199 protein-coding genes and 4 pseudogenes (1 of these 203 cut by a window edge) are annotated in these 230,686 nt (G+C 55.0%); 110 read left to right on the top strand and 93 right to left on the bottom strand.

The window, feature by feature from the left end:
• Both EIK79_RS06555 and aglM read right to left on the bottom strand, forming a co-directional pair.
• On the bottom strand, positions 1-414 hold a 414-nt coding region (locus EIK79_RS06555; protein ID WP_148094133.1), incomplete at its 3' end, for a glycosyltransferase.
• A 147-nt stretch (positions 415-561) separates the two neighbouring features.
• Positions 562-1,854 (bottom strand): UDP-glucose 6-dehydrogenase AglM, encoded by a 1,293-nt coding sequence (gene aglM / locus EIK79_RS06560; protein WP_124954332.1) that lies wholly within the window; start codon positions 1,852-1,854, stop codon positions 562-564.
• A 275-nt stretch (positions 1,855-2,129) separates the two neighbouring features.
• Between aglM and EIK79_RS06565 the strand changes: the two are divergent.
• The 4 genes and pseudogenes from EIK79_RS06565 to EIK79_RS18420 all read left to right on the top strand — a co-directional run bounded on the left by EIK79_RS06565 (position 2,130) and on the right by EIK79_RS18420 (position 6,302).
• Positions 2,130-2,909 (top strand): annotated as a pseudogene (locus tag EIK79_RS06565) (sugar phosphate nucleotidyltransferase).
• Positions 2,910-3,154: 245 nt separating this feature from the next.
• Positions 3,155-4,069 (top strand): NAD-dependent epimerase/dehydratase family protein, encoded by a 915-nt coding sequence (locus EIK79_RS06570; protein WP_124954333.1) that lies wholly within the window; start codon positions 3,155-3,157, stop codon positions 4,067-4,069.
• A 309-nt stretch (positions 4,070-4,378) separates the two neighbouring features.
• Positions 4,379-4,987, top strand: a complete 609-nt coding sequence (locus tag EIK79_RS06575; RefSeq protein ID WP_124954532.1) for a trimeric intracellular cation channel family protein — start codon at positions 4,379-4,381, stop codon at positions 4,985-4,987.
• Between the two features lie 940 nt (positions 4,988-5,927).
• The gene (locus EIK79_RS18420) at positions 5,928-6,302 is read left to right on the top strand and encodes a hypothetical protein (protein ID WP_221621700.1); all 375 of its coding nucleotides are present in this window, start codon (positions 5,928-5,930) and stop codon (positions 6,300-6,302) included.
• Here EIK79_RS18420 and EIK79_RS19230 read toward each other — a convergent pair.
• From EIK79_RS19230 to EIK79_RS06590, 3 genes are all read right to left on the bottom strand, one after another.
• Complete coding sequence (locus EIK79_RS19230; protein WP_221621709.1) at positions 6,274-6,489, bottom strand: SDR family oxidoreductase; 216 nt, start codon at positions 6,487-6,489, stop codon at positions 6,274-6,276. The two genes, EIK79_RS18420 and EIK79_RS19230, sit on opposite strands and share 29 nt — an antisense overlap.
• 232 nt (positions 6,490-6,721) lie before the next feature.
• Complete coding sequence (locus tag EIK79_RS06585; protein WP_124954334.1) at positions 6,722-7,222, bottom strand: SRPBCC domain-containing protein; 501 nt, start codon at positions 7,220-7,222, stop codon at positions 6,722-6,724.
• Positions 7,219-7,557 (bottom strand): ArsR/SmtB family transcription factor, encoded by a 339-nt coding sequence (locus EIK79_RS06590; RefSeq protein WP_124954335.1) that lies wholly within the window; start codon positions 7,555-7,557, stop codon positions 7,219-7,221. The genes EIK79_RS06585 and EIK79_RS06590 overlap by 4 nt, the downstream gene beginning before the upstream one ends.
• A gap of 467 nt (positions 7,558-8,024) precedes the next feature.
• Between EIK79_RS06590 and pip the strand changes: the two genes are divergently transcribed.
• A complete protein-coding gene (pip, locus tag EIK79_RS06595) occupies positions 8,025-8,978 on the top strand; it encodes a prolyl aminopeptidase (protein WP_124954336.1) in 954 nt (317 codons plus the stop codon).
• A 40-nt stretch (positions 8,979-9,018) separates the two neighbouring features.
• Here pip and EIK79_RS06600 read toward each other — a convergent pair whose 3' ends face one another.
• On the bottom strand, positions 9,019-9,678 hold the full coding sequence (locus tag EIK79_RS06600) for a helix-turn-helix domain-containing protein (RefSeq protein WP_124954337.1): 660 nt from the start codon (positions 9,676-9,678) through the stop codon (positions 9,019-9,021).
• A 277-nt stretch (positions 9,679-9,955) separates the two neighbouring features.
• Here EIK79_RS06600 and EIK79_RS06605 point away from each other — a divergent pair, with 277 nt between their 5' ends.
• From EIK79_RS06605 to EIK79_RS18715, 8 genes and pseudogenes are all read left to right on the top strand, one after another.
• Positions 9,956-10,543: an NADPH-dependent FMN reductase gene (locus EIK79_RS06605; protein ID WP_124954338.1), complete on the top strand. Its 588-nt coding sequence runs from the start codon at positions 9,956-9,958 to the stop codon at positions 10,541-10,543.
• A complete protein-coding gene (locus tag EIK79_RS06610; protein WP_185715537.1) occupies positions 10,540-10,956 on the top strand; it encodes a luciferase domain-containing protein in 417 nt (138 codons plus the stop codon). Before EIK79_RS06605 ends, EIK79_RS06610 begins: the two co-directional genes overlap by 4 nt.
• Entirely contained in the window at positions 10,953-12,203 is a 1,251-nt protein-coding gene (locus EIK79_RS06615; RefSeq protein WP_124954339.1) for an MFS transporter, read from the top strand. The genes EIK79_RS06610 and EIK79_RS06615 overlap by 4 nt, the downstream gene beginning before the upstream one ends.
• 100 nt (positions 12,204-12,303) lie before the next feature.
• On the top strand, positions 12,304-12,498 hold the full coding sequence (locus EIK79_RS06620) for a DUF4177 domain-containing protein (RefSeq protein ID WP_124954340.1): 195 nt from the start codon (positions 12,304-12,306) through the stop codon (positions 12,496-12,498).
• 245 nt (positions 12,499-12,743) lie between these two features.
• Positions 12,744-13,055, top strand: a pseudogene (locus EIK79_RS06625) (IS6 family transposase); the annotation flags it as partial.
• A 683-nt stretch (positions 13,056-13,738) separates the two neighbouring features.
• Positions 13,739-14,077, top strand: a complete 339-nt coding sequence (locus EIK79_RS06630; RefSeq protein ID WP_124954341.1) for a DsrE family protein — start codon at positions 13,739-13,741, stop codon at positions 14,075-14,077.
• A 264-nt stretch (positions 14,078-14,341) separates the two neighbouring features.
• Complete coding sequence (locus EIK79_RS06635) at positions 14,342-14,830, top strand: helix-turn-helix domain-containing protein (protein ID WP_124954342.1); 489 nt, start codon at positions 14,342-14,344, stop codon at positions 14,828-14,830.
• 257 nt (positions 14,831-15,087) lie between these two features.
• On the top strand, positions 15,088-15,483 hold the full coding sequence (locus EIK79_RS18715) for an SDR family NAD(P)-dependent oxidoreductase (RefSeq protein ID WP_233738023.1): 396 nt from the start codon (positions 15,088-15,090) through the stop codon (positions 15,481-15,483).
• 278 nt (positions 15,484-15,761) lie between these two features.
• Here the strand turns inward: EIK79_RS18715 and EIK79_RS19235 are convergent, their stop codons facing one another.
• Positions 15,762-17,270 carry a formate/nitrite transporter family protein gene (locus EIK79_RS19235; protein WP_124954343.1) on the bottom strand — a complete coding sequence of 503 codons (1,509 nt, stop codon included), beginning with the start codon at positions 17,268-17,270 and terminating at the stop codon, positions 15,762-15,764.
• A 593-nt stretch (positions 17,271-17,863) separates the two neighbouring features.
• A complete protein-coding gene (locus EIK79_RS06650) occupies positions 17,864-18,091 on the bottom strand; it encodes a hypothetical protein (protein WP_124954344.1) in 228 nt (75 codons plus the stop codon).
• 342 nt (positions 18,092-18,433) lie between these two features.
• Between EIK79_RS06650 and EIK79_RS06655 the strand changes: the two genes are divergently transcribed.
• A complete protein-coding gene (locus EIK79_RS06655; RefSeq protein WP_124954345.1) occupies positions 18,434-19,924 on the top strand; it encodes an aldehyde dehydrogenase family protein in 1,491 nt (496 codons plus the stop codon).
• Between the two features lie 1,301 nt (positions 19,925-21,225).
• Here the strand turns inward: EIK79_RS06655 and EIK79_RS06660 are convergent.
• From EIK79_RS06660 to EIK79_RS06680, 5 genes are all read right to left on the bottom strand, one after another.
• A complete protein-coding gene (locus EIK79_RS06660) occupies positions 21,226-21,408 on the bottom strand; it encodes a DUF5786 family protein (RefSeq protein WP_124954346.1) in 183 nt (60 codons plus the stop codon).
• Positions 21,409-21,560: 152 nt separating this feature from the next.
• Positions 21,561-22,841 (bottom strand): beta propeller repeat protein, encoded by a 1,281-nt coding sequence (locus EIK79_RS06665; protein ID WP_124954347.1) that lies wholly within the window; start codon positions 22,839-22,841, stop codon positions 21,561-21,563.
• Between the two features lie 210 nt (positions 22,842-23,051).
• Positions 23,052-25,643 (bottom strand): efflux RND transporter permease subunit, encoded by a 2,592-nt coding sequence (locus EIK79_RS06670; RefSeq protein WP_124954348.1) that lies wholly within the window; start codon positions 25,641-25,643, stop codon positions 23,052-23,054.
• A gap of 186 nt (positions 25,644-25,829) precedes the next feature.
• Positions 25,830-26,105, bottom strand: a complete 276-nt coding sequence (locus EIK79_RS06675) for a DUF7521 family protein (RefSeq protein WP_124954349.1) — start codon at positions 26,103-26,105, stop codon at positions 25,830-25,832.
• Entirely contained in the window at positions 26,105-26,557 is a 453-nt protein-coding gene (locus EIK79_RS06680) for a winged helix-turn-helix domain-containing protein (protein WP_124954350.1), read from the bottom strand. Before EIK79_RS06680 ends, EIK79_RS06675 begins: the two co-directional genes overlap by 1 nt.
• Before the next feature lie 534 nt (positions 26,558-27,091).
• On the opposite strand from EIK79_RS06680, the gene EIK79_RS06685 reads away from it, so the two are divergent.
• A complete protein-coding gene (locus EIK79_RS06685) occupies positions 27,092-28,498 on the top strand; it encodes a sulfatase (protein WP_124954351.1) in 1,407 nt (468 codons plus the stop codon).
• Positions 28,499-29,112: 614 nt separating this feature from the next.
• Entirely contained in the window at positions 29,113-32,415 is a 3,303-nt protein-coding gene (locus EIK79_RS06690) for an alpha-L-rhamnosidase (protein ID WP_124954352.1), read from the top strand.
• Positions 32,416-32,481: 66 nt separating this feature from the next.
• Here EIK79_RS06690 and EIK79_RS06695 read toward each other — a convergent pair whose 3' ends face one another.
• Positions 32,482-32,754: a hypothetical protein gene (locus EIK79_RS06695; protein ID WP_124954353.1), complete on the bottom strand. Its 273-nt coding sequence runs from the start codon at positions 32,752-32,754 to the stop codon at positions 32,482-32,484.
• Positions 32,755-32,763: 9 nt separating this feature from the next.
• A complete protein-coding gene (locus EIK79_RS06700) occupies positions 32,764-34,356 on the bottom strand; it encodes a sodium:solute symporter family transporter (protein ID WP_124954354.1) in 1,593 nt (530 codons plus the stop codon).
• Between the two features lie 1,481 nt (positions 34,357-35,837).
• Between EIK79_RS06700 and EIK79_RS06705 the strand changes: the two genes are divergently transcribed.
• Both EIK79_RS06705 and EIK79_RS06710 read left to right on the top strand, forming a co-directional pair.
• Positions 35,838-36,581 (top strand): PQQ-binding-like beta-propeller repeat protein, encoded by a 744-nt coding sequence (locus tag EIK79_RS06705; protein ID WP_221621701.1) that lies wholly within the window; start codon positions 35,838-35,840, stop codon positions 36,579-36,581.
• Positions 36,578-37,330 carry a hypothetical protein gene (locus EIK79_RS06710; protein ID WP_124954355.1) on the top strand — a complete coding sequence of 251 codons (753 nt, stop codon included), beginning with the start codon at positions 36,578-36,580 and terminating at the stop codon, positions 37,328-37,330. The genes EIK79_RS06705 and EIK79_RS06710 overlap by 4 nt, the downstream gene beginning before the upstream one ends.
• 77 nt (positions 37,331-37,407) lie before the next feature.
• On the opposite strand, the gene EIK79_RS06715 is transcribed toward EIK79_RS06710, so the two are convergent.
• The gene (locus EIK79_RS06715) at positions 37,408-37,926 is read right to left on the bottom strand and encodes a hypothetical protein (protein ID WP_124954356.1); all 519 of its coding nucleotides are present in this window, start codon (positions 37,924-37,926) and stop codon (positions 37,408-37,410) included.
• A gap of 240 nt (positions 37,927-38,166) precedes the next feature.
• Positions 38,167-39,666, bottom strand: a complete 1,500-nt coding sequence (locus EIK79_RS06720; RefSeq protein ID WP_124954357.1) for an alpha-N-arabinofuranosidase — start codon at positions 39,664-39,666, stop codon at positions 38,167-38,169.
• A gap of 224 nt (positions 39,667-39,890) precedes the next feature.
• Here EIK79_RS06720 and EIK79_RS06725 point away from each other — a divergent pair, with 224 nt between their 5' ends.
• From EIK79_RS06725 to EIK79_RS06745, 5 genes are all read left to right on the top strand, one after another.
• The gene (locus EIK79_RS06725; RefSeq protein ID WP_124954358.1) at positions 39,891-41,204 is read left to right on the top strand and encodes an extracellular solute-binding protein; all 1,314 of its coding nucleotides are present in this window, start codon (positions 39,891-39,893) and stop codon (positions 41,202-41,204) included.
• Complete coding sequence (locus EIK79_RS06730; RefSeq protein WP_124954359.1) at positions 41,204-42,112, top strand: carbohydrate ABC transporter permease; 909 nt, start codon at positions 41,204-41,206, stop codon at positions 42,110-42,112. Before EIK79_RS06725 ends, EIK79_RS06730 begins: the two co-directional genes overlap by 1 nt.
• Entirely contained in the window at positions 42,109-42,972 is an 864-nt protein-coding gene (locus tag EIK79_RS06735) for a carbohydrate ABC transporter permease (protein WP_124954360.1), read from the top strand. The genes EIK79_RS06730 and EIK79_RS06735 overlap by 4 nt, the downstream gene beginning before the upstream one ends.
• Entirely contained in the window at positions 42,969-43,613 is a 645-nt protein-coding gene (locus tag EIK79_RS06740; RefSeq protein ID WP_124954361.1) for a DUF624 domain-containing protein, read from the top strand. The genes EIK79_RS06735 and EIK79_RS06740 overlap by 4 nt, the downstream gene beginning before the upstream one ends.
• A gap of 99 nt (positions 43,614-43,712) precedes the next feature.
• Positions 43,713-44,867, top strand: coding sequence for an ABC transporter ATP-binding protein (locus tag EIK79_RS06745; RefSeq protein WP_124954362.1), 1,155 nt, complete (start codon positions 43,713-43,715; stop codon positions 44,865-44,867).
• Between the two features lie 162 nt (positions 44,868-45,029).
• Here the strand turns inward: EIK79_RS06745 and EIK79_RS06750 are convergent, their stop codons facing one another.
• A complete protein-coding gene (locus EIK79_RS06750; RefSeq protein ID WP_124954363.1) occupies positions 45,030-45,710 on the bottom strand; it encodes a hypothetical protein in 681 nt (226 codons plus the stop codon).
• Positions 45,711-45,838: 128 nt separating this feature from the next.
• Positions 45,839-46,189 (bottom strand): hypothetical protein, encoded by a 351-nt coding sequence (locus EIK79_RS06755; RefSeq protein ID WP_124954364.1) that lies wholly within the window; start codon positions 46,187-46,189, stop codon positions 45,839-45,841.
• Between the two features lie 39 nt (positions 46,190-46,228).
• Here EIK79_RS06755 and EIK79_RS06760 point away from each other — a divergent pair, with 39 nt between their 5' ends.
• The 3 genes from EIK79_RS06760 (at position 46,229) to EIK79_RS06770 (ending at position 49,983) form a co-directional block, all read left to right on the top strand.
• Entirely contained in the window at positions 46,229-46,990 is a 762-nt protein-coding gene (locus tag EIK79_RS06760; RefSeq protein ID WP_124954365.1) for a DUF4396 domain-containing protein, read from the top strand.
• Between the two features lie 145 nt (positions 46,991-47,135).
• Positions 47,136-48,530 carry a dihydrolipoyl dehydrogenase family protein gene (locus EIK79_RS06765; protein WP_124954366.1) on the top strand — a complete coding sequence of 465 codons (1,395 nt, stop codon included), beginning with the start codon at positions 47,136-47,138 and terminating at the stop codon, positions 48,528-48,530.
• A 115-nt stretch (positions 48,531-48,645) separates the two neighbouring features.
• Positions 48,646-49,983 carry a glycerate kinase type-2 family protein gene (locus tag EIK79_RS06770; protein WP_124954367.1) on the top strand — a complete coding sequence of 446 codons (1,338 nt, stop codon included), beginning with the start codon at positions 48,646-48,648 and terminating at the stop codon, positions 49,981-49,983.
• A gap of 184 nt (positions 49,984-50,167) precedes the next feature.
• On the opposite strand, the gene EIK79_RS06775 is transcribed toward EIK79_RS06770, so the two are convergent.
• From EIK79_RS06775 to EIK79_RS06785, 3 genes are all read right to left on the bottom strand, one after another.
• Positions 50,168-51,235, bottom strand: a complete 1,068-nt coding sequence (locus EIK79_RS06775) for a CNNM domain-containing protein (RefSeq protein ID WP_124954368.1) — start codon at positions 51,233-51,235, stop codon at positions 50,168-50,170.
• A 69-nt stretch (positions 51,236-51,304) separates the two neighbouring features.
• The gene (locus EIK79_RS06780) at positions 51,305-52,174 is read right to left on the bottom strand and encodes a universal stress protein (protein WP_124954369.1); all 870 of its coding nucleotides are present in this window, start codon (positions 52,172-52,174) and stop codon (positions 51,305-51,307) included.
• A gap of 159 nt (positions 52,175-52,333) precedes the next feature.
• A complete protein-coding gene (locus tag EIK79_RS06785) occupies positions 52,334-52,564 on the bottom strand; it encodes a hypothetical protein (protein ID WP_124954370.1) in 231 nt (76 codons plus the stop codon).
• A gap of 507 nt (positions 52,565-53,071) precedes the next feature.
• Here EIK79_RS06785 and EIK79_RS06790 point away from each other — a divergent pair.
• Positions 53,072-54,505, top strand: a complete 1,434-nt coding sequence (locus EIK79_RS06790; RefSeq protein WP_124954371.1) for an FAD-binding oxidoreductase — start codon at positions 53,072-53,074, stop codon at positions 54,503-54,505.
• A 103-nt stretch (positions 54,506-54,608) separates the two neighbouring features.
• Here the strand turns inward: EIK79_RS06790 and EIK79_RS06795 are convergent, their stop codons facing one another.
• The 4 genes and pseudogenes from EIK79_RS06795 to EIK79_RS06810 form a co-directional block, all read right to left on the bottom strand.
• On the bottom strand, positions 54,609-55,814 hold the full coding sequence (locus EIK79_RS06795) for a cytochrome P450 (RefSeq protein ID WP_124954372.1): 1,206 nt from the start codon (positions 55,812-55,814) through the stop codon (positions 54,609-54,611).
• A gap of 153 nt (positions 55,815-55,967) precedes the next feature.
• On the bottom strand, positions 55,968-56,984 hold the full coding sequence (locus EIK79_RS06800) for an SGNH/GDSL hydrolase family protein (protein ID WP_124954373.1): 1,017 nt from the start codon (positions 56,982-56,984) through the stop codon (positions 55,968-55,970).
• A gap of 129 nt (positions 56,985-57,113) precedes the next feature.
• Positions 57,114-58,783 (bottom strand): annotated as a pseudogene (locus tag EIK79_RS19240) (ABC transporter substrate-binding protein).
• A 700-nt stretch (positions 58,784-59,483) separates the two neighbouring features.
• Positions 59,484-59,678: pseudogene (locus EIK79_RS06810) on the bottom strand (macro domain-containing protein); the annotation flags it as partial.
• A 383-nt stretch (positions 59,679-60,061) separates the two neighbouring features.
• On the opposite strand from EIK79_RS06810, the gene EIK79_RS06815 reads away from it, so the two are divergent.
• The gene (locus tag EIK79_RS06815) at positions 60,062-61,393 is read left to right on the top strand and encodes an MFS transporter (protein ID WP_124954374.1); all 1,332 of its coding nucleotides are present in this window, start codon (positions 60,062-60,064) and stop codon (positions 61,391-61,393) included.
• Between the two features lie 51 nt (positions 61,394-61,444).
• Here the strand turns inward: EIK79_RS06815 and EIK79_RS06820 are convergent, their stop codons facing one another.
• On the bottom strand, positions 61,445-61,891 hold the full coding sequence (locus tag EIK79_RS06820) for a universal stress protein (RefSeq protein WP_124954375.1): 447 nt from the start codon (positions 61,889-61,891) through the stop codon (positions 61,445-61,447).
• Positions 61,892-62,048: 157 nt separating this feature from the next.
• On the opposite strand from EIK79_RS06820, the gene EIK79_RS06825 reads away from it, so the two are divergent.
• The 4 genes from EIK79_RS06825 (at position 62,049) to EIK79_RS06840 (ending at position 65,792) form a co-directional block, all read left to right on the top strand.
• Positions 62,049-62,210, top strand: a complete 162-nt coding sequence (locus EIK79_RS06825; protein ID WP_124954376.1) for a DUF1059 domain-containing protein — start codon at positions 62,049-62,051, stop codon at positions 62,208-62,210.
• Positions 62,211-62,290: 80 nt separating this feature from the next.
• Positions 62,291-63,430: a thiamine pyrophosphate-dependent dehydrogenase E1 component subunit alpha gene (locus EIK79_RS06830; RefSeq protein WP_233737998.1), complete on the top strand. Its 1,140-nt coding sequence runs from the start codon at positions 62,291-62,293 to the stop codon at positions 63,428-63,430.
• The gene (locus EIK79_RS06835; RefSeq protein ID WP_124954377.1) at positions 63,423-64,457 is read left to right on the top strand and encodes an alpha-ketoacid dehydrogenase subunit beta; all 1,035 of its coding nucleotides are present in this window, start codon (positions 63,423-63,425) and stop codon (positions 64,455-64,457) included. The genes EIK79_RS06830 and EIK79_RS06835 overlap by 8 nt, the downstream gene beginning before the upstream one ends.
• A gap of 24 nt (positions 64,458-64,481) precedes the next feature.
• Positions 64,482-65,792 carry a dihydrolipoamide acetyltransferase family protein gene (locus tag EIK79_RS06840; protein ID WP_124954378.1) on the top strand — a complete coding sequence of 437 codons (1,311 nt, stop codon included), beginning with the start codon at positions 64,482-64,484 and terminating at the stop codon, positions 65,790-65,792.
• Positions 65,793-65,870: 78 nt separating this feature from the next.
• Here EIK79_RS06840 and EIK79_RS06845 read toward each other — a convergent pair whose 3' ends face one another.
• Both EIK79_RS06845 and EIK79_RS06850 read right to left on the bottom strand, forming a co-directional pair.
• Positions 65,871-66,932: a family 43 glycosylhydrolase gene (locus EIK79_RS06845; RefSeq protein WP_124954379.1), complete on the bottom strand. Its 1,062-nt coding sequence runs from the start codon at positions 66,930-66,932 to the stop codon at positions 65,871-65,873.
• A 105-nt stretch (positions 66,933-67,037) separates the two neighbouring features.
• The gene (locus EIK79_RS06850; protein WP_221621702.1) at positions 67,038-68,603 is read right to left on the bottom strand and encodes a family 43 glycosylhydrolase; all 1,566 of its coding nucleotides are present in this window, start codon (positions 68,601-68,603) and stop codon (positions 67,038-67,040) included.
• Between the two features lie 545 nt (positions 68,604-69,148).
• On the opposite strand from EIK79_RS06850, the gene EIK79_RS06855 reads away from it, so the two are divergent.
• Complete coding sequence (locus EIK79_RS06855) at positions 69,149-69,883, top strand: sporulation protein (protein WP_124954380.1); 735 nt, start codon at positions 69,149-69,151, stop codon at positions 69,881-69,883.
• Between the two features lie 321 nt (positions 69,884-70,204).
• On the opposite strand, the gene EIK79_RS06860 is transcribed toward EIK79_RS06855, so the two are convergent.
• A complete protein-coding gene (locus EIK79_RS06860) occupies positions 70,205-70,924 on the bottom strand; it encodes a helix-turn-helix domain-containing protein (RefSeq protein WP_124954381.1) in 720 nt (239 codons plus the stop codon).
• A gap of 107 nt (positions 70,925-71,031) precedes the next feature.
• Here EIK79_RS06860 and EIK79_RS06865 point away from each other — a divergent pair, with 107 nt between their 5' ends.
• Together EIK79_RS06865 and EIK79_RS06870 are read left to right on the top strand one after the other, a co-directional pair.
• Positions 71,032-72,411, top strand: a complete 1,380-nt coding sequence (locus EIK79_RS06865; protein ID WP_124954382.1) for a cytochrome P450 — start codon at positions 71,032-71,034, stop codon at positions 72,409-72,411.
• A gap of 102 nt (positions 72,412-72,513) precedes the next feature.
• Complete coding sequence (locus EIK79_RS06870; protein ID WP_124954383.1) at positions 72,514-73,743, top strand: FAD-dependent oxidoreductase; 1,230 nt, start codon at positions 72,514-72,516, stop codon at positions 73,741-73,743.
• Between the two features lie 116 nt (positions 73,744-73,859).
• Here the strand turns inward: EIK79_RS06870 and EIK79_RS06875 are convergent, their stop codons facing one another.
• Both EIK79_RS06875 and EIK79_RS06880 read right to left on the bottom strand, forming a co-directional pair.
• Complete coding sequence (locus EIK79_RS06875; RefSeq protein ID WP_124954384.1) at positions 73,860-74,309, bottom strand: hypothetical protein; 450 nt, start codon at positions 74,307-74,309, stop codon at positions 73,860-73,862.
• Positions 74,302-75,231: a ParA family protein gene (locus tag EIK79_RS06880; protein ID WP_124954385.1), complete on the bottom strand. Its 930-nt coding sequence runs from the start codon at positions 75,229-75,231 to the stop codon at positions 74,302-74,304. The genes EIK79_RS06875 and EIK79_RS06880 overlap by 8 nt, the downstream gene beginning before the upstream one ends.
• 807 nt (positions 75,232-76,038) lie before the next feature.
• On the opposite strand from EIK79_RS06880, the gene EIK79_RS06885 reads away from it, so the two are divergent.
• The 3 genes from EIK79_RS06885 to EIK79_RS06895 all read left to right on the top strand — a co-directional run bounded on the left by EIK79_RS06885 (position 76,039) and on the right by EIK79_RS06895 (position 78,932).
• On the top strand, positions 76,039-76,638 hold the full coding sequence (locus EIK79_RS06885) for an N-acetylmuramoyl-L-alanine amidase (protein WP_124954386.1): 600 nt from the start codon (positions 76,039-76,041) through the stop codon (positions 76,636-76,638).
• A gap of 141 nt (positions 76,639-76,779) precedes the next feature.
• A complete protein-coding gene (locus EIK79_RS06890) occupies positions 76,780-77,283 on the top strand; it encodes an N-acetylglucosaminidase (protein WP_185715539.1) in 504 nt (167 codons plus the stop codon).
• 188 nt (positions 77,284-77,471) lie between these two features.
• Entirely contained in the window at positions 77,472-78,932 is a 1,461-nt protein-coding gene (locus tag EIK79_RS06895) for an endo-1,4-beta-xylanase (RefSeq protein ID WP_124954388.1), read from the top strand.
• A 262-nt stretch (positions 78,933-79,194) separates the two neighbouring features.
• On the opposite strand, the gene EIK79_RS06900 is transcribed toward EIK79_RS06895, so the two are convergent.
• Both EIK79_RS06900 and EIK79_RS06905 read right to left on the bottom strand, forming a co-directional pair.
• The gene (locus EIK79_RS06900; RefSeq protein ID WP_124954389.1) at positions 79,195-80,406 is read right to left on the bottom strand and encodes a sialidase family protein; all 1,212 of its coding nucleotides are present in this window, start codon (positions 80,404-80,406) and stop codon (positions 79,195-79,197) included.
• An 84-nt stretch (positions 80,407-80,490) separates the two neighbouring features.
• The gene (locus tag EIK79_RS06905; protein WP_124954390.1) at positions 80,491-80,910 is read right to left on the bottom strand and encodes a GlcG/HbpS family heme-binding protein; all 420 of its coding nucleotides are present in this window, start codon (positions 80,908-80,910) and stop codon (positions 80,491-80,493) included.
• Positions 80,911-81,089: 179 nt separating this feature from the next.
• On the opposite strand from EIK79_RS06905, the gene EIK79_RS06910 reads away from it, so the two are divergent.
• Positions 81,090-81,482, top strand: a complete 393-nt coding sequence (locus EIK79_RS06910) for an OsmC family protein (protein WP_124954391.1) — start codon at positions 81,090-81,092, stop codon at positions 81,480-81,482.
• A 129-nt stretch (positions 81,483-81,611) separates the two neighbouring features.
• A complete protein-coding gene (locus tag EIK79_RS06915) occupies positions 81,612-82,037 on the top strand; it encodes an OsmC family protein (RefSeq protein WP_124954392.1) in 426 nt (141 codons plus the stop codon).
• 248 nt (positions 82,038-82,285) lie between these two features.
• On the opposite strand, the gene EIK79_RS06920 is transcribed toward EIK79_RS06915, so the two are convergent.
• Positions 82,286-82,693 (bottom strand): pyridoxamine 5'-phosphate oxidase family protein, encoded by a 408-nt coding sequence (locus tag EIK79_RS06920; RefSeq protein WP_124954536.1) that lies wholly within the window; start codon positions 82,691-82,693, stop codon positions 82,286-82,288.
• Between the two features lie 235 nt (positions 82,694-82,928).
• On the opposite strand from EIK79_RS06920, the gene EIK79_RS06925 reads away from it, so the two are divergent.
• Positions 82,929-84,080: a polysaccharide deacetylase family protein gene (locus tag EIK79_RS06925; protein WP_124954393.1), complete on the top strand. Its 1,152-nt coding sequence runs from the start codon at positions 82,929-82,931 to the stop codon at positions 84,078-84,080.
• A gap of 34 nt (positions 84,081-84,114) precedes the next feature.
• Here EIK79_RS06925 and EIK79_RS06930 read toward each other — a convergent pair whose 3' ends face one another.
• From EIK79_RS06930 to EIK79_RS06940, 3 genes are all read right to left on the bottom strand, one after another.
• Positions 84,115-85,269, bottom strand: a complete 1,155-nt coding sequence (locus EIK79_RS06930; RefSeq protein WP_124954394.1) for a cobalamin-independent methionine synthase II family protein — start codon at positions 85,267-85,269, stop codon at positions 84,115-84,117.
• A gap of 382 nt (positions 85,270-85,651) precedes the next feature.
• The gene (locus EIK79_RS06935) at positions 85,652-86,368 is read right to left on the bottom strand and encodes a phenylalanine--tRNA ligase beta subunit-related protein (RefSeq protein WP_124954395.1); all 717 of its coding nucleotides are present in this window, start codon (positions 86,366-86,368) and stop codon (positions 85,652-85,654) included.
• Positions 86,369-86,673: 305 nt separating this feature from the next.
• Entirely contained in the window at positions 86,674-89,712 is a 3,039-nt protein-coding gene (locus EIK79_RS06940; RefSeq protein ID WP_124954396.1) for an FAD-binding and (Fe-S)-binding domain-containing protein, read from the bottom strand.
• Between the two features lie 664 nt (positions 89,713-90,376).
• Between EIK79_RS06940 and aceB the strand changes: the two genes are divergently transcribed.
• On the top strand, positions 90,377-91,678 hold the full coding sequence (gene aceB / locus EIK79_RS06945) for a malate synthase AceB (protein WP_124954537.1): 1,302 nt from the start codon (positions 90,377-90,379) through the stop codon (positions 91,676-91,678).
• Positions 91,679-92,254: 576 nt separating this feature from the next.
• Here aceB and EIK79_RS06950 read toward each other — a convergent pair.
• Both EIK79_RS06950 and EIK79_RS06955 read right to left on the bottom strand, forming a co-directional pair.
• Positions 92,255-94,696: an efflux RND transporter permease subunit gene (locus EIK79_RS06950; RefSeq protein WP_124954397.1), complete on the bottom strand. Its 2,442-nt coding sequence runs from the start codon at positions 94,694-94,696 to the stop codon at positions 92,255-92,257.
• A 13-nt stretch (positions 94,697-94,709) separates the two neighbouring features.
• Complete coding sequence (locus EIK79_RS06955) at positions 94,710-96,719, bottom strand: COG1361 S-layer family protein (RefSeq protein WP_233738000.1); 2,010 nt, start codon at positions 96,717-96,719, stop codon at positions 94,710-94,712.
• A gap of 169 nt (positions 96,720-96,888) precedes the next feature.
• Here EIK79_RS06955 and EIK79_RS06960 point away from each other — a divergent pair, with 169 nt between their 5' ends.
• The 4 genes from EIK79_RS06960 to EIK79_RS06975 all read left to right on the top strand — a co-directional run bounded on the left by EIK79_RS06960 (position 96,889) and on the right by EIK79_RS06975 (position 100,343).
• Positions 96,889-97,101, top strand: a complete 213-nt coding sequence (locus EIK79_RS06960; protein WP_124954399.1) for a hypothetical protein — start codon at positions 96,889-96,891, stop codon at positions 97,099-97,101.
• 90 nt (positions 97,102-97,191) lie between these two features.
• Positions 97,192-97,938, top strand: a complete 747-nt coding sequence (locus EIK79_RS06965) for a 3-oxoacyl-ACP reductase family protein (RefSeq protein WP_124954400.1) — start codon at positions 97,192-97,194, stop codon at positions 97,936-97,938.
• A 97-nt stretch (positions 97,939-98,035) separates the two neighbouring features.
• Entirely contained in the window at positions 98,036-99,961 is a 1,926-nt protein-coding gene (locus EIK79_RS06970) for an OPT family oligopeptide transporter (RefSeq protein ID WP_124954401.1), read from the top strand.
• 13 nt (positions 99,962-99,974) lie between these two features.
• Positions 99,975-100,343 (top strand): PqqD family protein, encoded by a 369-nt coding sequence (locus EIK79_RS06975; protein ID WP_124954402.1) that lies wholly within the window; start codon positions 99,975-99,977, stop codon positions 100,341-100,343.
• Between the two features lie 147 nt (positions 100,344-100,490).
• Here the strand turns inward: EIK79_RS06975 and EIK79_RS06980 are convergent, their stop codons facing one another.
• A complete protein-coding gene (locus EIK79_RS06980) occupies positions 100,491-101,567 on the bottom strand; it encodes a hypothetical protein (protein ID WP_185715540.1) in 1,077 nt (358 codons plus the stop codon).
• Between the two features lie 252 nt (positions 101,568-101,819).
• On the opposite strand from EIK79_RS06980, the gene EIK79_RS06985 reads away from it, so the two are divergent.
• The 4 genes from EIK79_RS06985 to EIK79_RS07000 all read left to right on the top strand — a co-directional run bounded on the left by EIK79_RS06985 (position 101,820) and on the right by EIK79_RS07000 (position 105,116).
• Positions 101,820-103,214, top strand: a complete 1,395-nt coding sequence (locus tag EIK79_RS06985; RefSeq protein WP_124954404.1) for a selenium-binding family protein — start codon at positions 101,820-101,822, stop codon at positions 103,212-103,214.
• Between the two features lie 3 nt (positions 103,215-103,217).
• Entirely contained in the window at positions 103,218-103,538 is a 321-nt protein-coding gene (locus EIK79_RS06990) for a 2Fe-2S iron-sulfur cluster-binding protein (RefSeq protein WP_124954405.1), read from the top strand.
• A 145-nt stretch (positions 103,539-103,683) separates the two neighbouring features.
• Positions 103,684-104,280, top strand: coding sequence for a TetR/AcrR family transcriptional regulator (locus EIK79_RS06995; protein WP_233738002.1), 597 nt, complete (start codon positions 103,684-103,686; stop codon positions 104,278-104,280).
• Positions 104,281-104,366: 86 nt separating this feature from the next.
• Positions 104,367-105,116 (top strand): SDR family NAD(P)-dependent oxidoreductase, encoded by a 750-nt coding sequence (locus EIK79_RS07000; RefSeq protein WP_124954406.1) that lies wholly within the window; start codon positions 104,367-104,369, stop codon positions 105,114-105,116.
• Positions 105,117-105,170: 54 nt separating this feature from the next.
• Here the strand turns inward: EIK79_RS07000 and EIK79_RS07005 are convergent, their stop codons facing one another.
• Both EIK79_RS07005 and EIK79_RS07010 read right to left on the bottom strand, forming a co-directional pair.
• Entirely contained in the window at positions 105,171-105,926 is a 756-nt protein-coding gene (locus tag EIK79_RS07005) for an SDR family NAD(P)-dependent oxidoreductase (RefSeq protein ID WP_124954407.1), read from the bottom strand.
• Between the two features lie 170 nt (positions 105,927-106,096).
• Positions 106,097-106,762, bottom strand: a complete 666-nt coding sequence (locus tag EIK79_RS07010) for an ABC transporter permease (protein ID WP_124954408.1) — start codon at positions 106,760-106,762, stop codon at positions 106,097-106,099.
• 280 nt (positions 106,763-107,042) lie between these two features.
• Here EIK79_RS07010 and EIK79_RS07015 point away from each other — a divergent pair, with 280 nt between their 5' ends.
• The 7 genes from EIK79_RS07015 to EIK79_RS07045 all read left to right on the top strand — a co-directional run bounded on the left by EIK79_RS07015 (position 107,043) and on the right by EIK79_RS07045 (position 117,609).
• On the top strand, positions 107,043-107,990 hold the full coding sequence (locus EIK79_RS07015) for an ABC transporter ATP-binding protein (RefSeq protein ID WP_124954409.1): 948 nt from the start codon (positions 107,043-107,045) through the stop codon (positions 107,988-107,990).
• Positions 107,990-108,769 (top strand): ABC transporter permease subunit, encoded by a 780-nt coding sequence (locus EIK79_RS07020; RefSeq protein ID WP_124954410.1) that lies wholly within the window; start codon positions 107,990-107,992, stop codon positions 108,767-108,769. The genes EIK79_RS07015 and EIK79_RS07020 overlap by 1 nt, the downstream gene beginning before the upstream one ends.
• Positions 108,766-109,269 (top strand): hypothetical protein, encoded by a 504-nt coding sequence (locus EIK79_RS07025; protein WP_124954411.1) that lies wholly within the window; start codon positions 108,766-108,768, stop codon positions 109,267-109,269. Before EIK79_RS07020 ends, EIK79_RS07025 begins: the two co-directional genes overlap by 4 nt.
• A gap of 1,843 nt (positions 109,270-111,112) precedes the next feature.
• Entirely contained in the window at positions 111,113-112,054 is a 942-nt protein-coding gene (locus tag EIK79_RS19105; RefSeq protein ID WP_185715541.1) for a glycoside hydrolase family 11 protein, read from the top strand.
• Positions 112,055-112,198: 144 nt separating this feature from the next.
• Complete coding sequence (locus tag EIK79_RS19110) at positions 112,199-113,455, top strand: glycoside hydrolase family 11 protein (protein WP_303645417.1); 1,257 nt, start codon at positions 112,199-112,201, stop codon at positions 113,453-113,455.
• A gap of 678 nt (positions 113,456-114,133) precedes the next feature.
• Positions 114,134-116,404: a catalase gene (locus tag EIK79_RS07040; protein ID WP_124954413.1), complete on the top strand. Its 2,271-nt coding sequence runs from the start codon at positions 114,134-114,136 to the stop codon at positions 116,402-116,404.
• 191 nt (positions 116,405-116,595) lie between these two features.
• Positions 116,596-117,609: an alcohol dehydrogenase catalytic domain-containing protein gene (locus tag EIK79_RS07045; RefSeq protein WP_124954414.1), complete on the top strand. Its 1,014-nt coding sequence runs from the start codon at positions 116,596-116,598 to the stop codon at positions 117,607-117,609.
• A 157-nt stretch (positions 117,610-117,766) separates the two neighbouring features.
• On the opposite strand, the gene EIK79_RS07050 is transcribed toward EIK79_RS07045, so the two are convergent.
• From EIK79_RS07050 to EIK79_RS07065, 4 genes are all read right to left on the bottom strand, one after another.
• Positions 117,767-118,060, bottom strand: coding sequence for an SUI1 family translation initiation factor (locus tag EIK79_RS07050; protein ID WP_124954415.1), 294 nt, complete (start codon positions 118,058-118,060; stop codon positions 117,767-117,769).
• A 661-nt stretch (positions 118,061-118,721) separates the two neighbouring features.
• The gene (locus tag EIK79_RS07055; protein ID WP_124954416.1) at positions 118,722-120,482 is read right to left on the bottom strand and encodes a glycoside hydrolase family 2 protein; all 1,761 of its coding nucleotides are present in this window, start codon (positions 120,480-120,482) and stop codon (positions 118,722-118,724) included.
• Between the two features lie 65 nt (positions 120,483-120,547).
• Positions 120,548-121,780, bottom strand: coding sequence for an MFS transporter (locus EIK79_RS07060; RefSeq protein ID WP_124954417.1), 1,233 nt, complete (start codon positions 121,778-121,780; stop codon positions 120,548-120,550).
• A gap of 2 nt (positions 121,781-121,782) precedes the next feature.
• Positions 121,783-122,094, bottom strand: coding sequence for a hypothetical protein (locus tag EIK79_RS07065; protein WP_124954418.1), 312 nt, complete (start codon positions 122,092-122,094; stop codon positions 121,783-121,785).
• A 193-nt stretch (positions 122,095-122,287) separates the two neighbouring features.
• Here EIK79_RS07065 and EIK79_RS07070 point away from each other — a divergent pair, with 193 nt between their 5' ends.
• A complete protein-coding gene (locus EIK79_RS07070) occupies positions 122,288-123,070 on the top strand; it encodes an IclR family transcriptional regulator (RefSeq protein ID WP_124954419.1) in 783 nt (260 codons plus the stop codon).
• A gap of 156 nt (positions 123,071-123,226) precedes the next feature.
• Positions 123,227-124,591, top strand: coding sequence for a glucuronate isomerase (gene uxaC / locus EIK79_RS07075; RefSeq protein WP_124954420.1), 1,365 nt, complete (start codon positions 123,227-123,229; stop codon positions 124,589-124,591).
• Between the two features lie 22 nt (positions 124,592-124,613).
• Here the strand turns inward: uxaC and EIK79_RS07080 are convergent, their stop codons facing one another.
• Complete coding sequence (locus EIK79_RS07080; RefSeq protein ID WP_124954540.1) at positions 124,614-125,438, bottom strand: SDR family oxidoreductase; 825 nt, start codon at positions 125,436-125,438, stop codon at positions 124,614-124,616.
• A gap of 85 nt (positions 125,439-125,523) precedes the next feature.
• Positions 125,524-126,486: a mannonate dehydratase gene (locus EIK79_RS07085; RefSeq protein WP_124954421.1), complete on the bottom strand. Its 963-nt coding sequence runs from the start codon at positions 126,484-126,486 to the stop codon at positions 125,524-125,526.
• Between the two features lie 1,369 nt (positions 126,487-127,855).
• Between EIK79_RS07085 and EIK79_RS07090 the strand changes: the two genes are divergently transcribed.
• On the top strand, positions 127,856-128,554 hold the full coding sequence (locus EIK79_RS07090; RefSeq protein ID WP_124954422.1) for a DUF2270 domain-containing protein: 699 nt from the start codon (positions 127,856-127,858) through the stop codon (positions 128,552-128,554).
• Positions 128,555-128,600: 46 nt separating this feature from the next.
• On the opposite strand, the gene EIK79_RS07095 is transcribed toward EIK79_RS07090, so the two are convergent.
• The 5 genes from EIK79_RS07095 to EIK79_RS18745 form a co-directional block, all read right to left on the bottom strand.
• Positions 128,601-130,862, bottom strand: a complete 2,262-nt coding sequence (locus EIK79_RS07095) for an amino acid permease (RefSeq protein WP_124954423.1) — start codon at positions 130,860-130,862, stop codon at positions 128,601-128,603.
• Positions 130,859-131,278, bottom strand: coding sequence for a universal stress protein (locus EIK79_RS07100; protein WP_124954424.1), 420 nt, complete (start codon positions 131,276-131,278; stop codon positions 130,859-130,861). The genes EIK79_RS07095 and EIK79_RS07100 overlap by 4 nt, the downstream gene beginning before the upstream one ends.
• An 85-nt stretch (positions 131,279-131,363) precedes the next feature.
• Positions 131,364-132,143, bottom strand: a complete 780-nt coding sequence (locus tag EIK79_RS07105; RefSeq protein ID WP_124954425.1) for an Lrp/AsnC family transcriptional regulator — start codon at positions 132,141-132,143, stop codon at positions 131,364-131,366.
• A gap of 119 nt (positions 132,144-132,262) precedes the next feature.
• Positions 132,263-132,712 (bottom strand): hypothetical protein, encoded by a 450-nt coding sequence (locus EIK79_RS18740; protein ID WP_233738005.1) that lies wholly within the window; start codon positions 132,710-132,712, stop codon positions 132,263-132,265.
• A 228-nt stretch (positions 132,713-132,940) separates the two neighbouring features.
• Positions 132,941-133,279 carry a hypothetical protein gene (locus EIK79_RS18745; RefSeq protein WP_233738012.1) on the bottom strand — a complete coding sequence of 113 codons (339 nt, stop codon included), beginning with the start codon at positions 133,277-133,279 and terminating at the stop codon, positions 132,941-132,943.
• A 214-nt stretch (positions 133,280-133,493) separates the two neighbouring features.
• Between EIK79_RS18745 and EIK79_RS07115 the strand changes: the two genes are divergently transcribed.
• The 13 genes from EIK79_RS07115 (at position 133,494) to EIK79_RS07175 (ending at position 149,128) form a co-directional block, all read left to right on the top strand.
• Complete coding sequence (locus EIK79_RS07115) at positions 133,494-134,465, top strand: M48 family metallopeptidase (protein ID WP_124954426.1); 972 nt, start codon at positions 133,494-133,496, stop codon at positions 134,463-134,465.
• A gap of 169 nt (positions 134,466-134,634) precedes the next feature.
• Complete coding sequence (locus EIK79_RS07120; protein WP_124954427.1) at positions 134,635-135,276, top strand: SDR family oxidoreductase; 642 nt, start codon at positions 134,635-134,637, stop codon at positions 135,274-135,276.
• Positions 135,277-135,350: 74 nt separating this feature from the next.
• Positions 135,351-137,651, top strand: coding sequence for a cation:proton antiporter domain-containing protein (locus tag EIK79_RS07125; RefSeq protein ID WP_124954428.1), 2,301 nt, complete (start codon positions 135,351-135,353; stop codon positions 137,649-137,651).
• Between the two features lie 126 nt (positions 137,652-137,777).
• Positions 137,778-138,749: a sodium:calcium antiporter gene (locus EIK79_RS07130; RefSeq protein ID WP_124954429.1), complete on the top strand. Its 972-nt coding sequence runs from the start codon at positions 137,778-137,780 to the stop codon at positions 138,747-138,749.
• A 381-nt stretch (positions 138,750-139,130) separates the two neighbouring features.
• A complete protein-coding gene (locus EIK79_RS07135) occupies positions 139,131-140,441 on the top strand; it encodes an NRAMP family divalent metal transporter (protein ID WP_124954430.1) in 1,311 nt (436 codons plus the stop codon).
• 6 nt (positions 140,442-140,447) lie between these two features.
• Positions 140,448-141,212, top strand: coding sequence for a sulfite exporter TauE/SafE family protein (locus EIK79_RS07140; RefSeq protein WP_124954431.1), 765 nt, complete (start codon positions 140,448-140,450; stop codon positions 141,210-141,212).
• A gap of 206 nt (positions 141,213-141,418) precedes the next feature.
• Positions 141,419-142,687 carry an SGNH/GDSL hydrolase family protein gene (locus EIK79_RS07145; protein ID WP_185715542.1) on the top strand — a complete coding sequence of 423 codons (1,269 nt, stop codon included), beginning with the start codon at positions 141,419-141,421 and terminating at the stop codon, positions 142,685-142,687.
• Between the two features lie 288 nt (positions 142,688-142,975).
• Positions 142,976-143,749, top strand: a complete 774-nt coding sequence (locus tag EIK79_RS07150; protein ID WP_124954433.1) for an IclR family transcriptional regulator — start codon at positions 142,976-142,978, stop codon at positions 143,747-143,749.
• 492 nt (positions 143,750-144,241) lie between these two features.
• Positions 144,242-145,195, top strand: coding sequence for a mannonate dehydratase (locus EIK79_RS07155; RefSeq protein ID WP_185715553.1), 954 nt, complete (start codon positions 144,242-144,244; stop codon positions 145,193-145,195).
• Positions 145,196-145,359: 164 nt separating this feature from the next.
• Positions 145,360-146,364, top strand: a complete 1,005-nt coding sequence (locus EIK79_RS07160; RefSeq protein ID WP_124954434.1) for a TRAP transporter substrate-binding protein — start codon at positions 145,360-145,362, stop codon at positions 146,362-146,364.
• Positions 146,365-146,380: 16 nt separating this feature from the next.
• On the top strand, positions 146,381-146,932 hold the full coding sequence (locus tag EIK79_RS07165; protein WP_124954435.1) for a TRAP transporter small permease: 552 nt from the start codon (positions 146,381-146,383) through the stop codon (positions 146,930-146,932).
• A 51-nt stretch (positions 146,933-146,983) separates the two neighbouring features.
• Positions 146,984-148,282: a TRAP transporter large permease gene (locus EIK79_RS07170; RefSeq protein WP_124954436.1), complete on the top strand. Its 1,299-nt coding sequence runs from the start codon at positions 146,984-146,986 to the stop codon at positions 148,280-148,282.
• Between the two features lie 75 nt (positions 148,283-148,357).
• The gene (locus EIK79_RS07175) at positions 148,358-149,128 is read left to right on the top strand and encodes an SDR family NAD(P)-dependent oxidoreductase (protein ID WP_124954437.1); all 771 of its coding nucleotides are present in this window, start codon (positions 148,358-148,360) and stop codon (positions 149,126-149,128) included.
• Here the strand turns inward: EIK79_RS07175 and EIK79_RS07180 are convergent, their stop codons facing one another.
• From EIK79_RS07180 to EIK79_RS07190, 3 genes are all read right to left on the bottom strand, one after another.
• On the bottom strand, positions 149,129-150,163 hold the full coding sequence (locus EIK79_RS07180; RefSeq protein ID WP_124954438.1) for an NAD(P)-dependent alcohol dehydrogenase: 1,035 nt from the start codon (positions 150,161-150,163) through the stop codon (positions 149,129-149,131). It lies immediately after the preceding gene.
• A 225-nt stretch (positions 150,164-150,388) separates the two neighbouring features.
• On the bottom strand, positions 150,389-150,571 hold the full coding sequence (locus EIK79_RS07185) for a hypothetical protein (RefSeq protein WP_124954439.1): 183 nt from the start codon (positions 150,569-150,571) through the stop codon (positions 150,389-150,391).
• Positions 150,572-150,842: 271 nt separating this feature from the next.
• The gene (locus tag EIK79_RS07190) at positions 150,843-152,171 is read right to left on the bottom strand and encodes an inorganic phosphate transporter (RefSeq protein WP_124954440.1); all 1,329 of its coding nucleotides are present in this window, start codon (positions 152,169-152,171) and stop codon (positions 150,843-150,845) included.
• 339 nt (positions 152,172-152,510) lie between these two features.
• Between EIK79_RS07190 and EIK79_RS07195 the strand changes: the two genes are divergently transcribed.
• On the top strand, positions 152,511-153,791 hold the full coding sequence (locus EIK79_RS07195; RefSeq protein WP_124954441.1) for a cation:proton antiporter domain-containing protein: 1,281 nt from the start codon (positions 152,511-152,513) through the stop codon (positions 153,789-153,791).
• A gap of 308 nt (positions 153,792-154,099) precedes the next feature.
• Positions 154,100-154,543 (top strand): metal-dependent hydrolase, encoded by a 444-nt coding sequence (locus EIK79_RS07200; RefSeq protein WP_124954442.1) that lies wholly within the window; start codon positions 154,100-154,102, stop codon positions 154,541-154,543.
• Positions 154,544-154,613: 70 nt separating this feature from the next.
• Here EIK79_RS07200 and EIK79_RS07205 read toward each other — a convergent pair whose 3' ends face one another.
• The 8 genes from EIK79_RS07205 to EIK79_RS07240 form a co-directional block, all read right to left on the bottom strand.
• A complete protein-coding gene (locus EIK79_RS07205; protein WP_124954443.1) occupies positions 154,614-154,892 on the bottom strand; it encodes a hypothetical protein in 279 nt (92 codons plus the stop codon).
• A gap of 81 nt (positions 154,893-154,973) precedes the next feature.
• Positions 154,974-155,309 carry a hypothetical protein gene (locus EIK79_RS07210; RefSeq protein WP_124954444.1) on the bottom strand — a complete coding sequence of 112 codons (336 nt, stop codon included), beginning with the start codon at positions 155,307-155,309 and terminating at the stop codon, positions 154,974-154,976.
• Positions 155,310-155,379: 70 nt separating this feature from the next.
• Complete coding sequence (gene fdhF / locus EIK79_RS07215) at positions 155,380-157,731, bottom strand: formate dehydrogenase subunit alpha (protein ID WP_124954445.1); 2,352 nt, start codon at positions 157,729-157,731, stop codon at positions 155,380-155,382.
• Positions 157,728-158,666, bottom strand: a complete 939-nt coding sequence (locus EIK79_RS07220; RefSeq protein WP_124954446.1) for a 2Fe-2S iron-sulfur cluster-binding protein — start codon at positions 158,664-158,666, stop codon at positions 157,728-157,730. The genes fdhF (EIK79_RS07215) and EIK79_RS07220 overlap by 4 nt, the downstream gene beginning before the upstream one ends.
• A gap of 56 nt (positions 158,667-158,722) precedes the next feature.
• Entirely contained in the window at positions 158,723-160,279 is a 1,557-nt protein-coding gene (locus EIK79_RS07225) for an NADH-ubiquinone oxidoreductase-F iron-sulfur binding region domain-containing protein (protein ID WP_124954447.1), read from the bottom strand.
• A gap of 109 nt (positions 160,280-160,388) precedes the next feature.
• Entirely contained in the window at positions 160,389-161,135 is a 747-nt protein-coding gene (gene coxB / locus EIK79_RS07230; protein ID WP_124954448.1) for a cytochrome c oxidase subunit II, read from the bottom strand.
• The gene (locus EIK79_RS07235; RefSeq protein ID WP_124954542.1) at positions 161,135-162,841 is read right to left on the bottom strand and encodes a cbb3-type cytochrome c oxidase subunit I; all 1,707 of its coding nucleotides are present in this window, start codon (positions 162,839-162,841) and stop codon (positions 161,135-161,137) included. The genes coxB and EIK79_RS07235 overlap by 1 nt, the downstream gene beginning before the upstream one ends.
• A 185-nt stretch (positions 162,842-163,026) precedes the next feature.
• Positions 163,027-163,470, bottom strand: coding sequence for a DUF6789 family protein (locus EIK79_RS07240; protein WP_124954449.1), 444 nt, complete (start codon positions 163,468-163,470; stop codon positions 163,027-163,029).
• A 167-nt stretch (positions 163,471-163,637) separates the two neighbouring features.
• Here EIK79_RS07240 and EIK79_RS07245 point away from each other — a divergent pair, with 167 nt between their 5' ends.
• Entirely contained in the window at positions 163,638-164,069 is a 432-nt protein-coding gene (locus EIK79_RS07245) for a hypothetical protein (RefSeq protein ID WP_124954450.1), read from the top strand.
• On the opposite strand, the gene EIK79_RS07250 is transcribed toward EIK79_RS07245, so the two are convergent.
• Both EIK79_RS07250 and EIK79_RS07255 read right to left on the bottom strand, forming a co-directional pair.
• The gene (locus EIK79_RS07250) at positions 164,066-164,389 is read right to left on the bottom strand and encodes a DUF6684 family protein (RefSeq protein ID WP_124954451.1); all 324 of its coding nucleotides are present in this window, start codon (positions 164,387-164,389) and stop codon (positions 164,066-164,068) included. The two genes, EIK79_RS07245 and EIK79_RS07250, sit on opposite strands and share 4 nt — an antisense overlap.
• Positions 164,390-164,458: 69 nt before the next feature.
• On the bottom strand, positions 164,459-165,352 hold the full coding sequence (locus EIK79_RS07255) for a cytochrome c oxidase subunit 3 (RefSeq protein ID WP_449405142.1): 894 nt from the start codon (positions 165,350-165,352) through the stop codon (positions 164,459-164,461).
• Between the two features lie 372 nt (positions 165,353-165,724).
• Here EIK79_RS07255 and EIK79_RS07260 point away from each other — a divergent pair, with 372 nt between their 5' ends.
• The gene (locus EIK79_RS07260) at positions 165,725-167,536 is read left to right on the top strand and encodes a formate/nitrite transporter family protein (protein ID WP_124954453.1); all 1,812 of its coding nucleotides are present in this window, start codon (positions 165,725-165,727) and stop codon (positions 167,534-167,536) included.
• Positions 167,537-167,775: 239 nt separating this feature from the next.
• On the opposite strand, the gene fdhF (EIK79_RS07265) is transcribed toward EIK79_RS07260, so the two are convergent.
• The 4 genes from fdhF (EIK79_RS07265) to EIK79_RS18020 form a co-directional block, all read right to left on the bottom strand.
• Positions 167,776-170,184 (bottom strand): formate dehydrogenase subunit alpha, encoded by a 2,409-nt coding sequence (fdhF, locus tag EIK79_RS07265; protein ID WP_124954454.1) that lies wholly within the window; start codon positions 170,182-170,184, stop codon positions 167,776-167,778.
• Positions 170,177-171,166, bottom strand: coding sequence for a 2Fe-2S iron-sulfur cluster-binding protein (locus tag EIK79_RS07270; protein WP_124954455.1), 990 nt, complete (start codon positions 171,164-171,166; stop codon positions 170,177-170,179). Before EIK79_RS07270 ends, fdhF (EIK79_RS07265) begins: the two co-directional genes overlap by 8 nt.
• A gap of 82 nt (positions 171,167-171,248) precedes the next feature.
• Entirely contained in the window at positions 171,249-172,814 is a 1,566-nt protein-coding gene (locus EIK79_RS07275; protein ID WP_124954456.1) for an NADH-ubiquinone oxidoreductase-F iron-sulfur binding region domain-containing protein, read from the bottom strand.
• A gap of 108 nt (positions 172,815-172,922) precedes the next feature.
• Positions 172,923-173,099, bottom strand: a complete 177-nt coding sequence (locus EIK79_RS18020) for a hypothetical protein (protein ID WP_185715543.1) — start codon at positions 173,097-173,099, stop codon at positions 172,923-172,925.
• Positions 173,100-173,495: 396 nt separating this feature from the next.
• Between EIK79_RS18020 and EIK79_RS07280 the strand changes: the two genes are divergently transcribed.
• The 3 genes from EIK79_RS07280 to EIK79_RS07290 all read left to right on the top strand — a co-directional run bounded on the left by EIK79_RS07280 (position 173,496) and on the right by EIK79_RS07290 (position 175,365).
• Entirely contained in the window at positions 173,496-174,293 is a 798-nt protein-coding gene (locus EIK79_RS07280) for a ZIP family metal transporter (protein WP_124954457.1), read from the top strand.
• A gap of 99 nt (positions 174,294-174,392) precedes the next feature.
• Positions 174,393-175,070 (top strand): PsbP-related protein, encoded by a 678-nt coding sequence (locus tag EIK79_RS07285; protein ID WP_124954458.1) that lies wholly within the window; start codon positions 174,393-174,395, stop codon positions 175,068-175,070.
• Between the two features lie 97 nt (positions 175,071-175,167).
• Positions 175,168-175,365: a heavy-metal-associated domain-containing protein gene (locus EIK79_RS07290; protein WP_124954459.1), complete on the top strand. Its 198-nt coding sequence runs from the start codon at positions 175,168-175,170 to the stop codon at positions 175,363-175,365.
• A 486-nt stretch (positions 175,366-175,851) separates the two neighbouring features.
• On the opposite strand, the gene EIK79_RS07295 is transcribed toward EIK79_RS07290, so the two are convergent.
• Both EIK79_RS07295 and EIK79_RS07300 read right to left on the bottom strand, forming a co-directional pair.
• Positions 175,852-177,867 (bottom strand): endo-1,4-beta-xylanase, encoded by a 2,016-nt coding sequence (locus tag EIK79_RS07295; RefSeq protein WP_124954460.1) that lies wholly within the window; start codon positions 177,865-177,867, stop codon positions 175,852-175,854.
• A 459-nt stretch (positions 177,868-178,326) separates the two neighbouring features.
• Positions 178,327-178,527: a hypothetical protein gene (locus EIK79_RS07300; RefSeq protein WP_124954461.1), complete on the bottom strand. Its 201-nt coding sequence runs from the start codon at positions 178,525-178,527 to the stop codon at positions 178,327-178,329.
• Between the two features lie 416 nt (positions 178,528-178,943).
• Between EIK79_RS07300 and EIK79_RS07305 the strand changes: the two genes are divergently transcribed.
• On the top strand, positions 178,944-180,152 hold the full coding sequence (locus tag EIK79_RS07305; RefSeq protein WP_124954462.1) for a carboxylate--amine ligase: 1,209 nt from the start codon (positions 178,944-178,946) through the stop codon (positions 180,150-180,152).
• Between the two features lie 10 nt (positions 180,153-180,162).
• Here the strand turns inward: EIK79_RS07305 and EIK79_RS07310 are convergent, their stop codons facing one another.
• On the bottom strand, positions 180,163-180,642 hold the full coding sequence (locus tag EIK79_RS07310) for a GNAT family N-acetyltransferase (RefSeq protein WP_124954463.1): 480 nt from the start codon (positions 180,640-180,642) through the stop codon (positions 180,163-180,165).
• Between the two features lie 208 nt (positions 180,643-180,850).
• Here EIK79_RS07310 and EIK79_RS07315 point away from each other — a divergent pair, with 208 nt between their 5' ends.
• The 5 genes from EIK79_RS07315 to EIK79_RS19245 all read left to right on the top strand — a co-directional run bounded on the left by EIK79_RS07315 (position 180,851) and on the right by EIK79_RS19245 (position 185,594).
• On the top strand, positions 180,851-181,630 hold the full coding sequence (locus tag EIK79_RS07315) for a DsbA family protein (protein ID WP_185715544.1): 780 nt from the start codon (positions 180,851-180,853) through the stop codon (positions 181,628-181,630).
• Between the two features lie 392 nt (positions 181,631-182,022).
• Positions 182,023-182,619 carry a TetR/AcrR family transcriptional regulator gene (locus tag EIK79_RS07320; protein WP_124954465.1) on the top strand — a complete coding sequence of 199 codons (597 nt, stop codon included), beginning with the start codon at positions 182,023-182,025 and terminating at the stop codon, positions 182,617-182,619.
• Positions 182,620-182,923: 304 nt separating this feature from the next.
• Positions 182,924-183,871 carry a VOC family protein gene (locus EIK79_RS07325; RefSeq protein ID WP_124954466.1) on the top strand — a complete coding sequence of 316 codons (948 nt, stop codon included), beginning with the start codon at positions 182,924-182,926 and terminating at the stop codon, positions 183,869-183,871.
• 56 nt (positions 183,872-183,927) lie between these two features.
• Positions 183,928-184,923: a TatD family hydrolase gene (locus tag EIK79_RS07330; RefSeq protein ID WP_124954467.1), complete on the top strand. Its 996-nt coding sequence runs from the start codon at positions 183,928-183,930 to the stop codon at positions 184,921-184,923.
• A gap of 446 nt (positions 184,924-185,369) precedes the next feature.
• Positions 185,370-185,594, top strand: a complete 225-nt coding sequence (locus tag EIK79_RS19245; RefSeq protein ID WP_124954468.1) for a MarR family transcriptional regulator — start codon at positions 185,370-185,372, stop codon at positions 185,592-185,594.
• Positions 185,595-185,611: 17 nt separating this feature from the next.
• Here EIK79_RS19245 and EIK79_RS07340 read toward each other — a convergent pair whose 3' ends face one another.
• From EIK79_RS07340 to EIK79_RS07350, 3 genes are all read right to left on the bottom strand, one after another.
• Positions 185,612-186,037 carry a DUF488 family protein, N3 subclade gene (locus tag EIK79_RS07340; RefSeq protein ID WP_124954469.1) on the bottom strand — a complete coding sequence of 142 codons (426 nt, stop codon included), beginning with the start codon at positions 186,035-186,037 and terminating at the stop codon, positions 185,612-185,614.
• Between the two features lie 70 nt (positions 186,038-186,107).
• Complete coding sequence (locus EIK79_RS07345) at positions 186,108-187,742, bottom strand: MBL fold metallo-hydrolase (protein ID WP_124954470.1); 1,635 nt, start codon at positions 187,740-187,742, stop codon at positions 186,108-186,110.
• Positions 187,743-188,030: 288 nt separating this feature from the next.
• Positions 188,031-189,353 carry a restriction endonuclease gene (locus EIK79_RS07350; RefSeq protein WP_124954471.1) on the bottom strand — a complete coding sequence of 441 codons (1,323 nt, stop codon included), beginning with the start codon at positions 189,351-189,353 and terminating at the stop codon, positions 188,031-188,033.
• Positions 189,354-189,498: 145 nt separating this feature from the next.
• Between EIK79_RS07350 and EIK79_RS07355 the strand changes: the two genes are divergently transcribed.
• Entirely contained in the window at positions 189,499-190,803 is a 1,305-nt protein-coding gene (locus EIK79_RS07355; protein WP_233738016.1) for an alpha-amylase domain-containing protein, read from the top strand.
• A gap of 22 nt (positions 190,804-190,825) precedes the next feature.
• On the opposite strand, the gene EIK79_RS07360 is transcribed toward EIK79_RS07355, so the two are convergent.
• From EIK79_RS07360 to EIK79_RS19415, 3 genes are all read right to left on the bottom strand, one after another.
• Complete coding sequence (locus tag EIK79_RS07360; protein WP_124954472.1) at positions 190,826-191,566, bottom strand: lipoate--protein ligase family protein; 741 nt, start codon at positions 191,564-191,566, stop codon at positions 190,826-190,828.
• Positions 191,563-191,829: a hypothetical protein gene (locus EIK79_RS07365; protein ID WP_124954473.1), complete on the bottom strand. Its 267-nt coding sequence runs from the start codon at positions 191,827-191,829 to the stop codon at positions 191,563-191,565. Before EIK79_RS07365 ends, EIK79_RS07360 begins: the two co-directional genes overlap by 4 nt.
• Before the next feature lie 138 nt (positions 191,830-191,967).
• Positions 191,968-192,069, bottom strand: a complete 102-nt coding sequence (locus tag EIK79_RS19415) for a C2H2-type zinc finger protein (protein WP_449405141.1) — start codon at positions 192,067-192,069, stop codon at positions 191,968-191,970.
• 335 nt (positions 192,070-192,404) lie between these two features.
• Here EIK79_RS19415 and EIK79_RS07370 point away from each other — a divergent pair, with 335 nt between their 5' ends.
• From EIK79_RS07370 to EIK79_RS07385, 4 genes are all read left to right on the top strand, one after another.
• Complete coding sequence (locus tag EIK79_RS07370; RefSeq protein WP_124954474.1) at positions 192,405-196,367, top strand: Eco57I restriction-modification methylase domain-containing protein; 3,963 nt, start codon at positions 192,405-192,407, stop codon at positions 196,365-196,367.
• Positions 196,368-196,685: 318 nt separating this feature from the next.
• On the top strand, positions 196,686-197,048 hold the full coding sequence (locus tag EIK79_RS07375) for a PadR family transcriptional regulator (RefSeq protein WP_124954475.1): 363 nt from the start codon (positions 196,686-196,688) through the stop codon (positions 197,046-197,048).
• 126 nt (positions 197,049-197,174) lie between these two features.
• On the top strand, positions 197,175-197,651 hold the full coding sequence (locus EIK79_RS07380) for a nucleoside deaminase (RefSeq protein ID WP_124954476.1): 477 nt from the start codon (positions 197,175-197,177) through the stop codon (positions 197,649-197,651).
• A gap of 115 nt (positions 197,652-197,766) precedes the next feature.
• Entirely contained in the window at positions 197,767-197,988 is a 222-nt protein-coding gene (locus tag EIK79_RS07385; protein ID WP_221621703.1) for a hypothetical protein, read from the top strand.
• Positions 197,989-198,124: 136 nt separating this feature from the next.
• Here EIK79_RS07385 and EIK79_RS07390 read toward each other — a convergent pair whose 3' ends face one another.
• On the bottom strand, positions 198,125-198,655 hold the full coding sequence (locus EIK79_RS07390; protein WP_124954478.1) for a type II toxin-antitoxin system RatA family toxin: 531 nt from the start codon (positions 198,653-198,655) through the stop codon (positions 198,125-198,127).
• 238 nt (positions 198,656-198,893) lie between these two features.
• On the opposite strand from EIK79_RS07390, the gene EIK79_RS07395 reads away from it, so the two are divergent.
• The 3 genes from EIK79_RS07395 to EIK79_RS07405 all read left to right on the top strand — a co-directional run bounded on the left by EIK79_RS07395 (position 198,894) and on the right by EIK79_RS07405 (position 201,724).
• Positions 198,894-199,550, top strand: a complete 657-nt coding sequence (locus tag EIK79_RS07395) for an HNH endonuclease (protein WP_124954479.1) — start codon at positions 198,894-198,896, stop codon at positions 199,548-199,550.
• A 384-nt stretch (positions 199,551-199,934) separates the two neighbouring features.
• Entirely contained in the window at positions 199,935-200,441 is a 507-nt protein-coding gene (locus tag EIK79_RS07400; protein ID WP_124954480.1) for a YciE/YciF ferroxidase family protein, read from the top strand.
• Positions 200,442-200,551: 110 nt separating this feature from the next.
• Entirely contained in the window at positions 200,552-201,724 is a 1,173-nt protein-coding gene (locus EIK79_RS07405; protein ID WP_124954481.1) for a glutathione-independent formaldehyde dehydrogenase, read from the top strand.
• A 94-nt stretch (positions 201,725-201,818) separates the two neighbouring features.
• Here EIK79_RS07405 and EIK79_RS07410 read toward each other — a convergent pair whose 3' ends face one another.
• Positions 201,819-202,484 (bottom strand): helix-turn-helix domain-containing protein, encoded by a 666-nt coding sequence (locus tag EIK79_RS07410; protein WP_124954482.1) that lies wholly within the window; start codon positions 202,482-202,484, stop codon positions 201,819-201,821.
• A gap of 745 nt (positions 202,485-203,229) precedes the next feature.
• Here EIK79_RS07410 and EIK79_RS07415 point away from each other — a divergent pair.
• Entirely contained in the window at positions 203,230-204,348 is a 1,119-nt protein-coding gene (locus EIK79_RS07415; protein WP_185715547.1) for a hypothetical protein, read from the top strand.
• 61 nt (positions 204,349-204,409) lie between these two features.
• Here the strand turns inward: EIK79_RS07415 and EIK79_RS07420 are convergent, their stop codons facing one another.
• Positions 204,410-205,045 carry an HD domain-containing protein gene (locus EIK79_RS07420; RefSeq protein ID WP_124954484.1) on the bottom strand — a complete coding sequence of 212 codons (636 nt, stop codon included), beginning with the start codon at positions 205,043-205,045 and terminating at the stop codon, positions 204,410-204,412.
• 351 nt (positions 205,046-205,396) lie between these two features.
• Between EIK79_RS07420 and EIK79_RS07425 the strand changes: the two genes are divergently transcribed.
• On the top strand, positions 205,397-208,138 hold the full coding sequence (locus tag EIK79_RS07425) for a glycosyl hydrolase family 95 catalytic domain-containing protein (RefSeq protein ID WP_185715548.1): 2,742 nt from the start codon (positions 205,397-205,399) through the stop codon (positions 208,136-208,138).
• Between the two features lie 31 nt (positions 208,139-208,169).
• On the opposite strand, the gene EIK79_RS07430 is transcribed toward EIK79_RS07425, so the two are convergent.
• Positions 208,170-209,345 carry a mandelate racemase family protein gene (locus EIK79_RS07430; RefSeq protein ID WP_124954485.1) on the bottom strand — a complete coding sequence of 392 codons (1,176 nt, stop codon included), beginning with the start codon at positions 209,343-209,345 and terminating at the stop codon, positions 208,170-208,172.
• A gap of 497 nt (positions 209,346-209,842) precedes the next feature.
• On the opposite strand from EIK79_RS07430, the gene EIK79_RS07435 reads away from it, so the two are divergent.
• Both EIK79_RS07435 and EIK79_RS07440 read left to right on the top strand, forming a co-directional pair.
• Positions 209,843-210,664, top strand: a complete 822-nt coding sequence (locus EIK79_RS07435) for a nucleotidyltransferase domain-containing protein (protein WP_124954486.1) — start codon at positions 209,843-209,845, stop codon at positions 210,662-210,664.
• A gap of 108 nt (positions 210,665-210,772) precedes the next feature.
• Positions 210,773-211,909, top strand: coding sequence for a mechanosensitive ion channel family protein (locus tag EIK79_RS07440; RefSeq protein WP_124954544.1), 1,137 nt, complete (start codon positions 210,773-210,775; stop codon positions 211,907-211,909).
• A 490-nt stretch (positions 211,910-212,399) separates the two neighbouring features.
• Here EIK79_RS07440 and EIK79_RS07445 read toward each other — a convergent pair whose 3' ends face one another.
• Both EIK79_RS07445 and EIK79_RS07450 read right to left on the bottom strand, forming a co-directional pair.
• Entirely contained in the window at positions 212,400-213,674 is a 1,275-nt protein-coding gene (locus EIK79_RS07445) for an orc1/cdc6 family replication initiation protein (RefSeq protein ID WP_233738030.1), read from the bottom strand.
• 1,149 nt (positions 213,675-214,823) lie between these two features.
• Positions 214,824-215,360, bottom strand: coding sequence for a DUF1102 domain-containing protein (locus EIK79_RS07450; RefSeq protein ID WP_185715549.1), 537 nt, complete (start codon positions 215,358-215,360; stop codon positions 214,824-214,826).
• Positions 215,361-215,751: 391 nt separating this feature from the next.
• Between EIK79_RS07450 and EIK79_RS07455 the strand changes: the two genes are divergently transcribed.
• Positions 215,752-216,348 carry a DUF7344 domain-containing protein gene (locus EIK79_RS07455; RefSeq protein WP_124954489.1) on the top strand — a complete coding sequence of 199 codons (597 nt, stop codon included), beginning with the start codon at positions 215,752-215,754 and terminating at the stop codon, positions 216,346-216,348.
• Positions 216,349-216,748: 400 nt separating this feature from the next.
• Here EIK79_RS07455 and EIK79_RS17755 read toward each other — a convergent pair whose 3' ends face one another.
• Entirely contained in the window at positions 216,749-217,006 is a 258-nt protein-coding gene (locus EIK79_RS17755; protein ID WP_148094136.1) for a hypothetical protein, read from the bottom strand.
• A 3-nt stretch (positions 217,007-217,009) separates the two neighbouring features.
• On the opposite strand from EIK79_RS17755, the gene EIK79_RS07465 reads away from it, so the two are divergent.
• From EIK79_RS07465 to EIK79_RS07485, 5 genes are all read left to right on the top strand, one after another.
• The gene (locus EIK79_RS07465) at positions 217,010-218,176 is read left to right on the top strand and encodes a signal peptidase I (RefSeq protein ID WP_124954491.1); all 1,167 of its coding nucleotides are present in this window, start codon (positions 217,010-217,012) and stop codon (positions 218,174-218,176) included.
• Positions 218,177-218,206: 30 nt separating this feature from the next.
• Positions 218,207-219,355 carry a DUF5305 family protein gene (locus EIK79_RS07470; protein ID WP_124954492.1) on the top strand — a complete coding sequence of 383 codons (1,149 nt, stop codon included), beginning with the start codon at positions 218,207-218,209 and terminating at the stop codon, positions 219,353-219,355.
• Positions 219,356-219,600: 245 nt separating this feature from the next.
• Positions 219,601-220,221, top strand: coding sequence for a biotin transporter BioY (locus tag EIK79_RS07475; protein WP_124954493.1), 621 nt, complete (start codon positions 219,601-219,603; stop codon positions 220,219-220,221).
• Between the two features lie 6 nt (positions 220,222-220,227).
• Complete coding sequence (locus tag EIK79_RS07480) at positions 220,228-220,953, top strand: energy-coupling factor ABC transporter ATP-binding protein (RefSeq protein WP_124954494.1); 726 nt, start codon at positions 220,228-220,230, stop codon at positions 220,951-220,953.
• On the top strand, positions 220,947-221,651 hold the full coding sequence (locus tag EIK79_RS07485) for an energy-coupling factor transporter transmembrane component T family protein (protein WP_124954495.1): 705 nt from the start codon (positions 220,947-220,949) through the stop codon (positions 221,649-221,651). The genes EIK79_RS07480 and EIK79_RS07485 overlap by 7 nt, the downstream gene beginning before the upstream one ends.
• Positions 221,652-221,782: 131 nt before the next feature.
• Here the strand turns inward: EIK79_RS07485 and EIK79_RS07490 are convergent, their stop codons facing one another.
• Both EIK79_RS07490 and EIK79_RS07495 read right to left on the bottom strand, forming a co-directional pair.
• Positions 221,783-222,859 (bottom strand): DUF892 family protein, encoded by a 1,077-nt coding sequence (locus EIK79_RS07490; protein WP_124954496.1) that lies wholly within the window; start codon positions 222,857-222,859, stop codon positions 221,783-221,785.
• A gap of 19 nt (positions 222,860-222,878) precedes the next feature.
• The gene (locus tag EIK79_RS07495; protein ID WP_124954497.1) at positions 222,879-223,202 is read right to left on the bottom strand and encodes a DUF5789 family protein; all 324 of its coding nucleotides are present in this window, start codon (positions 223,200-223,202) and stop codon (positions 222,879-222,881) included.
• A gap of 209 nt (positions 223,203-223,411) precedes the next feature.
• On the opposite strand from EIK79_RS07495, the gene EIK79_RS07500 reads away from it, so the two are divergent.
• The gene (locus EIK79_RS07500; RefSeq protein WP_233738019.1) at positions 223,412-223,783 is read left to right on the top strand and encodes a DUF4112 domain-containing protein; all 372 of its coding nucleotides are present in this window, start codon (positions 223,412-223,414) and stop codon (positions 223,781-223,783) included.
• 101 nt (positions 223,784-223,884) lie between these two features.
• Here EIK79_RS07500 and EIK79_RS07505 read toward each other — a convergent pair whose 3' ends face one another.
• Positions 223,885-224,406, bottom strand: coding sequence for a hypothetical protein (locus EIK79_RS07505; protein WP_124954499.1), 522 nt, complete (start codon positions 224,404-224,406; stop codon positions 223,885-223,887).
• 128 nt (positions 224,407-224,534) lie between these two features.
• On the opposite strand from EIK79_RS07505, the gene EIK79_RS07510 reads away from it, so the two are divergent.
• From EIK79_RS07510 to EIK79_RS07520, 3 genes are all read left to right on the top strand, one after another.
• Positions 224,535-224,927 (top strand): hypothetical protein, encoded by a 393-nt coding sequence (locus EIK79_RS07510; protein ID WP_124954500.1) that lies wholly within the window; start codon positions 224,535-224,537, stop codon positions 224,925-224,927.
• 89 nt (positions 224,928-225,016) lie between these two features.
• Complete coding sequence (locus tag EIK79_RS07515) at positions 225,017-225,247, top strand: DUF4177 domain-containing protein (protein ID WP_124954501.1); 231 nt, start codon at positions 225,017-225,019, stop codon at positions 225,245-225,247.
• Positions 225,244-226,287: a hypothetical protein gene (locus tag EIK79_RS07520; protein ID WP_124954502.1), complete on the top strand. Its 1,044-nt coding sequence runs from the start codon at positions 225,244-225,246 to the stop codon at positions 226,285-226,287. The genes EIK79_RS07515 and EIK79_RS07520 overlap by 4 nt, the downstream gene beginning before the upstream one ends.
• Positions 226,288-226,553: 266 nt before the next feature.
• On the opposite strand, the gene EIK79_RS07525 is transcribed toward EIK79_RS07520, so the two are convergent.
• Positions 226,554-226,859 carry a hypothetical protein gene (locus EIK79_RS07525; RefSeq protein ID WP_124954503.1) on the bottom strand — a complete coding sequence of 102 codons (306 nt, stop codon included), beginning with the start codon at positions 226,857-226,859 and terminating at the stop codon, positions 226,554-226,556.
• Positions 226,860-227,048: 189 nt separating this feature from the next.
• Positions 227,049-228,023, bottom strand: a complete 975-nt coding sequence (locus EIK79_RS07530; RefSeq protein WP_221621705.1) for a hypothetical protein — start codon at positions 228,021-228,023, stop codon at positions 227,049-227,051.
• Between the two features lie 118 nt (positions 228,024-228,141).
• Between EIK79_RS07530 and EIK79_RS07535 the strand changes: the two genes are divergently transcribed.
• Together EIK79_RS07535 and EIK79_RS07540 are read left to right on the top strand one after the other, a co-directional pair.
• Positions 228,142-229,164, top strand: coding sequence for an LLM class flavin-dependent oxidoreductase (locus EIK79_RS07535; protein ID WP_124954504.1), 1,023 nt, complete (start codon positions 228,142-228,144; stop codon positions 229,162-229,164).
• Positions 229,165-229,245: 81 nt separating this feature from the next.
• On the top strand, positions 229,246-230,007 hold the full coding sequence (locus EIK79_RS07540) for an SDR family NAD(P)-dependent oxidoreductase (RefSeq protein ID WP_394337777.1): 762 nt from the start codon (positions 229,246-229,248) through the stop codon (positions 230,005-230,007).
• An 11-nt stretch (positions 230,008-230,018) separates the two neighbouring features.
• Here EIK79_RS07540 and EIK79_RS07545 read toward each other — a convergent pair whose 3' ends face one another.
• Positions 230,019-230,686, bottom strand: partial view of a polysaccharide deacetylase family protein gene (locus EIK79_RS07545; RefSeq protein ID WP_124954506.1) — the 3' portion only. The gene runs 232 nt beyond the window's last position; 668 of the gene's 900 nt are visible here — the last part of the coding sequence; its start codon lies off the right edge, out of view — the gene reads right to left on this strand; its stop codon occupies positions 230,019-230,021.

Raw genomic sequence — 230,686 nt, forward strand, 5'->3', positions numbered from 1 at the left:
CTTCCAGCCGTACTTACCCTGCTCGGCTTCGATAGCGATCTCGCCCGCCATCGGCGCGTGGTAGGTGTAGACTTCAGGGATCGAACAGTCTGCACGCTTCAGTCCGATCGACTGGACCGGGTTGTGGACGTACGCCAGATCGAACCCATACTGTTCGTGAAGTCGATCGATCGTCTCCGGGAGTCGTGCAACGGTGTAGAAGGGATACAAGTGGTATCGGCGCGATTCCGTTGGGGGTGCACGATACCGATACAGTTCGTACCCGTCGCGTGATTCGTGTTGTGAAACGTCGTTGTCAAGCTTTCGGGTAACGACAACAACGTCGTGGCCCGCAGCTGCCAGTCCTTCGACTTCGTTCAGTAGCGATTTGGCTATTCCTCCCATCCGCTCCGGCCAGAACCCATCGACGATCACCAGCAGTGTCTTCGGCTCAGTTATACACGCTAGTTATCGACTGGATTTACAACTCGTTCGGACACACATTGTGTGAGACGTGACCGTTTCGATTCTGTGTGTATGGTAGCGGCGGTGTCACGCTCTCTGACAGGTTTCTCAAGCATCTTACCAGGTGATTCCCTCGTAGATAATGTCGTCTTGGCGTGTGATAACTCGCCGGCCGTCGACAACCACTGGAGTTGTCATCTGGTCGAATTCCGCGTCGAGCGCGCTGAATTCGTCCCAGTCTGTGACAACGACAGCCCCGTGTGCGCCGTTGAGTGCCGCTGCCGCCGATTCTGCGTAGTCGATGTCGGGAAACGTTTCTCGCATGTGTTCGATCGCGACGGGATCGTACGCGACGATATCTGCGTTGCGCTCTTGGAGTCCTTCGATCGTTGGGACTGCTCGCGAACCGCGGATGTCGTCCGTTCCGGATTTGAACGCCAGTCCGAGAACAGCGATCTGACGATCCGATACGTCAACGTGTTTTTCGAGCAGATCGAGCAGCCGCTTGGGCTGTTTTTCGTTCACCTCGACTGCGGCTTCGAGCAGTGACGGCTCGTAGTTCACCTCGTCGGCTGCGGCGATGAGCGCACGGGTGTCTTTTGGAAAGCAACTGCCACCCCAGCCCACGCCGCTTCGTAGAAACTGTTTGCCGATCCGGTCGTCGAGTCCGATGGCGGTTGCCACCTCGTAGGCGTCGACACCGTACTCTTTACAGAGGTTTCCGAGCTCGTTTATCAGACTGATTTTTGTGGCGAGAAACGCGTTGTTCGCGTATTTGATCATCTCTGCCTCCCGAATGCCGGTCTCGACCACTGCTGGTGAAGATTCGGCTATCAGTGGTTCGAACACATCGGTAAGCAGTTGAGTGGCGCGGTCGGTCTGGGTCCCGAACACTATCTTGTCAGGGGTCTGGAAATCCGTAACAGCTGTTCCCTGACTGAGGAATTCAGGATTCATCGCCACATCGATCTGTTGGTCTGTCTCCTTGTCGGCTGCCTCGTTCAAGAGTGGATAGAGCACGTCTTCGGTTGTCCCAGGAACCACTGTGCTCTTGACGACGACCTGATGAGAACCGTCTTTGGCGGCGAGTGCCTCACCGAGTGTGCGTGCACTCGCTTCGATTGCCGACGTGTCGATGCTTCCATCGGCATTCGACGGCGTTGGCAGCGCGAGAAACGTTATATCAGTGTCCCGAACGGCGGCGTAGTCGGTTGTTGCCGTGAGTTGGTTGCCGCCATAGATATTGATAAGCTCATCCAGTTCAGGCTCGTGGATCGGCGCTTTCCCGTGATTGAGTTGATCAACGATCTGCTCGTCAATGTCGATAGTCATTACCGTGTGACCGAGGTCAGCAAAGCACGCGGCAACCGTCGTGCCAACGTAACCGCTCCCAACAATACTAATCTCCATTACCGGAGTGTTCTTGCCTGCAACCTTCAGTGTTTTCGATGCCCACAGCGGTGCTCAGATACGGATAAAGCGTGAATCGATCTGTTTTCTGTGCGGTTTGTCACAGAAAACAGGCCGCTTCAGCGACTGTTTGAACGAGATTGAATTAGGTTTTGTGTCGTGAAAAGAAATACCGCCGTGGCGCATGATTGTTTCCCTTCTCTGGAACCAGCGTATCTGGACACTATCATCCACGAGTAGGAAACCTGTACTCTATCCGCTACTCCATGAATCGTATGAAAGCTGTCATCTTGACTGCTGGAAAAGGACCCCGTCTTCGTCCCCTGCCTGATGACAAACCCAAGGGGATGGTTGAAGTCGCTTCCAAGCCAATTCTTACGCACTGCTTCGAACAGCTGGCAGCAATCGGTGTTGATGCGTTTGTCGTCGTGGTTGGGTACCGGAAGCAGGACATCATCGACCACTGTGGGGATGTGTTCGATGGGATTCCAATCACCTACACCCATCAACGCGAACGATCGAAAGCGGACTCGCCCACGCGTTACTCACCGTCGAAAATCACATCGATGATGATTTCGTGTTGATGCTCGGAGATAATATTTTTCAGGTAAATTTACAGGAAGTCGTTATCCAACAGCAAACAATCCATGCCGACGCCGTGTTTCTCGCTGAGGAGGTTCCGTACGAGCAAGCGAGTCGATACGGCGTGTGTAACCAACGGTGACAACGAAATCACGAACGTGATCGAAAAGCCCGAAGATCCTCCATCGAACACGGTAATGACCGGATTTTATACGTTCTCTTCTGCCATCTTCCATGCCTGTTACCTCGTCCAGCCATCCGATCGCGGTGAGTATGAGATCAGCGAGGCCATCGACCTGTTGATTCACGGTGGTCGGACGATCGAGACCGTCACTATGGATGGCTGGCGGGTTGATGTCGGGTATCCCAAAGACCGTGACGAGGCCGAACGGTTGCTTGCATCAGACTTAGTACCGCTGCTGGGGTGGACAGGAGCCCCCGCGCTCGACAGTTCTGTTCTCGAAAAATGGTGACGATCGGACGGCCGCTTGCTCGGTGTACTACGACGCCACGCATCCTCACGGTTCACATCTGCTTGAGAAGGTGAACACTGAGTTCGTGGTGTTCTTTGGAGTAACCAAATGCGGATGGTGACTGGATGACGATCCTTGATCTTCTGACTGTCTGTCGATCAACTGTACTGAAAGTATGAAACAACACCAACATTGCTTTTGAACAAGACCGACAATCCTTAGTCTGGATAGGAATGAATCGGAATATGGATGGAAAGCGCGTTCTTGTCACAGGCGGTGCTGGATTCATCGGATCAAATCTCGCAAACTATCTCGCAGAGCTGAACGATGTTGTCGTGATCGATGACTTGTACCTCGGCACCCCGGAGAATCTCGACGACTCTGTCGAGTTTCACGATGCGAGCGTTCTTGACGACGAACTTCCCGGTTCTACCGACATCGATGTTCTGTTTCATCTCGCGGCGCTCTCCTCTCGGAACATGCACGAGGAAAACCCACAACAGGGCGTTCGTGTCAACGTTGAGGGCTTCGTGAACACTGTTGAGCAGGTTCGTGAGCAGTGTGACACGGTTGTCTACGCTTCCACTTCCTCGATTTATGGCAGTCGAACCGAGCCTTCTCCGGAGGACATGGAGATCACAGCACAGACGGGATACGAGGCTTCGAAACTTGCCCGTGAGAAGTACGCGGAATACTACTCGAACCATTATGGGATGACAATGGCGGGACTTCGCTTTTTCTCCGTCTATCAGGGCTACGGCGGCGCAGAAGAGCACAAAGGTGAGTACGCGAACATCGTCGCACAGTTCGCAGACGAGATCGTCAATGGTCAATCACCTGGGATATTCGGAGACGGCTCCCAGACGCGTGATTTCACCCACATCGATGACATTGTTCGCGGGCTTGAAGCTGCTGCCGATCATCGTCTCGACGGTATCTACAACCTCGGTACCGGCGAGCGCTACGATTTCAATACAGTCGTTGGGTTGCTCAACGAGGAACTAGGGACCGATGTCGAACCAGAGTACATTGAAACACCGTTCGACGACTATGTCCACGACACCCTTGCTGACAGTACGAAAATGCGGGAAGCCACCGGTTGGGAACCGCAGATCGATTTTGAGGAGGGTATCGAACGAGTGTGTGCGCCCTACAAGTAGGACACAGAGCATTCAATTTTCCTCGACTTACCGATGAATACGTCGTGTATCTGCTTTGTTGTTGGGAAATCACTGGCGCTATCGAACAGCGGTTCTCGATGGCCTCTTAGAGTACCTTCGAAGATTGTGGAAGGGACGCGAGCACCACTCTGAAATTCCATACAGCGACATGCAATTCACTCTTGGGGGATCCTTCTCACAGGAATCACGTGCTGTTGACAGACGTGGTGCTCAAGACAGTTGACCACCGAGGCAAAGGTGATGATCCGAGGGCTTGGCACCGTGCTTTTCATCGACCCATTCGCTATGATGAATACGATTGGCCTAGTTGCGTTTGCACTCGTCGGCTCATCGAAGGCAATCCGTGAAGAGTTCGATCTGTTCGGAATCACCGTTGTTGGTTTAGCGATGGCATTTGCTGGCGGGATGACTCGGGATCTCCTTGTAAATCGAATTCCACTCGCACTGCAGTTACCACTCGAAATTAGTTTGGGGTTGCTTGGGGTCAGTTTGGCAATCATGCTAAGCGTGATCCTTCCGTCTCCAGATACCCACCCGATTACCCTTGCCTCGGACGCTATCGGACTCGCTGCCTTCACGACGACGGGAGCGATCGTTGCAACCGAGGTAAACGTTTCAGTGTTTGGTGTCGTCGCTATTGCAACAATTAATGCAGTGGGAGGGGGTGCAGTTGCGGACATTCTTCTCGATCGCTCTCCATTTATTCTCTTCGACGATTTCTATGCCAGTTGTGCAGTGTTAGGTGGAAGCGCATACTGGATAATGATACGCATGGGTGTTGCCGGGAGCACTGCTGCTGTCGTTTGTGCAGTAGTGACCGTTGGGACGCGGTTGGCAGCAGTTACGTACGACTGGAACCTCCCCACGATACAAAATTTAGGGCTGATGAGTGAATGAATATTTGCGGATTGACAGTCATAAGAGCGATTCTCACTTCGGAAACTGCGCCATCTATACTGTCAACTGGGCGCATTTTTTAACCATACCACAATATACATCTCATATGTCCAATAATGTATCTCTTTCTTTCCTGGTATATTTTATATCAGCTAGATATTGAACAGTCAGCGTATAACTTGACACCGCTGATCACTTTACAAGGACAAAGTGGATCTGTATATTTCTTTATTGTCATAAATCCGCTATCTAATCAGTAATTAATCGTGCTTCTATTCAGTACGGCTTTCTGAATATCGTGAATATGATCAATTCTATCAAGAGTACCAGCAAGACGAATAGATGCCGTCTCAAAATCCTATATTAGCAGAAGCCGGCTAACTGGGTTCGTCATGCATAGCCCCTACGAAATTTAGACGGCTAGTATTGATTTCGAGTGGAATATAGTGAGATAAGCCATCTACAGAAATCCATCCTCCGAGGTTGCGAATTGCTAACTTCGGAGTGTAAACGTGTATAGTTCGCTTGCAACTTTGATTCTATTGTACTGTTTCGAAATCACCGCTTCCAGCTGTACGCTTCAGGAGTGGCGCTAGTATACAAGTCGTACGTCGTGGTGATAGTCGGTCTGGGGTGAGTTTGCAGAGAGCTGTCGCTCTCTGCCCTGCTTCACTCGAACGCGGTTGAGCGTCGTCAATAGCGTGGTCGCTGAGGCGACCCGGTGACCGTCGTGATGTGGACCGCCGGAGCATCCCCTTGGCCTGTTGGCAGTGACGTGTTTGCGGTTCCGAGCTTTCGACTGCACCCGAAGGTGAGCGAGGTCTCGACGTTGGCCGCCGAGTAGCCAGCCCACGCTGTCAGCTACGTTCGTCGAACCGACCACTACGACGTCCTGTGCTTCACGCTATACGCCTACCCCATAATTGCGCCACAAGAGATGTTGACCTCCGTGGCAGTGATGGCGGGCTTGCTCAGAGGCCACGAAGCCCACGTCGGCCAGTGTCGCTGTCCTACCAAGCAGGGTCGCCTCCTTCGTTGCAGCGGCGATCTCGTCGTGGCATTCGACGTCATCCGGAATGGACTCTGGCACACCGCCCGTTTTCAGGGTGACGATACGGAGACCATGCGATCCGAGTTCGATTGCCCACTGCCGACGAAGCCCTCGACAGCGTCGAGGGCGATTTTGAAACCGTCCATCTCAGGTGGTGCGTCGGGGTTTGAGCCGCCGAACATCAAGACGACCCCGGATTTGCGCTCGATCATATGCCGGGCGGCCGCCCTCGTCGTCAGAACTGCGTCCGCATCGCGGTCGTGATCGGCTGCATGAAATCCCCGACCGAGATCTCGGTCAGCGGCTCCTGAATATCCCCGATTCCAATGAGGTTGAACGAGATGTCGATTCGCCCGGTCTCTTCGACTACTGCGTCGACGAACCCGTCGACGGCCTGCTCGTTAAGGGCATCAACGACAGCGATGTCCGCCTCGCCACCGTCCGAGCGAATGTCCTGAGCAACCTCGTCGAGCGTCGTTTGAGTGCGTCAGGAGAGGAAGACCCTGGCTCCCTCACTGGCGACGGCGCGGGCGAAAGCACTGCCGATCGACCCGCCTGCGCCGTAGATCACAGCGACCTTATCGTCCAGCATCATGCCGATCCCCCCTTCAGGGCGAGGAGCCCCTGTGACGTCTCGATCAGGAGTCGGATCGTCGGTCTCGTTGAGTCGGCTTCGATCATCGTTACGTACTCTCCACCAGTCTGGCGAGGTTCGACAGCGAGTCGATCCACCCTTCGTTGGCGTCGCTTGGGGGAACGGCCTCGGGGAATCCCTCATGGCGGACAGTGACCTCGGTTCCCACAGAAACCGCCTCGAAGGTGACCGTCACCGTCGTCTTGCCGGCCATCTCGGGGTCGTCGGTCTCGAATTCATCCGTGTAGACGATGCGTTCACCGGGAACCAGCTCTAGGTAGGTGCCGCCGAAGGTCGAATCGTACTCGGCGAACTTCTCGGTCTCGCCCGTGAACGTTATGCGGTATGTCCCGCCCTCTTCGGGTTCTAAGTGGTGTACCTCAGCCGAGAAACCGGTCGGTGGAAACCACTGAGCGAGTTCGTCGGGGTCGAGGAATGCCTCGTACACTCGCTTGGGCGATGCTTCGATGACGCGGCTTACGGTCACGCTCCGTGAGTCATTCTGTTCGCTGTTTATCGTCGGCTCTCTTCCGCTGTTGTCGTCTGTCATCGGTCTTCATTCTCCAGATGGTCGGCCAACGCATCGAAGCGATCTTCCCAGAAGACGCGGTAACGGGTGAGCCAGCCGAACGCGTCGCTCAGCGGCGCAGAGTCCAGATGACACCGACGAACGCGGCCGTCTTGCTCGACATCAAGCAAGCCCGCGTCTTCCAGCACGCGCAGATGCTTCGAGACCGCTGCCAGTGAAACCTCGTGGGGTTCGGCCAGTTCGCTGACGCTCTTTGGACCGTCGGCTAACTCCTCCAGAGTGGCCCGGCGGATCGGGTGGGCCAGCGCGTGGAAGACCGCGTCAAGGTCTAGGTCGTCCGACTGACGTTCAACCATCCGGTTAAGCATATATCGGCCCGTGCATTAAACCTATCGGTTAAATAAATTGCCGTACCGAACCGGGTGACAGCCGCATTGCGCCCCCGAGATAGCGTATTCGGTGAGAGTCCTAGTGAGTCTTGAAGTCGAGTACGAACACGTGCTGATATGACAGCTGACGATACGCGTACGCTGCTGAAGAAGGTGACCGGAATCGGGTAGTGTGTTTCCCGATCCGGGATAATACCGGGATTCGAGTAGCGACGCTGTCGTTCATCGAGGAAATTCACCGAAATGGTCATTATAATATCGAGAGAGTGTGATTGAGAACCAATCTGAAGCGGTTCTCGCTTACTGATTCGCCCGAAGCCACACATCACAGCCCTGCTGAACCGCCGTAGTCTCAACTTTCCATTCCCTCACCAATCACGATTCAAAGAACACAACCGGCATCATTTAGCACCAGCTTCTCTAGATTTCTGAACATGGCTGAACTCTACCCACCTATAGAACCATACGACAACGGAATGCTTGATGTTGGAGGTGGAAATCACGTCTACTGGGAAGTCTGTGGTAATCCGGACGGCAAGCCTGCCCTCGTAGTTCACGGTGGCCCGGGATCAGGATGCTCACCACGTCACCGACAAGATTTCGATCCCGAGCGATATCTGGTAGTGCTGTTCGATCAACGCGGATGCGGACGTAGCACACCTCCCGCAAGCGACCCCGAGACGAACATGAGTTCGAATACAACCGATCATCTCCTCGCGGACATGGAACAGCTCCGCGAACACCTCGGTATCGAACGCTGGCTGTTGTCCGGTGCTTCGTGGGGTTCGACGCTGCTCCTCGCCTATGCCGAACGACATCCGGATCGAGTCTCAGAGATCGTTATCACTGGTGTTACCACCACTCGACGCTCCGAGATCGACTGGCTCTACCACGGCATGTCTCGGTTCTTCCCGGAGGAATGGGAGCGGTTTCGAACGGTTCCTGATATCGAGCACAACGATGTTGTCGCCGGTTACGCCCGCCTCATGGACGATCCCGATCAAGAGGTGCGGAAACGAGCCGCGAACGAGTGGTGTTCATGGGAAGACACGATCATCTCTCAGGAACCGAACGGAACGGCGAACGTCTATGCTGGCCGCTCGCTCGATGAGAAACTCTCGTTCGTACGCATCGCCTCGCATTACTTTTCGAACGGCGCGTGGCTGGAGGAGAAGGAACTCCTCCGTAATGCCGACCGCTTAACGGGGATTCCTGGTGTTCTCATTCACGGCCGGCTCGATCTGGCCGCACCGCTTGAGACCGCGTGGGAGTTAGACCACGCTTGGCCCGATGCCGAACTAACCGTCGTTGAGGATTCCGGGCACACTGGCAGCGACACGATGGCTGAACACAAACATAGCACGCTCGATAGGTTCGCCAGAAACTGATGAGATTGAATGCCGAACCGGGCAACTCACAGGAAGATATCTATTTCGGCTCTCGATTCTCGTTTGCTTCGACCGATGACTCACCGATAGCCTCCTTGATAATCGTTTCTTCCGCGCGGTGGAGCACACCGCTTACAGCCGATGGATTCACACCGAACCCTTCTGCCAGTTCCGTGAGTGTACACCCACGTGGACTATCGTAGTATCCACGTTCGACTGCCTCGGTGATGCATTCGTGTTGTCGGGCCGTGAGCAGTTCGCTTGGGTCGTACGCCTGTGTTATCGATTGGAGCTCATACGGGATGCCTGCAGCATCCATCTCCTCCGGGAACTGCGATATCCGCTCGTGTGAGGCAGTATGCTCGGCTGTCAACCACCCGTCTTGCAACTGTGCGGGGAATCGCGGCAGAATTCCTGCTGCACGAAGTGCGCGGTTCGATTCCGTTTCTGGGATCAAATACTGAATGACCAGCGTCCGTCCATCGTTGTGCAGCACCTCATAGGACATCTCTGGGGCGTCCTCGAAGTGTTGCGTGACAGTTTCCGGATCGGTCGTGTCGAGTTCTACAAGCCCGAGTATTCCGTCGTCCGTGGGATGACTCGATAGTATACTGAACTCTTCGTCGGGCAGCTCGGTCGATATCGCAGCCAGTGGATCTTCGTGGACTGCAGCGTCGAAGGTGAGTTGGACGCGAGGCATTGTGCTCAAATAGTCCTGAGGGAATTTAAAAGGCTATGAAAATGTTCATGTTTGAGGTCATGGCTACGCTCTCTGGTTAGTCATGAGAAAGTGCAAAATACTGCGCCAACGGTAGAGGCTGGATATCGAATGTGAATATATTCACCCGAATTTGTACAGTGCGCACCCTCTTTCACTTATTCATGGTGCTATCAAGTCACCATCGAACTGGCAGCCCCCACGAACAGACCGAGAACTACCAGTACAGAACGCACATTCAAAAGGGAGTTGACGGACGATGACCGCTTCCTCGCTGGAAATCCTCGTCGTGCAGGGAACGATTCGGGAGGGACGGAGTTCGATCCACCCCGCTCGCTACGTCACCAGCCGATTCCATGAGATGGGCCACGATGTCGAACTCTTCGATATGAAGGACTACGAAATTCCACTATTCAGAAATCGGCGCGATGCAGTCAGGGACCCCCACCCCAATGTGGATGCGTTTGGCAAGAAAGTCGAGGCAGCGGATGCACTCGTCATCGTCGCGCCGGAGTACAACCACTCGATTCCCGGTGCGCTGAAGAACCTGCTTGACCACCTGTATCCGGAATACGAGAACACAGCGTTCTCGTATGTCACCGTATCGGCGGGTGGATTCGGCGGCGTCAGAGCGCTCAGCCATCTCCACGATATCACACTGGAGTTCGACGCTCATCCGGGTCCCGATCTCCCCGTCTCGCACGTACATGATGCCTTCGACGAGGACGGCACCCTCATCGACGAGACCTACGAGAACAGGTTCGAGGAGTTCGTCACGGCGGTCGTTGACCATGCCGAACAGTTCGTCCCGTCTGCTGTCGGCACTACCCCGGAGGCCGGCGTATGAATTCGATTGAATCCGCCGTCAGCACATGGCCCGGAGTGAAAGTCGATTCCCACGACCGTGGCGGTGGGCGCGAATTCACCTTCGATGGGCGGGAGATTGGCCACATCCACCGCGGCAAACTCGTCGACATCCCGTTTGCCAAACGTGTCCGTGACGTTCTCATCGCAGAGGAACAGGCCGAAAAACACCACGTCATGCCCGATTCCGGATGGGTCTCCTATCGGGTTCAGTCGGACGAAGACATCGGTGGAGCACTCTGGCTCCTCCGCGTTGCGTATCTCTACCATGTAATCACGATGCGAAAGCGTGAGGGACACCCTCTAGAAGGTGGAATCGATATCGACGCAGCACTCTCCGAGTTGGATATGAGCGACGCGTTACAAGACGTGTTCAACGAGATGAGAGTCGCATGAGCGGCGGGACAGAACTTCCGCGCCCGCGGCTCGCCCAAGGAACGCTGTTACTCGCCAGCATGCTCACGATCATGGCGGGGGCGACGATTTCCCCGGCACTGCCAGCGATTCAGCGAGAGTTCGCGACTGCGCCGAACGCAGGAGTCCTCGTTGGACTCGTCCTCACGATGCACGGGTTGTTCATCGCAGTTGGCTCACCCATCATCGGGGCGCTCGCTGATCGGTATGGCCGTCGATGGTTACTCCTCGTTTCGACGGTGGTCTACGCACTCGCCGGTGGCTCAGGGTTCGTGTTAGATTCGTTGCTAGCGATCCTCGCCAGCCGAGCAGTGCTAGGGCTGGCGGTTGCGGGCGTAATGGTGACGGTGACTGCACTGATCACCGACTACTACGACGAGAATCGCCGGGATACGATCCTTGGACGACAGGGTGCGTTCATGTCAATCGGCGGCGTCGTTCTGTTACCGCTCGCGGGTATGCTCGCGGATATCGGTTGGCGGGTTCCGTTCCTCGTTTACACGGTGGCGGTGGCGCTCCTGCCAGCGATGGTGTTCGCGTTGCCAGAGCCGAACCGCCGTGAACCCACCGGGGACCGTCCGATGAGTCTCGACGATCTCCGCCAAACGCTCGCTGTGTTCCCCCTCAGAACACTCGGGCTTATCGCCGCGCTTGGGTTAGTCGGTCAGATCATCTTCTACATGATCCCGGTCCAAATACCGTTCTATCTCGAAACGCAGGCCGGGGCAAGTGGCACAGTGATCGGCGCTGCGCTGGCGGCGTCGACGGGAGCTGGTGGAGTCGCCTCGCTGCTGTATGGCCGCATCCGCCGGTCCTTAAGTATGATCGGCATCGTTGCGCTCACATTTGGATTCATGAGTATCGGGTACACCGCGATCGGTGTGAGTAGGACGGTTCCCAGTGTTGTCGTTGGTCTGGCGATTGCGGGTGCTGGCAGTGGCTTTCTCCTGACGAACCTCAACGCGTGGATCGCAGCGGTCACCCCGGAATCTGTTCGCGGGCGAGCGCTCAGCGCCTTGACAAGCGCGTTCTTCCTCGGACAGTTTCTCTCACCGCTCGTGGTCCAACCGGTAAGCGATAGTCTGGGCCTTGGGACGACGTTTGTCGGAGTCGGTCTGTTGCTGGCGGGCGGAGCGACTGTATTCGCGTTCGTAAGCGTGTCTGTCACGCCCCCTCCGAAATCGGAACCCGCTGTGCAGCAACAAGTCGATGACCGAACAGCCGATTGACCAACTCGACTGAGGGACGCGTACAGCCACTGAAAGTCATAGGAAATATCCAATAATTATACAAGTAACAATTAAGTTATTTATAGAAATATACTTATTTATGGGCGGTTATTTATATATGCAGCAATGGGAATACAAGATTTGTAAGCTTTCGGGTAGGGCGATGAGTACAATAGAGTTACCAACCGAAGAAGAGCTAAATGAACTCGGTAAAGATGGTTGGGAATTAGCAACCTCTATGACAGATAAGACGGATTTTGATAATACACTCATATACAAGCGACCGAAAAAATAGCAAGGATATCGAGAGTATGGTTATCTATGGATCACTGACCGAAGTTCGTCAGCGACTGCTGTTCCAACCGCATTAGGATCGGACGCGCCGCGTGCGTCTACTTTGACATTGTTGATAACCTGGCTTGAGGAGGCGCGGGTAGGAACAGAAGGTGGATAAGGTTCGGTTGTAGGTGTGTCCTCCGAAGGAGGTGTGGGTGGGTGAGTGGGGACATGGGGGGGAACGGAGGACTTGGGCGGATCGGTCCCGCGGCGGCGGTTCTCCATCGACTCACCGGGAACCACGAGGTCGCAAACACCGAGTTTCTGGTCGACGGTATGGGCTACTTGACTGCCCTTGCTCGCCACGAATTGAGCGGTGAACTCAACTATACCACCCGAAACATCATCGAGAAATGGTCTCAGACCGTGACGATGCGAATCGACCGCTTTCACTCGTTTTGGCGGGGCAGTCCAGCTAGCGCGAGACGCTGGCTGCGACGATTTCGGCACCACTACAACCATGATCGACCGAATCAAGCGCTCGACGGACGAATGCCAGCGCAGGAGGTTAACTAGACAGTGCCTGTAGGTGCTGTTCCACGATACGATGATAGTAACGAGGGTACGCTGTTATTGCAGACTGTTCGATCCATGACGGTCACGCCCAAAACTGCGGAGCAGCACTACCGATGATGATCAGTCTACCCCGCAAAGATCGGCGGCACAGTCGTGGGATATTCGATTGTCATACGGGTGTGATGACGTCTGTGTTCTGCATGCGGACGAGAGACGATCCCTTCTCTCTGTCCGGTGGGTCTACACGCTCTACTATGGCAGCTACCCCATAGCCACTACAACGCTCTCGACGGGGATCGGTGGATACTCGCTAAGATACTAAGTGAGTAGTAAGCAGTTATATGTGAAGTGGTATGTAATAGACATAAAACAATTGGGATGGGAGAGATGTAATGACACCACACCAGACGAGGTGAACTTCGTTATCGAGTCAACGTATCGTGTGCCACACCCGACCGGCAGCAGGTCCTACGTCGATGTCGCAGGAGGCAGATCTGGAACATGCTCTCTTCAGGATCTAGGCTCAACGCTGGCTCTGGCACCTGATGTTCCAGCATTCGCTCAAACTCGGAGGCGAGGATCACTTTTTATTACTGTAATGAAGGAGTAGTGGGTTCTATCAATTATCAATTTACCGTCACAGCCAGCAAGTATTAATGCTCTGCGAGTCCCTTACACAACATATGGAAACTGTAGTCCATCTCGTTTCAGGGGACGAAACAGAACAGAAAACCGCCCTCAACATCGTCAGAAATCTCTTAGACGATGAGACCGGCAGTATTGACGATGTTGCGGTTGTCGCCCAGGCTGGAGGCATCGAGTCGGTCACAATTGACGGGGACAGCGAGAAGCAAGTGCAGTCTCTCTTGGATGACGGCGTCTCATTCAAGGCCTGTAGTAATACTCTCGATGTCATGGATCTCAACGAATCCGAACTCATTGATGGCATTGAAACTGTTCCAGAAGGAGCTGTTGAAATCACGCGGCTAGAAAATGAGGGATACGCGTACATGCGACCGTAAACGAAGCGACGACGGGGCATTATTCCGACTGTTATAAAACGGTACTCGCGCTCACACCCGTTGATGCGGCAGGTTTACGGCAGAATGACCGAATAGTGGACAGTTCACGTATCTTTCGCCTATCAGTTGGTCAGCGAGCAATCGCATCGTATGCTATCAATCTATACAGGTGCAGACACCAGAAGATAAGTGCTCCACTGGCGCGAGTCGCATACTCGCGCTTGGAGACCGACGTTTATGCTTCAGACCATCGAACCCGCCAGTATGACTGGGATCGGTCCGGACTCAGAGTGTTTTCGAAATCTGATAGCTGACTCCGAACCGGGCTTCGAGAATGTGATAAGGTGCGTGTTCGGCATCCAGCACCACGAGATTCAAACCTACCAAACACTGCTTGAGCGTCCGGGGAGTACTGTTGAGGAACTCGCTGTAGTGTTAGAGCGCGACCGTTTGAACATCAACTGCTCGCTGTCGACGCTGCGCGAAAAGGGGTTCGCCGACCGCGTTCGACGGCTGCTTGATGACGGCGGCCATATCTATCAGTACTCCGAGAAGCCGGTGCCAGAAGCCATGAAACTGATGCACGAGACGCTTGACAAGTGGACCGCTTACGTCTACGCCTGTATCGACGAGCTCAGTGAGGACGAGGGTCCCAGTAGCCAGCCGTCGACACCACCCTTCAGCGTTGGTGAGTCGTTCACCGTCGAGACGTGGCCTGACTGCGTATTCCCGCTTGCTCGGGACAAATACTGAGCGGTGAGTATGATCGTCCAGTGCTCACTGTTACGAAAATATGATGGTTCTGACTGTCTTGCCTAACGATGGTTCGAATGCAAGAGAACGGAGAGTTGTTAGGGATATCCATCCACCAACTCACGAGGATAGTTATGTTCCAACATCGATTGATGTCTGGGAACCACGTCCCATCGACGGAAGCGGTTTGAGACCGATCGAGCGTTGCTGGTCATACTGCCGTCGTAACCGGGGGATCGAGCGGCATCGGACGGATAATCACAGAAACATTCGTCGCCGACGGTGCCGAGGTCGTTATCTGTTCACGGTCGCACGGCGACGTTGAGGACGTCGCCACAGAACTGAGTAAGGCTGACCTCCCTGGTACCGTGCTGCCGGTAGAAGCCGACGTTACCGAGCAAGATGCTGTTGATTCGCTCAGAGAGTGTACTCTTGACAAGTTCAGTGACATCGATATTCTCGTCAACAACGCGGGTGGAAGCGACCTCGCCCCATCCGACGATATTGATTCTAGTGCATTGGAACATAATATTGAGATGAACATCGTTGGCACATACACTGTTACCCAAGCCTTCGCGGATCCTCTCCGCGACAACGGCGGTGCCATCGTCAATATGGCTAGTATGGCCGACAATATGCGATTCCGACGATGACGGCCTATAGTGCCGCAACGGCAGGGGTGACCTCGCTTTCCCAGACGCTCGCAAAGGAATCTCGACTTCTACGACCTGTGGGGCAATCGTATCCAGATCGTTGCCTGTGAAGAGATCTAGTTCACGAAGCCTAACCATGTCCTCTCTGCAATGGATCTCTCGAATCTCGAAGAATCCGAGTTTACAGTCACTGACTTCAAGAAAAGACTGGCAGCCAAATGAGTGCTAATAAATTCAGATGTTTTAAACACTAACTTATTGGGAAGAGGTAATCACCGTCAATCGTCGGAGTCAGCATCGTCGTCTTCCACAAACGAGGACACCTCAGGCCGGGTGGTACGCTGCCCGAACAGCCAGTCCGACCAGCTAAGTTTGAGCAGTTGGCGATCACGGTCCGGGAAGCGCCGTTCTGTCGTCTGTGCGTAGTTCACAAGCGCGACTAAGACCACACCGCCAATAGTGTTTCCGAGCAATACTGGCAACCAGAACTCGTAGAGGACGGTGAACAGCCCGGCCCCGCTGACAAGCACGAAATAGAACGCCTCACATGCTGCCGTGATGACGTGGTACAGTTCGGCCCCAGCAATCATATAGAACACGATATAGATGAGCAGAAAGCGAGAGACGGTATCGCGTGCAGCGTGGTCAAGCCACACCACGCCAGCAACAAGCCATCCCGTAAACAGCGCCTTGAGAAACACGTCCCACCACCCGAGGGAAATCCCGTACCGGGTGAATTCGGCACCAGCGCGCATCGCAGCAGGCGAGAGGACGTGGCTGTTTGCGAGGGTGAACGCGCCGAGTCCCGCTCCGATTGCGTTTCCTGCTAACACGATCAGCCACACTCGAAACAACATCGGCACGCTGGTAAGTCGGGTCAGAACCAGCGCGACTGGCGGTAACGTGTTCTCAGTATACAGCTGATATCGTCCCATGATGATGTAGAGAAAGCCAAGCGGATAGAGGACGGCACTGAGAAAGCTGTTGGTGGGAAAGAGTGCGCTGCCTACTGCGTGTCCCAGGAACGTCAGCGTGATAGCGAACCCGGCGGCGAGCCCGCTGAAAAAAAGTTCACGAGTGCTCGAATCGATCTCCTCATCAGCACTCGCAACAATGCGCTGGAAGATCTCGTCCGACGAGAATCGATCACGGATGGCCGCCCCTGCTGCGGGAGCCCCACGCCGCGATCGATCGATCGTCTCTCGGAGCGCAGGAGTGTCGCTGTCCAGTTGTGATTGAATACCCAAGAACCCACCTGCTTCCGCGAGTGCCCTAAGGAGATGTTCGAATTCGAGCGGGCCCTCATAGCGCTCACCGTTGATGAAGAAGGTTGGCGTACCGGTAACACCACTGCGTGTACCGCTTTGGACATCCTGGTTGACGCGTTGCTCATGGACCCGCTCGTGCAATTCCTGCTTGAACTGGTCCGTGTCGAGTCCGAGTTCGGCAGCATACTCGATGAGATGATCCTCTTCAAGTGCGTCTTGATGTTCATAGAGTTGGTCATGCATCTGCCAGAACTGCCCCTGAGACCCAGCTGCCTCGGCTGCTTCGGCAGCATGCTGTGCATTCGGATGTACACTAGACAGCGGGAAATGGCGAAAGGCGAATCGCAACCGGTTCCCGAGTCGGTCTTGAATCCGCCTGAGTATTGGATATAGATCGCTACAGGACGGACAGTCGTAGTCACCGTATTCGACCAACGTCACAGGTGCGTCGTCCGGCCCTTTGGTATGATCGCGGGCATGAATCGGTGACGTAAGTGTTGATACCCTAGATCGACTCATATGACTTCATTGGGTCGATTTCCCAGTTAGTCTGTGTAACACTTCTGTCTTGTGCGTAATATACGCTGTCAGTAGGGAATCCGCTTATCTCGTTTTTAACTAAATTTACTGATGTAATTAAATTCTTCGACAAAGTTTGTTTACATATATCTGGCCGACAGTATAGAATACTCATCTCTCGCCCTTCGTCAAGTGGTTCATTCGTAGCTGTCATCATAGTGCTCTGGGATACACGGGAGATAGGCATAAACATAGTTCCAGAGAAGCCAGCTCAAGGCGATGGTAATCAGATAGTCACCAGAAAGCTGAGTGACCTTCGGTATATTTATCAGTCGCTATTCGGCGTCAGGAGGGGTATCGAAGTCAACACCGAGCGCACGGCATAGACAGTTGACAACGGCCAGAAAATCCAGTGGCCGAGGCTTCTCGGCAGCCATCAAAATACAAGCGGAGTCTTGTACATGCTACTAGATCATTGTAAGTCAATATAAGACGTATTACATCCATACGTCTGTAATTGGCAGCGTCTCCTTTACCCTTGCCACTACTTCAGTAGGGTCATACTATCCTACAACCTTCAAGTAACCTTCAGATTACGGACCCACAAGCGGGCCGTGTGTACACATGAAGATACGCTGCTCCGTCGGCATGTCCTCGCAGCGTGCTGTCTCATGCGGTCGTACCGCAAGATTGAACCGTTCGGTAATCGCTTTCACGAGGAGCTTGGACTGTGGTTTCATCGGCTGCATCTGTTCAAGCCGGACTGCCGGGATCAGGACGAGGTCGCTGTCGATGAGACGAACATCGAAATCGACAGCCAAGTAGTCTATATCTGGGCGGCAGTTGATTGTGGGATGCTCGAAGTACTGGCTGTATCTGTCTCTCCCGGCCGCGTGTCTCTTGGATTATGATATTACACGAGAAGCGTGAGGTAATCAGCCGCTCATCGAAGCCTGGTTCGGACTGTTCAAGTACCGAACCAGGCACTTCTGGCGATTTCTCGCCGGTGCATCACTGATTTCACAGATCATGACTCACTGCCGTTGCGACATTCCACAATGCGACGCTAACCTTGACACTTCTCTCTGTCTGGCCCAAACAGTCTTGGTCGGCTTTCCCATTCCTATCCTTTTTACGCAGCTAGACCATATGGTCAAACACCGATGTCAAAGGATCTCTCGCCAGAGGCCGATTGGAACGCACTCTACATAGATGGTGAGTGGACTAGCGGTCAAAGCGATGCAACGCTGACCGACGAAAATCCATCGACTCGGGAGGTATTCACTGAGGTCCCGGCTGCAACTGAGGCAGATGTCAACACCGCCTATGAGGCAGCAGCAGCGGCTCAAAGCGACTGGAAGGACCAGCCACCGGCGCGTCGACAAGCGGTGATTCACCAGTTCCTCCACGTTCTCCAAGAGAGCAGCGAGGAGATCATGAAGTTGCTGGAGAATGAGGTGGGAGGCTCCCGGATCATGGGTGAGACGTCGATACAGATTGCGTCTGACCACGCGAGCGAAGCCGCGACTCTCCCCCGACGTATGAAGGGAGAACACGTTGACTCGAATGTTCCAGGAAAGGAAAACCTGGTCCAACAGGGTCCTAAGGGAGTTGTCACGGTTATCTCTCCATGGAATTTCCCGCTCAATCTCTCGATGCGTGCCGTTGCGCCCGCAATCGCTGCCGGTAACGCTGTTGTCCTCAAACCGTCGTCCAACTCACCGATTACAGGTGGGCTTCTTTTCGGCAAGCTGTTTGAGCAAACTGAGCTCCCAGCTGGTGTCATAAATGTCGTGACTGGACGGGGATCGGAGATCGGTGACCGTGTCGCTGGCCATCCCGAAAGTGATGTAGTGGCGTTCACCGGATCGACGGAGGTCGGCCAGCACGTCTCCGGGATTGCGGGGGAGAACTTAGCGATCCCGGCGATGGAACTTGGCGGAAACAATGCCCACATTGTGACGGCCGATGCCGATCTCAACCGCGCGATCGACGGCGGCACCTTCGGGTCGTTCGTCCACCAAGGGCAGGTGTGTATCTCGATTAACCGCCATATCGTTCATGAAGACATCTATGATGAGTACGTCGAGCGGCTCGTTGACCGAGCGGAGTCACTGCCGGTTGGGAGTGCTCACGACGAGGATACGATTGTCGGGCCGATCATCGACGAATCCCAGCGCGACGAGATGCTTGGCTACATTGAGAAAACGGTTGATGCGGGTGCCACGCTCGAAACGGGTGGCGAGACCGTCGCGCTTGAAGGGATCGACGACTCCCTTGTTGTCGCACCCACTGTCCTTTCAGGTGTGACCAACGATATGGCCGCCGCCTGCAACGAACACTTCGGCCCAATCGCTCCTGTCATTCCATTCTCCGATATCGACAAGGCGGTTGAAATCGCTAACGACACCAAATACGGCCTTTCCGGATCTGTCCATGCTGGAGACCTTGCGGTTGGAAAGACGATCGCCGAACGGATGGAGACCGGGAACGTCCACATCAATGATCAGCCGATCAACGACGAGGCACACGTTCCGTTCAGTGGTACCGGTGCGTCCGGCGTCGGTACGTACAACAGCGACGCCTTCCTTCACGAGATCACTGAGACCAAGTGGATCTCGATTCAACACGAGGCACGCGAGTATCCGTTTTGAAGCTCTACTGAACTCTCACGTATCTAGTCGGACGACGGCTTTCGAAGATCAGGATCCAACGCCGAGTCGGATTCCGATTGCATTACTAGAGGTCGGCTAGGTCTCTAATGCACGACCAGTCTCGAAATCTATCTTAGCAGCACAAATTTCACGAGACGATGTCCATTAGAAATCGCACCTAGCCGACTTCAAATTCGATAATGATCGTTGGCGACATGAACGAGCAACGGTCAAGACCAAGGAGAAGACGCTTATGCCGCTTGCTGATCGGAGACCCGAGTAGATCGCACGCCTATCAGGTGCTCTCAGCGATGCTTGTTACAGTACCCCAAATCGAGTAGCATGCCGAGAGAAGCCCTCTCGTGGCACTGATACTTAAATTCTATCTAGTGTTGGGTGAGTAAAAGACATTTTCCAGAAATCCATCCTCCGAAGTAGGGTATTTCCAGTACAGGATTTGCTATAGTGATATGAGATTTATGTCTACCATGCATATTTTTGCGATATAGCCGTAGAGTTACCAGACTGTCGGCGTCTGGAAAGACACAATACCTATACGTAAGCTGTCCGTATCCCGCTCCCAACCGAATATGACCGACTCAGATTACCCCCAACCACAGCACACCGGCTTCTTCTGAGAGAAACCAGAGAGACAAGATCATGAGTAACGAGACTAATATCATATCACTCAGGTTTTCTGACTACAATGGTGATCTCCCTAGTGTCCATGTGATCGTTTCTGGATATTTGATCACGACGTGAGCTGAGGCGCTTACATACAAGCTGGGGGCATCGCGAGGTCGTATCACACCGACCACCTCGAACGCTCATGGAGTGCCCATTGGAGTTGAAGTCAGGCAGGTGATTTTTATGAACGTATAATATTAATATCAATTAAAAATGAAGAAGGCTATCTGAAGTAACTCCATAAGTACCCACCGGGAATGTGCAGACCAAGCACGTCAAAACGCTGTATCACGTCCCCCCGGACATTGATGCCTTGGAAGCTCGTATCGATCAGTCGATCACAGCTAAGGACGAGCAACCGGAACTCCTGCGGGGCTTTCCCAAAGCGGCTGGACTTTGGATGAGGGTATTATAGAATAACGCTAAGCTCGTGTCTCACCGTTAGGGTCGTGAGAGATGTTCAATATTGAGCTCACCAGATCTGTGTCGGTCTAACAGGGGCTTCGAAACTCAGTGGATGCTTGACTATAATATGAACTGTTTGAGGTGCTTGTCCTCGTTGGACCTTCATCTTACAAAAATAAATAACACCCGACAGAGGGGACGAATTCGTTCTATTCGTCGTCGACAGTCGATTTGATCGCTTGGAGTTGGTCGACAAGGTCGTCGGTTGACGCCTGTGATTCAAAGGTCAGTTCACCCTCGTGTTCGTTCTCGTGAACGTTAACGCCTTGGGTGTCGTCAGTATTCATTTCCTGATTTTTCTGCTCGGATTCATCGTAGCTTCCAAATCCCATATCTAACGAGGGTGGCGAGACGGACTAAAAACACCCGATTCGTTACTACTGTGATTGATCGGTCAGTCAGTGCTCAGAGCGGACGAACGAATCACCAACACCCGACAGCGTGCTTGTCGATGGGGTCCTTGCGCCGGGAGCGTGACACGGCGTCAATCCCAAAACTTCGGCACCGTCGCATCAACCTGATATCCCGCTCCTTGGTTACTGTCAGAGATGAGCGTTCGTCGATCGCCATCCATCGACAGTGGACCCATAACGTTCGTGAGCAAAATCTCTCGGGTTTCGGTCCGGTAGAGTTCGTACCATTCGTCCCCGTCGACGCTCGCGAGAACGACTGAATCCTCTGCGGTGTCGTGCATGGGTGAGTAGCCAAACGGCATGAGACAGAGTTCACGGCCCGACTCTACGTCCTCTCGAATGTGCCATCGACGACGAGCGTACATCTCCATCGTGTCATCGTTAGGATTCGTCTTTATCTGCACGTGTGGCCGAACCAGATCGCCCGCCCCGTCTGGCTCGTCGTCAGGTCCCTCACGTTCCCAACGGATGATACCCTCCGGGGCCCCATCCGTACCGAAAGCAACACAGTCCTTGAACGCCGCTATTTGTGTAATCATCGTCACACCACCGCGCTCGGTGAGTTCCTTCCAGGAGCTGCCGTGGTCATTGCTCCAGTAGATCTGTGAGTTTCCGTGATCACCGACAGCGACCCAGACCCGTTCGGCATACGGATCGTACTCCACGTCGTGAATATGGTTATTCGCGGCGTCCATATCGACCACCTCCGGTTCGAGCACCAACTCGAAGCTTTTCCCGCCGTCGGTTGAGATCAGCACCTCATTTGCATGGTTCCCGTTCTTGAAATCCGATCCCTCATAACAGGAGATAACCACGATGTTCTCGTGGACGGCGTGGCCCATGCTGTTGGAAGTTCGCCCCCAGTCGAATTCGTAGAGCGTTTCTGATCCGCTGAGATCTTCATTGAGTAGCTCCAGACGCCCTGTTGTCTCGTCGAAATGGCCGCCGATCCCGACGAGAATTCGACCGCTGTCGGGAACGATAACTGTTTCAACACGTTCATCCCCAAGCTTCGGGTCACCTTCGAACGAGTAGAGCGTTTCGGTCGTCTTCCACCAGTCGTCGCTGACTACCACCTCGGGACCATCGCGCCCGTACAGACGCCCGTCCTGATCGACCCAGACCGGTTGGCCCGCCTCTCGCTCGTTGCGAACATCGAGACTGTAGTGGGTGTACGGTCGGCCATCACCACCTTTCGGTTCTGGTTCCGTTTTTGGTTCTGTTTCCGATTCGTTCCCTGTGGGCTCCGTCTTCGTCGCGTTCTCGGGTTCGTCGTCCATCGAACAGCCTGCAAGCGTAACTCCCGTTCCTACTGTTGTGGCTGTTCGTTCGAGGAACCGTCTTCGATGCATAGAAAATATATAGTCTTCAGTGGAAAGTGCTTTCCTATTGACTACGAATGGCTGAACTAGATTGATATTGGTTGAAGAAAACTATAGTTCTAAACAATTTAGAAGTAATAAATATAAAATAAATACCAGATAACTATGTGGTGTTGAATAACACTACGTATACATTCAAAGTGGAATTTTTATCAACAAATTTCACATAGAATAGATGTCCTATACGAGCTGAGCGAGCAAACGTTTACGGACTATGAGCAGGCACGGGAGTACAGTCATGCACGCGATGAACGCATAGACGATACTGAGTCCAGTTACTATCCCAAACCGCCGTAGCGGTGGTGACAACGCTAGTGCTAGCACTCCGAAGCCAGCGGCTGTCGTTACTGCGCTTCCGAGCAACGCGCCGCCGGTTCCTGTGAGTGCTGCCGTCAATGTATCAGTAAGTGTACTGTGACGAGCACGTTCGTCAACGAATCGTTCGCTGACGTGAATGCTGTAATCCACGCCGAGCCCGATCGCCAAACTCGTGATAACGACAGTCTCGCTGTTGAACGGGATGTCGAAGACAGCCATCGTTCCAAGCAACCATGCGAGGGCAATGACCACTGGGATGAGCGTTACCACCCCCAGTCCCGGCGCACGGTAGCGCCACCAGTACAATCCGACGAGAAGAACAAGGATGACGCCAAGCGTGATAGCGAACCCTTCGATGAGGGTTTCGAACAGTCCACTCTGAACGACTGCAGTGATAACCGGACCGCCCGTCGCAACCGCTGTTACCGGTGCAGTTCCTTCGATCGACGCCGCGACAGCCCGGACATCGCCCGCGACCGACTGAGCAGAGGCGTTGCCCTGCACGCCGACGATCAGGCGTGCGGATTCGTACGAGCCATTGTCCGTCCTGTAGAGCACCGAAGCGGCTCGGTCGGGAGCGGTTTCGTACACGAGATCATACACTGCCTCGACGTCCCTGTCTGGGAGACCGTCACCGTCCGTGTCGCGTCTTTCGATCGCGGTGGCGACCGTCTGATTTTCGGCGGCGACGCTCCGGATAACGGACGCCGGACTCTCGATCGCAGCGCGACCATCGTTCCTAACGACGATCGTCCCATCGCGGTCTATGTCCTGTGTCGCGTCGGCGGCGGTGAGCACCGTCGGCGCAGTCACGTCGCCACGTATCAGTATCTGTCCCTCCGCGTTCTGTCCCCGTTGGCGGAAGTTATCACTCAGATAGTTGAGGTTTTCACTCGCCTCGTAGTTGCCGGGTGCGAACGGTTCTGGGAGCGAATCCATCCATTCCGGCGCGTCCTGTGGGATGAAATCGGCCTGATTGAACTCCGTATCGATACCGGCCGCCCCATAGACACCAGCGGAGGCGAGCAACACCGAAACCACGAGGACGACAACAGGGACACGCTGGACGAGCGTCGAAACGCCCGAGAGAACACGGTTCAACCATCCTGAACCGACGCCGACAGCGGGATTGTGCCGGTCACGGCCACGGCGCTCGAACACCCGTTCGAGTTCGAGTTTGAGAGCCGGAACGAGTGCACCAAAAACGAGAAAGATGGCAACGATGCCGACGCCGCTCAGGACAGCGAAATCCTGAATCGATTGCAGTGGGCTGGTGTAGTTCGAGAAAAAGCCAACGGCCGTTGAGAACGCAGCGGTCGCCAGCGCGAGCACAACACCGTCGATCCCGATACGCATCGCAGACGTTGGATCTCGTCGATCGATCGATTCGTCGCTGTCAAGCACGCCGTCTCGTGCCTCCCGATAGCGCATGACAACATGTAACGAGTAGTCGATACTGAGACCGATGAGCAAGAACGGTACGGCGATGAGCGTCGAGTTCGACGGTATTCCGAGCCATCCCTGTACACCACTGTACCAGACCATCACGACGCCGATCCCAGCGACGCTCACGAGCACGTCCATGAGATCTCGGTAGGCGATGGTGAGAACAACGAGAAGGAGGACGATCGCAACAGGGGTGATAATGATGAACGTATCACCGATCGCCTGTGAGGATTCCGCATCGATGATACCTTGTCCGAACACGAACGCGTCGGTAAAGTGCTTCTCGACCAGCGAATCGATCGCAACCTGAGCGTCGTTCACCGCCTGGGAAGTGGTGTTCGTCTCACTCGGACTCTGCTGAAAAACGAGCGTTGTTCTGGCCTCGGCAGTGGTCGTTCCTGGCGTATACTCCGTTGACAGGAACTCGGTTGGATCGCTACCCGATACGGTGCCGTTCGAGTCGAGAATGCGACTGAGATACGTTTCGACTTGCGTATCGGAACTGGTTTCGAGGGCTGTGATCTGCTGATCGAGCGTCGGTGACGACCGCTGGCGCTGCTCTGTAGCTGTTGTAGAACTGTTCTCGACGTTCGGCGTGGGTGCCTTGTTGGTTTGCTCGCGAGCGTACGCGACGTTTGCAACCGCGTTCTCGATGCCGATTACTCCTGTTTCGGTCCGAAGCGTCGCGTTAATAGAGCCGTTTTCACGGAGTTCCTTCTGCAGACGGAGACTTCGTAGTAACGACTCTCGTGTGAGTGTGTTACCACCTTCATCCCTGACGACGATTTGTGCAACGACAGCGTCATCGGTTTTGTACGTCGAATCGATCTGATCGAGTGCTGTCTGTTCCGACGAATCGATACCAGCCTGACCGATCTGCCCGTCTTCAGTTGTGCCGACGACAGCACCAGCACCGACAACAGTGGTAACAACTAGCAATAGAGCGAGTATCAGTTTACTGTGTGATGTGAGTAGCGCCGCGTACCGAGACGTGAACTTCCGGCTCATCAGTCACTGTCACCCCTCCGGTTGCGACATCGATTACTGCGTTCGGTCGTCTGTCGGAAAATCCGGTTCATACCCGTTCTCCGAGTGTGACTAATAAGGCGTAATGGACGATTCCCAAGACGTGGGGCAACTGGATATTACGCTACGGTTCTCGTCACATCGTGTTCGTGATGTTACACCCGATTTCTACGTTTCATAGAGTCCAACAATCATCACAATGAATCCGACGGAGATTATTACACTTTCGAGAAGCATTCCAATCGTGACTGATGCGCCGCCAATGTGGTGGAAGACGCCGACGAGAAACGTTCCGAGTGTGATAATCGCCAACCCGACGGCAAAATACTGGAGGCCTGCGATTCGAGTGCGACTGTAGGCTCTATACGCCATCAAGGAGACGATTCCTCCCAGGGTAAGTGCGGTGAGCTTAACGATGAGGAGCAAGCCAACGAGTAGGTCCATTATGATTCCTCTTTCATTGCTGACCAAAACGTAGCTAGTCGTTCTTCTGCGTCCCTCTCTCGACGCATAACTCTCATTGTGAACTCACCAGAATCGTCGAGACCGATCGAGATCTCCGTAAAGTCTCGTTCGTACAGCGTGGCGTTTGGGCCGTCCCGCCGAACTTCCGTATACTCTCTAACGAGAGCAGCTTCGCGAAGTAGTTCGAGCTTCCGGTACACAGTCGAATTAGACATACTACATTCATCAGAGAGTTGTCCAGCGGATTTTGGGTCGTCTAATTGTGTAAGTATCGTTCGACACTTGGTGTCGTCAAGCGATTCCAACACCGCTGGGAGGTCGGCATCGTCCCCTTCGCTCGATAGTAATTGGACTACTTCTGTCGATGCGTCTACCAAATCAGTCGACGGAATCAGTGATAGCCGGTTCGAACCAACGTGTTCTCCATCCATATCAAAAGTAATATAAGTACATGTCGTTTTGAGTGTCTGTACAGATCATCTCTCGAAGTATTCGCCCCTTATGACGGAGCGAATATAGGAATCACGATCAGTCCCACGCCTTGGGAACGGGGTAACCCCGGTCTCTGTGTGGCTTCTGGTTGGCTACTAAGACGGAGCAACGTTCCCTTACCCGAAGCACTCCGTTATTCGTCATCAATCGTTCAATCGGAATTAATATTTGGGTTCACTGCTGCGTCGCAATTAGCCTACAAATTACGATGGTACGTGCCGATGTTAGTGAGATACGTTGTAATATTGGGAGACCGATCGTGAACGGAGTTCCGGTCCTCGGTACCAAGGGGCAGTCGACTCTCAGTATCGTTCGGTTGCTTGGGAGACGCGATATCTGCGTCGCAACCTGAACGAATCAACGACGCTCCATCCGATCTCGGTCAGTGCAGCTGTCCTATTTGGGTTCTTTCACCACCGACCAGCGCGGTTCAAGATGGACCGGACGATCAAACACGACACACAAAGACGACAATGACAAACATAATCTGGATCACGATCGAGAGCACTCGGGCGGACCACACGTCACTCCACAGCTACGATCGAGACACGACGCCGAATCTCCAGCGAATCGCTGACTTGGATGGCGGTCGATCGTTTTCAACGTGTATCAGTCACGGGATATGGACGCGTTCGTCGAGCGCATCGATCCTCACCGGAACGTGGCCCTCCCGTCACAGGGCAGGGATGGACAGCGAACGAATACCCACCGAACTGATGACTGTTCCTGAACTGTTACGAGAGGAGGGATACCACACTGCTGCGATGTCTCCGAATGCCAATCTAAGCTCAGGGACGGGTCTTGACCGTGGATTCACCGATTTCATGTGGATCGACAAGTCTACTCTTCTCGATGATATGAGCAAGGCTACTCTTCTCAAATATCTCTTTAACATCAGAACCCACGGCGGTGGACTAACCAGAGATACGTGGCGACACAACACAGGGTACATGATGCTGGACATGACCAAGCGGTGGCTTCGGTCGTTTCTGCACTCGACTGAGCCGTTCTTTCTGTACTTGCACTTCGGTGATCCACACCACCCGTATTATCCACCGCTGCCGATACTGAAGCGTGAGACCGCACGTCTCGGCCTCTCTCCGAAAGAAGCGGAAGAAATCGCTCTCCACCACCACTCCCATATCGACGAACTCGTTGCCCAGGGATGCCCGTACACCGAAGAGGAGTGGAGAGCACTCACGGCGTTGTACGACGGGGGTATTGAATACGCTGATAAGATCATCGGTGAACTCTTCGACTACGCCTCAGCACTGAACCTCGACAACACCGTTTTCGTCATCACAGCTGACCACGGCGAGTCGCTGGGAGAACAGAACCTTCTCGGTCACAAAATCGGCGTGCATGACGGCCTTATCCACGTTCCGCTCATCGTGTACGGTTCGGAAGAGATGCTGGACTACGCGGGAGAGACGATACAGCATATCGATGTCATGAAGACCCTCCTTGAGTCGATTGGCTCCGATACCAGCCAGTTACAAGGTATCGACCTCAGAAATGAGACGCGAACTCACACGATCACACAGCGCGGCCCGTGTCGACGCCAAAGGACCCTCGACGCCTACCGGGAATTCAATCCTGATTTCGATGTTTCGCGGTATCTCCCTGGGATGCTCACCGCCATTCGAACAACGAAATTCAAATATCTGAAGGGTGAAAATGACTCCAGACTTTACCGGTTACCAGACGAGAACACCGATGTAGCCGCTTACTATGACAATGTGACTCAACAATTTGATGAGAAGCTAACTCGATGGTGGGAGCACAGCGGAAAGCCGATCACTGATTCCGAACCAATCGACAGCGCATTCACGGAAGCGCTGCGCGAACAACTTACCGATCTCGGCTACTTCGTCGAATGAGGCTATGGCCGTGACTCGCTTTCAGCCGCTCCAAAAATCGGTGGGATTCGTACCGTGAGTACTGTCAGTGCTGTCTCCCGCGAACCGGCGAAAAAGTTGGCCGCTGTCCATAGTGTGTTACTGCTGTGCTATTTCCAGCGAGCATCACAAGCCACACAAACAGTGGCCGGTGTATGCGGTTACTCTACGCAGGGAAACACACGCCGCAACACTATCCTAACAACTCATATTTACACATATTTAGGAAGACAGTGTAACGTGCGGATTTCACAGCTGAAGACTAACTGATAGGAGATTCTCTCATCCTCACTGTGCACGCTGTCCACGGTAACATTGTAACGCCACTGTCGTATTCATTTGATTTTAACACACATGGTAATCGTGCGATCTATGCTAATATACCAAAGATACGTTATAATCATCGACAGTTAAATGGAAGCTACGTATCAACAGACATTGTTTACACAATACGAATAATGTATTACTGTGATCGATTTCCCGGAAACCCTACTAGCCGAGTCGTACGCATCTGTACACGGATAGACTGGGACGCTGTTTCGGGCGATTATTAACTCGCCCGAAGGTTTATGTTTCTAGTACTGAGATTTCACTTCATGTCTGCATCCTCTGAGGAGCAGTTGCCTCGGCCGAGAGATCTTTGTGTGGAGTACGAAGCGGAACCGATCAACGTTGACCCGACGACACCGCCGCGATTCTCCTGGCAAGTTGAAACGAATCACCGCGATGTTCGCCAGACCGCATATCGCGTCATCATCGGCCGGGAAGAAGAAACCGTAGCAGAAGGCCGCGGCGATCTCTGGGACTCCGGCCGCGTTGACTCATCAGCGGCGACGGGCGTGCGCTATGGTGGACCGTCCCTCGCGTCGAATGAAACGTACCACTGGTCAGTAAAGGTCTGGACCGATACGAGCGAGACGGACTGGGCAGCACCGGTTCCGTTCTCAACGGCGCTCGAACCCGAGGAGTGGCGGGGTGAGTGGATCGCTCACCAGCCCGGAGCTGGTGATGTTGACGGCTGGCGCAGCCAGTGGCAAGATTCGAAATCAGCGAGCGAGGAGTGGGTGCAGGTCGATCTGGGCGACATCCGGGACGTTTCCGAGATCACGCTCCACCCCGCCAATCCTATCTCTATCGTTCGGACACCCGACACTGTGCCTGTCACAATGTCGTGGTCTGACAACCCCCTCGCGGAGTTTGGATTTCCGGACGCCTACCGCGTCGAAGTGGCAGACGATCCTGATTTCGCGGCGGCAACCGTTGTCGCTGAGTACACAGCTGAGTCTGCGCCAAAGCTGGACGACCCAGCGGGGCAACCTGACGACAGCGTTGCCCCGCGAACCCACGACGGGTTCGACGCACGCGGACGGTACGTCCGCGTCACCGCAACCGATCTCTCCTCAGTTCAACCAGCCGCGAGGTCGATATCGAGCGTTCGGGATGTCGACCGGTGTGTCGAATCGATCGATGCGTACGCGTGTTTTGCTCTCGCTGCGCTCACTGTCCGGGCCGATGACGGGACGAACCTCACGCCCGGTGATATCGAGACATCATCGTCTGTTGAGACGGACACGTGGAGTCGTGACTACCTGATTGACGGTGGTACCGAGTCTCAGCTGGCGTCTTCTTCACCGCTGCTCAGGAATGAATTCTCGATCGAGAAGCCCGTCCGTTCAGCGCGAATCCACGTCGCTGCGGTGGGGTACGGGGAACTGTACGTCAACGGCGAGCGCATCAGCAATCGACAGCTCGACCCTGCGTGGACGGATTATGAGCGCCGTGTTCTGTACGCGACACACGACATCTCGGACCAACTCCGAGAGGGTTCGAACGCGCTTGGGTTGTGGCTCGGTCGTGGTTGGTTCGCTAAACGCAGCTCCTACTGGCTCTCCGACGGCTCACCGCGCGGCCGCGCAACCCTGACGATCGAATTCGAGGACGGGACGACCCGAACCCGGTCGACAGACGGCAACTGGCTGGCGACTGGGAGTCCGTTGCTCGAAAACGACATCTACGATGGCGAGCACTACGACGCCCGGCGGGAAGCGAGTGGATGGAGCGAGTCAGATTTCGATGACAGGGACTGGGACCCAGCGAGCGTCGTCGATGGTCCTGGCGGAACGCTCCGACCGGAGCGGATCCAGCCGATGCAGGTGGTCGACACCTTCGATGTCGTCGAGGCCTCCGACCGCGAGGACCTCTCCGAGCGCGAGGTGCCCGACCGCGAGGACGGTCCAATCGTCGACTTCGGACAGAATCTCACCGGATGGGTGGAGATCGAGATCGACGGCGCGGACGCAGGGGATGAGATACGGCTTCGTCACGCGGAGGCGCTCACCGCCGACGGTGAACTCTCCACCACGGATTTGCGGAGCGCCGACGCGACCGACACGTACGTCGCCCGCGGTGACGGAACCGAGACGTACGAACCCCAGTTCACGTATCACGGCTTCCGATACGCCCAGATATCGGGCTACCCGGGTGAGTTCGATCCTGACGCAGTGACAGCGAAGGTCGTCCACACAGCCATGGAACCACGGGGCGAATTCGCCTGTTCGAACGATGATCTGAACCAGGTCCAGCACAACGCGGTATGGGGATTACGTGGTAATACCCACTCGATTCCGGAGGACTGCCCCCAACGTGACGAACGCTTCGGTTGGACCGGCGACGCCCACATTTCGACCCGGGCGCTGCTGTTCAACTTCGACGCGGTCCGGTTTGACGAGAAGTGGGCGCGCGACCACGACGACGCTGCGTCCGAGATGGGGTACGTCCCAGACGTTATTCCGAACAAAGCTGCTGAGACCCCCGCTGATCCAACGTGGTCGATCACGCGCGTGATGGTGCCGTGGTATCTCTACAAACACGACGGCGACATCGGCGTCCTCAGAGAGCAGTATGAGGGGATGCGGGCGTACGTCGAGTACTGGCTCTCAGTTGCGGACAACGGTATCCTCCCCGATACATACGGGAAGTACGGTGACTGGCTCGCGTTCGAGAACACCGAGGGACGTCGCGGACTTCCACACGACCTCTACAACACAGCGTTTCTCTACCAAGTCACCGACACGTTCTCGAAGATCGCCGCCGTTCTCGGGAACGAGACGGACGCCGACGCCTACCGCCACCGGGCCGACGTGATCGCCGCTGCGTTTAACGACCGCTTTTTCGACGCCGACGCGGGCGTGTATGGCCCAGGAACGCAGTCGTCGTACGCCGTCCCGCTGTTTCTCGGAATGGTTCCAGAGGGAGACACCGAACTCGTCGCTGAAAACCTCGCTGCGACAGTACGGGCAGACGGCAGCAAGCTTCAGACTGGCTTTCTCGGGACACGGCCGCTTATCCATACGCTCGCGGCCCACGGCTACACGGAACTCGCCTACGAGGTTGTGAGCCAGCCCGACCAGCCCGGTTGGGTGTACATGGCTCGCAACGGTGCGACGACACTGTGGGAGCGCTGGAACGCCGACGAAAGCGTCGGCTCCGGAATGAACTCGCTTAATCACTCACCGTTCACGCACGTTTCTGAGTTCTTCTATGCGGTGTTAGCGGGCATCCAAGTAGCGGATGCGCCTATGACCGAACACGTCACGATCGCTCCTGCTCTGGTCAACGATCTTGACTGGGTGGACGCGAGCGTCGAGACGCCGAACGGAACCCTCGCGGTCGCGTGGGACCGAGATGGAGACGAATACCGACTCAGCACGACAATCCCGTGGAACACGTCTGCGACGATCAGACTGCCCGAGGCCGCCGATGCGACTGTAGCGGAGTCTGGAACGAAACTCCACGGGCGCACCGATGGGTCCCTCTCGGGCCTCCGTACTATCAACCGAGACGCCGGCGACGTAGTCCTCGAAGTCGGATCTGGTACGTACGAATTCGAGGTTGTATAGTTGGGATCTCCTTCGTCGCTTGATCCGACGAGTGTTTAGATCGTTTCTCCTACAGGTGGTCTCCGATCAACGGGCGTCTCCTGCCCGCCGAATGAAGTACACCCCAGTGAGCACGTATATCCCTCCGCTGATCCCATTGATGAGCACCGGATCCCATGGCGTATCAGCTGGCATTTCTGTGATCAGTGGCGTCACCAGAACGAGCACACCCATTATGAAGATGACTGAGCCAGCAAACAGTTCGACCGGAAGGTCGTATTCGTTTTGGTCGGACGCTTTGCTGGTCTGATCGTCGGTAGCCGATACATCTGGGGTCGTTGTCTGTGGGTTATTATCCATTGGAATCACCTAGAAGATAACAGCTGCACCGATGAACGTCAGCACGGCGAGCGCCGTTGTTACCACCGATGCTCGTTTCACTACTGGTGAAATGGTTGTCATGTTTTCGTTTCGGACTGATGAGAGGAATTCCGTCGGGGTTTCCCCGTCGCTCGGGGACGTGAACGCGCTCACGACGCCCACCACCGCCATAATCGTGGTGAGTGAATACAGGGATCTGATGTACGTTGCGTCGTGACCGAGTTTGACCCCGAGATACACGCTAAATGTTAGGCCGAACACAATCCCAGCCAGCGCGCCAGTGGTCGTCGCCCCGTCCCACAGCCCGCCGACGATCGCAACCGCAGCGAACGTGGGCATGATCGTCACCAACAACGATTGCGCAACCAAGTACATTGAATCTTGCAGCGAGAAGTAATACGCCATGCTGATCGATATCAGGACGAACAGAACGCCCGCGACGTGGCTGACTGTAACATAATGTTCGGCTGCCCGATCGGGGGCAACGTGTTGCCGGTAAATACGCTCTGTGAGCAACGTCTGAAAGTTGTTGAGCTGTGAGTCGACACTGGATAGAACGCCAGCGAGTAGCCCGACGATCACCACCCCATAGAGACCGGGCGGGATGATCTCACGAATCAGTACCGGCATTGCTTGGTCAGACACCGCGAGATTCGGGTAGAGCGCTGCTGCAGCAACCCCTGGGAGCAAGATGAACAGCGGTACTAATACTGCGTACCAGATGCCGGTGTACAGAAATCCGAGCTGTGCAGATTCCGCACTCTCGGCTGCCAACGGTCGCTGTAGGATCTGTGATTCTGCACCCCAATACGCGATCGATTGGGCGATAAAACCCATGTACAGTAGCGCCACAGCGACCGGACCGCCAAACGGGAAGTCAGCTATGAGGGGATGGTTCGACGGCGTCATCGTTCCCTGATACGATTCGATGCCCTCGATGAGTCCTGCTATTCCCCCGACCAGATCCAGCGTCATCGGCAAGATCAGGGCAAGCGGGATGAACATAAGGACGAACTGGATCGTGTCGGAGCCGGCAACCGCGCCGAAGCCCCCGAGCAGCGTGTAGGTCGTTCCGATGATCACCACGACGCCAATCGAGAGCCATAGATCCCATCCCAACAGCGTGTTCAACACGAGTGATCCCGCGTAGATGTACAATCCCATGTTGATGACCATCCAGACGAACGTCCAGATGAAATCGTACGCGTCACCGACCGGACTTCCGAACCGTTCGTTGAGCCACTCACCCAGCGAGAAAGCCCGAATCTCACGGATGAAAGGAATGATCGCAATCGTCCCGACGACGATACCGATCGCGGTCGAGATCGGGGTCATGAGCGCAATGACCCCGAACGAATAGGCGAATCCAGCCATTCCGATGAAATCGTTTGCGTTCAAATTCGTTGCGACCGTGGAAAACGCTTGTATCCACGGTGGAAGTGACCGATCTGCTAAGAACGTGCTCGCGGAATCGACCGTGTTTCGGCGCATGTACGCGCCGAAAACGACGATTGACAGCACGAACGTTACAATTGCTATCCACTCCGTTACAACGAGTGTTGGTGAACCTGCTGTCTCCATGTTACAGTGAAACAATTGCACATGATTTTCTTATAGCTTATCATCCACGTATGAATTCACACGTAGGCGTTGTGCAGCCGACTGTGTCCGGTATCGCCGGACGCGTACTAAAGGAGCGTATGGCCTGTTATAGCTGCTGTACGAAGACATATTCTAGAATACCGTTCGTGTCTTGTGTCCGGCGATACCGATACACCTCCGTTTTCGTTGTTCGATGCTAGGGCAGGACAGTTAGTCCTTCGAACTACCATTGCCATATTAATAAATTAAAATACATGTAGTTATTAAATATAATTCGACAGGCCACGAAAATATTTGTACGATAGCATTGGACAACTCGAATGTGATGTCGGGACAGTAATGCAACCATCAGTAGCAGGAGTTCTGTTGGATCAAGAGGTTACACTGGAGACATATTACAACAGTACGACTGTAATCTCACATCCGATCGACCTGCTCAAGATCCGTGGCTGTTACAATCCTATCAATTTTATTTCCATACTATAACCGTTGTTGTATTCAATACAATATTATGTTCTATCCCTTTGATTGATTTCTCAGACAAATTTGATACATCTCCCACAGTGGTAGCTCCGAGATGTCCTATACGGATGCCTCCTGTGTATCTGATCATTGACGCGTGCCGTCCTCTGATGACACGGACAAGAAATTAGCGCATCTATTTTTCCTTTTTCTATAGTTGTTCGTGTCAATATTCATTTTTGTAGCATTCTATATCAGAATATATAGGTTTTTCAACCAATAATACAAAAATAGGTAACACAAACTGTCCCATAAGTCACCCACGTGTTAGCATTCAATACTATCCGTCATCTCCGGACAGGTGAACAGCACTAGCCGAACCCTCAAAACAGTGTTCGTCAATCGCACTGACTATACCGCATTACTGTATCCTCCCAGAGAATCGAATCCTCCGAAGGGAATCCCGTCTGACCTATCGTGTATCGTCAAGGATTATACAAACTAGGGTGAACTTCTTCTATGATGGCCCGCACCCGACGTCGATTTCTTGAATCAACCGGACTCGTGCTCGCTGGTTCGCTCAGTAACAGATTCGTTGCCGGTAGCTCTGATTCTGCTCTTCCGACCACGTACGATTGGCCGATGGCGCGGTACGACCCTGCCGGGACCGGCCACCATCCGACGGCATCGGGTCCCAAAGACGACGTCAGGATCGCCTGGACTCACGACACGACGGACTGGTTTCTGGGAACAGTTCCACCGATCCGACGAGGAAAAACGATCTACGCTGTGGGGAACGGACTACTCGCTCTCGACAGTGAAACCGGAGCACAGCAGTTCAGTCATCCTGGTCCGTATCGCTCCAGCCCCGTCTGTGTTCGGTCTCCGATCTACGACACCGCCACGCTTGCAGTGACTGCTTCATCCGGTGTTTTCGGATTGAACGCTGATGGTGGACTCGATGTTCCGTTGTCAGATCGGTCGTTCGGTGCGCAGCGATGGACAGCGTCCCCTCTTCGAGGGCTGGCTTTTTCGGTCCGACTGGCTCAGTCGTCCCCCCTGTTGCTGCTGACAGAGCGATCTACACCCCACTTCCGGCCACGGATTCGATCGCCTCACTCGATCCGAGCGATGGGACGATCCAGTGGCAAAAGACACCCCACGAAGACGACTCGGTCAGCGTCGAATTCAATAGACCCGCCGTGAAAGATGATCTCATCTTCGTTACGAGCTGGCCCCAGCGAGTGACCGCCTACCGCACCGACACCGGAGTCAAACGCTGGCAACGAGAACTTGACGAACAGACGCTTTTGCCACCAGTAGCGACCGAGGAAGGGGTTGTCGTCCCGTCTCGCACCAGTGTTCGTTTACTCGACGCTGCCGACGGCTCCGACCTGTGGAACCGTAGTCTCGATGGGAATGCGGTCGAGAGTGCACCAGCGGTAGCCAGCGGAACGATCTTCGTTGCCGACGAACGGGAGTTTCTCCACGCGCTCGATCTCGTGACGGGCAAGCCACTGTGGACGCTGCCGTTCGATGGGCCAACGTCGCCAGTCGTGGCTGACGATATCGTGTACGCGGTTCGATCGGCAGTCTCGTTGGTCGGTATCGACGCCAAATCGGGTGAGAAACGGTTCGAGTATCAGCCATCACAAGTTCCGTTGTCGGCACCGATCGTCGGTGATGGCGTCCTCTATGTCACCAATCGCAATCGAGTAATCGCTCTGGAGGAAGCGACATGATGCCGGTCACTGTACTGAGGGAAGCGGGATCGCGCATTCGCCACGATCCGGCTCTCGTCGGACCGTTCGCAGTCGCCGGGCTTTTCGTCATGCTCGCAGATCTGCTCCGCGAGTTCGATCCGATCCCGGTTGCGACGCCGGTTTCGTTCGGGCACACGTTCAGCATCCAGTATTCAATCGTGCCGAAAGGCACCGCCCGAACGATCAGACACATCAATGCGTTATTCGATCTCCGGGATCCGTATCTTCTCGGCGCTGTTGCGCTCGAACTCCTCGTTTTGCTGGCCGTCGGACTCGCTGGCTGGCTGACGATCACGCGCGCGCTGCGCGTCGAGCGTCGTCTTGATTCGCTCGCCAGATACATCGGATTCCTATTTGTAGTGACTCTTCTCTTTCGGATAATGGATTTCCAGACGATCACCGTCGGTAGCTTACTGCTCTTCATACTGATGGTTCTCGCTGCCTTTCTCGTACTGATCCGTCTGTTTTTCCTCCCTGGTCTGCTGGTCCGTGGCTGTCGATACACAACAGCGCTCCAAAAAAGCATCCGCACGGCCGTCGGAGAGCGATGGACTCTGTTCTGTCTCATCATCGTCTTTGGATTCGCGTCCTGGGGGTTGGCGCAAGTCCCGATCGTGGGTGGAGGACTGAGTACCGTGGTGGTGGCACCGATTCACGCTGTCTCGATCGCTGTTTTACTCGACCGAAACAGCGCAGTGATCGTCCGTGCAGATAGTCGATCCGGTTGAGACTGAACCGATGGCGGGGTAGCTGATACCGAAGCTCCGACTCGAGTAGAACGAGCCACTCCCCCTCTGTGACTCGATCAGGGAAGCAGTCGGTCGATGCTGGACCCACACACGGAGGTTCTACCGCCACCGTTCTCTTCGAACGTCATGTGGTGCTCCTGTCCTCGTTTGGTGCACGTTTCGAGGCTCGTACGAACGTGAGTCTCGTTGTTACCGAGATCTTCGACGACGTAGACCGTGACGTTGCCGGGTGTCCATCCATCGATCGTCGTCGTCACTGCCTCACCTGGATCGACCGATATTCCTTGGGTCGGGATACCGTCGTCGGCCAGCGTCACGTTTCGGAATCCATCTGGCCAGATCAACTGAGAGAGGGTCGCAAGTCGTCGTTCTCCGTCTCGTGTGGTGACCGCGAAATTCATGAGCAACGCCGTTCGCCTGTCTTCAACGGTGTACGCAGTCACTCGGTACGTCGTGTCGCCGTCGTTCGTAGCCGTCATTGTCGGCGGAGCATCGACCGCTTCACCGGCGATCATAGAGAGTCCGCTGAGGAGGATCAGACCAGCGATGAAGATGATCGTTCGTCGAGATACCATACCAGAAATAGCAGAGGCCCAACGGAAATAATCCATCCATTCTGGCCACTCAAGCCGGAGCGGCTGATAACCGCTGACATTCACTACCGACTCGCGTTCGACGGCTCTCAGGGTTTGGGGCAGTCGGCCACTGGTGTCGCTGAAGCTTCTCCACTCACCCGCTTGCAATCGTATCTCAGCGTCTCCCCACCGTCAGCTGGCTTTTGCTTCACAGCGAGGATCTGTGATCTGTCGGTGTCCCTATCGGATCGAGATTGCGGCAACCGTCGCTGGCGGAAGTTCCACCGTGCACGTTCCATCAGTGTCGGCTGAGATGGCCAGTTCGGTAGCCACGAACTCGTCGGCGTTGTCCGCAGTAGCCACAAGATCTGGTGCTTGATCCGCAAAGAGGATCTCACCGTTAGCCTCCGTCTCGCTCGGACAGTCGCCTTCGAGTGAGATTTCGACAGTGTGTTCTTCGAGACAATCGAGGTTCGTGACAGTGACGTACGTCTCCTCGTCAGCGATCGAAGCGGAGGCACCAACCAACGTGAGATCGTCGTCCGCTACTTCACGCGTCGGCGCGGCAACGGATGTCCGGACGGCTTCGTTGCTCTTATGGGGGGCGTACAGATCGAAGACACGGTATGTCGGACGCGCCCACGCGTCGTTTTCGTCGGTTTCGACGAGGCACTGAAGGACGTTGACAGTTTGGGCGATGTTCGTCATCGTCACGACATCACTATGATCGTTGAACACGTCGAGGACCGCCGCCGCTGAAAGCCCATCGAGAACAGTTCCCGGCTGTTCGAGACCGCTCTCAGCTGTGGCTTCGGGATGCCAGGCCCCCCACTCATCGACGATGACACCGATATCACGCGTCGTGGCAACCGCATCGATCGCGGCGGCTATCCGCTCGATGTGGCGCTCCATTTCGAGCGCTTCAGCGAGGAATTCGTCGTAATCGTCTTCGTCGGCCTCGGAAACGCTCATCGTCCGACCGTAGTAGTGGTGCAACGTGAGATGGTCGAGCGGGAACGATTTTCCCCACGGAGCACCGGCGACCTCTTCGAGGAACCGACGGTTCCACTCGTGGCCTTCGTAGCCGCATGCGATGAGTTCGAGATCGTGGTCAAGCAGTAGGGCGTCCGTGGTTCCGACGTAGGTCGCAAAGCGTCGGTACTCCCGCGCGTACTGTTCGGGGGTCATCCGACCGCCACAGCCCCAGTTCTCGTTTCCGAGTCCCCAGTAGGTGACGCCGTAGGGTTCCTCGTGACCGTTCTGTCGGCGTCGGTCTGCCAGTTCGGTGTCGCCGCCGTAGTTGCAGTACTCTACCCAGTCCGTGGCTTCCTGTGGGTCGCCGGAGCCGACGTTCGCGGCGAGATACGGCTCTGTGTCGAGGCGCTCACAGAGCGCGAGGAATTCGTCGGTGCCGAACGCGTTCGATTCTTCGGGCGTCTCTTCTGGCCCTTGTGCCCAAAAGAGGTTGCGGCGACGGGGTCGTTCATCGCGCGGTCCGACGCCGTCTTTCCAGTGATAATCATCAGCGAAACACCCGCCGGGCCAGCGGAGGACCGGGAGATCGAGATCTTCGAGCAAGGAAACGGTGTCGTCGCGCAAGCCGCTTTCTTCCGCGCTGTCGCTGTGCCAGATCCCGCCGTAAATACAACGACCGAGGTGTTCAGAAAAGTGACCGTGTACTTCCGGTGCGATTTGATCGATAGTCGCCTCAGTATGAACCGCTATGCGTGCCTCAGCCATACATTGATTGATATTTGTACATACCATATTAATACTTCGGGTCCTATCGTTCCAATGCCCCATCACTGAGACGACAACAGATCTCCGGATCGATGGAACTGGTAACCGGTTTGGGTTCCTATGTCCGTTCTGTGCTGGGACAACACATGATGACTAGTACCATCAAACATGAAAACGACAATAGAAGTAAAATATATATGTATATGTTTGATTGGTGCTGTTGTATGAGAGCAGGTGACAGAAGAGAGAGACCACGCTCCCGTTCGAGCGGTCGGGACAGCCAGAGTTACACGAGCCGTCGGGGGCTGTTGCGAGCAGCGGGTGCTGTCGGGCTTGCCGGACTCGCTGGCTGCACAGGGTTCGTCGGTAGCTCCTCGGACGGCATCGAGTACTGGACGTTGTTCAGCGGCGGTGACGGCGCAGTCATGAAGTCGATGGTCAACGAGATTAACGACAGCGGCGACCACGACTTTCAGATCAATCGACAGCGGGTTCCGTGGGACGAACACTATCGCCGTCTGTATACCTCAATGGTCGGCGGGAATCCGCCGGACATCGCCGTGATGCACTCGCGGATGATGAACGAATATCAGGACAATCTCGTGCCGGTCACCGACGAGATCGGCACGGAGCCGTACCTCACGGACGTTGCTCAGGGTGGAATGGTCGACGGCGAACAACTCGCTGTTCCGATCGATACCCATCCGTTGGGACTCTATTACAACAAGGAGATTTTCGAAGAAGCCGGATTAGATCCCGAGAAGCCGCCGAACACGCCGGATCGGTTCCAGGAAGCCGCTGCTGCGATTATCGAAAACACCGACTACTACGCGTTCGATTTCCCCGAAGGGGAGTATCACGCAGAAACGATGTGGATGTTGCTTCACGGTCGGGGTGGCAAGGTTCTGACCGACGACTACGAACCCGCGTTCGATACGCCAGACGGTCGAGCAGTCGTTCAGGAGATGCACGACTGGGTCCACAAACACGGGTGGGCACCCGTCGATCCGGTAGCGGGGTGGGAGGCGTGGAACCGGGGTGAACTCGGGATGAGGATCGACGGGACGTGGCACGTGACCGTCGTCCGGGAGGTAGGGTTCGAGTTCGGTATGACGAAACCGTTCGTCATGCCGGGCGCAGACAATCCCGTTACGATCGGTGACAGCCACACACTGATCATTCCCCAGAGCGAAGAGCGCGACCGGAAGCGCCTCGAAAACGCGATCGAGACCATTCGCTTGCTTTCCCAACAGTTCAACGACAGATGGGGACGGAAAGCCGGTCACCTTCCTGCCAGCAAGGCGGCGCTCAAAAGCGATTCGCTCCGGACATCGAAGACGTGGGAACAGACGCTCGGAGTGTTTCATGATATGGTGAACAACGATCAGTTCATTCGGCCGCCGGCGACGCCGAACGTCGAGGAGTACACTGAAGCGATCTATCAGCCCCTCGATGACATGCGCGCCGGGAACATATCTCCCGATAAGATGATCAAAACCGCTGTGAACGGCGTCGAACAAGCATTCAACAGAAGATAATGGCACAATCAACCCAACAGACTGACGCAGACGGATCGGGACTCGACCGCTCGAAGTCGATGACACGCGAGTGGATTGCGGGAGCTACGTTTTCGCTTCCGTACATCCTGATTGCCGGAACGTTCCTCTTTGGCCCGCTGGTGCTCGCGCTGTACATGAGTCTCCACGACTGGAACGCGCTCGCCCCGGCCCAATCGCAGTTCATCGGCTTTGAGAACTACCAGATTCTGCTATCTGACCCTGACTTTTGGAACGCGCTGTGGAACACCCTTTATTTCGTCTTTCTGACAGTCCCGCCGATCATCATCGGCTCGCTGTTGCTCGCGCTCGGCGTCAACCGTGACGTGAAAGGCAAATGGCTGTTGCGAACGATCTTTTTCAGTCCGTACGTGTTGACCGTCGCGGTCGTCGGGCTTCTCTGGACGGAACTGTTCAACGCTTCGGGACTGATTCCCTACCACATCGGTGGGGGGAACTGGTTGACATCTCCCGAGCTTGCGATGCCGGGGATCGCGATCGCAACGATCTGGTGGCAGTTGGCATTCAATTTCATCATCCTTCTGGCCGCGCGCCAGAACGTTCCCGACCGACTGTATGAAGCGGCGAAACTGGACGGGGCGAGCACGGGGCAGATGATGCGCCACATCACGATCCCACAGATGCGAAACCCGCTCGTCTTCGTCGTCATCGTCACCTTTGTCAATTCCTTTCAGGTGTTCGGTCAGCCGTTCATCATGACCAACGGCGGACCAACGTTCTCCACGACGACAATCGTCCTTTACCTCTACGAGACGGCCTTTACCGGCCGGGAGTTCGGCTATGCCGCTGCGGTCGGCTACGTCCTGTTTATGATCCTGATTGCTATCTCGGCAACCAACTACTACTTCCTCGCAGGTGATGATCAATGAGCACCGAATCATCCGTTCTCGGGAACGTATCGCTGTCGAGCGACCGCCTTCGAACCATCGCCTTGTACGTCGGTCTGTACGGAACGGCGGGTCTGTTCCTCGTCCCATACTGGTACATGTTTGCGACATCGTTCATGACACGCGAGCTAGTATATTCAGAGGTCCCGCATCTAATCCCGTGGGATCTAACGCTGCATTGGTATGACTACCTCCTCACGAGTTCGCTAGTCGTTCAGTGGACCGGCAACACGATCATTCTCGCCGGGATCACGACGCTCGTCGTCCTCTTAGTCGACGCGATGATCGCGTATTCGCTGACCCGGCTCGATTGGCCCGGTAGGCGCGTGATCTTCGGGGTTATCGTGGCGAGCTTCATGGTGCCCGGTATCATCAACCTCGTTCCCGTGTACATCATCGTGAGTGAACTCGGTCTCGTCAACTCCATTTGGGGTGTCGTCCTTCCGAGTGCTGCCAACCCGCTCGGCGTGTTCATGCTCGTCCAGTTTTTCAAAGACCTTCCTGAGGAGTTGGAAGAAGCCGCTCGCCTCGATGGGTTCTCGCGCCTGCGAATCTTTACCCACATCGTACTGCCGCTGATGCGGTCGGCACTCGCGGCGCTCGGACTGTTCATTTTCATCTGGACGTGGAACTCGTTCGTCTGGCCGCTGTTGATTCTTCAGAGTGAGACGATGTACACGCTGCCGATCGGGCTGGTGACGTTACAAGAGAACATGGGCGTCACCGAACCGGGTGTGATCATGACGTCCGCAGTCATCGCCTCGGTTCCGCTGCTGATCCTGTTCCTCGTCATGCAAAAGCAGCTCGTCCGGGCCGTCGAAATGCAGGGGACGACGAAATGACCGAGACGAACCTCGATCCGATGTACGCCTCCATCAAGCGGACCGGACGGTTCGTCTGGGAACACCTCGTGTCCATCGTCTCGATCAGCGTCGTCTGGTTTCTCGCGTCGCTGCCGATCGTGACGGTCGGTCCTGCGACTGTCGGAGCGTACCGGGCCGTGTTGTCACTCCGGGACGACGATCACGCGGGAATCGATCGGGGTGGGGTCTGGGCGACCGTTCGCCAACAGGCCGTTCATGCGACGCTGCTCGGATTCGTCCCGTTGGTGTTGTTCGTGATCGCAGGGAACTACGTGCTCGCGTACCTTGCAAGCGGAACGGTCGCCGCCGGTCTGCTCGGGCTCTGTTGTGCGTACGCCGGTTTGTACGCATCGCTCGTGTCGGTTCCGACACTACTCGGTCTCGCAGCGGGGAAATCCGCCCCCTCTGCGCTCACGGACGGCGTTCTCTGGACCGCCCGCCACGCGGTCGGCGCGGTGGCGCTCGGCGTCGTAACGGGCGTACTGTTCGTCATCACGTCGTTGTTGACCGTCGCGGTGGCGTTGCTGTTCGCTGGCGTCGCGTTCGCGCTTCACGTCGAGTTCATCTCGGTCGTTTCCGAAACCGACACACCGGCACCGACGGCGGTGGTTGATCGATGACCGGATGTGCCGACCGACACCGAATCGCTGCCCTGGAAACGGGTGAATCGAGAGGATCGGGTAGAACCGACGGTAGTTACGAACTAACGGAGCTTCAAAATGAGTAAAACGAATGACGCAGCATCGGTAACGTTCGAGAACGTGCGGAAAGTGTACTCCGACGACTTCGTCGCGGTCGATAGCTTCGACGCCACCATCGACGACGGCGAGTTCATCACCGTCGTCGGTCCCTCTGGGTCCGGCAAATCGACGCTACTACGCATGGTCGCCGGTCTCGAAGAGATCACCGGTGGCGACGTTCGGATCGGCTCGGAGAGCATCAAGGGTGTCGAACCCCAAGACCGTGGGATTGCGATGGTGTTCCAGAACTACGCACTGTATCCCCACATGACTGTTCGAAAGAACATGTCCTACGGACTGAAACTGACGACAGAGCTTCCCGACGAGGAGATCAAGCAGCGGGTTCGGGAAACAGCGGAGATGATGGGCATCGAAGACCAACTGGACGACAAACCGGCGAACCTTTCGGGCGGACAGCAACAGCGCGTTGCGACCGGTCGCGCGATCGTCCGCGATCCGAAGATTTTCCTGATGGACGAACCCCTATCGAATCTCGACGCCAAACTCAAGGTCCACATGCGGACGGAACTCCAGCGGCTCCAAGAAGAGCTTGGAACGACGACCATCTACGTCACTCACGACCAACACGAAGCGTTGACGATGAGCGATCGGATTATCGTTCTCAACGAGGGTGAACTCCAGCAGTTCGCCCCGCCGGAAGAGGTGTACAACGAACCCGCAAACCGGTTCGTCGCGGACTTCATCGGCAGCCCAGCGATGAACTTCTTCGATGTCGAACTGCACGGAACGACGCTCCTCGGCAACGGGTTCGAGTACGAACTCCCGTCCGCGATCGTCGATACGATCTCCGACACGGACGCAACAACCGGTCTCGAACTCGGGATTCGGCCCGAAGACATCACATACGACGCAAGCGGTGACAACACGATCACCGCGGTCGTTGATGTCGTCGAGGTAGCGGGGAGCGACAATTTCATCTATTTGGATATCGAGGGATCGGAGTGTCGTGTTCGGGTGTCTGGCGGCCTGAAACCGACCGTCGGTGACCGTGTGGATATCGCGTTTAACCCTGACGACGTTCACCTCTTCGACGCGTCCGGTGAAAATCTGCTCACCGGATCGAGCGATACGGCTGTCCCCCAAGCTCAGACTGAGTCCGAAAAGACCACCTGAGCGACGACGTTCGGGGTTCAAACGCCCTGGGGCGGCGTGTTCTGAACTCGAACACGGAACTGGTATCCGCACGCATACGGTGAGTCACGTGTCAGGGATAGCAGTTGTCAGCTCTAAGCACCGCACTCGGATCGGTCTTCGTGGCTGCTACGTGTCGTTCTTTCATCGTCGAGCCGCCACTCGCATCACCAACTGGAGAACGTGAACGAACACACCAGCGACCGCAATGTAGACGCCGATCGTTTGCAGTGCGACGGAGGCGTTTCGTTCATCACGCACCTGCCAGACTTCCCACCCGAGTCGGAGCAGGAAGCCGAGGAAGATCAGGAAGAAACCCACAATCAGGACGGGCGGGAAGACTGTTCCGATCGCAATCGCCACGACACCGCCGAGAAACGAGTAGTTAGCGCCGGTTCCCCAACTCTCGAACGTCTTCGACCGGGCGTAAACGTAGCCCGAAATCACCGCGGTGAGCATGGCAACGATGATCGCAGTCACAATGAGGATCAGCAATTGACGCTCCCGAGGCGCGATCGAGAGCACCCCTGCCCCGAAGATTCCGAAGGCGAGTTGCAAGATCACTAGTCCAACCACGGCAAGACCCACGTTGTTGCTATTGATACCCCGCTCTGCAATCACCTCACCGCCCACGATCGCTGCGCCGTACACCAGAACGCCGATAATCGGAACCGCAAACAGGTAGTTGTTGATTGCTGCGAGTGGCGTCACGACGAAGACGTACATCAATAGGGCGTTGATCGCCATCAGGGCGCTTGCGCCACCGATGATCCGTGCTTCACGACTTGAGAGACCGAATAACCCCTGGGTCTCGACAGTGCTCATATCTTGTTCCTACGCCGTCGGCCCCGAAAAGTGTACCCTCGTGCTCTGTGTTTGGTGTCCGTACGCCGGTACTCCTTAGCTGAGTCGGGACGGAATCCGTGCAGAACGGTGGTACAGCGTCTCGTTAACTAAACCGGACTCGGTAACTGCAAGGTAAATGATTGATAAATTAACAAAGCTCCGAACAACGCCATTCCTGTCCCAATCATCAGCTGGAGAAACGCTTTCATCGTGCACTGTGTACCGCCGCGTAACACTTGAACCGCGCTAGTGCGATCTACTATCAAGCCACCAACTACCACAAGCGTGATCCCGATCCCACCGCGTCGAACTACGAAATTCGAAACCAGTTCTGGTACGATGTTTGGTGTGTTCAGCCCGATCATACGCTGTGCTTTTGTTGTTTCTGCTTGTGTTTTTTTGTGTTGAGGTTCGGGATCGATCCACGGCTGATCTGCACCGTTCGACTGCGCAAGCACTATCGTTATTCCGTTGAGTGCCGAATATCAGTTCGGTCTATGTCTCCGTTGATCCACCGCCACAGCACGATCGTGCTTCAAGAATCGGGGGCATTGCGTCGGCTCAGCGCGTTCGGCCAGCAACTCGAACAAGCATTCGCACCAGCCAGAGCGATTCTCAAGCCGATCCTTTCGAATCAGATCGTCTTTGGTACCTGGATACTACTGGTGGTGTTGTCTGTCGGCGTCCTGTGGTGGGATATCAGAAAGCGCAATCAGGCACTCCCATCGCTGATGAAATTCGTCTGGACGCTCACTGTGCTGTACTCGGGTCCATTCGGACTCGCAATTTACTGGTATGCGGGCCGGACACAGATCAGTCGTGATTCGCTCTGGCGGCGTGGACTCCGCTCGGATTCACACTGTTACTCTGGCTGTGGGGCGGGTGAGATCGTCGGCATTACGATTGCACAGGGAATTCTCGCCCTCAGCACGCTGTGGGTTGTGGCAATCACCTTTGGCTTCGCCTATCTCTTTGGCTATGCGCTCAATATCGGACCACTCATGCAGGAGGGCGAATCGTTCGTGCAAGCCGCCAAAGACGCGCTTCTCAGCGAAACACCCAGTATCACGATCATGGAAATCGCCGCGATCACGACCGATCTCCTTGTGGCGGGAACCGCGGGCATCACCAGCGTATTGTTCTGGATGGCACTCGCGTTCTCGCTGTCCATCGGATTCATCGCTGCCTACCCGGTCAATGCGGGCTTGATCGCCGTCGGCGTCAAAGAAGGCATGATGAACCCACAGAAGATGTCCTGAGCAGGTAGCAGCACTATTCGTTTCTTGATACCGAATAGTGTGGAAGATCAATACACAGACGACCAAACACGAATCGCTTGACGGCGTAGCCACACTGGTCTTAGCAACACAGAGCTTCTTGACGGTGGTTATAGTATGTAGTCCTATGCGGAGCCATGACCTCATTGTACTCGGTGGCGGGACGGGCAACGTCGTCGCGTCTGCGGCAGCCGACGCAGGACTCGATGTGGCGCTCATCGAGCGTGGCCGGCTCGGCGGTACCTGTCTCAATCGAGGCTGTAATCCCTCGAAGAAGCTCATTCATCACGCAGACATCGTCGAGACGGTACGGCAAGCGAATTCCTTCGGTATCGACGCGTCGCTGGATAGTATTGCGTTCGCAGACATCGTCGATACGGTTACTACCACCATCACCGAAGCGGCGGAACACAAGGCTGAGCGCGCCCGTGAAAACGATAACATCACGTTCTACCAGACAGATGGCCGATTTGTCGACGAGCACGTGGTTGAAGTAGGTCCTGACAATCAGGGAGACCTCTTGACCGCTGAGAAAATAGTGCTTGCGGGTGGTTCACGACCGTTGCTCTCCGACTCGATCGACGGTATTGACGACGTGGAGTTTTTGACTAGCGCCGAGGCTCTTCGCGTCCAAGAGCGATTCGACCGGCTCGTCGTCGTCGGCGGTGGGTACATCGCGGTGGAAATGAGCCACTTCTTCGGCGCGATGGGGACGGATGTCGTCATCGTCGGTCACGGGGAGGTGCTCGCTGACCGTGAAGACCGGGACATCGCTGAGCGATTGACTGCTGTGTATGATGATAAACACGAACTCCATTTGGGCTACACGGCGACGCGGTTCGAATCAGATGGGGGTACAAAGATCGTGACTGCCGAGTCCGACGAGGGGGACGCGATCGAGGTTGTGGGCGACCACCTGTTGGTCGCTACCGGTCGCAGACCGAACTCCGATCGTTGGAACGTCGAGGCGGCGGATCTGAGGACGACCGATACGGGTTTCGTCCAGACGAACGAGTATTTGGAGACCTCCACAGACGGAGTATGGGCCATCGGTGACATCGCGGGCAACTACATGTTCAAACACTCGGGTGACAAAGAAGCCGAGTACGTCGTTGAGAACGCAGTCAACGGGAACCGACAGCCCGTCGAATATCCTGGGATGGCTCACGCCATTTTCGGAGCACCACAGATCGCTAGCCTCGGCAAAACCGAGTCAGAAGTCCAAGACAGTGGCCGCGATTATGAAATCGGCACGTTCGCGTATGACGATACAGCCCTCGGCGCAGTCTTAGAAGCCGATGTCGGATTTGCGAAGGCCATCATTGGAAACGATGGGGACGTGCTCGGCTTCCACATCATCGGTCCGCACGCGTCACTGCTCATCCACGAGGTGAGTACTGCTGTCGCGGCCGGTGCTGACGCCACCTCGATCGCTGAAACGATCCACGTCCATCCTGCGCTGTCGGAGGTCGTTCAAGGGGCATTCCGAGATGTTCGAGATGTCGCCCCGTCCGGTATTTGAACTCGTTGTCAACGACGGATACGGGACGCGCTGATGAACGGGCGCGTTCACGGTCGTCACATACCGGTACGCTACAGAGATACATTTTTCTTCCCATCGATCCTTTCTCCGAAGGATGATCGAGAATCGATCAGGACTGACCACAACGCCGGCCCACGATGTTGCGCTCGGATGTATCGAATCAGGAATCACGGCTGCACACCCACGAAACGTTATCAAAAACACAGTTTCAGTAACGGACGACACCCTCCGTATCAGGCAGGACTCATACGATTTGAACGACTATTCGGAGGTGCTGATCCTCGGAGGCGGCAAGGCGGCCGGACAAATGGCCGATGTATTGGAACCGTTGCTTAATGATCATCTCACCGGTGGCGTCGTGGTGACAAACGATCCAACGGCGACGGCTCGTGTAACGATGTTCGAAGGGAACCACCCTGTTCCAGACGCAGGCGGCGTCAAAGGGACAAAACGACTACTCGAACTGGCTGAGGAAGCTGATGAACGGACTCTCATTCTGACGGCCATCACTGGCGGCGGAAGCGCACTCCTAGCGGCCCCGACCGATACGATTTCACTAGCTGACCTCCAAGCAGTCACCGACGAACTGCTAGCCGGTGGAGCGACGATCCACGAGATCAACGTCCTTCGAAAGCACCTTTCGAAGATCAAAGGCGGACGACTCGCTCGGGTTGCCGCTCCGGCGACTGTTGTGGGACTGATCGTCAGCGATGTCGTCGGTGACGATCCCGATATCATCGCCAGCGGGCCGCTCACCCCGGACGCGTCGACGTTCCAAGACGCGATCGATATCATCAATGCGTACAGGCTGTCCGTTCCTGAAAGCGTTGACAGACATCTCGCAGCTGGTGTCGACGGAACGATTCCGGAGACCCCCCATCCGGGGGCGGCGTTTTTCGAAACCGTCCACGAATACGTCCTTGCGAGCGGGCGGACTGCAGTAGAAGCCGCTCGTCAGGAGGCTCAACAACGAGGATACGAAACGATCGTTCTCTCTTCACGAGTGCGGGGTGAGGCGAGTGAGGTTGCGAAGACGTACATCGCTATTGCAGAGGAGGTCAGGGCGACGGGAACACCGGTCGCTCCCCCCGCAGTCGTGCTTGCGGGTGGCGAGACGACCGTTACATTACAAGGAGACGGAAATGGGGGACCGAACCAAGAGCTTGCACTGAGTGGAAGTCTTGAACTGACTGATGCAGATACCGTCGTCGCCAGCGTCGATACAGACGGTATAGACGGCGCATCGGACGCTGCTGGGGCTATCGTCGATAGCGAAACGGCGACACCGCCCGAGGCTGCTCGTTCCGCGCTTGCGGACAACGACGTGTATCCGTTTCTTGACGCCGCAGAAGCGCTGGTACACACTGGGCCGACAGGGACGAACGTCAACGACATCCAGGTCATCGTTATCGACGATGATTGTGACGAATAATTCCGCATCCAGGGTACACGCCAGAGCGTCGGCGTTTCAGGCCGGCGGCAGGGACCTCCCAACCGACTCTAGGGTCGCAACCTTCTGTCACCAGCGATCCTGATTGGATGTCTAGTACTGTTCTCTTCGACAGCAGACTCACATCGCTGATCAAATATCAGGATCTCACGCACGTATTAGTCGGCTACTCTACGTATTCCGTGTCGATCGGGTCCTCGATATCACCCATAACCGACTCCAGAAGATCCGTCACGGTGACCATCCCGAGAACCTCGCCGTCCTCGATAACGAGTGCGAGTTCCTGATTTTCGGTTTGGAACTGATCGATAGCGTCACTCACGTCGACATCCGGCGAAAGGGTCATCGGCGGAGCTGCTAGCTTCGTGAAGTCAATATCGTCTCCTGTCAGTTCGTCACGGTACCTGACTAAGATCGGAAAATACACGATTCCGTGAAACGCAGTCAGCTCGCTACCAACTAGTGGATAGCGCGTATGCGGACTTTCCTCCATCTTACGGAAGTTCTCTTCGATATCGTCTTCTGTAGAGAGGGCGATGATATCGTTTGCAGGGATCATAACCTCACGAACGGGTCGCTCACCGATAACGAGTGCATTCATTACTTCGTTTCGGCGTTCCTCGGAGAGGTCGCCCTCGTCGAGAAGCGACCCGAGTCGGTTCCGCAGTTCGGCCCGGGACTCGATAACGTCTTCTTCGGTTTCAAGCCACGCGCCAGTCATTTGGATGCCGAATAGTTTAAGCGTCCATTTCGCGATCCAGTCACCGAGTGTGATGATCGGGGAGATCGTCCGGTTAAACCAGTACAGTGGTGTCGCGCCGTATCGACACACCATTCGTGACCGTTCAACACCGAGGTACGTCGGCGTCTGTTCCCCGTGCGTCAAGTGGAGGAGGTTGATGATGAGAAACGCGATGATCCCCCCTAAGCCAATAGCTGCCAACACCGTGTTTTCGAACAGTGGCTCGAAGATGGCTGCTAACGCGGGTTCAGCGACGATTCCGACCGCGATACTCGACGCCGTAATGCCGACCTGACACGTTGTCAAATATATCTCAAGATTCTGTGTCATCTCCCACGCTCGTTCTAACGCCTGGTGACCGTCCCCCACGAATTCCTCCTCGCTGAACTGTCGCGCTCGGGTGAGCGCGAACTCGATCGCAACGAAAAACCCGTTTGACAAAATGAGAAGCAGTCCCACAACGAGACGAAGTCCGATTTCAACCGAGTTCATCAACTGTGTGTATTGGGGTGGAGACTAAATAAGCCCAGGAAATCATCACTGTATTCACGAGAGTCGGGGCTACTCTGACTCTGCGAGGGTGATGACCGGAACCGGCGCAGAACGAACCGTCTTTTCAGCCACGCTTCCAAGCAGGATTCGATCGGTTCCGTGTTTTCCTGTCGTTCCCATCACGACAGCGTGGATATCGTTCGATTCGATACAGTCACGGATCGCCTCGACAGGCGTCCCGCGTTCAATGTGTTGTACCGTATCCCCAATCCCATATTCCTCTGCCTCTGAGATGATGTCCGTGACGGCGTTGAGTGCAACCTGTTCGCTGTCCTGTTCGGTACCAACAGACCGAACACTCAGACCGACCTCTGTCTCGTCTACGACGGAGAGGACGTGAACGACTGCGTCGAGGGACGCCGCAAGCAGGAGCCCGTGGGCGGCGGCGCGAGTTGCTGCAGTACTTCCGTCCGTTGGAAGGAGAATCTTCTTGTAGGGAAATTTTAGTTGCTCATCGGGTTGCATCCGTGCTGTGAGGACAGGGACAGAAGAGAGCCGAACAACCTTCTCAGAAATACTCCCGATGAGGTAGCGTGAGATCCCTTCGCGGGCATGAGTGGGCAGCACGATCAAATCGTGCCCATAACGCTCGGCGTACTCGACGATCGTCGGAGCCGGATTGCCCTGAACGACATCGGTGTCGTGCGTCACTCCGAGTGTGTGTAATGTCTTCGCCGCCTCATCAACGATCTTTTCACCCTGTTGAACGAGACCATCGACTACCCGACCGTTGACGACAGTGGCGCTGTCACGGCTCGTATCAGCGACATAGAGGATGTGAACGGTGGCGTCAGTTCGGTGGGCGATTTCGCTCGTGTGGTGGAGTATCGACGCCGCTCCGTCACTACCGTCGAACGGGAGAAGGATGTTCTCGTACATCGATCGTGAAATGTTACGACAGCCAAGCCCTAAATAGTTTTATTCCTCATTGAGGTGGTATTTACTGATCGCGGCGTCCTATCCTTATCCGCCGATTGGTTCCTATCTGTATCGCAACTGAAATCGGCAATCAGGAACCAGCCGTAGCCGAGACACCCATTAGCCCCCTGCTACTTCCGCGAGTGACAGTAAAAGCCCCGGAACAATCAGCAAGATGAGACCACCGATGATCAGAGCGAGTGGAACGACGAGAAGCCCCATGTCCGTTAGCAACCAGAGCCCGAAACCACTAAGGAGAGCGAGAAGACCGATGAGGCGGAGGAGCCATACAATAGCGCCTTCGATTTCTGACTCTGCGACTACGTCCGTGAGTTCGAGGATATCGTCCATTGACACGTACATCTCATAGCTGTAGCACCATATACTTCGGTGCTCTCTGCCGTAACTGATAGCCACCCCGTTTCATATGAATCCGTGGTAGCGTTCGTCTGCGTGGCCTGCTTCCCTTACTGCCAACCCACCGGGTTAGCTTGAGCGTGTAAGACATCTATCCCTGTTTTGAACCAACCATTCTATATGTTGGTTATAGTACTATACCACGCTGCACACTATTGTTCACTAAGTTGATATAGTCTGTTACGATGGAATCCATCAGTTCACCGTACCGGTAGGGTGACGGTGATCGGTTCATCGAAGTCGTTGGCTCGACTACCGACGGCCACTCGGACCCGTGGATTCTGTGCCGAGAAAAACGCCAATCGGACAGGATTGGGGCTAGTGGTGACCCAACCGATTGCCTGAGAATGGTATCAACAAATCCATATGGACTATAATAATATCTAAAATAACTAATTATCCAATATGTGATTTTGCCGTCCCGTATCCAAACTACTGATCATGCCCGAAGCAGGTCCACCTTCAACGGAAGAAATCGCTGCGGCGATTCCGGACGAAGCGAGCCAGACGTTTATCGACCGATTCCGGGGCGAGGTGATCCGTCCCGACGACCACGGATACGACGAAGCCCGGCAGATCTGGAACGGGATGATCGATAAGCGCCCAGCGATAATCGCCCAGTGTACCGGCGTCGCTGATGTCGTTGAGGCAGTGAATTTCGCCCGAGACAATGACCTGCTCGTCGCAGTCCGTGGTGGCGGGCACAACGTCGCAGGGACTGCTCTCTGTGATGGTGGTATCGTCATCGATCTCTCCGAGATGAACGGTGTCCGCGTTGATTCTGAAGAGAAGACGGTTCGTGCCGGCGGTGGAGCGACTCTTGGTGATGTTGACCGAGAGACGCAGGTCTTCGGGCTGGCAACGCCCTTGGGCGTCGTATCGAAGACCGGAATCGCTGGACTGACCCTCAATGGCGGCGTCGGCCACCTCCGACGAAAACACGGATTGGCGTGTGACAGCCTCGAATCCGTTGATATCGTTACGGCCGACGGAGCGGTTCTGACAGCCGATCACGATCAACACGAGGACCTGTTCTGGGCACTACGCGGTGGTGGCGGAAATTTTGGCGTCGTTACGTCGTTCGAATACCGGCTTCATGCTGTCGGTCCCGACGTGTTCGGTCTTTTCGTGGTTCATCATGGAGACAACGCTGTCGAAGTCTTCCAGCAGTTCCGTGAGTACGCCGGCTCAGCCTCCGAGAACGCGAGCGTCCTCCCCTTCTATCTGTTCGTCCCTGACACCGAGGAGTTTCCAGAAGAAGCATGGGGTGAACCGGCGGTCGGAGTTCTGGGCTGTTATGTCGGAGCGATCGACGACGCTGAAGCGGAATTTCACTCGCTCCGATCGATCACTGATCCGATCGTCGACTTCAGTGGACGAATGCCGTATACGGAGTTGCAGACGCTGCTCGATGCCGACTATCCGGACGGGCGTCAGTACTACTGGAAGGCGACGTACGTAGACGAATTCACCGACGATCTGCTCGATTTCGCCGTTCATCACGGCAATGAAAGCCCATCAGCACTGTCAACTGTCGATCTCTGGCATCTCGGTGGCGCGATCAGCGCCAGAACCCAAGACGCGACAGCTTTCTGGCACCGAGATAAGGATTTCATGCTTACCTTTGAGGCCAACTGGGATGATCCAGACATGAACGATGAAAACGTCGCGTGGGTTCGGGAGGGTATCGACGAAGTGCGGCGGCTAGAGGCGGCATCGGGTGGATACGGAAACTTTCCGGGATTCAACGAGGATCCCGGTCGGGCCATCTTCGGCGGAAACTACGACCGGCTTGTGGAGGTGAAGACCGAATACGATCCTGAGAACCTGTTTCGTTCGAATCAATACATCGCTCCCGACACCGATGGCGATTAACAAGCCGAATCATCCCGACGAACCCCGATTGTACACGACCGAACCGGCGTGGCTCATCGCTGAAGCTAGATGGAGTGAGACTACTCGGTCGGTGCACTCCGTACTATTCGACGTGGAGCGGCAGGGACTCCAGCCCATACACGATCGGGCTGCTCACTGGCTGGAACTGGTCATCGCGCAGTTCGATGGTGTCGTAGCGGTCGAACAGTGTCGAGAGCGCGACACCGGCCTCAAGTCGTGCGAGGGGTGCACCTAAGCAGTAATGCACACCAGTCCCGAACGCTATATGTCGATTGGGAGATCGCTCAGGCAGGAATTCGTCTGGATTGTCGAACACGCTCTCGTCGCGGTTGGCGGACCCAATCCACGCCGTAACGCGCTCATCCGCAGCGATCTCGACACCGTCGATTTCGGTGTCCTCAGTTGCGACGCGAGACATCGCTTGGACGGGTGAACGGAATCGGAGCGCCTCTTCGATCGCCTGTTTGCGGTCGACAGCCCCCGACGCAACGGCATGGAGAATGTCCTGTTCGGCAAAGCTCCAGATAGCGTTCGTGATGAGGTTCGTCGTCGTGATGTTTCCCGCAATGAGTAGCAAAATACAGAATCCGAGCTGCTCGGTCGGTGAGAGTGCCTCGGCGTTCGCGGCAAGTGTGACGAGATCGTCTCGGTCGCTGCCCCGGCGTTCCGTCAAAGCGTTTCGGAAGAACGACGACATTTCCGCTATTGATTGCGTCCGGTGCTGTTCGTTTTTCCGAAGGGTTTCTTCAGTTTGCTCTCGCGGGGCAGCAACCAGTGCGTCGGACCACTGCTTGAACTCATCACGACGCTCGGCGGGGATATCGAGCAGTTCCGCGATGACGATGACCGGAAGCGGAAACGAATACGCCGAGACGATGTCGAACGTCTCCCCTTCGATGTCGTCAAGCAACGATTCGGCAACGGTTTCGATGTACGGACGACGGTCGCGGATAGCGTCCGGCTGAAAACGGTCGTCGACAAACTGCCGCAGTCGCTCGTGTTCTGGCGGATCGACGCTGATCATCGACGCCGAAAGTGGACTGGAATCGTCCGCCCCCGAATCGTCGTCGGGTGGTGTATCCGAGGAAAACGTTTCATAATCTGAGAGCACGGTCCGCACGGCATCGTACTTGAAGACGTCCCACGCACGTCGTTCTTCGTCGTAGGAGACCGGACGCTCATCGCGCATTTTCTGATACCAATCGAAGGGATCGAGGCGTCCCTCTCGGTCCTGCAATGGCGCAGGCTGACGGGCGAACACGCCGGACGTGCTGGGTTCGTTGCTCATCGAATTTAAAGACGCTCTATCGAGTAATAAGCGTTGAGAACATACAGTTATTCCATCAATAATATATTATGACGATACTTCGAGACTATTGAAAACGATCGACACTCAATGACTGGACGTCAAGCCCGGACCCCCTGTCGGACGGTCTCGGAATCAGGTTTGATCACTATCAAATACTTTTGCTAAGCTGTCTCCAATGGCTTTCATTCCTTTGTCTCCCGGATGAAGAAGATCAGCTGTCAATCCGGAGAGAGGCATCAGTTCGGTTCCGTCAATGAGTGAGAGGGTATCATGGGGGGATGCAGCAACGATAGAGCGTAGTGCGTCTCGGTACGCGTTGGCGTGTTCAGAATCACCCGATTCAGTCACATCGTCGAAGTACGGAAATAGTGTAACACAGATGATTTGTTTTTCGGGATGCGCCTCGGCAATCGTATTGACGAACGTATCGGCGCGCTCGTCGAACTCGTCAGGTGAAAATCCGCCCGTATTCGCCATATTCACGGAGAGCGCGAGCGTCGCCACGTCCCAATCGTCTCGGGTTGCGATGTACTCCGCCATCGAAGACTCGCAGTAGGCCGACCCGGAACACCCGAAATTCAGTGCGTCATACCCACAGTTCCGGGCAACGTGTGAGACATAGTTCATATGGGTCGCTGACGACGCCGCTCCCTCCGTGATCGACGTTCCGTACGCGAGATATCGTTTGTCGGGTAGTTCGGTAGCAGCGGGAGGGCGACAGCTGCCGGAAATGTCGTGAACGGCGACTGCGTGGAATCGCTCGAACAGTATTCGACAGACGTGGGGATCGAACCGTCCTGTCTCAGTTGTGGTGAGTTCTGTGAGACGATCCGGGATGGTTAGTTCGAGTGTCTTGGGTTCTGGACCGATCGCAGTCGGTTCCCACGGCTGGAACGAACCCCAGAACGTTCGAACCCGCGTTCGTTCGACCGCCGAGAGCGTGATCTCGATCGTGTCTTTCTCGGAGCGCGGAACGAACCTGATCTCACTCCCGGTCGGATGCCGAACGCGCTCGCAGGCGACCTCGTTCAGGCGTTCTCCCACCGTGGCGGGTACCCGACACAATCGATCGGCGTCGTTCGCCCACTCTGCAGGTACCGTTTCCGCGACGTTGTGCAGCGAAACTGAGGGGTATTTCGCTATGTCCATGTAGTTCCGCTCCGGCGTTCAGGGAAACCCGTGGACTTCCTATCGCCTCGTTCGCCCGGCCGTTTTAGTTTGTCTCTCGCCAACAGCATGAACTGAAGACGCGCAGTCATCGTCTGCCATCCAGCGGAGTTACCCATCATATTGGAGTTCACCCTCGTGAATCCACCAGAACTGTGGCCACTTGACGCGCCAATTGGTGCTCTCTTTTTTCGGAATCGTCCATTCGTCGTTTGTCACCCACGACTGTTCGTATTTTGAGACGAGTCCGAGGAACGGGAGTTCGATGTGGTTGTGCCACGCAGCTCGTTGGACGAACGGGCGTGACTTGTCATCACTGGGTTGCTGTGCGATTTTCTCGGTCTCCTCTAAGGGAGTGATCGTCATCTCGCCTCCGTCTCGTCCGGGAATCGTCTGTTCGGATTTGGCTTTCTCCCGGTAGTTGTGCCCGCCACCGATCTCCGATTCCCACAGCTGGTAGTACAGTGGGAAATATGGGAACGTCGACCGTGAGCCCCCCGGCAGCCAGTAGAGACTCCCCATCGTGAAGTTGCTGTCCGAGTAGCGACTGAACCAGTCGTTCGTTGGCAGCGTGCTGATCGAGAAGTCAAAGCCGAAGTTGTTCAGTTGATCGATAACCGTGCTGGTCATCGTCGTCCAGTCCGACCACCCCGCCGGCGAGTAGTACTCTCCGCTGATGGCGTTTCCATCCGAGTCTGTCCACGTGCCGTTCTGCTTGGAGTAGCCGGCGTCTTGGAGTAGTTTGGTGGCTTTCTCGGTTTGACTTGACTTGGGCCCGTACGTCTCGAAATCGCTCATCCAGTCACCGAGCCAGTACTCCTGATCTTTGGGCGCGATCCCACAGGGAATCTGATTGACGAATTTCGAGCGCGGCCCGGCGTTGTCGACGATCTGCTGTCGATTGATGACGTGGGCGACCGCTTGCCGAACTGCACGTTTACCGAAATGCGGATCGTCATGGTTGAACACGACGCCGTACCCCCACTTCGCAGGAATGTTGACCTCTACCACGTGATCGGGAAACTTTTTTCGATCTCTGGCGGCACGAACGCACTCGTCGCTGCATCGATCTCCCTGCCAGAGATCAGTGCCTGGTGCTGAGCGGTAGCGCCCCCTTCGTTGTCGATGAGATACGTGTTGAAATTCACATTATCAGACTTATAGAAGTGCTTATTACGCTCGAATTCGAACGCCTGACGATCTTTGTTAACGAACGAGAATGGCCCACTGGCGACAGGATCCTCCCACGCCCACTGGAGGAACTCCGATTCGGACGCGTCGAGCCATCGTTCGTGAGTTTGGGCCTTCACATCGACGAAAAAGTTCGTGAGCTCGAACTTGATGATTCGGGGGTTCGTTGATCCCGAGAGACGTAGTCGGGCAGTCTTGTCATCGACGATTTTGTAGTTGTCGAGATAGCCCCACAGAGAACTACTGGCCTTCTTCGCCAACTGGAGTTGGACATCGAGATCCTCGGTCGTCCATTCGTCGCCGTCGTCCCACGTCAGATCGTCACGGAACGTCACTGTGGTTTCCTGATCGGAAATCTTGAGATCGCTGAGTGCACCATAGAGGAACTTGTCGTCGTTGAACGAGTATTTCAAGAACGGTGCGAATACACAGCGGCCAGCCGGCCAACAGTAGTTCTGCGTGGCGTAGGAATTGAAGTGGAGATCCACCGGGTTTCCGTTGTATGCGTTGATGAGGGCAGCGTCGCTGGTTCCACCTCTTCCATCGCTGTCACCACTCAAATTGCCCGTACAACCAGCAAGCACAGCCATACCGGATGCCCCAGTGGCCACCAGCAGCTTCCGCCGACTGATCGTGTTGCTGGTATCGCTACGACTGTTTTGTGATAACATGTCGTCCACGAACATACGATCGATAATAAATATTGCGAATATTGCAAAAGATGACGACAAAATGGCGGTGTTCTGATCAGCAGTGATACGAACAGTTACACAATACATCGTCACAGAGTAGTCGGCAAATACGTCCCTGTTCCCGCTATGCTGATCAGTCCGCTGTCGAGTGGTTTTTGAGTATATTCTCCAGTCCAGAGCTGTAATCCCTCCGCTTGCAGGTGGTTAAAATCAGATACGACACTTCATTTTTCCTCGTTCGTTTTCATGAAGATGAACGGCTTTATTCCACAGGCTGTTGTAAGTTCTTCGTTTCTTATGGTTTCAAATCTAGGTCTCTTTCGACTGAAGATCGTACAGACGAGTACTATCGAGTTCGATACCGTCGGCGTTTGTCGTTATTATAATGTACTCGATGGTAAACGAGTCGGTGACAACGGTGTCCTCCTCACGAGCGTCTCAGTCCGCCTTCGTCGGTGTCCATTACACTCGTACTATCGTAATCTGTGTCATCTTCTCTGGGTGAACCAAACAGAACGATAACCACCGTAAGTGATGTCGTCGGTCAGGAACAATGCTCCTCTGCAATCCGTTCGAGTGTCTCGTACTCTCCGTGTGAGTACGCGTCTGTAACAGCAACTGTACCGAGATCGATAGGACCCTTCGAGACAGCTTCCTCGTTGATCGGCCCGTTTGCCCCTCGTCTGAGTGTACCAGCAACACCGCTACCCATCCGAAGGCTCGTCCAGGCAGCGTTCACCAGCACGTCGGCACGCTGAGCAGCGATGTCTCCCTGTACGACGGTGAATTCCACACCGATAGTTGAGCAGACACTGTAAAAGCACCATCGATGAAATGATCTTGGTGATGAAGTTCGACACCAGTGATGTAGCCAGTTGTAAGAATCATGCTTGAAGAAAGTGAATAAATAACATATTGAGTTCTTGTAGCATATAACTCCTTCATCAGCCCAACACTACCCGTAAGGAACTAAGAATACTGGATTTGGGTTGTAGTAAATTGACACAAATAAAACAATTCGACAGAGACAAGGGATCGTCGCTCTGACTCGGATTGTACGAAGATGACTACGAGAGATTGTCAAAGCACGAATCAAAACGTCCGCGGCGTGTTCATGAGAACAGGCAACGACCGAGCTATTTCCTATCGACGGCAGAACGCGTTTCAGATCGGACGATGAGCGAATACGACGAAGACACACACGGCGTCACGGGTACTCCGAAACAGGGATTGCTCACGGCTACCGTCGGGTTTTTCGCTGGTTTGACAACCATCGTTTTCTACGGCGCTGCAGGTCCCATATTCGAGGAACAGTTGGCGCTGACTGGTATTTTTCACGGACTGTTGTTAGCGTCCCCCCACCTCAGCAAGGCCGTTCTCAGGATCCCGTTCGGTGCATGGGTGGACGAAGTTGGTGGCCGAAAACCGATGCTCATCCTGTTAGCGTCAACTGTCGTCGGGATCGCTGGGCTGGTCGTGACGCTGTTTCTGACGTATCCCGAGAACTTCGATATGGGTCTGTACCCGTTGTTGGTCTTGTTCGGGCTTTTGGCGGGCGCTGGTGGTGCCACGTTCTCCGTCGGAATTTCTCAAACCTCCTATTGGTATCCGAGCGATAAGCAGGGGTTCGCAATGGGAGCGTTCGCCGGTATCGGGAATATCGGTCCGGGTATGGTGACGTATGCTCTGCCCGTGTTGATCGGTATCGGCGGGCTGACGCTGGCGTATTCGACGTGGCTCGGGTTCGTGGTCGTCGTCACCGTCGCGTACGGACTCCTTGCCGTCAACCCTTACTACTTCCAGCTACTTGACAACGGAGCTGACGAAACGGACGCTCAGGAAACCGCGAGCAAACTCGGGCAAGACATTTTCCCCTCTGGTAACGCGTGGGACTCGCTGCGAGAGTCAGCTACAATCCGCCGAACGTGGGTTTTGGTGTTCCTGTACACTGTCTCGTTCGGTGGAGGATTCACGTCACTGTCTGCTTGGTTCCCAACGTACTGGGATCTATTTCATGGGTTTGATCTCTCGACAGCGGGCTTGTTGACAGGCATTTTCATCGTCTACGGATCACTCATCAGGGTCCCTGGCGGCAGCATCAGCGATCGATTCGGTGGTGAAAACGTCGCGATCGTGAGTTTCATCGTTATGGCAGCCGGTGCGGGAATCATGACGATTGCGACGGGGGTCTGGCTCGCTCTCACCGGAATGATGGTCCTCGGAACCGGAATGGGAATCGCAAACGCGGCTGTGTTCGAGTTGGTACCGAAGTTCGTTCCGGAAGCCGTCGGCGGTGCGTCCGGGTGGATTAGTGGCATCGGCGGGGGTGGGACCCTGGTCATCCTCCCGGTGCTGGGCTACTACGTGGATTTCCTCGGTCACATTGGTTACGCACGAGGGTTTTCCCTCTTCGTGGTGTTGAGCGTGATCTGTGCCGGCGTCGCGTTGACACTGAAAATTTACGATCCGGGCGTCTCAGAGCCGGTCGAGGACACGCCGGTTCACTGAGACAGTTCTCTTAAGTATTTGTCGGGATGTGAGTTCTGACAAACGTGTTTTTTACGTCTCCGGTTCCCGGCGCACGGTCAAGACAGGGTTTTCAGCGTGACGAACAACGTTCTCAGTCACGCTTCCGAGCAGTGCTCGTCTGACGCCGGTCCGACCGTGTGTTCCCATCACGATCAGATCGATGTCATGCTCGGTCGCGTAGGCAAGGATGTCGTCGTGGGGATTCCCACGCCGGACAGCGGTTCGAGCGTCGATTCCCCGGTCCGCTGCCTGATCAGCGACCACAGTAGTGGTCTCGTGGCCGGTCTTTTCGAGCGCGTTTAACAGATTGTCGAGACCAGGAACCCCCTCACCGGTACCGGAAACCGCTGCCGGTTGATTGACGATGTACAGGACGTGGAGCACCGCATTGTGGATATCAGCGAGATTTATCGCCGTTTCCACTGCTGGTCTGACTGCTGCGCTGCCGTCCGTCGGAATGAGGATTCGATCGAACATGGGTTCATCGCTCTCGTTTCGTGGTAACAGGTGTCGAGGTATAACGTTGATCAATCGGCCCCCTTTGGTGCCGATTCTCCAATATCAGGTGACACGTTCCGTCCGTTGATATTGCCGGGCGCACGCTTACCCGTTCGGTCAAATAACGTTCTGTACGATGGTTTGGGAGTTCCAATGTCCGGTCGATGGGTGTGAGTTTTCGAAGCAGGCGAACAGAGAATCGACAGTCATCGAGAGCGCTCAGGATCACACACGAAACACGCACGGTTCCACACCGACTCGCGAGGAGATTGAACAGTACGTCATCGGCCCGGGATGATGGTCGGATCGTAGATCCTTGTGTCGGCCGGTTTATGAAACCCGAGCGAATTAGTGAATAGGGACCAACTATCACAGTCGATGGCACACGAGATGTGGACGGAAGAACGGCCACCAGAGGATTTCTACCGAATCCTTGATCCGAATGGGGAATTGCAGACAGATCCTCCCGAACTGGACGAAGAGGAGCTACTGAAACTGTATCGGACGTTCATCGCGACGCGGATACTTGAAGAGAAGATGTTGAATATGCAACGCAGCGGGGAGGTCAGCCTCGTCGCGCGGACACTCGGAGAAGAGGCCACGCCACTCGGGTGTGCCGCGGCCCTGCAACCCGACGACTGGATATTTTACACGTATCGGCAAACACCGGCACTACTCTACTGGAAACTGCCCATGGTAGAGGTGATCGCCAGCGCCACCGGACGTGAACCCGAAACGATCGCTGAGCAGGTAGACACCGAAGACACTCCCGTGAATTTTTCCCCGGATTACACGCCGATCGGGACGAACGTCGTCAACGGAGTTGGTGCAGCTATGACAGACGCGTTCAACGACCGAGACACCGTTACGATGGTGTTTACCGGTGATGGATCAACTAGCCAAGGCGCGTTTCACGACGGGATGAACTTCGCCGGTGTTTTCGATGTTCCGGCAGTTATCGTCTGTCAAAACAACCAGTGGGCGATCTCCGAACCCGCACACCGTCAGACCGGTAGCGAGACGTTCGCTCAGAAAGCCGACGCGTATGGACTGCCCAGCGCCCGCGTAGATGGGAACGACGTGTTCGCCGTCTATGAGACGGCGCGTACGGCAGTCGAACGCGCTCGATCGGGTAACGGGGCGACGTTCATCGAGTGTGTAACGTACCGGATGGGGGCGCACAACACGTCGGACAATCCGAACCGGTATCGGGACGACAGCGAGCAACGGGCGTACTGGGAGGATCGGGATCCGGTCGATCGATACGAAACGTATCTCCGGGACCAAGGGATTCTCGAAGACGATACCGAAGCGGAGTTGCGGGATGGGATCAACGATCAGGTTGACGATGCCGTTGAGCGAGTCCGTTCGATCTCGACTTCGGAACCGGAGCGGATGTTTGACACCATCCTCCACGGCGAATCGTGGCGCGAACGCCACCAGCGAGCGGAACTGCACCGAGAACTGAACGACATGAATCCGTTTGTCGATTTCACCGGGGAGGGGTTCGATGAGTAACGATCTCGATACGGAGTTGGACACCGACGAGACGGCGATCGATCCTCAGGAGACCGAAACTATCAATCTCATCACAGCGGTCAATCGGACGCTCCATCAGGAGATGGACCGCGATGAAAGCATCCGGCTGCTCGGCTACGACATCGGTCCGCTGGGTGGGGTCTATCGGGGAACGGAAGGATTGTTAGCGGAGTTCGGTGACAAACGGGTCATCGACACGCCGCTTTCGGAAAACGGTATTATCGGCACTGCTGTGGGCATGGCAATGCGAGGCGAGCGGCCAGTTCCCGAGATCCAGTTCATGGGCTTTTTCTACCCCGCCTTCGGCCAGTTCATGTACGCAGTTGTCAAAATGTATAAGCGAACTGGCGGCGCGCTGGAGCTGCCGATGACGATACGCATTCCGTACGGTGGAGGGGTCAAGGCGCTCGAATACCATCAGGAATCGACTGAGACGTACTTCATCCACACACCCGGCGTTCGAGTCATCTGTGCGAGCACACCCGCACAGACGAAGGGGTTGCTGGCGGCGAGTATCCGTACCGTTGATCCCGTGATCTTTCTCGAACCGAAAAAAATCTATCGCGGGGTAGACGAACCAGTGCCGACGGCGGCGTACACCCTTCCGTTGAACAAAGCGCGCATCGTTCAGACGGGAAGCGACGTGACGGTGCTCACGTGGGGTGCGATGGTGCAACAGGCACAAGCCGCGGCGACCGATGTGGATGCCGATGTCGAAATCGTTGATCTGCGGTCGCTCTCCCCGTTGGACATCGAAACGATTCTCGATTCGGTGTCGAAGACGGGACGGTGTGTCGTTTTTCATGAAGCCCGGCGCACACTCGGCCTCGGAGCGGAACTGTCCGCGCTGATAAACGAGTACGCGCTTGATCGCCTCAAAGCCCCGATCAAGCGCGCAACGGGATACGACGTGCATTTCCCTGGGCACGACATTGAGGACGATTATCTCCCAGACGACGATCGCGTCAGATACGCTATTGAGGCGGTGATGAGCTATGAATTTTGATCGAATCACGGAGGGACACACACAATGACAGCGTTCGAATTCCGTCTTCCGGATCCAGGTGAAGGACTGACAGAGGCCGAAATCACGGAATGGCACGTTCAAGTGGGTGATGAAATCGAAGAGGACGACGTTCTCTGTGAAATCGAGACCGACAAAGCCGTTTCGGACGTTCCGTCACCGTGTCCCGGCACGATCGAAGATCGCTCGGTGAGTGAAGGCGATGTTGTCGATGTCGGTACGGTCATCGTGACGATCGAAACGGAAAATCCACCTCGACAACAAGTGAGTGGTGAGACTGAACCGGAGACAGAGGAACCGGAAGACGGTGCGGAGGAATCGGAAGAAGCGGAGGTAGAGCAGGCAGTACAGGACGTTCAAGAAGAACGTGTCGAGGCGGCGTCGGCTCCCGAGGCCGAGACCGACGTGACGAAAGGACGTGTGTTCGCTGCCCCGCGGACGCGGCGGTACGCGCGAGAAGAGAACGTCAACCTGTCGGATGTTGATGGATCAGGACCGGATGGAAGAGTTCTCCAAGAAGACATCGACGCGTATCTACAGGAGACCGAACCGGAGCGTGTCGAGCGGGCGCATCCGAGCGTTGCTATCGAGTCGGAGCCAGTTGAGGAAGACGAGTCGCGCTCGACGCGTCGTGAACTCTCCGGACTCCGTGGGACCATCGCAGAGAACATGACGCGGTCGAAGACGATCATTCCGCATCTCACGTCGGGTTTCGAAGCCGATGCGAGTGAACTCGTTGCGCTCAAAGAACGGCTTGACGGGAAACACGATGTCCACATCACGTACACCCCGTTGCTCGTCAAAGCGGTCGTACCGGCCCTCAAACAGTTCCCGATCGTTAACGCCAGCATCGACGATACGACGGACGAAATCGTCGAGAAGCATTACTACAACATCGGCGTCGCCACGCACACCGACGATGGACTCATCGTCCCCGTTATCACGGATGTCGATACCAAGTCCGTCGTCGAAATCGCCGAGGAACTACAGACGCTTGCCGAGCAGGCGCGTGATCGGTCGATTGACATGAGTGCGCTTCAGGGCGGAACGTTCACTGTCACCAACCTCGCCACGTACGGCGAACACCGGACAGCCGGAACCCCCATCATCAACCACCCGGAGGCAGCCATTCTCGGGATCGGTCGCATTCGACGAAAGCCGGTGGCGACCGATGAGAGTACGGTTGAGGTTCGGCAACGACTCGGACTCGACTTGTCCTACGATCACCGGCTTATCGACGGCGCTGTTGCGAACCAGTTCATGGAGTTTCTGATCACCGGGATCGAAGATCCGGATCTACTGCTATCACGGATATGATCGGACGTACGCTGGTTTCTGACACGGTAGTTCTGGGAACGCAGCGACTCAGAGCCGGGATGAATCGCACTGACAGCGCTATCTACAGTAGTAGATACCGCTGTGGGGCATCGAACTTTGAGTGCTTGGAACACCGTTGCAAGCAACGACGGGCCAATCGTTGCTGTCCCACCGAATCCGATCGACCATCAGTATGCGACCCTCCCGGCTCTCGGTCGCCTCGACGTGGTACACCATCCACCAGTCACCGTCGTCGTCCTGAATCGCTGTATTGTGACCCGGTCCGATGAACTGGTTGGTTCCTGATAAGACTGCTACGCCGCTGTGATGTTCGTTTAACTCGCGGAGATCCGTCCCGTTCTGGTTGTAATACGGGCCGAAAAACGATTCAGACCGTCCGACTTCGACTCCGTATGTGCTGTCGTATCCCTGACAGCAGTGTCCCGTCGAGTAGAACAGATAGTAATAGCCGTTTTCCGCAAGGATCATGCCACCTTCGCGCCGATCGCCCGCCAGCTGGAACGTCGTTCCCGGCACGTACTCTCGACCGTCTTCGGTCAACTCGACACCGTAAATACCGTACCAACTGCCCCATATCAGGTAGGGAGTTCCGTCGATGACGTTGAAATCCGCGTCGATGCAGTTGGTTGGGCCAAGATCATTCTCTCGAAACACCGGTCCCTGATCGGTAAACGGGCCATCCGGCGTGTCCGATGTTGCGAGTCCGATACCAGGATTGTTGGTGCTTCCCCATTCCGAGTAGGAGTAGTAAATACGATACTCGCCGTCGTAATAGGAGATGTCCGGTGCCCACACGCCTGCGTCGTCGTTTCGCCAGTCAGGTTGACTCTGCAAGGCTGCACCGATGTACGTCCAGTTCACCAAGTCTGATGATCTGGCGATCGGAATCACGTCTTCTGACGTTTCGGTACCGTACACGTAGTAGGTTCCGTCGGCAGTACGTACGACGGTCGCGTCACCAAATCCGAACGGTCCCGTCGGATTGTGATAGTGGTTCGGATTCGGATCCCCGGCCGCCAACCCACTCGTCCGTATCCCAGCAGCGCCAAGCGCACTCCCACCGATTGTTTGCAATACACTTCGTCTACTTACCGTATTACACCCTCTCCATTCCGCCATAGATACGTACAACACATTATTAGTTATAAAAATTTCGTTTTGAATTATATTTGCTTTGGTTTGTATATCACGAGCGAGCGCCGTGTCGATACCATCGCCCGGACGTCACCAGGGACGTCCGTCGTCGGTAGGTTGAACCGTCTCAACGAAATTGAGCGTCCACCGTTGGTTCGTGTCGGCTGTCCACGGCCACTGGATGACATCGTCTCCGTCTGCGGTTGAACTCTCGTTCACGTCGACGACATCGCCGCTGTTGATGTTCCTGATGCGGTGGGTGCCATCACCGTTGTCGATGATCTCCCACTTCTGCGAGCCACCGGTCCACCACGCGAACTGCTGGAGGCTCTCGCCGTCCGTTGTCGATCCGTCTGGAACGTCGAGCGCTCGGTTGCTGTTTTGGTTGATAATGCGATACTCGTCGCCACCGATGTATTCAATCCACCATCGCTGGCAGGAACACCCATTCGAGGACCACTGTCTGACGTTGTCGCCGTCCGCAGTTCCGGCGTCTGCCACCTCCAGAAGTTTGCCACTGTTGACGTTCTCTATCTCGTATATGCCATCAGCAATGTCTCCCGAGTCGGTGGTGTTCGGTCGAACGGACTGGAGGCTCGGGGTCTTGTCGCCACCGATGATCGGCCAGCCGTCGGTCCACTCAACCCGATCGATGAAGAGTTGTCGAGCCGGAACGCCATCAACGAACTCCTGATCGTCACGGTCGTAGGCGTGGTAGACGAACCAATCTGTACCGTTATCGTCGGTCGTGATGTCGCCGTGAGCCGGCGCCGGGAATCGACCGTTAGCAGTAAGTTGCGCGATACCGGCATTGTGGCTGTTGTAGTTCATGAGATCCGTCCCAGACGGATCAGTGTACGGTCCAAAGAAGTCCGTCGATCGACCGACTTCGACCTCGTAGGTACTGCTGTAGCCATCACAGCAGGTCCCTGTGGAGACGAACATGTACCAATAGTCACCGCGTTTGAAAACGGTTGTGCCTTCGTAGGCGTCGCCTGCGACCTGCTGAATCGTTCCCGCCTGCCAATCCTGAAGATCGGACGTGAGTTCCATCACGTAGATTCCCTGAAAGCTCCCCCAAAACAGATACGGCGTTCCTTCGTGTTCGACGAAATAGCCGTCGATGGTCCCTCCGCCCGCGTGATCGTTGTCACCGATGATCTGCCCGTGATCTGTGAACGGCCCGTCGGGCGTGTCCGATGTTGCGAGACCGATCCCGAACTCGCCGCTCTCCCACGGACGGGGCGAAAGTGAATAGAACATCACCCACTCGCCGTTGTAGTAGTGAATGTCCGGTGCCCAGATAGAACCGTACGTCCATCCTGGACGCGTATCGAACGCTTCAGTGACGTAGCGCCACTCGTGTAGATTGTCCGATTTGAGTATCGGTATCAGACGTTCTTGAGGGTCGTTACCCCCATCGTTTCGGTTCATATTCGTCCCGTACGCCCACCATGTTCCGTTACCGTCCCGATGGATCGTCGGATCTGGGAAGTGAGGCCCGTACAGTTCGTTGTGATAATGCGTCGAGTCGTCAGTGGTTGCGGTAACCGAGCTCCTTGTACTGATGGCACTACCGACCCCAAGCGCCCCGCCACCGATGGCCTTCAGTACGGTCCGCCTGTTCACCGCCAAATCATTACAATATTCTCTCACATGTTATTTTGAAGATTGTGTTGATAAATATGTTATGGAGGGTGAAAATAAGGGGGCGAGGGCTGAGTATCGAGACACGTTGTCGCGTGCTCGTGCCGAACAGAACGTTGGTCATTCCAGCGATGCTAAAAGCACAGTGTGTGCATCGCTTACAGCCGTACTGTTGTAATTCCAGAAAATAGAAATCCCTGAGTCGTGCCTGATCCGGTGTTAGAGTCCCAACCTCCGCCCTTTCGGTGATTTCAACAGTGTGAAGACGAGGCACCGGTGCCATCCACGGTACCGTCTGTGATTCTCCGCAGTCATGCAGTGAAGACGATTCGGGGTTCGGTACGCGGGAATCCCTCGACTATTCCCGCTGCCGCGACCGACAAGCAGGGCCGTATGGAGAAGGAATTTCACCACAAGAAATTTATTTGTTATATAATGTGTGGATAGTCGGACATCTATATCCGTGAACAACGACGCGTGAACACTGCAGTGGGAACGTCGGTTCCGCAAACACCCAGGCTTATACTGCTACGCATAATACACGTGAGCAGACCATGAAGAAGGTCCTCGCTAGCATTGGTATCGGTAACGCCACCGTAGACACTGTTCTTCCCAGAGACACCGTTCGACCCGGAGAAACGGTCGAAGCGGACGTACACATCACTGGTGGAAACGCAGAACAGGATGTCGGGACGATTCGTTTCGAACTGGAAACCCGTTACCGGACTGATGAGGGGTATCGAACGGTAGACATCGATCGGTTCACGCTCGCTGAAAGCCTCACGATCCGACCGGACCAGGAGGAAACCCGGTCGGTCTCAATCGACGTCCCGTATTCGACCCCGGTTACACTCGGTGGTGTCGACGTGTGGATCGAAACGGAACTCGACATCGATTTCGCTGTCGATCCGGAAGACAGGGATCATCTCGATGTCCGACCGACCCCTCGGCTCCAAACTGTCTTTGATGTGATAGATGATCTCGGATTTTCGCTCCACACGGCGGACTGTGAAGCTGATCCGTACGGACACTACACTGATCACCGGTTTGTTCAGGAATTCGAGTTTCGAGCTACTGCTGGTCGGTTCCGCGACAGGCTCGACGAACTCGAGATCATCGCTCAGCCCGGTCCACAGAAACTCGAACTGTTCGTTGAAATCGACCGTCGCGCCGGTCTGCTGAGTGAAATGGCTGACATCGATGAGCAAACCGAGCGAATGACGGTTCGTTCAACCGACGCTGCGGCGATCCGCGCCGATATCACTGCACTCATCGAGAAACACGCCTGAATTCCGGCACACGGCGGCGTTCGAAGGTTCAGGTCCTACTAGTTACGGTGTCTCTCGCTCTCTGCAACCTCACTCACTTTCCCGTGCGCTGGAGATATCTGTCGGTTTGTGCCTCATATATTTTGGATGATGTTTTATACGTCACAGAGTTGTTGTTATGCATGGATGGCTGCTGTGCGTGTGAATCTCTTTTCGGATTGGTTTCGAACTGCTGTAGGATAGCGGGGTGGGATATCGGGATCGGTAACGCTCTGATCGGTTTCTAGCACAGAGTGTAGATCACCAGAGATGGTCTGTCGCGCTCGATGGGACCGTGAGCCCCTAAAAGAGGGAGGTGATGACAGCCGCTTCAGCTTTTTGAACGTGTTCGGCTGCGGTTCCCGGAGCGCAACCCATTTCCTGAGCGATGTCCTTCACAGTTCCCGTCCGTGGAACGTCGTAGTAGCCGACATCAATACCGAGTCGTAATGCCTCACGCTGTCGATCCGTGAGAATGGAGACGGGGGCCACTCGGTTCCGATTGTAGTCACCGACTTGCTCGATGATGACTTGTATACTGGCGGGCACTGCGTCCAACGCCGCGTCTAAATCTTCAGAGGTACCGATAACCGTATATCGAACGCTCCCGTCGTCTCGATACTCGATCGGCGGGATCATGACTACGCTCGGACGAGAAAACGCTGCGATGAGCTGTTGTTCCGTTTCCCTCGTCTGCACTCGAATATACACGTAAAAGCTCTCGGCGTCAATCGGTGTGATATCGTGCTCAATGACATGCGGTATACGTTTGAGATGGGACTGATAGACTGAGCGATCCCCTTCGATGTAGGCCACGAACGTCTGAACCGCGCTGTCAGTTATGTTACCGTGCAGTAGTTTGTATTCTGAGATACGATCTGTTTCTCGCATTAATTTATGCGTGGGTTCAATCGTCGTATCCGAGTGGCGGAGCGTTAGACGAAGATAGCGCACGTGTGATCTCACTGTTGTATTTAAGAACTCATAAATGTCCCTAGTGAGAAGCGCAGTATCTCTTTGCATTCTCCGTACAAATCTTCACGTGACTGTGCTTAGAACTGATCGATCCATCGCGCAGGTACGACATCCGACGGTGATCGAACCTCGAAACGAGAGAGCAACGTGAGTCGATGACGAGCACACTACCCAAAGACCGGCCCCCTGGTCCACGAAGGATGCCATTGATCGGAAACGCCGGTCAAGCAGGTCGAGGATTGTTGGCGTTCCTGACTGAGAACGCACAGACGTACGGTGATGTCGTCTACTTCGAGATTGTCAATGAACCGTTTTATCAACTCACACATCCCGATGACATCGAATCCGTACTCATAGAGCGCAACCAGCAGTTCAGCAAAGGTCGCCTGAATCGGGAGCTACTCGCCCCGGTTCTCGGCACTGGATTGTTCACCAGCGAGGGCGAGACGTGGCGGACTCGACGACATCTCATCCAGCCGTTGTTCCATCCCGACCAGATTGCGATGTACGGGGATATCATGACTGAGTGTACCGAGCGACTGCTGGATGAGTGGATGGATGAAAAGCGAATCAACGTCCACGACGCGATGAAAGAACTCACCCTCGAAATCGTCGCCCGGTCGCTTCTGGGAGTGGACTTGCAGCAAGATATCGAGACTATTGGACGAAACCTCGACATCGTTCTCGAATACATCGATAGTACCTCGAATCTCCTTCTGCCGTCATGGGCACCGACGCCCGGAAATCGACGGTACAGACGAGCAGTCACCGAGTTAGAATCCATCGTTGAACGGATCATCGACGAACGACGTCCCGAAGCAGGCGGTGACGATGTTGTGTCGAGGTTGGTCGCAGCCGAGGACGAACACGGTGAACCGATGAGCACTCGGCAACTTCGAGACGAGGTCATGACGTTCCTTATCGCCGGCCACGAAACGACTGCCGTCACCCTGACGTACACGCTGTACCTGTTAGCCACACACCCTCTCATCGAACAGCGCCTTGTTGAGGAGTTAACAACCGTTCTCGATGGTGAACCGCCATCGGTGGGCGAGGGAAACGAGCTTTCATTCACCAATCAGGTGATAACGGAGTCGATGCGACTGTTTCCCCCGGCAAACCGCATCCACCGCGAACCGGTGGCAGACGCCGTTATCAGCGGTCACCGGATCCCCGAAGGTGCGACAATCGTGCTTCCCCAATGGGTTGTCCATCGGGATTCGCGATGGTATCCCGATCCGCTCGCGTTTCACCCCGAGCGGTGGTCGGAGGAGTTCCGAGCGGCGCTTCCACGACTCGCGTATTTCCCGTTCGGGACGGGACCGCGACGGTGTATTGGTGACCGGTTCGCTCGCCTAGAGGCGACGCTCGTCCTCGCAACGATCCTACAGCGGTACCACCTGGAACTTCCCCCAGAGATGTCACTCGAAGTGGAAGCAGCGGTCACCACACGACCGAAACAGTCACTTTGGATGAACGTCTGGGAGCGGGACGGGTACTCCTCTGACGCCGTACGCAGGTCCAAAACAGGATAGTCACTAAGTGGCTACATGGATAATGTGGATTATTATCCATATCAATCCATCAGCTTACACAATCGGCAACGAAGTAATACGGCTACCGTTCGAAAACCCAGTATGGGACTGGAGACAGACGTACTGATCATCGGCGGCGGGGCAACCGGGACCGGTGTTGCCCGTGATCTCGCAATGCGCGGACTCGACACGATTCTCGTCGAAGAGGGAGCGCTTTCGAGTGGCACCACAGGTCGATCGCACAGTCTGCTTCACAGTGGGGCGCGATACGTGCCTGATGATCCTGCCAGTGCTGAGGCATGTGTTCAGGAAAACCAAATCCTAACGGAGATAGCCGGACATTGCGTTGACAACACCGGTGGATTGTTCGTCCAGCTCACGGGCGACAGTGAGGAGTATTTCGAGAGGAAAGTTCAGGCGTGCCACGATCACGGCATCGAGACCGAGGTGTTGTCGGGAGAGGCAGCCCGGAAAACGGTCCCAGCGCTCTCATCGGATGTCGAGCGCGCTATCCGGGTTCCTGATGGTGTGATCTATCCCTCGCGACTCACGGCGGCCACCGCTGTGAGTGCTCGCGAGCACGGGGCAAAAATCACTACCCAAGCACCACTCACCGATCTTCACGTCGCGAATGACCGAGTCACGGGCGGAACGATCAGTCTTGAAAATGGCACGACGGAGACGATCGACGCTGCTCACGTCGTCAATGCGACCGGTGCATGGGCCGGGGCAGTTGCCAAGTTAGCCGATCTTGACGTCGGTATGCGCCCGAGCAGGGGTGTGATGGTCGTGGTGGAATTCGACGGACTCGATACCGTCTTGAACCGCTGTCGCTCCCCAGCAGACGGTGACATTATTGTTCCACACGACGAACGAGTGATTCTCGGTACGACCAGTGAGAAAGTTACCGATCCGGACGATTATCCAAAGGAAGACTGGGAAGTCGACCGCGTGCTCGAAGAGTGTACAGCCATGCTTCCGGAGATCAACGCGGATCAGATACTGCGAACCTACTGGGGGGTCAGACCACTCTACGGCCAACCGACAGAAACGGACGACGAACGCGACATCTCACGAGGGTTCACGCTGCTCGATCACGCAGAACGAGACGACACTGCCGGGTTCACTAGCATCGTTGGTGGGAAGCTCACGACCCACCGACGGATGGCTGAGGCCGTCAGTGACCACGTCTGCGATCGACTTGGCGTCACTGCCGAGTGTCACACGGCCACAGAGCCATTACCTGGGAGCGATGATCCGTCCGTGCTCGATAGATTTGTCGAGGAGTTTGGGGGTTCGGTTCCCTCCGACGCGGACGTTGTCGACATCTGAGTTGCGTGTCGCTGGCGTTCATATTCCCGACAAACCGGACACCGAAGGCGTCGATCGTGATTTTGGTGTCTCCGTTGTGATATCTTAGTAGGATTTGGGGGCTCGCCGGTGCGATCTTACCGGTCGGGATCGGCTCCGTTTTTCTGTGGCTCGATGCCTCGGTTTTCGATCAGACGAACAGCGATGTCCCCCGGATGTATCCGTTCTAACGCCAGTTCGATAAACGCTTGGTCGATCTCGTATCGTTTGTCGTTCCGTACATTATAGTTGTGTTTGAGCTGTCCTTTGGCATCATGCATTAGATCTTCGTATCCATACACCTCCGATTGCTGTAAGAACATCGCGAACTGCTCCCGCTCCCAAGACAGCGGACGGCTGTCTGCGATCGTCTCGGACTCGTCTCGTGAGTCATTCTGTTCTACATCCACGGTTTGAGACGTGTCCATCGGACCGTCCGGTGATACGGAGGCATCCTTAGATTTATTCGATCGACCTTTCGGTGCTTTTGGCTGGTGTCCTGCGCTCGTCTCACCGTCTTCGTCTACGAATTCATCGAAGTCACTCATCGAGAACACCCTCGCGCTCAACAATGCGAGCTAGTTCGTCTAAGTGCTGAAGCGTTAGTTGATCGTTGTTGCTTGTCGAACGTTTCGTTTTGATGTACCTCCCGAATGGCATCTGCTTTTCTTCTAATGCGTTTTCGAGATTCGAGTTTTTTCGTAATCCTGGCTTTGGAACCTCAATATCACCCCTATCGATCGCCTCCCATTCCTCTGCTGGAATTCGTGCGAATGAGGGGAGATATTTTGAAAACTTGTCTGACCGGTTCAGACTCTCAAGGAGTCGTCGATCGGCTTTATCGTGTTTGATATACTCACTTATCATGTTCGGAACGATTGCGAGTATTTGGAAGTTGAGTTCGTCTGGCATCTCATTGATCACGCGTTTGTACGTTCGTTTGAACCCCGATCGATTCATGTCTCCCGGAGGGATGGGTATGATTGTCCTCGCAGCTGCCCCGTATGCAGCCCTAGCAATGTGGCTCCACTCACCGCCGCCATCCATGATGATGTAGTCGTAAGTGCCCTCTTCGAGCAGTGGCTGGATGAAGTTCTTCTTGAGAAGTGTAATACTGTTATCGCTAAGCTCGCTTTCGAGGGTGCTGAGCTTGACTGAGGCAGGAACGAAATCCCACTCCCAGTCTGTGGGATAGATATACTCTTCAAATCCTCCGTATTCGTGAATAACGATGTTCGTGAGATCATGCGTCGGATCTCCGAAAACGTCTGCGTATCCAAGGCTCTCAGTTATATGGCCGTTCGGATCAAGGTCCATGAAGAGGACGTCGTGCTCCCGGACGGATAATCGATCTACGATATTGAGTGCCAGCAGCGATTTCCCGACGCCTCCTTTTAGCATGTTTACGCTGACTGCCTGACCAGTGATCGGTTCAATCTCTCCTTTGACTTCGTACGGTTTTGATGTCATAATTGAAATTGTTGATAACTGTGTTATCTCTTCATAGTGGACAATTCTGAACGATTTGGCCCATATGATGACGTATTATGGAGTTCAAAGATAAAGCTTTGTCAGACATAAGTCAGAGAAGTGAACATAGTTGGCTGACCAAGCGTATAATAATAGCTCCACCCTGTTAGCGACGTTAGCAAACTCTGCTTAGATAGCTAAGTGGACTTAGTTGGCTAACTTAGCAAAGTGTTCACTGCGGCAGTCGGTGAACACCACTCCGTCACAGGTTTGGCGTGGTACCTCAAGCGATCAACACGGATCTAAGTCTGTTAACAGCAGACCGACACCAAACTATGCAGAGTTAGCTGACTCAGTAAACTTAGCTCACAAATGTATGTTCGGTACCGTACCGGACTGACCATAGTGAATTCGGAGTCTCACGCGTCGAAGGTGCTCAGCAAGCGCTTCGTGCGATCCGATAGAAGCTTTCGTCTTCTATAAACTTAGTTAGCTAAGCTAGCTTAGCTAAGTTAGCAATCTAAGTAAACTCCGGCTAGTTGGCTATTCTTGCTAACAGAGCTAAGCAAACCATGTATGTTGAGATAGTGGGCCATGCTTAGTTAGCTCATTTGGCTTATTTTTGGTTCAAACTCTATCGTTTTCGGCAACGGCAAACAGCTCATCGCTCAATACGAAGTCGTACAGTAGGGTTTCGACAATTGAGATCTCATTCCAGTTTTTTCCAACCACATACCGAGTGTTGTTTACAACATACTCAACTATTGTCCGGAATATTAATATAGGAAGGAAAAATACAACATTAATATGCGACACACATCGTATGTTAGTCCGACCCGACGAGACGTTCTCAAGCGCATTGGAGCAATTGGCGGGGCTGGTCTCAGTGGAGTGACGCTAGCGAGCGGCACCGCTGTGGCGAAGCCGACCGTCGACTGGGAGCCAGCCGATTCGAGCAACTTTACCGGCGGAAACAGAGGGGCAGACGACATCAACTGGATCATCGTCCACGTGGTTCAGGGTTTAGCCAGTAGCGCGGTTAACTGGTTCCAGAACCCTGACGCAAACGTCAGTGCTCACTACACTGTCGCCAAGAATGGTCATCGCTATCAAAGCGTTAGCGATATGAACATAGCATGGCACGCGGGGAATTGGGATTACAACCAGCAGTCGATCGGCATTGAACACGGAGGGTATGTCAGTGAGAGCTTCACAGCCGATCAGTATCAAAGTTCTGCTGCACTGACCAGTTGGCTCTGTGAGCAGTACAACGTTCCGAAGCAACATCCAGCGGATCCAGCCACTGCTGGTGTTATCGGTCATGCACAAGTGCCCGGTAGTACCCATACTGATCCCGGGGCCAATTGGAACTGGGGACACTACATGGATCTCGTTAGGTCTAGGTAACGATACGATCTTGCGGGCAGATACGCGTATGATAAAAAATTGGACTGGACGCAAGCGTGTGAGAATGGAACTCAAGTGTTCATGACTAGTAATCTTACCCGACGGTCGGTGCTGAAAGCACTGGGCAGTACGAGTATTCTTATGGCTGGTAGCGTATCGTTTTCGTCTCGTCCCGCTGCTGCGTACACCATTGATAGCGATCTCAGGCGACCCGCTGATGTCACCGGAAGGCAGCTCAATGCGGCGGTTGGCGCGATGTCACCGGGAAGTCCGTTGGTCGGTCTCGGAGACCCGTGGGTCGACGTCCAGGCCACCCGGAATATCAATGCGGTGTATATGGCTGCCCATGCAGCACTCGAATCAGCGTGGGGACGGAGCGATATTGCACAAGAGAAAAACAACATCTACGGATTTGACGCACGAGACATCTGTCCAGCTGAGTGCGCTGATGAGTACGACTCGTTCGAACAGTGTGTCCGGGAGGTGATGGAATACATCGATCGAGAGTATCTCACACCAGGAGGGACCTACTACGAAGGAGCCACGTTGCGCGGCATGAATGTCCACTACGCGACTGATCCACAGTGGGCAGAAAAGATCGCTGGCATCATGGACGATCTCGAAACCAACCTTCCGGACGGATAGTCCGTTCATCTCTGGTTCCGGTACATCGTCAGTGTCGTCTACAGTGCGCGTCGTACCATCCTCTTGTAGTGGTGCCTGTGGGCAGATAGACAGAACAAATGGGTCTAATACATCTCCTTTAACAATACTATCTGGTACGGATACATTTATATACAAGGCAATAAGTACAGGAAGTACTGACAGCATTGATGACAGACAACAACTCCCATTCGACTTCCGAGTCGGACGGACGACAGGACAACATATCAATCGACCGCCGTGGATATCTGCAAACACTTGGAGCACTGGGCGTGCTTGGTGTCGGAACGACAGTAGCAGGCACCCCAACCGCCGCCGCGCAGGTGTCATCTGAACTACTTAACTACGATGGGCGCTCCGATGGTGCAGAATGGCGCGAGACCGCTCAAAAGCGCATCGAGGAAATTCGCAAGACAGACATCGAAGTCGAAGTGATCGGTCCCGGTGGTCAGCCAATGGACGAGGCCACAGTCGATATCGAGATGGCCGAGCACGAGTTCGACTTCGGCAGTGCTGTTTCGGTCAGCCACATCACCGGTGACGGCGAGGATGACGCGATCTATCGGGAGACGTTCCGTGAGAACTTCAACAAAGCCGTCATCGAGAATGGGTTGAAGTATCCGTCATTCCTTGGACCGTGGGGCGACAGCAAAGCGGAAGCCAAGGCAACACTCGATTGGCTCAATGAGCATGATGTCCCCTCACGCGGACACTACCTAGTGTGGGAAGGATTCGACACCGCATCCGGTGGCGGTATGTCGATCGACGAGTCGGACTCCCGGTCGCCGGAGGAACTCCAACAACTGATTGTTGATCGGATTCAGAATCACGCGTTGGATGTCGGAGACCGAGTAACAGAGTGGGACATGCATAATCATCCCATCTGGCAGAGCAACTTCCGTGACAGGGACGGACTCGGCTGGGATGCCGTCCTCGGGTGGTGGAACGCAGGGGAGCAGGCTACTGACGCCGATCTATACACCAATGAGATGGGGAATGTTGCTGGGGATTTCTTCCGGCAACAGCACTACGACTTTGTTAAACGACTCCTTGCGGATGGCGCCTCTGTCGATGGGGTCGGCTTCATGGGACACGTTCAGTTACCCAACGGTAACGTAACACCACCCAAAGAGATGCTTTCGACGTTCGATCAGTTCGCTAAGCTCGACCTGCCGGTCCTAATCACCGAGTTTGATGTCCAGATCGAACGTCGCAATGATGAGAAACAGGTAGACTGGCAGGTAGACTTCGTTCGAGACTTCCTAACGGCGGCGTTTAGTCACGAGGCCGTTGAAGGCGTCATGTCGTGGGGCTTTTGGGCCGGAGATCATTGGCGGCCAACGGGGGCGTACTATAATGAGGATTGGACCCTACGGCCACACGGTGAGAAGTATATGGACCTCGTCTTCGATGAGTGGTGGACAGACGAGAATGGCAAGACCGACGATAACGGCCGCTACACCACGCGCGGATTCAAAGGAAGTTACAAGGTAACCGCAAAGAAGGGCTCCCTGTCGGGGGAGGATACTGTAACGTTTGATGATACAACTGAGACGGTGCGTGTCGAACTTGTTCCCCCCGGAAGGAACGATTCGAACGCATCCCCGAGCAAAAACTCAGAGGAGGAATAACGCCAAACAACGATAGTTTCACGAAGCAAGCCATCGATTCATCCGGTGATGTACCCCTGTTCGCACGACCGATCCGATGTCGGTGTTGGATCGAAGTTCGAGTATCGGAAGTGTCACGATACCGAAGGGGTAAGAGAACTATTCGATAGGACAACTATAAGGATTCATTACATATTGAATGATTAAAATCGGTGCGCCAGACATCGAACCGCCGCTACCACTAGCTAAATACCGGCACTGAGCGGCTGACAACCGTGTCGAACTACCGGCGGCGTTCGATAACCGTTCCGTCGGTGCCGACTGCGACATCGATGATCCAGTCGCTGTCACCAGTTCCGATACTGATCGCGTATAAGTTGGCATCAGTAGGCGTTTCGATCACCTCCCAACCACCTTCCGTACGTTCATAAACTGCCCCCTTGTCGCCAGTTGCGAGACCTGTCTCTTCGGAAAGATCGATGGCAGAAAGCGCGCTACCGGCGTGAAGCCGTGTCCAGACGGCACCGTCGTAACGGAACACTGAACCGTCATCGCCAGCGACGACTACGGTCGAACCAGTCGCAGCGACACCGGTAAACGTGGCGTTTGCGTCTTCGATCCCGATCTTGTCGTAGCTCTCGCCACCGTTGGTCGTCTCGTAGACGCACTGATTGGTGTCACAAATATGTCCACGGTTATCATCGACGAATGAAACGTTCGAGATACTCGATCCACTCCCCGGTTTCTCGATCGTGCCCCACGAGACGCTTCCGTCTCCGAATTCACCCCTGAGGAGTTCACCGGAGCCGTTGACGAGGTGAATCCACTCTTCGCCGGTCATACCGGTGACAGCGATATCCTCCCACGTGCTCGTTTGACCCTGTGGCGCGGAGTGGTCGGTGAGTCGTCCGTTCTTGTACCGCCCGAGTACACCGCTGTCACCAGCGAACCACGCAGTATTGCCGTCTGTAGTGGCGTCTACACCACGAAGCGGGTTCGAGTTCGCTGTGGGACCGTGTTCGAGTGCGACCGACCATTCTTCTCCAGTCCGGTGGAGGACGACGCCGCCCTCACCAACCGCATACGCGCCGTTGTGAGTAGAAACGACGCTGAGAAGCGATTCTTCTGTCGGCGTATCGGCTTCGATCCAGTCGGGTTCTGTCTCGGAATCGGGTTCGCCAGTTGCAGCATCGTCGGCGGCTGTCGAGGGTGTTTGGATCGTTGACTCACCGTTGGTGGCAGGTTCAGCGCTATCGCTGGTCTCATCACTGACAACAGTAGGCACGTTTTCGCCTTCCGCTGTAAGGTAAAGAAATACCGGTGGAAGAACGTAGACAGCGATTGCCAGCAGAATGAACCTGTTGTTGCCTGTGTAGCTGGCAAGCCCAATCAGCGCAGTTAGCGCCGCTGCGCTTGCCGCGTGTATTCCAGAACGGGCGTACACCCGGTAGTAGGCGAAAAAGCCACGAGGTACGCTGTCCTTAGACGAAGTCATCAGTGATGAACGATGGGTCAGTAATGCCCATTAGTCTTCGGCCAACCTCCTTCATGGGAGACGCGGATTCGAGGAAGCGGTGCGTTATGCGTTTATTTCCTCGAATCGATCGACGCCAGCCTGCGCGACTTCCATGTCTTCTTCCACTTCACCGCCACTCGAACCGATCGTCGCGACGATCCGTCCGTCCTGTCTGAGCGGAAAGCCGCCGCCGAAGATAACGATCCGTCCCTGATCTGTGGTCTGTAGTCCGTACAGGGAGTCACCGGGTGTTGTCATGTCCGCGAGTTCGTGTGTCGGCATCTCCAACGCGGCGGCGGTGTACGCCTTACAGCGAGATATATTCACACTTGCAAGCCACGCTCCGTCCATCCGATGCTGGGCGATGAGATTCCCCTCTGCGTTGGCGACTGCGATCACCGATGGAACCTCAATCTCTTCGGCTTTCTGCTCTGCGGCCTCGATCAGTTCTGTTGCCGTTTCGAGTGTGATTGATTCGACCATCGCTCTGTCCCAGCAGACAGTGCGTAGGTTGGAGTGCTAACGTTCGACCACGCTTTTACAAGCCAATCAAACGAAAACGGATACATCGAATACAGGACGAATGAGACGCCTGACGCGCCTGAATCGGTCCAGAGCCATCGGAACAAACCTTATTCGATCACGGGTTATCGTCGAGAGCAATGCTGGAAAGTACGACGACTTCGAAGAACGGATACGAAACCGTCACCCGACTCAATAACACCGATCTCATCATCGACGCGGGTTCCGAGACCGAACCCAGTCCGACCGAGACGTTGCTCGCCAGCTACGCCGCGTGTTATACCGTAGCACTCCGTATCGGTACGCAGCAGCAGGACGTCGACACTCTTGGACGTGTCGAGATCAACGCCGAAGCTGACCGAGATACCGAAAACGATCTCGAAGCCATCCGCTTTGCAGTGGCCGTCGAAAGCGATCTCGATGCGGAAACGCTTGCAGCAATCGTAGAACGGGCGAACGATCTCTGCCACGTACACGATGCGCTCCGAAAAGAACTCCACGCAGACGTTACCATCCGAGGGAACGCCGTCTGATTCGAAGTCCCGGACGATTTCCGAGTGCGCCCCCTCGAACCTGATGCCAGCGACGGGCACGAACATTTGTCATCGATACTCGATGACGGCGGTACCTTATTGTCCGGAACTACCGTACAGACACACGCTATGCCAGTGAGAACCGCAGAAGCAACCTGGGAAGGTGGCTTGCAGGACGGCGATGGATCGGTTGAGCTTGAGAGTGGCGCATACGAGGGGCCGTATTCGTTTCAATCTCGATTCGAAGAGGGGATGGGGACGAATCCAGAGGAACTCATCGGCGGTGCCGAGGCAGGCTGCTTTTCGATGGCGCTCTCGATGCTCCTTGCGGAAGACGACTACACGCCTGAGCGGATCCACACCGAAGCGGCTGTCCGACTCGAACAAGTCGACGGCGACTTCGCTATTACCAGTGTCGAACTCGATACCGAGGGTACAGTTCCGGAGATCGATGAGTCGACGTTTACCGAGTACGCCCAAGAAGCCAAAGAGAACTGTCCGGTTTCGAAGGCATTGGGTGGCACTGATATCACGGTGAACGCAACGCTCAACTGAACGCGCTAACCAGTTTCGGACTGAGATAACAGTGAACGCTGCCGGAACATTCGACTGACGAACTAGCCACCGAACAAGTTCGTATCAGTCGAATACCGGCCGTAGGGTTTGAGACGCCTTCATGCGTGCTGTCGATCAGTATGAGTCGTTGTGACTCGCATTTACATACGTACTTCCGTAACGATAATTGTTCTGGACAGGAGAATCGAGATGGCGTACAATCATCGACAGTTCGAAACTCGACTGTTCTACTCTTCTCCGCCGTGGGGAATTACTTCATCAGGTCGTATTTTGAGGAGAACACGCGAGGTCCGGATGGGCGGTTGATACTCGTCGGCGTCTGTGTAGCGTTGGGCAAGCGTGTCGATGTGTTCACGAGCGTTCTCTTCACTGATTTCATCCACAGTTCCAAGCACTGAGAGCGCCCGATATCCATCCGCCGGATCTGTCATACTTATTCCGACAGATTTGTTATTTTGAACGTTCTGTTCCTTTCGTCGTCCGCGTTCCGTATTCACGAGTAGTCGGTCAGTGTCGTCGTCGTAATCGATCCACACCGGAGTAACGTGTGGAAAACCGTCAGGGGTGAGTGTCGCGATGTGCGCGAACGTTTCCTTTTCGAACAAGTCCTGAAAGTTAGATGGAATCGAGCCCATACCGTACGAATCGTCCGCCATCAACTTTATACTACCTGCGCATCGGCTTTTTCGATCAATCGAATTACGTATTATTTTCCTCGTCGAATGAACCTAGACCAGGTTCGAACAAATCTGCGTGACATCGGTCGCCGTACAACGAGCGTCACAGATCGGTTGTTATGGTATTTGACTGTTTTTACAATATATGGTTACTATCCGGAACTATTATGTATTTTCAGACTTCATGACTCATATGGATGACTCGAAACGGGAGTTCGGCAGTGGGATCAGTCGTCGAGAACTGCTTGCTCTTGCAGGCATCTCCGGAGTGACAGCATTAACGGGGTGCGCGAGCGCAGAAACGACCGCTACGAATCCTTCTGTGGGAAGTCCATCACCGTTGCCAGTCCCAGAAACAGGGGATATTCCCCAGCCATCTGGTCCGCCAGGGAACCTCACTGTGCTCGATTGGGCCGGATTTGACAGTGCCGTTTCGTACACCTTTGATGACGGACAGCCATCGCAACTCGAACATTATAACGAATTACGGAAGACGGGTATCAATTCAACCTTTTACATCTCAATCAACGTTGATTTCTCTGGCTACGAAGAGGGATGGCAACAGGTCGCTGCAGACGGCCACGAAATCGGAAATCACACGGTGAGCCATCCTTACGCCGATCTTACCGGGAGCAGTTTCGGAGAACCGCTAAACAGCACTGCAGCAGAAATCAAACAGTGCACGGAATATATCACCCAAACGTTCGAGCAGCAGGACGTGTGGACCATGGCAGCCCCCTTCGGTGATACCGGGTGGATCGAACCGGCCAAGCAGGCCGATGTTTTCTTGAATCGTGGTGTTGGTGGAGGAACGATCGCGCCGAACGATTCCACGAATCCCTTCGACTTACCGTGTTATACCGCAAGCGACGGCGACACAGCAGAGACGTTTGACGATTTGGCCGATTCGAGCCATTCGAATGGGGAGTGGCTCATTTACCTGTTCCACTCGATCGCGCCCACCGACGCGGAGTGGTACGCACCTGTGGGCATATCTGAAATCACTGAAAATATAAACCATGTGAAATCACTCGATAATGTCTGGATCGACACGGTTGCTACGATCGGTGCTTACTGGCTTGGGCAAAAGATACTCGATTCGACCACACCTACGAGAGCAGGAAGCGACAAAGTTTGGACGTGGACATTGCCGGACGGCTTTCCGCAGGGTCAATATCTCCGGGTCAAAACGGACGGCGGAATTCTCAAGCAGGAGGGTGAGGCTTTAGAGTGGGACCCACATGGCTACTATGAAATTTCATTGGATGCAGGCCGTTTGACACTTTCGCCATCGTCCGCCGGTCCTCCTCGACGCTGCAACAGGCGGTACGATCACGACCGCTAATAGTAGATCGCGTCGCAATTACCAGCCCGAGGCGTCAGTAAACGCGTTCAGTCGCAATCTCGGCTCCCTCAACAAGGGCTTCGAGCTTCGCCCACGCAATTTCGGGATGGACCATTCCAAGGCCGGCTTGCGTGCCGAAGCCACAGTCGGGTGCGGCGACGAGCGGTGTCGAGTCGTCGACCACTGTGGCAACGCGCACAAGACGATCCGCGATCGTCTCCGGGTGGTCAATGATGTTCGTTTTCACGTCAACGACGCCCGGGATCAGCGTCCAGCCGTCCGGAAGCGGTTGCTCTCCGAACGCACGATACTCGTGTTGGTGGCGTGGGTTCGCCTGCTCGATACTCAGTCCAGAGATATCAGCCTCATAAATCTCCGGCAGGAGGTCGACAAGATCCGTGTCGAGGTGGTGGGGTCCCTCGTAGCTCCCCCAACACGTGTGGAGACGGACCTGTTCGGGAGGAACGTTTTCGAGGGCTTTGTTGAGTGCTTCGACGTGGAGGCGCGTAGCGTCCTTGATCTGTTCGCGTGATTCGTCCGCGTAGGCTGCCGTCTGACCGATGGTGAGGAGTTCCGGCGCGTCGATCTGGAGGGTCAGCCCCGTTTCGGCAATCAGCTCGTACTCCTCGGCCATTGCGTCCGCGATGGCAAAGAGGAATTCCTCGTGAGAACCGTAGTACTCGTTAACATGTGTGGTCGCAACGACACTCGGTGACGCCGAAGTCATGAACACTCCCTCGAAGTCGGTGTCGAGAGTCTCAAGCGCATTGTGCAACTCCCTCTGTTCGGCTTGGGCTTCGTCGAAACCGGTGTACTCGATAGACTCGGTGACGACGGGTTGCATTGCGAGGTCGATAACGTCCGTTTTGAACGTCTCCTCGGCGTAGTCCGGGAACTCTTGGAGGTCTGCCCAGAGTTCCTGCTCGCGTTTCCCGTCGATTCCGCTCAATCGATCTGCAACGTACCAGTTGAACGAGACGCGAGCCTGTTCGCCGTTGTTGACGATATCGAGTCCGATGTCGTCCTGACGTGTGAGAACGTTCCTCGTGGCCTTCGTGACGGTCGCGTTCCACTCCTCTTCGTTGATATCCACGCCGTTCTGGCGCGCTTTGAGGAGTTCGAGCAGTTCCGGGGACCGCGGGAGACTTCCAATGTGAGTCGTAAGGATTCGATCTTCGGTAGCAGTCATTGAATACCTATCCCAGTAATAGTTTTTCACGATATTATAACCAACGGTATTTTGGTGGTGACAGAAACGAGTCATACACTCACGAGCAGGTGTGAATTGGCGGGATAACAACCACTCGTCGTGGAGTTTATTGTTATTTAGTATAAATTTAGATATGTGAAATCATATAATCGGGGTGGAGTATCACAGATTCCGCTGTATTACTCGGAAGCGCCACCGGCGTAGTCACGGTGGCTCTCTATTTCGCTGGTGGGCTTATCTGGTCCTCTTCGGGATCGCTGGCGGGATCGAGCGTTACATTCGCTCCTGCCGAGACGCAACTTCTCAGTGAGGGAGAGACGCCCTGCGATAGGGCGGGTTCAATGCAGGACGACGGTCGCCGTCAGTCGTCCGCTATGGGGACGCGACTGCCCATGGCTGCGGCGTCGCGCTGTACGTCGAGGAAGTCCAGTTCAGCATCTGGACACGTTCGTTTGATCAGGTCGAACGTCTCTCGACACAACGCACGGCCATCGGCTTTCGTCATGCGCTCATTACCGGGCACCATCACTAACACCTCATTGGTGTCCTGAGTGACCTTGAACCGATCAGCATCCCGGCTGACGGGGCCGAGCAACGCCAGTATATCTTCGTTCGACTCCCAGAGCAGATCGCCCGTTGTTGCTGTCTCTGGTTCGTCGTGGAAGATTGGGAGCATCGTCTCGCCGCCGTCGGCGCGGCGCACCGTGATCGGCCCGGTGATGTCGGCCGTATCGTGCATCCCCATGATTGCGCCCGACCGTGCCCCGACGATGTTGTACGCATCAACGACGTTGTTGGTGCGGTTAAATCCGCGCGCTTCGATGAGCTTTGCGAGCTGCTCACCGGCTGGTTCCTGGGAGGGACGCCCGAGTCGTCTGAACAGCTCACGCGATCCCGCGATAACGTCGGAATTTAATACGTCCGACGCGTCGCCAGTCAGTTGATTGATATCGTCAATCTCGGCGTCTAGTTCGTCACAATCCTGTTGGATGGTAAGATTGCGAATGAGACACCCCACAGGAGAGATCCCCAACTCCCGCGCATTCTCAGAAACGATGAGTTTCGTATTGCTATCCATAGTTAGACCACATGCTACTTCTTACAGTCCATATTGTTATATTTTTCTGTAAGTTACCTAATGCGTAATACAGGTTCTTATATTTACCTATATATAATAAAAAGCCACTGTTGACAGCACTCTTATTAGTATGCTGTTTTGTTTCTATCGAGACGTAGTTGGTCTTGCTGTCAGGTAAGGGAGTTTGTACGCGTGCAGTGGTAGCTGGCGAGAACACAGGCTCGTGCGAAGCTGTTACTGATGACCCACATCCAACCGTTTATTCATATAATTGTACTAACTATTGGGCGTGTTCTGGTTTGACGTTAGATCGACGGAAGCACTGCCGCTATCTTTTCGATGGGGTGAGGCGGATTTTCAGCACGATTGGCTCGATCACCGATCTGGCTTCGGCACGACCCACCGGGGGCGACCACCGTCTCACTGTCGCTTTCATCGATCTTTTCGAAGACGCGCTGACCGATCGACTTCGAGAGGTTGTAGTGTTCAGTTTCGTATCCAAAAGAGCCAGCCATGCCGCAACAGCCGGTATCGAGAGGATCAACCTGATAGCCTGCTCGCCGGAGGACACCGACCGCGTGATGGTCTGTACCGAGGGCATGCTGATGGCAATGGCCGTGATAGGCCAGCGATTCGTCCGTCGTTTCGAGATCGAGACCTTCGATCAACCGGTAGGTATCCAGATATTCACAGATTCCGTACGCGTTCGTTGCGACGCGTTCGGCAGTCGGACTGTCGATCAGGTCGGAATATTCGTCCTGAAAGACCACCGCGTCGGAGGGTTCGACCACGACGATCTCATAGCCATCATCGAGGTACTCCGCGAACCGCGCGATGTTTCTCCGAGCACGTTTCTCGGCCGTATCGAGCATCGCCATCGAGTAGGCAGCCCGGCCGCTCGGTTCGAGATCCTGTGGAACGACAACGTGGACGTTTGCGGCCTCAAGAACCCGAACAGCAGCCTTCCCCGGTCCGGGGTAACTGTAGTTAGTGTAGGTGTCTGGGAACAGCAGCACCTTCTGATCAGCCTCGCGTTCGGTAACGTGTGGACCACGCTCGTCGTACCAAGCCTGCAAGGACTGGCGGCGAAACGGCGGGAGTTGGCGATCACGTGCGATCCCAAGCGTCTTCTCCAGCACCGTTCGCACGCCGGGTACGTTCGGTGCGACATTCGATACAGGAGTGAGTGCGCTGCCGAGTTTCGAGACAGCGTCGATGTTGCCGAACAGTTTCTCACGCAGGCTGATCCCGTCCCGCTGGTGGTACTGGTGTTTGGTCTCGGCTTTGAGCTTGGCCATATCGACACCCGTCGGGCAGTCGCTTTTACAACCCTTACAGCCCACACAGAGATCAAGCACCTCCCTCTGGAACTGCTCCGTGTACAGCTCTTCTTCGGGAATCTCACCGCTGATCGCTGCTCGGAGCATGTTCGCCCGGCCACGAGTGGTCTCCATCTCCTCGTTCGATCCCCGGTACGTCGGACACATCACCGCATCAGTCTGTCGGCAAGTACCACAGCCATTACACAGTTCGACGAGCTGCGAGAAACCGCCTTCGTCCTCGAAATCGAGTTTAGTTTGTGGTTCGATCGATGTGTACCCGTCTCCGTACCGAAGGTTCTCACGCATGTCCGTCTTCCCGGTGGCACGCGGATCGCGTGCTGCACCGTCCCTCCGTTCGTTCGCGGAGTCGTTGTAGACGACCTTCCCGGGATTCATCAGCCAATCAGGATCGAAGGCCGATTTGATCGCTTTGAACGCCGTCCATAGCTCTTCGCCGTACATCTTCCGGTTGAACTCCGTGCGCGCGAGACCGTCTCCGTGTTCACCTGAAAACGAACCGTGGTGTTCTACGACGAGATCGGTCACATCGTCAGAAATGGATTTCATCCGCTGGATTCCCTCATTCTCTTTGAGATTGAGGATCGGGCGGATGTGTAGGGTGCCGCTGCCGGCGTGAGCGAAGTAGGCTGCCGAGGTGTTGTGGGCATTGAGTACCTCCTTGAACTTCTTGACGTACGCTGTGAGTTCCTCGGGTGGAACCGTCGCGTCCTCGATGAACGGATACGGCTTTGGGTCGCCGTCGAGGCTCATCAACAGTGGGATCGCAGCCTTCCGGAGTTTCCAGAGGTCGTCTTGGTCCTCGGGAGTATGGGCTTCGAGGACAGCGAAAGCGTTGCCGTTCTCCCGGAAGCGCGCGCTCATTTCCTGCATCGGTGTCCTGAGATCGTCGTGCAGTTCCGAATCGAACTCCACCATCAGCGCCGCCGCAGTACCAGCAGGAATCGGGGCTTCGTACTGAGCGTACTGTTCGGAGTCGCGTGCCAGTCGGAACACCGCTTCGTCCATGAGTTCGACCGCGCTCACCTCGTGTTCGAGCGCCTGCGGGACGGCTTCGAGGGCGTCGATCAGCTCCTCGAAACAGTAGAGTGCAAGCGCAGTTTCATCAGGAACGGACACAAGGCTGATCTCGGCTTCCACAACGACGCCCAACGTCGATTCTGCACCGACGACGAGTTTCGAGAGGTTGATAACGCGCTCACCGTCGTCGTTCTCATAGATGACTCGGTTCAGATTGTACCCCGAGACGTTTCGCTTGAGATCAGGATAGCGTTCGGCAATCTCGGCGGCGTTGTCTGCAACGAGGCCGCGGACGGTCTCGTAGATCTCAGCCTCACGGTCGTCCTTTTCGACGATTGCCTCGTATTCAGGACTGTCGAGGACGATCTCACGGGTGTGAATAAGGGAGCCATCCGAGAGAACAACCTTCAACTCCTCGGTGTAGGCGTCGGTGATGCCGTAGCGCACTGAGTGGGCACCCGTCGAGTTGTTTCCGATCCCACCCCCGATCGTCGCGCGGTTCGAAGAGGCGGGATCGGGGGCGAACTTCAGTCCCCACTGGGCAGCGTAGTCATCGAAGTGGTCTTGCACCACGCCGGGTTGAACGCGAGCGCGTTGGGCGTCAGGATCGACTGCGAGAACGTCGTTCATATAGGTGCTCATATCGAGAACCACACAGCCCGGTCCGACGGCCTGACCGGCAAGCGACGAACCGGCTCCGCGGGCGATGATCGGAACACCGTGTTCCGAGGCAATTCTCACCGCGTGGCGCACATCGTCGACGTTCTGGGGCATGACGACGCCTGCGGGACGGGCCTGATAGACGCTGCCATCGGTTGCATACAGAACCTGTGCGTACTCATCAAAGCGGGCCTCCCCGTCGAGTTCGGCCCGGAGATCGGTAGCGAGGTCCGCGTATTCATCCAGATCCGGACGATCGTGTCTCCGCTCAGCGCTACCGTTGCCGAAGTCACTCGGATTGCTGTGCGGATTTGTAACAGTCATTACGCTGACTTCTGGGATCGATCATGATAAATTCTGTGTTTGGGACCCCCTGTCGTGGGATCGGCGGATTGACCCACGATTTTACAACGAAGCGGTGTATCGCTCAGGTTCCATCAGGCCGGACTGCACAACCGTTACAATAGTACACATGTAACGAAATTCCGCTCCAACGTAGGGTATTTCCGAATGTGTAGTCCGCGTTTGTGACAAACACAGTACTAAGATGATGACAGGTGCTACTAGATTGGATTTCAATCTGATGCCTCGACTGAGATCCAACCCCTGTATCGTGATTTCCCGCGCGCCAACCCAGACCCGACACAGCCGCCGATGGACTTCAAGCGTATTAGGTGTTTGAACGTTTATATCCCAACATATAATATAATTCTCAACTCCTGCCGTTGCGGTCCTATTCCGTTTGGAATGCGTTCCGAGAAACTCGAACACCGTCGACGTGTCCCGCCGGATTCGTTCTATTCCCCCCATCCACGATGTGTTTAAGGAACTACCCTCGCCATTAATGTAAGATATAACTCACTATCGGTTGGTGTCGGGAATTCTACGGGTATCGTCTTCGTTAATCGAAATCAGGTCGTCCTCAAGCCCCGATTCATCACCTTTAATAATGAGTGAGGTTTCACTCCGAATGACTGAGATGGCTGCAATCGACAAGCGGACACACGACCGGAAGTTCGTGCGGACGTTTTTCACGACCCCGACAGCGGTCGAAGAAGACGATACCGCCAAGATGTTGCGCAGCGCGTCCCAGCTTCGTGGGATGCAAGCACCCGACGTGTGGGTGCCCGACAACGAAGACGCTACAGCGCCGAACATGCGCGACGAAGGCGCTACGAACATCGCTGAAGTCGTCGCTGAGGAAGGCGAGGGCGTTCCCGGTGAAATCCACCCTCGCGTCGTCTGGCACCGCGACAGTCCCGGAACGCGCTACCGCGGCTTCCAGCACATGCTGGAGATCGCTGACCCGGACAACGGAGCCGTCGAGCACATCGATGGGTTCGTCATTCCCGAGGTCGGTGATATCGACGACTGGAAGAAAGCCGACGAGTTCATCACGATTGTCGAGAACGAGCACGGTCTTGAGACGGGGAGCCTCGCGATGTCGGTCATCATCGAATCCGGGGCAGCCGAGCTTGCCATGGAGAAACTGCGGGACGAGATGGGCAAGCCCACCAACAACCTCGAACGGCTGTTCCTGTTGGTCGACGGTGAAGTCGACTACACGAAGGATATGCGCGCGATCACCCCGACGGGTGAACTCCCGTCGTGGGACGAACTGCGTCACAACACCTCACGAGCGGCCAGCGCAGCCGGTCTCATCGCAATCGATGGCCCGTACGACGACATTCGCGATGTCGAGGGCTACCACGAGCGCATGCAGGACAACCAGGCTAAAGGACAGCTGGGCATCTGGTCGTTAACCCCCGGTCAGGTTGTCGAGGCGAACACAGATCCCCTCCCACCCACAGAAGGGTATTGGCTCATCGACGAGGACGGCCGTGATGTCGAGCTTGAAGACGAGGGTGACGTTCAGGTGTACAACGGCAACCGCATCACTCTCGAAACCTCGGGCAACGGCTACACCCTCACGGTCGGCAGCGATCGGCTCGAACTCGAAGACGAGGACGCACTCCAAGAGGAACTGCTCGGGTTGCTGTCCTACGTTCCGAGCTTAGACGACATTGTCGACTCCATGGAGGAGTTCGAGGCCGCCAAGGAAGCAGGTCAGGGGGCTATCGCCATGACGCAGTCGACAACCGTCAACATCGACGGCGTCGAGATTGACATTAGCCGCGACCGAATGTGGGACGAAGCGACCTATCAGGCCCTTCAAACACCGATCACCTTCTTCCAGGACATCTACGAGAACCGGCCTGACCAGCACGATGACCTCGCTGAACTCTACAGCGAGGATATCGTGAGTCGCGCGATGAACGTTGGGAACTGATCACACGGGCATAACGCCGCCGCGCGGGAGCGCGAAGGTGCCGTCCCGTTGGTGTCCGGGACGCAACACCGACTGCGTGGCACATGGGGTTGAGGGAGTCAGTCGCCAGTGGCTGACTCCGGTTCGGTGATTCCGAACTCGTTGAACCGGTCCAGTAGTACGACGAATCCGATGGTGACGGCGAGCGCTCCGAGCAAGAACGGCACTGTCACGCCGTAGTGCTGGCCGACATATTCTGGTGTAATCGGCGCGAACGCCTGCCGATGAACCGGAGGCTGTTGAACACGCCTGAGACCACGGATCGGCTGTGAGACGAGATTCCCCTTGCGAGCGTTGACAAGTTCGCGCTCGAGATGCCACAGAGGAGCCCGCCAACGATTAAATGTTGATTTCTATATGGTATGTATCCGAATCACCGTGATAATCTATTCTCATACCTTCTCGTGACCCTTAATGATTTTATAGAATAGATATATAATAAAATACACTAATTATTTCGTTCAGGGTAAATGGAATATGAATAGGTATGATGAGTGCGTACACGACTCATTCAGAGACACACTGAAAGCGCCTTTTCTATCGTGTTATTCGATCCCACACAACAATAACCGATGGAGTGATAAGAATCGATGTCAGATACGCAAAAAAGATAGAGAGCGCGACGACAAGACCGAATTGACCGAGAATTGGTGTAATCGCCAGCACAAGCACCCCAATACCAGTCGTGGTCGTGAGCATACTACCGGTGAGCGCACCTCCGGTTCCGCGAACGGTTTCTTCGAGCGCGGCGAAAAGGTCTGTGCGCTCATCGTACTCGTCGGCAAACCGATGGACGAAGTGCGCCGAATAATCGACTCCGAGGCCGATGGTGATCGAGAGGATCGTTGCAGTCAACGCGTTGAACGGAATACCGAACAGTCGCATCGACCCTGCAAGCAGCGCGACCGAAACGACAATCGGCACGAGATTCACGATACCGAAGGAGGGCCGGCCTTCGATACCGTAGTAAACCAACACGAGGAACAACACTGTGACGACGAGCGCCGTGAGGAGGCTCTTGATCGCTGACTCGAAGATGGCGTCAGAGACGGCCTGCAACACGACGGTTTGTCCCGTGGCAATCGCTGGGAAGCGATAGCGGTCGGTGAATGCGCGGGCGTCGCTCGTGATCTCCTCCTGTGGGGCATCGCTTGCGGTCGAGTAGACGACTTGAGTATGCCGGTAGTCCGGAGTGATGTATTCACGCGCTTGCCCCCGATACGACGAATCGAGTAGCGCGTCGTAGATGTCACCCAGGTTGTCGTCGGGCACGCCATCACCGTCGACATCGTTCCGGTCGACCAACTGCGCGAACGCCGTCGATTGCTCTGCGTAGTCACGAATCACTGTGATAATACTCTCAGTATCGACCTCGCGGTTGTTCGGCGTGAGAGTGTTCGGCGGATCCTGATTTGCGCGCTGAATCGATTCGAGCGCGGAATCCTTCCGGAGATTCCCCTCAACGTATATCGTCACTGTATCATCTTGTGTGGTAGCGAATCGTTCATCGAGGAAATTCGACGTGGCGGTCACGGTGTAGGTGCTGGGTGCAAGCGGTTCGGGGAGTCCCGCGACGTAGTCGGGGACTTCCTCTGGTGGGAGGAAATCGTCCTGTGAAAACGAGGTGTCGACACCGGTCGCGTAGAAACCAGCCCCAACCGAGATGAGCACTGTCGCCGCGAGCAGCGCGTAGGGCGCACGCCGGGCGACGACGACCCCGACTGTCAGTATCCGCCCCAACAGCGACCCTTCCGAGCCGAGCGGACGAACCCCGAACTCCCGGATCCCACGTTGGTTCCGGAGCCGGTCGGCCCACACCTTTGTGGCTGGCAGGAAAATCCCGAAAATCAGGAACGTAAAGACGATGCCGACGGCGGCAACGAGACCGAACTGACGAATCGGTCCGAGATCGCTGATACCGTTCGCGGCGAATCCGACGACCGTGGTGCCCGTGACGATGAAAAAGGCCACGAGCAACTGATCGGTTGTCGCCCGCATCGACTCATCAATCGTGGCCCCGGTGACTCGTTCCTCACGGTAGCGATTGATGGCGTGAATTCCGAAGTCGATTCCTACCGCAAGCAACAGCGGCGGCACGGCGATGAGCATCTGCGTGAACTGCAGCCCCGCCAGCCCGGTGAATCCGAACGTCCAGATGACCGCCATCACGAGCGAGAGCATCCCTAAGAGGAGGTCGATCGGATCGCGGTAGGCGAACACCAGAAAAACGAGAATCAGCAGTGCGACCGCGGGCACAACGATGATGAGCGAGTCGAAGATGATGTTCGTGAACTCTGTAGAGACGACACCACTGCCAAACACCCGGATATCGCTGTCAACGCTTTCGGCCACGGACTGTGTGCGTGTTTGAATGTCTGTCAGCGGGCTATTCCCGCTCGTTCCGGCCGACTGTGAGACACCACCTACGTCGTGGTGAACGGTCCCGACGGTTGCAGCAGCCGATGCTGACTTTCGGTTGAAATCCTCACTGAGCAGCTCGGTGAAACCAGTCCTCACGGCGGCCGTCCGAATCGCCGTTTCGATCTCCGTGGGTGTTGCACGCTCGATCGTCCGGATCTGCGCATCGAGCGTCGTTGCGTTCGGATCAAGCGTGTGCGCAACGATCCGCGCGGCACTCGATGTAGCGACCACTCGAAGATTCTTGCGTGCCACAAGACGCTGTTGGACTTCGAGCATCGCCACCAGTTCATCTTTCGCGAGGACGTTCGGTCCCGATTGGATGAGTTGAGTGCTCCCGTTCGCCTCCTCGAACGGTGGTGCGAACCGTTGATTCACATCATCAAGGGCGTCCTGCGCGGGGCTATCCTCGGTGAACTGGCTAGTTCCGGATTCGGTCGAGATGTTTGTGAATCCGACCGCAAAAATCGCTGTCAACAACACAAACGCGAGAATCACCCTCTCTGGTCGCTCGATGATCCAGACATCGACCGCGTTGATGTATCGCTGATGGTCGACCATATCCTGTCGGAAGTCACTGTTTCATCCGGACCCAACCGGCACCGAGCAGTGCGAACAACGCGCCGAGACCAACCGTCACACCGAGCACGGGAAGTATGCCATCGTCTCCCTCAGTAGTCGCTGTGACCGGGATCTCATACGTTTGTGAGAGTTTCGAGTCATCCGAAGCAGTCTCGTATTCGAAATCGATCGACAGGGGATACTGTCCATCGCTCGCGTCGGCGTTCACGCTCACATCGAATGCGATTTGCGCTGACTCACCGGGCTGTAACCGTGCGATGTACGCATCACTGGTGCTGGTCGACAGCGGATCGTCGACGAACGTTTTGGCGTTGATATTTCTCACTACGGTATCACGATTGTTGGTTACGTTCAGCGTTACCGTCCCTGTGGACCCAACATCAATGGTGGCATTCACGCGTTCAACGATAAATTCGTCGCGCTGTGGGGCGACAGCAACCTGTGTATCGAGTGTTTCGCTCTGACCGGCATTGCCGCTCTCGTCGTCATATTCTACGACGAAGGAAAACTGGCGCTGCCCAGGCTCCGCGCTGTCGGTGGTTTCTACGGGAACGGAGACGGTCGTCGATTCTCCTACCGAGAGAGAGCCGATAGCGACTTCAGTTTCCTGTGGATTACTGTTCTGGCTGTGTGTCACGAGGGAAACGACGGCGTTCGAAACGTTCTGCGGGCCCTGATTCGTCACCACAGTGGTGACAGTGCCCTCATCCCCCACGCGGAGTGTGCTACTCGTGTTTGTAACGATAAAGCTCTGTTTGGGTTGGGGTGTGACGCCCACGATGAACGGTCCTGCTCGGGTCTGGTCGCCGTCAGCGTCGTCGTACGAGACGGTGGCTTGAAACGGGTAACTCCGGGCATTGGTTTGGTTGCTTGCGGTGGCGTTGAGCGTGATCGTCCGCTCTTCACCCTCATCCCACTCCCCGACGAACTGCGTAGCGTTCGCGGTGTGGCCAAACGTGATGCCGCTCGAAAGCGACCGGAGGTTGACGGTGGCCTCTGAGGCGTCCGCGTCAGCGTTTTCGAGTGTCACCGAGACGATCCCTGTGCTGCCGACCTGCAGCTCAGTAGACGAGGAAACCACCTCGAAATCGTCGCGTTCGTCGTCGATATCGATTTGAGCAGTGAGTTCTTGGCTTTGTACGGGATTCATGTTTTGATCGTAATACTCCACTACAAGTGGAACCTGCCGCTGACCGGGTTCAGCAGTGCTATTGACCGCCACCGGCAGCTCGAACGATTCTGATTCATCCGAATCGAGACTCCCAAGCACGTACTGGGACTGACGAGGAATCACGTCGTGGTTGCCGTTGGAGCCGAACGTGAGTACCGCATCGGTGGCCGATTGAGGACCTTCATTCGTAATCGTACCGGAGATGGTTCCTGACTCGCCCGCCTGCAAGTCGCCATCGACACCGGAGAGCGAAAACCGCTGTTCACCATCCGGTGCGACGCCGAACGTGAGCGGTGACGACCGGGATGAATTACCGCCGCTGTCTTCGTAGGTGATCGTCGCTCGCACAGGATACTCGGTCGTATCGGCTGTGCGTGACATCCGCGCTTGCACCTCAATGGTCCGTACCTCTCCCACATTCCACTCGCCAACGAAGCGGCTGGTGTTCGGCGATTGGCCGAACGAGAAATCGCCCGACAGCGACTGGAGGCTCACGACCGCATTCGTAGCGTCCTCACCGGTGTTCTCGATGGTCACGGAGACGTTTCCGATTCCGCCGGCGGGCACGTCAGAGGAAACTGAGACGACTTCGAACTCTGCATCAGGCGAAGGAGGAGTTGCGATGATCTGCTCACTCGTCTCGAACACCGAAGACGCGGCGACCGACGCCGCAGTATCGCTATCGGAGAACGTTTCCGTGAACTCACCAGCGGTCGTTTCCGCTCCGTTTGCGACGTTTCCGACGGCCGAATCGCCCACAATGAAGCCGACGGCGATCCCGTGGAAAACGAGAAGACCGACGAGCGAAACGGCGAGCGCCGAGTGGTTCATCGGTAGCCAGCTCGAACAGCGAATTTCTCCGTCACAGCCGCCATCCCTCGGAAAGTCTTGCGCTGTTTGACTGTCGCTCCGCATTAGCGTCGTCCATACTATTTTCCTACTAGCAGTCTATAAAAATAATTTCTTCGGTGCTCGATAACCCAGTTGATCGTCTTCCGTCGTGGGTGAACGCGACCAGTCACTGTATGCGGGGGTGCGCATACAGTTTCGGTGGCTCCGTCAAGGCAGTACGCCGGAATCACGATCTCACGCCACCGAGTTCTACGATCGACTCGGCAGCGGAGCCGACGAAGACCGACATGGGATCGGTGGCAGCAGCAAACAACCAATCAACGGCACCGACTGTACCGAACACGGGCGTCTCCCCGGGTGAATTTGGCTTCGACCCAGACCTCCATCTACTCAGAAAACCGCGTGAATTCGCCGGGTGGACTTTAACGGTGTTCGACTGCGTAGCGCCGTCATGGGATCCCTTGATGACAAATCGGCCTTGATCACGGGGGCGTCGAGAAGCATCGGACGCGGAATAGCGGAGGGATTCGGTCGTGAGGGTGCTGCAGTAGCGGTGAACTACCATTCGAACGAAGAGGGAGCTGAGGAGACAGTCGAAACGATCGAGGACGCCGGCGGTTCCGCCACCGCTGTGCAGGCCGATGTCAGTGACGAGAACGAGACCAAAGAACTCGTCGAGACAGTTATAGAAGAATTCGGTGGCATCGACGTGCTCGTGAACAATGCCGGTGTTCTTGAACCATCGACGCTTGCAGAGATGGATGTCGAGACGTGGGATCGAACCATTTCAGTCGATCTCCGAGGCGCGTTCCTGGTTACACGCTTCGTTATTGCTGGAATGCTCGACCGAAGTGAGGGAAGAATTATCAATATAGCATCACAATTGGGGATCAAGGGGGCCGAGGAACTCACCCACTACTCGGCCGCAAAAGGCGGTATTATCGCCTTCACACGCGCACTAGCTCGGGAGGTTGCTCCTGACGTTCAGGTCAACGCCATCGCGCCGGGACCTATCGAAACCGACCTCCTCGACGATACAACCGAGGAGTGGCGCGAAAACAAGAAAGCTGAAGTGCCACTCAGCCGGATTGGAACCGTAGACGAAGTCGTGCCCACGGCAGTGCTGCTCGCCGGACACGGCGGGGACTATTATACGGGACAGACACTCAGTCCCGACGGTGGCGATGCGATGCATTAGGCAATGTAAAACCGGTTGAGAATGCTATGCATCCTCATTCCTGAAGTGATAGCGCAATATTTTCCTAGTCGCAGGCGGTAGCAGCTCGTAGTTGTCAATGGCGCAGAAGAAAGATACGTCTTCACATACCGATGATGTCGATCCCTACGTTCCGGCCGACCGTAGTGTCACGGAGCTAACGGTAAAGGCCGTACTGCTCGGTCTCGTTCTCAACGTCGTTTTGATGGCGGCGAACACGTACCTCGGACTACGCGCGGGCTTGACGATCAGTGCGTCTATTCCTGCGGCAGTCATCAGCATGGGGGCGTTTTACGGGCTGGGACGGTTCGGCATCGGTGGCACCATTCTCGAAAACAACATCGTCCAGACGATGACATCGGCGGGATCATCACTCACCGCAGGCGTGATTTTCTCGTTGGCTGGTGTGGTCTTTCTTGGAGAATCGATCGACCTCGTGACGACGGCGATGGTTGCGCTGCTGGGTGGCACCTTAGGCGTGCTGTTCATGATCCCAATGCGGCGGTATCTCATCGTCGAACAACACCAGGAGCTTCCCTATCCCGAGGGAACTGCCTGTGCAGATGTTCTTCGTACCGGAGAACAAGGCGGGCGTGGCGTTCGATTCGTCTCGGCCGGATTCATCGTGGGTGCCATCTACATGGCGCTCGCAGATATCTGGGGCGTGATCCAGACGACGATTCAGGGTGCGTTTTCGGTCGCTGAAACCCGTGGATTCACCTTCGGTGGGGATTTCACGCCCGCACTCGTCGGTGTTGGATACATCATCGGTCCGCGTATCGGTGCGTACATTCTCGGTGGAGGTCTCGTCTCGTGGATGATGTTCATCCCGCTGCTCGTTACTGGAGGGATGGTTCCGGCGGACGCCGCTCAGGCGTCGCTGTTCGAGCAAGCGAATGCCGTCTGGAGCAGCTACATCCGCTACATCGGTGCGGGTGCGATGATCGTCGGTGGGCTTTATGCGATCGGTTCAATGCGGACGACGATCGTTGATGCCGTCAGTCTCGCCAGTTCGGAATTCACGCAGGGATTGCGTAGCTCCGACCGCAAACGGACTGCCCGCGATCTCCCGATGGGTATCGTCGTTGTTGGCGCGGCCGTTGTCGCGGTCCTGTTGGTTGTCATCCCGCAGGTCCGCGTCGGACTGCTCGGTGGCATCATCGCGGTGCTGGCAGCGTTCTTGTTTGTCGCCGTCTCCTCGTATCTCGTCGGCGTCGTCGGGAGTTCCTCGAACCCTGTATCTGGAATGACGGTTGCGACGATACTGATCGCCGCGGTTGTGCTCCGCTCAACCGGCGTATCAGATCCGGTCGTGGTGTTGGTAACCGGTTCGGTTGTCGCTATCGCTGCGGCCGTCGCCGGTGACACCTCACAAGATCTCAAGACTGGCTATCTACTCGGAGCGACACCCCGGAACCAACAACTCGGTCAGCTCATCGGTATCGCTCTCTCAGCACTGCTGGCCGGGGGCATCCTTGCGTTCTTCAATCAGGCCTACGGCCTCGGGGGCCAGACGCTTCCAGCGCCACAAGCCGGACTCATGGCACTGATCGCAGAGAGCGTTCTTGGCGGGACTGCCAACTGGGGAATGGTCCTCATTGGCGGCATCTTCGGGATCGTTCTCATCCTGATGGAGATACCGGTGTTGCCGTTCGCAGTCGGCATCTATCTCCCGGTCACTCTCTCGACACCGATCTTCCTCGGCGGAGTGTTGAAAGCCCTCGTGGATCGCTACACTGCGTGGTCGGACGCAGAAACTGACACCGATCAGGTGACCCGTCAGGGCCGGATCGTCGCCGCCGGCCTCATCGCTGGCGAAGCGATTATGGGGATCGTTGTCGGTGCAATCCGTATCCTCGGTGTTGGCAGCGACAGCGGCGTCCCGTTCCCGATCGGTCTCGGTGACCAGTTCTCGCTGTGGCTGGGAGTGATCGCCATCGCTATCTTGCTCGCGTTCCTTGGTGTGAGTACGCTGTGGGGAACCAGCACAACACCAGACACGTAGGAAACTGCCAGACATGACTGAACCTGCTCGTGATCCAACTGCGGTTCCGATTCGAACAACTGATGACTGGCACTGCGAGCAGATTGATGGAACACCACACGTGACGATTCAGCGCCCTCGTCGCGTTCGAAACCGACTCGACCGGTTTCTCTTCAAACTGTTCGATACTCCAACAGACAGGGAGCTCGAACTCGATGCAGTCGGGAGCGCCGTCTGGTTGGAATGTGATGGCTCGACTACAACCGAAGAGATCGCAAACGAACTCAAAGCGACCTTTGCACCCGAACGCGTCGATCCCGTTTCAGAGACGCTGCCGTATTTTCTCACACAACTGTCTGAATTCGAGTTGATTCGCTATGAATCAGCAGCCGAAACCGAGTAATGTGCAGGTTGGTTTGATCTGACATGCAATGAAGTATAAAATATAATACCATTCTTTTCGAGACCGATTGAATCCGATGGCATGGATTTATCGGTCGAAGCAATGTTTGAGAGGGCGTCGTACCGGACGCGAACAGTTAACCAGTGCCTACCGGTCGTCATCGGTCGCGTCGGTGTCCTCAAACTGAGCCACGTATTCGTTAGGTGTTTCCTCAGTAACTCCGACTCCCTGACGGGAGTCCACGACAGACTCGGGATCGAGCTTTGGCGGAATAGCAGCGCTTTGAAGGGTCTCTACCATCGTCCACTGGTCGACGTCAGCGAGTTCGGCGGCTCTGCTGATCGAAATCCCATCGAGGGCGTACCGTCCGACCGCATAAGCAAGGGCGTCCTCGTCGGTTCCGTTCGGGGGAGCATCCGGTTTGCTCATTAGTCCTCTGATCTCCTTGAAGAGATATTGTGCTTGGACACGAAGCGTGACATCGGAAAGATAGTACAGCGTGCCGAGGTCTTCGTCAGGCACCGACACTGGCTCAAAGGATGGGTCCTGTATGTGCCGTATTCCCCTGACCAAGACCATGGGTGAGACACGAAAGAGTCGCTGGCGAACCGCAGCCCATGTGGTTGCGTCAGTCAGATCAACCGGTTCGAACGCAACAATAGCACCCGCGTCGAGTTTCGGCGTCAACTGTTGTAGTGTCACGCCACCTTGTGGCGCGTCGTGAAGAAACTCCCACAGTCCTGCTGGTGTACCACGATACTGCCGAATATCACCGTGATGGAAACTCAACACCCCATACTGCGGTCGGGTGAGAATATCGCCTTGAAGGATACCCACCCGGTAATGGACCACAACATCGCAGGCGTTCGCAATCGTCTTGACAACGCCGGATGGAATGTTGACACCGAGTCGCTCGGCTGGTTGCGCTTTACACTGGATGCACGGCACCGAGACCACCCCGTCGATCGCAGAAAGCGCCGTGTACGTCTGTGGATCTCGCCGGATGTGATACTTCACTGTTTTTACGCTAGCGTGGCAGTATCGCTTTAACCGGTGTGTGAGGGTAGAATCGGTTGAACCCTCGTCCGGGCTGGTCGCGTGAACGACGAGTGAGAGCTCTGCATTCGTGGCACGCATCATCGCTCGCACTGAGGCAACCATCCAGTCAGCGATGTTCCGTTGGCCTGTGAGAAAACAGACCTGTAGGGGTGTGCTGGACGACATGACCATCCAGCGAGTTTGACGGCGTTGATACCGATAGTTAATCACCGGTAACATTCGATATATGATAGATTATCGTCCAAGGTGTGATAGAATGGGAGTATTGCGGTAGGGACGTGCCAACTAAGGATCATTCACAGCGGGTGATTCTCAGCGTTGTATCGTGTCGGTCCTATGGACAGGCGTGTCGCATGTAGCAGAGATTATTTCCGCTATCGAAACCTGTGTTGGCTGTTATCACTATACATACACCCGATGAGTGATGTAGAGCCAACCACTGAAACCGAAGGGCATCACCACGGCCAAACAGAGGGACCGGGCTATGTGACGCCGCAAGCAGCCATCACGGAGTCGGATCCCGAGAAGATCGCGTACGTAATGAGTCTGTACGTCGGCACAGATGTTGACGCGCCCGATTTCCTCTCGGTCGTTGATGTTGACCCAGACTCCGAGACGTACACGGAAATCATCGACCGTGTCGAGATGCCAAATAAGGGCGACGAACTCCACCACTTCGGCTGGAACGCGTGTTCATCATCGTGTCACATCGGTGGGCTGGAGCGTCGACATCTCGTCATTCCAGGGCAGCGTTCCTCGCGCATTCACATCGTGGACACGAAAGACCGCCGGAATCCCCAGATCGAGACGATCATCGAACCGGAGGAGGTGTTTGAATATGATCTCTCGGCCCCACATACCGTCCACTGTATCCCAGACGGCGAAATACTCATCAGTATGCTCGGGAATGCGAACGGCGAGTTGCCCGGTGGCTTTCTCGAACTCAACGACGACTTCGAGATCGAAGGACGGTGGGACCCGCCCGGTGAGATACAGATGAACTACGATTTCTGGTACCAGCCTCGCCACAACGTGATGATCTCCTCAGAGTGGGCGGCACCGTCTACCTACTATCCTGGGTTTGATCTTGCGGACGTTGAAGCCGGAAGGTACGGCCAGCAACTACACATCTGGAACTGGACTGAACGGGAAGTCGAACAGACGATCGACCTTGGCGAGGAAGGGCAGATTCCACTCGAAGTCAGGTTTCTCCACAGCCCCGAGACCACACACGGGTACGTCGGCGCAGCGCTCTCTTCGAACATTTTTCATTTCTTTGAATCAGACGGCGAGTGGCACGCCGAGAAGGTCATTGATGTCGACGCCCGCGAACACGAAGGGTGGGAGATGCCCGTTCCCGGTCTCGTGACGGATCTTCTCGTCTCCATGGACGACCGCTACCTGTTTTTCGGGAACTGGCTCCACGGGGATGTCCGGATGTACGATATCAGCGATCCTGCCGTCCCACGGTTGGCTGACCGCGTTTGGGCGGGCGGCCACTTCGGTGATTCGTACCCCACCGGTGAACACGGTCGGGAGGTTGGCGGCGGGCCACAGATGCTTCAGTTGTCGCTCGACGGTGAACGCCTCTACTGGACGACGTCTCTCTTTTCCTCGTGGGACAATCAATTTTACCCAGAAGAGGCCGAGAACGGATCAGTGATGCTTAAAGCAGATGTCGACCCTCGGAACGGGACCATGGAGCTGGATGCGGACTTTCTCGTCGACTTCGGTGCGTTCCCGGACGGACCAGCTCGTGCCCACGAGATCCGCTGGCCGGACGGCGACTGTACCAGCGATGTCTGGCAGTAACGGATGACTACCTACGAGATCGTCCTTGAGTGGCAGGACGGACGGACCGAATCCATTCGTGTCGAAGCGGATGAAACTGTACTCGAAGTGGCCGAGCGGGCGGGGTTGGGACTGCCCTACGGCTGCCTGACTGGAGCGTGTGCGACGTGTACTGGCCGACTCACAGCAGGTGATCTCGCTTACCGACGATCTCCTCGGGCGCTCAAAAAGCACCAGCAGCGAAACGGGTATGTCCTCCTCTGCATTGCCGAACCCCGGTCGGACTGTCACATCGATGTCGGTTCGCGGATACAGGCGGAGATGATGTCTAATCCACTGAAGTAACAGCGAAGAGATGACTGATTGCGTCACTGTATGTGTTCCAGTAGTTCATCCGACACTCAGCCGTTGGTCTCCGTTGGGGTTCAATACCACCAGCGAAATCAGAGCCCGAAAGGGACACGAGTCCAAAGGGACTACACCACCCGTAATGACAAGTCCAAACTCCTCACTCACTCCCGGAAAACGCGAAATCATGGAGGCGACGTATCGGGCGCTAGAGAAGCATGGTTACGGGAATCTAACGATCCAACAGATCGCGGATGAGTTCGAGAATAGTAAATCACTGCTCTATTATCATTACGAGAGTCGGGACGAACTCCTCGTTGAGTTCCTCAACTACGTCCTCCACGAATTCATAACGGAACTGGATCTTGGTGAACGACCCCCGCGTGAACAACTCCAGTATCTAGTCGACACACTCCTTCCGGAAACGCTCGAAGAGAGAACCCATCGCGTCCAGCTTGCGATGTTTGAAATGCGTTCGAACGCACCCCACGATCTAGACTGCCGAGAACAGTACATCGAAGTCGATACGCGATTGAAATCGCTCGTGACTGGGATCTTACAACGTGGGCTTGAGACGGAGGCGTTCATCGATATCGATCCAGCCGTCGAGGCAGAGATGCTAGTGTCGTTGTTCCTCGGTACGCGAGCACGTCGGCTCACAGTCTACGATCCGGACGAATCGATTGCCGAGCTTCGGACGGGCATTTTCTCGTATATTGATCGGATCACGGCTCCGTGAAACTACTCCGCGTTTGTCGTGAATGTTATCGCACTCATACCGGTACCAGAAGAACTTTGAATATTTATTCAATATATAAGTATAGGATGAACGGACTCACTGATACAGTTACACTCATCACAGGGGCAGGATCCGGTATCGGTCGTGCAACCGCAAAACGATTTGCTCGTGAAGGGGCGGCTGTCGTTGTCGCTGATATCGACAGTGACGCGGGAGAGACAACGGTGACACAGGTCGAGGCTGCTGGCGGCACGGCAACGTTCGTTAAAGTTGATGTCGCCACTCCCGCTGAGAGCAAGGCAGCCGTTGAGACAGCTGTCGACACCTATGGAGGGCTTGACTTCGCAGTGAACAATGCTGCCACTGGGACGACACCCGTCCCCACGCCCCAAATCACCGAAACAGATTGGGACCGAACCACCGCTGTCAATCAGAAGGGTGTCTGGGCCGGTCTGAAACACGAAATACCCGCGCTTTTGGAATCCGGTGGAGGCGCTATCGTCAACGTGTCATCCGTTGCTGGAATCCGGGGGAGTCCTGGTCGAAGTCCGTACAGTGCCAGCAAGCATGGTGTTATCGGTCTGACGCGGACGGCCGCGCTTGAATTCGCTGACGACGGCGTCCGTGTGAACGCTGTCTGCCCCACGATCGTCGATACGCCCGCGCTTCAAACGATGACGGAGGAGGAACGAGCCGGTCTCATCGAAGACGTTCCGATGGGCCGTCCAGCAGCCCCCGAAGAAATCGCCAACGCGATCGTGTGGCTCTGTTCAAACGAGGCTTCGTTCATCACTGGGCATACGCTGCCGATAGATGGTGGTTCCGGAGTACAGTAACCGCTTACTACTGGGTGTGACGCACCGTGTTCGAAATCCGCAATGTTCGTATTGCTACGCGAGTTTTCCGCCATCGACGGGGAGAGCGTGTCCGTTCACATAGGACGCGTCGTCGGAAGCGAGCCAGGTGACGGTTGCGGCGATTTCTTCAGGATCAGCCATTCGATCGAGCGGTTGTTCACTAGTGATCCGATCGACAGCGTCTGAATGATTCTGCATGGCTTGTTCGACCATCGGCGTTCGGACGACACCGGGACAGACGGCGTTCACACGAACACCACGTTCACCGTAGCGAACAGCAGCCGCTTTCGTGAGACCAACGACACCGTGTTTACTGGCAACATAGGGCGCAGTGCCGTCCGCTGTGAGTCCAGCGATCGAAGAGGTGTTGATGATACTACCACCACCGTCTTCGAGGAGTGTCGGGAGTTCGTGTTTCATCGTGAGCCACACGCCCGTGAGATTGATATCGAGGACGGTGTTCCAGTTCTCGATGGTCTGATCAACAAGCGGCACGCCGTCGCCCCGAACACCAGCGTTGTTGTGGGCAATATCGAGTCCTCCGTAGGTTTCACGGGCAACCGTAACCATCTGTTGAACATCATCCTCCTCAGTGACATCAACGTGAACGAATGCGGCTTCTCCCCCGTCGGCGTGGATGGTTTCAGCCGTCTCCCTGCCAGCGTCACCATCGATATCAGCGACAACGACAGCCGCCCCTTCACGAGCAAATCGTTTCGCAGTTGCGCGGCCAATCCCACTGCCAGCACCAGTAACGAGTGCTGTCTTGTTGGCGAATCGATCGGACATCACTTAGTTGAACGAATCGTCAATATTTAAGTCATGGGATCGAATGAGGTGTGGTGTAGCTTGCTTCGGCTCGGGAGATCCCCAGAGACGGCCGCGCGTCCCTACTCCTCACGCGACCGGTCGTCGTCAACGAGTCGGGTTCGGACTGTTCGTACTCGTTGCTGGATCGTCTACCACCACGCTTGAATTCGGTTCATGAGCGTCTTACCAGCAGTGAGAATAGCAAACAGTTCGTGTCCAATAATCATCATCATGCTGAGACCGACGAGCAGCCCAGCTGCGATTGCGCTTCCACCAAGCATAAGCGAGGGAACTGCTGGAACTCTTCCGACGAATCCACCGAGAAGAGTGTATGGTACGATCGAAGCGAAGAGCCCACAGTTGCCGAGGATGATGCCAATTCTGGCCCGCCGCACCCAGCGACTCACACCGAGACGTTCCTCGGTCTGTTGGCGTATCTCGGGGGCCGTCTGCAGAGTGAGGCGATCGAGGGACCGGACATCGTCTGCTTGTGCAGAAACGGTCTCGGCACGGCGTCGCGCCTCTCGTAGCAGTTGGTCCCGGTCATACTGCTGCAGCACACGAAGCCGCTCAGCAGCCACGTAGGTGTCCGCCAACGCTAGCCGTAACTCCTCCTCAGAAACGTCGTCGAACGCCAGATCATATTGCCTATCGGGATAGGTGGTGAGTAACCGGAAATCGAGCACTCCGGCTTGGATTCGCTGTCGAATCAGCCGTTGATCACGCTGTTTCGCAGCGGTGTCAACATCTGCGAACTCATTTTGAAGCCGTTGTCGTTGGGTTTTCGTGAGCAGCGACGCGGATCTCTCATCCATACAGCAATTCTATTCATGACAGGATATATATCACTGTCTACTTGCTGGAAGGCGGTGTACCACCGTATACCACCCTACACCCGTAGTATACCGGCGCTATACCGAGGCATCTCTCGCGATTCATGGGCCCTGTCCACCGAAATTCAGCGGTCTGCAACGCTGCACTGCCAATCCCACCACCTAAATTGGTCCAAAACAGCGGTGTACGGCCGTATACTGACGATATATGGTGAAAACAGTCCTCCCCCTTTAATACAGTCCCATCGGCACACCCAGTTGGATGACTGCAATCGAATTGAGAGGAATAACGAAGCAGTATGGTGACGTGACTGCTGTTGACGAGCTTGATCTCGTCGTAGAGGACGGCACCGTCTTCGGCTTTCTTGGCCCGAACGGCGCGGGAAAGTCAACTGTGATCAATTGCATACTCGATTATATCCGACCCACTGACGGACAGATCTCCGTGTTGGGTTATGACGCCCAAGCCGAATCGCAGGCTATCTGCCAGCGCACGGGCGTTCTACCGGAGGGGTTCGACGTGTACGATCGCTTGACCGGTCGCCAACACCTCCAGTTCGTCATCGATTCGGCCGAGGCGAACGACGATCCTGAAACGATCGCTGAGCGCGTCGGCATTGGTGACGCCATTGACCGCCGGGCTGGCGGGTATTCGAAGGGCATGCAACAACGACTCATGTTGGGTACCACCCTCGTTGGCCAGCCCGAGCTGTTGATTCTCGACGAGCCGTTGTCGGGACTTGATCCGGAGGGAGTCCGCACGATGCGCGCGATCGTTCGTGAAGAGGTTGACCAGGGCGCAACCGTCTTCTTTTCGAGTCACATCCTTGAACAAGTCGAGGCCGTCTGTGACCGCGTGGGTATTCTTCAGGACGGAGCACTCATTGCTGAAGATACCGTTGCCGGCTTACGCGAGACCACTGAAGCCGAGACGACCCTCACTGTCGAGGTTGATCAGGTACCCGAGTCAGCGCTCCCGGCCCTCCGTGCATTGGATGCTGTCTCGACAGCCAGCGCCACCAACACGACTGTGACGGTACACTGTGCGGACGCAGCGAAAACGACCGTCCTGAACGAACTCGAAGTGGCCGGTGCATCGGTCCAGGATTTCGATCTGACGACAACCTCACTCGAAGACCTCTTTATGGCCTACACCGAGGGCAGTACCACATCGACGATACACGATCAGTCCAGCGAGGTGGCTGACTAATGAGTATACAACTAGTCGCGAAAAAGGAGTTTCAGGACGCCATCCGATCGCGGCTGCTGTTGCTCGTGGCGAGCCTGTTTACGGCGTTTCTGGCCTTCTATACGTATTATAAGTTTGCGATGGTCACTCCAGCTGAGCCCGCCGTGGTGGCTGACCTGTATCGGGCCGTCGCCAGCGTCGTCGCAGTCGTGGGAACGCTCCTAGGGTACAACGCGATCGTGGGCGAGCGCGAGTCAGGCAGTTTAAAATTCCTGCTCGCACAGCCCCACACGCGCCGGGATGTCGTCATCGGCAAATTCCTCGGCCGAGCAGCCGCCGTTACGGTAACAGTCGGCATCGCGTTCGCCGTCCTCAGCGTCCACTATGCCGTACTGGTTGAGGCGTCGCCGTCAGTCATAGCCTACGCGCGCTTCGGCGGCAAAATACTGGTGCTCGGCGTGGTCTTCGTCGCCATTGCAGTTGCGTTTTCGGCGGCGGTTCGCTCTACGACTGTTGCGACGTGGGGCGCGGTGTGGCTCGCGTTCCTGTTCGCGTTCGTCTGGGACTCGGTGCTCGCGGTGATCAAAACGTTCCTGTTCACGTCTCAAACCCTTCCACCGTGGTACTATCTCGTTGCACGGTTCAATCCGAAATTCACACTCGTTCACATCGACGCGACCGCGCTCGACACGACCCCATTCTATCTGGAGGCATGGTTTGGGGGCGTGATTCTAGCTGGCTGGCTCCTCGTGCCGCTCGGAGTGGCATATCTGCGGTTCCAGCGGGGTGATCTGGTATGAACCGTCGCCACCGCGCCGTTATTGCGGTGCTCATCGCTGTCCCACTGTTCGTGACTCCCCTCGTCTCCCCGGTCCCGAACTACGACGCCCACATAGAGATGGGGGTGCATCAGGAACCCGTTAATCAGTCCGCTAGTGAGACGGGACAACAACAGGTCGGAGACGCACCAACAGTGCGCTACCAGAACCTCTCAGCACCTGGCCAACGCTTGTTCGATAGCGGATACAACGACACCGTCTGGAGCGGCATCCTGATGGAGGATGCCCCAACCGTCCCGCTGGACGAAGCGCCCGAGCCGTGGGCTACGCTCGTTCCTACTAGGTCAAAGGGTGCGACAACTGTTTACGTCCACAGAGACGGACACTACTATGAAACGGTACTCCATCGATTCACACCAAAACCGTCCCTGCCAGCGTTCGGACTGCGGCTAGGATCACTCCTTGGGGCCATTGGCTTTGGAACACTCGCGGGATACTTCGGTCTCGCTTCCGAAGACTGACAGCGGTTAGCAACCCGAAAGGAAGGGCGTTCTCAGCGACACGAGAAAGCGCGTCTCAGCCCATCACCGCCTGCTGCGCTAGACGCCGACAGCAACAGCACGTCGGATCAGTGTATCGGTGGCACGGGCATGATCACCACTAAATCGAATCTGGGACAGTATTGTGTTAGCATGTAGTTAGCAAATGAGGAGCCATTCGACAGCAATGCGTCTCCGATAACGCGCTCACCTCGTGCTCACCCCCCGACGGTGTAGCGGAGCCGTGTCGTACTACTCGGTAGCCTGCCGCTCGCTATCAGACAGCTGGGGGAGGAATTCTGCGGTCCCGGCAGAAAAATAGATCACTCGGGAGCTGCGTGAACCAGTTCAAACTCAAAAAATAATGCTAATACATAATGCGACACAATCACTCATATAGTATTTTTGATTGATTATAAACTATCAAGGATAGAATATCTACAGTAATTAGTATTAGCAGAAAGATAAGATCAGGAGTGTGCGTCTATACGAAGCAATTATGATTTGATCTAGATATACAAGGTGTAATACCGGTGTCTAGTTTGAATCGTGAGGTTAATTGTTCCCTGATCAGTACCATAGAACAGCTACCACATAACAACATAACCACATACCTATGCAGCTGCCTGTTTAGTTTGAAGAAACCTTCATTACTGATATTCGTCAAGTAGTTCCGATATGTGCTCCTTCGAGAGATTGATGCAGACGACAGTACGGGCTACGATTCTCTCTGCGATATCGCGGACTCGTTCAAGAAGCACTGAGACAACGCACCGACCTCGACGGAGACAGCGGGTGTACACTGTGGCTTGGTAACAGCAAATCCATCATTCTCATCAATGCGGACCAGACCAGTGACGACAGAGAAGAATTACACCCGTACGAGTGTAATGGAAACGATCGGATCCGCTCAATCAGTGCTACCCGGCTTTCAGGCCGATGGCGGTCATCATATCGACACAACACCAAAAATTTGCTTCGAAACACACGGAGTAGTCTTCTACGCCGTTCACAACACGTTTGTACCGAACAGCCATCACCTTTCGATAGGGTGAATCCTGTTCCGCGAAGCGTTTCCTGCTGGCAGCGCATCTCTAAGTAGTACAGCGGGTCGCTTGAACGACGGCCGATGATCGTGGTTTGAACACCGTTCTTTCTCGGTTGCTATCGATCATTCTGTGGTGGAGAACACTTTCTCCCCGAGATCGCACCGCAACTGGCACGTCCGTTGGAAATATCGTGATAAATGCGCGAATACACCCTAACCAATATAAATAATCTATTAGGAGTGTCGTGTTACAGTGCTGGAGTTCTATCGAGGACACACCCGTAGCCCTGCACTGAGTGGTGTTTGAATAGCGTCCCTCTGCCTTCGTTTGTTCTACACGTTAGAACACTACCGATAAAGCGATATTTAACACGATATTTGATGTGATATGCTTGGATGATCTACCGTCAGAAAATACCTCTGCATAACTACCTGAAAACACACCGTTCATTCTCCAATAGGGAACGGACGGTACAGGCGAGTAGATTGATTCTCTGCACAGCTCACGCGTCACCCCCGATAGCTGTCGCGTCCGAGATCAAGGCTGATCGAAGGGATGGGGACAACACAGAGTAGCCGAGAAACAGCCCTGCTGATCAGCAATGCAATTAACAAAGATGTTGTGCGTAAAACATATAAATCCATAATATTTATTAGTTACCATGTCTATTGTTGGATTGGAGGGGATGTATATGCATGCAAGACGATAGCAAACCACAATCATCTAGTGGAACAGAGAGACGAATAGCAACAAGCAAAATCGGCAGACGTGGCTACATGAAGGCAGTTTCGGCCGCCGTGGCGACTGGGTTCGGCGTCGGAGCCGTAACGAGCCCAGCCGCGGCTGCCATCACGGAGAACCAGACCGGCAACGATGGCGGATACTTCTACTCGTTCTGGACCAACGACCAGGGGTCGGTCTCCATGACGTTGGGGAACGGGGGGAACTACAGCGTCGAATGGAACGACACGGGGAACTTCGTCTGCGGTAAAGGCTGGGAAACCGGCGGCCGCAGAAACGTGACCTACTCCGGTTCGTTCAACCCGTCGGGCAACTCGTACCTGTGTCTGTACGGTTGGACGACGGACCCGCTAGTCGAGTACTACATCCTCGACAACTGGGGTAGCTACCGGCCTGAACACGACTACAAGGGCACCGTCACGAGCGACGGGGAGACGTACGACATTTACGAGTCGCTGCGGGAAAACGCCCCTTCCATCATAGGCGAGGCAACGTTCCCACAGTACTGGAGCATCCGACAGTCAAGGCGGACTGGCGGTACCATCACCGCCGGTAACCACTTCGATGCGTGGATCAGTAATGGCATGGACATGGGTAGCCACGACTACCAGATCCTCGCCACCGAGGGGTACCAGAGCAGTGGAAGCTCCAACATCACGGTCGGTGACTCCGGCGGCGGAGGCGGTGGCGGTGATGACGACAACGGAGGCGGTAGTCCCGGAAACCTGATCGCGGAGATCGACCCCAGTACGACATCGGCGTCGATCGGTGAGCTGATCCAGTTCAATGTCAACAACACTGCCGACTCAGGCAACTGGATCAATTCCCTTGAGTGGGACCTCGGCAACGGAACGACCGCGACCGGTTGGTACACGGACGAACGGTACCAGTCGGCAGGGACCTACACTGTCACACTCACTGCCACCAACAACAACGGCGATACGACAACTGACTCGGTCGACATCACGATCTCGTAAGCCAGTGCGTAGACACCAGATTCATCCACTCTCGGCTTTGCCGGGTCTCTGTGGTAGCTCCGGTGACAGTATGGATGAGGGAATGCCGCCGACAAACACCTTGCAACGCTCACACAACAACGAAGCGATACGATTCACACAACCATGACGAACGACAAACGCGATAACGAGGATACACCGAAGAAACGCAACGATCCCGCTGCGATGGCGGAGAACTTGACCGACGACGAGACAAACAACGATCAGTCGACTGAATACGATGAGGGGGTTTTGGATTCGATCGGACGTCGTGACTACATGAAGGCGGTTTCGGCCGCCGTGGCGACTGGGTTCGGCGTCGGAACCATGACAGGATCGGCCGCAGCTGCCATCACGCAGAACCAGACCGGCAACGATGGCGGATACTTCTACTCGTTCTGGACCGACGCGCAAGGAACCGTCTCCATGACATTGGGTAGCGGGGGGAACTACAGCACCGAATGGAGCGACACGGGGAACTTCGTCTGCGGCAAAGGCTGGGAGACCGGTGGCCGCAGGAACGTGGCTTACTCGGGTTCGTTTAATCCGTCCGGTAACGCCTACTTGTGTCTGTACGGTTGGACGACGGACCCGCTAGTCGAGTATTATATTATTGAGAACTGGGGTAGCTACCGACCCACTGGAAATTTCAAGGGTACCGTTAACAGTGATGGCGGCACGTACGATATCTATCAGACGGAGCGCGTCAATAAGCCCTCCATCATAGGCGAGGCAACCTTCCCACAGTACTGGAGCGTCCGGCAGTCGAGGCGGACAGGTGGTACCATCACCACCGGTAATCACTTCGACGCCTGGGCCAGTAACGGCATGGACATGGGCAACCACGACTACCAGATCCTCGCCACCGAGGGGTACCAGAGCAGTGGAAGCTCCAACGTCACGGTCGGTGACTCCGGCGGTGGCGGCGGAGGCGGTGGTGGTGGCGGTGGCGGTTCCGTCCCGAACGGTACCTACCGCATTACCAACGTCAACAGCGGGAAAGTGCTCGACGTGGCGAATTCGTCCACTCAGGACGGTGCCAATGTCCAGCAGTACTCCTACGGTGGCGGTTCGAACCAGCAGTGGAACGTCGAAAGCACTGGGAGCGGCTACCGCATCGCTAACGTTAACAGCGGGAAAGTGCTCGACGTGGCGAACTCGTCGACTGGGGACGGTGCCAACGTCCAGCAGTACTCGGACGGCGGCGGCAACAACCAGCGCTTCGAACTCCACGACCAAGGCGGCGGCGAGTACCACATCCAGCCGGTCCACAGCGACAAGGCCGTCGACGTGGCGAATTCGTCGACTTCAGACGGGTCAAACGTTCAACAGTGGTCCTGGGACAGCAACAGCGATCAGCTCTGGACGTTCGACTCGGTTTGACCGCTACCGGCGACAGGGGACGCTCCGAAGGATGAGCCGTAGGAAGTCGAGTGACCGCCACTAAGTGCCGGCAGACACACCAACGGACCAGTCCGACACAGTTACGTCGGCTACCGTCGAGGCGGTCAGCAGCCCTTCGTAGCACGCTTGGAAATTGCTACTAGCGGAAGAGACCCACTCTGCATTATGAAACGCTAGTTACTAAGCCTCGGTCATATCGAACTCCGTTACTGCTGCTTGCTGGAGAGCAAAGGAGTCGCTTGAAATGAAAAACCTACGATAATACTCATACCGATCACCAAATATATATGTGATAGTAATAACTGCCAATTCGACACTATTCATATACGCTGTAATACACACTGTGTTTCCCATCAAGTGATACACGAGCAATGAGAAGAATAGTAAAGAATACAAATACACACCTCTGAAAACCAATACATTATTCAGATACATGATAAGATAGATAGAAGAGAATTATACCACAATAGACACCAACGAGAGTTGTAGTGTCTATTCAGAATTGTTGTAAAATTTAAAGATATAATAAAAATTTATTATAAAATATTACTTAAGAAGTAATAATAAGACGCCAGACAGAGCATAGTTCAGCTTTGATAACATTTGTACATTCTAGAAGCTATCTTTAATAATCTCGTGGGAGAAGTGTATAAATAGATGGCTGACGACCAGACCGACAACGACGGCGACGGAATCGGCGAGGAGACGACGAAGCACAGAGCAACCACCGAAGAGGGAGGAGGAATCGACAAAAGCGAGGAGTTACACGGAACCGGTAACGACGCCCGCGAACACCTCAGCGAGGACAGCAAACAAGAGCAACTCCATGAGATGCGCGAGGATCACATGGGCGAATACCTAACGACGGATCAGGGGGTGCGCGTCAACCACACTGACGACTCGCTCAAAGCCGGCGAGCGTGGCCCGACCCTGATGGAGGATTTCCATTTCAGGGAGAAGATGACGCAGTTTGACCACGAATCAATTCCCGAACGCGTAGTTCATGCCCGCGGAACCGGCGCCCACGGGTATTATCAGCCCTACGAGGATCCGGATCTGGGGGAGTACGACGACATCTCGGAGCTAACGAAGGCGAAGTTCCTGACTGATCCAGACCGGAAAACACCGGTTTTCACGCGGTTTTCGACGGTCGTGGGATCAAGAGGATCGAGCGACACGGTCCGAGATGTCCGAGGATTCGCCACGAAATTCTACACCGAGGAGGGAAATTACGATCTCGTTGGGAACAACATGCCGATCTTCTTCATCCACGACGCGATCAAATTTCCAGACTTGATCCACGCGGTCAAACCCGAACCGAAGAGCTCCACTCCACAAGCCGCAACGGCCCACGACACGTTCTGGGATTTTGCCTCACTCACTCCCGAGATAACGCATATGTTGATGTGGGTGCTTTCCGATCGCGCCCTACCGCGTGCCTACCGCATGATGCAGGGCTTTGGCGTCCACACGTTCCGGTTCATCAACGAGGAAGGTGATTCCCGGTTCGTGAAATTCCACTGGCTCCCCAAATACGGTACCCACTCGTTGGTGTGGGACGAGACGACGAAACTCTGGGGCAAAGCATCCGATTTCAACCGTGCAGGCCTTTACAACGCGATCGAGAGCGGGAACTATCCGGAGTGGGAGCTCGGTATCCAGATCGTTGAGGAGGACGACGCGGACCAGTTCGATTTCGATCTACTCGATCCGACAAAGATCATCCCAGAAGAGGACGTTCCCGTCCGGCGCATCGGCAAGCTCGTGCTCAACGAAACCGTCGATAACTTCTTTGCCGAAACCGAACAGGTGGCGTTCCACCCTGGCAACGTTGTACCGGGGATCGACTTCACGAACGATCCCCTCTTGCAAGGTCGACTGTTCTCCTATCAGGATACACAGTTAAATCGATTCGGGAGCGCAAACTGGGATGAAGTTCCGATCAACCGGCCGCTCGCAAAACGCCACACCAATCAGCGCGCCGGATTCATGCGCCAAACCATCAATAAAGGAAGAACGTCCTACTCACCGAACTCCTTAGAGGACGATTATCCCAGAGAGGCAACTGAAGAAGAGGGCGGGTACGTTCATCACGCCGAAAAGGTCAAGGGCAAAAAGATCCGTAGTCGAAGCGAGAGCTTCCGTAACCACTTCAGTCAGGCAAAACTGTTCTGGAACAGCATGTCTGACCCAGAGAAACAGCATCTCGTGGAGGCAGCGCATTTCGAACTCGGAAATGTAGAGAACAGAGAAGTCCGGGAGCGTGTCATCTATGAGATCTTCAACAACGTTGATCACGAGTTTGCCGTTCGAGCTGCCGAAGGGATCGGCGTCGAACCGCCTGATGAACCCGGAACACACCACCCCGATCACGATAAAAGTTCACCAGCACTGAGTCAGGAGAACACGGTGATGGACACGATCGAATCGCGTCAGATCGCGGTTCTCGTGGATGACGGATTCGACGATGATCAGGTGGGCGAACTCAGATCAACACTCGAAGAACAGGGTGCACAAACGGCAATCATCTCGAAGGTGCTCGGTGAAAAAACGGGCGCGAACGGAGATGTACTGATGGTCGACGAGAGCCACGTAATGGCCACCTCAGTCGTGTACGACGCGGTCTTCGTCCCCGGCGGCAGCAATAGCGTCGAGGCGATGAAAGAACAGAGCGAGCCCAGACATTTCATCGCTGAGGCATTCAAACACAAAAAGCCGATCGGTGCGCTCGGTGACGGGATCGATCTGCTCGAAACTGTAGACTTGCCAGACACGGCTGTTTCGGGGGACGGGGACGATCTCGTCGTGGAGCAGGGCGTCGTGACAAAGCGATCGGGAGACGACATGGATAAATTTCTTGATGCCTTCAGCGAAGCGATCGCGGAACACCGCCACTGGGAGCGCAGTGTAGAGAGCGTGCGTGCGTAGGTCAAAGACGACTTTCGATCCGTTTTTGGTGATCAAACAGATTTCGATGGGGATCCATTAATCACCGATGATTCATATAGGCAGGGAAACGCGTATCCCGAACAATACAGTATCATATGCAATACAACTATACTCCAATGGAGTGACCTACTCGGAAGAACTAATCCGAATGCCACTCATTATTTGTTCGTATGAACGTTGCAGCGTTCACTGGATTCGGCGGGCCGGAAGACGTAGCTGTTCGAGAGATTGACACTCCTGGACCGGGCAACGGAGAGGCAATGATCGATGTACACGCATGCGCGATCAATCGCCACGATCTCTGGATTCTCGAAGGCGATTCCGCAATGGTCGGGTCAGAGGAGCTCCCATTCGTTACCGGTCTGGATGTTGCGGGCGTCGTTAGAACCGTTGGGGACGGTGTTAAATCGGTTTCTGCCGGTGATCGTGTTGTGTTATGCCCGAATCAGACGTGCGGTGTCTGTCGGTTCTGTCGAGACGGTCCCGAAAACCTCTGTGAGCAGTTCAGTTTATTTCATGGCGGGCTTGCCGAGCACGCTGTCGTGAACGCTGACCGGCTCGTTACACTTCCTGAAAGCGTTGAGACGACTGCCGTCGCCGCTGTTCCCACCGCGTACATGACTGCGCTTCACATGCTTCGACGGGCCGACGTGGGACCGGGTGACCTCGTGTTGATTCCCGGTGCCACGGGTGGTGTTGGCGTCGCCGCAACCCAACTCGTTGACGCCGTCGGTGCACGATCGATCGGCACCTCGACATCGGCGGCTAAACTCGATCGGCTCTCGGGGATTGGGGCCGATTTTACCATTAAGGGAAACGATACAGAAACTATTGGGGATGCAGTTGCCAATATCGGTGCACCAGACGCAGTACTCAACCATCTCGGTGGCGAATACACCGAGATGGGGCTTAGCGTACTCCGACGCGGGGGACGGATGGTGATCTGTGGTCGTACAGCCGGTGGCCGCTCAGAGATTGATATTCCAGAACTGTTTCTGGACCACAAGCACGTCATCGGCAGTACGATGGGAACACAGAAAGATCTCCAGACCCTCGTTCAGCTCCTTGCTGACGCTACGTTCGAACCCGTGATCGACGACGAATACGAGCTCTCTGACACGGATCAAGCGTTTGCAGACATGCAAAACCGCGACATCTTTGGGAAACTCGTTGTTCATCCGTGACCGACAGCCGGCTACTGTCCGTATCGAACGAGATAGTCCCACTCAAAAAGTCTCGGTGAGCAGAGCGGACGACCTGCTTCCAAACCATATCACTGCGGTACTCTGGATCGCTGCGCAGGTCCCTGCGTGCGTGGTGCACATGGGTACGACGCGGACGCTATCCCTCAACGCGATACCCTTGTTCACGAAGTAGTTCCCGGACCCGTTGCTCGTGGTCACCTTGGATTTCGATGCGATCGTCTTTCGCCGTTCCTCCAGTCCCGAGCGCTGACTTGAGATCACTTGCGAGATCGTCAAGATCGGTATCAGTTTCGAATCCGTCGATGATAACCATGTGTTTTCCGTATCTACGCTGTTCAGTTCGCACAGAGAGTTCCTGAAGCGAACGATCAAGGTCGGCCGTCGGATCCTCGGGAACGTCGAGATCTTCGAAAGGATCGTCTTCACTCATAGTCAAATGAAGATAGTCACGACAACGGCACAAGAATATTCCACAATTTCTTGTAATTTCAATGCCGTTGATCTACGATTCAGATGTAGTGCATTATCCGAGATCGAGTGTGGACGATGAACGTCGACAGCGTCGGCTTCAAAACTGGACACATCTCAGCGTCTGAACATCCCTGTCTTCAAGACGCGACCACACCGCAATTTGATACGAGTGACAAACGGCTGCGGGATCGCTAGCGACACGACGCAGAGAGCCGAAATGTTTGCAGATATTTATGAATATTTAGTATAGTAGAGGATCTTATCCTTCTGGCGGTTGAGGCGAACAATAGGCACCGTGACGGTACGAACCGCTCAACACGGCAGTAACGATCACATACAACTTCTTTACGGAATATTTTTGCATGATACTAATAAATTAATTATTCACAGAATCAGAGACTCCGTCGCCATCAACTGGGAGAGACCGGTGCCCTCGGTCATATCACCCAAAATGGTGCTAGTCGAAAAATATTCAATCACATTTGTTCATAAGGGTTATCGAGACACCATATACGAAGAAAAACCACTCAAACAAACATGGATAGACTTAAAGAAAATTCCTCGAATTGAACTGCCGTGGTTCGTAATTGCGCGTCACAATGCTGGATGGAAGATCGAAATTACCCGCTGTGGTCAGTGTGGTAAAATTCTCTGAGGACGTGGAACGCCTTCTTTTTTCGCCCGTGTTGATCAACGATTCCTTTCCGGTTGTAGCCGCGTTGGTGCTCGTTTTGCCGCATGGGTGCCCTGAAATCAAACAGGATCCACGGAGACAGTCCAGCGATCTGTTCGTTATCCTTGGCTGCGGCTATCTGTCCTCGATAGATCTCTGCCTGAAATTCTTCAGTCCAGCGTTCGTCTCCATCACCGTGATATCCTCGTTTTGCCCCACCTCCGGTCTCCGAGATGAGAACTGGGGGTCCGTTAGGAGTCTCCTGGAATCGCTGCATATCGTCTGCGCTCCCGTAGTACCAACCGTGGTATTCGTTGATGCCGACGACATCTAAGTGGTCTCCCAACGGATCTCGAATGACGAGCCCATCGTCGGTATCGTCCACAAAACAGGCCGCGGTCACAAGCCGGGTGTCGTCGAGTTCGCGCACGTAGTCAGCCATCTCGGGCAGCACAGCGTTCCTGGTTTCGTCGTTGTGGTCCGTCTCGTTTGCGATCGACCACAAAATGACGGACGCGCGGTTCCAGTCGCGTTGAATCAGTTCTCGGAGTTGCTGGCGGTAGAGCGTTTGGACGGATTCGTCACCGAATTCGATATCCCAGTACGCGGGGACCTCTTCCCACAGTAAGATTCCTTCTTCGTCGGCTGTTCGTGCCATCTCTTCGGTGTGTGGGTAGTGCGCCAGTCGGGCGTAGTTGCATCCGAGTTCGTTCATCCAGCGAAAGCGGGCTTTGATATCCTTGCTGTCGAGCGCACGCCCTTTTCCGTCAGCCTCCTCGTGGAGCGCAATCCCGCGCAACCAAATAGGCTCGCCGTTCAGAACGATGTCACTACCGCTCACCCGCACGTCACGAAGGCCGACTTCGTCCGCAACCACGTCGTCTCCGGTTTCGAGTCGGATCGTATACAGTCGCGGTTCAGATGGGCGCCACAGCGTCACGTCCGCTTCGGAGAGAGAAAGCTCCCCGGTGAATTCGTCCTCTCCGACGCGGGATAATTCAATATCGCGGTTTAATTCGGGGAATGCGACAGAGATCGCCGTCTCAGGTGTGGAATTTTCAATCCAGGCAGACACGTGAATATCGACGGTTCCACCGGACAGCGTCGTCTCGATTTTGTAGTTGCGAACGAACGTATTCGGAACAGTGACAAGCTCAACGGACCGATTGACGCCACCGAAATTGAACCAGTCCGTGTCTTCGTTCGGGATCCCGTCTTCGTATCGTTTACTGTCGGCCTGAACGATCAGCGTGTTTTCGCCGTCCTGTAACTCGCCCGTGACATCGAAACTAAACGGCGTGTATCCCCCTTCGTGTGACCCGAGCAGTTCACCGTTTAGCCATACCTTGGCTTTGTAATTGATCGCCCCGAAACGAACGAACGCCCGATTGTTACCCTGTTCAGCGGTCCAGTCGAACGTTTTCGCGTACCAGACCCATCCCTCGTAGTGGCGGAACTCGGGAATCTCCTCGCCCCAACTCGAAGGGATCTCGACGGACCGTCCGTCATGGATATTGAAATCGACCGGGTCGTTCTCGATGGAGGCGTCCGGTTCGTATATCGGCTTCGGCGCGAATCCAGTCGGGTTGTCACTGTCATCACCGAAAAAGTCCTCAAAATATCCCTCGAACGTTTCATACTGGTCGGGAATAGCCTGCCAGGTCCCGTCGAGCGAGATCGTCTCCCGTGGGTATGTTAACAGCTGCATGAGTAAGAACACCGAAAGGCTACTACTAAAAGTTTGGATTTGACTGCGCGGAGTCGGGAACGTCTTCACTCGGTATGGTCGGCCGCAGGGGTTGCTACCGTGGTGGAACCTCGACTAAACCACCACAGCGTTCCCATGACAACTGTGATGACAAGCAGGAAGCCCGCCCAGACAAGAAGCATTCCTTGTCGTCCAAATCGATTGACCAGTGGAGTAGGTGCAAACGGCGAGACAGCGAATCCGAGATACATCATCGTTGTGACGCCGCTGAGAGCGCGCCCACGGTACTCCTCTTTGACGATCGCTGCGACCCAGTCGTTGACTGTTGGAACAACAAGTCCAATTCCACCAGCTGCGGTGAGTATACCAAAGAAAACGACGAGAAAGTTGCTCGTTGCGCTGATTATCGTATATCCTACCGTAGCGATACTGAACGCGATCACCAGAATAGTTGTGTATCGAAGCCGACGTTTCATGCGGCCGTACATGGCAGACGACACTGCCCAGAGAACCATAAAGCCGGAAAGCGTAATGCCGGTCATGGAACCGCTAACCCCCACAGACTCTTGGAGATAATACGGGACTTCAATCTGGATGAGATTCATCGTTAACATAGTGAAGGTCATGAGGGCGTAGATACTGACCAACAGCAGCACGGGAGATTCACGTACGATTTTGACTGCCGCTTCGGTCCGACTAATTTCTTCATCGTTTCTCGTTACGCTTGGCTCGGGAAGATAGCGAATAACGGGTGGGACCAGCAGGAGTGCTAGGGCATAAATGAGAAAAATATACCGCCAGTGGATGTCGGCAATAACTCCGCCGAAAAGGGCGGCAACCGCACCACCGCCAGCCTGTATCGCCCCATACCACCCCATGACGACCTCACGGCGACTTCCGGAGTAGTAATCGGAAATGAGTGTTGGAACGGTTACCATAATGGAAGCGATAGCGATGCCGTCAAAGACACGAGTTGCAAGGATTAGATAAAGCGAATCGAGGAAAAACGCAATGCTGGTACCGATCCCATAGATCAGTATCGCCATAATCAGCACGGGTTTGCGCTGGTACCGATCTAAGAGATATCCGACGATCGGAGCGACGATGACGACAATGGGAGCCGACATGGTGCTAACAAGCTGCGCGAGCGTCTCTGAATTCGGAAGATGTGAGAACGTGTTCTGTATCGCAGGAATGGTTGGATTGATCAGTGCGCCAGAAAACGCTGCCATCACTGGGATGAGCAAGAGCGTAACGAGCATCGGCCAGTGGAATGATCGGGGATTTTCTGTTGACATTCTCACTCACCAGTGGTGACGCCCGCAGTCGATTCGGAGGAAGTTGCTGGGGTATTCGGTGCGTACCCTCGATCACTCATTATCCACACCCCGACGACTAGGCTGCCTCCACAGCACGGCTCGCTGTCTCGGCTCTCGTCTCCGAACGGGCTGTTCGTGTGAGCACACCCGTTCGTTGCTCGACAGCGATATCTCCGTACAGTCGTTGGGTTCGTCGATAGTGTGGCTCGCAGTCCCGTCGCCACAGCGTAAACGGTCAACGATCGAACTGCCGTTGTCCGGTCGACGAACCGCCTGCCTGTTCCATCGCTCACGCGTCTCACAGATCATAGCGCAGCCAACTGTTCACGGTTTATTATATTAATAATCTTCGATCCACATCAAATCGAGGAACGAACGGTATCGGAAGAACGAGACGGTATGAGCGGGTTCCAGTGTCCAAAATTGTTAGGAACTCGTGATGGCACGGAGAGAACGTATTAATAATCCGGAGAAAGAAGTCATTCCATGGGCCACGACGAAGACGACCCTGGGTCACGCAACCGAATCAAATCCGTTGAGAACGCGTTCAACATTATTGAAGCGATTCAAACACTCGGACGCTGCGGTGTCTCAGCTCTCGCGGACCACCACGACATCCCGAAAAGCACAGCTCATATCTATCTCAAGACGCTTCAGGAACTCGGATACGTGATCAAAGAGGACGGCGAATATCGGCTCAGTTTGCGGTTTCTCGAACTTGGTGGAACGGTTCGTCACAGCCAAAGCATCTATTTGGTAGCGAGATCAGAGATTGACAGCGTGGCGCGGTCCACGGGTGAGGTGGGCACGATCGGATACGAAGAGGATGGACTCCGAGTGCTCGTGTACCGGTCCGAACCGGGTGAAGGCGTCTCGGACAACGCACCCACAGGAGAGTTCACCCGAATGCACTGGACCGCAGTCGGGAAGGTCCTCTTATCACGCCACACGAACGCTGAGATCCGAACCATCGTCGATCGATACGGTCTCCCCGAAGCGACAGAGAACACGATCACTGATGTCGATGACCTCCTCACAGAGGTTGACGCGATCCGTTCACAGGGGTATTCGATCGAAGACGAAGAGCGAGTTACCGGTGTCAAATCTGTCGCTGTCACGGTCGCAGATGACGAAAACAAGGCAGGAAACTCCGCCATCTCAATCGCCGGACCGAAACACCGATTCAGTGACGAACGAATCGAGAACGAGCTGGTGCCCGAGCTCCGGAACGCAGCGAACGTGATCGAACTCCAATACAAGCACTATTAGGCTCCGGTACACTGTCTTCGACCGTGGCGTCGATAGCGTAGTCAACGCGTCGGTGTCGGTGCGTGCCTTTGACAGCGTCGGTTTTTTCGTGAATTCGGTTGCCGTGATTTCACATTCAACCACATGCTTAATGTTGGTTCCGTACAACCGACCTGTATGAGCTTCCTCGATGAGGAGTATCTCCTCGGCTCAGAACCAGCACGACAGCTTTACGACGAAATTCGGGACCTCCCGGTCCTCGATCCCCACAGCCACCTCGACGTGCAGGCTGTCGCACGAAACGAAGGCTGGGACGACATCTGGGAGGTAGAAGGCGCAACTGATCATTACGTCTGGCAGTTGATGCGAAAACGCGGCGTACCCGAACGGAAAATCACCGGTTCGGCCTCCAACCGAGAGAAGTGGATGGCCCTCGCGGAAGTGTTCCCTCAGTTTGCGGGTAATCCCACCTACGAGTGGGTTCACCTCGATCTCAAACGACGGTTCGGTATCGAGAAACGCATCTCTGGAGACACGGCTGCGGAGATATGGACGGAAACGAAAGCCGCCCTCGATTCGCCCGAGATGCGACAGCAGTCCCTTCTTGCGGAGATGAACGTCGAAGTCGTCTCCAGCACCGACGACCCCGTTTCAGACCTCGAACACCACCAACAGCTTGCAGATGATCTCGAAGAGATCACCGTCCGGCCGACGTGGCGGCCCGACACTGCGATGCAGATCGATGAGGCGGGCTGGAGTGAGTACATCGAAACGCTCGGGCGTGCAACCGATACCGATACTTCTGACCTTGATGGGTTTCTCACGGCCCTTGCGGTCAGCCACGAGTATTTTGAACAACACGGCTGTCGGGCGAGCGACCACGGTCTCCGCGAAGTCGTCACAAAACCCGTCAGCGACCGCAGAGCAGCCGACATCTACCAGCGGGCGTACGCTAGTGAGACGATCACTTCTGATGACGTGACCGATTTTCAGGCGTACGTTCTCGAACGGATCGGTGAGCTGAACCGCGATACCGGTTGGGTAACGCAGTTCCACATCGGTCCCGTTCGGGACTACCGCGACTCGTTGCACGATGAACTCGGTTCAGACGCCGGCGGAGACGTTTCAACACAGGACATCGAACTCACGGAGAACCTGAAATATTTCCTCAACCGCTTCGACGCGGAGCTTGAGATTGTCCTCTACACGATCGATCCGACGCACTACCCAACCGTCGCAACGATCTCGCGCGCATTTCCCAACGTCAGCGTCGGTGCGGCGTGGTGGTTCAACGACAGCCCAATCGGTATGCGCAGACAACTGGAGTACGTCAGTACTGTCGATCTGTTAGCGAACCACGGCGGGATGGTGAGTGATTCCCGCAAACTGCTGTCGTTCGGCTCCCGGTTCGAGATGTTCCGGCGGTCGCTCGCTGACACCGCCGGATCGATGGTCGAGCAGGGACAGATCCCGCACGACGTGGCAGAGGATTTGGTTCACAACGTTGCACACGACCGACCCGCAGCCCTCTGGCAGTTCTAAAGCCCGAGTCAAATTTCCCGTTTCAGACACCGCTGAACGCGGAAAACCCGCCATCGATCGGGATCACAGCGCCGTGAACGAACTCGGAACCGGGAGAGAGCAACCACAGAACAGTCGTTGAGAGATCCTCCGGATCACCGAACCGGCCTTGTGGCGTGTGATCGATGATCGTCTGACCGCGGTCGGTGTATTCGCCCGTTTCCGCATCGATCAACAGATATCGGTTCTGTTCCGTGAGGAAGAATCCGGGTGCGATCGCGTTGACGCGGATGTCTGCGGAGTAATTGTGAGCCATATGGACCGCCAGCCACTCAGTAAAGTTCGACACGGCGGCCTTCGCACCCGAATACGCCGGGATCTTGGTCAGTGGCGTGAACGCGTTCATCGACGAAACGTTCAGGATGACGCCGTCACCTCGCTCAACCATATACTGCCCGAACACTTGGGACGCGAGCACGGTCCCCACGAAGTTGACGTTCAAAACCGTTTCAAAGCCGTCCTTTGGAAGATCGAAGAAGGACGTTTCCGTATCCGTCGTCGCCTCAGGACTGTTTCCACCAGCCGCGTTGATGAGAACATCGATCCGACCGTATTCGTCGATTACTGTCTCGGCAGCCGCTTCTAACTCCGTTCTGTCGAGGACTGATGCCGGAACCGTGAGGTGATCGATATCCAACTCCGCGAGTTCGTCGCTGGTCGCCTGTAATCCGTCTCGGCCGCGAGCAAGGATAACGACCGTACCGCCGTTCATCCCGATCGCTTTCGCCATTTCTGAGCCGAGAACGCCCGATCCGCCCGTTATTACGCACACTTTCCCGCCGATATCGAATTCATTGGGTACGTTCATTGTTGACGCCATGGTGAGTCTGTCTCGTACACGGCAGTATGAAGCTTTTGTAATTTCGGTTATGATCCTGTTGGACGCAACCGCATCAGGCCGTTTTCGTTTGTTCGAGCAGTCCCCGCATGTAGCCGATAGCGAAGAGACGGCCCTTGGTGTGGTATCCCGGATTGGAATTGTCCTCACCAGCCATCGTCGGCACGTGGTCAGGACGCATTGGTCCCTCGTACCCGATTTCCTCGTAGGCACGCATCGCGGCGAGCATGTCTGTCGGACCGTTATCGTGCCAGGTCTCAACGAACCGGGAGGCATCACCCTCGACATCCCGGAAGTGAACGAAGTTGATCCGATCACCAAAATGACGGATCGTGTCCGGTATATCGACACCCATCGCTGCGAAGTTGCCTTGACAGAACGTAACGCCGTTGTATTCACTGTCGACGATGTTGAGAACACGATCGTACGCCTCGACGCTTCGGGCGAGGCGGGGAATACCCCGGACCGAATCAAGCGGGGGGTCTGCGGGATGAAGACCGAGTTTTACATCCGCCTCCGCAGCGACCGGCACGACCTCGCGCAAAAAATATTCGAGGGCGTCCCAGAGTTGCTCGTGGGTCACGTCCATACACTCGGGATTCGGTCCACCGGACATCTTCTCCTCATCGTACCCAGTGACGTACGATCCACCACGGGACTCGATGTGAGCCTCGGTTCGCGCCCACCGAATGCCTGCCATCCAGTCGTAACAGACGACTGGGATCCCGACAGCGCCACAATCGCGCAGAAATCGCTTAAACCGTTCGATATCTTCGTCCCGCCCGTCTCGCCCGAGTCGGATCCTATCCGTGAGTGGGACGGAACCCTCAAGCACGGCTACGTTCATGCCGATCTCCTCGAACCAGTTCACGACACCGTTGAGTTCGTCGTACGTCCAGTCAGTTCGATCGTCACCGATTTCGAGTGGGTGAATGACGGCGTTAGTTACTCCTATCTGTTTTGCGAGCTGCCAGCGCGAGTCCGGCTCCGGGGGAAGGATCAACGATAGTCGCACCATGTAACCCCAGTAGGCCGATTTAATTAAAATAATTTCTGTTTTCTCCGCCACGATCCGTTCGGTCGGCGGCTCAGTACCCTCGACAGAACCGGCGGTAGCGAGAGACAGAGCTGTTCAACAACGTTGAACATACTCGATCAGCGGAAAAACACTGCTGTGGCGATAGTTCTGATGAGATACCGGTTGTAGAAGGGAGAACAGTGCGTCCAACCTTGTTGGATCTCAGTCGGAGAGAGCGTCAGAACCGACGGCGAATACGGTGAGCAAACTCGAAGTTCGCTACTGTTCGTCACCGACGAATCGACTCATTCGAACACGAACGATCGTCCCATCTCAAGTGTTCGTTACAAACGTACTTCTGTAAAGAGCCGGTTGCGGACATCTCGGAACTCTGAACGCCCATCACATCTATAGGCCAATAATTTCAGAGTTAGATATCAGAAATTGATTGTGCGCGTTTCGAACGCGGTGTCGTTCGCTCTAACCACAACTGGGAGGTCGGAGTCGAAAATTCATAGATTACCCATGCGTGTAGAAGATTGCGAGTGAAAGTACGTGATAACAGCACCGAATCGCTACAGCCACTACGAAGATAATAATGGAAATTGTATTTTGTAATAACGTAGCTATACAGAGTAGTTCGCTTGAGAACGTCGATGACTTCGGCAGGACACCCCAAATAATGTGTGGCATTCAGTCCTCGATATCCTACACAGGGTAAGAACTGGTTCCTCCAACCACATATTACAATGTAACAATCAACTGCACGTATTTCAATCCATTATGTGATTAATATTACATATGCAATTACTTATACGCGTTGTATGGCACACGAACAGTTCGGGAAAATCCATGTTTCCCCACTCGTGTCTGTACTCAGCAATTTCACCATCCGTAGTGAGATTCGATACGGGTCTCTCCGTGGCAAATCATCGAAGTCGGTTAACCGTTGCTGTCGTCTCCTAAACCAACAGTTCGACAGTAGTAGTGCCACACGTCCACATCCAGACGAAGTAGTTCACGCATCGAATCGCCCATTCTTTATCGATGATAAGGCACTGATCTCTCAAATGAATTTGCATAATTACTACAATACCACACGCAATGGTTTGGACAGATATCAGTTCGCCCCCTACAATATCCGGCAGACTGAGCGCCTTCATAGTGATATCGCCAGACACAACACCTAATAACGATAACGTAGTATTGTGTGTTATGGCCTATATTCTAGGCAAAAGGGTGCTAAGAACCTTCGACGCTGTCGTAGAGGGAACGACCGATGCTGTGTCGGCCGAAAGATTCGGTGTCCATTGTGAAAAGGAACACCGGTTGCAGACACCTCCTAAACGATAATACGTGTACATTACTAATGACACGACAATCAGCTAAGGAGATAGATCCGACCGACGCAGAACACAGGGAGTTGGGGGCCGGCCTTCTAGAAGAGGATATGGGACCCAGTTCTGCGACAGCCCATCTCTACCGCGGTGAGATCCATCGCATGAAGTTCTGGCGGGAACGCCTCGACCGGACAACGAACTGGGCCGTGGTCGTGATCTCAGCAATCCTCACGTGGGGCTTCTCGCGGTTGGATACTCCCCACTACATCCTTCTGATCGGTATCGCAACACTCACAGTATTCTTGATAATCGAAGCCCGCCGGTACCGGGGATACGATATGTGGCGAAGCAGAGTCAGAAAGCTCCAAGAAAACGTCTTCGCGTACGGGCTTGATCCCTCTGCTGGGATCCCAGATCCCGATTGGCGCGAAAATCTTGGTCGGGACTACCGGGAGCCGACGATCAAGATCAGCATGGAGGAAGCCATCGCCCATCGTCTTCAACGGGTGTATCTCCCGCTGTTCACCGTCTTGCTCGCTGCGTGGCTCGTCCGCATCACGGTCATCGCTCCCGGACCATGGGTAACGAGCGCAGCAGTTGGCATGGTTCCCGGAGAGGGTGTCATAGCAATAGTGACACTGTTCTACCTCGGGGCTGGTGGTATCGCAGTTCGCCCTCGGACGTGGCACGCAAAGGGAGAACTCCGCTCTAAAAACCTGCGAAAATAAGCTGTCTCGTAGGACTGTACGTCACGTAGAGGTCACGACTGAAACCTCATCTTTTGAACAGTCTCTCAGAAAGGGATTTCGTCTGTGGTCGTTCGGCAAGCAACACTGAACAGTCAACATCGTCGACAACATCTAACACCAAACTGCCCCGAACAAGCCGCGAGAGGAGTCCCCGCTCAGTTGCACCGATGATCATCATCGTGCTGTCGTTCGCTGCTCGCTCGATAGCAGTTTCGATATCACCGCTTTCGACCTGCAATGTTGCGTCCGTAAGATCGTGGGTCGCTGCCCAATCTTCAAGAAAGGTCACGCCCTCAGTCTCCGAGTCTGTCACGTGAAGAAGGGTGACATCCGAGTCATATTCCGACTGTAACAGTTTTGCGATCTCCGCAGAGAGATCCGAATCCGGACCGCCTGCCGTCGGCACGAGGATCTCGTCGGGATCGAATCCGCGATCTTTGAGGACCACGAAATCACACGGCAGCTCGTCGGTCAACTCGTCGAACGTACCTTCGACTCGGTCCGAGAAGCTGTTAGTGTCTGCTTCCCACCCCAAGACGACAAGCGCAGCTTGGTGGGATTCGGCTGCGTCGAAGATCCCCTCAAACGGCCGGTGTGAGTAGATCGTATGAGTTTCGACATCAACACCGAACGTTTCGGCGTCGCGTTCTGCTGCGTCGAGAATCGTACGGTGATCCGCTTCGAGATCGTCAACGTGATCGGCAGCGTATTCGAGTGGCGTCTGGTCAGGAGTCGGAACAATATGGACTGCGTCGACGGTGCCCCCTCGCTGTTTGGCGATTGCGCTCGCAAGTGTAATGAGATCCTTCTCCGTCTGAGGGTTTGCCAGCGGAACCATCACCCGGAACGTGCCGCCGTCCGGTTGCACTGTACTCGCCGCTGAAACCGCTGCGGGCGGCATCGTTTCCGATCGGTCGAGAATGTACTGACTCAGGATACCTTTCTTCTCAGCTACATCTCGTGCATAAAGCAAATACCAGACGAGACCGCCAGCGACGAACACCAACGAGAGGGCGATTTCGATCGGTTTCATGAACGCGATCAATCCGAACGAAGAGAAAGCACCAACGACCGGCACCACTGGATACAGTGGCACCCGAAAGTCGGGCTGGTATCCCTCAACGTCAGCCTCGCGCATCACGATGAGTGCGACGTTGAGCAATCCATAGACGATGAGATGAAGGACGCTTCCGGCCTTTGCGAGGGTCTGTACATCTCCCGCGACAATGAACACGAGGATGATCGCTCCCGTAACCGCGATGCTTCGATACGGCGTGGCAAAGGTGGGATGAATCGCGTTGAGTGTATCGGAGATGAGTTTGTCCCGACCCATCGCGAAGTTGATCCGCGAAGAGGCAAGGATACTCGCATTCGCGCTCGAAGCGGTCGCCAACAACCCCGCGAACGTCAGGAGTCCGACACCGACTCCTGCGATACCAATCGTCCCGAAGGCGATCTCACCGACATCTAAAACGGGTGTCGTGGTGAACGATGGACCCAACTGCTGCCAGTTGATCACACCCATCAGCACCACCATGATGATACCGTACATGACCGTCACAATCACCACGCTCCCGACGACGGCCAGCGGAAGGTTCCGACCCGGATTCTTTAACTCCTCAGCGACAGTCGTGATTTTCGCAAATCCGAGAAACGAAACAAACACGAGACCCGTTGCAGGAAAGATAGCAGCCGCACCGCCCGTTTCGGCCGGGAAGAACGGCCGAAGCGTCGAGATGTCGGTCTGGAAAAGACCAAGAACCGAGAAGACAGAAAGGATACCGATGAGGAGTGTGACGATAACGATCTGGATGCTGCCGGTCTCTTTTGCGCCGATGTAGTTGACGGCGATGAACGCGATCGCTGCTAGGAGCGCGCCGACCTGAAATTCAGAGAGGCCGATAGGGCCGAGCATCAAAGCAGGAATCGGAAGGAATGTGGCGAGGTATTCCCCGAAACCGAGGGTATAGAACGCCGAAGCGAAAGCCAGTCCCATCCAATTACCCCAGCCAGCGACGGAGCCGAATAACGGTCCCAAGGCGTGATTCACGTAGTAGTAGCTGCCACCAGCCTTCGGCATTGCTGTTCCGAGTTCAGAGGCCGAAAGCGCGGTGAACAGGGAAATGACGCCGCCGAGGATGAATGAGAGCGCGACGGCCGGGCCGGCTGCCGCAGCCGCCTCTCCCGGCAGTACGAAGATACCCGCACCGATCATCGTCCCGACGCCGATCGTCAGCACCGAGAGCAGTCCGAGGTCTTTCGCAAGCTCCTCATCGCTTTCCGTCATGCCTCGCTCACCTCGTTCGGGAGTGCGATGACCGGGCGTTCCGCTTCGGTAATCAGCCGGAGCGACCGATCACCGGTGAGGAACTGCCGAAACCGGGACCCACCACGGGGGTGAAAGACGATCGCGCTCGCGTCGATCTCTCTCGCAACCTCACTGATAGCCGTGACCACGTCACGGCGATAGATGGTTTCTGTCTCAGCCGTGGGAAATGCTTCTCGAAAGGCAGCGAATGATTCAGTAGCAATCTGTTCAGACTGTTCGACAGGCGTTTTATCCGGAACGCCGTCGCCTTTCTCGACCACGTACATGACGGTAATCTCTCCGATATCGTACGGTTCGAGAGCGGCTGCCGTTGTCGTTGCGTCCGCTTGATTGGCGACTGGAACGACAATTGAATCGGTGAATAGCTGACTCATTTGCTTCTGCTCGTCTCCGTCAATCGCTCTTCTTCGTTGTCGATACAACGCCGTCGCGGGACACGTGCTGAACCATGGTCCCATGTCATTGGACGACTGTCTCTATATCCGATCCCTGAAAGACCTTGAACACGGTTCCGTCGGTGTGCTGTTGGGTGAGTACGGTAACGATATCATCAGACTGAACGACCGTATCACCATGGGGTGTAAGCTCCCGGTCGTCTCGCTCGATACTGATGATGAGCGTGTTCTCATCAAGGATATCGTTGTCGCTCGCCTCTTTGAGGGTCCGGCCTGTAATGGGTGCCTCGGATCGGACAGTCAGTTTCATGATATTAGCCTGCCCGGTGAGACTAATGAAGTCGTTCGGCTCGTGCGTTCGTTGGTCGTCGTCCGGACTGAACGATGAGTAGGGACTGAAAAACTCGTCTTCGACTAGATCTTCGTCTTCGATCTCAATACCGAGTTGCGACAGGGTCCGAGAGACGCGTTGGAGATCGTTAGTGTGTTCACCAACCGCTACGATGTGGAGGTTCTTGCGACCGGTCATCAGCGTTCGAACGTTGATGACCTCCGGTATCGTGCGAGCCTTCTGTGCGAGTGCTTCGCGTTCTGGAACGGGAACGTTACACAAATAGAGGTTCGTGAGCTTCCCGTCCGTTCGTTCGAAATCGATGTGTGCAGTATAGCCACGGATAATACCCTGTTCTTCAAGGTTCTGAATCCGGTTTCGAACCGTCGCTCCCGAGACGTTGACCGTCTCAGCGATCGCGGTCGCGGTCGTTTTGCGCCCGTCTTGCATGAGTGCATACAGGATACAACGATCGATATCATCGATTCGGTAGTCCGTTTCTGGATGTGACATGGCTGGCATATGCTTCGATTATACAAATAAAATCGGGTCTAATTCACTTAATGCTTTCTATAAGGATGGTAGATTTCGATAATAAAAATCATTATCGATTTGTGTCCGTCTCTGAGACACTACGTTTCCAGTCTAGATGTTGTAAATGGAATCGTGGCTGCAGTACGCTGTGTAACCGTCGCAATACGGATGATATACGAAAAGAGCAAGGCGAGCGGAAGCAGGCCGATCGTAACTGCGAGCGGGAACGCGAGGAAATACAGCACGGAATCAGTAACTGCTGGTGTACTCGTTAAGACAATGAGAAACGCGATCGCTACTGTCTCGGCAGGAAGACCCGCATAAAGCAGTAGCCGCGAGACTGAAGAAAGTTCCTCTTGGAGGTAGATCGTCTTGAAATACTGGCGGGCGATATCGATCTCTTGCAATCGGTCAATCAACCGATCAAGCGCGTCTATTGTTGTCTCTGAGAGATGGTCCTCATACTGTGATCGAATCCGTCGAGTATGATTGATCTGTCTCGCGTAGTTCGTTGTCAGCGTCGTCGATAGAACGTTGAACGTATTCATCTCCGGTTGATCCAAATGTTCTTGTATCTCCTCAATGTGATCGGCCAGTCCAACTACTAACCCATTGATATCCTTTGTAACAGATTTTAGTATCCTATTGGAATTATTATCTATCAGTTGTTCTTTATTCCGAGTGTTTTCGAACAGCAGTCGTAGAAACCCCAATGGTTGAACAGGAGCAATCTGACCGGCAGCTTCTTCGACTTCTGATCGATACTCGATAATGCTTTAAAGTTGGGCTTGGAGTTCGACGGGAGTCTTGAACCCCTGAGAAAGTAGCAGTTGATTGATCGAAACGACGACCATAATGAGCGTTATATTTCCAGTAATGATAGAACTGAAGATGTAATACAACGGCTGTGGGTCCTGAAACGGCATTCGCAACACGTATTCAATCCCTACGATCGGAATGAAAATCGTAATTCCGACCGCAGCAGCGACGACGAATCGATTTCCATCGAGTAGAAACCATTCCTTCCATGTCCGCTTCTGTTCGTAAAATTTGAGAGATGAAAACGCTGATGTCGTGAGTAGATTTTCTTTATCGCTCATCGTACGCGTGGCCATTATCTTTCATAGCACGTCCACCATCATATTACAGACGCGGGGAACAACGTGTTCGGCTGTCGAGATCCGATCACAGTAGCGGTGATATCGGTGGTTGTCCTTTAAGTGATTCTAGCGATAAGGTGATGATATAGGCACGGTTGCGATCGTCGTGGAACCGAACTACAGACACCACGGAGCAACTGTTTTGCGCGAGGGTTACCTAGTAGAAAACGTGTTCCGATCAACTCGTCGACCGCGCGGACTCGCTCTATTAATTGGGGCGGGATTGCTCGCTCTCGCTGGAGTCGGCGTTCTCATCGGTACGCAAACAATCAGTGCCCTCCTCACCAGTAGCAGTCTCCCGGCAGTGCTCCTCGTTGGAGGCGGATTCTCACTAGTCGCCGGCTACCTGAGTTACCGGGTGAGTTCCATACGCCTTCTTTCACAACTCCAAGTGATCTCCCTCTCAGACATCCGAGCGCCGACGATCCACGCGAGCATCAACCGGTTGACTCACAGAATGCGTATCGACCGGCCAGAAGTTTATATTGCCCGCCTCGGTCAACCCACCGCGTTCGCGCTCGGAACTGAGACACTCGTCGTCGATCGTTCACTCATCCGTTTGCTGACATCCACGGAGCTAGAGGGCGTTCTGGCTCACGAACTCGCCCATCTCGAAGGCTATGACAGCCTCCTACGGACGCTGGCTGCGAGTCTCCTTCGGATGGTTGCCACCCTCGTGCTCGGGATAGTGCTCCCAGCTGTCGCCGTCGTCTCCCTGAGTTGCTGGGGTCTCTCGTTGGTTCTTGGTCGGCCAGTGCGAGGTCCGCGCAGTGTCGGGAGTCGTCTACGACGCGGTCTAAGAAAGGTGGTAATGGGTGTACTTATTGCTCCGACGGTGGCACTCCAAGCCTACTCCCGTCGCCGCGAATACGCTGCTGACCGGAGAGCGGTGGCGGTTCTCGATGACCCACTGGCGCTTGCCCGTGCGCTCGAAAAGATTCAACGCGTGAACGAGCCAGGTCGAGGGTTAGTTTCGTGGCTATTCCCAACCCGTGAACGAAAGACGGACCGAACGCCGCTCGAACAAGTGTTCGCAAGCCATCCACCGACTGATAAGCGTATTAGGCGTGTCCGAGATATTGTGCGTGACAGTGAGACAAACAATGATTTGGGGCAATGGCGACGGATTGAGATCAATTAGCCAATTTTGGAAGACACGGTTCAACGCTCAGCCCGTCTCTAATATCGTCGTTTCCGTGGCGGTTCCAGCCCTATTTGAAGAGAGTTGCCAGTACGGTCCCGGCACCGTAGCCAGTGTTCGGTGAGTACAACAATCTATTTGATTCGCGTCCCTGTTGATACAGTGTACGATGCACGTCGCAGTCATCGGCGCGAACGGTGGGATCGGTAGAGAATTACTTCCCCGACTCGTGGATGCGGGACACGATCCGATCGGGGTGGTACGAGATGAGTCACAGTTCGACGCTGTCCGGGAGCGCGGTGGAGAGCCACGTTTGGGCGATCTCGAAGGTGAGTTCGCACCGGCACTCGAAGGGGCCGACGCCGTCGTTTTCACAGCCGGCGCCGGCGGAAACACCGGTTGGGATAAGACGCTTCTGATCGATCTATGGGGAGCACGACGGAGTATCAAGGCGTCTGTCGAGCACGGAATTGATCGATTCGTGATGATAAGCGCGTACACAGCGAGCGATCCGCTGGCCGAACCAGACGCTCTTCGCCCGTATCGGGTTGCTAAGCGGTGTGCTGACGACTATCTCGAACGATCCACGCTCGATGCAACGATTCTCCGGCCAACATCGCTCACCGACGAGGAGGGGACCGGACACGTTTCGGCCGCCTTCGAACACCGCGACGAAAATGGAGACGCGATTCCGCGCGCCGACGTTGCCCAAACAGTCGTCGCCTGTCTCGGAAACGACGAAACGATCGGGGAAACGATCAGGCTGTTCGGCGGCGACACACCCATCGAGAGCGCAATTGGTCGCGACTGACCAGTTCCCTGGCGTAAACTTCGATCCAGACTCCTACAGTCTGCTTTTTTACGACTGGGGGAAATGTGTTTTGTATGCACCAACCGGCCGTAATAGAGCCGCTGACAGAACACGCGTTGCTCATCCTGTTCGTTCAATTGTTCTTGCTCTTGTTGACCGCCCGTGGTCTCGGAGAGATCGCGCAACAAGTGACCCTTCCTGCCGTTGTTGGTGAGTTGCTCGCCGGAATCGTGCTCGGACCCTCTTTTTTCGGCGCGTTGGCGCCCAATCTCTTCACGATGATCTTTCCACAGCTCGCTGGACCGTACCACCTGATCGAAGTCGTTTCCTGGTTCGGCCTGCTCATGTTGTTAGTCGTCACCGGCTTCGAGACTGATCTCGAACTCATTGCCAGTCGGGCGCGGTCGGCTGTGCTTGTTTCAGCCGCCGGCATCGTTATTCCGTTCGTCACGGGTTTCGGTTTGGGGTACGTGCTGCCAGCGACGTTCCTCGCGGCCGACGGCCAACGGTTCGTGTTCAGCTTATTCATCGCCGTTGCGATGAGCATCTCAGCGATCCCGGTGATCGCAAAAGTGTTGCTCGATATCGGTGCGATTCACCGCGACATCGGACAAATAACCATCGCGGCAGGCATGATCGACGATACCATCGGGTGGATCCTCCTGTCGATCGTCGCTGCGCTCGCCAAGGCGGGTACTGCTGGGAACGCGGTCGCAGCACTTGGCGCTACCGGCGAAACAATCCTCTGGCTGTTCGTGTTTTTACTTTTAGCGTTCACACTCGGGCGTCGACTAGCCGAGTCCGTCATCCGCTGGGTGGATTCGGCTATCGGCGGTCAAGCAGGAAAGATAACTACGTTGATGGTTCTCGCGCTTGGTGTCGGATCGATCACGCAGTACATCGGCGTAGAAGCGGTATTGGGTGCGTTCGTCGTCGGATTGCTCATCGGTCAGGTGAATCGCTTCGATCAGTCGACACGGAACACGTTCGAGACGATGACGCTCAGTGTATTCGCGCCGATCTTCTTTGCGATGGCTGGCCTTCGCGTCGACCTTACCACGTTAACCGACCCAGTGCTGTTTGGAGCCGGGCTAATCGTTCTCGGAGTTGCGACGGTGGGAAAGTTTGGTGGAGCGTTTATCGGCGCGAGAGCTGCTGGCCTTTCGCGGTGGGAAGGCATTGCGATGGGTGCTGGAATGAACGCCCGCGGCGCGATCGAGATCATCGTTGCAACCATTGGACTGAGTATCGGCGTTCTCTCCATCCAGATGTACTCGATCATCGTCATGGTCGCGCTCGTCACCTCGCTGACTGCGCCGCCGTTGCTCCGGAAAACGCTCGCCAAAACCGACCTTTCTGCTGCGGAGAGCGAACGACTCGAACGCCGAACGTCCGAGCAACGGCGCTTTCTCGGTACTATCGACCGAGTGCTGTTGCCGACGCGGTGTGGAGTGAATTCACTGATCGCTGCCCAACTCCTCGGGCACGTTGTTCGAGAGCGAGATATCGATGTCACGTGTCTGTACGTGGATCGGGACCGAGCAGTAAACGGCGAAAGAGACCGAACGCTCCGGCAGCGAGCAATGAACGCTCTTTCCACGGTCAAGCGTCGCCTCCGTCGGATGGACCGCCGGAGAGACAGTATTCCCTACGAACTGCAAGAGAATGATTCCGCGTCCGACTGCTTACAAACAATTGACGAGCAGCTCGCGCTCTCCGATGGACCCGCTCGGTTGATGACCCGGACCGTCACAACGAGCGTGAGCGATCTGGTCCTCTCGGAAGCGGAGGACCGCTATGACCTACTTGTTCTCGGAATGAGTAACCCCGCCCAAGCAGCCGATCGATCGCTGTTAGGCGGAGAACTTGATCGCATTCTTCGGGTGACACCGTGTCCGATACTGGCCGTCAGCTCAAACACTGTGTCGAACGATGGATCTGTAGCGGACCTATCGGTCCGTCGGATCTTGCTCCCAACGATTGGAACCCAATACAGTCGACACGCCGCAGAGGTGGCGTTTGCCATCGGGGCAGATCGGAACGCCGTTGTAGAGATCATGCACGTGGTCACGCCGCCACAACCGGAGGAAACCCTCATCGAACCGAATCTCTCCGAAGCGGTCGATATCGGAGAGGCGATCGTCGACCGGGAAGCCAAACTCGGACAGCAAATGGGTGTCGAGGTGCTGACGCACGTCTCGGTCGGGGATCGACCCGAACGCGATATTCTCACACGCGCGACTAAGACAGAGACCGACGTGATCGTTATGGGTTGTGAAATTCGTCCAACCTCCCGCCGGGCGTTTCTCGGGCCTCGGGTGGAACACGTTATCGAGAACGCATCGTGTCCCGTGGCAGTGGTGAGCTCGGTGTAACAGCCCGGTGAGTGCTCGAAACACCCTCGTTCTAACCCCTTCACTCGTGAGACAGTTTACCTACACCACATATAATACATTATTATTTGAAGAAATTTATTTGATAGGGGAGGCGTACTTTCTGGTATGGTCGTTCTACGAGTGGTGTTGTTCCTCGGTGGAATAGCGATTCTCATTTACAGCGTCGAAGAACTGATCGAAAATATCACAAAGGCGGCAATTCTCAGCGGTGTTTCTGCGTTTCTACTCGCGGTGTTTTTTACTGGACTGGACTTCGAAAACTGGGCGTTCGGCGTTGCGGCGATCGTTGGGGACCTTCCGGGCGTAGCGATCGGTTCGGCGTTCGGTTCCGCACTCTTTTTGGTCGGCGTGTCGGTTGCCCTAGCGGGAGTCCTCGTCCCATTCGAACCAAACCTTCCCACGGATTATCTCCTCTTGTTGGCGGTGTCGCCGCTACTCGCGTTACCGTTTCTCCTTGATAGACAGTTGTCACGGACTGACGGTGGTTTTCTCCTTGTGATCTTCGGGGGCGTCCTCGCTTATCTCTACTGGCAGGAAGAGCGCGGTCGGGAGACATTTCGAGACGAAGAAACCGAAGAGGCACGGGCGGCACTTGCGGCGGACGAGCACGGACCCTGGTACTACATCGGATTCGTTGTCGTATTCACGATCGGGATGGTCATCGGTTCCGAACTGGCTGTTTACGGCGCGCGCGGGATCCTTGCAAACGTCGGTCTGAATGGCACGATTTTCGGCATGACTGTTGTGGGATTCGTGATGTCGCTCGAAGAGATACTCCTTGTGGTTGAGCCGATCCGTAACGATCGGTCGAGCATCGCTGTTGGCAATATTATCGGCAGCTTGATCTTTTTCACCACCGGCAATATTGGTTTACTCGCCGTTGTTCGGTCGTTCCCAGTGGCTCAGTCGGTTCTCTGGTTTTACTGGCCGGCCGTGTTCGTGACCACACTACTGACGGCTGTGGTCCTTTATCGCGGGCGAATCAAACGGCCCGAAGGCGTTCTGTTTGGCGTTTTGTACGTTGCCTACTGGGTAATCAGTTACGCCTATCTCCCTCGCTCACCGCTGCCACAGTAGCGACACGGCTGTATCGCTTTCCTGTGTCTCGCGTGCGCCGGACGCTCGTTTGGAACATCATCGTCTATTCCCCAATATTTATACAATTCATTATAGATAAAATAATTAACCATACTATTTTAAGTGATGTTAGGTACAGAAATGTGGAATTAGAGTAACCGTTAATCGGTAACGATATCCGCGACACATTTATCCTCAGTGAAGATTAATACATAGATGAATTCGTTGTAGTTGTTGAGGTTGCCGGGGCGGATATACAATTGATATGTACTATGAAAACATATGTCTGAAAGGAACGTATCGAATCGCTATCGGACGAGCGCTACCGGCACAGGATCAACCGATGTTTTCTCAAAACACCACGGGGATGAGTACTGAAACATGACCGAGATGTTTCTCAAACAAATCGTTGAAGAGCGGCCGACATCAGTCTCAGAGTTTTTCGAGCGGTTCGGACTGGCGTTCGTGATGGTTGCTAGTTACGTCGGTTCAGGGACGGTGTTCATCATGAGTACAGCCGGCGTTCAGTTCAACTACGCGCTCATTTGGCTTGTTGGACTCGCCGTTCTGCTCGGCATCATGGCCCAGGATATGAGCGCCCGCGTCGGTATTTTCGGCAATTCGCTGGGCGAGTTCACTCGTCGAAAATTCGGTGAAAAAGGCGCGACAGGGCTGCTAGCGTTCATTTCGATCGGTTGTGTCTTATGGGGATTGGAACTGACGGCTGCTGTCGGTCTTGGTACGCAGATCCTACTTGAAAGTGTTCTCGGTGTCTCCATAAATTGGATGGTGATTGCCGTCGGAACTGCGGTACTCGCTGCCGGGATCGGAGTGCTTCACTATCAACTCATCGAATATCTAATGACAGGGATGATGATCCTTCTATTCATTGCCTTCGGTATCGTCGCGGTTGTCAGCGATCCCGATCCAATCGCGGTCGCTGCCGGGTCACTGCCGAATTCGGCCTTCCTTTCCCCCAACGGGTTGACGCTGGCGGCAGCCATTCTCGGAACAACGGCGCTGTGGCCGAACTTCTTCCTTGAATCGCTGTTCGTTGAGGAGAAAGGCTGGAAGGACTCCTCAGATCTCCTCGATATGCGCTTGGATCTCGTGATGGGATACGCGATCGGTGGGCTCGCGTCAGTCGCCATTCTGATCGCAACTGCCACAGTGCTCCGTCCGGCGGGCATTACCGAGCTGAGTTCGTTTATTACGCCCGGCAGAGCACTGACTGACGTACTCGGAACGTGGGCAATGTTGTTGTTCCTTGGGGGAACGTTAGTCGCAGCGTTCAACAGCATCATCCCCATCCTCTGGTGTCCAGCCTACATCCTTCAGGAAGCCCGGGGCAAACGGATTCGATCGTCCGATCCGCAAAAGGCTCGGCGGTCGTTCCGCGTGCTGTTCGTCGGGGTATGCCTGCTCAGCGGTCTTTCCCCGCTGGTGCACGTCGTGGGGGGATTGAGTGTACTTGACATGATCGTCCTGTTCCCCGCCTGGAACGGCGTTTTCGGACTACCGATCTCTGCCGCCCTTCTCTTTTGGGCCGTCAACGACAGCGAAACGATGGGGGAACACCAAAACGACCGCTGGATAAACGTGGCTAACATCACGTTGGTTGTGCTCGCGATCGTACTCGCGGTTTCCTCCGCTCAGGATGTCATTGGTGCCATCTTCGGTGGTGGGTTGTAGCTCACAATGGTTCCAGTGCTGGCTATTGGGCTGATCGCCATCGCGCTGCTCGCTGGGCTCGGGATTACAACCGTGGGTCCCGGAGGAGTGTTTATCACTGCTGCGCTCTACGGACTGACGGACCTCTCCTCGGCAGCCGTTGCTGGAACCGCGAGCGCGACGTTCATCGCAACCGGTCTCGTTGGGAGCGGCGTTTACATCCGTTCTGGTGAGCTAATGACTGGATCAGCCCGTGAAGCTGCGGCCGTACTGAGTGGGACCGGGATCCTTGGCGCTCTTACTGGCAGCCGTGTGAATCTACTGATCGGTGATCAGTTGTTCGGTTATCTCTTGGCAACGTTTCTGGCTCTCGTCGGTGGGTTGATCGCGTATCGTGAATTCATCGGAATTGAGCCAGAAGGACTCGTAGGGCAAACCGACGGACGACGGCGCGTGATACTAGCGACTGTTGGAGGTGGTATCGGCGTGTTGGGCGGACTACTCGGTGTTGGCGGACCGGTGATCGCGGTTCCCGCATTGGTTGCCCTCGGGATGCCGATGCTCCGAGCGGTTGCTGTCGCACAGGTTCAGTCGATATTCCTCGCGCTCTTTGCGACAATCGGGTATCTGACCGTCGGAGCCGTCGATATCACGATGGCTGTCATAGTCGGTGTTCCGCAGCTAATCGGCGTTATCACTGGGTGGCGCGTCGCCCATCTAGTTCCACCACATCGGCTCCGGATCGCCCTCGCTGGTGTTCTCGTCGTCGTTGCGGCTATTATCACGCTCTGACCCATTTATCACTTCTTTGAAGACTCAGGAAGTCATCTTTCCCTCGGATCTCCAAGACGATGAACGTGAGTACCAGATGTCGAACTCGTCCGAACACATCATTGTCACACACTGTTGACAATATTCCTGAACAACGTTTGCGCCAGTGGGTAGCAAATACTATTGCTACCAAAACATATAAAATCTATAACTAATATATTGATGTTGTGGATGACGAAAATACATATTCGACGAGACGTGACGTATTGAAGTTGGGTGGCACCGTAGCGGGGGTTGCTCTTGGTGGTTCAGCGGTCGGGGTTGGATGGGCTAAAGCCGACCGATCCCACGACTCAAGCCGACCAAAGGCGAAGCGAGAGTGGATCAGTACGTGGACCGCAAGCCCACACGCGCCGTCTACTTCGCTCGGTGACTATCGGGAGGGATTCGTGGATCGAACCCTTCGATCGATCGTTCCAGTCAGTCGAGGGGGAGACGGGATTCGTGTGCGGTTGACCAACAGGTATGGTGATCAGGCAGCGAGGTTTTCGAACGTTACCGTCGGCATTCGTGAGGCAAGAGCAACACTTGCGCCGGGATCACTCCGCCCAGTAACGTTCAGTGGCAATCGTTCTGTCACCGTTCGAGCAGGGACGAAAGTGCTGAGCGACCCGATCGATCTCGCCGTGGCACCCGAACAGGACCTCGCGGTCAATCTGTACGCAGGAGAGTCGACAGGTCCCCCCACAGCCCATCAATCCGCGCGAAAAACGTCGTACATCGCAGCTGGTGATCACACGGCCCATCGGTCCGGAAGCGACTTCTCGGAGACGACCACGTCTTGGTTCTTTTTGGAAGGGATTGAGGTTACGGCGAAACAACGTGAGAGTACCGTCGTTTGTTTCGGAGATTCGATTACGGATAGTTTGTACCCGAACTATTTAGCTCGTCGCCTCAACAATCATCCATCCATCCCGAAAGCCGTGGTGAACGCCGGAATCGGGGGAAATCGCGTTCTGACCGACTCTCCGCCGGATTCCGGTTTCGGAGAGAGTGCAATCGCGCGGTTCGATCACGATGTCCTCGCCCAGACGGGGGCGTCCGACGTTATTTTCCTCGAAGGAATCAATGATATCGGATTCGGTGCGAACAATCCAGCAGCCTCTGTCTCTGCTGAAGAAATAATTCGCGGTCATAAACAGATCATTTCGCGGGCGCACGCCGCCGGTCTTGACATTTTCGGGGCGACGCTGACCCCGTTTGTGGGTGCACCGTACTACTCCCAGCGTGGTGGCGAAAAGCGACGGGCGGTGAACGAATTCATACGAACCAGCAACGAATACGACGGAGTGATCGATCTCGATAAAGCGCTTCGTGACCCGGAACGACCGAGACGACTACGCCCGGAGTACGACAGCGGCGACCACCTCCACCCGAGCGACGCGGGCTACCGGGCGATGGCGAACGCCGTCGATCTGTCGTTACTGAAACGGTAGGAATATCCAAAATCAATTGACTGCAATGGTGTTCTAACCAAGTTGTGCCAATACTCTGTCGTGTGTATCCATCTGTAGTCAGTGCCCAAATCTCAACCAATATCGATAGCAGACTGTCTAAGACAACACAATCATGATCGTTCTACGCGAGAAAAATAGTGGATGTGTTTCGTGTTTGAACCGCCTGAATCCCCACATACTGAGTAGAACAACAGCGACACGAGAGATCCATGAATCAGCGATCCACCCATAGTAGAATTTATCTGTATGGCTAGTGGTGTTTGAAACATGGATTCCGGTGGCTCGAACAACGGTGGGAAACGAATCAACGCCGTCAAGCGTGCGTTTAGAGTTATCGATACACTACGAGGAGCCGGAACGATGCGTATCAACGACATCGCTGAAGCACTCGACATCCCAACGAGTACGGCCCACGTCCATCTCAAGACGCTGGAAGATATCGGATACGTTATCAAAAACGATGATGGGTTCAGATTGGGATTACGGTTTCTCAGGGACGGCTCAGTTATCAGGAATGACTTGAGTGTTTACTCAGTCGCGGCGTCGGAGGTCGACAATCTTGCAGAGAGTACGGGTGAAGTTGCGAATCTCGGCACCGAGGAGAACGGCCAACGGGTTATCTTGTATCAGTCAGAAGGTAATGAAGCAGTCTATGACAACGCTCTCGTTGGCGAATACACGAATATGCATTGGACTGCGTTAGGGAAAGCAATCCTTGCCGAACGCCCCGACGACTACGTGCGGAAGGTCGTCGATCGGTACGGCTTCCCAGTCGCTACGGCGAACACCATTGCTGATTCGGACACGCTCTTCGACGAACTGGTGGAGATTCGCGAGCGTGGCTTTGCCCTCGAAGACGAGGAACGGCGTACAGGGATCCGATCGATCGGTATTCCGATCACGATCGAAGATCAGGTTGTAGGAGCCATCTCGCTTTCGGGACCCAAAGAACGTTTCAATGACGATCGAATCGACAACGAACTACTGCCAGCACTCAAAGATCACGCGAACGTCGTAGAAGTCAAAATCGCATACGAGTAGCCTCCAAAGGGATCGTTTAGCGCGAGGATAGCTTTCGAATGCGAAGCAACGCCACGAGACCGCCTCGATTCATCTCTCACCAAGCCGATCGACGTCCGAGCGTATTACACTGGTACGAGTGTAAAGCGTCCAGAACGCCGACGCGGCAAACCCGTGATAGTCCGCAGTTCGGGTTCGATGGTGGCTCCAATCATGGTGGATGATCTCAGCAGAGGCCACCCGCCAAACCGAACGAATCACCGTTTGTATCCACTATCAAACGGACGCATCGAATCAGTCGATCAGATTCTACTATCAGTAGCTTCCTGCAAGACGGTTCTCACTATCGAGAGCAACAGTTCGGTAGCCACTTCAGACGGGACCGGTGCACCGGACCCTCTGTCCGATGCCGTGTCGTGAGTCCATGCCATAGATGACGCGCAATAGTGTATAATTGATATGAGTTGACTATGGTAAAGTTTACATATGAAGCGGCTACTCACCCTCTCCCGTATGGATCCAGCACTGATATTGCCACCCTCTCCGGATAGACGGTGGACGCTCGCCAAGCAGATCGGCGTGAACTGTGGTGTCGCCCGCTTCTGGGGAATGGACGACTGGTGGGAGTACGACACGCTTCTCCGGACGCGTAACCGATTCGAAGATCATGACATCCCATTACGAGTGATCGAGGATCGGCCACCGATGACGCGCACCGTTCTCGGAAAGGACGGACGTGATGAAGAGATAGCAACGGTAAAGCAGTTACTCAGGAATATGGGGAAGCTCGGTATCGACACGTATTGTTGGGTTTGGACCGAGAATCCCGTCGGGGTCGTACGAACATCCGATTCGATACCTGATCGAGGAGGATCTCGCCAATCCGGTTATGATCACGCTCGGAGCCAACAAGCCGACGATCATCCAGAGGCAGGCATCACTGAGACGGAACTCTGGGAGAACCTCGAACACTTCCTCACTGAGGTCGTTCCGGTGGCAGAACAAGCCGGGGTGAAAATGGCACTCCACCCCGACGATCCACCGTTGTCCCCGGTTCGTGGCGTTCCTCGTCTCGTCACCTCGGTCGAAAAGTACGAACGCATTCTCGATCTCTACCCGAGTTCGAATCATGGGGTGACGTTCTGTCAGGGGAACTTCGCCGCAATGGAGACCGACGTTCCAGCAGCGATCCGCCGTCTCGGAGACCGCATTCACTTCGTGCATTTCCGTGATGTCGCAGGGACCCCCGAGTCGTTCGTCGAGACGTGGCACGACGACGGGCCAACCGATATGCGTGCCACCGTTGAAGCGTACCACGATATCGGGTTCGACGGACCGATTCGACCCGACCATGTTCCGAGAATGGTGGGAGAAGAGGATCGAGACGGAGCGCACGCTGGGTATACGGACATGGGTCGGCTGTTCGCTGTCGGATATATGAAAGGGTTGATCGAACAGACGGCGTAGCGTTCCGATCTCCAACGGAACGGTTTCTCGATGAGCCCCACATCGCTAACGGTAGCTATTACGTTCAGTTACGGCCGTCAGCCGCCGCCCGCTGTTCTCAACAGATGATGATTAAAATGGACGATTAGGAAAGATATAAGTGGTTGTGTACAAAGTTGCCGAATATGCCACAGCAGAGTCGGCGCGATTTCATTGGACAGCTCTGTTTGCTCGGGGGGACCGGTGCAGTCACATCGCTCGCGGGTTGTTCCAGTAACGGTTCGAATGACCAAGGGCAATCGATGCTTATTGGGAGCGTCTTTCCCAGTGGGCACGTCATCAACGAAATGGCGAAGTCCTGGGCGGACACTGTCGCAAAAGAGACCGACAGCCGTGTTTCTATTACCATCGAACCGGCGTTCGGCGGCGAACAGGAAGTGATGGAACAAACGCGCATTGGCTCGATCGATGGAACGATTATCGGTACGAGATGGGTTATCGACTACGATCCGAAGAACTTCTGGGTCGAATCACCGTTCGTGTTCGAAAACTGGGAGCAGCAGAAACGAGCGTTCGAGACGAAACACCTCGACGACGGGCGACAACGGCTCCGTAAAGAGGGCAATCAGCGACTCGTCGGCCCGCCCATTTACCGGGGCTATCGCCACGTCTCCGGTAAGGGTGCCCTCAAAACTCCCGAGGCAATTCGCGGAACCAATCTCCGTGTCCCAGATCTCTCCCCGTGGGTGAACATTTGGGGGGGGATCGGTGCCAGTCCGACGACCGTTGCCTTCGATGAACTGTACAGTGCGCTACAGCAAGGCGTCGTTGAAGCCCAAGAGAACCCGGCAAAAACAGTCTTTTCATCGTCGCTGTATGAGGTACAGAGCCATTACACCCTGACCCAGCATCTAGCCTCGACGGGTTGGTTCACGCTCAATACGGATACGTTCAAGGCGCTGTCCGAAGGCGACCGGACTGTCATTTCCGACACGCTTACACAGCATATCGAAGATCTCAGCAGTCGCGTCGCAGATTCAGAATCAAAGACCATCGACAAACTGGAGAGTAAGGGGATGAACATAGTCGAACCGGACCGCGATGCGTGGTTGGCGGCAGCCGAAAAGCCGCTCCAAGCCCAGTTCGACAAGAACTGGGAGCCGTCGTTATCGGATGTGAGGAATATTTGAATAATACACTACAAAAATGTCTGAAAACAGTAACAAGACAGTTGTCACTCGGTATTTCGACCGGACGATCACAGCTCTCGCTCTGTCCATGTACGTGTTGATGATACTGGTCGTCGGACTGCAAATAATAACACGCTGGATACTCGGATCGGTGATCGGCAGCAGTCTGCCGTGGACCGTCAATCTCTCGCAGATGCTCCTCGTCTACGTCACGTTCATCGGGGCGGCGGTAGCGAGTGGAAAACGCGAACATATTTCACTCGATCTCCTCGTCTCACGCCTATCAGATAGCACGATACGGGTGCTAACAGGCCTTCGAACGGTACTCGTACTCGTGTTCGTCGTAGTTCTTACTGCTGGTGCGTATCCGCTCTATCAGCAGAGCAGAGGCTCGGTCATCGGCGCATTGCCAACCCATCCGCCGTTCACACAAGCATGGCTGTACGTCCCGGTGATCGTCAGCGGTGTCATCATCGCAATCTACAGCGTCCGCGACGTGTGGGCAGTGATCGTGTCTCCGGAGACGGTACTCACAGATATCAAACGAGGTGGTGACGATGAGAGCTGACGCGCGCGCCAATCGGTGCCGTCGATATCCGTTGTGGGGGGTGCGAATCTAATGGCTGACGTTGGTCTCCTCGCGCTATTCGTCGGAATACTGCTCGCGCTCTATCTGATCGAAGTTCCAGTCGTTTACGCGCTCGGTCTCACGAGCCTTATTCTGATGTGGACGACATCAATCCCGTTCGAACCACTCCTCGTTGCTCAAACGATGGTCCGGGGAAGCAACTCCTTCGTTCTTCTGGCGATTCCGCTGTTCCTCCAGACAGGACTCTTGATGAACGCCCTCGGTCTCACGGACGTTATTTTCGACTTCGCGAACGCCGTCATCGGACCGGTTCGGGGCGGACTGGCGCACGTCAACATCGTTGCAAGCATTATTTTCTCCGGAATGACGGGAACGGCTGCAGCCGACGCTGCCGGACTCGGTGCGATCGAGTATCGGGCAATGCGCGACGCGGGCTACGAAAAGGGATTCAGTGTCGCAGTAACTGGGTCGTCCTCAATCATCGGACCGATCATTCCCCCGAGCGTCCCGCTGATCATCTATGGAGTCATCGCACAGGTCTCGATCGGGACCCTATTTATTGCGGGTCTCATACCGGGTCTCGTCATGGGGCTGGGTCTGATGATACTCTGCACGTTCTACGCCAACAGGCACGGATACGACCGTGGTGACTGGTGGTCTGTCGGTGAGATCGGTCGAACGTGTTACCGGGCACTCCCCGCTCTGGGCACACCGATACTCATCATCGGCGGGATCTTGGGCGGACTGTTTACCGCGACGGAAGCGGGAGCGATCGCTCTGTTCTACACGATTCTCATTGGAACCGTCTTCTACGATACGCTCAGTTGGGAAGAGCTGATAGCGAATTTCGAAGACGGGATGACGCGGACGGCGTCGCTCACGTTCATCGTCGCCGCCGCGTCGCTCTATGGTTTTCTCATCCAACGTGCGCAGCTTCCGGAAGTGCTGGCTCGGGCGGTCACGACAGTCTCGACCGATCCGCTCATCATCATGTTGGTGATAGCTGGCGTGCTGTTCATCGTCGGTCTAATGTTGGAAACGATAGCAGCCATCACCATTCTCACACCGGTCTTCCTGCCGATCATCGAACAGACGGCCATCGATCCGATCCACTTCGGCGTGGTGATGATTATCACCCTGATGATCGGGCTACTGACACCGCCGTTCGGTGTTATCCTGTTCGTACTTAATGCAGTCACCGGCGTCTCGCTCGAACGGATTACCAGACACATGATTCCGTTCTACGTTCCACTTCTTGTCGTTCTCCTACTCGTGATCGTATTCCCGAAGCTTGTGATGTGGCTTCCCAAAACGATGGGACTCGCATGAGACCTGCGCGGCCGAGTGGTTTCGGGACCACGACGATCACAAGAGTAAGGTGTGTTGGATCGTTACCGGTGCTGTATGGTTGATGTGTCAGATCAGACTGTCAGTGTCGCAGGGAAGACAGCAGTCATCATCGGAGGGACGAGTGGCATTGGCCGCGCAATCGCGTTGGCGTTCGCAAACGATGGTGCAGACGTGGTCGCAGCGAGTCGACACGAAGATGCGGTTAGCGCAACGGCAGAGGAACTCCAGTCCCGGGGGGCCGCTACAACGACGATCACCTGTGACGTTCGAGAGAGAAGCTCCATTGAGCAACTGTACGACGCGGCCTCATCCGACCTCGGGAGCATAGACGTGCTGGTGAATTCCGCTGGATCAGTCGCAAAAGCTCCGATCACGGAGATGGATCCAACGGAATGGGAACGGGACATCGACACGAATCTCTCCGGCGTCTTCAGGGCGTGTCAAATCTTCGGGCACGAGATGGATACTGGGAGTATCATCAATATCTCCTCGATGTCTGCAGGACAAGCCCGTGAGCAACGACCGGCGTATTGCGCTGCAAAAAGCGGTGTTAATGGTCTTACACGCGCCGCAGCAGCTGACCTCGGTCCAGACGTGCGTGTGAATGCGATCGAGCCCGGATTCGTTGAGACACCGTTAGCTGGTGATGCTTTCGAAGCAGGGACGGAACTCCGGTCACAGATCGATGAGCGGACACCCCTCGAACGGGTTGCACAACCGGACGAAATCGCAGGTGCTGCCGTCTATCTCGCAAGCGACGCAGCGGCGTTCACGACCGGTGAGATCCTCACCGTCGATGGGGGCTACGACGACAGTTCGTTATGACTACTCGTTGACGCGGACGATACCTTTCACGCTCTCCGGTTCAGCGGCCCGGTCGAATGCTGCGTGCGTATCAGTAAACGGCTGTTCGAAACTCACGATGCCTTCGACGTCGATTCGTCCCGTCTGAATTGCTTCGATGGCGTCCGGATACGTGTTGCTGAAACGAAACGACCCCTTCAGATCGTATTCTCCACCGATCAATCCGACAACGTCCGTCGGCAGGGACGCGTCGAACGGGATTCCAACGAAAACGATAGTCCCGCCACGTTTGACGGTCGCCGTCGTCTGCTTGATCGCGCTTTCAGCGCCGGAGCTTTCGAGGACCACGTCGACGCCGTTGGAATCGATACGGTCATGAATCACCGCCGCTGGCTCTTCAGAGGAGACATCAACCGTATGACCGACGCCTCGTCGCTCGGCCAAGTGGAGTTTCTCCGTTACGACATCCGTCAGGACGACTTCCGCTGCCCCTTGGTCCATGGCGACTTCTGCAACCAGCTGCCCGATCGGACCACCACCTGTAACGAGGACTGTATCGCCTTCGGTGATGTCGGCCCGCTCACAAGCGTGCATCGCAACACTCAGCGGCTCGACGAGCGCACCCGCCCGAAGCGAAACCGAATCGGGAAGTGAGTAGACGTATTCTGCTGGCCACGCGACGTACTCCCTGAGTGCCCCGTCGACTGGGGGCGAGGACATGTACTGCATTCGTTCACACAAATGGTATGTGTTTCCGATCGTACAGTGTGAACAGTCGCCACAGGGGATACCCGGTTCGACCGCGACCCGTTCCGATTTGGAAACAGTACTCACTGCACGCCCGGTCTCGACCACTGTCCCCGCGGCTTCGTGGCCTAGAACGTGCGGGAATTCGACGACGTTTCCGCTGTTTTCCCCGTGTTGATAGTAGTGAACGTCCGAGCCACAGATCCCGACGTGGTCGATCCGGACGAGAACTTCGTCCACCCCAACACTCGGGCGATTTCGCTCGACGAGTGAAAGCTCACCAACGTCCGATAATACACACGTCTGCATGGGTAGCATGTTAGCTCATATGTGTATATGCGTTTTGGTGATGGCCAGCCGAAACCATGGACCGATCAAGACGGGAACCGTAAATGATCGTTGTAACCGTTCGGTCTGAACTATCTGATCCTGTGGCCGGACGAGTGGATAACTGACGAACGTCTCGACATCGGAACCGCTCACCGTCAAGCAAACAGCTCCAATCATAGTGGAGCCACCGCTTCCGGACCAGAATCAAGCCGACGCTGGGTGAACCAAGGGAAACGCCGTTCGAACGTCGGTGGCTTGATTCGTGCCGCGATCGCTTGCAATTACAGAAGCGCTTTCGTAATGGAACGCGGTCGGATCGAGCACGCCAGCCAGTCGTCGTGTGCTACAGCAATGTTGCGTGTTCGCTGAAACGGTTGTGGACATCATACATCATGCCGGAAGCGTTGTTATCTCCGACCGAGTACGTTGACCGCTGTTCTGTTGCGTGATGTCGCACAGCGGACCACGGGTGGATAGCGTAATGCTTCGAATTCACGTTGTCAATAATTGCGACTGGAAAATTGAAGTATCAAAGTCATATCCTTCTCTCAACGTTGGTACGGTGATCCTAACCGTTTCTAAATTCCCACGTAACATATGTATTATCCATCGTGGCTTCGGAAGCTGACCGACCGCTTCGAAAGAGATCCAGCGATGTTCAAAAGAAGAGAACGAAGACCGCGTACGATCCGGTCGTAGAGATAATTGGCGTAAGCAACCAGAGAAAGACGACACGACCCGTCGCCACCCGGTCGAAAAGAACTGGCGTCTCTGCGAGCAGTTCCTCGGGAGATTCCTCTCCGATCTTCGGCACCTCGACAGACGCACGCTCGGCCTCCGCTTGCTCCACTCGGTCGTCGGCTTCTCCCGTTGCAAGTTCATCCACGGTCGGGCTACGCGCCGGGCCGTGATCTCCGTTGGTCACACCGCTTTCAGCGAGAATCGCGTCGGCAGAAAGCTCCGGGCGCTCCGCCTCTTCCTTTTTGAGCACTGCGTCGATCGCGTTTGGTCCCCGCTTTTCGAGGGCGGTGCTCGTCGCTTCTGAGAGGGTGACAGCGCGACTCGATCGGCCCCATCCCAATCCGATGATACACGAAGTCATGCTCACAGCGAGACTCGCCGGGATCCCAAGATACGACAGACACGTGATGATCGTCGCGCCGACGAGTGAGACGATCATCGCCGCGAGGATCGGGAGGTCGGTTAGGCCCTCACCAATGGTGTCAAGCGTTCGACGAGCGATCGTAAAGCCACCGAGACCGATCGCAGCGATCGCCAGCAGAATTCCCTGACTCGGGGTGATTGATCCGTTTCCGACGAGCGGCGCGATTGCGTTCGCCGCATTCGAGGCCCCGGCCGAGAACGCGTTATAACACGCGATGAGAACCACTATCAGACCACCGAGTGCGTCACGAGGTTCGGCCTGTTGATTGAGTGTCGGGAGTGGGATCCGCCTTGATCGGTCGATATGTATCAAATGGGTCTGAAAACGGGTGAACGAGAACCGAGCGTCCAAATGTGGATAAAGATAGCGACCGATCACGAGTCCAGTACAGACCGCGACAAACGGAGCGATGATCCACGCCGCAACGATCGTGAACATCACCTGTTCGTCAAGGCTATTCGTTGCGACTCCGAGCCCGGCAATCGCCCCAACGGCCGTCATCGATGTCGAGGACGGGACGCCGAAAAAGTTCGAGACGAGCAATCCTCCTCCGGCGAAAAAGAGCACGATGATGCTCGCCGTGAGCGTGAACTGACTTTCAGGGACGATCCCTTCGCTCATCGTTGTGATGACGTTTCGACCGATGGTCCACCCACCTCCGAACGCGAAAGCCGTGAAGATTCCAGCCGCGACAGCCTTCCCAACGATCCGACTTCCAACAACCGGGCCGAACGCGACGCCGGTCGAAGATCCACCGATGTTGTACCCGACAAAGATCGCGACTAACACCCCAATAACGAGCAGAGCTGGTATAGCAATCATAGACGTTACAAACGAAAGCGATCCGTTTCAAACCTTTCCAAACCCATTAGTGAAGAATCATATTGACCTAGCCATGGATTCGTTAGAGCGACCTGTACGTCGCTCTCTTCAGAAAGATGCTGCTTGCCATTGCCGGCACGCGATCACCGTCGCGCTCTTTGATCGAAACGCGGCTCCTCGTAGAACACAGTAATGCGGTTGGATTTCCTGCAATGAACAACTATTTTCAGCTTATCCATAATATCTGTTTCCACCCGATCTTTTTTCTTCAACCATACCATAGTAGTCCGTACACGATCGTGAGTAGTTTGACCGACTGTCCGGCGCGATACATCGTTCATGCAAGAGCTGAATATCTTCCTCGTTACGGTCGGCGGCTTGACGCTCGTGTTGAGTCTCATCGCTGGACTGATGCAAAACAAAGCGTATCTCCCCTCAGAACCGATGGCCGCGGTGGCTCTCGGTATCCTTATCGGTCCGGCTGGGATGGGGTTCGCTCGACTCACTACATGGGGAGCTCCGTTACCGATCATCGAGCAGGCTGCTCGATTGACCGTCGGGTTGGCAGTGATGGCCGCCGCGCTCAGGCTTCCACGGGGATATTTTCAAAACCACGCCCGCTCAATGAGCGTTGTTCTCTTACCGGGCATGATCGGCATGTGGCTGGTCAGCAGCGGACTCGTCTACGTGTTGTTGTCCGTTCCGTTCACGGTCGCCTTCCTTATCGGAGCGATCATCACGCCGACGGATCCAGTGCTTGCCGGAACGATCGTCATGGGACACACGGCCCAGCGGAGCATTCCGGCACCGATCCGGAACCTGCTGACGGGCGAATCGGGCGCGAACGACGGTCTGGCGTATCCGTTCGTCTTTTTACCGATCTTGCTTTTCGAACACGTTCCCGAACGGGCGTTCCTCAACTGGATTGTCGAGACGCTTCTCTGGGAAGTCGGTGCTGCCGTGGTGATCGGAGCCGCAGCCGGTGCACTTGCAGGGTGGATTGAACAGGTCTCCCATGAGTACCACTATCTTGAAGAATCATCGCTTCTCAGTGTGACCGTCGCACTCACCTTTACGGTTCTCGGCGGGGTCAAGTTGGTCGGAAGCAATGGAATCCTCGCGGCGTTTGCCGCCGGATTGCTCTTCAATAGGCTGTCCAATGCGGGCGACGAAGCCGATGAGCAGAAAGTCCAGGAGACTGTGCTCCGTCTGTTCACGTTTCCGATCTTCGTGATATTCGGAATAGTGCTTCCAGTAGACCAATGGATCGCCCTCGGGTGGGCAGGCGTCGTTCTCCCGGCAGGCGTTCTCTTAGTCCGGCGTCTACCGATGGTAGGCGTATTCCGCACATCCGTTCCCGCAATCAGCGACGATTACGACGCACTTTTTGCAGGATGGTTCGGTCCGATCGGAATCGCGGCCCTGTTCTACGCTACAGTCGCACATCGGATCATCGGCGAGGAAATCATCTGGAGCGCAGCGACGCTGGTGGTCACGAGTTCGATACTCGTTCACGGCGTCACAGCGACACTGTTTACGAAGCTATACGGACGAATAGTCGATCCGAATCGGATACAGACTCCGGATGACGACAGGCAGTCGTCGCTTGACGAACACTGATGAGTAACACATGCCACGCTCTGCGATCCGGAGGAACTGTCACAGCCGATCCGCCGGAATCTAGGGAGCGTGTTGCAGCACTCCCGCCGTAGCAGTCGTATCAGAAAGCGGGAGATCTTCACCAGCACTACCGGGAGCGGTCACCACTCGGCCACACGGGTTGCGCTGCCGTCACCAACAGTGATGGTCGGTGTCTTCCCCGTGGCCCGGGAACTGCTGATATCGGACTACCGTCAGGGGCAGGGTTCCGGTGTGCCGCCGCAGACGGAACCCCAACGTATGTTAAAACATCGCTCAAAGGGACCATAATGGAACTCGAACGGATCTTGTTTCTCACCCAAGCGCTTGCGACTCACGCCGTCGTCGGTTACGCTCTGGTTCGCGGATTCACAGGGATCGATCCACGGATCGGAGCGATCATGGGTGTCGTTCCAGATCTAGACTTCTGTTTCCCACCGGAGTGGAGTTGGCCATTCGTCCACCGAGGGATCACCCATACGCCGTTGTTCGCGCTGACAGTCGTTCTCGGTGTCTACGCTGCTCGTCAGGATCGGGCGGTCGAACGGGCAGTGGGACTGGCGATCGGTTCTCATCTCGTAATCGATTCGCTGTCACCGAAAGGCATCGACTGGCTGTTCCCGCTCAGGACCGCTGTAAGCCCAGAGCTGCCCGTTCACGGACCGGTTGCAACAGTTCTGCTCTGGGCCGTGTCGGTCGGTATCCTCCTAGAAGACGTGCGATCGATCCGGTAACGGTCGTCCGGTTGGCAAGTAGTGGCCGTTCAGACATCCAGAACAGCCGTGTTTGACGCCGGGGATTACATCATGCTGCGGGTCCCTCTCTCGGGTATTCGCCCGTTATGATGTTGTAGACGATCGCAAATCCGGCTAGCACCATTACGAACAGCAGATTGAACCGGGCGTTCGGCGTGGTCGTTTTGCGCCGGAAGAGTTGACTCTCACACTCAGGACAGATCGTCTCTGCGGTATCGAACTCCGTTCGACACACCGTACATTCGTGAACGGTTCGCTCGTGGCTCCCGATGCCCACCGGCGTCGGATCGAGTCCGAAAAGTCGTTTGAGCGTTATCGTGCGGTCCATACCCTCTGTTCTCCGGAAACACACTTAATCGTTAGCCGTCGATTGGGTTTGGAACCAGACGAACGGATGTGTGATCTCCGATCAGAGTTCAGATGGGTCGTCGTGACTCTCCTCCTCTGGAATTTCATCGTAGGTCACCGACTCGTGTTCGGCTTCAGCGGCGTAGGTCGGCCAGAAATGGATCTCATCATCAGTGACGTCCGCTACGGAGGCCCGTGCTGCTCCTGCGAGATGGTCTCCGTCGTCTTTGAGCCACGTTATCTCAGAGACTTTCATGTCACTGCGAAGCGCAGGATCGATGTCGTCCGCGATCTTGATGTACAGCGTCGGACCGTCCATTCCCCGCAGCGTGCCGATCTTGTGCTCTTCGGCAGTGAATATTGGTTTACCGATATCGGCCTCGGTTACGTCTTTCATGGCTAAAACTAGTCCGAGACGGCTCAGTATAACTGTTCGTACTCCTGTATGAAACTGGTGTGCATCCCGGTCAATCGTCCCCCGTCGCGGATCGCTCGTCCGTCTCGGAGGGGGGAACGGCTGAAATCGGCCCAGCATCCGACTCGGCCACCGAGATCCGCACATCCGTCACTTTGTATTCGGGGGAGCGACTGGGCCCATCAAGCGGCTTCTCCTTTGTCAGATTGTTCGCACCACCGTGGAGGTAATGCATCGGAATGAAGATCGTACCTGGGTTCGGTCGGGTTGTGATTTCGGCCATCGCCTGTGTCTCGCCGTGGCGGGACGTGATATCGAGCATATCACCGTTCGACACACTGTACGCGTTTGCCGTCTCCGGATGGATCTCCACGAAACTCCTGTCGGTGTAGGACATGTCTCCGGGCTCTCGAAACGTCATCGTGCCGGTGTGGTACTGATACAGCACTCGTCCAGAGGTCATCACCAGTGGATAGTCGTCATCGGGCGTTTCGGACGGTTCGACGGTGTCAGCAGGATGCATGTGTGCCAGTCCGTCCGTTGTCTGGAACTGATCCGCGTACGTGTACGGAGTTCCCGGGTGGTCCTCGTCCCAAACCGGCCATTGAAGCCCTCCGTCCTCGCTGTGTCGTTCAAGGCGTTCATGTGTAATCCCGGCGTAAATCGGGGTGAGACCGTTGATCTCCTCCATAATATCACTCGCGTGTGAGAACTCCCAGTCGTACCCGAACCGTTCTGCGAGCTGTTGAGTTATTTTCCAATCTGGCTTTACGTTCCCGATCGGATCGATGGCTCGTTTGACCAGTTGTACGTGGCGAGTTGAGGCCGTGTACGTCCCGTTCGACTCCAGAGAGGATGTCGCGGGCAGCACGACATCGGCGTGCTCGGCGGTGTCGGTCAGGAAAATATCCTGTACTGCAAGGAAGTCGAGGGTTTCGAGCACCTCACGCGCGTGGCCGATGTTGGGTTCAGAGATCAACGGATTTTCTCCCTGAATAAACATCCCTCTGATATCACCCTGTTCGGCGGCGAGGAACATGTCCGTTATTCGGAATCCCTCCCTGTCGGGCATCTCTTCTACATCCATGTCGTACGCGTTAGCGAACTTTTTCCTGTTTTCTTCATCCGTGACAGGTTGGTAGCCAGGAAAGTTGTTCGGGACCGGACCCATGTCTCCCCCACCACCTTGTACGTTGTTCTGCCCGCGGAACGGTGACAGGCCGGCTCTGGGTTTACCGATGTGACCCGTGATAAGCGCGAGATTCGCCATCGCGTAGATGTTTTCAGTTCCATGCGCGTGTTCAGCCAGTCCGAGCGTCCAGCAAAACACGCACGAGTCGGCCGTCGCGATGGTTTCGGCCGCGTTTTTTAACTCTTCGGGTGGAACGCCCGCTTTCTCCTCGACAAATTCCGGCGTGAATTTCTCGACAGTCTCTACCACTTGGTCAAAGCCAGTGGTGCGCTCTTCAATGAACTCCTCGTCGTGGAGATCGTTGACGATGATACACCGGATCAGTCCGTTGATCCAGGTGGTATCGTAGCCGGGTTCGATGCGAGAGTACTGGTCCGCATACTCGGCCATCTGTATCTTTCGAGGATCAAACACGAGGAGATCAGCGTCGTTATCCTTAACGTTCTGTTTGATCATCGTGGCAAAAACCGGATGAGACTCCGTCGTGTTCGAGCCGGTGATCAGATAACAGTCGGTCTCTTCGAGCGCCTCGACCCCGACCGAGGCAGCACCGAATCCGACGGTGCTCGAGAGACCTGAGACCGTTGCTGCGTGGCACAGACGATTGCAGTTGTCAATGTTGTTCGTCCCGATCACCTCGCGGGCGAACCGTTGCATCACGTAGTTGGCCTCGTTGGTCGATTTCGACGACGCGACCAGTCCGAGCGCGTTCGGTCCGTGCTCTGTCCTGATCCCATCGAGTCCCTCCACGACGCGGTCAAGCGCTTCGTCCCACGACGCCTCCCGAAACTCGCCGTCGTCTTTCAGGAGGGGCTGGGTCAGTCGATCCTCGTTGGTGGCGTACGAATGTGAAAACTTCCCCTTCACACAGGTCGAGATGCCGTTAATGGGTGCCTTCTCTGGATTCGGACGTGTACCGAGGACAGTACCATCCTTCGAGAGGACATCGTACCGACAGCCGACCGCACAGTACTCACAGGTCGTGTCGGTGACATTAATGTCGTTGAGCTGGTAGTCTCCGAGCGCGTCCGCGATGGAGAACAGTCGGCCTTCGGAGATGGCATTTCCCATGAATCCGGAGAACTCGTGTTCGAACGGACGTACGACACGCTCGTTCGCGGCTTTTTTCACCTGTTCGCCGGCCCGATCCTTCGCGCGGGCCATAAAGCCCGCGACGCCCTGCTGTCCGCTCGCTTGTGGTTCATCGCTCATGATCGGTCAGCTCTTGCGGTCGTAAACTGCTCGCTTGCTTGGGGCTCGTTTTGGGTTTCGAGTTCGCTTTTCATCGGTGTTCTCTGTGTCGGCTGATGGTCGTATTCCCTACCGACGATCTCCTCAGCGGAGTTCTTGTGTGTGAATCCAGGGACTGGAAGCGTCGTTGCGTCCACTAATCCTTGTTCGAGGAGTGCACCGGTCGGACAGACTGTCGCACAGTGGCCGCACGAGACGCAGGTCGATTCCATCATCGTCTCCGCCCCGTTCTGGAAACCGATGCGCGTGTCATCTCCAGATCCCTCCATCCGAAGCACACCCTCGACTTGCACGTCGTTGCACGCTTCGACACACCGATTGCAGAGGATGCACTTGTTGCGGTCGATCTGAATGAACGGCGACGAGTCATCGATGGGTCCGAGCTGGTCGCGGTCGTGCATCACTCCATAGCGCGGGTCAACCACGTTGTTCTCTATCGAAACGTCTTGCAGTTCACACCGTCCGTTTTTCCCACACGTCGTACACAGCAGGTTGTGGTTCGAGAGTAACAGATCGAGATTCACGTCGCGCGCCTCGCGCGCCCTCTCGGTGTCGGTGTGGACAGTCATTCCATCGCGCGGCGGGAAGCTACACGAGGGGACGACGCCGTGTCGTTCGGTTTCAACCATGCACGTTCGACACTCGCTTCGAGGGCCGATTTTGGCGTTTTCGTCGTACGAACAGAGCGCAAGCACGTCGCCGCTGGTCTCGATCGTTTGACACGCATCGAGCAGCGTCGCTCCGGCCTCGGTTTCGACTCGTTGGCCGTCGATCGTGATCGTCGCGCGCTCCGTTGCGCCAGCGTCGGGATCGTTTGCCGTTCCTGGTGCGATATCTTCAGCGAGCGGTACCTCCGGTTCGTTGTGGGACTGTTCCCAGATCGGATCAGTGCTCATGGTTGGTTCTGTTAATATCTGTCTGGACCAGACGGTCCGGGGTGACAGTACAGCGTTCACGACTGGTTGCAAATGCCAGTCGGACAGTGCCCCTTGGCGTGTGCGGCGAATTCGGTTTCGAACTCCTCCATCGCGGTCGTGATCGGGCGAGACGCATCGCGGCCGAATCCACAGAGACTGGTCGTACGCATGACGCGCGCGAGTTCGCGGAGTATTTCGCTCTTGTATTCACCGTCGTACACGCGGCGAAGGATGTACACCAACTGTTTCGTCCCTTCGCGGCACGGGACACACCGCCCACAGTTCGTCTCTTTTGCGAACGTCGCGCGCTCGCCAACAAGTGCCACCATGCAGGTCGACTCTCCGAGCAGTTCCACGACTCCGTTCGTTCCCAGATGTGCACTCCGCAAGCCGGGTGCGCTCGCGGGCACATCAAGCGAACGAGTCATCCCACCGAAGACACCGCCGACGCACGCACCATGCCAGCCGTTTTCGAGTTCAACGGCCGATAGCGCTGCATCGAGCGTCGCGTCGGTTGACAGTTCGGTCGTTGCCAGTGTAGAATCATCGTCCGCGACAGTGATCAGGCGCGTTCCGGGGTCTGACGACGCTCCGCTGGAACCGTTCCCCGCAAGGAGCGCCCCGATCTGTGCGAACGTTCTGGGCGTGTGGATCAGGGTCGGTCGGCCGTTAACGCCGTATTCGCTCGGGCCCGGCGGCTGGCGACGGGCCTCAATCCGATGGTTCCCTTCGATCGCTTCAAGCGCCATCGTCGGCTCACCCGCCGTGTACTCGTCTGGACCGGTAACGACTCGTATCGGTATTCCAGTATCAGTGACAGCGTCGAGTGCGCTAGCCGCCTCCTGTACGCGCTCATAGGCGATCGTTTCGGTTTCGCTCAGGTAGATGACGACATCGGTCGCCCTGAGTGCGATCGCTGATGAGAGCGCCGCATCGACAACCGTAAGCGGTGCGCTTTCGAGGAGGAGTCTGTCACCGTCAGCGTGGTCGTCAGCCTCGTTTCCGTTTACGACCACGAGCGGATCATCAGATGTCTCGTAAACGGTCGTCCACTCCGCCGCAATGGACGTGTCAGTACTCGCGTCCCCGCGTCCGCGTCCCCGGAGATCAGACTGCATCACCGCCGTACGCACGCTTTCGGGATCGTCTTTAGCGCGGTCCGTGAAAAGATCGTCCCGGAGATCGGTGTACTCGTCAACGTTCGTCGGTGTCAACCAGCCACAGCCTCCGAGGACACGGCGAGAACCCACGCTCAGCGGGCCGGTCTCGGGCGTCGGCAGAACGGGCGTTGCGGGATCGTGCTCGACAACTGCCATCGCCCCACCAGCCGGTGCGGTCTCCTCTTCGAGGGTTGTCGCTATCGTTTCCATCCGTTCGGTCGAGGGACGGCTGTAAAACGCTGTTTTCCCGTCGACCGTTGCCATGACAAGCGGCTCTAAACCGACGTGGCCGACGGATCCGACCGCCGCTGTCGTGACCGACGTGTCGGCTTCGTTTGCCACGCGGAGAAGTTCCTGCCCACGGCCGTGACTCTTACTACCAGTAGCAACACGTACGGCCGGAGTGCCGTCGATAACCCTTCCATCAGCCATCGTTCAAACGATTCGAATCGAGATATAAATCTTCGTGGCTTGTATTTGAAACAGTATAGAACGTAATCATATTCAAGTAACAAGAGATCGAAGGGCGACCGCCGTCTCGTTATGTTGCGTCGGTGGCCTGTGGTCGATCGCTCTGCGTGCGTTTGTGTTGCTGAAGCCACTGCTGATACTCTGGTGGAGCGACGACCCGCACGGTTGCGAGCATCGTCGAGTGACCAACGCCACAGAACTCGGCGCAGTAAAGACGGTACGTGCCAGCCTTCGTAACATTTGTCTTAAACGTGGTCGTTCGACCGGGGAACGCGTCTTGTTTGACGCCGAGAGCGGGAATGTGGACGGAGTGAATCACGTCTGTCGAGGTGATTCTGAAGAGGATCGTTCGGTTCGCAGGAAGCACCAGCGTATTCGTCGTCGTCACTTCCTCGTCGGGGTACGTGAACTCCCAGAACCAATTTTGTCCCGTAACGTGAACGTCGACAGGCCGTGAAGAATTTGTCATGTCAGGACCAGCTGAAACCGTCAGATTTCCGAGCACCAGGTACGACGAGGTGCCAACGAACAACAGGATAAGTACGACGACGACAGTCCACGTGATTTCAAACGATGGACGTTCCTCCGTCGGCTTCGGATCGTTATTGGCGTGGAACGTTATCATAGCGTACAATATCGCCCCTTCGACGAGGAGGGTGAGCGGAACTGCGACCAGCAGTAACCGTCGATGCAGCGTTCGAAGGAGTACCTCGCTCACGGAGTCGTAGCCGGGCGTCGGAAGCGGAACCACAGCAACGGTTATTACAATCAGTCCGACGAGCAGTACCACGAGGGGAAGTAGCCGCGACTGATTCATCACTCATCCTCCCGTTCGAGTTGCGTCTCGAACCACTGCCACTCCCGCGTGAACTGACCGATGTCCTTCAAGTCCCAAACGTCGGCGTTTTCGATCCGCGGACCCATTCGGTAGGATTGAACCATGTTCCACAGCCAGATGAGCACTCCGAGACCGAGGAGATACGCACCGCCAGTCGCGATCTGCTGAAGAAGCGTGAACTCGGCTGGATACGTCGCGTACCGTCGCGGAAGACCGAGATACCCCACGATGAGCATGGTGAAAAACGCGATCCAGACGCCCGCGAACGTGAGCACAAGGTGGACGAGCGCCAGCCGTCTGTCGTACATCTTCCGGGTGAGAATCGGATACCAGTAGTAGCTTCCAGCGAACATCGCAAAGACGATCAGGCCCATGATAATGAAATGAAAGTGTCCCACGACGTACCACGTATCGTGCACGAGAAGGTCAACAGGGATAGACGCGAGGAACACACCGGTGATCCCGCCGACGGCGAACGTGCTAATGCCACCGATGCAAAAGAGCATTGGTGCGGCGAACCTGATCCGTCCGTTCCAGAGGGTAGCGATCCAGTTGAACATCTTTATCGAACTCGGCACTGCGATGGCGAGCGAGACGACCATGAACGACATGCGCAATCGTGGGTCGATACCGGTGGTGAACATGTGGTGTGCCCAGACGCCAAACGAGAGGACACCGATCGCCAACGTCGTGTACACCATCGACCGAAAGCCGAACACTTCGCGCGCGGCGAACTTCGGGAGTATCAAACTGACGAGCGTGAGACCGGGAAGGACGATGATGTACACTTCCGGGTGGCCGAAAAACCAGAACAGATGTTGCCAGAGCAACGGCCCACCGCTCTTGACCGCGAAAAAAGTCGTCCCGAAATTGCGATCAAGAAGGAGCATGACGAACGCGCTCCCTAGCAACGGAAACGCGAACAGGATGATCCCGCTCATAGTGAGCATCCCCCACGAGAAGATGTCGATATCAGCCCATGAGACGGAATCGCTGCGTTCAAGAATAATAGTGGTGATGAAGTTGATTGCGGCGATCGTCGTTGCGATGCCCGAAAGATGAAGCCCCACGAGAAGGATGTCCGTTTCGGGGTTCGTACTCACCACAGAGAGTGGAGGGTACAGCGTCCAACCGAGTTCAGGCGGTTGTATCGCAAACAGAAAACCAAGATCCAGATCTAATGCAAGGAACAACCGCCCAATCACTTCAGTGATGAGTCCTGCTCGAACGAGGACGAGTGCAGGCGGGAGCAACCAGAAGCCGATGGCGTTCAACCGGGGAAACGCCATGTCGTCCGCACCGAGCATGATGGGAATAAAGTAGTTTCCGATTCCTGTGAACACCGGCGTGACGAACAACAGCAACATCGTGAGCCCGTGGGTCGTAAAGAGAGCGTTGTACGTCCCACTGGTCCAAACGACCGCCTCGGGATTCAACAGTTCTGTTCTGATCATCATCGCGTCGGTCGCCCCCCACAGCCCAGTGAACGTTCCAAAGATGAGATACAGGATACCGATACGCCGATGATCGATGGTCAATACCCACTCAAGAAGATCGACCACTCCTGGAAGTCCAACCTCATCGCTGACGGTCACAGTGCCACCGTCAGTCCACGGTGACGGTGACCGTCCGATCGACCGCAGCAGCCATGCTGTTCCTGCCGCGATCCCTACAACGAGCACCATGAACGGAACGACATCCACCGTTATGTCACCCCATCACCGTCCGCCCGAATGCTGATCGAAAACACGTATATAAAATAGCTACCTTAGATTATAAAATTTATTTTGTTCAGATATAGATTACACTGGCATGTCCGCGGCTGATGTCGTGTTCGTCGTGATTCGTGTGGCGTTGCGCACGTGCGGCACTACGCACGGTTATCCGTTGTGTCTGGAGATGGTGGCTGTCCAGTCCAGTTATACACCGCTCCGAGCGTGAATCCGTATGCAAGGTGTGTGAGAAGCGTTACGGCGAGATAGAAGAGTACAACCGACGTGTCGATCTGGGCAGTTCCGACGAGAACGAAGCCGATCCACAACACGGTGGCAAGCAACATTCCTTTCACGGCGGGATCGTGTTGCGGTGGGAGGTAGGGAAAGAGGAGAGCGAACAGAAGCGGCCAAACGACGATACCGAAAAAAAAGAAGATGAGCAGTCCCCGCCCCACCCGTCCGGGCATTCCGAAAAACCTGGCGAGAGCGTCGAACAAGGACAGTTCCGACCGCGTCTGGACATCAACGATTAGAAGGGCCATGCTCATAACGGTCGTGCTCGCAACACCGGCGGTGATCGCGCGTTGTACTTTGTGCATGGTTGTATGGTGGACATCGACTGTCTACTTGCGTTACTAGATTCGTTTCAATGTATGGCCCGTATAGATATCAGTCCTTCGGACCACAGAACGAAAGGATTGGACGACCATTCCGGCCACAGACAGGACGCCAATAATTTTTGCGCGTTGATTGGCTACTCATAATAATGAACCGGCGAACGATGCTCAGGCTGGCTGCCAGCAGTTCGATCGCTTCGCTCACTGGCTGTATCAACGCTCGCTTTACCGTTCCGCCGGATCCCGCCTCTGGAGCGTACTCCCACGACTTCTACGCGCTCGGAGCCAAGACGACAGGGTGGCGGGGCATCGCTCCCCAAGAGATCCGCAGTAATTTGAACCCGGAACTCAAGTTCCGTCCCGGCAGATCCATCCGTCTTCGGTGGACAGCCCTTGATAGTGCACGGCACAAGATCATCATCGAAAGCAGTCTGGGAAAGACGCTCTATGAATCAGAGGAACTCTCTAATCGTGGTGAGACACGGACGATCACCTTCGAATCGTCTCAGGAGATGACGACGTACTACTGTCCGTACTACCCGATACAGATGCGCGGGAGCGTGCTCTGCACTGAATACTAGTGATTCGATGACGATTCGTCGCGGTCGTCCTCACCGGTATACGCCGCTGGTTCCGAGAGCATGAACCGTGATTGTATCCGGTCTGCCGTCTCCGAGTGACCATCACTCGACTCAGTGAGAAACGTGAAGACGAGATACGTGATAGGGGCGAGTGTGAGTATTGGGACGAGATGAAGGCCGAAGATTTCCAGTATCAGAAACCAGTTCTCCCAGCCCCACGGGTTGTACGCGATGAACAGTCCGGTGAGCACGAGAATGATCAGCAGGGGTGCTCCGTTTGGAACGCTGTCGACTAGTCGCGTGTCGTCGAATCCGAACATGGAGCGTCTACCGATTGCCTGTTCGTCGACCAGCGTTAATACTCTGCTGGCAGCACCACGCTAGTTCAACTACGGCGCACTGATCGAGGCACCGATATACACGGCTGTGACGAGGAAGAGCCAAACCCCATCGACGAAGTGCCAGTACATCGAAACGGTACTGATTGATGTCATCCGGGTCGCTGAATACTGCTCAAGCAACCAGCCACGGACGAAGACGATACTCAAAAGCACCACGCCGAGTGTGACGTGGAGTCCGTGGAGTCCGGTCAGTCCATAAAACGCGCTTGCAAACAGTCCACTCGAAAGCGTGTACCCTTCTCTGACGACGAACTCGTAGTACTCGTACAGTTGTCCAATGAGGAACACTGCGCCGAGAGCCACTGTGACACCGAGCAACCGGAGAAAACGCGTGCGATCGTTCTCATGAAGCGCCCGGTGGGCGAAATGCACCGTCACGCTGCTCGTGACGAGCAACACCGTATTCACGAACACCACCGGACTGAGAAGTTCCGGTATCACCCCTCGGGGCCAGGGGTGTGCCCGAATGTAGAAGTAGTACGTGAACCCTGCGCTGAACGTGGCAACCTCCGTTATGAGAAACAGAAGCGTCGTTGATCGAAGCGTCAATTGGGCGTGGATATCGGTTCCGTACTCCCAGTACCGATAAACGAAGGCGTGATACAACCACCCGAGCAGTCCACTCACAAAAAGACCCAAGCCAACGAAAAAGAGCACGAAACCGGGCCACTGGGGGACAAACGAATTGACGCCATATCCGAGTCCGTATCCGATAATGATAGTAGCCACGCCCACGTACAGTAACCCGACGCCGACAGCGCTCATCACCGGCCATAGACTCGTTTCTTCGATTGTCGTCGGCCAATCGTACACGCCCGGCGTCTCCTCAGATCGTGGCCGTCCATCCCCTCCTTGCGTCGTTCGTTCATCGGTCATACGTATAGTCCTCAGTAGTTCCCCATCCGTGACGAACGGGTCAGTCCGACATCGCTTGGGTACTCGCCCTTCGGCGGCATAACGTCTTGCCCGGCGTATGGTTAGCAGACCGAACGTAGCTGCATCGTATGGGATTACAAGCATACGTTTGTAATGATGATTCGACGAGCAAATACGGCTATCACTGGGTGGTGCCTTTCGTACGGCGTTACCAAACAGTGTGGAGGGTCTCAGTTCGACACACCGGTGTTCGAACAGTCGGCTGATGTACGTCGAAGCGTACGGCTGCACGCTCAACTGATCGAACAGGTCGTGGTCCGTGCTCTCGAATAACAGACAGATACGAACTGCTTAGTTTCTCTACGGACACATTCCAGCATGGACGAGGGAGACGACTCCGACTCCGAGAGGGCAGTTCGAGACGCGATCGAACGGTCTAGAAGCGGTGCCCCTGCAGTCGGAGCGGTTGTTCGTGACCGGTTCTCCGCGGACGAGGTCTTTCAGAGAATCGTTGCCGCTGCCGACGAAGAGATCACGTCAGGCACCCGTGAACTGTTTTTCAGCGCGCTCGCTGGTGGCTTTGCCATCACCATCACGTTTCTGCTCTATTCCTCGATGACAGCTACGACGGGTGATAACCCGGTGATGAGTGCCCTCCTGTATCCCCTTGGCTTCATCTACATCATCATCGGTGGGTACCAACTGTACACCGAAAACACGGTCCCGCCGGTGACGCTGACGTTGGAACGGTTAGCGAGTCTTCCGGCATTGTTGCGCCACTGGTCGACCGTCCTCGCTGGCAACTTCATTGGGGGAGCCATCGGGGCAGCAGCACTCACGTGGGGGGACGTGTTCTCCTCCGGTGCAACGACTGCGGCACTACGCCACGCCCGGCACGGCGTCGAAACACCGGTGACTGCGTTGTTTTTCAAGGCCGTGTTTGCCGGATTAATCGTCGCCGGGGTCGTCTGGATTGTGTACGCCGCGCGTGACACCATTTCCCGCCTCGTTGTCGTGTATCTAGCCTTTCTTGCGATCCCGCTTGGAAACCTCTTTCACGTGGTCGTCTCGTTCACTGAAATGATGTATTTGGTGTTTGCCGGTAACCTTAGCTTTACCGTCGGATTGATTCAGTTTATCGTCCCAGTCCTTGCCGGTAACACACTCGGAGGCATCGTGCTGGTGACGGTTATCAATTACTTTCAGACGACCGAACGTCGTCTCGAATCCGCGCGGTTCGAGGGGGTAGATCGGCAGCTTTCGATCAGGGAGTGGACAGTCGGAAGCCTCGCGGGTCGTTCATACGTCTCCATGATCGACACGGCTGACGAGCCTGTGGCCGATGACGCCTCCTACCGAGTGCTTGTCCCAATCGGTAATCCCCGCACCGAATCCGGTGTTGTCGATCTCGCTTGTTCGATCGCCAGCGAACGAGAGCCTGCGACCGTTCACGCGGTTCACATCGTCCAAACGCCACGAGTGTCAGTGGGATACGAGCGCAACCACAGGGAGCAAATCGTTGCCGAGTCCAATGAACTCATGGCAGATATCGACGAGACCACGCAGTCGTATGGGGTCTCCTGTGCAACCTCGACGATCGTTTCCCACCGCTCCTTCGAGGAGATTTTCGACACGGCGGCGCGGGAACGTGCGAATCTCGTGGTAATGGGATGGGGTCCCGACCGGCCGTGGGGGGCTGGCCACACGGATCGTCCGATCGCCGAGCTGACCGGACAGCTCTCTAGTGACGTTCTCGTCCTCAAAGATCGTGGGTTCGACGCTTCGCGGATCCTCCTTCCAACGGCAGGGGGACCGCACTCTGATCTGAGCGCTGAAGTCGCGCGGGCACTCCGCGCGACTGCCGGCTCCGAGATCACACTTCTCCACGTCGTCGACGGACCCCAAGAGCGTGAGGCAGGCAAGCAGTTCCTCACTGACTGGGCAGTGGACCACGACTTAGACGACGCCGTTCAGGTTGTCGATGACTCTAACGACATCGAAGGTACGATCGGTCGTATGGCAACCGATCATACTCTCATACTCATTGGGGCCACCGAAGAGGGACTGCTCTCACGACTCGTTACTGACTCGTTGTATTTCGATGTCATCCACGAAGTCGATTGCTCGGTCCTTCTCACCGAACGACCGGGCGGACGAACGATTCTCGAACGGTTGATCGGACGAACATGACCGGCACACCTTATTCTTCCGTGTCGGCGTGTTCTTCCATAACGTGATCCCTCAGATCTGCTTCGTTATCGAACGATGCGTCACACATGTCGCACTCGTGCTGTTTCATAGACTGATCACTCAGTCGCTGTCGGTGATGTCTTCGTTCGTCGATCACCTGGAACGACCGGTACCACACAATCGATTTGTATCGCGTTTGATTTAAGTATGCGGTCGTCGTATGCGGGGCTCGAACGCACTCACCAACGATCCGACTGTGAATGTCCGGTACCGGGACGGGGGGACGGTTCCGCGTCTGAGACATCGAAATCGGCAGGAGTCGCTGCCTGACCGACGGTCGATCTGCTGGCCGGCGTTCGTCGTCCACCTGTTTCAGGTTCGATCCGCACAGGTGTCGCCTTGTACTCGGGACACCGAGCGCTCGGATCGAGTGCCTCCTCGTTAGTCAACAGATTGACCTGTGCGTCGTCAAGATAGTGCATCGGAACGAAAATCGTTTCGGGGTTCACCCGCTTTGTGACCTGCGCTAGTACTCGTGCCGATCCGTTCGGTGACGTTACCCGGACGTACTCGCTGTCCCCGATGTTGTGGTCGGCCGCAGTTTCGGGGTGGATCTCAGCGAAGGCTTCCCCTGCAATCGACATGAGACCCTCTTCACGATGGGTCATCGTCCCCGTGTGGTACTGATACAGCACCCGACCCGTAGTCAGTGTCAGGGGATACCGGTCGTCGGGTTTTTCTTTCGGACCATCCGTGTCAGTCGGGATCAAAAACGCCTTCCCGTCGGGCTGATTGAACTTCTCAAGATACACCGTCTCGGTACCGGAGTGCTCTTCGTCCCAGCACGGCCAGCAGATACCACCGTCCTCTTCAAGCCGCTTGTGACTGATTCCGCCATAGATCGGGGTGAGACTCGCAATTTCGTCCATGATCTCTGCTGAGGATTCGTACCCCCACTCGTGACCGAAGCGTTCGGAGAGTGCTTGGACGATCCTCCAGTCCTGTTTGGCGTTGCCTTTCGGCTCTATCGCTTGTTTAACCAGCTGTACCCGACGCGTCGAACTCGTGAACGTGCCGTTCGATTCGACGAACGACGTGGCCGGCAGCACGACGTCGGCGTACTCGGCGGTGTCGGTCAAAAAGATGTCTTGAACACAGAGGAAATCGAGATTTTCCAAAATCTCCCGTGCGTGAGCGACGTTCGGCTCCGAAACCGCAGGATTCTCGCCCATGACGAACATCCCCTTGATATTCCCCTCATCGGCAGCGAGGAACTGTTCAGTGATCGTTAATCCGTCCTCATCGGTGAGTTCGACGCCGTACGCGTTCTCGAATTTCTGACGGACATCGTCGTCGGTCACTTTCTGGTAGCCCGGGAAATTCCCCGGTACGGGTCCCATATCACCGCCACCACCCTGAACGTTGTTCTGCCCACGGAACGGTGAGACACCCGAGTTCGGCGTTCCCACGTGACCAGTGACGAGTGCGAGATTCGCCATCGAAATCACGTTTTTCGTTCCGTTGACCTGCTCTGTGAGTCCGAGCGCCCAGCAGAACACGCAGCTGTCGGCGGCAGCGATCCCTTCGGCGGCCTGCTTGAGTTCGTCCGGTGGGACACCGGCTTTCTCCTCGACGTATTCGGGGGTGAACTTCTGGACGGAGTCCGCTAACTCCTCGAAACCGACGGTTCGCTCGTCGATGAATTCGGTGTCGTGCAGGTCGTTTTCAATGATGTGGCGGATCATCCCGTTGATCCATACCGCGTCGTATCCCGGTCGGACACGGGTGTACTGTGAACGGGTGAATTCAGCGATCTTCACCACCCGCGGATCAAACACGTAGATGTCTGCCCCCTGAATGACGTTCTGCTTTATGAGCGTCGCAAGCACCGGATGCTGCTCGGTGGTGTTCGATCCCGTGACCAAGAAACAGTCGGTGTTTTTGAGATCAGTGCGACTGATCGAACTCGCACCGTAGCCGAGCGTTTGTGAGAGCGCTTCGACCGTGGGAGAATGACACAAGCGGTTACAGTTATCGACGTTGTTCGTCCCGATCGACTGCCGGACGAACTTCTGCATCACGTAATTGGCCTCGTTGGTCGCTCTCGAAGACGAGACGAATCCGAGCGCGTTCGCTCCGTGCTTCTCTTTAATCTGCCCGAGTCGATCTGCAACGAAGTCGAGGGCCTCGTTCCAGGAGGCTTCCTGAAATTCGCCGTTTTTCCGTATCAGGGGCTGTGTAAGTCGATCGTCACTGTTCAAGAATCCATAGCTGAACTTGCCTTTGACGCAGGTCGAAATGCCGTTGATCGGCGCGTTGTCCGGATCGGTGGGCCGTGAGGCGAGCACTTCCCCGTTTTTCGTGTAGAGATCGAACCGACAGCCGACAGCGCAGTATCCGCATGTCGTATCAGTCACGTCGACCTCCGAAAGTCGGTAATCATACAGGACCTTCGACAACTGGAACAGTTTCCCCTCACTGATCGTGTCTGCAGCGATCGAGGCGGCGCTTTGTTCGAGGAACTGTGCTGGGCTCCGACCGAGGCCCCGCCGTTTCAACCTCGATCTTGCCTGTCCTTTCGCGCGTTGCATGAATCCAGCAACGCCGTCTAACTCCGTGCTGCCGTCGTTCGTCGTATCGTTACTCATCGTCACTGTATTGCCAGATCGAATCGGTTTGTTCGTCGATCTTCGGTTCCGCTTCGGTGTGTTCTTCAGTGTACATCGGCGTCATCCGTCGTGGGCGGGACGTGTACTCTTCACCGATCGTTTTTCCGACCGAGTTGGTGTGTGTGAACCCTGGGATCGGCAGCGTTGCTGCTTCGACGAGGTTCTGTTCGACGAGCGCACCGGTCGGACACACCGTCACACAGTGTCCACAGGAGACACACGTCGATCCCATCATCGTCTCCGCGCCGTTCTGAAAGCCGATACGCATCTCTCCGGCTTGTCCCTCCATTCGGAGTACGCCGGCGACTTGGATGTCGTTGCAAGCCTCGACACAGCGGTTACAAAGGATGCATTTGTTCCGGTCAATCTGAATGAACGGTGATGACTCATCGATCGGTTCTAACGCATCGCGGTCATGGACCACACCGTAGCGCGGGTGTTCGACTTCGGCCTCGATCGACGCTTCCTGAAGTTCACACCGTCCGTTTTTCCCACAGGTCGTACACAGAAGGTTGTGTCCACCTAACACGAGATCGAGATTCACGTCTCGCGTCTCGGAGGCAGCGGGTGTATCAGTCCGGACGTTCATGCCCTCTCTCGCGGGAAAGCTACACGAGGGGATGAGTCCGTACTCGTCGCTGTCGACCATACACGTCCGGCACGTGCTTCGTGGACCGATGCGGTCGTCTTTTTGGTAGGAACACAGCGCTGGAACGTTTTCGTTCGTCTCCGCCGTGACGAGACCGTCGAGTACCGTCGATGACGGCCCCAACGTGACTGACTGACCGTCAACAGTGATCGTCGTCGTCTCATCGGACGTTACGTCCGGGTCGGTCGCCGTTCCCGTGGCAAGCACCGCATTGATCTCCACCTGTCCCTCCCTAACGCGCCGGCTTTTCTTCCATATCGGCTCCGCTTCTGGCGTGTCTTGTGTGTTGTCCCAGATTGGATCTGAACTCATACCTTCTGTCTCCGTTCATTGGATCGCATTCGGTTTCCTGTACAACCGTCGTGGATCGCTTGCGTGGTTCGTCTTATCGCGGTCATGGTGTACAAACGCCGTTCGGACAGCGCCCGTCGGCGTGAGCGCGAAATTCTGATTCGAATTCGTTCATAGCAGTTGCGACCGGTCGTTGTGCGTCGCGACCGAACTGGCAGATGCTTGATCTATGCATTACGCGTAACAGCTCTCGGATCTTTTCGGCGTCAAACGTGCCATCGTAGATGTCACGAAGCATATCTGCGAGCTGTTGGGTCCCGCCACGGCAGGGAAAGCACCGACCGCAGTTCTCCTTCTCAGCGAACGACGCACGGTGGCCGACGACCGACAACATACACCGGTCTTGGTCGAAGAGTTCGATGACGCCGTTCGTTCCGAGATTCGCAGCCGCAAGCGCGTTCGTGTGGGCCGGCACATCGAGCGTACGCGTCATCCCTCCGAAGACGCCACCGACGCAGGCAGCTTTCAGTCGGCCGTCGAGCTTAACAGCGTGTTCAACGACGGAAAGCGTGTCATTCGTCGCAAGTTCGAGCGTCATCGGTGTCTCAACATCTCCAGCGACGGTGACGAGACGGGTGCCTGGATCGGAATCGTTTCCGATTCCATCGCCGCCATCAACGAAGAAAGCACGAATCTGTGCCAACGTTCTGGGCGTGTGAATCAGCGTTGGCCGTCCGTAGAGACCCTCCTCGCGCGGGAACGGAGGCCGGAGGCGTGCCTCAAGGCGATGATTGCCCTCAAGGGCTTCGATCGCCATCGTCAACTCACCGGCCGTGTACTCGTCTGGCCCGGCGATGGCTTCGATCGGGATGTCGGCACCAACCTTGTTCGTCAGTTCGGCAGCGGCCTCGTTGACACGATCCCTCGCAAGGTCTTCTGTCTCATTGAGATAGACGAGAAGGTTCGTCGCGCCGATGATCCGAGCCGCCGCCAGTGCCGCATCAAGCACGGCTAATGGATTCGATTCGAGTAGCAATCGATCCATCTCCGCGTCTGGGTCGGCTTCGTTCCCGTTCACCACGACGACGGGATCGGCGTCACGCTCGCGGCTAATCTCTCGGACCGTCCGCCACGCGTCTGCGATCCGTGTATCACACGACCCGTCACCACGACCACGACCGCGTAGGCCGGTGTCATCAAGTGTAGAAAGCCATTCGGTGGCCTGATCAGCAACGGTAGCCGCAAGAAAATCCCTCGACGCCACGTAATCGTTCGTGTTTGCTGGGAGTATCCATCCGCTTCTGTCGAGCACTCGCCGCTGACCGAGTGCGAAAACCCCTTCGTCCGGCGTCGGCAGCGTCGCCGTCGCCGGATCGTGTTCGGTGACTGCCATCGCTCCTGTCGTCGGTAGCGATCCATCGTCAAGCGCGACCACGAGATCGCGGACCCGCATAAGCGAACACTGGGGATAAAACGCTGTCTCCCCCTGATACGTCGCCAGTATGAGTGGTTCCAACTCCTGAATACCGGTCGGTCCCACCTCTACGATCGGGACTGACGCCTTCGGCTCGCAAGCCGCATGGAGCACCTCTCGGCCTCGTATCCTGTTTTTTCCGCCCGTGGATACGCGAATAATCGTGTCTTCTTCGATCGAACCGTTCTGCGCCATAGATAATTATAGTATATTTGTTGTAGTAATAAATGTTGGTTACGCCTCCTTATATCACATATTTCGACGTAAACTTCCGCGGAATTGTTCGAGAATCGAACGGTGCGTTCAACTCAGTTCGATATCCTTCTCTCGGGGAGTCGTGGGGACGTATTCCACACCCGGCGTTGGTATCGGTCGTGTTCGGTCGTCCCGCAACCCCCGGGCAACGGTGGCGATCACCGTCAATCCGTAGACCGCAACGACGCCGCTTGCGGTTTGAAGCGTCGGTTTGTCGATGACCATCACGCGTCTGTTCTCTGGCTGTAGCCATATGCCTGCTCATTCCGTCCGGTCTACGACAAATATCGGTTGAGTAGATTTCATCGTTCGTTGTCAGTCACACGGACAACTGATATCGCCAACGAGGGCGCGATGGCCGCCGGCTGTGTTCTGGACCAGCTCAGGACACCAGCGACTGATAATGAGGTGTGTGGCCGATTTGGAATGAGGTGTGCGACCACCATCTGATCCGTGAAGCGACGAAAGAACCGTTCGTGTCGGCTGAGAATCCGTTTCACACCGGTCGATAGTCATTGAATCAATCGCCGCTACGGCGGATGGTGGCGACTCCGTTCGGTGAAGGCAGATCATTCGGGGTTACAAGCGATTTATACGGATGGCTTGAAGAGTACCATTCGGATGGGACTGTTCGAAAATCTCGTGTTCGTGTTCGTTGCCGGATTCACCACGGCCCTCGCAACCGGTCTCGGTGCAGTCCCGTTTTTCTTCTTCGACGCGATCAGCGAGCGTCGAAACGTCGCTCTGTGGGGGTTTTCATCGGGAATCATGATTTCAGCGTCGGTGTTCGGACTCATTGATGAGGGATTGGCGAACGGAACGCCGTTGGATCTCGCCATCGGGATGGCCGTCGGCGTTCTGCTCGTTGTTACTGCTCACGATGTTCTCATCGACGCTGAGATCGATCCCCGCAACTACGAGGAGGCGGATTTCAAAAAACTCGTGCTCATTCTCGGAGTCCTGACCGTCCACAGCTTTCCCGAAGGCATCGCTGTTGGCGTCTCGTTTGCTGATCTCGGGTTCGGGAACGGTGTACAAATTATCGGCGTCTCCGTTCCGCTACTGGCTGTCTTCATGACGATCGCAATCTCGATTCATAACGTTCCGGAGGGCACCGCGATCTCGATCCCTCTGACATCGATGGGGGTTTCCAACTGGAAGGCGGTCTGGTGGGCGATCTTCTCAAGTCTTCCACAACCGATCGGAGCCGTTATCGCGTTCGTTTTCGTCCGGATCGCTCGGGACTTCCTTTCGTTCGGATTCGGATTTGCCGCAGGAGCGATGATCTATCTCGTGCTCACCGAGTTCGTTCCTGAAGCTCTTAGCATCGGAGCGGAACTGCCACACGGGGGAAAGAAAGAACTGATCGGCGGAATGACCGCGGGTGTCCTGTTGATGCTACCGCTCGCGTTCGTTTGATCGCGGAATGTGACTGCATAGCTACCATCATTGAGCCTTCATCAACTGTTATTAATACTAAATCACACGTTTCATATACTTCGCCACGAATCTTACAGTATGAAGCGACGGCAAGTCTTATCCGGACTCGCCGCGGGGTTTGCTCTCGGACCTGGCTGTTTGAAAACGTTCGACAGCGACGGCGGAGGAACTCCGTCTACTGATTCAGGCGGAGAGACGCCGACAGCGAACGGAACGAATCGGTCGACGAATTCCCAGACAGCAACGCAGAACAACTCATCGTCGACCGGGTCACCATCTCAGGGAGCACTCATCGACACGGGGAACCTTGCAACGTATACGAACAATACGTACTCCTACAGTATCAACTATCCCGCTGACTGGCGGCTTACAACGAACGACCCAAAGACCGTTCGGATCAGAGATCCCGACAGTCCGGCCCGAATGCTCGTTCGAGTGAAAGACGGCGTCGCAAGCTTCATTCCTCGTGAGACGATCATCGGGATTGCCATCCAGCAGGCCAAACGCAGGTACTCCATTGATAAGGTTACTCGGCTGGGTCAGCGAGAGACGACATTACCGAACGGCACGCCCGCCACGCTGGTCAAAACGCGATTGCAACGGTCAGGAACCGGTATGGTACTACGAGGAACGTTCATCATCGCCCACGTTGCTGATACGGTGTACGCGGCGGGGGTTTTCGTTCCTGAACGGGCAGTCACCCCGTCCCTTACGCGGGCGATGACGGAAATTGTCACTTCACTAACTATTCAGTGACGACCGGTTACCCGCCGCGTCTTCAACTACTTAGTGAGCCGACGCATCGCAGTGGAGTCCGAACCAATATGAAACAGGCACTTGTAGCGTCGTCCGTATGACGACGACCATCGATGTCGAAGGGATGAGTTGCGAACACTGTGAACAGACCGTGGAGAAAGCGCTTTGTGATGTCACCGATGTCGTGTCGGCTAACGCGAAGCACGAAACGGAGACCGTCACCGTTGAAGGAACCGTCGACACGACTGTTCTTGTTCAGGCGATCGAAGACGTGGGGTACACCGCCAACGCGTAGTGGAGAGAGCCACGTGTTCGTGGCAGAATATCCACGGGGACTGATGCCAGCCCCACCAAGGTGATCCGTCCACGCCGATAACCGTAACGAGTAACAGAACGGAATATTTGATGTGATCAACCCGAAATAACAAAATATTGCTATAGTTGTAACTCGTATGGGTCGCTACCCGGGGTCGTTTCTCAACGACACCAAGTTCGTTTGAATAGAAGTAATCAAATATATTGTTGTTATTTTCAGAATAAAATATATCGGACGCGCTCTACGGAATCTCGTTCTCGATTCCGATAATACCGGAAGACAGATTGATGCGTCAGTCCGGATCAAGTCGGTTCGGGCCGACGTTCCACTCCGGACGACAAGAACTCATGTCTACGTCGGTGATCGGCTTGAGTAGGATCGGATCCCGAATTCGGCACCGTTATTTCATGATTGTTAATATCTCCCATCTAAACGGTAGAAAATCAGGAGATAGATACCGACTGATTAGGAGATGGTAATCGTGAGTTCGTGCGTCGTGGTGTCCCCTTCGTTGTCGGTCGCTGTCAACGCGACGGTGTAGTTGCCGGGAGCGTCATACGCGTGGGCGTTCCACCACCCAGTGGCGGTAGTGCCGTCACCGAACGTCCAATTTAACGACGTGATCCACTGTCCACTTCCAGACGTGTCCGTTACTTGGAACGTGATCCGTTCGCCCACCGACGCCGTCGTCGTGCTCGGATTCAACTCCGCGAGTACGGTCCCCGACCCGTCATCGTCCGTAGTTGTTGCCGTAACGGTAGTCGTTGTCGACTCGTTACCCGCGCCATCGACTGCCTGAACGCCGATTTCGTAAGTGCTCCCTGCGGACAAGCCCGATACCGTCGTCTGGGTCATCCCCGCCGCGACGGTCTGGTCTTGGCTCCCATCGACAGACACCACGTAGTGGTCCAGTCCGGAGCCACCGGTGTCCGAGGCGGCATCCCAGGCGACAGTCACCGAAGAGTTCGTTGTCGAATTTATTGACAGGTTCGTGGGTGTACTCGGAGCCGTCGTGTCGTCACTCCCACCACCACTGCCGTCAACGGTGATCGTCACGGTTGTCGTACCCGCAGCGTCAGTCACCACCGTGGTTGTTGTCGCTCTATCGCTGTCGGTTTCGGCAGCGATCTCGTACTCACCGAGGAACGCCGATGTAGTGTAGGTGCCACTGCCGTCGGTTGTGGCGGTTTCATCGGTCCACCACTCATCAAACACCAGACCAGTCCAGACATCGTATGCCGGTTTCTGCGACCAATCATCGTAGAACAGCGGGGCTTCATTCTCCCAGTGACGGGCGTCCCAAAAGCCCCACATGATGAAGCTATCGACACCCGGATGACTGAACGCTCCCCGGAGATAGTTGTCCAACATGTCCGCCCGTTCTTGGTCGCTGTTCCAATCGTCGCCGTTGTAGGTGTCGAACTCGGTGATCTTCACCCGAGCGCCGTGGTCGGCCCACTTGTTGATCTCGCTGACGACCTGGCTGGCACTGATCCGTCCATCCGGATTGGAATTGGAGTTGAAACTCCCAGTGCGGGCGGCCACGTGAGCCTGCAAACCAACCGTATCTAGTTGGACAGCATTGTTGTTGATGTGGTCGATCTCGGTCTCATAACGACTGTCAGTGTACGCATACGGGAACTGATTGAAGTCGTTGACGCCAATGCCGACATCTAACCCGTTTGTGCTGATGACTGACGCGGCGTGGTCATACCAGTCGGCCAGCAGTTGGGACGTCCACGGGACGACATCGCCAGTCCACGGTTCGTCGGTGTTGATCTGATCGCCGTAAACACCTAACTGAAGCTGATAGGTGTGCATCACTTCGTTGACAATCTCCCATTCGGTAATATCCTCGCCGTAGTGAGTGATGATGTCCTCGATGTGCTGCATCGATCGGTCTCGGATGGTTTGGGCGTCCTCGTTGTCAATGGCCGTTTGGACATCGTCAGGAATAGCACTCACACCGTCCCGGCCCCAGACGCAGACGTGCCCGCGCACATCCAACCCCTGATCGAGAAGCCACTGAGTGGCTTGGTCAGCAAGCTGCTGTTCGTTCTCCCAGAACCGCCATTTGTGACGATTTTCTAACACTGTCGTGTTAAACAGTTCCGGGATGTAAGTACGGTAGTTGTCACCGGCGCTGGAGTTGTTGATCAGTGTATTGGCGTTGACGGCGGTACCGAAGTTGAAGGCGTGGGTCTGTTGGGTTATGGAAACGTCGGCGTCCGCGACGGGCGAGCCGTCGGCGTTCTCGACGACGATTTCTACGGTTCCCGTACGATGCTCTTGGATCCGTTCGTCGATCGTCTTGGAGGTATCCGCCGGCTGGGCCGTCGCTGGACGGGCACCGAGACCACCTAACGCGCCGAGAACACCGAGTCCCCCGAGCACACGCATGTACTCACGGCGGTTGAGGCGACTCCCTGATCGCTCGTTCGATGCACCTGTCAGACTCGATCGCTCATGCTCGCTTGTCATGCTAACATACCACCTGCGTTCAACTGATATCTGTCTAATACTATAAAAGTTGTGTTAACACTGAATTTCACCACCAAATAGATGTAGCTATTTCTGGCGCACATATCAAGGCGTGCCGATCGATTGCGGATCGATCGTGTATCACTCATGGTGATATCCGTCGAATTCTGCTTCTATCGATAGTAAGGACAGATTTTAACTTTCTCTTCAGTTATATTCTATTTTTATTAAAATTACTCAATTTATGAAGTAGATAGTATGGTATTGCTCGTTTGTGTATATTCTTCCATATGGAAAACGTTAGTGGAAAATACACGGCAAACGTATACCATCTCGGCGGAGTGGGAACGATGTCGGTGTCATGGCGATGGATATCGCGGTTGACACCGGTGAAGTCGTACTACCGCGTCGTTCTTAGTCGTCTATAACGGTATCTTTTACATCAGTACAACTGTAATGTCACACTGGACAGACAGTACTGGAGATCACTCCGACGGATCTGTCGATCTGATCACGGGACTCGTTGTACGGAGTCAAGCCGACATCGAGACGAGGCCGTCCGTGAGCAAGCAGCGGGGGATCAGGATGAGCAAGGTAGGCTAACGCTACTGGAACAAGAGCGGTGCCGGTGGGAGAGGTCCGGCGAGGTGTCGTGCTCACAGCAACGAGACAGGTCGACAGGGTAGTCCGTTCGACAGTATGTTACCTGTGGACTATCAGCGGACAGTTTGACATCACCGTCATGGGGAGATTCAGAGCGATATCATACATCTGTGAAACGGACCGCCGTTCATTCCCACACGTGTCGTATTCGCGGAGTCGAACAGTTTCCAGTCACCATTTCCGTCCAAAAGACCCAGATCATCGGTGGTGAAGAATCACCAAACGAGTCCTTACCCAAAGGCGGTTCCTCTATTCGACACTTGATGTACTATCGGAATTAATCTCTAAATTACAATGTTGCGTCCCGGTGTCGTAGTACACGTTGTGTTACTGGCGAGGGGTCGTATCGGGGTTCGCTGAACGATCCTCGGTGAGTGATCGCGGGCAGTCCGGGATAACCGGGGGAACCAGTCATGAATGAAGTGCTCGTCCTCGACAGTAATGGGCAGGCGGCCCTTAGCATCGTTCGGTCGCTTGGCAGACACGGCGTCCGCGTTACCGCTGGAACGGAGCGGCGGTTCGCCCTCGGACCGGTATCAAGGTACGCGACGGACACGTACATCCACCCGGATCCAGCTGACGACTGTTATGCCTTTCTCGACCACCTCCGGGCGCATTTAGTTGACAACGACTATTTCGCGGTCGTTCCGGTCACGGGGAAGACGACGACGCTTTTATCCCGTCATAAAGACGAGATCGAACGAACAGGAACGGTCGTTGCTGCCGAGGACTGGGAAACACTCTCACTCGTGTATGACAAGGCGAACACGTTCGAACTCGCCGCAGAGCTCAATGTTCCGGCCCCTGGGACCTTCACCCCAGAGTCACAGACCGATCTCGATCGGATCCGAAACGAGTTGTCGTATCCGGCGGTGATCAAATCACGGAGCAAGAGCATGTGGACTGAGAACGGAGAACACGAATTGAGCCGCGTCAACGATTCCTATTACGTCCGCTCGCCGGATGAACTCTCATCGACCTACGAAATGATTCGCACATCGAACGACGTGTTTGAGGAGTACCCACCCCTGGTTCAGGAATACGTCCCAGGGGAAACCCAGACAACGGTCGTTTTGGCTGACGAAGGTGAGATTCTCGCGCACTTCCAAGAGCGACGACTGCGGACCGATCCACCGAGTGGTGGGAACTCGACGCTTCTCGATGGTGTCCGAAACCAGCGGATGTTTGAGTCTGCTCGGACGCTGATCGAGCGACTGGAGTGGACAGGTCCAGCGCAGGTCGAGTTCATGAAGCGTCCCGACGGAGAGTTTCAGCTCATTGAGATAAATGGTCGGTACTGGGGATCGCTCCCGCTTGCGATAAACAGCGGGGTCGACTTCCCGTGGCTCCACTATCGGCTGCTGCGTGGCGATCGGCCGAGGGCGGTCGGGAGCTATCGGACGGATGTCGTCCAACGGCGCTTGCTGTATGGAGACCTCAACTGGCTCCACCACCATCTCGCAGACGGTGATCTCCGTGCGGTTGGACCGTTCTGCCGGGCATTCGTCGGACCGAAGCATACGTTCGTGTCGGTCGACGATCCACGGCCCACCGGTATCGCCCTCCTCCAAGCAGTTGAACTCGGTACTGGACAGCTTTTGAAAATGCTTCACCTGACGTAGTGTACTACCGCTACATTTTCTTTTGCATTCTAATTGCTGGTATGTCTGGACTCCCGGCTTCGTTCGCGTCGATCTCCTCTTTTACTTCAAATCCACACGATTCATAGAACCCGACGGCGTTCATTGCTGCGTACGTTTCGAGTAATTGTATGTTCTCTCTACAGCAGTGATTTTCGACATGTCTGAGAAGGTCCGTTCCAACCCCGTTTCCAGCGTGGTTTGGATCGACGAAGATGCCAGAAAGGTACCGTTCATTCAAATGAACAACGGAGAATCCGACCGTCGTATCATCATTCTTCGCTATGACAGAATAGTAACTATTATCATCAAAAACTGCATGACTGATGTTCTCTGATCCATGATCGGACGGTGCTAGATGTTGCATCTGCTCGTCGGAATAGTAGTCACCGGCGTGGCGTCGGATTGCAGCGACTTGTATCCGGGCCATCTCCGGTGCATCGTCGGCCTGTGCAGGGCGAATCTCTACCATACCTATTAATTGATCATCTATGAGAGTTATACGTTATGTTCATTTTTGAACGCGGGATTGGACACCAATCGTGATTGAACAGGTAATGTGGCGTGTTCGTCCACGCTATATCCGCAACCGATTCCGACATCAAAAAGGAATGAACGCAGTGAAGAATCGGTACAACCATATGTACGAAGCAGTAGCATCTATCAACAGGAACGTTACAATGGATCAGAAGCTAGGAAGCCGAACACGACGGGCACTTCTCCGGAGTGGAGCGCTTGCGCTCGCTGGCGGGATGGCAGGATGTACTGAAGGCCCAACGAACGCCAATAACCAACCATCCACATCGACGGAAACGACGACGCCCCAGCCCACTTCGACGGATAGCTCTGGTCGTTCGTTTCCCTACCTCCACACTGCGTCAGGAACGACTGCATACGGCATTGCACTCGACGGGAAGCCGGTGTTCGGGAAAGAGGATGCCCCCGTCGATATGTATTACTGGAGTGAACTGAACTGCGAGTACTGTAGTGAGTTCGTGAAGAAGATCTTCCCCCAGATCCTCAAAAACGAAGTGGCAAACGGAACCCTCCGTGTCGTTGCGCTCGAATTACCGTACAAGACAGAGAACTCGTGGCCGGCCGCTATTTTAACCACGTGTGTGTGGAAGCAGGTCTCTGATACCAATCCGAACAAGTTTTGGGAGTGGTACCGCACTATGTACGAGAAGCAAAAGAAGCCGGGGAGTGGCTGGGCCGATCAAGAAAACCTCCTCCAGATCACGGAAAACGTCGGAATAGATCCCGCACCCGTCAAATCGTGTGTCGATTCACAGGGCGACCAGATCAAACAAAAGATCGAAGAAGAGATCCCCTCCAAATCGAAGATACCTGCAACACCGGGATTCATTCTTTTCAACCGAGAATCGGAACAATCGTCGAAGATCATCGGTACACAACCATACGAGACGTTCAAAGCTAAGATCAGTGGAATGCAAGGGTAATAGACCCATCTCCCATATAAAATGATGTGTGTGACACAGTCATAAAGTGATACAAGATTGTCACCACACCATTGTCAGTTCCTACGTCCGGCTGAGAGTAACGGGCCGCTGTAGCGTTCATGGTCGTACAACTCAGATTTGAGTTCGGATTCTGAGATATATCATCGCTGTCTGTAGGACGGCCGACGCTCCACAGGTGGACCGGAGATCCGCATTAGCGGGGATCACCCGAGTTATCGGTCTTTCGAAATGTACAATTAGTTGTAGCTGAAGAGCTGAATCGATGTCGTGTTCCGTGTAGCGTCATCCGCTAGTATAACAGGCGCGCAACCGATCTGTTGGATATGACTGCCTCGGGTTCGGATTCTTCTGCGGAAACTCGTACAGCGATTATGGAAGCCACGTTCCGGGCGCTCAGCGAACACGGTTACTCGGAGCTCCGGATGCGCGATATCGGTGAAGAACTAGACGTGAGTCGGTCACTCATCCACTACCATTACGACAGCAAACACGATCTCATCTCCGCGTTCTTGGAGTACATCGTCGAACAGTACGAGGGGAGCGTCGACGTGACTGAAGAAACTGATCCGTGGTCGGAACTCGACCGTCGGATCGACCAGTGTCTCTTCGGTCCCGAGTTCGACGACGGATTCGGTCACTGGGAACGGATGCGTGTTTATCACGAACTGTTCTCCCAAGCACAACACGACGAGCGCCATCAAGAGATATTCAACAGACACTACGAACGGATTCGGGGGAGCATCACACAGGTGATCGAGCGCGGAATCGAAGAGGAGATGTTCCGTACCGTGAACGCCGACGAGATAGCTCAGCTCATCACCGACATCATCCACGTTGCCCGAGAGCGAAAGATTTCGCTTGGGCAGGATGACGCACCCGAACAGGCACGGCGTGCCATCGATACGTTCGTCCTCGCATCGCTCGTGAATCCTGAATTCGTCGTCACCTCGATGAAATCCTCGAACTGAGACACTGACACTCTAAACAGTGCATCCTCCCGGTGTGGAACAGCACCCTGTTGACCAGATGGTAAAAAGAAGTAGTTTCTGAAAAATCTCGTGGGCCGATCAGGTGACGGCTGGCAACCACGGGTGGCGTGAGGAAGAACGATCTACGCCTGCTGAGAGCAAGGAGTGACAGTGCTCAACCGCTACAGTCGTCAGATTCGCCACCGATAGGCCGAGTGGCGCCGATTTCGATCCGTTCCGGAAGGGACGAAAATTTGTCCATAGTTTTTTATACATTGTCCATCTGGTCAACAGTGGTGACACCATGGGAGAAATCAACGGACTACACCACATAACCGCGTTCGCTAGCAATCCCCAAGAGAATCTCGACTTCTTTCAGAACGTTCTCGGGATGCGATTTATCAAACGGACAGTTCGATTCGACGTTCCCGAGGAGATTTATCACCTCTACTATGGGGACGAGGTCGGTACCGCAGGTTCGATTGTCACGTTCTTTCCGATCCGAGATATGCCCGACGGCGAGGTCGGCAAAGGCCAGATCAGCGGGTGCGGTCTCATCATCCCCGAAGGGTCTGTCAGTTACTGGGAAGCTCGATTCGATGAACACGGTGTCGAGTACGTAACGACCGAACGGTTCAATGAAACTGCGATCGAGTTCACCGATCCCGACGGGACGCCGTTCGAACTCGTAACAGGAGAATCAGAGATCGATCCGTGGGACGGTAGTGATGTACCCCCCGAACACGGTGTGCAAGGGCTTCATAGCGCGACTATCCACTCGAACGATCCCGCCGGGACGTTCCGCGCACTGAAGACGATGGGGTGGGAACGGGTCGGCCGACAGGACTATCCCCAGACGGGTGATCGGGTCCGCTTCGAAGCCCCCGGTGCTCGGACGGGAGCCGACTTCATCGACGTTCTGATCCGACCGAACGCCTCTCAAGGGGTCACGGGAACCGGGACGTTCCTCCACGTCGCGTTTGACGCTGGCGAGAAAGAAGAACAGAAAGAGTGGAGTGACCGGTTCAGGGACGCCGGTCTGATTACGACCTCACGGAAGGACCGCGATTACTTCTGGTCGATGTACTTCACGGAACCCGGCGGAGCGGTCTTCGAGTTCGCAACGACCGGGCCGGGTATGACGCTCGACGAGAACATCGACGAGCTCGGTGAACACCTCCGTGTTCCAGACTGGCTCGATGTCGATGTCGAGTACATTGACGAACAGCTTCCGGATCTCACGCTCGACTAATAGGATTCGGAGATCGAATCGGTGATTGAATAGCACAGAAAGCGGACTCAAGCACGATGGACACCCACTATCCGACGAACCGACCGATCGACGCTGAACAAGGAGCAACGACGACGTTTCCGACAGAGCTGACGAACATCCCGTGGATCGATGTTCACAACCATGCTCACACCCTTTCGTGGAACGACCGCGAGAAATTCGCGTTGAGCGGCTGCGAATCGATGGTAATGATGGCAGCCGCCTACTACTGGACGCCGTACAAGCCGGTCAAGCCACAGGATGTCCAGTACCTCTGGGACGACGCGCTCAATCGCCTCGGCCAGATCAAACAGGCCCACGTCTTTGACGCGAAACTCGGAATTGGGATTCACACCGGTGCGCGGGTCGATGAGTATGAAGTCCTGTTGGAGCGGCTGCCAGCCTACTGCACACTCGACGACGTTGCTGCTGTCGGAGAGATCGGGATCACTGCCGAACAGCACGTGGCGCAGTGGCCGCTTGACGATCAAAAGCACGTGACGCGGCGGCAGATGGAGATCGCCGACGACAACGACATCCCAGCGATCGCCCACACGCCGCCGGATCTCAGTGACGTTGAAATCCCCTTCCGCGAGCGGGGGATGATTCCCGGATACGAACTCGACATGGAACAGCAACAGCCGTCTGTCATCGACGCGGCGGACGAGCGCCGAGCCGCGATCGAACTCGACATCGAATGTAAAGACGAAGCAGGGCTCCCAGATGATCGCCTTGTTCTTTCACACGCCGATCAGGAAGCGGCCTCGTACGTGATGGAGAGCACGGACTGTTATCTGAGTTTCACGGTGAGCTATCCGTGGCTACTCGGCGTGACACCACAGGATGTCGCCGCAGTCATCGAGAAATACGGCCCGGATCGCGTTCTAGTAGAGACCGACAGCGCGGGGATCCTCCGGAGCGACGTGTTCGCGTTCAAGCGGACCATCTTCGAACTCTATCGACTCGGGATCGATGTCGATACGATCAGACAAGTCGTTTATGAGAATCCACGGGACGTTTTACGCACCGACTGATCGCTCGGTGTGGCCCTCGCGCCGACGCCGCGCTACTTGATGAATCGACAACGGCTCCGTGTGGCTGATTCCCAGGATTTGAGAATCGGCCCATCTTATTTACCCTTTCATTCAGAAAATTAGCCATTGAAATCCCATATTGTGAGGGGATGAACTGTATAACGTTCCACGAAAACCATGATCGAAATCATTCGCAGATACGACAGTCCCTACCGTCGATCCACACGGAATGGGAACGAGGAACGATTCGACGCCGTTGATCAGATTCACAGTCAGTGTACGTACCGCTGTCTGACGCGTGAAAATGAATTCCCATGTGTAGCTATTTACCTCAACGCTCCACCGAAGTGGACAAATAAAACAGGTGAACCGAGTGACGATCCGCGCGCGGTATCAAGAACTCAGCAAGGCGCGTGGCACCGCAAACGAAAAACAGTGATTGCGTGATGGACCACACTACTGAGACAGATAACGCGTTCGAGATTCTTGTGACTCTCGACGAACGAGGCCCGTGTCGTGTGACAGAGGTCGCAAAGGTTTTAAATGTACATCCAGTTCCGGTCGATCGAACATGCACTCGTCTTCAACAGGAGGGATTACTCCAGCGACAGCACGGAGGCACGTATCGCGTCACTGAGACCGGGCGCGTCGCGATCGAAAACCATCCGTGAACGATCCGACTGGCGGATCACAGTTTGGCCGCGAGGGAGTTTTGCAAAAGCGTTCGGTGACATCGTTTGCGGTCAGTGTTTTCATAACAAACGAGGACGAGTCGTTCATCGGTCTGGAGTCGGTCGGTGAGTTCAGCGAGTGCTTTGCGGGCGTCGGAATCGGTTGTGAGATGTGATCGGTAGCGATCCGCGAATCCAACAACGTCCCAAGCAGCATTGTGAGCACCGTCATCACACATCCCTTGCATTTTGAAATCTTCATACAGCTGCTTGAATTCGTTTGAGAGGTCAGGTGGCGGACCGAGTGAAGGACAGTTCTCATCGATCACCGACCTGAGCCGGTTCGTCGGTCGTCGAACGACGCCCACAAACGTGGTATCCTCCGGAAAATTTACGAGTTCGTGTCGGAGGGCTGTGATATACGTGTCTCGGGTGGTGTGCATACGCCTGTCTGACTGTTCGACGCCCAGGATAGTCAAGTCTTGGCAAGCAGTTCGAACCGATGAAGACCAGTCACGAAGAGGGAAGAATATCGACGGTGTCACCCGGTTCGACGTTTATCTCTTCGTCGAGACGCAGAATCGTCACCCCATTTTGTACGTCGAGGACCCGAGCGGAGCGACGTCCCTGTTCGGGAAACTGTCGGTCGATCATCGATTCGAGTTCAGCGATCCGGTCGTTCAACACCTCGAGACGCTCGACGACCGTCGACGATGGTTCTGTCGCTGCATCGTCGGTCTCTTTCGCCCGGTATTTTTCGTCGACCGTATCCGTCCGTCCCATAGCTGTCTCTCTTGAAATCGCTTGCGTGGCAATGCCTTCCCGTTCGAGATCAGGGGTTTCACACCGGTCATTCGACGGAAACTCAGATTCGGCATCCGCTGTGAGGACATCGCTACTGATCGGTTGTCGGGGATCGATCCTCTGTCGAGTAACGTAGCGTTCGACCTGATCAGAGACCCACGGCGGTGGGGTCCACCCCGTCTCGTTGAGGAGCGTATGATTGAGCCTGTCGTTTGTGGCCCAGACGTAGCTACTGTAGTGGTCTTTGTACTGATCGGCTGCCGAACCGGTTTCATGGAGGATGATGAGATGGATCGGTGCGAGCGACTTGATGACGCGATCGATCGTAGACCGACGCGGGTGATTTTTAAGCGGGAACGAATAGACGGTACAGGTGGCTGCCGTAACGGGTGGACCACCACCGGCAGGGATCTGGACGAGGGTCGCCGCGTCATCGGTCCGGATCTGCTCAAAGAGGCGAGCGGCACTCGTCGCGCTATCGGCGGTTGGTACGTCAGGCCCAGCGATCGTTACCTCACCGGGCGCGAGTACAGCCGATGGCGAATCGAATTCGGGCACTGTCGAGACGCCGGGCAGATCGTAGTTAAGACGTTCTGCCAGGATCGCTGTCTGTCCGACAAGCGTGATCGGAAACTCTCGCCCATACTCAGTGGAGACGCGGCTGAGCAGATAACCGAGGTGGAGTCCCATCTGTCCACCCGCCGTAACGAGGACGGTCGAGCCAGCGGTTGCACGGTCGGAGATCGTCTTCACAGTACGTGTCGCAGCCGATTCGAAATCTTCGCTCGCCGTTGCTGAGAGCAGGCACACGTCAATGTCGAGCGGCAGATCCGCATCAAACCCTGAATATCCCGCTGTCCGTCGCAGCGTGAAATCCCCCGTCGCAAGGACGGTTCGTGTCTGGTTCCCATCGTCAATCGCGAACAGCAAACTCGCCGCGCCTGGAGCGTGGCCTGCGGGCAATGCTCGGACGCGCAGCCCATCAACGATCGTGGTCCATCCGTCGATCGGCGTTACAGCAGAGAGAACGCTGTCGTGATCGACAGCCGAATGGGGCTTTCCAACCTGATAGGACGCTTCTAACAATTGTGTGGTGTCCGGTGTTGCATACACGGGGGCACCGTCCCGGAGATTAGAATCGAGGGATTGGTAGTGATCGTAGTGGGCGTGGGTGAGACAGATTGCGGTCAGATATTCATCCTCATCGAGGAGTTCATCGACATTCACATCGTCACCTGAATCGATTAGAATGCAGACAGTTTGGTGAGGAAGAAGGCCCTCGATTCGAAGCAAAACAGATTCACAACCGGAGTATGGATTCGCATGTTGATAACTCAGTTTCATATTGATAGAGAAGATAGTATAGCGAAGCAAAAAACAGTCTCGATCGATTAACAGGTACGATCTCCCGGAATTCCTCGTACCAAATCAATATTTTTTAAGTCTATTTACATCATGTAGAATTATAAAATGGTTACAATACACTCAGCAGTGAATGACACGTTAAAGCCATCAAGTAAAAATATTTATATGATGTTCAGGTAGCGATCCTGTCGATCGAACGAAATAGGTGTTCTCACGAAAAACTGGTGGGCTATCAGGTGGACAGCACGACTGTCGCTGGCGTTCGTGTTACAGTACGATCAATAGTACAATGACGGTCGTGATTGCCACGATCAGCGGTTTGTTTTCGAGTACTTGCTGGTGAAGTGACCGTTGTTCGTACGCCTGACGGAACTGTTTGCGATTTTCTTCGTTGTAGAAATAGCGCTTTCGGAGTGCAAAACGTTCCGTCACTGCGCAGTCGGTACACACCGGCTTACCCTCAGTCCGTTCGGTTCGGATGTGGCGCCAACAGCTGATACTCCCACAGTTATCACAGTAGGTCAACGGCGTCCAGGACCATCCACAGTGAACACAGCGAGCGATTCCATTGTCAATGAGGTGTCGATCTGATCCGACAGCGTCGTACTCCAGCGTATAAACGTATTCGTTCAGCTGTGTCTCCGAGCGGATACGGGGTACGTACAGTGGTTCGATCTCGGTGGTTGAAACGTCCGATTCGGTCGGGACGCACTCCTTCTCGTAGTCAACGTTGTTGTCACCGGTGTATTCGACCGTCGTCGCGTGTTTTTCCTGAAGTCGATCGACAGCCCACGCTTCGAAATCGGTTTCGGCGTGTCGAAACCGCACGACAGTCGTGTCGACGAATTCCTCTCGTTCTTTTGCGTCCGAAAGATTGATCGATCGGTGGGACTTCCCGGCGATGAACTGTTGTAGCGAGTCTTCGATGGGCTGTGGAGGAGTGTGGTCGCCGTGGACGTGGAAAGTATCACGCTCGTTTACGCTGTGAATGACGCCCACAGAGGTTTCGAACTGCGCATCCGTGTGGGTCTCGATCGTTGCGAGCGGACGGAACTCGGCTGTCGATTCGATTCGATCGAGATCGGCCGTGGCGATGTTCTTGATGGCTTCAAACTGCTCAACAACCGGCGGTTCGACATCTCCCGGCGGAAGCGTTTGGTGACAGATAAGCTCGACAGTCCCATTCTGAAGATCTAATCCGGTCTGATCAGCGATCTTTACGAGCGTGTTTCCGTCGACCAGATCGATCTCAAGTCCATTCCCGTTCGTTTTGACCTTCTCAACGTACTCGTGGGCCTGTATCGTAAACGTGCCGGACGTGACGACCATCCCACGAACGGGACTCGAATTCTCATACGTGATCACGGCAGAATGTAATTTTTGGACGACTCCTCGACCAACCTGTTCCATGTGTTTGCACTCGACGACGATGTCCTGTCGATGCCCGTTGACCGACTCTGTCATCAAAATGTCGCGGCCTTCGTCTCCCGTTTTGGGCGTTTGTCGGACGTTCTCATAGCCGTAGTTCCGGAATACATCGACCATGATGGATTCGAATTCAAGTCCTGACAAGTCATCGAGGACGGTCATAATTCACGATGCAACGTGTGTAATATATATGTTCTGAATATCGTACAGCACACAGACCCACCGATACGAACCGTTTGTCGCGTCGGTGCACGAAAATGACTAAAAATGAGAAAGATTTATGATGAAGAATGTCATCACAAATATCGTGGCTGGTAATATCACACACCAAAACAGCAATAGTTTGGCACGTGGCGACACCGTATCACGGCGGTGGTTGCTAAAGGGACTCGGTGTTGTCGGAACCGTCGGTTTGACCGCGGCAGCAACTGATTCGGTGCGGGCTGCGTCGGGAGATCCCGTCGCGTTCCAGTATTTTCACGAGACATGGAACACTATTACGAGCAACCTTTCGACCGTTGCTGATCGAGGATACGACGCCGTTTGGATACAGGCACCCCAGAAAAGCGGGTTGACGTGGGCGGATCAGGGAGGGCGTAACGATCCACCGCTGGGGTATCAGCCGATCGATTTCACGAGTTTCGAAAGCGAGTTCGGAACGGAAGCCGAGCTTCGAACGCTCATTGATACGGCCCACAACCACGGTATCGAGGTGTACGTTGACTGCGTCATGAATCACATGGCGGACGGAAACGGATATGAATTCCCTCGATTCAGCTATTCGGATTTCCACCACTGCTGTGGCGGGATCGACGACTGGAACGATCCACACGAAGTCAAAAACGGCGAACTACTCGGCCTTCCAGATCTGAAACAGGAGTCAAGCTACGTTCGTGGCGAGTTGTACAACTACATGCAGAAAATCGCCGCGGTTGGTGCGGACGGCTACCGGTACGACGCTGCGAAGCATATGTATCCTAGTTACTTCCGAGACTATGCGAACCCGTGGGCGGACGAATTCGGGATGGAACGCGTTGCTGAAGTGTACAGCGGAAGCGTCCCCTACGTTCAGGAGTACATCGATACCGGAATGAACGCGTTCGACTACCCCTTATTCTACACGGTGTCCGATGTTTTCAGCGGTGGGGATATGAGCACTCTGCAGGGCGCAGGCGTCAAAGCACAGGACCCATGGCACGCGTGGCCGTTCGTCGACAACCACGACCAAAACGGTCCGGACCAGTACGAACTCGCACACGCACATCTCCTGACAATGGAAGGCTGTCCTGTTGTGTACAATCTCTATCCGGATTGGATACTCAATAACGACGCCATAAACACCATGGTCAAGGTGCGAAAGAACCACTGCAGCGGGGAGACGCACTGGCGACACACCGACACGGATCTCGTGGTCTATGAGCGATACAACAATCTTCTCGTCGGGCTGAACAACAACACTACCGACTGGCGGAGTAGTTCTGTGTACACCTCGTGGACTGACACAGTGTTGCACGATTACAGCGGGAACACAGACGACGTGAGCGTCGACGGTGATGGACGGGTCGAGGTGTCCGTCCCGCCCGAGGGATGGGTGTTTTACGCACCGACGTGAACAACGAGAACAGAAGCGTTCTCTACCGCTGTCTGTTCCAGTCGTCCGTTTTGAATCGCTCTGTGGCGAGTTCATCCGCTCGTGCGAGCTCTTCGTCTGTGAGGCTTCCAACGCCGTTGTTGTACCGCTCTGTGTAGGCGTCCGTAATCGCCTCGATGATCGTCTCTCGCGTCGCATCAGTGTGGTCGGTGATACGTTCGACACGCTGTTCTGCCGACTGGACAGCCTTATCCGACAGCTTCTCCTCACCGATCCGAAGAACTCGTAACATTTCACGGAGATCGAGGGCGTAACTCAACGTCACATGGTGAAGGACGCCGTGGTCAACCCGGAGTTGGGCAGCACCGCCGAGTTTCCCGTCGGGATGAACGATGTCGTTTAGTGGTTCGTGCCGCGCAGGCACACCGATGTCTTGCAGCGCTTCGACGATTGGTGCATCCAGTACGTCGTAACTCGCTTCGACATCGTCAGGAACGTCCGCTCGGGGGAGATACAGGGAGAACGTGATCACGTCGCCGGGTGCGACGTACATAGCACCGCCGCCAGTGATTCGCCGGACGACATCGATACCGTGTTCGCGGACGTAGTCAACAGCGACCTCGTTTTCGTAGGCTTGGAACCGCCCGATTGGAACGGCCGGAGCCGTCCGATACCAGAATCTGAGAACAGGCTCACGCTCACCGGTTGCAATCCGATCGAGCAACAGTTGATCAAGCGCGTGATGGGTCGGCTCTGAAAACGGATTGCCGTGGATGATTCTCATTGATGGACTGCCTCCTCAAGGGCTGTGGCGAGGGTCTCAGCGTCGAAACCGATGAGTTGCGCGTCCACCCGCTGGATGGCGGAAACGATCCGAGCGTGATCACTGTCCGTCGGAAGTCCTTCAATGGCCGCTTCCAGTTCTTCGAGAGCGTCAGGCGGTTCAAGAAAGAAATCACCCCGGATCGTCACGTCCTCAAGCTCGTCATCGTACGTGACACGCACCTCGACGAGTTTTCCGGCCTTGTGTGTTGCTGTTCCTTCCATATCACTACGTGGATACGGAGTGGAATAAGGATTCGTTGCACCCTTCGATGGGCCCGATACTCACAGGAGTCTTGCTGTAGGCGGTGCTCAGACACCGCTCGACGCGATCGAGGGCACTCGCTTCGATTTCCGAGGACATCACATCTGCTGGCTGTGTTCCTCTTGGTTGTGCCCTTGGAGATCTTCTTGAGTATCAAACGTTTCGCCGCACATCTCACACTCGTATTGGTCACCCGTCATACGCCTACAACGACGAAAAGGCACGTAAAATCTTGGCACGCACTCGCATGCTCACACCGCTTATACGTTCGGTGGTGCTCCACCGCGAAACGGGACCGAGACCTCCACTTCGGACGAACGGGGAACTGAACAGTGTCAATGTGCGCTCGCTGTAAACAAGGTTTATGTACGATGGCCTCACGTTTTATAAGTAGATTACATGACGTGGAGACGGATTGAACAGGAGCCCAGAGGGGTCGTCCGGAGTGAAACCGCTGGGGTTGAAGCGGTCGCAGCCAGCGGTGCTATACAGACGTAAAAACTGTTCTCAGCCAGCCACATTCGGAGTTCTCTGTATGCAAACTGTGCCTGCCGTTCGGACGAGTTGTGATTTGTTTTCGAACTACTATCTCGACGAACACCTTCCTAAAACCGAAGCATGGAACGACACCGACGAAAAAACGGTGCGAGCCGTTTACGACGACATCAAAGAACGGTGGGAACACGAAAAACGCACAACACTCAAACACGATGAGGCGCAATCTAACGAGCAGTTCATTCGGGGGGTGTTCCGAGAGCTGGGCGTTCCGTTCGGCGCTGAGGACCACGCTGATCGTGGCCAGTGTCGGCTTGGCGACGGATTCTTCACCACTGGAGACGCCGCTACCGCGTTCGAACGCCGCGAGGAAGTCGGAGATTTCTATGAGAACGCCATCGTAGATGTGAAACCACAGGACCGTCCGCTCGATATCAACAGGAGTGACGAACACAGGGAGAAGGCCGAGAATCCGAGTTATCAGATACACGTGTATCTTCAGGAAACGTCCGCTCGCTGGGCCGTTCTGACGAACGGGAGGAGATGGCGACTGTACCACGACCGAACCAGCCACCGACTTGACTCTTACTACGAGGTCGATCTTCCAGCACTGATAGAACGAGATATGCCGGAAGAGTTCAAATACTTCTATCTCTTTTTCCGAACAGAGGCGTTTCTCGAAGACGATCACGGGAACTGCTTTCTCGACGACGTTTGTGACGAGTCACGCGCCGTCTCACAGGAGTTAAAAGAAGACGTCCAGGACAACGTCTACCGGGCGATCGAGGTGCTCTCGGAGGGATTCTTGCGGTATCCCGACAACGACCTCGGTGAAGACGATCTCGATCTGATTCACGACGGCACTATCGTCTACCTGTATCGACTCATCTTCGTCCTGTACGCCGAAGCGGAGGACCGTGTGCCACTCGATACGAGCAACGAGAGGTACGAACAATCATACAGTCTGAATTCCCTCAAGCAGGAGGTCACGGCGGAACTCGACAGTAGCGATCCGAAATACCGCAGCCAGCAGAATAGCCTTCAGTCACGTTTACACGAACTGTTCACTCTCATCGGGAATGGTAGTACGTACCATGAGATCTCCGAAGAGGAGCTGTACGTCCCGGCGTACAACGGCGGGCTGTTCCGTACCGATCCAAACGAGGACGATAGGCGCGAGACACGCTTTCTTGCCGATCACGACATCGGTGACGTTCATCTTGCGAGAGCTATCGAACTCCTGACTCGGCGTCGGACCAACGACGGAACGAGCTTCATTGATTACACCTCTCTCGATGTCCGCCACCTCGGGAGTATCTATGAGGAGCTATTGGAGTACAACTCCGATATCGCTGCTGAACCACTAACCCTCGACGGCGGCGAATACGCGAGCGCCGAGGAAGACGACGACGTGGTCGTTCGAAAAGGGGACGTGTATCTACGGACGGACAGCGGCGAGCGGAAAGCCACAGGTGCCTTCTACACGCCTGAATACGTTGTTGAGTACATCGTCGGGAACACGCTTGGGCCCCTCGTCAACGACATCCGTGAGGATGTGATGACACGGAATCCCTGTAGTGACCAGAATTTCGCCGCGGAGTTTGCTGAGCGGGTGTTTGACCTGAACGTGCTCGATCCGGCGATGGGAAGTGGACATTTCCTCACGAGCGCCGTCGACTATCTCGCCCGGGAGATCATCGGCGTTCAAGAGGCGCAGGTCCGTCAGCAGGGGATCGGAGCTGTCGAGGAAGAACGCGACATCGACTGGGCGCGTCGACAGGTCATTCAGCACTGCATTTACGGCGTCGACCAAAACCCGTTGGCCGTGGAACTGGCGAAGGTGTCGCTGTGGTTACGAACGCTCGACGCTGACCAGCCGCTCGCGTTTTTGGACCACCGTTTAAAAACCGGAAACGCCCTCCTTGGAAGCGATATCGAGGAGCTAGACTATCAGGATGTCGTTGCGAATGAAAACCGAGACCCTGCTGATGTTTCGAAGATAGCGTCCAAATACGACGAATTCGAACAGAACGCACTTCGTGAACGACTCGAAGCGGTGGCAAACGTTCGTACCGCCGAAACGGTCGGCCTCGATGATCTACCGAACGACGCGTACGAGCGGATGGCAGCGGCACTCGAAGACGATCGGAGGTGGCAAAGCATCGAGCGGGCGCAGTGGTTTCAGGACGCTCAGGAACTGGCAGTCGATGATGAATATTTTCATTGGAAGCTGGAGTTTCCGACCGTCTTCTACGATGACAGCGGAAACAAGCGACCCGATGCAGGCTTTGACGCAGTGATCGGGAACCCGCCCTATATCAGAAGCCGGACGCTTCCGGAGGCACACAAAACGTTCTACAAAAACAGGTATCGATCTGCTCACGGAGCATACGACATCTACGTTCCGTTTCTAGAGCGGGCTGTCGAACTCGGCAACCGGTGTTCGTTCATCGTTCCTAACAAATGGACGACGACGAGCTACGGGGAAGGCATCCGCGAGCTGCTTCTCGAAGAGTACGAGCTACACGAGTTAGTGGACATCTCCCGCCTCGACGTATTCTCAGACGCCGACATCTATCCGCTCATCATCTCCTATTCGTCTACCGATAACACAGACAGCCAGAAGCTCTCCATACGGCACGTCGAAGATCCAAACGACATCGACAGCACCAGCCCAGTAACGTTGTCTCGGGATATCATCGATCAATTGGGCAGTCATATCATTCCTGTGAATCTGACGCCGGATTTCGTGCCGATAATCGAGAAGGCACTCTCCCAGTCCCAACTCGGGGACCATATCGAGATGACAGAAGCGATTCACACCGGCAACATCAGGGAAAAACTAGTCGTAGACGAGAACGTCGGTGACAGTTGTGAAAAGCTGGCTGACGGAACGTCGATCGATCGGTACCACGTAGAATGGAGCGGACGATGGATCCGATACGACGAGGACGTGATTGATAACGAACTCGGAGAATACGGAGATCTGCGAACTCGAAGCGTGTTTGATGCGAGCGAAAAGTTATTTATTCGTGATATTAGTTACCATCCCGTTGCCGCATACGACGCTGATCAGTTGTTCGCTCTAAACACGTTGTACAGCGTCAGACGGAAAAATCACTCGAGTTACGGTCTGAAATACCTGTTAGCGGTGTTCAACTCGAAGTTCGTCGATCGATATTTTAGACAAGTGTACGGCGGGACTCACGTCAGCGGCGACTACCTCCGGTTCAAGCCGATGTTCGCGTACAAAATACCGATTCCCGAGCCGGATGAATTGGCAGACGAGCATGAACGGCGGCTGGTGGAATTCGATCCCACCATCGACGTTTCGTCGACCGTTGCTGCGATAGAAGATTTGACAGACATCATTCGAGAAGCAAAGGACAGCAAAAGCGACTTGAATCCGAGCATTGTCGACGTTCTCGGTGACTACTCCGATGGGAAGGCAGTAACCGACATCGCAGGCTACCGGTCTCCGACAGGAGTGTCGAGCTCACTGCTCTCCGAAACGACACGTTCTCGGAAGAACCTGCGTGTTGGTTCGGTCGCTGTTAGAACGGACGATGAGACGCTCACTATCGCAGTGTCCGCTCGATACAAACCGGACGACGATGACGAATTCGAAACCGACCGGTGGGGATACACTGAGACCAGTGTGATGCCCGCCATGGAGTTTGTCGGTGTGGAACGGACCGAACGACTCCTACTCCGAGAATTCGTTCCGTACGCCATCGAAGCGGCCGACGGATTCGCGGGGTTCCGAAACAACGCAACCAAAACGAACTCCCTGATCGATCGGTTAGAGGAGATAACGCTCCCGAAAATTTCCGATATCGGAGACGAACTGCGTCGATACCGGGAGCAACGCCGGGAGGCAGACCGCATGAACGAACGGATCGAGACAGCTGACCGAATACTCGATGAGATCATCTACGATCTGTATGGATTGACGGGCGATGAAAAAGAGACACTCGAAGAGACTGGAGAGTTTCACGGCTAACCGCACCGACAGAGACGCGGTGACAGAGCAAACACTTGGATGTCCTGTCGAATGGAGGGATGAATTACGTTTGTCGGTAATGGGACGGTGTCTCAATGCGTCACTGTTCGGTTATACAGATAGAAATTTTGAAATAGTTGTGGTCGATACGTTCGAGCATTACACGCCTTCCTGAAAGGGTATAGCCCATAAGACGGTATTATTGAATCTTGTTATGTCTCTCAGTGATCGGCTGGCTGATTGTTCGTCTCGGGATGGATCAAATCGCCATATGATGGTTGAATAGTATTATGTGCAATACTATCATCGGTCTATTGTATGTCGGTGACAGTGTCGGATGACAGTGAACTGGATATCGCACACGAACTAACGGCCTTTCAACAGCGGATCCTCGCTATTCTCGCTGAGGAGGCGCGCTATGGGCTGGCGATCAAGAGCGAACTCGAAGAGTACTACGGTTCAGACGTTAATCACGGACGGCTCTACCCGAACCTCGACGATCTCGTCGAGATGGGACTCGTCGAAAAGAGTGAGCTTGATCGACGAACGAACGAGTATGCGCTGACTGAGGCGGGTCACGACGCAATCATGAACCAGCTGGCGTGGACGTTCTCGCGGTTCATCACATCCGATAGTAGAGCCGAAGAAATAAACGAGCTCATTAGTGCGACACAGGAGTAGCGAAGTTCCGCTCACAGAACACCTTTCTATCGTCATACAGCTCTCCGAGAGGTATAGCAGTTGAGTACGGCAACAATGGTCCCCTCGCCCCGATAATTTATTTTGTTTGTAGGTCGAACAATAATCATGGCAGGCGTGAATATCGACGATTTCGACCACGATTCACATCTCCGCAGAACCTTCGAACTCGCTCGTGAGGCGACAGACCGCGGAGATAAACCGTTCGGCAGCGTGCTCGTCTATGAGGACGAAGTCAGTATGGCCGATTCGAACCGTGAGCTCACAACAGACGATATCCGGCGACATCCCGAGCTTCACCTCGCGTATCGCGCGTGTCGAGAGTTAGCGCCAGACAAGCGTGCCGAAACCGTGATGTACACGAGTACGGAGCCATGCCCGATGTGTGCCGGAGGGCTGGTTACGGCCGGGTTTGATCGGATCGTTTACAGCGTGGGGAGCGACGAGATCACGGAGTTCACAGGAGCTGAGCCATCGGTTCGGTCAGCGGAAATCCTTGACGGCGTCAGTGACGTTATCGGACCGTTCCTAAACGACGAAGGACGACGGATTCACGAGGAATTCGCCTGGGAAACCGAACAATGAGGACTCCTGAAAACGTCCTTCGAAATCCTCGACCGTCTCGTCGGATCACTGCTGTTCCATCAGTATGACCGACGATACCCGAACAGTCTCAGTGCTGGCCTCCGTGTACAGTTGTATGCGTAATCAACAGACACCGCTTGAGCCGACCGAAAAAGACGCACTCGAACGACTGCGCGAGGAGTACAAGCCAGTTGTAGAAAGCTTTTCACGGGAGGTCGCCGTCGACACTCTCGGTGAAATCGATCTCGATGCCCCTGTTGCGCACGGCGTACTCGATCGGTTGCTTTCGAAGGGTTATCTGTACGCTGTCGATGACGATCTCCACATCACGGATTAACTGAGTAGACGTGCTGTGTCGTCACACTAACATCCAGGAAAGACCACGGTGTCGGCAGTGGACGCACAAAAATTCGGTTGAATCGTCTGCCCGGTCAGGCAGGTGTTGTGCCGTCTCAGTGAAGGGGATGGCCGTACTACACCGAAGCCGGTGCTTTGTGTACTTTGAGCTCGATCTCCCGTTCTTCGCCTTCTAGGTCAGCGACCATCCGTCGTGTGATGACGTTAGCAGCCGTTTCGATCTTTGGCTTAACTCGGTCGATGATTCGGCTGACAGGAATAACGCTGGGAAGGTTGAGGGTATCCCCGTCCGCCGAATCCGGATCGAACTCCGAATAGAATCGGACCCGACAGGCGTCCGATTTGTCTTCCGGTGCCTCCTCTGGAACGTGGTCGATCTCCCAGTGGCCGTGGGCGTCGATGCCTTTGGCAAGCTCCCACTCGATCTTGGACGGACGATCGACGTCGGTCACCTCCGCTTGCGCTGTGTAGGTGACTTTCCACCACGACAGAGGGATGTCGTACACTGCACCGGCGTCCTCGTCCCCTTGACGCTCGACATCCGAGACGTATTTGGTGTAACTTTCATACTGTCTGAAATCTACAAGGAACTCGTAGATTTCTTCTGGCGACGCGTATACCAACGTGCTTGCTTCTACTGTTTCCACGCAGTCCGGTTGGTTGTCATCCCGTTAAAGAATTCTGATCTCTTTCGATCACACACTCTCATGTGGACAATCATGTATGATGAGACGGTACTCATCTCAAATGATGACCGAACGGCGGTAACAACGGTCCGGCGGACCATTGTTCAACGATTGCGATGCCAGCTATGGCTCGCTCGCATAGAAATAGATGACGTTTTTATATCATGAGGTACAGTCCGGTAGTAGCCCAGTAATATCGATGAGTTCGACGACACGGGAAATCAACCCCACTTATGACGAGCAAGACGGATACGACCAGTCCGACGACAGATACCCACCTGATTGGGATGCCCGGAAGAAAGCCGTTCAGAAGCGTGATGACTGGACGTGTAAGGACTGTGGCGTGAAGAGTGGTCCACACGCAGGTGACGACGGGAAACAGCTCCACGTTCATCACATTACCCACCTCTCTGATGGCGGATCCAACCAGCTGTCGAATTTAACGACGCTGTGTGTGGACTGTCACAATGATCGGCACGAGCACGACATTACGGAGGGACTCGACGACTACCACCCCGAACCCGGCCTTTGGGAACGGTTTCGTCAGTTGGTCCGATCGATCGTCAGCGGAGTGGTCTGTCTCCCGATCCATGCGGGCGTGGTGTCTCTCCTTCTCACGCAGCCGAGCCACTCACCACTCTGGTTGGTCAGCCTCGGTGCTTTCGTCGTACTCGCGGCTGTACTCGCCATTCGGCCGGGAACAGTGGCGGCAACGTACACCGCCACAGCGGCGACGGGGACCGTAATCCACTACGGCTCGTCGATCGATCAGCTTGGAGGCGAGGACGCCAGTACTCTGTTGTTAAGCGCGTGGCTCCCGGCATTGCTCGCGGTCGGATGGTGGTACTACCGGTAGTGTGTCTTCGAGTGAGAACTGTGTGGTCAGGACGGATCTGCCTGGTTTTGGGCAGCGTGGTCTAACAGCTGTGGTACGTATCGTTGTTCGTGCTGGTGAACGGTCTGTGCGGTGAGACCTTGTCCCCAGTGGACATCAGATCATAAACGCCGAACCGTCAGTGGAGCCAGTACTGCTGAAGTGAACGGTCTCAATCGGTTACGGAATCGGAGTGTTGGAGGTACGTATCGCACGCAAGTAAAGGCGCGGCGTGCATCGGAAGAAACGTTCGCGGGGGCAGTCGAGAGCGGCCACGACGCATCGATGACGCCACCGCTCGATCCACCCTGCAAGTGTCGGCACAGTACTTAGCCGCTTATCTCCCGATTGTATAGAGGAGAGACAATGGCCATCAACAATCTCGAAGATCTGTTCGTGCACGAACTCGAACAGATGTACTACATTGAAACCCGGCTCGTGGACGTGCTTGGGGACTTCGTGGAGGAAGCGAACAACGAGACACTTGCCTCAGGGTTTGCTGAGCATCGTGACGAAACCAGAACCCACGCTGAACGCATTGAGCAGGTTTTTGATGCGCTTGGACGCGAAGTTACCGAAGAACAGAGCCACGTACTCGATGCGCTTGTCGAAGAACACGATTCGTTCGTCGAAGAATCTACCGACGAACAGCTCCATGACCTCTATGATATGCAAGCGGGAATGAAAACCGAACGCATCGAAATCACCGCGTATCAGGGGCTACTGACGCTCGCGGGAAAGCTTGACTACCCCGACGCGGTCACCGACCCGCTTGAGGACACCCTCTCCGAAGAGAAATCGACGCTCCGGAAACTCGAAGGACTCTCGAAAGGCTCGAAGATAAAGTCGATGATTGGGAAACTCACTGGCTGATCGGGATACTTCTTTAAAATACAAAATAGAGAAAGTATTTTCAATTACCCTTAGAAAATTCTAACTTCGACACTAATTAAATAATAGGTCGAGGTAGTTCAACTATGTCGATGAAAGCTGTTGTATTTCAGGGCGATAACGATGTCGCTGTCGAAGAGGTTGACGAACCGGAAATCAAGAACCCAAATGAAGTCGTGGTTGACATCACGACCACGGCAATCTGTGGTTCCGATCTGCACATGTACGAAGGGCGGACGGACGCCGAACCGGGACTCGTCTTCGGACACGAAAACATGGGCATCGTCGAAGAGGTTGGTGAGGGCGTTACCACACTCTCGGAGGGCGACCGGATCGTGCTTCCGTTTAACGTGGCCTGTGGGTTCTGTCGGAACTGCGAGGCCGGTTACACTGGATTCTGTATCAACGTTAACGAGACGGGGAGCGTTCCTGCTGGGGGGGCGTACGGATATGTGGGGATGGGTCCCTACCAAGGCGGTCAGGCTGAGAAGCTACGCGTTCCCTACGCGGACTTCAACGCGTTACAACTCCCGGAAGGCGACGAACACGAGAACTCCTTCGCGTTGCTCGCTGATATCTTTCCAACGGGGTGGCACGGCACGCGGCTCGCAAATCTCCAACCCGGCGAGTCGATCGTGATCTTCGGCGCGGGACCAGTCGGACTGATGGCCGCTTACAGCGCGAAGTTACAAGGTGCTTCCGAGATATACTCGGTGGATCGGGTGCCGAGTCGACTTGACCTCGCTGAAGAGCACTGTGACTCGACGCCGATCAATTTCGAGGAGGGAGATCCGACTGAGCAGATCAAAGACGAACACGGCGGCGAAGTTGACAAAGGGGTCGACGCTGTCGGGTACCAAGCGATCGATCCGGAGACGGAGGCGGAGGATAAAGACGAGTACTCGCCGGCTCGCGAGAACCCGGCTGTCGTGCTCAACCAACTCATCGATACCGTGCGACCTACCGGTCAGCTCGGTATCGTTGGCCTGTACGTCCCCTCGGATCCGGGTGCACCCGATGAGACGAGTGCAGCAGGGCGGTTGGGAATTGATTTCGGGCGGCTCTTCGAGAAAGGCCATCGCTTCGGCACCGGCCAGTGTGACGTGAAACGGTACAACCGACGGCTGCGTGATATGATCATTGAGGGACGGGCTGATCCGAGTTTCCTTGTCTCGCACCGAGTCGGCTTAGATGACGCTCCCGAGATGTACGAGGCGTTCGACAGCAGAGAGGAAGGAGTCACGAAAGTCCTCCTCGAACCATAGCACCGGAGAAATCGCCCGTCCCCGGCGGACACCACCGTGGTTAGCCGTGATACCGGGGCTGCTGAGATCCTCCTCGAAGACACACGACGTGTGTTCAACGCTGTGAGCTGTCGTCAGGCTCGACGAGGAGGGCATTCTCAATCAGACACCGTGTTGCTCGACGGAAACGTTCGGAGAGTGCCTGATGAGAGATGCCGAGATCAGCGGCAATGTCCGATAGCTGAGCTTCGCGTGGAATGTCGTAATAGCCGCGTTCAAATCCCTTGACGAGCGCTTCGTGTTGATCACTGGTGAGATCGTAGCGGACGCGACGAATGGCGTCAACGTCATAGAGGCGTCTGAGATCGTACGAGTAGTCGTGTTCCTGGGCGTAGTCGCTCACTGCTGAAATCCCGTCTCGATTGGGAAACAGCACCTGCAGGTGCCATGATCGATCGTGCGCGATGGCCCGCTGGATGGTCGCCTCCTGTTCGGTAATCATGTACGCCACGACCTGAGCGTCAGCAGCCCATGTCATGTTATAGAACTGTTCGTCTTCGTATTCCGCAAGGAGTTCACAGTCTGTAACGCTTGGATCTTCCGCAAGAACCGTTTGTAGTTTCTCGCTCCCCGGGCCAGACATCCAAACAAACGGAAGCACGTGAGTCGAGTCGTGTGCAACAACGCGGTCGACTTCGATCTCGGTCTCCGGCAGGCGTTCGAGGGTTGTCTGCAATGCGAACTCCTCAGCTGGAATCGCAAACTCTGCAATCGATGTCATAAATTGAGAAAGAGGCCAGGAGGGAAATCTTTTACCGTCAATTGTGCCTTAACAAGGTAGAGTAGTCTCGTATCTACCGTTCTCTCACGTTTACTGGTAGCGTTCTTATCCTCAATCAACAAACATAGATGTAGTATGATATTTATCAGGCGCTCGAAAGCCGAAATCTGATCGGGCAAAGAGAGCTGCGACTATACGCTGAATTGAAACGAATGAAAACACAACACCTGTGCTGTGTATGGCAAACACACTACATTCTATATAATTCTCGTTGACTGGTGGAGGACAGTGAATCTCCAATCAAGGGGGATAGCCGATCTCAAAACCGACTGGCTGACGGCCCATGCGTTATTCGCCTTCAGTTCTCTTCGTTCACAGCGGTAAGCATTGATGTGATCCTGTTCGGTGGTATGACGTCGCTCGGCATCAAGGTGTGGCGTGACCACCAGTATCGAAACAGAGCCGATCGAACAAGAAGCCACCAATGACCGGACTGTTCGAAGTCGTCGCCAAAAACACGATCAAGCGATACGTGGATACACGTGGAATCAATACAGAAAACGAGATGAATGTACGGGATTCGTCCTCTGATTCGGATGAGGAACCCAGCGAACACTCCTCCATGGCGTCCGAGGAAAGCGACATGGCTCAGAAATCTTCGAAAGACAAGGGCGAGAAGACCGGTGAGCACGTTGAACCTCAGCTACTGTGTGAGTACTGTGAGACGGGGTTCGATGCAACGGAGTTGCTTAAACACGTTGCGTACTCAGAGGATGAATCACACGGCTCGCTCGGGAGTGTTCCCAAGGGGTTTCATCCCGCCGCTGCACCGGTACTCGAAGACGGTACTGTACAAGTTGCAGTGCCAGACGAACTGCGTACAAACGTACATTTCCATCCTCTCTGCCGATGGTGTGGAAAGAAATTTTACCTGATAGAGAATTATATAGAACACATCAATGATAACGAAGAATCGCTCGATGGAAATTGTCATCGGTCCGGTAGTCGACGGTCCAAACGACCTTTGCTCGTCCCGTTCAGTAGAGACGGTACTGTTATTCCGATGATTCCACCACTGACTGAACTCACTGGGAATTTAGATGAGGCAACCGCTTTTGACAGGAAAAAACGATCCGAATCAGATAGTTCACTCGATTCGAACAAATCGGAGACAACCGCTGAGCAGATATCTTACACTCGAATAGAAACAATGAATAAAGAAAATAGAAACGTGTCGAGCGACGCAGCGACATCTCCGGAAGAGATGGATGGGGACGATCCGTCTAACGACGAAACAGAGCAAGAAAAACGGAGCCCCACGGCTGTTATCGACCGCGATCGTGACTCAAAAGAAAAAAATAGTGCTACTAGAAGTGAGAAGAGCGATCAAGTAACAACTGCTACAAAAGAAGCAGTGAATAAAAAGACAGTGAAGATCGACGGCGTGCTCGTAGCTCTCGTCGACCTCATCGTCGAGAAAGAAACCACAGAGTACGATTCACGAACTGCTCTTCTCGACACAGCTCTCGAAGAGTTTCTTGGGTCGGTGATCACAGACGGTCAAACGAGTTTTGACGATCAGATCACCACTAGTCGCCGTTTCGATATTAAAACCGATCCTGTACTCAAATATCTATTAGAGGAGATAGTCAAAGATCAGGAGGAATTTAGCTCGTATCACGAATTCGTACAGCATACTCTACTTGATCAGCTCGATATCGATGCTGGTGCGAATGAGATACTCATTCCGAACTACAACCGATATGCGTTCGTCATCGAACAGCTTATTCAGATTGACGCTAATCCGTACGAAACCTCCAGCCATATTGTTCATACTGCTCTCGAAAACCACCTCAAAATATGAATTATTTTGTACTCTAAATTCCAGATACAATGGAGTGGTGTACCAATCACGGAGCGCGTGATCAAGGAGTGTACTCGGAGTGGTCCGAGTGGCTCAGTTGGCGTTCGTACCGAGTGTGAATCATACCGAACAGGTCGGTGCCGATCTCCGTCCGTAACCGCGGCTCAGCCGTGGCGAAGAACTCGTCTAGCCGGTCGTACTCAGCGAAGTTCTCGTTGTCTTTGTTTTCGTCGTATCTCTGTTGTCGTTCGTACTTGAGCGCCTGAAGGCAGTTATCGATCAGATCCATATCCTTCACGAAGCGAGCAAGGGGCGTCTCTCTCGCCTCGTAGCTCTCCCACAACGCCATAAAACGAGGGGCATCGAATGAATCTACGAAGTCGATCATCACTTCACGCTCGTGTTGTTCTTTCTGTTCTTGCTCGATGTCCTGAGATACATTCTCAGCGCGCGTGGCCACATCACCGGTGCGGGCCTCAGCGAGGTCGTGAACGAGTGCCATCGAGACGGCCCGCCCCGGATCAACGCCGGCGTCGTCTGCGAACAGCAGACAGAGAACCGCGGTGCCCCAAGTGTGTGCAGCGACTGACTCCGGATTTTCGATCTCTCGAAGCTCCCAGCCGGTCCGAAGCTCGTCTTTCAGTTCGTACGTTTCCAGGAGTGTATCGATCTGTGTCGTGGACGGTGAATCCGTCATACAGAAGGTGGCTTCCGGAGCAGTTTACGTTTGTTGTGGCGGTGTACACCGTGTTCTAATCGAAACCGTCCCGATAGCCGAGACAGCGGTGCTGTAACGATCTGTGTGGATCCGCTCTCAGTCATGCGTGATCTCTCAGTCATGCGTGATCTACTCGTCCCGACGCTCTGAGATGACACACTGGAATTTATTGATTTATCATTGTTGATAAAATATTTAATCTCCTGTGTGTATTTATTGAACAGAATACTGGTGATAGACGGACAGTCAACACAGACGGAAACGTCGAACAGAGATGGTGAAAGAGACGGGAATGATTCGGAGATATCCCGGCGAGCGGTGTTGGCCAGTATGGGGGCACTACTGTTCGCGGATCGGGTGACCGGTTCAGTCGGAGTCAGGGGGACGGACGACGGGAACGAGACGCCGAAACTGTGGTACACCGATCCCGCAGAGGAGTGGGAATCGGGGGCGCTCCCGCTCGGCAACGGGCGGTTAGGTGCGATGGTGTTTGGTCGAACAGACAAAGAGCGGATACAACTCAATGAGGAAAGCCTCTGGGCAGGCAATCAACACGAATCGGACGGAAACAATCCGATGGCAGCCGAGGTGTTGTCCGATGTCCGGGAACACCTACTGAAGGGCGAACACGAGCAAGCCGAAGCCCGCATTGATCCCCATATGCTGGGCGATCCTCCCGATTACGAAACCTTAATACGGCCGTATCAATCGTTCTGCGATCTGTTCATTGATGTCGGCCACACAGAAGTATCAGACTATCACCGTGAGCTCGATCTCGATGCGGGCATTGCACGGGTCCGCTACCGAACTGGTCGAACGAAATACGAACGGGAGATGTTCGTGTCCGCCCCCGACGACATTCTGGTGATCCGGCTCATGGCACGAGGACCGGATCCAGTTTCGGCTTCCGTTTCACTGACACGCGAACAAGACGCCGAAACCGTGGCCGACGGCGACGACCTCGTTCTTCGAGGACAGATTCAAGAGGACTCATCGATCGACTTCGACGGTCCGGGAATCGAGTTCGAGGGACGACTTCGGGCGATTCCACAGACGACGGGGTCTGTTTCGACAACCGGTGACCGGATGGATATCGAAGATCAAATAGGAGTCACGCTGCTCTTTACGGGAGCGACAGGGTTTCGAACGGCGAGAGAGCCAGATCACATCGTCAAAACCCTGCTCGAAGCGCCAACAGCCAAGACGTACGGGCAGTTGCGGAACGCTCACGTCACGGAACACCGAGCGTTGTTCCGGCGGGTTGAACTCGATCTCGGTGGGACTGAAACGAAACTCCCTACTGACGAACGGCTCGCGTCCGTTCAGGACGGGGGCATCGATCCAGCGTTGACGGAGTTGTATTTTCACTACGGCCGGTACTTGCTGATGAGTAGCTCCCATCCGAACGGCAGGCTTCCGGCGAATTTGCAGGGAATCTGGAACGAAGAGATGTACCCCCCGTGGCAGAGCGATTACCATATGAACATCAACCTCCAGATGAACTACTGGCCGGCGAACGTCTGTAATCTTTCAGAATGCGTTCGACCCCTAGTCGACTGGCTCAATATGCAGCGAGAACCAGGTCGAAAAACGGCGTCGATCCATTATGACTGTGATGGCTTCGTTGATCACGTGTCGAGTGATATGTGGGGAAGTACACCACCGGAAGGCTGGTTCGGGGCGGTTTGGCCGATGGGAGCCGTCTGGCAGTGTCGGCTGCTCTGGGAGCAGTACGCGAAAACCGGTGATCAAGAATTCCTTCGTGAACGAGGCTACCCGATCATGAAGGAGGCTGCGCGGTTCGTGCTCGATTTCCTCATCGAAGATGATCAGAACAGACTTGTTACCGCTCCGTCGAATTCGCCAGAAAACTCGTTCATCAACGATAGCGGGTATACGGCGCTCTATGACGTTGCTCCGACGATGGACATCCAGCTCATTCACGATCTATTCAACAACTGTGTAGCTGCTGCGGAGACGCTCAACATCGACACATCGTTGAGTGAAGAGCTGTTGGAGGCAGCGACGCGGCTACCACCGTATCAGATCGGAGCAGATGGCACACTACAGGAGTGGATGCACGATTACGAGGAAGCGGATCCAGGACACCGACACATCTCACATCTGTTCGCGTTCCATCCAGGAGACCAGTTTACGCTGCGTGAGACCCCTGTTCTGAGCCACGCTGTGCGAAATGCGCTCAAACGCCGACTCGAACACGGCAGCGGGCATACGGGCTGGAGTCGGGCGTGGCTCATAAACCAGTGGGCGCGGTTCGAGGACGGAGCGAAAGCCCACGAAAACCTCGTGGCGCTGTTCAGACAGTCCACCCTCCCCAACCTCTTCGATACGCATCCGCCGTTTCAGATTGATGGTAACTTCGGCGGGACCGCCGGCATCGCTGAAATGTTGTTACACGATCACGCGGGGGAGTTGAGTCTTCTTCCCGCGCTCCCGAACCAGTGGGCTGACGGCGAAGTGAAGGGATTGCGAGCACGAGGCGTGTTCGAAGTCGATATGGAGTGGTCTAACAGACGACTCGAAGCGGCGACGATCCACTCGGCGGCCGGTGGCGAATGTCGCGTTCGCACCCACGACGGTGTCCAACTTTCGATCGCGTCAGTGAGTCACGGCACCGAACCCGCTGTACGCCGACCGACGACACAGGTCATTGCGTTCTCAGCCGAGCCAGAACAGACGATCTCGCTCGAAGCCGATCCCGTATCCGTAGCCACCCTCACGATCGATTCGTCCGAAATCGAAGTCGATCGGAACGAGAAACGCGTCCACATCACTGTCCGTGTGCGTAACACCGGCACGACGCGGTCGGCAGAGACCGTCGTTCGTCTCGTGAACGTAAGCGATGAACGGAAACCGATCGGGACGGAACTATCGGTTCCGCCGCTCGCTGTCGATGAAACCGTCGTGGTTGGCTCCGAACTCCATACAGGAGAGTTTCTAAACGGCGACAATCAGCTCTGGGCGCTGATTGATCCGGAACAGACGGTCAACGAACTGGACCGGAACAATGCTGTCGAAACCGTCGGAACGGTTCGTATCGAATCGGAGTAGCCAGTCAAACGATTCCGGTTTCGGATACCGCTCACTCATAGACGTGAAGAGAACCGGTTTGGTTGTCCTCGATGTACTCCCAGTCGTAGTCGACGCCGAGACCAGGTCCGTCCGGAACGGTAACGCGGCCGTTCTCGTCAACAGTGTCGATCATATCCGAGTAGTCACCGTTATAAACTGGCGGTTGGGTGTTCTGGCAGTCCGGATGGAGCAAAGCCAGTTCGTAGTAGTTCGTGTTCCGTGTCGCAGCGATACAGTGTCGCTGTGCCGGACCCGGAGCATGGAATTCGACGTCGAGGCCGAACGATTCGGCCATGTGTACGATCTTCATCGCACCCGTAATCCCGGCGTCGTACTCGGGATCTGCACGAACGAAATCAGTTCCCTCACTGACAACGAAATCGGCGTGCGATTCGAGTCCGCGAACGTGTTCGGTCTGCAAAATAGGCGTCTGAAGTTTGTCACGAAGTCGACGGTGTCCCTGCTGGGAGATACCACCATCGCGGTAGGGATCTTCATACCAAAAGAAGTTCTGCTCGTCGAGTGCTCGTCCGACCGTGAGTGCGTCAGCGAACGTCTCGTACTCACAGGCGGGATCGAACATGAGATCCATCTCATCACCCACTTGCTCACCGACGGCGGTTATCATCTCGATCTCACGATCGATGTCACGGCTCGCGTCGCTCCCACCCCATCCGTGGATCTTGTACCCCGAAAACCCGCGTTCGTAACACGCTTGAGCGAAATCTGCGAACGCTTCCGGAGAGTCGAGACCTCCGTTTTCATCGCCGTGATACGTCGACGCGTACGCAGGGATCGACGTGCGGTAGGTCCCGAGCAGTGCGTGAATCGGGGCGTCGTAGTACGCCCCGGCGAAATCCCAGAGCGCGATATCGATCGGACCGATCCCCATCCGATCGTACTTCCGGAGTGCTCGTTTGATCTCGCTCCAATGTTTCTCGCGTTCGAGCGGGTTCTCGCCGATGAGATAATCGGCAAACATGTTTATTTGGGCCGCCCCGGGAGAGTTGCCGCCGACGTATTCCCCCGTGATTCCACAGTCGGTGTGAATTTTGATACCGAATAGGTTGCGCCACGTCGTCTCACCCGGTTCGTAGATGAGATTGAATCCGTTTCGATCCGTTCCGATGTCTTCGAGTGGATACCGAAACTCCCGGCTTTCTATTCGTGTTATAGTCGGTTCCATATCAGGAATTCAGGGACAGACGATATAAACCCTCTCAGAGATATGTTTTCTTATGATTATTGGATTGCGGCCCGTGAACGACGAATCTGATTGGACTGTTGATATATAGACATTCGAATACTACACACATCTCAAATACGTACATATGATGTGTCTTTTTGTTATGTACTCAGTGATTCTCTTCTGGTAGCTCGCCGGCGACAGCGTCAGATTCATTCATTTGAGAAGTGGCAGGGGACGTTCGCCAAAATGTGTAAGTGTATAATATTTTTCTATTTATCTTATTATTCCATTTTTAGACCATCCCAGTGTTTTGTGGCATACTTTCGACGTACATAGAGCGTCCGGTAGAACGATACCGGGTACCGAACGCATGTCATGTGACTACAGGAGTGGACTTCCAGCACAGCGGTATCGTCCGACTCCTCAAATCTGTCGGGAGGGAGTTCGTTATGTCGATCGCTATCTATAGGAGTCTGTAACAAAGAGGAAAACGAATGGCTACCGATCATCTCGATCTGACGCACAGCGATGAAGAGATACGGACGTTTATCGAAGAAGCCGTCGCTCAAAAAGGAACGCGGCATCAGCCTCGGTTTTACGCGGTGACGGGCAGTCACGTGTACGGGTTCCATAGTGCTGACAGCGATATCGATGTTCGTGGGATTCACGTTGCTCCGGCTGAGGAGTACGCGTACCTACAGACCCCGGTCGGGGAAGTAACAATCAACATGGATGGAACAACCGAAGGGTTCGAAGCACATTCTGAGATTGATCTGCGGAGCTATGAACTCAAGAAGTTCGGATCGTTGCTGGCGAAAGCCAATTACAACGTGATCGAACTGGTGTTCGAGGCTCCGACGGTGATGAATGGAATACCTTTAGAGATGGACGCACTGGAGACCCTCATCCGAGAGCACCTTCCGATGAACGTACCCCACGCGTATCTCGGGATGGCAAAATCGAACTACTACAAACACCTCGACCGTGAGAAATCGGAAGGCTATGATCCACGGCCCAAGAAATTCCTCTACGTCTACCGAGGGCTTCTGGGCGCGAAATACGTTCTTGACTATGAGGATATCGAGGCGAACATCAAGACGTTGGCTGCTGAAGTCGAGGGGGGCGACCCAGAACTCGTCGAGGAACTGATCGCCCGCAAACGCGAAACTGAGGAGTCAGCCGTCCCCGAGGCGCTCGAACAGCGGGCGAGAGACGCCATCGTCAAGCAGTTCAACGCGCTCGGTGCGCTACCTACGCCTGATAAGGCCGACTACTATGAAGCACTCGACGAGTGGATGCACAACGTCAGGGCGTGAAAACGGCCATGAACCCGATTGATCGGGGGCGGAGCGTGAACCACCACGTTGCCTCGGGTTCGACGGCCTTACTTCCGTCCTCGTTCTGTACGGGACGTGAACGACGTAGTGAGCGGATATCTGACTTGGTTGCTCGATGGAATGGGGGGATGGCAAGCGACCGTACTGCTGCTTGGAGTGTCCATTGGTGTCGCAGTCGTGTTGGAGTTCGTCGTGCTTAGATCATTGTTACAGTACACGAAGCGAACTGAAACGCAGTTTGATCACATACTCGTCGGTGAATTACGGGTGCCGACCGTCCTCACAGCCGCGTTGACAGGAGTGTATCTATTGACGCAGCTTCCGTCAGTGGTCGAAAACGTGCTGCTGGGGCAAGAACAGCTCGAAATCTTCTTCGGAAAGCCCTCGTTGTCGATCATCATTCTCACGTGGGCGTTGGCGGCCAACCGCATCGTCAATCGAGCTGTTGAAGAGGTGAAAGGCGCGGACTCACGATTCGATTTCGTACCCATCTTCTCGAACATTTGGACGCTGGTCGTCCTGATTGGCACCACAGGACTGTTGCTCTCCGTGTGGAACTACAGCATCTCGCCGCTGTTGGGTGCTGCAGGCGTTGCCGGCATCGCTGTCGGTTTCGCCGCACGGGATACCGTTGCCAACTTCTTCGGTGGGATCGCGCTGTACTTCGACGACACGTACAAGCTGGGCGACTACATCGAACTTGACTCCGGGGAGGCGGGAACCGTCGTCAAAGTGGGCGTGCGTTCCACGACGCTCATGACGCGCGATGAAGTCATTATCACTGTTCCAAATTCCGTTCTCAACGCCTCGAAAGTGATCAACCAGTCGGCGCCTCAAGCCAGAAAGCGTCTTAAGATCCCGATCGGAGTCGGATACGGGACCGATATCGATGCGTTCGAAGAATTAGTCGTGGACACCGCAAGCGAGGAAGCACTCGTCCTCGACACGCCGAAACCACGGATGCGCTTTCGTCGGTTCGGAGATTCAGCTCTCGAATACGAACTCTTCTGTTGGGTGCATTCACCGACCCGGGCCGTCAAAGCCCGCCACGAACTCAACCGGACAATTTACAAGCGACTGAACGACAGCGATATCGAGATTCCGTTCCCACAGCGGGACGTGCAGGTGACAACTGTGAATCCGGCTGATCGCTCCACGACAGCGACCGATCTCTCAGTAGAAAGGGGAGGTGTTTCCGAAACGAACACGGCAAATAGAAGATGATACAGCTGATCGACACTCGATAGGACATCGTTCCACCCTCGATACTCAACAGACATCGTTCCGCGTTAGATACATCGTTCCCCGCTCAGACTACGCCCTCTCGGATGATCGCTTTGAAAACCCCTCGTTTTGAATGGATTTTACCATAGACTTTTTTACTACTTTTATTGTCATTGATTTTATTTGGATCCATAAATTTTGTTAGGGAGGGAGAGACACCCCTCTATCGATGTGTAGCCTCGACAGATCGTACCCCTCCCCCCCCTCCCCCACCGCTTGAGTCACACACCCCTCTATCGATGTGTGAACAGAATCGAAACCAACTACGATTCCACAGGAGAAATCGTATATCCAGCCCATTATCATCCATACATTATATGTATGATAAAGAATGTAGACGAAATGGCTGTTTACAGATCGATAAAGGGGTGTCCACAAGGACAACTACACATCGATAAGGGGGTGTCTTTGGATTTCCCAACAGCGTTGTCTACGTTTCGTTTTGAATTTGTGCGTTGACGACGGACGCGACCTCATGGTCAGAAATCATGTCGATCCGTGAATCCTCTCGAAGCGTTTCTAAAATCGTCTCGGGCTGTTCACCGAACTGGAATTCCAGGAACATTCCGGAACTGGGACCGTGACTTCGCCGCTCGAAATCAAGAAGAGAATACGTGGTCAGTTCCTTCATCTTATTCACATATGTTTCTTGGTAATATTGGTCGACATCGATCGCGTCAGTCAGATACTGATATACGCGATAGCCGGTTGTACTGCGGGCTGCTCCATTAGACGTTTGTGCTGCGACGGCTGCTGTCGCGTACAAGCAGATCTTTTTTTGTGTGCTGATGCCACGGACAACTTCCAAAACGCGATTCTTCTCTACTTTGTCTTGAGCTTGTCGGACGTGTTCCTCGTGAATGCCGTCATCCCCTTCCCGCTCTGCAAGTTCACCAGCAACACGCATTAGATCGATTGCCTTCCTCGCGTCGCCGTGGGTTTGGGCTGCGACCGCAGCTGCAAGTGGTATCACACCGCTGTCTACTACCCCCTCATGAAACGCATCCTGCCGTCGACGAAGGATTGCCTGTAGTTGCTTCGCGTCGTAGTCATCGAAGTGCACATCCTCGGGGGTGAACGAACTCAGAGCTCGGCTTCCGACCGCTTCCATCATCTTCGTGTCGTTCGATATCGCAACGACGGAGATGTAAGCGGTCAGATCGTCATTGGCTCCAGCCCGAGAGAGTTGATACAGGAGTCGAGAGAACGCAGGGTCCTGTTTGTCCCGCCGACCGACGAGCATATCGAGTTCATCGAGTACGAACACTACTGAATCGAAGTTCTCGTTAACGATGCGGTAGAGTTCGTCCCATTTTTCCTTCGTCGCAACACCGTGTTTCGGAACTTCGACCTCCACACCGGCCTCATCAGCGGATCGTTCTGCTAGTTCATAAACCGCTATGTTCAATGTATCTAAATCTTGACAATTAACCTCTATCGTCCCGAATTTTATATCCCTTGCCTCACATATTTTGTGGATGTTTTTACAGACAGCCTTCATTATGAGCGATTTTCCGGTCCCCGAAGGGCCGTAAAGGAAGAGATTCGGTGGACGGTTATTCCCGAGGGCGACACGGAGCATTTTCGTTACTTCCTGAAGCTGCTCGTCCCGGCCAACGATTCGGTCTTCTTCGACCACGTAATTCGGGTCAAGAAGGGATCGATCGCGGATCAATCCGTCCTGCTCATCAAATTCGAGTAGCATTTCCTCAATGGACTGTGATGATTGTTCTGCTGTGTTCGTGGGAGTCTCTTGTTCTGTTGGGTCCGTGGCTGTTTTTGATCCGTCAGACGAGGGGCTAGTGCTTGGGGGTGGCTCGTCCCGAGACGTTTCCGGGTCGGTGGGGATCTGGGAGTCATCAGGATCCATGTGAAAGTCCATACAGGGGGTAATCAAAAAGGTTCCTCACCTCTATCGAAGTGTGATTCACTGGATGAGTCGGTGTTACCTTCAGCTTTGGAAGTTCGAGTAGTAGCTATACACAGCGACGCCAGCGACTAACGAAGTGTCGATACCGGAAACCAGATAGATACACCCCTCTATCGATGTGTTCACCACCTCAATGGACTAGGACGCAAAACGGTAAATCATCTAGTAAAGATTGCACTGCCGTATTAATTGTTATTATTTTGTTATTTTATTATTATTTATTTTATTGTTATAACATATAGTAAATAGTAGATAACAAGACAACACAAATATAAATAATAATAGTGTATTAATTCCTATTATTATACTATTGATATAACTATCATTTAGCTAGTGTCTACCTGCAACCCCCACACCCCTCTATCGATGTGTTCTACGTATATTGCGCCACCCCTAGAATCTGTTAATAATTTAGGGAAGGAAATTAATAAATATAACTAAATAAGAGTAAAAACAATAGATAATAATAGAAGAACACAATAAATATAATAATACTGTATAGATATAGGCGGAACAAAGTAAGTGAAAAAGAAAGAACTTTGGTATGTTTTCCTTTAGATGCAGATTCGAATTACAGCTAGCTGAAAAAGAGCTAGACTCCCCCGAAAAACCATGGTTCTCTCCCCCCGTCCCCCCTTGATTGAGTGAAACACATCGATAGAGGGGTGTGTGAGTTAGACCGACCGGGGGGAAGTGGGATCCGAATGGAGTTACACATCGATAGAGGGGTGTGGGGGTTATGGATCTCGTGGTCAAGCTTGATGAGTCACGCGTCAGGAACGAAATGGGACCGTGACGGAATCCACTGGTCCGCTGAAATGGGGCGTGATTATTCTCATCGAATGGGACACGACGGACTCGCCATCCAAGTCCGTCTACAAAACGCAAAAAAGCTGTTATCGAACAGCTGTCCTCCGCCTCAGATCAGCTCGAACTGGCGTTCGGCAGGGTCGCGGTCCGTGCCGCACCGTCTTTCTTTGCAGTGATCGTAATGTGTTCGGTGATCTTACCGCTCGATTTTGTTTTACCACTGGCGTCAATTTCGACACCGACATTGATCGTCTCTCCGGGCGCAACCGATTTCCCATCAGTCAAGCTGTTACCGTTCTTGCTATCGTAAAACGTGATCATGTCTTTTTTTCCTTCCGTGACCTTCACGTTCACTTCCTGAGTCCCCTGATTTTTGATGGTAAACACGTTGTCGAAGGTCGTGACGGAGTTGGGATTGACACCCTGTCCTCCAGCCTCTGTCTCCTTCTCTTTGGTGAATTTGATTTCCAACTCTCCTTTGCTGTTTTCGTGTGCGAAATGACCGTTACCCCCGTCATATGGTATAAGGCCCAGATACGCGTTTGCGTCGCCTGCCACATTGACTTCGGCAGTCCGTTCGGCTTGCACACTCGTGAAAGCGCCCGTGGCTGTAACCAGAGACGCCGCAACGACGATCATAACCAACGCCAAGAGTTTTCCTCGTGGTACGTACATGGATTGTTTTGATTCTTGTTGTCACCCACACTGATACACATCGATACCTGTTATCACCATACTGCTGCGCATCACTGCGGGATCGTACATAACCCAAAGACAGAGAGGTACTTTGTATTGGTGTGCTTGAAAATCTTCAAGCACTGCTTGAAAACGGATTCTATTCAGTTCATGATCGTTCACAGCTGACTTTGCACCTTATGGACATCCTATCTATCCGTAATCAAATGTGAATATAGTGGGTGTAAATCAGAAATCGAATGAACTATCGATGGTATTAAATATTGCTGGGATATATCATCACATCCGGTGAGTCGCCCTCTGGACGGCTGACCTCCATCGGTCAGTGTTGTTAACGCAGTTATGCATGAATCAAGGATACCCGCAGGCACGACAAGGAACGGACATCAAACCGGCAGACACATCGCTTACGAAAGACACGCTGTTTCAACTCCTCGGGAACCGACGACGACGATGGGCAATCAGATATCTCACTCACAACCAATGCACCCAGCTGAGTGATCTTTCCGAACAGATCGCCGCGTGGGAAGCCGGGATCCCAGTTAAACAAGTGACGGCAAGACAACGAAAGCGCGCGTACACATCGTTGCAACAGACGCATCTCCCGGCGCTCGATGAGGCCGGTGTCATCGACTTTTCTGTTGCGAGTGGTGATATCGAGGTCACTGAACGGATGGAGACGTTGGATATCTATCTTGAAGTCGTCCACAAGCGCACCATCCCATGGAGTGTGTACTATCTCGGCGTCGGACTAGTTAGTTGTGTGGTTGTTCTGGCAATAACGACAATCAACGCGTGGCCGTTGACTGCTATCTCTCTCCACGGATGGGCACTGCTGTTCAGCTTCATGATCACGATCTCTGGTCTTGTCCACACCTACCGAACCCGAATGATGCATCTCGGAAATCACGAGAGACCTCCAGAGGTGAAATACAATCCATGAGACGAAACAGTTCTAAACTTAGATATTTCAGTATGGCTCTGGTCGTTGGTGGTCTCGTTCTCGTGATAACTGGAACCGGAGCGTTCACCAGTACAACTACAGAGAAACAGATGCCTGTTGACATTGCGGACGAATCAGCGTACCTTGATATCGAAGCTGCAGATCCCACAGTGTCTCAGACAGGCGTCGACTATTCGCTTGGACAACTTCCTGTGATCGGACAAAACAGGATGTTGTGGAACAGCAGCAACAATACACGGGTCGTTCTTGGAACGATTACGAATCGTTTTTCTACCCCTCTCACATCGATCACTGTCTCCGTCCCGGAGGACCATTCTGGAGCTGTTACGGTTCGAAATCCGACTGTTCCAGACACGTCGATTCCGTCAGGACATTCGAGTCAGTTGATTGCTGCTGTCGACTGTAATTCTCTCACGGGTGGAACGGAAATGGTGAACGTTTCCATCGAGGCAACGAGTTCAGAAACCTCAATTTCGACTGACCGCTCCGTACCAGTCACGTGCGCAGGTGGTCCTTCCCAAACCGGAGCAACGAACGTGACGACACAGCCTTTCCGACCATGAGTGAGAGATTCCGTAGCGGCCGTCTCGGACAGCCAGACAGCCAGACAGCGAGAATGCGATCGAGTCCGTAGCATAGAATGGTTCAACACAGGGTTGGCACGGTACTACAGATCGTTCTCGTTCTCGCTGTCGTCGCGATTACGGTGGGACAGTTCATCGGGCAGCCGGTGTTACTGGCGTACGTCACGAGCGACAGCATGGAGCCGACGCTGTCGACTGGTGATGGGTATCTCGTACTCCCCTCTATGGTCACTGACTCCGCCGAGGAAGGCGATATCATCGTCTTCAACGCTAAGACACTTAGCGACGAAAACGGCGGACTCACGACACATAGAGTTGTTGAGGCGACTGACCGAGGAGTGGTTACTCAGGGTGACAACAATCTATTCACCGATCAGGATGGCGGTGAACCGCTCGTCAAGAGCCATCAAATCGTGGGCAAGGCGATCATGATCGGTGACAACCCGATCGTGATCCCACAGCTTGGGACAGTGTTTACCGGTATCAGAGAGGCAGTCACGAACGCACAGCGTTCGATAGCGATCGCATTAGGGACTCGATCGTTGTTGGGGACACAAGGACTTTCCTACCTCCTGTTCGGTGTTGGCATTCTCCTTTATGTCGGGAGTGTGTTTGCTGAGGACGACGGATCGAGAGCGCGACGACGGAACCGAAAGCGGAAACGAAAACAGACCCGTCGAATACCGAAACTAGTGATCGCACTTGCGCTCGGCGGCGTACTCGTCGCTTCGTTGACGGCTACGATGATCGTTCCCGGTGGCATGCAGGAATTAGGCGTTGTCAGCTCCGAGCAGGGTTCTGGTGGACCCACTATTATTGCCAGCGGCCAAACTGAGCAGTTCAATTACAGCGTTCCGAACGGGGGCATCGTACCGGTCGTGACGTATCTTGATCCGGCAAGTGAAGGAGTCAAAACCCCTGATGAGAACATAATCGTCGGACCTGGTGATCGACAAACCGTTGGTATCCAACTTTCAGCCCCAGAAGAAACAGGATACTATCCCCGGTACGTCACTGAACATCGGTATTTGGCGATCCTGCCGCCGTCGTGGATCGACGTTTTGTACCGTCTACATCCATGGCTTCCAGTGATCGTCATCGACGCGATCGTGTTCGGAGCGTTCCTGACGGTAGCGATGTCACTTCTCGGACGTGGCCATCTCCGGCCGCGCCAAAGTCGGAGTTCACTCCTACGGAGTATCAAGCGACGACTGAGATTCTGAGCGTACACTATCCGATGCAAGTTTAAAACGATGGATTCAAACCGACAAACACGGCTCAAGGTACTGCTTGACGACTACTTTCTTGTGATTGCGGTCGCCCTCATCATCATCGCAGCCGGTGGGGCGTGGGCAACGTACTCGACGGTACTCTCCCCTGGCTCGCATATCGAACAGCGTTCAGTCGCCTCGTGGAATGTCAGTGGTGGATTCAGTCACAGCGGCACGGTTGTCAATGACTCATTGGTTTTCGATGAGGGTGATGTCCGTAATGATCGGATGTTCTACATAACGAACTCGACACCGACACTCAACGGAACGTTTTGGTTCCAACTCGGCGGCTCATCCGGGAATGCGACGGTGTCAACAGAGGCGTACATCGTTGACTTTGCTTACTATGAGAAGGAAAATGAGGAATCACGGAATATCCAACGACGTATCTGGCAGGACCGACGCCCAATTTCGGTCGACGTGGCTGAACTCCGGTCAGGTGAAACGAAAAACATGTCGTTCTCGGTCGATGCTGATCGACTCCGTGACCGCAAGCGGACCCTTCATCAGAAACACAAATCACTTTATCAAGTAGCCGACATTCGAACGCAGGTGTTCGTCATGACTGAAGTTACGGGTAGGGTCGACGGATATCCTGTCAATCGAACGTTCAATTACACCCTTCCGATCAACAGCACGATGGATTATTTCGTCGTGTCCCCGACTCAAACCCCTGATGAGCAGATAATGATCGCGCCACCCACGGAGGTTCCCAACCAGCCTGGAACGCTTATACAGGCCGGATCGATCGCCGTGCTACTCGCTTCGCTCCTTGCCCTTTTCGGACTCATCTACGGACGGGATGATGACTGGTTCGACGTTTCTGAGACGAAACGTACAGATATCCAACACGAGAAACTCAAATCAGAGTTCGAAGACTGGGTTTCGACAGGGACGATTCCGGAGACAGATCGGTCAACGATCGAAGTCGAATCTTTAGAGGGTCTCGTTGATATCGCGTTCGACTCCAATCGGCGCGTTGTTGAAGACGCAGCAACCGGCGTGTACGTGGTCCGTGACGACGGCGTCTGGTACCAGTACACCCCAGAGTGGTCCGAGATGGACGGCACCGATGCTGAAAACAGTAGCAGCGACGATAACCGATCGGACACCGAGAAGGATACTCGATGAATCGGTCTCGCCGTTTCGGAGTTGTCCTGTTAGCGGCTGGGGTAGTGACGAGTGTTATCTATCACAACTGGAAACTCTAACCGCGGTAAACGGGACTTTTTGCGGTGACGAACGTCCCTGATCACGACGCCGCGGTCGATATCGTGGTCTTAACCGCCGCCGCATAATACACGGCGATCGACAAACTGTAGCACGCTTACCGTCAACCGATGTGTCTAAGTGGGTTGACCAGTGGATGCATACCGATGACTGAACCGAGCCGAGAGCGGACGGCAGAAGATGAAGGGAATACGAGAGGGACCGACGTAGAACTCGTTGGCGATGCGGTGACGATCAACGTTGCTCGCGCCGCGTTGTTCGCGGCACTAATCGGTGCGTTCTCGTATGTGAGCTTTCCGAATCCGGTTTCTCCAACTCCCGTTACGTTGCAGGTACTAGGGGTGTTTCTGGCTGGGATCTTTTTAGGCCCGATCTGGGGTGGAACCGCGTGCGTACTGTATATCGTTGCTGGCATACTCGGTGCGCCGGTGTTCGCTGGAGGGGCAGCGGGATTCGGTGTGCTTGTGGGACCCACAGCGGGCTATCTGTGGTCAATGCCAGTGGCAGCGTTCACCGTTGGTATGGTCGTTCACGGTGGATTCACACCTTCAGATCCGAAATCAAACGGTCCGATTCGGCTCGTGAGTGCGATGGTTGCGGGAACAGTGCTCATCTACGCAACTGGCGTCATCGGGATGATGTTCACGCTCGATCTCGCTCTCTCAGAGGCGTTCATAACGGGTGCGGTCGTGTTGGTGCCTGCGGAGGTGTTGAAGATTGCGGCCGCGGTCGGGATCGTCCGAAGCGATGCAATAACTGCGTCGTAACTGACTATGATCGAACTCAGAAACCTCACGTTCCGATACGAACGCCGGTCGGATGAGAGCAGAGCACGCTCTCACCCCATTGTTGACAACGTTTCACTCACCATTGACGATGGTTCATTCGTCGTGCTTGCTGGCCCGAACGGATCAGGAAAAACGACACTTGTCCGCCACTTCAACGGACTCCTTGATCCCGATGCGGGACGGGTAGCGGTGAACGGCCGACGAGTCAGCGAGGATGTCGTGGCCGCACGAACCGCGGTGGCAATGACGTTCCAGGACCCACGGGACGGATTCGTCGCCCCCACTGTGAGAGCAGATGTCGCGTTCGGTCCTGTTAATCTCGGATTAGAACGAGAACAGATCAACCAGCGGGTACAGGAAGCACTCGCGGCAGTACAGATGGGTGGGTCTGAACGCCAGCGCATCGACCGGCTTTCGGGTGGAGAGCAAGCGCGGGTTGCGATCGCTGGCGCGTTAGCTATGCGGCCGGATCATCTCGTGCTCGATGAACCGTTTGTGGGACTTGACGAACCGGCTCGCCAGTCGGTACTCGAACGTCTCGAAGCGCTCTCGACTGAGGGGATGGGTATCGTTGTTGTCACCCACGACCTCCGAGAACTCTGTGATCTCGCTGATCGGTTGCTGGTCATGTCCGATGGACAGATCATCCACGACGGACCGCCGGTGTCGGTGCTCGATCAGTTGTCCGGAGAGGTGTACGTGCCGTGTTGACCTACGAACCCGGATCGTCGATCGCTCATCGACTCGATCCGCGATCAAAACTCGCCGTACAGATCGGTATCGCCCTCGCAGCGTTTTCCCACACGACACCGCGCGGTCTTTCGTTTGTGACGGTGCTTACTGGGTGCATTCTCGCAGTTGCGGCCCTATCACCGCTTGCTGCCCTTCAAGAGATTCGCTACGCACTGCCGTTTCTGGTTGCTGGACCGTTGCTTTCGATGATTGTTCTCCGGCCACCCTGGCTCGCGCCTCCGGCAGCGATCAGACCAGCGCTTGCGAGCTACCGTGTCTTGCTCGTCTTGCTCGTCAGTGTCGCCTACGTTCGGACTACCCGTGTTCGAGAATCGCGGGCGGCGATTCAGCTCGTCGTGCCCGGACGTGTTGGGCGATTGCTCGGTGTCGGTGTATCGCTCGTCTTTCGATTCCTCCCGGTGTTGATCGCTGATCTTTCCCGTGCACGAGTGGCAATGCGGGCGCGACTCGGAACCGAACGTCGCCTCATCGATCGAATGCGAATCGTCGCAACGACGGGCGTTCGACGGGCGTTTGGACGTGCTGATCGCTTGGGGACAGCGCTCCGTGCTCGATGCTTTGCGTGGAATCCGACACTTCCGACGCTTCAATTGGCTCCTCGGGACGTTCCGTTTCTCCTCTTGGCAGTCGCCCTCATAACGTGGTCGTTTGTTTGATGTCGTTTGTTTGATGTTGTTACTTCGCTTTCTACGATCTCTACGAGGAGAATCGAGAATGATACATCCTGCCACGCTCTCTCTGCTCTCTCTTGATCCGTGGTGTCCGTGGTGTCAGCCACCGACAGCGATCAGCTTCCGGTAGTTTGTGGACGAAGATCCTCGAATCCCTGCCTTTCGAGCGTCGATGTTGCCTCATGCACTTCGTGGCTGTTCGTCGTCAATTGATCGACGGCGTCCACTGGATACTCGATCCGTTCGGCCAACGTTAGTAGCTCTTCGTAACAGCGGTTCTCCATTCGTTTGGCTGCCACAGCGATTTCGAGATCAAACAGATCGGTCCGACCGCCGTTTCTTGCTGCGGATTGAGTCTCTCGGGATTTGAGAAGGCCGTCGAGCGTACGGTTTTGCATCTCCGCCGACTGGAGTCCGATCCCGTCGAACACTTTTCCCAGACGATCGACGTGACTCTGTGCCTGATCGTGCTGTTCGGTGAACGTCGCACTGAGTTCGTCGTTTGTGACGGTCATCGCCAATTCTTCGAACAGGACTGCAAGCGTCCGCTCGATGTAAGACAGATTCCGAAGCTGGTAAACGAACATATCTTCGAGTGTCTCGATGTTTCCTCCCGAGCGAGCGAGCGACGAACGATTAGCGGGATCAACAGGACTCGTCTCAAGTAACGTCTCGACCGACTCTCTACCAGCTAATGACTCAAGATCGTCGAGCATTTCCTGTTCTTCCTTGGCGTTTTGCGCGATGTTCTCGACGACACCTTCAATCTCCCCCTCGTTTTCGAGCTGTTTGGCCAGTGTTACCATTGGCTCGTAGGCTGATCGTTCGATCTCTTCGAGCTTCAGCGTCGCGTCGAGGAAATACAACGGCCGGAGCTTGTCGTTCAGGATGATATTATTGAACCGTTCCTTATCCGCAATCCAACCATCGAGGCCGGGCGCGTGCCGAGCAATCGGCTGCTCATCGACCGCTTCGAAGACCGTTTCGAGCCGTTCGACGTGCGTTCTCGTTTCATCACGGTGTGTTTCGACGCGATCTTGCAGTTGTTTCCGGCAGTCCGTCTCCGTAAGATCGTCCAACGTGTCGATCGAAACGTCAGTTGCTAGCACATCGAGCGTGGCGACCAGTTCCTGTTCCAAGTAATACAGTCGCTGTAATCCGGTCGTGAACGTGTCGAAGGTGTCGTCTGTCATCGTCTATCACGAATATAGTTCAGAACGATTGGATGGGACGGTCGAACAGCTCGTTTCGTTCGTCGCCGCGATCACTGTACCGAGGACGGCCAACGGCGTCTCGTCGGACGCCGTTGAGGATCGCTGTCGCTAGCGCGTTCCGAGACGTGTAGGTCTCGTGGCCTGATCGTTCGAGGATTGCCCGGAGCGGATCGGACCCCCGGGGATATTCGACTTCAACGCTGCCGAACTCCCTGAGGATGTCTTCGGTAGTCGTCGGGAACGTCGTATTCTCAAACAGTTCGTTGACATCCCGCATTTCGAGCGATCGAACCGTCCCTGTTTCTTGGTCGCTGTGCCCCATACACAGGAACTAGTGCGATAAGCGAGAAAAGATCACAGCTTGTATTTTCTCCGTCGTGATCTTTCTCCGTGGCTTATGGTCCTCTGTAGCGAGGTTGTCGGTGTTTCGCTCACAGTCGTTGTTGCTGTGGCTCAACGACGATACGAGTGACCGCCGCTGGTAATCGCCGGCCGGGGACATATATTCTCCGATCGAGATAAGGAGGTATGGTGACTGACAATGAGCTCTCGAACGCGACCCCCAAGCAACGGGCTGCAGTACGACGTACTCGGACGGTTGCGCGTATTCTCGACGAGTCGGTTCGGGTTCCCGGAACGAACTTTCGCTTCGGGGTCGATCCCCTCGTAGGGATCCTTCCCGTCTCCGGAGACACTGCTGTAGCCGTTCTCTCCTTCTACATTGTGTTCGAAGCGGTACGGCTCGGTGTCCCGCCGAAAACACTGGCGATGATGGGCCTCAACATCGCTGCCGATGTCGTTGTGGGATCGATTCCGATTCTCGGAACGCTGTTCGACGCCGTCTGGAAGGCTAACGTTCGGAACGTAGCCCTCCTCGAAGAACAGATCGAAAAGAGCGAGTAACACCGTGTTTCTCGGACCTTGCTATTACAGGCCTACGTTTGTAATGAAACGGTTAAATAATTGCCACGATCATGGATCAAATGACGACCGCGCTGATCGGGTTACTGGTCGGTCGATTCGTCCGTGATTTCAATGTCGGTACCGATGTCCGGGTTCCAGGTTTCGGCCGCATTGCTTCCGAGACCGGGGAGATAGTCTTGGATACCTCCCTCTTGTGCTGTGGCAGTGATCTCAGTCGCCATCCGTTCGAGTTCGGTGCTGTCTGCGAGCGTGCGTACTTGGTTGGCGACGGCCTCGGGATCACCGTACTCGATGAACGCTTCCACTGCTGCTTCCCCGAGTTTGTTACCGACGACGTTTCCGACTGTCGTCTCGATAATCCGGCCCAACGGCAGATAACTTGTCAACTCCTTTGCGACCTCTCGCCCGATGAGCCGACCGATGACTTTTCCGACTTCTTCGGAATCGATGGACTCACCCTCTACGCTATCGATCTCCTCATCCAGTAGCTCTTCGATATCGATGGCCTCAAGCAGGCTGTGGACGGCATCAGCTGTGAAGTACGTTTCTAACCCCGTTGCTACAGCGTCGCGCACACCGTCCGGAATAGGCTCTGGATCCATCATCCAACCTACTGGCCGAGAGTTGATAAAGATGGTCTCGATCGAGGCCCTGACTGGAACAGGGCACACCGTTCTGGGGTTGTGTGGTCCACAATCACCTTTTTTGTGCTCCTATCGGTAGTAGATGTATGCCTTCGAATCTCTCACACGTTCTGTTGGCTGTGTGTGTCGCTGTTGCATTCGTGTTTTCTGGCTGTCTCACGTTTGATCCGTCGCTCACGGCGGATACGAGCGAGTCCTCTGTGTTCAAAACCCTTTCAACTGATGAACCGTGGGCCGGTCACTACGTTCGGGTTACCGCAACGCTCCGTTCGACAGCGGCGGCCGAAAACGTCACATCGATCACCGTGATCCAGGCAAACGGACAGAAATACGATTCGATCGATGTCGGATCCGGACAAACGACCGTTACCCTCTGGGTGCCTGCAAATCAGAATTCAACGCTCGTTGCGAGCGATAGCGTCAATTCGACGACGCTCGACACGCTGAACGTTACCACCGGCGGACAGTACGTCGTTTGAGCGCGTAGTAATTTATAGGATAAATGACTTATACACACATCGGTCGACGCAGGGACGGGATTTTTACTGCTATCAGATGTGGGTGTTGTATGGGAGGACGCCAAGAACCCACGCGTTGGGAGTACGAAACAGTCCGGCCACCAAGAGGGTCCACTCGAAAAGAAGCGACGGATCCGGGAGCAGTGCTGAACGAACGCGCTGCCGATGGATGGCGCTTCGTGGACACGATCGACTACACCGGCGGCGGAACCAAGTATCTCGTGTTCGAACGTCCCATCCGGTCGGATACTGATGACTCTCCCACCGAGGCGATGTCATGAGTTCTGAGATCGACGAATCTTCGATTGATACGGATGTCGATGTCAGCACGGCGAACACCATGCGCGAACGCGCCGGGGAAAATCGATTCAAGCTCTGGTTGTTGTTACATGCCAATCGTCTCATCGTTACAGGGGCCTTAGCGTTGGCAATTTTCGTTGTCTTCGTCGTGGCTGTGGCGATCCTTCCGCCGCCGTTGATTCCCCAACTCAGTTCTCAGGATACGATCGAGACGATGTTTTCGACGATGATCAGCGCGGTCATCACTGGTACCACGCTCGTCGTCACCATCGGACAACTCGTGCTTTCCCAGGAGAACGGTCCGCTCGGTGATCAACGCGCGCGAATGGAAGATTCGATGGATTTTCGAGATTACACGGAGGAGCTGATTGGCTCTCCCAGTCCTGCCGATCCATCGACGTTCCTCCGCAGTCTCGTCGACGTTTCACAAGACCGCGCGGAGGCGGTACGTGACGGTCTCGGAGACATCGACAGCGATCAACTCCAGTGGGAAGTCGACGAATTCACTGACAGTCTTATCGGCAACTCCAAATTCGTACGCGAGCAACTCGACGGTGCGGAGTTCGGTTCGTTCGACGTGCTGTTTGCTGCCCTGAATTACAACTACGGTTGGAAGATCTTCCAAGTCGAGCGAATCCTCTATGATCATGAGGAAGATCTCGGACCGCCCGAGAACAATCTCCTCAACGAGCTAAAGGATGCACTGACAATGTTCGGTCCAGCACGCGAACACATAAAGACGCTGTATTTCGAGTGGGCCCTCGTTACGCTCTCACAGTTGATCCTCTACGCGTCGATCCCGGCACTCGCTGTTGCAGGAATCATGCTCACTGTTGTCGATGCGGGAACACTTCCTGGGAGCACGCTCGGTGTCGAGAACATGACATGGTTAATCGGTGGTGCTTTCACCGTGACACTGACGCCGTTTCTGCTGTTCATCTCGTACATTTCGCGCATCGTGACCATCGCCAAGCGGACGCTTGCGATTGAGCCGTTGATCCTCCGCGAGTCACAGCGGTGACCGGCGTCGCTGAAGTCTCCGGCTCTCACGATAGCGTTTCTGGCTGCTCAGACCACTGTGGATGAGATTGCCCTCCAATGATAACATTAATAGTCGCATGAGGCACTGTTACAGTATTAGAGATCAAGTAATATACCGAGGAACGCTTTCGTGATACGATATTCCCACTCCGCTTCAGTCTTTCTAGTAGAAATATATTTACACAAACCCATTTTCTGACGCGGGGTTCACCTCCGGAGTCTCTGTCTATTAACTGTTTCCTCCTCTCAGACGCTCGTAAGCCGTGGTGCAGGAAGTCCCTCGTAGTAGATGCCCTTCTCTCGAAGTGTCGCCTCCGTCAGTGGTGTCTCCCCATCCCAATCCGGGAGATACGTGGATACATCAGCAGCGAACACAACGACGACAGTTGCTGCGTCAGCCGGATAGTCGGGATTCACGCCAGCAACAGTGCGACCGCCGTATGTGAGCCACTCTGAAGCAGGTGTTTCCGGTAACGCCACGACGACCCTCGGTGAGAGACCCTCATCACGAATCATAACCGTCTGACCGATGACGAACGGAGTGGTGGTCATAGTCGCCTATCGTAATATACGTGGGGGTGTGTGATAACTCATGCACCTCTAATAACAATTAAATTGCCATAGGGTATGAAATTATAAATAAGTTTATGGTAAACTAAAATAATTTTCCGATAACCTCTCCTGTTGTTCATGGAGATTGCACCTGCTATGGATCACAACTCACGGGATATCTGTTGGAGATCAGTCGGTGTAGCCGAGTGCCACAAGACGCTCTGTAACGGTGTCATCCGATTCCGTCGTTCGATCGGAGGCGTCGGACGAGGGTTCCGACCGCACAATCGGCTTTCGTTCTGTATACGGCGGAACGAACCACGGCACGGTGTTGAGCGATGGAATTCGTACATTGCTCGGATGGAAGTAGACCGGCATCGGGAACGGTGTCGCCCACTCACCGATCGCGTTCCCGTGGTCGGCCGTAATCACTGTCTTTCCTGGAAGTTTTTCCGACAAGGGGATGGCTGTATCCAGTACACGAATCAGATTATCTCGGTAGGCCTCCCAGAACACGCCTTCTTCGATCTCTCCTCGGCGCAACGCTTCCCAGGCGAATTCGAAATCCCCGTCCGGATCTGAGTCAGCGTCATCGCGCATCATCTCTCGGAGCCCACTCGTTACCCTGCTATTGACCGTGAGTTGTGTTTCACCGATGAAGGGCACGTGGGGCTGCATGAAGTGGACGATCAAGCGTTTGTTCGGGTACTCTTCGTGAACGGAGCGCGCCCGTTTCGACAGGTCTTCCGGTAGAACGATTCCGTCCTCCTCGCTCCACGCGTCGACCCACGCACGATCGGTGTGGTAAAACGATCCGTCGAGCACTCGCTTTTCGTGTGGATTGGCGGTGACGTACACGGTGTCGTTGTACGTCCGTCCGCCGAAATTTTCGATCATAAATTCCGCCGAGGAACTCCCCCGCGACTGGAACGTGGTTAGTTCCCCCTCTAACGACTGCTTGGCGTGGATCTGTGTGAACACGTCGTAGCGACAGCCATCCAGAATGAGAAGATTATCCCAATCGGCGTCCATAACGTATTCGCCGTCATTGCCATGGATCCGTTTTTGAATCGGCCCCAGAACCGAAGATAACACCATTTGACGCCGCATGAAGGGATTCGTGAGCATTCCTTTCATCATTCCAAGCCTCTGTCGAATTCCCATGAATGAATATTTAATCACCAGAATAAAAGACCACCGAACGCCGCAACCGACTTGGTACGAATGTACAAGCGTGGACCGCTTTCCCAATCGTTATCCTTCACAGACTCTGACATCATCTATGGAGTTCTCTGTTGTCGATCTCTCTCCGGTTCCTGCCGACGGCACTGCAGCTGATGCGTATGCGAACACAGTCGCAACTGCACAACAGGCCGAACGGCTCGGATACTCTCGGTTTTGGGTTGCTGAACACCACGGGATGGCGGACACCATCGCTGGCACGACGCCAGAGGTGTTGCTTGGCCATCTCGCTGCCGAAACCGACGAGATCCGGATCGGATCCGGGGCGGTGTTGCTCAATCACTACAGTCCGTTTAAGGTTGCCGAGGAGTTTGCCACGCTGGACGCGCTCGCTCCCGGCCGCATCGACGCGGGTCTCGGGCGGGCAAACGGGTCGCCTGCCGCTGATCGCGCCTTAGAGACCGATCGCCACGTCCGGAACCCGGACGAGGACCACGCGGAAAAGATCGAGGCCGTTGTCACCCATCTGTACGACGATTATCCAGATGGTCATCCATACAGCGATCTCGAACTTCCCCGTTCGGAGCAGGAGACGCCCGTGCCGTGGGTGCTCGGATCGAGTCCCTCTAGTGCGAAAATCGCCGGTGAACTCGGGTTACCGTACTGCTTTGCGGCGTTTATCCGTCCACAGTTCGCTGTCCACTCGTTCGAAGCGTATCGAGAGCAGTTCCAGCCGTCACGGTTGGCCGGTGGGCTTGATGAGCCACAGGGGATGATCGCGGTGAACGCGATCTGTGCGGATTCCGATCAGGAAGCGGCCCGACACCGAGCGGTAGCCGAAGCGTCGTACAAACGGATGCAGCAGGGAAACGTCGGATCCAGACCGTCCATCGAGGAGGCGCTTGACGAACTCGGCGGCGTTCCCGATCCGACGCCGACGACACTCGACGCTGATGAGTGGCCCCGCGCGATCTCAGGGAGTCCCGAAACGCTTGCCGGACTGTTAGAGCAACTCGCAGGCCGTGTCGGCGTCGATGAGGTGATGATCCAACACATCGTTGCCGATCACGACGACGCGCTCCGCTCCCACGAACTGCTGGCTGACGGCGTTGGACTCGTGTAACGCGAGGGTCGTACCCAGATCTTCCGAGTAGAACGGTCGATGGCCGGTTTGAACAGGTTTTTCTGATTAACTATTTTATAAATGAACATGGTCGGTAGTTCAGAAGCACTCGACGGTAGTGTCGCACTCGTGACTGGCGCGTCCTCGGGAATCGGCGAAGCAACTGTGGAAGCACTCGCTGATGAGGGTGCGCGTATCGCCCTCGCGGCCCGACGCGAATCCCAGCTCCGGGAGCTCGCTGACAGGATCGAGGCAGACGGGGGAGACGCGCTCGTGGTTCCGACAGATGTCACCGACGAGAGCGACGTTCAGGAGATGGTTGAGACGACTCATGAGGCGTTCGGGCGGCTGGACATCCTTGTGAATAACGCGGGCGTGATGTTGCTCGAACCGCTTGAAGACGCCGACACCAACAATCTTCAGCAGATGGTCGACGTGAATCTAATGGGGCTGATGAACGCAACCCACGCCGCCTTGCCGATCCTGCAAGAGCAGGGTCATGGCCACATCGTGAACGTGTCCTCGGTTGCGGGTCGGCAAGCCAGTCCGAACGCCAGCGGCTACAACGCCACCAAGTTCGGTGTCAATGGCTTCACTGATGCCCTCCGACAGGAAGTTACCCAAGACGGTATTCGAACGACTCTCATCGAACCTGGTGTGGTTGACACCGAACTCCAAGATCACATCCCGGACGAGAACGCAAAGGAATCCATTGAGGACTGGGTTGAATCGATGGACCCACTCACGAGCGATGATATTGCGCGTGCCATTCACTACGCCGTGACACAACCCCAACACGTTAGTGTCAACGAGATTTTGATCCGTCCGACTCAACAGCAGTGATATGTGATTGATCAAAGATAGTCGCCGTTCGGTTCGTAGACGGACGGATCGTCGTCGTACCGCCGGGCGATGTCGGCCAACGTTTTGAACGCGGCGTTTTCGTGTCCGTTCACGTAATTGATGAACTCCTCCAAATGCGTGATCATGTGGGGGAGTCCATGGATGTCGGGATGGATCGTGAACGTGTAGACGCCGGCTCCACGACGGTTGTACAGATAGTCGAACTGGCGCTTATAATACTGTTCGTACATCATCTGTGGATCTTTGTACCCAGCGTGGTAGATGGGCTGTTTGATGAACAACATCGGTGGGATGTCGTCCCGATACCAACTGATGGGGATCTCGATCACATCTGTCTCCTCACCGTATTCGTACGGCGTCGTCCACGAGTCAGGATCTTGATCGTAGTCGATCTTCTCCCAGCTGTCACCGATTCGCATGTAGCCCGGTTCAAATTCCCGTTCCATGAGGCTACTGTCATAGAGGAAGTCGTACTTCTCGACGAGTTCGGGGGTGTTTTCACTGAACTCCCACCAACTCGCTCGGTGACCAGCTGGCTTCTCGCCCGTCACCTCCTCGACGAGATCAATGGACAGTTGGAGGATTTCGTCTTCTTGTTCTCGGGAGAGATCCGTCGGATTCTCGTGTGAATAGCCGTGCACGCCGATCTCGTGCCCGG

The sequence above is a fragment of the Halocatena pleomorpha genome, from assembly GCF_003862495.1.
Taxonomy (GTDB): Archaea; Halobacteriota; Halobacteria; order Halobacteriales; family Haloarculaceae; genus Halocatena; species Halocatena pleomorpha.

Excerpts from the sequence above, each read along its gene's own strand:
- aglM (WP_124954332.1), bottom strand. The coding sequence starts at position 1,854 with ATGGAGATTAGTATTGTTGGGAGCGGTTACGTTGGCACGACGGTTGCC.
- EIK79_RS06570 (WP_124954333.1), top strand. The coding sequence starts at position 3,155 with ATGGATGGAAAGCGCGTTCTTGTCACAGGCGGTGCTGGATTCATCGGA.
- EIK79_RS06575 (WP_124954532.1), top strand. The coding sequence starts at position 4,379 with ATGAATACGATTGGCCTAGTTGCGTTTGCACTCGTCGGCTCATCGAAG.
- EIK79_RS06585 (WP_124954334.1), bottom strand. The coding sequence starts at position 7,222 with ATGACAGACGACAACAGCGGAAGAGAGCCGACGATAAACAGCGAACAG.
- EIK79_RS06590 (WP_124954335.1), bottom strand. The coding sequence starts at position 7,557 with ATGGTTGAACGTCAGTCGGACGACCTAGACCTTGACGCGGTCTTCCAC.
- pip (WP_124954336.1), top strand. The coding sequence starts at position 8,025 with ATGGCTGAACTCTACCCACCTATAGAACCATACGACAACGGAATGCTT.
- EIK79_RS06600 (WP_124954337.1), bottom strand. The coding sequence starts at position 9,678 with ATGCCTCGCGTCCAACTCACCTTCGACGCTGCAGTCCACGAAGATCCA.
- EIK79_RS06605 (WP_124954338.1), top strand. The coding sequence starts at position 9,956 with ATGACCGCTTCCTCGCTGGAAATCCTCGTCGTGCAGGGAACGATTCGG.
- EIK79_RS06610 (WP_185715537.1), top strand. The coding sequence starts at position 10,540 with ATGAATTCGATTGAATCCGCCGTCAGCACATGGCCCGGAGTGAAAGTC.
- EIK79_RS06615 (WP_124954339.1), top strand. The coding sequence starts at position 10,953 with ATGAGCGGCGGGACAGAACTTCCGCGCCCGCGGCTCGCCCAAGGAACG.
- EIK79_RS06620 (WP_124954340.1), top strand. The coding sequence starts at position 12,304 with ATGGGCGGTTATTTATATATGCAGCAATGGGAATACAAGATTTGTAAG.
- EIK79_RS06630 (WP_124954341.1), top strand. The coding sequence starts at position 13,739 with ATGGAAACTGTAGTCCATCTCGTTTCAGGGGACGAAACAGAACAGAAA.
- EIK79_RS06635 (WP_124954342.1), top strand. The coding sequence starts at position 14,342 with ATGACTGGGATCGGTCCGGACTCAGAGTGTTTTCGAAATCTGATAGCT.
- EIK79_RS19235 (WP_124954343.1), bottom strand. The coding sequence starts at position 17,270 with ATGAGTCGATCTAGGGTATCAACACTTACGTCACCGATTCATGCCCGC.
- EIK79_RS06655 (WP_124954345.1), top strand. The coding sequence starts at position 18,434 with ATGTCAAAGGATCTCTCGCCAGAGGCCGATTGGAACGCACTCTACATA.
- EIK79_RS06660 (WP_124954346.1), bottom strand. The coding sequence starts at position 21,408 with ATGGGATTTGGAAGCTACGATGAATCCGAGCAGAAAAATCAGGAAATG.
- EIK79_RS06665 (WP_124954347.1), bottom strand. The coding sequence starts at position 22,841 with ATGCATCGAAGACGGTTCCTCGAACGAACAGCCACAACAGTAGGAACG.
- EIK79_RS06670 (WP_124954348.1), bottom strand. The coding sequence starts at position 25,643 with ATGAGCCGGAAGTTCACGTCTCGGTACGCGGCGCTACTCACATCACAC.
- EIK79_RS06675 (WP_124954349.1), bottom strand. The coding sequence starts at position 26,105 with ATGGACCTACTCGTTGGCTTGCTCCTCATCGTTAAGCTCACCGCACTT.
- EIK79_RS06680 (WP_124954350.1), bottom strand. The coding sequence starts at position 26,557 with ATGGATGGAGAACACGTTGGTTCGAACCGGCTATCACTGATTCCGTCG.
- EIK79_RS06685 (WP_124954351.1), top strand. The coding sequence starts at position 27,092 with ATGACAAACATAATCTGGATCACGATCGAGAGCACTCGGGCGGACCAC.
- EIK79_RS06690 (WP_124954352.1), top strand. The coding sequence starts at position 29,113 with ATGTCTGCATCCTCTGAGGAGCAGTTGCCTCGGCCGAGAGATCTTTGT.
- EIK79_RS06695 (WP_124954353.1), bottom strand. The coding sequence starts at position 32,754 with ATGGATAATAACCCACAGACAACGACCCCAGATGTATCGGCTACCGAC.
- EIK79_RS06700 (WP_124954354.1), bottom strand. The coding sequence starts at position 34,356 with ATGGAGACAGCAGGTTCACCAACACTCGTTGTAACGGAGTGGATAGCA.
- EIK79_RS06705 (WP_221621701.1), top strand. The coding sequence starts at position 35,838 with ATGGACAGCGTCCCCTCTTCGAGGGCTGGCTTTTTCGGTCCGACTGGC.
- EIK79_RS06710 (WP_124954355.1), top strand. The coding sequence starts at position 36,578 with ATGATGCCGGTCACTGTACTGAGGGAAGCGGGATCGCGCATTCGCCAC.
- EIK79_RS06715 (WP_124954356.1), bottom strand. The coding sequence starts at position 37,926 with ATGGTATCTCGACGAACGATCATCTTCATCGCTGGTCTGATCCTCCTC.
- EIK79_RS06720 (WP_124954357.1), bottom strand. The coding sequence starts at position 39,666 with ATGGCTGAGGCACGCATAGCGGTTCATACTGAGGCGACTATCGATCAA.
- EIK79_RS06725 (WP_124954358.1), top strand. The coding sequence starts at position 39,891 with ATGAGAGCAGGTGACAGAAGAGAGAGACCACGCTCCCGTTCGAGCGGT.
- EIK79_RS06730 (WP_124954359.1), top strand. The coding sequence starts at position 41,204 with ATGGCACAATCAACCCAACAGACTGACGCAGACGGATCGGGACTCGAC.
- EIK79_RS06735 (WP_124954360.1), top strand. The coding sequence starts at position 42,109 with ATGAGCACCGAATCATCCGTTCTCGGGAACGTATCGCTGTCGAGCGAC.
- EIK79_RS06740 (WP_124954361.1), top strand. The coding sequence starts at position 42,969 with ATGACCGAGACGAACCTCGATCCGATGTACGCCTCCATCAAGCGGACC.
- EIK79_RS06745 (WP_124954362.1), top strand. The coding sequence starts at position 43,713 with ATGAGTAAAACGAATGACGCAGCATCGGTAACGTTCGAGAACGTGCGG.
- EIK79_RS06750 (WP_124954363.1), bottom strand. The coding sequence starts at position 45,710 with ATGAGCACTGTCGAGACCCAGGGGTTATTCGGTCTCTCAAGTCGTGAA.
- EIK79_RS06760 (WP_124954365.1), top strand. The coding sequence starts at position 46,229 with ATGTCTCCGTTGATCCACCGCCACAGCACGATCGTGCTTCAAGAATCG.
- EIK79_RS06765 (WP_124954366.1), top strand. The coding sequence starts at position 47,136 with ATGCGGAGCCATGACCTCATTGTACTCGGTGGCGGGACGGGCAACGTC.
- EIK79_RS06770 (WP_124954367.1), top strand. The coding sequence starts at position 48,646 with ATGATCGAGAATCGATCAGGACTGACCACAACGCCGGCCCACGATGTT.
- EIK79_RS06775 (WP_124954368.1), bottom strand. The coding sequence starts at position 51,235 with ATGAACTCGGTTGAAATCGGACTTCGTCTCGTTGTGGGACTGCTTCTC.
- EIK79_RS06780 (WP_124954369.1), bottom strand. The coding sequence starts at position 52,174 with ATGTACGAGAACATCCTTCTCCCGTTCGACGGTAGTGACGGAGCGGCG.
- EIK79_RS06785 (WP_124954370.1), bottom strand. The coding sequence starts at position 52,564 with ATGGACGATATCCTCGAACTCACGGACGTAGTCGCAGAGTCAGAAATC.
- EIK79_RS06790 (WP_124954371.1), top strand. The coding sequence starts at position 53,072 with ATGCCCGAAGCAGGTCCACCTTCAACGGAAGAAATCGCTGCGGCGATT.
- EIK79_RS06795 (WP_124954372.1), bottom strand. The coding sequence starts at position 55,814 with ATGAGCAACGAACCCAGCACGTCCGGCGTGTTCGCCCGTCAGCCTGCG.
- EIK79_RS06800 (WP_124954373.1), bottom strand. The coding sequence starts at position 56,984 with ATGGACATAGCGAAATACCCCTCAGTTTCGCTGCACAACGTCGCGGAA.
- EIK79_RS06815 (WP_124954374.1), top strand. The coding sequence starts at position 60,062 with ATGAGCGAATACGACGAAGACACACACGGCGTCACGGGTACTCCGAAA.
- EIK79_RS06820 (WP_124954375.1), bottom strand. The coding sequence starts at position 61,891 with ATGTTCGATCGAATCCTCATTCCGACGGACGGCAGCGCAGCAGTCAGA.
- EIK79_RS06825 (WP_124954376.1), top strand. The coding sequence starts at position 62,049 with ATGGTTTGGGAGTTCCAATGTCCGGTCGATGGGTGTGAGTTTTCGAAG.
- EIK79_RS06830 (WP_233737998.1), top strand. The coding sequence starts at position 62,291 with ATGGCACACGAGATGTGGACGGAAGAACGGCCACCAGAGGATTTCTAC.
- EIK79_RS06835 (WP_124954377.1), top strand. The coding sequence starts at position 63,423 with ATGAGTAACGATCTCGATACGGAGTTGGACACCGACGAGACGGCGATC.
- EIK79_RS06840 (WP_124954378.1), top strand. The coding sequence starts at position 64,482 with ATGACAGCGTTCGAATTCCGTCTTCCGGATCCAGGTGAAGGACTGACA.
- EIK79_RS06845 (WP_124954379.1), bottom strand. The coding sequence starts at position 66,932 with ATGGCGGAATGGAGAGGGTGTAATACGGTAAGTAGACGAAGTGTATTG.
- EIK79_RS06855 (WP_124954380.1), top strand. The coding sequence starts at position 69,149 with ATGAAGAAGGTCCTCGCTAGCATTGGTATCGGTAACGCCACCGTAGAC.
- EIK79_RS06860 (WP_124954381.1), bottom strand. The coding sequence starts at position 70,924 with ATGCAAAGAGATACTGCGCTTCTCACTAGGGACATTTATGAGTTCTTA.
- EIK79_RS06865 (WP_124954382.1), top strand. The coding sequence starts at position 71,032 with ATGACGAGCACACTACCCAAAGACCGGCCCCCTGGTCCACGAAGGATG.
- EIK79_RS06870 (WP_124954383.1), top strand. The coding sequence starts at position 72,514 with ATGGGACTGGAGACAGACGTACTGATCATCGGCGGCGGGGCAACCGGG.
- EIK79_RS06875 (WP_124954384.1), bottom strand. The coding sequence starts at position 74,309 with ATGAGTGACTTCGATGAATTCGTAGACGAAGACGGTGAGACGAGCGCA.
- EIK79_RS06880 (WP_124954385.1), bottom strand. The coding sequence starts at position 75,231 with ATGACATCAAAACCGTACGAAGTCAAAGGAGAGATTGAACCGATCACT.
- EIK79_RS06885 (WP_124954386.1), top strand. The coding sequence starts at position 76,039 with ATGCGACACACATCGTATGTTAGTCCGACCCGACGAGACGTTCTCAAG.
- EIK79_RS06890 (WP_185715539.1), top strand. The coding sequence starts at position 76,780 with ATGGCTGGTAGCGTATCGTTTTCGTCTCGTCCCGCTGCTGCGTACACC.
- EIK79_RS06895 (WP_124954388.1), top strand. The coding sequence starts at position 77,472 with ATGACAGACAACAACTCCCATTCGACTTCCGAGTCGGACGGACGACAG.
- EIK79_RS06900 (WP_124954389.1), bottom strand. The coding sequence starts at position 80,406 with ATGACTTCGTCTAAGGACAGCGTACCTCGTGGCTTTTTCGCCTACTAC.
- EIK79_RS06905 (WP_124954390.1), bottom strand. The coding sequence starts at position 80,910 with ATGGTCGAATCAATCACACTCGAAACGGCAACAGAACTGATCGAGGCC.
- EIK79_RS06910 (WP_124954391.1), top strand. The coding sequence starts at position 81,090 with ATGCTGGAAAGTACGACGACTTCGAAGAACGGATACGAAACCGTCACC.
- EIK79_RS06915 (WP_124954392.1), top strand. The coding sequence starts at position 81,612 with ATGCCAGTGAGAACCGCAGAAGCAACCTGGGAAGGTGGCTTGCAGGAC.
- EIK79_RS06920 (WP_124954536.1), bottom strand. The coding sequence starts at position 82,693 with ATGGGCTCGATTCCATCTAACTTTCAGGACTTGTTCGAAAAGGAAACG.
- EIK79_RS06925 (WP_124954393.1), top strand. The coding sequence starts at position 82,929 with ATGGATGACTCGAAACGGGAGTTCGGCAGTGGGATCAGTCGTCGAGAA.
- EIK79_RS06930 (WP_124954394.1), bottom strand. The coding sequence starts at position 85,269 with ATGACTGCTACCGAAGATCGAATCCTTACGACTCACATTGGAAGTCTC.
- EIK79_RS06935 (WP_124954395.1), bottom strand. The coding sequence starts at position 86,368 with ATGGATAGCAATACGAAACTCATCGTTTCTGAGAATGCGCGGGAGTTG.
- EIK79_RS06940 (WP_124954396.1), bottom strand. The coding sequence starts at position 89,712 with ATGACTGTTACAAATCCGCACAGCAATCCGAGTGACTTCGGCAACGGT.
- EIK79_RS06950 (WP_124954397.1), bottom strand. The coding sequence starts at position 94,696 with ATGGTCGACCATCAGCGATACATCAACGCGGTCGATGTCTGGATCATC.
- EIK79_RS06955 (WP_233738000.1), bottom strand. The coding sequence starts at position 96,719 with ATGAACCACTCGGCGCTCGCCGTTTCGCTCGTCGGTCTTCTCGTTTTC.
- EIK79_RS06965 (WP_124954400.1), top strand. The coding sequence starts at position 97,192 with ATGGGATCCCTTGATGACAAATCGGCCTTGATCACGGGGGCGTCGAGA.
- EIK79_RS06970 (WP_124954401.1), top strand. The coding sequence starts at position 98,036 with ATGGCGCAGAAGAAAGATACGTCTTCACATACCGATGATGTCGATCCC.
- EIK79_RS06975 (WP_124954402.1), top strand. The coding sequence starts at position 99,975 with ATGACTGAACCTGCTCGTGATCCAACTGCGGTTCCGATTCGAACAACT.
- EIK79_RS06980 (WP_185715540.1), bottom strand. The coding sequence starts at position 101,567 with ATGTCGTCCAGCACACCCCTACAGGTCTGTTTTCTCACAGGCCAACGG.
- EIK79_RS06985 (WP_124954404.1), top strand. The coding sequence starts at position 101,820 with ATGAGTGATGTAGAGCCAACCACTGAAACCGAAGGGCATCACCACGGC.
- EIK79_RS06990 (WP_124954405.1), top strand. The coding sequence starts at position 103,218 with ATGACTACCTACGAGATCGTCCTTGAGTGGCAGGACGGACGGACCGAA.
- EIK79_RS06995 (WP_233738002.1), top strand. The coding sequence starts at position 103,684 with ATGACAAGTCCAAACTCCTCACTCACTCCCGGAAAACGCGAAATCATG.
- EIK79_RS07000 (WP_124954406.1), top strand. The coding sequence starts at position 104,367 with ATGAACGGACTCACTGATACAGTTACACTCATCACAGGGGCAGGATCC.
- EIK79_RS07005 (WP_124954407.1), bottom strand. The coding sequence starts at position 105,926 with ATGTCCGATCGATTCGCCAACAAGACAGCACTCGTTACTGGTGCTGGC.
- EIK79_RS07010 (WP_124954408.1), bottom strand. The coding sequence starts at position 106,762 with ATGGATGAGAGATCCGCGTCGCTGCTCACGAAAACCCAACGACAACGG.
- EIK79_RS07015 (WP_124954409.1), top strand. The coding sequence starts at position 107,043 with ATGACTGCAATCGAATTGAGAGGAATAACGAAGCAGTATGGTGACGTG.
- EIK79_RS07020 (WP_124954410.1), top strand. The coding sequence starts at position 107,990 with ATGAGTATACAACTAGTCGCGAAAAAGGAGTTTCAGGACGCCATCCGA.
- EIK79_RS07025 (WP_124954411.1), top strand. The coding sequence starts at position 108,766 with ATGAACCGTCGCCACCGCGCCGTTATTGCGGTGCTCATCGCTGTCCCA.
- EIK79_RS19105 (WP_185715541.1), top strand. The coding sequence starts at position 111,113 with ATGAAGGCAGTTTCGGCCGCCGTGGCGACTGGGTTCGGCGTCGGAGCC.
- EIK79_RS19110 (WP_303645417.1), top strand. The coding sequence starts at position 112,199 with ATGACGAACGACAAACGCGATAACGAGGATACACCGAAGAAACGCAAC.
- EIK79_RS07040 (WP_124954413.1), top strand. The coding sequence starts at position 114,134 with ATGGCTGACGACCAGACCGACAACGACGGCGACGGAATCGGCGAGGAG.
- EIK79_RS07045 (WP_124954414.1), top strand. The coding sequence starts at position 116,596 with ATGAACGTTGCAGCGTTCACTGGATTCGGCGGGCCGGAAGACGTAGCT.
- EIK79_RS07050 (WP_124954415.1), bottom strand. The coding sequence starts at position 118,060 with ATGAGTGAAGACGATCCTTTCGAAGATCTCGACGTTCCCGAGGATCCG.
- EIK79_RS07055 (WP_124954416.1), bottom strand. The coding sequence starts at position 120,482 with ATGCAGCTGTTAACATACCCACGGGAGACGATCTCGCTCGACGGGACC.
- EIK79_RS07060 (WP_124954417.1), bottom strand. The coding sequence starts at position 121,780 with ATGTCAACAGAAAATCCCCGATCATTCCACTGGCCGATGCTCGTTACG.
- EIK79_RS07070 (WP_124954419.1), top strand. The coding sequence starts at position 122,288 with ATGGGCCACGACGAAGACGACCCTGGGTCACGCAACCGAATCAAATCC.
- uxaC (WP_124954420.1), top strand. The coding sequence starts at position 123,227 with ATGAGCTTCCTCGATGAGGAGTATCTCCTCGGCTCAGAACCAGCACGA.
- EIK79_RS07080 (WP_124954540.1), bottom strand. The coding sequence starts at position 125,438 with ATGAACGTACCCAATGAATTCGATATCGGCGGGAAAGTGTGCGTAATA.
- EIK79_RS07085 (WP_124954421.1), bottom strand. The coding sequence starts at position 126,486 with ATGGTGCGACTATCGTTGATCCTTCCCCCGGAGCCGGACTCGCGCTGG.
- EIK79_RS07090 (WP_124954422.1), top strand. The coding sequence starts at position 127,856 with ATGACACGACAATCAGCTAAGGAGATAGATCCGACCGACGCAGAACAC.
- EIK79_RS07095 (WP_124954423.1), bottom strand. The coding sequence starts at position 130,862 with ATGACGGAAAGCGATGAGGAGCTTGCGAAAGACCTCGGACTGCTCTCG.
- EIK79_RS07100 (WP_124954424.1), bottom strand. The coding sequence starts at position 131,278 with ATGAGTCAGCTATTCACCGATTCAATTGTCGTTCCAGTCGCCAATCAA.
- EIK79_RS07105 (WP_124954425.1), bottom strand. The coding sequence starts at position 132,143 with ATGTCACATCCAGAAACGGACTACCGAATCGATGATATCGATCGTTGT.
- EIK79_RS18740 (WP_233738005.1), bottom strand. The coding sequence starts at position 132,712 with ATGAATACGTTCAACGTTCTATCGACGACGCTGACAACGAACTACGCG.
- EIK79_RS18745 (WP_233738012.1), bottom strand. The coding sequence starts at position 133,279 with ATGGCCACGCGTACGATGAGCGATAAAGAAAATCTACTCACGACATCA.
- EIK79_RS07120 (WP_124954427.1), top strand. The coding sequence starts at position 134,635 with ATGCACGTCGCAGTCATCGGCGCGAACGGTGGGATCGGTAGAGAATTA.
- EIK79_RS07125 (WP_124954428.1), top strand. The coding sequence starts at position 135,351 with ATGCACCAACCGGCCGTAATAGAGCCGCTGACAGAACACGCGTTGCTC.
- EIK79_RS07130 (WP_124954429.1), top strand. The coding sequence starts at position 137,778 with ATGGTCGTTCTACGAGTGGTGTTGTTCCTCGGTGGAATAGCGATTCTC.
- EIK79_RS07135 (WP_124954430.1), top strand. The coding sequence starts at position 139,131 with ATGACCGAGATGTTTCTCAAACAAATCGTTGAAGAGCGGCCGACATCA.
- EIK79_RS07140 (WP_124954431.1), top strand. The coding sequence starts at position 140,448 with ATGGTTCCAGTGCTGGCTATTGGGCTGATCGCCATCGCGCTGCTCGCT.
- EIK79_RS07150 (WP_124954433.1), top strand. The coding sequence starts at position 142,976 with ATGGATTCCGGTGGCTCGAACAACGGTGGGAAACGAATCAACGCCGTC.
- EIK79_RS07155 (WP_185715553.1), top strand. The coding sequence starts at position 144,242 with ATGGATCCAGCACTGATATTGCCACCCTCTCCGGATAGACGGTGGACG.
- EIK79_RS07160 (WP_124954434.1), top strand. The coding sequence starts at position 145,360 with ATGCCACAGCAGAGTCGGCGCGATTTCATTGGACAGCTCTGTTTGCTC.
- EIK79_RS07165 (WP_124954435.1), top strand. The coding sequence starts at position 146,381 with ATGTCTGAAAACAGTAACAAGACAGTTGTCACTCGGTATTTCGACCGG.
- EIK79_RS07170 (WP_124954436.1), top strand. The coding sequence starts at position 146,984 with ATGGCTGACGTTGGTCTCCTCGCGCTATTCGTCGGAATACTGCTCGCG.
- EIK79_RS07175 (WP_124954437.1), top strand. The coding sequence starts at position 148,358 with ATGGTTGATGTGTCAGATCAGACTGTCAGTGTCGCAGGGAAGACAGCA.
- EIK79_RS07180 (WP_124954438.1), bottom strand. The coding sequence starts at position 150,163 with ATGCAGACGTGTGTATTATCGGACGTTGGTGAGCTTTCACTCGTCGAG.
- EIK79_RS07185 (WP_124954439.1), bottom strand. The coding sequence starts at position 150,571 with ATGATGTCCACAACCGTTTCAGCGAACACGCAACATTGCTGTAGCACA.
- EIK79_RS07190 (WP_124954440.1), bottom strand. The coding sequence starts at position 152,171 with ATGATTGCTATACCAGCTCTGCTCGTTATTGGGGTGTTAGTCGCGATC.
- EIK79_RS07195 (WP_124954441.1), top strand. The coding sequence starts at position 152,511 with ATGCAAGAGCTGAATATCTTCCTCGTTACGGTCGGCGGCTTGACGCTC.
- EIK79_RS07200 (WP_124954442.1), top strand. The coding sequence starts at position 154,100 with ATGGAACTCGAACGGATCTTGTTTCTCACCCAAGCGCTTGCGACTCAC.
- EIK79_RS07205 (WP_124954443.1), bottom strand. The coding sequence starts at position 154,892 with ATGGACCGCACGATAACGCTCAAACGACTTTTCGGACTCGATCCGACG.
- EIK79_RS07210 (WP_124954444.1), bottom strand. The coding sequence starts at position 155,309 with ATGAAAGACGTAACCGAGGCCGATATCGGTAAACCAATATTCACTGCC.
- fdhF (WP_124954445.1), bottom strand. The coding sequence starts at position 157,731 with ATGAGCGATGAACCACAAGCGAGCGGACAGCAGGGCGTCGCGGGCTTT.
- EIK79_RS07220 (WP_124954446.1), bottom strand. The coding sequence starts at position 158,666 with ATGAGCACTGATCCGATCTGGGAACAGTCCCACAACGAACCGGAGGTA.
- EIK79_RS07225 (WP_124954447.1), bottom strand. The coding sequence starts at position 160,279 with ATGGCTGATGGAAGGGTTATCGACGGCACTCCGGCCGTACGTGTTGCT.
- coxB (WP_124954448.1), bottom strand. The coding sequence starts at position 161,135 with ATGAATCAGTCGCGGCTACTTCCCCTCGTGGTACTGCTCGTCGGACTG.
- EIK79_RS07235 (WP_124954542.1), bottom strand. The coding sequence starts at position 162,841 with ATGGTGCTCGTTGTAGGGATCGCGGCAGGAACAGCATGGCTGCTGCGG.
- EIK79_RS07240 (WP_124954449.1), bottom strand. The coding sequence starts at position 163,470 with ATGCACAAAGTACAACGCGCGATCACCGCCGGTGTTGCGAGCACGACC.
- EIK79_RS07245 (WP_124954450.1), top strand. The coding sequence starts at position 163,638 with ATGAACCGGCGAACGATGCTCAGGCTGGCTGCCAGCAGTTCGATCGCT.
- EIK79_RS07250 (WP_124954451.1), bottom strand. The coding sequence starts at position 164,389 with ATGTTCGGATTCGACGACACGCGACTAGTCGACAGCGTTCCAAACGGA.
- EIK79_RS07260 (WP_124954453.1), top strand. The coding sequence starts at position 165,725 with ATGGACGAGGGAGACGACTCCGACTCCGAGAGGGCAGTTCGAGACGCG.
- fdhF (WP_124954454.1), bottom strand. The coding sequence starts at position 170,184 with ATGAGTAACGATACGACGAACGACGGCAGCACGGAGTTAGACGGCGTT.
- EIK79_RS07270 (WP_124954455.1), bottom strand. The coding sequence starts at position 171,166 with ATGAGTTCAGATCCAATCTGGGACAACACACAAGACACGCCAGAAGCG.
- EIK79_RS07275 (WP_124954456.1), bottom strand. The coding sequence starts at position 172,814 with ATGGCGCAGAACGGTTCGATCGAAGAAGACACGATTATTCGCGTATCC.
- EIK79_RS18020 (WP_185715543.1), bottom strand. The coding sequence starts at position 173,099 with ATGGTCATCGACAAACCGACGCTTCAAACCGCAAGCGGCGTCGTTGCG.
- EIK79_RS07280 (WP_124954457.1), top strand. The coding sequence starts at position 173,496 with ATGGGACTGTTCGAAAATCTCGTGTTCGTGTTCGTTGCCGGATTCACC.
- EIK79_RS07285 (WP_124954458.1), top strand. The coding sequence starts at position 174,393 with ATGAAGCGACGGCAAGTCTTATCCGGACTCGCCGCGGGGTTTGCTCTC.
- EIK79_RS07290 (WP_124954459.1), top strand. The coding sequence starts at position 175,168 with ATGACGACGACCATCGATGTCGAAGGGATGAGTTGCGAACACTGTGAA.
- EIK79_RS07295 (WP_124954460.1), bottom strand. The coding sequence starts at position 177,867 with ATGACAAGCGAGCATGAGCGATCGAGTCTGACAGGTGCATCGAACGAG.
- EIK79_RS07305 (WP_124954462.1), top strand. The coding sequence starts at position 178,944 with ATGAATGAAGTGCTCGTCCTCGACAGTAATGGGCAGGCGGCCCTTAGC.
- EIK79_RS07310 (WP_124954463.1), bottom strand. The coding sequence starts at position 180,642 with ATGGTAGAGATTCGCCCTGCACAGGCCGACGATGCACCGGAGATGGCC.
- EIK79_RS07315 (WP_185715544.1), top strand. The coding sequence starts at position 180,851 with ATGGATCAGAAGCTAGGAAGCCGAACACGACGGGCACTTCTCCGGAGT.
- EIK79_RS07320 (WP_124954465.1), top strand. The coding sequence starts at position 182,023 with ATGGAAGCCACGTTCCGGGCGCTCAGCGAACACGGTTACTCGGAGCTC.
- EIK79_RS07325 (WP_124954466.1), top strand. The coding sequence starts at position 182,924 with ATGGGAGAAATCAACGGACTACACCACATAACCGCGTTCGCTAGCAAT.
- EIK79_RS07330 (WP_124954467.1), top strand. The coding sequence starts at position 183,928 with ATGGACACCCACTATCCGACGAACCGACCGATCGACGCTGAACAAGGA.
- EIK79_RS19245 (WP_124954468.1), top strand. The coding sequence starts at position 185,370 with ATGGACCACACTACTGAGACAGATAACGCGTTCGAGATTCTTGTGACT.
- EIK79_RS07340 (WP_124954469.1), bottom strand. The coding sequence starts at position 186,037 with ATGCACACCACCCGAGACACGTATATCACAGCCCTCCGACACGAACTC.
- EIK79_RS07345 (WP_124954470.1), bottom strand. The coding sequence starts at position 187,742 with ATGAAACTGAGTTATCAACATGCGAATCCATACTCCGGTTGTGAATCT.
- EIK79_RS07350 (WP_124954471.1), bottom strand. The coding sequence starts at position 189,353 with ATGACCGTCCTCGATGACTTGTCAGGACTTGAATTCGAATCCATCATG.
- EIK79_RS07360 (WP_124954472.1), bottom strand. The coding sequence starts at position 191,566 with ATGAGAATCATCCACGGCAATCCGTTTTCAGAGCCGACCCATCACGCG.
- EIK79_RS07365 (WP_124954473.1), bottom strand. The coding sequence starts at position 191,829 with ATGGAAGGAACAGCAACACACAAGGCCGGAAAACTCGTCGAGGTGCGT.
- EIK79_RS19415 (WP_449405141.1), bottom strand. The coding sequence starts at position 192,069 with ATGACGGGTGACCAATACGAGTGTGAGATGTGCGGCGAAACGTTTGAT.
- EIK79_RS07370 (WP_124954474.1), top strand. The coding sequence starts at position 192,405 with ATGCAAACTGTGCCTGCCGTTCGGACGAGTTGTGATTTGTTTTCGAAC.
- EIK79_RS07375 (WP_124954475.1), top strand. The coding sequence starts at position 196,686 with ATGTCGGTGACAGTGTCGGATGACAGTGAACTGGATATCGCACACGAA.
- EIK79_RS07380 (WP_124954476.1), top strand. The coding sequence starts at position 197,175 with ATGGCAGGCGTGAATATCGACGATTTCGACCACGATTCACATCTCCGC.
- EIK79_RS07385 (WP_221621703.1), top strand. The coding sequence starts at position 197,767 with ATGCGTAATCAACAGACACCGCTTGAGCCGACCGAAAAAGACGCACTC.
- EIK79_RS07395 (WP_124954479.1), top strand. The coding sequence starts at position 198,894 with ATGAGTTCGACGACACGGGAAATCAACCCCACTTATGACGAGCAAGAC.
- EIK79_RS07400 (WP_124954480.1), top strand. The coding sequence starts at position 199,935 with ATGGCCATCAACAATCTCGAAGATCTGTTCGTGCACGAACTCGAACAG.
- EIK79_RS07405 (WP_124954481.1), top strand. The coding sequence starts at position 200,552 with ATGAAAGCTGTTGTATTTCAGGGCGATAACGATGTCGCTGTCGAAGAG.
- EIK79_RS07410 (WP_124954482.1), bottom strand. The coding sequence starts at position 202,484 with ATGACATCGATTGCAGAGTTTGCGATTCCAGCTGAGGAGTTCGCATTG.
- EIK79_RS07420 (WP_124954484.1), bottom strand. The coding sequence starts at position 205,045 with ATGACGGATTCACCGTCCACGACACAGATCGATACACTCCTGGAAACG.
- EIK79_RS07425 (WP_185715548.1), top strand. The coding sequence starts at position 205,397 with ATGGGGGCACTACTGTTCGCGGATCGGGTGACCGGTTCAGTCGGAGTC.
- EIK79_RS07430 (WP_124954485.1), bottom strand. The coding sequence starts at position 209,345 with ATGGAACCGACTATAACACGAATAGAAAGCCGGGAGTTTCGGTATCCA.
- EIK79_RS07435 (WP_124954486.1), top strand. The coding sequence starts at position 209,843 with ATGGCTACCGATCATCTCGATCTGACGCACAGCGATGAAGAGATACGG.
- EIK79_RS07445 (WP_233738030.1), bottom strand. The coding sequence starts at position 213,674 with ATGCTACTCGAATTTGATGAGCAGGACGGATTGATCCGCGATCGATCC.
- EIK79_RS07455 (WP_124954489.1), top strand. The coding sequence starts at position 215,752 with ATGAATCAAGGATACCCGCAGGCACGACAAGGAACGGACATCAAACCG.
- EIK79_RS17755 (WP_148094136.1), bottom strand. The coding sequence starts at position 217,006 with ATGCTACGGACTCGATCGCATTCTCGCTGTCTGGCTGTCTGGCTGTCC.
- EIK79_RS07465 (WP_124954491.1), top strand. The coding sequence starts at position 217,010 with ATGGTTCAACACAGGGTTGGCACGGTACTACAGATCGTTCTCGTTCTC.
- EIK79_RS07470 (WP_124954492.1), top strand. The coding sequence starts at position 218,207 with ATGGATTCAAACCGACAAACACGGCTCAAGGTACTGCTTGACGACTAC.
- EIK79_RS07475 (WP_124954493.1), top strand. The coding sequence starts at position 219,601 with ATGACTGAACCGAGCCGAGAGCGGACGGCAGAAGATGAAGGGAATACG.
- EIK79_RS07480 (WP_124954494.1), top strand. The coding sequence starts at position 220,228 with ATGATCGAACTCAGAAACCTCACGTTCCGATACGAACGCCGGTCGGAT.
- EIK79_RS07490 (WP_124954496.1), bottom strand. The coding sequence starts at position 222,859 with ATGACAGACGACACCTTCGACACGTTCACGACCGGATTACAGCGACTG.
- EIK79_RS07495 (WP_124954497.1), bottom strand. The coding sequence starts at position 223,202 with ATGGGGCACAGCGACCAAGAAACAGGGACGGTTCGATCGCTCGAAATG.
- EIK79_RS07505 (WP_124954499.1), bottom strand. The coding sequence starts at position 224,406 with ATGGATCCAGAGCCTATTCCGGACGGTGTGCGCGACGCTGTAGCAACG.
- EIK79_RS07510 (WP_124954500.1), top strand. The coding sequence starts at position 224,535 with ATGCCTTCGAATCTCTCACACGTTCTGTTGGCTGTGTGTGTCGCTGTT.
- EIK79_RS07515 (WP_124954501.1), top strand. The coding sequence starts at position 225,017 with ATGGGAGGACGCCAAGAACCCACGCGTTGGGAGTACGAAACAGTCCGG.
- EIK79_RS07520 (WP_124954502.1), top strand. The coding sequence starts at position 225,244 with ATGAGTTCTGAGATCGACGAATCTTCGATTGATACGGATGTCGATGTC.
- EIK79_RS07525 (WP_124954503.1), bottom strand. The coding sequence starts at position 226,859 with ATGACCACCACTCCGTTCGTCATCGGTCAGACGGTTATGATTCGTGAT.
- EIK79_RS07530 (WP_221621705.1), bottom strand. The coding sequence starts at position 228,023 with ATGGGAATTCGACAGAGGCTTGGAATGATGAAAGGAATGCTCACGAAT.
- EIK79_RS07535 (WP_124954504.1), top strand. The coding sequence starts at position 228,142 with ATGGAGTTCTCTGTTGTCGATCTCTCTCCGGTTCCTGCCGACGGCACT.
- EIK79_RS07540 (WP_394337777.1), top strand. The coding sequence starts at position 229,246 with ATGAACATGGTCGGTAGTTCAGAAGCACTCGACGGTAGTGTCGCACTC.